This window comes from Gracilibacillus phocaeensis, from assembly GCF_900626275.1.
GTDB classification, from domain to species: domain Bacteria; phylum Bacillota; class Bacilli; order Bacillales; family Amphibacillaceae; genus Gracilibacillus; species Gracilibacillus timonensis.
On sequence record NZ_LR131144.1, the window covers coordinates 1 to 230686 of the forward strand.

174 protein-coding genes, 2 tRNA genes, 2 rRNA genes, 1 pseudogene and 1 riboswitch (1 of these 180 cut by a window edge) are annotated in these 230686 nt (G+C 39.4%); of the genes and pseudogenes, 126 read left to right on the forward strand and 53 right to left on the reverse strand.

Annotated elements, in window-relative coordinates:
* The 5 genes from E0E32_RS07970 to E0E32_RS07990 all read left to right on the forward strand — a co-directional run.
* Positions 1 to 1367 (forward strand): 23S ribosomal RNA (locus tag E0E32_RS07970); the annotation flags it as partial.
* Between the two features lie 114 nt (positions 1368 to 1481).
* A 5S ribosomal RNA gene (gene rrf / locus E0E32_RS07975) occupies positions 1482 to 1597 on the forward strand.
* 25 nt (positions 1598 to 1622) lie between these two features.
* Positions 1623 to 1699, forward strand: a tRNA-Met gene (locus E0E32_RS07980).
* Positions 1700 to 1701: 2 nt separating this feature from the next.
* Positions 1702 to 1778: transfer RNA gene (locus E0E32_RS07985), tRNA-Asp, on the forward strand.
* Positions 1779 to 2845: 1067 nt separating this feature from the next.
* On the forward strand, positions 2846 to 4591 hold the full coding sequence (locus tag E0E32_RS07990) for a glycoside hydrolase family 32 protein (RefSeq protein WP_286171841.1): 1746 nt from the start codon (positions 2846 to 2848) through the stop codon (positions 4589 to 4591).
* 60 nt (positions 4592 to 4651) lie between these two features.
* Here E0E32_RS07990 and E0E32_RS07995 read toward each other — a convergent pair whose 3' ends face one another.
* On the reverse strand, positions 4652 to 5134 hold the full coding sequence (locus E0E32_RS07995) for a MarR family winged helix-turn-helix transcriptional regulator (RefSeq protein WP_130859520.1): 483 nt from the start codon (positions 5132 to 5134) through the stop codon (positions 4652 to 4654).
* A 126-nt stretch (positions 5135 to 5260) separates the two neighbouring features.
* Here E0E32_RS07995 and E0E32_RS08000 point away from each other — a divergent pair, with 126 nt between their 5' ends.
* From E0E32_RS08000 to tsaD, 6 genes are all read left to right on the forward strand, one after another.
* Positions 5261 to 5848: an NAD(P)H-dependent oxidoreductase gene (locus tag E0E32_RS08000; protein ID WP_130859521.1), complete on the forward strand. Its 588-nt coding sequence runs from the start codon at positions 5261 to 5263 to the stop codon at positions 5846 to 5848.
* Between the two features lie 113 nt (positions 5849 to 5961).
* A complete protein-coding gene (gene thiL, locus E0E32_RS08005) occupies positions 5962 to 6939 on the forward strand; it encodes a thiamine-phosphate kinase (protein WP_130859522.1) in 978 nt (325 codons plus the stop codon).
* A gap of 4 nt (positions 6940 to 6943) precedes the next feature.
* The gene (gene tsaE, locus E0E32_RS08010; RefSeq protein ID WP_130859523.1) at positions 6944 to 7399 is read left to right on the forward strand and encodes a tRNA (adenosine(37)-N6)-threonylcarbamoyltransferase complex ATPase subunit type 1 TsaE; all 456 of its coding nucleotides are present in this window, start codon (positions 6944 to 6946) and stop codon (positions 7397 to 7399) included.
* On the forward strand, positions 7396 to 8100 hold the full coding sequence (tsaB, locus tag E0E32_RS08015; RefSeq protein ID WP_066191359.1) for a tRNA (adenosine(37)-N6)-threonylcarbamoyltransferase complex dimerization subunit type 1 TsaB: 705 nt from the start codon (positions 7396 to 7398) through the stop codon (positions 8098 to 8100). The genes tsaE and tsaB overlap by 4 nt, the downstream gene beginning before the upstream one ends.
* Positions 8087 to 8533 carry a ribosomal protein S18-alanine N-acetyltransferase gene (gene rimI / locus E0E32_RS08020; RefSeq protein WP_130859524.1) on the forward strand — a complete coding sequence of 149 codons (447 nt, stop codon included), beginning with the start codon at positions 8087 to 8089 and terminating at the stop codon, positions 8531 to 8533. The genes tsaB and rimI overlap by 14 nt, the downstream gene beginning before the upstream one ends.
* Complete coding sequence (gene tsaD, locus E0E32_RS08025; protein WP_130859525.1) at positions 8530 to 9558, forward strand: tRNA (adenosine(37)-N6)-threonylcarbamoyltransferase complex transferase subunit TsaD; 1029 nt, start codon at positions 8530 to 8532, stop codon at positions 9556 to 9558. The genes rimI and tsaD overlap by 4 nt, the downstream gene beginning before the upstream one ends.
* A 451-nt stretch (positions 9559 to 10009) precedes the next feature.
* Here the strand turns inward: tsaD and E0E32_RS08030 are convergent, their stop codons facing one another.
* Entirely contained in the window at positions 10010 to 10915 is a 906-nt protein-coding gene (locus tag E0E32_RS08030) for a nuclease-related domain-containing protein (RefSeq protein WP_130859526.1), read from the reverse strand.
* 35 nt (positions 10916 to 10950) lie between these two features.
* On the opposite strand from E0E32_RS08030, the gene E0E32_RS22135 reads away from it, so the two are divergent.
* Entirely contained in the window at positions 10951 to 11127 is a 177-nt protein-coding gene (locus tag E0E32_RS22135) for a hypothetical protein (protein ID WP_165444994.1), read from the forward strand.
* Between the two features lie 72 nt (positions 11128 to 11199).
* On the opposite strand, the gene E0E32_RS08035 is transcribed toward E0E32_RS22135, so the two are convergent.
* Positions 11200 to 13125: an ABC-F family ATP-binding cassette domain-containing protein gene (locus tag E0E32_RS08035; RefSeq protein ID WP_066191374.1), complete on the reverse strand. Its 1926-nt coding sequence runs from the start codon at positions 13123 to 13125 to the stop codon at positions 11200 to 11202.
* A 269-nt stretch (positions 13126 to 13394) separates the two neighbouring features.
* Between E0E32_RS08035 and E0E32_RS08040 the strand changes: the two genes are divergently transcribed.
* Positions 13395 to 14063 (forward strand): redox-sensing transcriptional repressor Rex, encoded by a 669-nt coding sequence (locus E0E32_RS08040; protein ID WP_066191381.1) that lies wholly within the window; start codon positions 13395 to 13397, stop codon positions 14061 to 14063.
* A gap of 52 nt (positions 14064 to 14115) precedes the next feature.
* On the opposite strand, the gene E0E32_RS08045 is transcribed toward E0E32_RS08040, so the two are convergent.
* Complete coding sequence (locus E0E32_RS08045) at positions 14116 to 14322, reverse strand: YdiK family protein (protein WP_130859527.1); 207 nt, start codon at positions 14320 to 14322, stop codon at positions 14116 to 14118.
* A 7-nt stretch (positions 14323 to 14329) separates the two neighbouring features.
* A complete protein-coding gene (locus tag E0E32_RS08050) occupies positions 14330 to 15037 on the reverse strand; it encodes a CPBP family intramembrane glutamic endopeptidase (RefSeq protein WP_066191386.1) in 708 nt (235 codons plus the stop codon).
* Positions 15038 to 15357: 320 nt separating this feature from the next.
* Here E0E32_RS08050 and groES point away from each other — a divergent pair, with 320 nt between their 5' ends.
* The 5 genes from groES (at position 15358) to E0E32_RS08075 (ending at position 30226) form a co-directional block, all read left to right on the forward strand.
* Positions 15358 to 15642 (forward strand): co-chaperone GroES, encoded by a 285-nt coding sequence (gene groES, locus E0E32_RS08055; protein ID WP_066191389.1) that lies wholly within the window; start codon positions 15358 to 15360, stop codon positions 15640 to 15642.
* Between the two features lie 60 nt (positions 15643 to 15702).
* Positions 15703 to 17334, forward strand: a complete 1632-nt coding sequence (groL, locus tag E0E32_RS08060; protein WP_066191391.1) for a chaperonin GroEL — start codon at positions 15703 to 15705, stop codon at positions 17332 to 17334.
* Between the two features lie 1440 nt (positions 17335 to 18774).
* Positions 18775 to 19251, forward strand: coding sequence for an AbrB/MazE/SpoVT family DNA-binding domain-containing protein (locus E0E32_RS08065; protein WP_130859528.1), 477 nt, complete (start codon positions 18775 to 18777; stop codon positions 19249 to 19251).
* Complete coding sequence (locus E0E32_RS08070) at positions 19217 to 19636, forward strand: AbrB/MazE/SpoVT family DNA-binding domain-containing protein (protein ID WP_078060073.1); 420 nt, start codon at positions 19217 to 19219, stop codon at positions 19634 to 19636. The genes E0E32_RS08065 and E0E32_RS08070 overlap by 35 nt, the downstream gene beginning before the upstream one ends.
* 255 nt (positions 19637 to 19891) lie before the next feature.
* Positions 19892 to 30226, forward strand: a complete 10335-nt coding sequence (locus E0E32_RS08075) for a Cna B-type domain-containing protein (protein ID WP_130859529.1) — start codon at positions 19892 to 19894, stop codon at positions 30224 to 30226.
* Positions 30227 to 30472: 246 nt separating this feature from the next.
* Here E0E32_RS08075 and E0E32_RS08080 read toward each other — a convergent pair whose 3' ends face one another.
* On the reverse strand, positions 30473 to 31594 hold the full coding sequence (locus E0E32_RS08080) for a response regulator (RefSeq protein ID WP_130859530.1): 1122 nt from the start codon (positions 31592 to 31594) through the stop codon (positions 30473 to 30475).
* Positions 31595 to 31950: 356 nt separating this feature from the next.
* Here E0E32_RS08080 and E0E32_RS08085 point away from each other — a divergent pair, with 356 nt between their 5' ends.
* From E0E32_RS08085 to E0E32_RS08105, 5 genes are all read left to right on the forward strand, one after another.
* On the forward strand, positions 31951 to 34962 hold the full coding sequence (locus tag E0E32_RS08085; RefSeq protein ID WP_165444995.1) for a hybrid sensor histidine kinase/response regulator: 3012 nt from the start codon (positions 31951 to 31953) through the stop codon (positions 34960 to 34962).
* Between the two features lie 59 nt (positions 34963 to 35021).
* Positions 35022 to 35750, forward strand: coding sequence for a nucleotidyltransferase family protein (locus E0E32_RS08090; RefSeq protein WP_130859532.1), 729 nt, complete (start codon positions 35022 to 35024; stop codon positions 35748 to 35750).
* 930 nt (positions 35751 to 36680) lie between these two features.
* Entirely contained in the window at positions 36681 to 38477 is a 1797-nt protein-coding gene (locus E0E32_RS08095; RefSeq protein WP_066191406.1) for a sensor histidine kinase, read from the forward strand.
* Positions 38455 to 40050, forward strand: a complete 1596-nt coding sequence (locus E0E32_RS08100; RefSeq protein ID WP_130859533.1) for a response regulator transcription factor — start codon at positions 38455 to 38457, stop codon at positions 40048 to 40050. The genes E0E32_RS08095 and E0E32_RS08100 overlap by 23 nt, the downstream gene beginning before the upstream one ends.
* 51 nt (positions 40051 to 40101) lie before the next feature.
* Positions 40102 to 41400 (forward strand): ABC transporter substrate-binding protein, encoded by a 1299-nt coding sequence (locus tag E0E32_RS08105; RefSeq protein ID WP_286171845.1) that lies wholly within the window; start codon positions 40102 to 40104, stop codon positions 41398 to 41400.
* Here the strand turns inward: E0E32_RS08105 and E0E32_RS22140 are convergent.
* Entirely contained in the window at positions 41380 to 41538 is a 159-nt protein-coding gene (locus tag E0E32_RS22140) for a hypothetical protein (RefSeq protein ID WP_165444996.1), read from the reverse strand. The genes E0E32_RS08105 and E0E32_RS22140 overlap by 21 nt on opposite strands.
* 279 nt (positions 41539 to 41817) lie before the next feature.
* On the opposite strand from E0E32_RS22140, the gene E0E32_RS08110 reads away from it, so the two are divergent.
* The 12 genes from E0E32_RS08110 to E0E32_RS08160 all read left to right on the forward strand — a co-directional run bounded on the left by E0E32_RS08110 (position 41818) and on the right by E0E32_RS08160 (position 54578).
* Positions 41818 to 42435: a YesL family protein gene (locus E0E32_RS08110; RefSeq protein ID WP_066191414.1), complete on the forward strand. Its 618-nt coding sequence runs from the start codon at positions 41818 to 41820 to the stop codon at positions 42433 to 42435.
* A gap of 103 nt (positions 42436 to 42538) precedes the next feature.
* Entirely contained in the window at positions 42539 to 42697 is a 159-nt protein-coding gene (locus E0E32_RS22145) for a hypothetical protein (protein ID WP_161485699.1), read from the forward strand.
* A gap of 354 nt (positions 42698 to 43051) precedes the next feature.
* Positions 43052 to 44008 (forward strand): ABC transporter permease, encoded by a 957-nt coding sequence (locus E0E32_RS08115; RefSeq protein ID WP_130859534.1) that lies wholly within the window; start codon positions 43052 to 43054, stop codon positions 44006 to 44008.
* A 15-nt stretch (positions 44009 to 44023) separates the two neighbouring features.
* The gene (locus tag E0E32_RS08120; protein WP_130859535.1) at positions 44024 to 44914 is read left to right on the forward strand and encodes a carbohydrate ABC transporter permease; all 891 of its coding nucleotides are present in this window, start codon (positions 44024 to 44026) and stop codon (positions 44912 to 44914) included.
* Positions 44915 to 44939: 25 nt separating this feature from the next.
* Positions 44940 to 46565, forward strand: a complete 1626-nt coding sequence (locus tag E0E32_RS08125; protein WP_130859536.1) for an extracellular solute-binding protein — start codon at positions 44940 to 44942, stop codon at positions 46563 to 46565.
* A 222-nt stretch (positions 46566 to 46787) separates the two neighbouring features.
* On the forward strand, positions 46788 to 48260 hold the full coding sequence (locus E0E32_RS08130; protein WP_130859537.1) for a sodium:solute symporter family protein: 1473 nt from the start codon (positions 46788 to 46790) through the stop codon (positions 48258 to 48260).
* A 12-nt stretch (positions 48261 to 48272) separates the two neighbouring features.
* Positions 48273 to 49505 carry an AGE family epimerase/isomerase gene (locus tag E0E32_RS08135; protein WP_130859538.1) on the forward strand — a complete coding sequence of 411 codons (1233 nt, stop codon included), beginning with the start codon at positions 48273 to 48275 and terminating at the stop codon, positions 49503 to 49505.
* A complete protein-coding gene (locus tag E0E32_RS08140) occupies positions 49506 to 50750 on the forward strand; it encodes a neutral/alkaline non-lysosomal ceramidase N-terminal domain-containing protein (protein ID WP_130859539.1) in 1245 nt (414 codons plus the stop codon). It begins immediately after the preceding gene.
* Positions 50747 to 51514: a glucosamine-6-phosphate deaminase gene (locus E0E32_RS08145; RefSeq protein ID WP_066191434.1), complete on the forward strand. Its 768-nt coding sequence runs from the start codon at positions 50747 to 50749 to the stop codon at positions 51512 to 51514. The genes E0E32_RS08140 and E0E32_RS08145 overlap by 4 nt, the downstream gene beginning before the upstream one ends.
* Entirely contained in the window at positions 51504 to 52652 is a 1149-nt protein-coding gene (locus tag E0E32_RS08150; protein ID WP_130860167.1) for an N-acetylglucosamine-6-phosphate deacetylase, read from the forward strand. The genes E0E32_RS08145 and E0E32_RS08150 overlap by 11 nt, the downstream gene beginning before the upstream one ends.
* A 3-nt stretch (positions 52653 to 52655) precedes the next feature.
* A complete protein-coding gene (locus E0E32_RS08155; RefSeq protein WP_130859540.1) occupies positions 52656 to 53408 on the forward strand; it encodes a sugar isomerase domain-containing protein in 753 nt (250 codons plus the stop codon).
* A 30-nt stretch (positions 53409 to 53438) separates the two neighbouring features.
* A complete protein-coding gene (locus E0E32_RS08160; protein WP_165444997.1) occupies positions 53439 to 54578 on the forward strand; it encodes an ROK family transcriptional regulator in 1140 nt (379 codons plus the stop codon).
* Between the two features lie 169 nt (positions 54579 to 54747).
* Here E0E32_RS08160 and E0E32_RS08165 read toward each other — a convergent pair whose 3' ends face one another.
* The gene (locus E0E32_RS08165; protein WP_130859542.1) at positions 54748 to 56235 is read right to left on the reverse strand and encodes an alpha-glucosidase/alpha-galactosidase; all 1488 of its coding nucleotides are present in this window, start codon (positions 56233 to 56235) and stop codon (positions 54748 to 54750) included.
* A gap of 475 nt (positions 56236 to 56710) precedes the next feature.
* Between E0E32_RS08165 and E0E32_RS08170 the strand changes: the two genes are divergently transcribed.
* The 18 genes from E0E32_RS08170 (at position 56711) to E0E32_RS08255 (ending at position 83843) form a co-directional block, all read left to right on the forward strand.
* Complete coding sequence (locus tag E0E32_RS08170) at positions 56711 to 57757, forward strand: LacI family DNA-binding transcriptional regulator (RefSeq protein WP_165444998.1); 1047 nt, start codon at positions 56711 to 56713, stop codon at positions 57755 to 57757.
* A 348-nt stretch (positions 57758 to 58105) separates the two neighbouring features.
* Complete coding sequence (locus tag E0E32_RS08175) at positions 58106 to 59383, forward strand: ABC transporter substrate-binding protein (protein ID WP_130859544.1); 1278 nt, start codon at positions 58106 to 58108, stop codon at positions 59381 to 59383.
* Between the two features lie 71 nt (positions 59384 to 59454).
* Complete coding sequence (locus E0E32_RS08180) at positions 59455 to 60318, forward strand: carbohydrate ABC transporter permease (RefSeq protein WP_130859545.1); 864 nt, start codon at positions 59455 to 59457, stop codon at positions 60316 to 60318.
* The gene (locus E0E32_RS08185; protein WP_130859546.1) at positions 60315 to 61139 is read left to right on the forward strand and encodes a carbohydrate ABC transporter permease; all 825 of its coding nucleotides are present in this window, start codon (positions 60315 to 60317) and stop codon (positions 61137 to 61139) included. Before E0E32_RS08180 ends, E0E32_RS08185 begins: the two co-directional genes overlap by 4 nt.
* A gap of 18 nt (positions 61140 to 61157) precedes the next feature.
* Positions 61158 to 63422 carry an alpha-xylosidase gene (gene yicI, locus E0E32_RS08190; RefSeq protein ID WP_130859547.1) on the forward strand — a complete coding sequence of 755 codons (2265 nt, stop codon included), beginning with the start codon at positions 61158 to 61160 and terminating at the stop codon, positions 63420 to 63422.
* A gap of 514 nt (positions 63423 to 63936) precedes the next feature.
* Complete coding sequence (locus E0E32_RS08195; RefSeq protein ID WP_130859548.1) at positions 63937 to 65679, forward strand: sensor histidine kinase; 1743 nt, start codon at positions 63937 to 63939, stop codon at positions 65677 to 65679.
* Positions 65672 to 67072, forward strand: a complete 1401-nt coding sequence (locus E0E32_RS22150) for a response regulator transcription factor (RefSeq protein WP_165444999.1) — start codon at positions 65672 to 65674, stop codon at positions 67070 to 67072. The genes E0E32_RS08195 and E0E32_RS22150 overlap by 8 nt, the downstream gene beginning before the upstream one ends.
* Before the next feature lie 154 nt (positions 67073 to 67226).
* Positions 67227 to 68924 (forward strand): extracellular solute-binding protein, encoded by a 1698-nt coding sequence (locus E0E32_RS08205; RefSeq protein WP_130859549.1) that lies wholly within the window; start codon positions 67227 to 67229, stop codon positions 68922 to 68924.
* Between the two features lie 106 nt (positions 68925 to 69030).
* Positions 69031 to 69921 (forward strand): ABC transporter permease, encoded by an 891-nt coding sequence (locus E0E32_RS08210; RefSeq protein ID WP_130859550.1) that lies wholly within the window; start codon positions 69031 to 69033, stop codon positions 69919 to 69921.
* A 14-nt stretch (positions 69922 to 69935) separates the two neighbouring features.
* Positions 69936 to 70826 carry a carbohydrate ABC transporter permease gene (locus E0E32_RS08215; protein ID WP_130859551.1) on the forward strand — a complete coding sequence of 297 codons (891 nt, stop codon included), beginning with the start codon at positions 69936 to 69938 and terminating at the stop codon, positions 70824 to 70826.
* Positions 70827 to 70840: 14 nt separating this feature from the next.
* A complete protein-coding gene (locus tag E0E32_RS08220; RefSeq protein ID WP_130859552.1) occupies positions 70841 to 71485 on the forward strand; it encodes a YesL family protein in 645 nt (214 codons plus the stop codon).
* Between the two features lie 16 nt (positions 71486 to 71501).
* Positions 71502 to 73766 (forward strand): alpha-xylosidase, encoded by a 2265-nt coding sequence (gene yicI / locus E0E32_RS08225; protein ID WP_130859553.1) that lies wholly within the window; start codon positions 71502 to 71504, stop codon positions 73764 to 73766.
* A 256-nt stretch (positions 73767 to 74022) separates the two neighbouring features.
* On the forward strand, positions 74023 to 75324 hold the full coding sequence (locus E0E32_RS08230; protein ID WP_066191455.1) for an extracellular solute-binding protein: 1302 nt from the start codon (positions 74023 to 74025) through the stop codon (positions 75322 to 75324).
* Positions 75325 to 75586: 262 nt separating this feature from the next.
* Entirely contained in the window at positions 75587 to 77407 is a 1821-nt protein-coding gene (locus E0E32_RS08235; protein WP_130859554.1) for a sensor histidine kinase, read from the forward strand.
* Positions 77382 to 78908, forward strand: a complete 1527-nt coding sequence (locus E0E32_RS08240; RefSeq protein WP_066191461.1) for a response regulator transcription factor — start codon at positions 77382 to 77384, stop codon at positions 78906 to 78908. The genes E0E32_RS08235 and E0E32_RS08240 overlap by 26 nt, the downstream gene beginning before the upstream one ends.
* An 84-nt stretch (positions 78909 to 78992) precedes the next feature.
* Positions 78993 to 79865, forward strand: a complete 873-nt coding sequence (locus E0E32_RS08245; RefSeq protein ID WP_066191463.1) for a carbohydrate ABC transporter permease — start codon at positions 78993 to 78995, stop codon at positions 79863 to 79865.
* A 6-nt stretch (positions 79866 to 79871) separates the two neighbouring features.
* On the forward strand, positions 79872 to 80738 hold the full coding sequence (locus E0E32_RS08250; RefSeq protein ID WP_066196292.1) for a carbohydrate ABC transporter permease: 867 nt from the start codon (positions 79872 to 79874) through the stop codon (positions 80736 to 80738).
* Positions 80739 to 80765: 27 nt separating this feature from the next.
* On the forward strand, positions 80766 to 83843 hold the full coding sequence (locus tag E0E32_RS08255) for a beta-galactosidase (protein WP_130859556.1): 3078 nt from the start codon (positions 80766 to 80768) through the stop codon (positions 83841 to 83843).
* Between the two features lie 83 nt (positions 83844 to 83926).
* Here the strand turns inward: E0E32_RS08255 and E0E32_RS08260 are convergent, their stop codons facing one another.
* Complete coding sequence (locus E0E32_RS08260; protein WP_066191469.1) at positions 83927 to 84793, reverse strand: AraC family transcriptional regulator; 867 nt, start codon at positions 84791 to 84793, stop codon at positions 83927 to 83929.
* A 239-nt stretch (positions 84794 to 85032) separates the two neighbouring features.
* On the opposite strand from E0E32_RS08260, the gene E0E32_RS08265 reads away from it, so the two are divergent.
* A complete protein-coding gene (locus E0E32_RS08265; protein ID WP_130859557.1) occupies positions 85033 to 87561 on the forward strand; it encodes a winged helix-turn-helix domain-containing protein in 2529 nt (842 codons plus the stop codon).
* An 86-nt stretch (positions 87562 to 87647) separates the two neighbouring features.
* Here E0E32_RS08265 and E0E32_RS08270 read toward each other — a convergent pair whose 3' ends face one another.
* Entirely contained in the window at positions 87648 to 89258 is a 1611-nt protein-coding gene (locus E0E32_RS08270; RefSeq protein WP_130859558.1) for an FMN-binding glutamate synthase family protein, read from the reverse strand.
* A 568-nt stretch (positions 89259 to 89826) separates the two neighbouring features.
* Between E0E32_RS08270 and E0E32_RS08275 the strand changes: the two genes are divergently transcribed.
* Complete coding sequence (locus E0E32_RS08275) at positions 89827 to 90816, forward strand: Gfo/Idh/MocA family protein (protein ID WP_130859559.1); 990 nt, start codon at positions 89827 to 89829, stop codon at positions 90814 to 90816.
* Positions 90817 to 90943: 127 nt separating this feature from the next.
* Here E0E32_RS08275 and arfA read toward each other — a convergent pair whose 3' ends face one another.
* Both arfA and E0E32_RS08285 read right to left on the reverse strand, forming a co-directional pair.
* A complete protein-coding gene (gene arfA, locus E0E32_RS08280) occupies positions 90944 to 92449 on the reverse strand; it encodes an arabinosylfuranosidase ArfA (protein ID WP_286171955.1) in 1506 nt (501 codons plus the stop codon).
* Positions 92450 to 92457: 8 nt separating this feature from the next.
* Positions 92458 to 93408, reverse strand: coding sequence for a glycoside hydrolase family 43 protein (locus E0E32_RS08285; RefSeq protein ID WP_130859561.1), 951 nt, complete (start codon positions 93406 to 93408; stop codon positions 92458 to 92460).
* 130 nt (positions 93409 to 93538) lie between these two features.
* Here E0E32_RS08285 and E0E32_RS08290 point away from each other — a divergent pair, with 130 nt between their 5' ends.
* From E0E32_RS08290 to E0E32_RS08360, 15 genes and pseudogenes are all read left to right on the forward strand, one after another.
* Positions 93539 to 94315, forward strand: coding sequence for a helix-turn-helix transcriptional regulator (locus E0E32_RS08290; protein WP_165445000.1), 777 nt, complete (start codon positions 93539 to 93541; stop codon positions 94313 to 94315).
* Between the two features lie 138 nt (positions 94316 to 94453).
* Positions 94454 to 94912: an NUDIX hydrolase gene (locus E0E32_RS08295; protein ID WP_130859563.1), complete on the forward strand. Its 459-nt coding sequence runs from the start codon at positions 94454 to 94456 to the stop codon at positions 94910 to 94912.
* A 93-nt stretch (positions 94913 to 95005) separates the two neighbouring features.
* Positions 95006 to 95865, forward strand: a pseudogene (locus tag E0E32_RS08300) (Rpn family recombination-promoting nuclease/putative transposase).
* A 200-nt stretch (positions 95866 to 96065) separates the two neighbouring features.
* A complete protein-coding gene (locus E0E32_RS08305; protein ID WP_066191491.1) occupies positions 96066 to 97010 on the forward strand; it encodes a bile acid:sodium symporter family protein in 945 nt (314 codons plus the stop codon).
* A gap of 219 nt (positions 97011 to 97229) precedes the next feature.
* A complete protein-coding gene (locus E0E32_RS08310) occupies positions 97230 to 98249 on the forward strand; it encodes a dienelactone hydrolase family protein (protein WP_066191493.1) in 1020 nt (339 codons plus the stop codon).
* A gap of 2 nt (positions 98250 to 98251) precedes the next feature.
* Positions 98252 to 99247, forward strand: a complete 996-nt coding sequence (locus tag E0E32_RS08315) for a hydroxyacid dehydrogenase (RefSeq protein WP_066191495.1) — start codon at positions 98252 to 98254, stop codon at positions 99245 to 99247.
* Between the two features lie 15 nt (positions 99248 to 99262).
* Positions 99263 to 100036 (forward strand): sugar phosphate isomerase/epimerase family protein, encoded by a 774-nt coding sequence (locus E0E32_RS08320; protein WP_130859564.1) that lies wholly within the window; start codon positions 99263 to 99265, stop codon positions 100034 to 100036.
* Between the two features lie 206 nt (positions 100037 to 100242).
* The gene (locus E0E32_RS08325; RefSeq protein ID WP_130859565.1) at positions 100243 to 101727 is read left to right on the forward strand and encodes an alpha-L-fucosidase; all 1485 of its coding nucleotides are present in this window, start codon (positions 100243 to 100245) and stop codon (positions 101725 to 101727) included.
* A 116-nt stretch (positions 101728 to 101843) separates the two neighbouring features.
* Complete coding sequence (locus E0E32_RS08330) at positions 101844 to 102215, forward strand: hypothetical protein (protein WP_130859566.1); 372 nt, start codon at positions 101844 to 101846, stop codon at positions 102213 to 102215.
* Complete coding sequence (yidC, locus tag E0E32_RS08335) at positions 102164 to 102964, forward strand: membrane protein insertase YidC (RefSeq protein ID WP_130859567.1); 801 nt, start codon at positions 102164 to 102166, stop codon at positions 102962 to 102964. The genes E0E32_RS08330 and yidC overlap by 52 nt, the downstream gene beginning before the upstream one ends.
* Before the next feature lie 290 nt (positions 102965 to 103254).
* Positions 103255 to 103364, forward strand: a riboswitch (SAM riboswitch).
* A 75-nt stretch (positions 103365 to 103439) separates the two neighbouring features.
* Positions 103440 to 104606: a thiolase family protein gene (locus E0E32_RS08340; protein ID WP_066191508.1), complete on the forward strand. Its 1167-nt coding sequence runs from the start codon at positions 103440 to 103442 to the stop codon at positions 104604 to 104606.
* Positions 104603 to 106534 carry an acetoacetate--CoA ligase gene (locus E0E32_RS08345; RefSeq protein ID WP_066191511.1) on the forward strand — a complete coding sequence of 644 codons (1932 nt, stop codon included), beginning with the start codon at positions 104603 to 104605 and terminating at the stop codon, positions 106532 to 106534. Before E0E32_RS08340 ends, E0E32_RS08345 begins: the two co-directional genes overlap by 4 nt.
* A complete protein-coding gene (locus E0E32_RS08350) occupies positions 106534 to 107697 on the forward strand; it encodes a thiolase family protein (protein WP_130859568.1) in 1164 nt (387 codons plus the stop codon). The genes E0E32_RS08345 and E0E32_RS08350 overlap by 1 nt, the downstream gene beginning before the upstream one ends.
* Positions 107694 to 108104 carry a Zn-ribbon domain-containing OB-fold protein gene (locus E0E32_RS08355; RefSeq protein WP_066191516.1) on the forward strand — a complete coding sequence of 137 codons (411 nt, stop codon included), beginning with the start codon at positions 107694 to 107696 and terminating at the stop codon, positions 108102 to 108104. The genes E0E32_RS08350 and E0E32_RS08355 overlap by 4 nt, the downstream gene beginning before the upstream one ends.
* Positions 108105 to 108199: 95 nt before the next feature.
* Positions 108200 to 109732: a sodium:solute symporter family protein gene (locus tag E0E32_RS08360; RefSeq protein WP_130859569.1), complete on the forward strand. Its 1533-nt coding sequence runs from the start codon at positions 108200 to 108202 to the stop codon at positions 109730 to 109732.
* Positions 109733 to 109801: 69 nt separating this feature from the next.
* Here the strand turns inward: E0E32_RS08360 and E0E32_RS22155 are convergent, their stop codons facing one another.
* The 3 genes from E0E32_RS22155 to E0E32_RS08370 form a co-directional block, all read right to left on the reverse strand.
* Entirely contained in the window at positions 109802 to 110056 is a 255-nt protein-coding gene (locus E0E32_RS22155; protein ID WP_165445001.1) for a hypothetical protein, read from the reverse strand.
* A gap of 90 nt (positions 110057 to 110146) precedes the next feature.
* Positions 110147 to 111796: a sensor histidine kinase gene (locus E0E32_RS08365; RefSeq protein WP_161485702.1), complete on the reverse strand. Its 1650-nt coding sequence runs from the start codon at positions 111794 to 111796 to the stop codon at positions 110147 to 110149.
* Between the two features lie 108 nt (positions 111797 to 111904).
* Positions 111905 to 112633 carry a response regulator transcription factor gene (locus tag E0E32_RS08370; protein WP_066191524.1) on the reverse strand — a complete coding sequence of 243 codons (729 nt, stop codon included), beginning with the start codon at positions 112631 to 112633 and terminating at the stop codon, positions 111905 to 111907.
* Positions 112634 to 112844: 211 nt separating this feature from the next.
* Between E0E32_RS08370 and E0E32_RS08375 the strand changes: the two genes are divergently transcribed.
* The 4 genes from E0E32_RS08375 to E0E32_RS08390 all read left to right on the forward strand — a co-directional run bounded on the left by E0E32_RS08375 (position 112845) and on the right by E0E32_RS08390 (position 116782).
* Complete coding sequence (locus E0E32_RS08375; protein WP_066191527.1) at positions 112845 to 113498, forward strand: YesL family protein; 654 nt, start codon at positions 112845 to 112847, stop codon at positions 113496 to 113498.
* 18 nt (positions 113499 to 113516) lie between these two features.
* On the forward strand, positions 113517 to 114827 hold the full coding sequence (locus E0E32_RS08380; protein ID WP_066191530.1) for an ABC transporter substrate-binding protein: 1311 nt from the start codon (positions 113517 to 113519) through the stop codon (positions 114825 to 114827).
* Between the two features lie 159 nt (positions 114828 to 114986).
* Positions 114987 to 115934, forward strand: a complete 948-nt coding sequence (locus tag E0E32_RS08385; RefSeq protein ID WP_066191533.1) for a carbohydrate ABC transporter permease — start codon at positions 114987 to 114989, stop codon at positions 115932 to 115934.
* A 2-nt stretch (positions 115935 to 115936) separates the two neighbouring features.
* Complete coding sequence (locus E0E32_RS08390; protein WP_130859570.1) at positions 115937 to 116782, forward strand: carbohydrate ABC transporter permease; 846 nt, start codon at positions 115937 to 115939, stop codon at positions 116780 to 116782.
* Between the two features lie 429 nt (positions 116783 to 117211).
* Here E0E32_RS08390 and E0E32_RS08395 read toward each other — a convergent pair whose 3' ends face one another.
* Genes E0E32_RS08395 through E0E32_RS08405 form a run of 3 tightly spaced genes read right to left on the reverse strand, consistent with a single transcriptional unit; the run spans position 117212 to position 120026 of the window.
* A complete protein-coding gene (locus E0E32_RS08395) occupies positions 117212 to 118162 on the reverse strand; it encodes an ABC transporter substrate-binding protein (RefSeq protein ID WP_235817517.1) in 951 nt (316 codons plus the stop codon).
* Position 118163: 1 nt separating this feature from the next.
* Positions 118164 to 118940 carry an ABC transporter ATP-binding protein gene (locus tag E0E32_RS08400; RefSeq protein ID WP_130859571.1) on the reverse strand — a complete coding sequence of 259 codons (777 nt, stop codon included), beginning with the start codon at positions 118938 to 118940 and terminating at the stop codon, positions 118164 to 118166.
* A gap of 39 nt (positions 118941 to 118979) precedes the next feature.
* Complete coding sequence (locus tag E0E32_RS08405; protein ID WP_066191542.1) at positions 118980 to 120026, reverse strand: FecCD family ABC transporter permease; 1047 nt, start codon at positions 120024 to 120026, stop codon at positions 118980 to 118982.
* A gap of 76 nt (positions 120027 to 120102) precedes the next feature.
* Here E0E32_RS08405 and E0E32_RS08410 point away from each other — a divergent pair, with 76 nt between their 5' ends.
* Positions 120103 to 120801: a GntR family transcriptional regulator gene (locus E0E32_RS08410; RefSeq protein WP_066191544.1), complete on the forward strand. Its 699-nt coding sequence runs from the start codon at positions 120103 to 120105 to the stop codon at positions 120799 to 120801.
* Positions 120802 to 120847: 46 nt separating this feature from the next.
* Here E0E32_RS08410 and E0E32_RS08415 read toward each other — a convergent pair whose 3' ends face one another.
* The 3 genes from E0E32_RS08415 to E0E32_RS22870 all read right to left on the reverse strand — a co-directional run bounded on the left by E0E32_RS08415 (position 120848) and on the right by E0E32_RS22870 (position 126633).
* A complete protein-coding gene (locus E0E32_RS08415; protein WP_066191549.1) occupies positions 120848 to 122332 on the reverse strand; it encodes a glycosyltransferase in 1485 nt (494 codons plus the stop codon).
* 27 nt (positions 122333 to 122359) lie between these two features.
* Positions 122360 to 124030, reverse strand: a complete 1671-nt coding sequence (locus E0E32_RS08420) for a glycoside hydrolase family protein (RefSeq protein ID WP_066191556.1) — start codon at positions 124028 to 124030, stop codon at positions 122360 to 122362.
* A gap of 98 nt (positions 124031 to 124128) precedes the next feature.
* Positions 124129 to 126633, reverse strand: coding sequence for an adhesive domain-containing protein (locus E0E32_RS22870; protein ID WP_130859573.1), 2505 nt, complete (start codon positions 126631 to 126633; stop codon positions 124129 to 124131).
* A 757-nt stretch (positions 126634 to 127390) separates the two neighbouring features.
* Here E0E32_RS22870 and cydD point away from each other — a divergent pair.
* Positions 127391 to 129112, forward strand: coding sequence for a thiol reductant ABC exporter subunit CydD (cydD, locus tag E0E32_RS08430; RefSeq protein ID WP_130859574.1), 1722 nt, complete (start codon positions 127391 to 127393; stop codon positions 129110 to 129112).
* Complete coding sequence (cydC, locus tag E0E32_RS08435; RefSeq protein ID WP_130859575.1) at positions 129112 to 130836, forward strand: thiol reductant ABC exporter subunit CydC; 1725 nt, start codon at positions 129112 to 129114, stop codon at positions 130834 to 130836. The genes cydD and cydC overlap by 1 nt, the downstream gene beginning before the upstream one ends.
* A gap of 44 nt (positions 130837 to 130880) precedes the next feature.
* On the opposite strand, the gene cydS is transcribed toward cydC, so the two are convergent.
* The 3 genes from cydS to E0E32_RS08445 are packed head-to-tail and all read right to left on the reverse strand — an operon-like array spanning position 130881 to position 133326.
* A complete protein-coding gene (gene cydS, locus E0E32_RS22875; protein ID WP_407920065.1) occupies positions 130881 to 130970 on the reverse strand; it encodes a cytochrome bd oxidase small subunit CydS family protein in 90 nt (29 codons plus the stop codon).
* 5 nt (positions 130971 to 130975) lie between these two features.
* Entirely contained in the window at positions 130976 to 131989 is a 1014-nt protein-coding gene (locus E0E32_RS08440) for a cytochrome d ubiquinol oxidase subunit II (protein WP_066191567.1), read from the reverse strand.
* A complete protein-coding gene (locus E0E32_RS08445; protein WP_066191569.1) occupies positions 131986 to 133326 on the reverse strand; it encodes a cytochrome ubiquinol oxidase subunit I in 1341 nt (446 codons plus the stop codon). The genes E0E32_RS08440 and E0E32_RS08445 overlap by 4 nt, the downstream gene beginning before the upstream one ends.
* 738 nt (positions 133327 to 134064) lie before the next feature.
* On the opposite strand from E0E32_RS08445, the gene E0E32_RS08450 reads away from it, so the two are divergent.
* The 5 genes from E0E32_RS08450 to E0E32_RS08470 all read left to right on the forward strand — a co-directional run bounded on the left by E0E32_RS08450 (position 134065) and on the right by E0E32_RS08470 (position 137940).
* Positions 134065 to 134577, forward strand: coding sequence for a hypothetical protein (locus tag E0E32_RS08450; RefSeq protein ID WP_130859576.1), 513 nt, complete (start codon positions 134065 to 134067; stop codon positions 134575 to 134577).
* A 7-nt stretch (positions 134578 to 134584) separates the two neighbouring features.
* The gene (locus E0E32_RS08455; protein ID WP_066191577.1) at positions 134585 to 135613 is read left to right on the forward strand and encodes a TFIIB-type zinc ribbon-containing protein; all 1029 of its coding nucleotides are present in this window, start codon (positions 134585 to 134587) and stop codon (positions 135611 to 135613) included.
* Positions 135610 to 136371 carry a TPM domain-containing protein gene (locus E0E32_RS08460; RefSeq protein ID WP_066191578.1) on the forward strand — a complete coding sequence of 254 codons (762 nt, stop codon included), beginning with the start codon at positions 135610 to 135612 and terminating at the stop codon, positions 136369 to 136371. The genes E0E32_RS08455 and E0E32_RS08460 overlap by 4 nt, the downstream gene beginning before the upstream one ends.
* 37 nt (positions 136372 to 136408) lie before the next feature.
* Positions 136409 to 137437, forward strand: a complete 1029-nt coding sequence (locus E0E32_RS08465; RefSeq protein ID WP_066191582.1) for an SPFH domain-containing protein — start codon at positions 136409 to 136411, stop codon at positions 137435 to 137437.
* A 116-nt stretch (positions 137438 to 137553) separates the two neighbouring features.
* Positions 137554 to 137940, forward strand: a complete 387-nt coding sequence (locus tag E0E32_RS08470; RefSeq protein ID WP_130859577.1) for a hypothetical protein — start codon at positions 137554 to 137556, stop codon at positions 137938 to 137940.
* A 78-nt stretch (positions 137941 to 138018) separates the two neighbouring features.
* Here the strand turns inward: E0E32_RS08470 and E0E32_RS08475 are convergent, their stop codons facing one another.
* The gene (locus E0E32_RS08475; RefSeq protein ID WP_130859578.1) at positions 138019 to 138459 is read right to left on the reverse strand and encodes a YtoQ family protein; all 441 of its coding nucleotides are present in this window, start codon (positions 138457 to 138459) and stop codon (positions 138019 to 138021) included.
* A gap of 92 nt (positions 138460 to 138551) precedes the next feature.
* Positions 138552 to 139454: a protease HtpX gene (gene htpX / locus E0E32_RS08480; RefSeq protein WP_066191588.1), complete on the reverse strand. Its 903-nt coding sequence runs from the start codon at positions 139452 to 139454 to the stop codon at positions 138552 to 138554.
* Positions 139455 to 139873: 419 nt separating this feature from the next.
* On the opposite strand from htpX, the gene E0E32_RS08485 reads away from it, so the two are divergent.
* Both E0E32_RS08485 and E0E32_RS08490 read left to right on the forward strand, forming a co-directional pair.
* On the forward strand, positions 139874 to 140380 hold the full coding sequence (locus tag E0E32_RS08485; RefSeq protein ID WP_130859579.1) for an SRPBCC family protein: 507 nt from the start codon (positions 139874 to 139876) through the stop codon (positions 140378 to 140380).
* 48 nt (positions 140381 to 140428) lie between these two features.
* On the forward strand, positions 140429 to 140770 hold the full coding sequence (locus E0E32_RS08490) for an ArsR/SmtB family transcription factor (RefSeq protein WP_130859580.1): 342 nt from the start codon (positions 140429 to 140431) through the stop codon (positions 140768 to 140770).
* A 51-nt stretch (positions 140771 to 140821) separates the two neighbouring features.
* Here the strand turns inward: E0E32_RS08490 and ilvD are convergent, their stop codons facing one another.
* The 3 genes from ilvD to E0E32_RS08505 form a co-directional block, all read right to left on the reverse strand.
* Positions 140822 to 142492: a dihydroxy-acid dehydratase gene (gene ilvD, locus E0E32_RS08495; protein ID WP_066191598.1), complete on the reverse strand. Its 1671-nt coding sequence runs from the start codon at positions 142490 to 142492 to the stop codon at positions 140822 to 140824.
* Between the two features lie 191 nt (positions 142493 to 142683).
* Positions 142684 to 143358, reverse strand: coding sequence for a FadR/GntR family transcriptional regulator (locus tag E0E32_RS08500; RefSeq protein WP_130859581.1), 675 nt, complete (start codon positions 143356 to 143358; stop codon positions 142684 to 142686).
* A 56-nt stretch (positions 143359 to 143414) separates the two neighbouring features.
* Complete coding sequence (locus tag E0E32_RS08505) at positions 143415 to 144287, reverse strand: TetR/AcrR family transcriptional regulator (RefSeq protein ID WP_066191608.1); 873 nt, start codon at positions 144285 to 144287, stop codon at positions 143415 to 143417.
* 158 nt (positions 144288 to 144445) lie between these two features.
* On the opposite strand from E0E32_RS08505, the gene E0E32_RS08510 reads away from it, so the two are divergent.
* Positions 144446 to 145948, forward strand: a complete 1503-nt coding sequence (locus E0E32_RS08510; RefSeq protein ID WP_130859582.1) for a DHA2 family efflux MFS transporter permease subunit — start codon at positions 144446 to 144448, stop codon at positions 145946 to 145948.
* 93 nt (positions 145949 to 146041) lie between these two features.
* Positions 146042 to 146494, forward strand: a complete 453-nt coding sequence (locus E0E32_RS08515) for a hypothetical protein (RefSeq protein ID WP_130859583.1) — start codon at positions 146042 to 146044, stop codon at positions 146492 to 146494.
* Positions 146495 to 146509: 15 nt separating this feature from the next.
* Here the strand turns inward: E0E32_RS08515 and E0E32_RS08520 are convergent, their stop codons facing one another.
* Entirely contained in the window at positions 146510 to 147616 is a 1107-nt protein-coding gene (locus E0E32_RS08520; protein ID WP_165445002.1) for an N-acetylmuramoyl-L-alanine amidase family protein, read from the reverse strand.
* Positions 147617 to 147832: 216 nt separating this feature from the next.
* Here E0E32_RS08520 and E0E32_RS08525 point away from each other — a divergent pair, with 216 nt between their 5' ends.
* From E0E32_RS08525 to E0E32_RS08585, 13 genes are all read left to right on the forward strand, one after another.
* Positions 147833 to 149143: a purine/pyrimidine permease gene (locus E0E32_RS08525; RefSeq protein ID WP_235817519.1), complete on the forward strand. Its 1311-nt coding sequence runs from the start codon at positions 147833 to 147835 to the stop codon at positions 149141 to 149143.
* Complete coding sequence (locus tag E0E32_RS08530; RefSeq protein WP_130859585.1) at positions 149140 to 150123, forward strand: NAD(P)H-quinone oxidoreductase; 984 nt, start codon at positions 149140 to 149142, stop codon at positions 150121 to 150123. The genes E0E32_RS08525 and E0E32_RS08530 overlap by 4 nt, the downstream gene beginning before the upstream one ends.
* A 169-nt stretch (positions 150124 to 150292) precedes the next feature.
* A complete protein-coding gene (locus E0E32_RS08535; RefSeq protein WP_066191626.1) occupies positions 150293 to 151951 on the forward strand; it encodes an L-lactate permease in 1659 nt (552 codons plus the stop codon).
* A gap of 772 nt (positions 151952 to 152723) precedes the next feature.
* On the forward strand, positions 152724 to 153041 hold the full coding sequence (locus E0E32_RS08540; RefSeq protein WP_066191628.1) for a PadR family transcriptional regulator: 318 nt from the start codon (positions 152724 to 152726) through the stop codon (positions 153039 to 153041).
* Entirely contained in the window at positions 153041 to 153580 is a 540-nt protein-coding gene (locus tag E0E32_RS08545; RefSeq protein ID WP_130859586.1) for a DUF2812 domain-containing protein, read from the forward strand. Before E0E32_RS08540 ends, E0E32_RS08545 begins: the two co-directional genes overlap by 1 nt.
* Before the next feature lie 1130 nt (positions 153581 to 154710).
* The gene (locus tag E0E32_RS08550; RefSeq protein WP_130859587.1) at positions 154711 to 156444 is read left to right on the forward strand and encodes a phospho-sugar mutase; all 1734 of its coding nucleotides are present in this window, start codon (positions 154711 to 154713) and stop codon (positions 156442 to 156444) included.
* A gap of 110 nt (positions 156445 to 156554) precedes the next feature.
* Entirely contained in the window at positions 156555 to 158471 is a 1917-nt protein-coding gene (glgB, locus tag E0E32_RS08555; protein WP_130859588.1) for a 1,4-alpha-glucan branching protein GlgB, read from the forward strand.
* Between the two features lie 103 nt (positions 158472 to 158574).
* Complete coding sequence (locus E0E32_RS08560; protein ID WP_066191640.1) at positions 158575 to 159717, forward strand: glucose-1-phosphate adenylyltransferase; 1143 nt, start codon at positions 158575 to 158577, stop codon at positions 159715 to 159717.
* Positions 159707 to 160861, forward strand: a complete 1155-nt coding sequence (gene glgD, locus E0E32_RS08565; RefSeq protein WP_130859589.1) for a glucose-1-phosphate adenylyltransferase subunit GlgD — start codon at positions 159707 to 159709, stop codon at positions 160859 to 160861. Before E0E32_RS08560 ends, glgD begins: the two co-directional genes overlap by 11 nt.
* Entirely contained in the window at positions 160858 to 162288 is a 1431-nt protein-coding gene (glgA, locus tag E0E32_RS08570; RefSeq protein ID WP_130859590.1) for a glycogen synthase GlgA, read from the forward strand. The genes glgD and glgA overlap by 4 nt, the downstream gene beginning before the upstream one ends.
* Positions 162289 to 162507: 219 nt before the next feature.
* Positions 162508 to 164925: a glycogen/starch/alpha-glucan phosphorylase gene (locus E0E32_RS08575; RefSeq protein ID WP_207302281.1), complete on the forward strand. Its 2418-nt coding sequence runs from the start codon at positions 162508 to 162510 to the stop codon at positions 164923 to 164925.
* Between the two features lie 8 nt (positions 164926 to 164933).
* Positions 164934 to 166760, forward strand: a complete 1827-nt coding sequence (locus E0E32_RS08580; protein ID WP_130859591.1) for a glycoside hydrolase family 13 protein — start codon at positions 164934 to 164936, stop codon at positions 166758 to 166760.
* 516 nt (positions 166761 to 167276) lie between these two features.
* On the forward strand, positions 167277 to 167879 hold the full coding sequence (locus E0E32_RS08585) for a GGDEF domain-containing protein (protein ID WP_130859592.1): 603 nt from the start codon (positions 167277 to 167279) through the stop codon (positions 167877 to 167879).
* Positions 167880 to 168149: 270 nt separating this feature from the next.
* Here E0E32_RS08585 and trhA read toward each other — a convergent pair whose 3' ends face one another.
* Positions 168150 to 168797 (reverse strand): PAQR family membrane homeostasis protein TrhA, encoded by a 648-nt coding sequence (trhA, locus tag E0E32_RS08590; protein WP_066191657.1) that lies wholly within the window; start codon positions 168795 to 168797, stop codon positions 168150 to 168152.
* Between the two features lie 389 nt (positions 168798 to 169186).
* Between trhA and E0E32_RS08595 the strand changes: the two genes are divergently transcribed.
* From E0E32_RS08595 to E0E32_RS08610, 4 genes are all read left to right on the forward strand, one after another.
* A complete protein-coding gene (locus tag E0E32_RS08595) occupies positions 169187 to 169837 on the forward strand; it encodes a ThuA domain-containing protein (protein WP_066191659.1) in 651 nt (216 codons plus the stop codon).
* Between the two features lie 247 nt (positions 169838 to 170084).
* Positions 170085 to 171161, forward strand: coding sequence for a Gfo/Idh/MocA family protein (locus E0E32_RS08600; protein WP_066191665.1), 1077 nt, complete (start codon positions 170085 to 170087; stop codon positions 171159 to 171161).
* Positions 171162 to 171188: 27 nt separating this feature from the next.
* Positions 171189 to 172355, forward strand: coding sequence for a Gfo/Idh/MocA family protein (locus E0E32_RS08605; protein ID WP_066191669.1), 1167 nt, complete (start codon positions 171189 to 171191; stop codon positions 172353 to 172355).
* A gap of 239 nt (positions 172356 to 172594) precedes the next feature.
* Positions 172595 to 173518, forward strand: a complete 924-nt coding sequence (locus E0E32_RS08610) for an LCP family glycopolymer transferase (RefSeq protein WP_066191672.1) — start codon at positions 172595 to 172597, stop codon at positions 173516 to 173518.
* A gap of 88 nt (positions 173519 to 173606) precedes the next feature.
* On the opposite strand, the gene E0E32_RS08615 is transcribed toward E0E32_RS08610, so the two are convergent.
* The 3 genes from E0E32_RS08615 to E0E32_RS08625 all read right to left on the reverse strand — a co-directional run bounded on the left by E0E32_RS08615 (position 173607) and on the right by E0E32_RS08625 (position 175226).
* Positions 173607 to 174080 carry a hypothetical protein gene (locus tag E0E32_RS08615; RefSeq protein ID WP_130859593.1) on the reverse strand — a complete coding sequence of 158 codons (474 nt, stop codon included), beginning with the start codon at positions 174078 to 174080 and terminating at the stop codon, positions 173607 to 173609.
* Between the two features lie 19 nt (positions 174081 to 174099).
* Positions 174100 to 174558, reverse strand: a complete 459-nt coding sequence (locus E0E32_RS08620) for a flavin reductase family protein (protein ID WP_066191678.1) — start codon at positions 174556 to 174558, stop codon at positions 174100 to 174102.
* Between the two features lie 371 nt (positions 174559 to 174929).
* Positions 174930 to 175226 carry a HesB/YadR/YfhF family protein gene (locus E0E32_RS08625; protein ID WP_066191682.1) on the reverse strand — a complete coding sequence of 99 codons (297 nt, stop codon included), beginning with the start codon at positions 175224 to 175226 and terminating at the stop codon, positions 174930 to 174932.
* A gap of 419 nt (positions 175227 to 175645) precedes the next feature.
* Between E0E32_RS08625 and E0E32_RS08630 the strand changes: the two genes are divergently transcribed.
* A complete protein-coding gene (locus E0E32_RS08630; RefSeq protein WP_066191685.1) occupies positions 175646 to 176200 on the forward strand; it encodes a hypothetical protein in 555 nt (184 codons plus the stop codon).
* A 135-nt stretch (positions 176201 to 176335) separates the two neighbouring features.
* Here E0E32_RS08630 and E0E32_RS08635 read toward each other — a convergent pair whose 3' ends face one another.
* A complete protein-coding gene (locus E0E32_RS08635) occupies positions 176336 to 177238 on the reverse strand; it encodes an ArsR/SmtB family transcription factor (protein ID WP_066191689.1) in 903 nt (300 codons plus the stop codon).
* Between the two features lie 349 nt (positions 177239 to 177587).
* Here E0E32_RS08635 and E0E32_RS08640 point away from each other — a divergent pair, with 349 nt between their 5' ends.
* The 3 genes from E0E32_RS08640 (at position 177588) to cyoE (ending at position 182202) form a co-directional block, all read left to right on the forward strand.
* Entirely contained in the window at positions 177588 to 180221 is a 2634-nt protein-coding gene (locus E0E32_RS08640; protein WP_130859594.1) for a cation-translocating P-type ATPase, read from the forward strand.
* A gap of 252 nt (positions 180222 to 180473) precedes the next feature.
* Positions 180474 to 181316, forward strand: a complete 843-nt coding sequence (locus E0E32_RS08645; RefSeq protein WP_066191693.1) for an SAM hydrolase/SAM-dependent halogenase family protein — start codon at positions 180474 to 180476, stop codon at positions 181314 to 181316.
* Positions 181317 to 181332: 16 nt separating this feature from the next.
* Positions 181333 to 182202, forward strand: coding sequence for a heme o synthase (gene cyoE, locus E0E32_RS08650; protein WP_066191696.1), 870 nt, complete (start codon positions 181333 to 181335; stop codon positions 182200 to 182202).
* Between the two features lie 46 nt (positions 182203 to 182248).
* On the opposite strand, the gene E0E32_RS08655 is transcribed toward cyoE, so the two are convergent.
* The 7 genes from E0E32_RS08655 to E0E32_RS08685 form a co-directional block, all read right to left on the reverse strand.
* The gene (locus tag E0E32_RS08655; protein WP_130859596.1) at positions 182249 to 183046 is read right to left on the reverse strand and encodes a PepSY domain-containing protein; all 798 of its coding nucleotides are present in this window, start codon (positions 183044 to 183046) and stop codon (positions 182249 to 182251) included.
* 160 nt (positions 183047 to 183206) lie between these two features.
* Complete coding sequence (locus E0E32_RS08660; protein WP_066191700.1) at positions 183207 to 184562, reverse strand: sensor histidine kinase; 1356 nt, start codon at positions 184560 to 184562, stop codon at positions 183207 to 183209.
* Positions 184559 to 185245 (reverse strand): response regulator transcription factor, encoded by a 687-nt coding sequence (locus E0E32_RS08665; RefSeq protein ID WP_130859597.1) that lies wholly within the window; start codon positions 185243 to 185245, stop codon positions 184559 to 184561. Before E0E32_RS08665 ends, E0E32_RS08660 begins: the two co-directional genes overlap by 4 nt.
* Positions 185246 to 185305: 60 nt before the next feature.
* Positions 185306 to 186331, reverse strand: coding sequence for a LacI family DNA-binding transcriptional regulator (locus tag E0E32_RS08670; RefSeq protein WP_066191707.1), 1026 nt, complete (start codon positions 186329 to 186331; stop codon positions 185306 to 185308).
* Between the two features lie 134 nt (positions 186332 to 186465).
* Complete coding sequence (locus E0E32_RS08675; RefSeq protein WP_130859598.1) at positions 186466 to 187305, reverse strand: sugar ABC transporter permease; 840 nt, start codon at positions 187303 to 187305, stop codon at positions 186466 to 186468.
* A complete protein-coding gene (locus E0E32_RS08680; protein WP_130859599.1) occupies positions 187305 to 188606 on the reverse strand; it encodes a carbohydrate ABC transporter permease in 1302 nt (433 codons plus the stop codon). Before E0E32_RS08680 ends, E0E32_RS08675 begins: the two co-directional genes overlap by 1 nt.
* 83 nt (positions 188607 to 188689) lie before the next feature.
* The gene (locus tag E0E32_RS08685) at positions 188690 to 189970 is read right to left on the reverse strand and encodes a sugar ABC transporter substrate-binding protein (RefSeq protein ID WP_130859600.1); all 1281 of its coding nucleotides are present in this window, start codon (positions 189968 to 189970) and stop codon (positions 188690 to 188692) included.
* A 444-nt stretch (positions 189971 to 190414) separates the two neighbouring features.
* Between E0E32_RS08685 and E0E32_RS08690 the strand changes: the two genes are divergently transcribed.
* Positions 190415 to 192166, forward strand: a complete 1752-nt coding sequence (locus tag E0E32_RS08690; RefSeq protein ID WP_130859601.1) for a glycoside hydrolase family 13 protein — start codon at positions 190415 to 190417, stop codon at positions 192164 to 192166.
* Between the two features lie 177 nt (positions 192167 to 192343).
* Here the strand turns inward: E0E32_RS08690 and E0E32_RS08695 are convergent, their stop codons facing one another.
* From E0E32_RS08695 to E0E32_RS08715, 5 genes are all read right to left on the reverse strand, one after another.
* Positions 192344 to 192943, reverse strand: coding sequence for a histidine phosphatase family protein (locus tag E0E32_RS08695; RefSeq protein ID WP_130859602.1), 600 nt, complete (start codon positions 192941 to 192943; stop codon positions 192344 to 192346).
* 93 nt (positions 192944 to 193036) lie between these two features.
* Complete coding sequence (locus E0E32_RS08700) at positions 193037 to 194002, reverse strand: LacI family DNA-binding transcriptional regulator (protein ID WP_130859603.1); 966 nt, start codon at positions 194000 to 194002, stop codon at positions 193037 to 193039.
* A 263-nt stretch (positions 194003 to 194265) separates the two neighbouring features.
* The gene (locus tag E0E32_RS08705) at positions 194266 to 195099 is read right to left on the reverse strand and encodes a sugar ABC transporter permease (protein ID WP_434059216.1); all 834 of its coding nucleotides are present in this window, start codon (positions 195097 to 195099) and stop codon (positions 194266 to 194268) included.
* 2 nt (positions 195100 to 195101) lie between these two features.
* Positions 195102 to 196436: a carbohydrate ABC transporter permease gene (locus E0E32_RS08710; protein ID WP_130859604.1), complete on the reverse strand. Its 1335-nt coding sequence runs from the start codon at positions 196434 to 196436 to the stop codon at positions 195102 to 195104.
* Between the two features lie 62 nt (positions 196437 to 196498).
* Positions 196499 to 197800 carry a sugar ABC transporter substrate-binding protein gene (locus E0E32_RS08715; RefSeq protein ID WP_130859605.1) on the reverse strand — a complete coding sequence of 434 codons (1302 nt, stop codon included), beginning with the start codon at positions 197798 to 197800 and terminating at the stop codon, positions 196499 to 196501.
* Positions 197801 to 198400: 600 nt separating this feature from the next.
* Here E0E32_RS08715 and E0E32_RS08720 point away from each other — a divergent pair.
* Positions 198401 to 204346: a pullulanase gene (locus E0E32_RS08720; RefSeq protein WP_286171850.1), complete on the forward strand. Its 5946-nt coding sequence runs from the start codon at positions 198401 to 198403 to the stop codon at positions 204344 to 204346.
* Positions 204347 to 204479: 133 nt separating this feature from the next.
* Here the strand turns inward: E0E32_RS08720 and E0E32_RS08725 are convergent, their stop codons facing one another.
* The 6 genes from E0E32_RS08725 to E0E32_RS08750 all read right to left on the reverse strand — a co-directional run bounded on the left by E0E32_RS08725 (position 204480) and on the right by E0E32_RS08750 (position 210588).
* Positions 204480 to 205472 (reverse strand): tagatose 1,6-diphosphate aldolase, encoded by a 993-nt coding sequence (locus E0E32_RS08725; protein WP_130859606.1) that lies wholly within the window; start codon positions 205470 to 205472, stop codon positions 204480 to 204482.
* Positions 205469 to 206422, reverse strand: a complete 954-nt coding sequence (locus E0E32_RS08730; protein WP_066191719.1) for a hexose kinase — start codon at positions 206420 to 206422, stop codon at positions 205469 to 205471. Before E0E32_RS08730 ends, E0E32_RS08725 begins: the two co-directional genes overlap by 4 nt.
* On the reverse strand, positions 206422 to 207588 hold the full coding sequence (gene nagA, locus E0E32_RS08735) for an N-acetylglucosamine-6-phosphate deacetylase (RefSeq protein ID WP_130859607.1): 1167 nt from the start codon (positions 207586 to 207588) through the stop codon (positions 206422 to 206424). Before nagA ends, E0E32_RS08730 begins: the two co-directional genes overlap by 1 nt.
* Positions 207589 to 207606: 18 nt before the next feature.
* On the reverse strand, positions 207607 to 208767 hold the full coding sequence (locus E0E32_RS08740) for an SIS domain-containing protein (RefSeq protein ID WP_066191725.1): 1161 nt from the start codon (positions 208765 to 208767) through the stop codon (positions 207607 to 207609).
* Positions 208768 to 208854: 87 nt separating this feature from the next.
* The gene (locus E0E32_RS08745; RefSeq protein WP_235817521.1) at positions 208855 to 209571 is read right to left on the reverse strand and encodes a GntR family transcriptional regulator; all 717 of its coding nucleotides are present in this window, start codon (positions 209569 to 209571) and stop codon (positions 208855 to 208857) included.
* Positions 209572 to 209742: 171 nt separating this feature from the next.
* The gene (locus E0E32_RS08750; protein WP_130859608.1) at positions 209743 to 210588 is read right to left on the reverse strand and encodes an AraC family transcriptional regulator; all 846 of its coding nucleotides are present in this window, start codon (positions 210586 to 210588) and stop codon (positions 209743 to 209745) included.
* Positions 210589 to 210916: 328 nt separating this feature from the next.
* Between E0E32_RS08750 and E0E32_RS08755 the strand changes: the two genes are divergently transcribed.
* The 17 genes from E0E32_RS08755 to E0E32_RS08830 form a co-directional block, all read left to right on the forward strand.
* Positions 210917 to 212263 carry a carbohydrate ABC transporter substrate-binding protein gene (locus E0E32_RS08755; protein WP_130859609.1) on the forward strand — a complete coding sequence of 449 codons (1347 nt, stop codon included), beginning with the start codon at positions 210917 to 210919 and terminating at the stop codon, positions 212261 to 212263.
* Positions 212264 to 212370: 107 nt separating this feature from the next.
* Positions 212371 to 213270 (forward strand): carbohydrate ABC transporter permease, encoded by a 900-nt coding sequence (locus E0E32_RS08760; RefSeq protein ID WP_235817522.1) that lies wholly within the window; start codon positions 212371 to 212373, stop codon positions 213268 to 213270.
* A gap of 13 nt (positions 213271 to 213283) precedes the next feature.
* Positions 213284 to 214165: a carbohydrate ABC transporter permease gene (locus E0E32_RS08765; protein ID WP_066191735.1), complete on the forward strand. Its 882-nt coding sequence runs from the start codon at positions 213284 to 213286 to the stop codon at positions 214163 to 214165.
* 9 nt (positions 214166 to 214174) lie between these two features.
* Positions 214175 to 216346, forward strand: coding sequence for a 1,3-beta-galactosyl-N-acetylhexosamine phosphorylase (gene gnpA / locus E0E32_RS08770; protein WP_066191738.1), 2172 nt, complete (start codon positions 214175 to 214177; stop codon positions 216344 to 216346).
* Positions 216339 to 216503, forward strand: coding sequence for a DUF6903 family protein (locus tag E0E32_RS22165; protein WP_162840598.1), 165 nt, complete (start codon positions 216339 to 216341; stop codon positions 216501 to 216503). Before gnpA ends, E0E32_RS22165 begins: the two co-directional genes overlap by 8 nt.
* Before the next feature lie 44 nt (positions 216504 to 216547).
* The gene (locus E0E32_RS08775; RefSeq protein WP_066191741.1) at positions 216548 to 217456 is read left to right on the forward strand and encodes an ROK family protein; all 909 of its coding nucleotides are present in this window, start codon (positions 216548 to 216550) and stop codon (positions 217454 to 217456) included.
* 39 nt (positions 217457 to 217495) lie between these two features.
* Entirely contained in the window at positions 217496 to 218950 is a 1455-nt protein-coding gene (locus E0E32_RS08780; RefSeq protein ID WP_130859610.1) for an arylsulfatase, read from the forward strand.
* A 685-nt stretch (positions 218951 to 219635) separates the two neighbouring features.
* A complete protein-coding gene (locus E0E32_RS08785) occupies positions 219636 to 220946 on the forward strand; it encodes an ABC transporter substrate-binding protein (RefSeq protein ID WP_130859611.1) in 1311 nt (436 codons plus the stop codon).
* 46 nt (positions 220947 to 220992) lie between these two features.
* On the forward strand, positions 220993 to 221874 hold the full coding sequence (locus tag E0E32_RS08790; protein WP_130859612.1) for a carbohydrate ABC transporter permease: 882 nt from the start codon (positions 220993 to 220995) through the stop codon (positions 221872 to 221874).
* 21 nt (positions 221875 to 221895) lie between these two features.
* A complete protein-coding gene (locus tag E0E32_RS08795; protein ID WP_130859613.1) occupies positions 221896 to 222723 on the forward strand; it encodes a carbohydrate ABC transporter permease in 828 nt (275 codons plus the stop codon).
* A 90-nt stretch (positions 222724 to 222813) separates the two neighbouring features.
* Positions 222814 to 224202: a sulfatase family protein gene (locus E0E32_RS08800; RefSeq protein ID WP_130859614.1), complete on the forward strand. Its 1389-nt coding sequence runs from the start codon at positions 222814 to 222816 to the stop codon at positions 224200 to 224202.
* A gap of 47 nt (positions 224203 to 224249) precedes the next feature.
* Entirely contained in the window at positions 224250 to 225761 is a 1512-nt protein-coding gene (locus tag E0E32_RS08805; RefSeq protein ID WP_130859615.1) for a sulfatase family protein, read from the forward strand.
* Between the two features lie 15 nt (positions 225762 to 225776).
* Positions 225777 to 226655, forward strand: a complete 879-nt coding sequence (locus tag E0E32_RS08810; RefSeq protein WP_130859616.1) for an ROK family protein — start codon at positions 225777 to 225779, stop codon at positions 226653 to 226655.
* Between the two features lie 175 nt (positions 226656 to 226830).
* Entirely contained in the window at positions 226831 to 227562 is a 732-nt protein-coding gene (locus E0E32_RS08815) for a GntR family transcriptional regulator (protein WP_130859617.1), read from the forward strand.
* Positions 227563 to 227898: 336 nt separating this feature from the next.
* Positions 227899 to 228579, forward strand: coding sequence for a polyphosphate polymerase domain-containing protein (locus E0E32_RS08820; RefSeq protein WP_130859618.1), 681 nt, complete (start codon positions 227899 to 227901; stop codon positions 228577 to 228579).
* An 18-nt stretch (positions 228580 to 228597) separates the two neighbouring features.
* Positions 228598 to 229296, forward strand: a complete 699-nt coding sequence (locus E0E32_RS08825; protein ID WP_207302282.1) for a DUF4956 domain-containing protein — start codon at positions 228598 to 228600, stop codon at positions 229294 to 229296.
* An 18-nt stretch (positions 229297 to 229314) separates the two neighbouring features.
* Positions 229315 to 230686: the 5' portion of a carbohydrate-binding domain-containing protein gene (locus E0E32_RS08830; RefSeq protein WP_130859619.1), read on the forward strand. 704 nt of this gene lie beyond the right edge of the window; the window shows 1372 of its 2076 coding nt (coding positions 1–1372); its start codon is at positions 229315 to 229317; the stop codon falls past the right edge of the window.

Consider the following 230686-nt stretch of genomic DNA (forward strand, 5'->3'; position numbering starts at 1 on the left):
GGAAGCGTGAGCTGTGATCGGGAGGGAAATCAAGTACCGAAGTTCCGGATTTCACGCTGCCAAGAAAAGCCTCTAGCCAGGAGATAAGGTGCCCGTACCGCAAACCGACACAGGTAGGCGAGGAGAGAATCCTCAGGTGATCGGGAGAACTCTCGTTAAGGAACTCGGCAAAATGACCCCGTAACTTCGGGAGAAGGGGTGCTTCTCGACCGAGAAGCCGCAGTGAAAAGGCCCAAGCGACTGTTTAGCAAAAACACAGGTCTCTGCGAAGCCGTAAGGCGAAGTATAGGGGCTGACACCTGCCCGGTGCTGGAAGGTTAAGGGGATGCGTTAGCATTAGCGAAGCGTTGAACTGAAGCCCCAGTAAACGGCGGCCGTAACTATAACGGTCCTAAGGTAGCGAAATTCCTTGTCGGGTAAGTTCCGACCCGCACGAAAGGTGCAACGACTTGGGCACTGTCTCAACGAGAGACCCGGTGAAATTATACCATGCGTGAAGATGCGCATTACCCGCGACAGGACGGAAAGACCCCGTGGAGCTTTACTGTAGCCTGATATGGAATGTTGGTACAGCTTGTACAGGATAGGTGGGAGCCGTAGAAACGTGAGCGCTAGCTTACGTGGAGGCGCCGGTGGGATACCACCCTGGCTGTATGGACCTTCTAACCCAGAACCGTGATCCGGTTCGGAGACAGTGTCAGGTGGGCAGTTTGACTGGGGCGGTCGCCTCCTAAAATGTAACGGAGGCGCCCAAAGGTTCCCTCAGAATGGCTGGAAATCATTCGCAGAGTGTAAAGGCAGAAGGGAGCTTGACTGCGAGACCTACAAGTCGAGCAGGGACGAAAGTCGGGCTTAGTGATCCGGCGGTACCGTATGGAAGGGCCGTCGCTCAACGGATAAAAGCTACCCCGGGGATAACAGGCTTATCTCCCCCAAGAGTCCACATCGACGGGGAGGTTTGGCACCTCGATGTCGGCTCATCGCATCCTGGGGCTGTAGTCGGTCCCAAGGGTTGGGCTGTTCGCCCATTAAAGCGGTACGCGAGCTGGGTTCAGAACGTCGTGAGACAGTTCGGTCCCTATCCGTCGTGGGCGTTGGAAGTTTGAGAGGAGCTGTCCTTAGTACGAGAGGACCGGGATGGACACACCGCTGGTGCACCAGTTGTTCCGCCAGGAGCATCGCTGGGTAGCTACGTGTGGCAGGGATAAGTGCTGAAAGCATCTAAGCATGAAGCCCCCCTCAAGATGAGACTTCCCATCTATTCGATAGAGTAAGATCCCTCCAAGACGAGGAGGTAGATAGGTTCGAGGTGGAAGCATGGTGACATGTGGAGCTGACGAATACTAATCGATCGAGGACTTATCTATACATGATGTTGGCTTGTCCGATGAATTCTTATCTAGTTTTGAAAGTATATAAAAAACACTTGCATTTCGTATAAGGCATGCGTTATAATATATCTTGTCCTTATCAAAAGAAAGTCTGGTGACGATAGCGAAGAGGTCCCACCTGTTCCCATGCCGAACACAGTAGTTAAGCTCTTCAGCGCCCATGGTAGTTGGGGGGTTTCCCCTGCAAGAGTAGGACGTTGCCAGGCAGTATTTTTTCTAATTTTATATCATCGCGGGGTGGAGCAGTCTGGTAGCTCGTCGGGCTCATAACCCGAAGGTCGCAAGTTCAAATCTTGCCCCCGCAACCAATGGTCCGGTAGTTCAGTTGGTTAGAATGCCTGCCTGTCACGCAGGAGGTCGCGGGTTCGAGTCCCGTCCGGACCGCCAGATCATAACTTGACTCTAATAAATATACAAAAGGATTTTCTTATCGAGAGCCGATAAGGGAATCCTTTTTTTATTGGTTAGGAAATTATAAAATGGAATGCTTGTGGATAACTACTTGTTAACAATAGGCCACGTCCAGCTCCAAGCGCCCAGCAACTAGCGCAACTTCCCTCACTTCGTACGATAAGGTAACATCGGCTCTTAACGTCGCCGTGTTACCTTTATTTCCTACGCTTCAGTCCAGTTCGTACGTTGCTGAACGGGCGCTTTGCGCTTTTGTTCTGTATATCAGGCAAAATGATAGATTCTCAAGTTTTGTGGAAATGTTAGGGTGATATTATAGTATGGTAATGCTGAATTAAAATTGAAATGAGAATTTTTACTGAAAACTAACCGAAAGCATAGGCTAAAAGGTTGTAGACCAAATAAAATGTTAGTCTAAAATCAGGGATTAGGCTCTTAGCAACGCTGTTCTGATGTGACGGAGGAATTACGTGTATTTCTTATCTATAAGTCAACCGGTTGACATACATATTAAAAGACAGTAAACTATGGTTTAATAAGTTGTTTCACTCCGAGGCACTTATTATCTGGCATTACCTAAAAAGATTCAAATATCTGTTATAAAATACTATTTATTCCACGAGAGGTAGGCTTTGATGAAAAAGCATGATAAGTATAGTTTCATTTCTACACTTTTCCAATTTTCGATTGTCTGCATTTGTTATCATAGGTCAACAGCTTATTGCAAGATCGTCAGATAACACTAATTTTTAAAACTTGCGATGCTTTGTTTTCTTCTCTTCTCCATGACCGAAACATAAACAGATTACTTGAAAACGATTTCTAACATTTGTTTGTTTGAGCATTAAAGGAGAGCGCTCATAAAATATTGGCTTTTGAGGAAAATTCTTTTTTAGTTTTTCTGAGAGATTTGGATAATCGACGCATCGGGGTGTTTCTAATAAAAAAAGGGGGAGTACCATCTGAAATTTAAATTTTTAATGTTGGGCTTTATGTGTATGGGGTTTCTTATTGGCTGTCAAATAATAGAGGGGGGTTCCGATGTGGAAATAGAATATAAAGCAGGTAGTGATTACTATACAGAAAAACATAGACCGCAATTTCATTTTTCAACGCTTTCAGGTAACTTGGCGGATCCTAATGGTTTAATCTACTATGAAGATGAATATCACCTATTTCATCAAAAAAATGGGATGTGGGCGCATGCGATTAGTCCAGACCTCGTTCATTGGGAGCACATGGATATTGCACTTGAACATGATGAGTTAGGTCAAGCATTATCCGGGAGTGCTGTAGTGGATTGGAATGACAGCTCTGGTCTGTTTGATGGGGAGTCCGGTCTTGTCGCGATTTATACCAATACAACTGGTGGAGAAGCGCAAAGTATAGCTTACAGCAACGATAATGGAAGGACCTGGGAAAGGTATGAAGGAAATCCTGTCATTGAGAATCCTGGTATTAAAGATTTTCGGGATCCTAAGGTTTTCTGGCATGAAGAAACGGAAAAATGGGTGATGATTGTTTCAACCGATAAAAGTGTTACCTTTTATAATTCGGATGATTTAATTGATTGGGAATATCAAAGTCAATTTGGCGATGGTCATGGTACACATGTTGCTGTATGGGAGTGTCCAGACTTGTTTCGTTTACCCGTAGACGGTGACGAGGATAATCAAAGATGGGTGATGCATGTTAGTGTAGGCGATAATGAGGAAACAAATGGTTCCACTGCGCAATATTTCGTTGGCGAATTTGATGGTACACAATTTATTCATGAACAGGATCCAGAACTTGTATCGATCACGGATGCTGGACAGGATTTTTATGCCGCTCAGAGCTTTTCCGGTATGCAAGAAGAGGACGGCCGTCGTGTTTGGCTGGGATGGATGGCAAATTGGCGTTATCCTTATCAATCACCAACCGATCCATGGATGGGGTCGATGTCGATTCCAAGAGAATTGTCGTTAAAAGAGAGTAACGATGGACACATTCAACTTATGCAACAGCCGATAGAAGAGCTAGAAACACTGCGTGAGACAGAACTTTCCTTGGATCCTTTTGAAGTAGAGGGCACGTATGATGTAGACTTTGATGGCACCAATTATGAATTTCGTTTAAAAGCGACTTGGGAGGACTTAGAGGAACTCGGTATTCGATTAAGAATGGGCGAAGAAGATGAACAAACCATCGTCGGTGTTCAACCGGAAGAAGAAAAAGTATTTCTCGACCGCAGCTTAGCTGGTTTAGAACAATTGACAGATAGAAACGGGGAACCCTTCACGTTTGGGGCGAAGTTTGAGGAAGCATACGAGGCTGATCAAAAAGAAATTGAAATCCATGGTTTTGTCGATGAATCCTCTGTAGAAATGTTTATCAATGATGGAGAAACGGTATTTACTAATTTAATTTATACGACCCCAACGAATCATGGATTACAGCTTTACACCAAAGGAGGTACAGCAGAAATAGAGGAGTTTACTGCTTATCATTTACGATCCACCTGGCGGCAAACACCAGAAAATAGTGACATAGAATATCTTGTTGTGAACGAGGAGAAAGTAGAACTTCAAGTAGGAGAAGAACATGTACTAACTGCTTATGCCAAGCCTGATTGGGTAAATGAAGAACAGGTAGACTATGAATGGAGTGTGGAAAACGAGGAATATCTCACATTAACCGAGGAACAAGACGGCGTGAGGGTTGTCGGAGAACAACCTGGAAGCACAGAGGTTATGGTAAAAGATGTAAGTTCGGATGTAGAAACAAGGATTACCGTACGGGTGGAATGATGGCGGGAATGAACTGGAGCAAGGTATTATGATTGTGCGTATACTCCAGTTCCTTTTTGATTAAAGTTTATCCGCTTGGGTATTGGATTGACTAGGTTTGCGGGCCGTTGAAGTGGAATCAAAAAAACGCTCTTGCAATATATCAAGTGCCTCTTCCATTTTGGCGAGCTCTTCGGTGGAAACCTGCTGTATGCGTTCTTGAAAAGAGACTTCCATAATTGAGAAGGTTTCATTCATTAATACTTCTCCCTGCTGAGACAATTGAATATAGTGTTTGCGCCGATCATTGGTATCGGTGCTTTTTTTTATGAGAACTTTCTCTTTGAGTTGTTTCAATTCTCGACTTGTATTGGGCATGGACATGTGCAGGCAATCGCTAATTTCGCTAGGTGTGACGGGTTGGTTTATCTTTACATATTCCACTATCTTGTATTGTACTTGTGAAAGAGTCTCTGGCTTGGCCATTTTTGTCCATTCATGTGTGGTTTGATGGACAGCGGCCGAAAATGATACGAATTTATGAAATAATGAGATATCTTTCATTTTCCTCACCCTTTCTTCTATAATAAAGATACCAAAAAAATTATCATTAAACAATTATCATTTGATAACTAATCAGCAAGGTGCTATTATTTAGTTATCAAATGATAATGAAAAAGGAATGATAGAATGAATGTATTAATCGTGTTTAGTTACCCTAACCAAGAGGGATTAAATTATGCTTTTTTGCAGAAGGTGATCAAAGCTTGTGAAGAGAATCCAGATGTCCGTTCTTTTCAAGTGCTGGATTTATATCAGCAAGGTTTTGATCCGGTTCTGGTATTTAATCATCAGAAAAAAAGAAGGCACATGCATAAAGATCTGGAGCTGCAATCGTATAGAGATCAAATCGTTTGGGCGGATAAATTGGTGTTTATTTACCCGATTTGGTGGGGAAGACCACCGGCAATGTTGCTAGGCTATATTGATCAATTATTTGCTTCTAATTTTGCCTATCGGGATAAAGGAGGATTATTTCCGGAGGGCCTCCTCAAAGGAAAATCGGCAGTTTGTGTATCCACGATGAAAGGACCGACCTATTATCCATTGATATGGCTGCACAATGCCCATAAGACGCTTATGAAAAGGGAACTCTTTCGTTTTGTTGGAATTCGTAATGTGAAATTTTTTGAATTTGGAAATATGGAGCGGGAAAATGGCAGTCAGGTCAAGAAATTGCAAAAGGTATATTATTACTTGAGAAGAATACATCATTAGAATATCACCTCAATCTTTTCATTGTGTGTATCATGAAACTTTTGGTATGATATTGTTATCTAGTATGTTACAGGGGTTTCCTAAGCGTTGGAAATCTGATTGGGAGGCTAAATATGGAAGAGTTCGACTTTATCCGTTCTATCACCCCTAAATACTATCGCCAGCCATCGATTATAAAAGGGATCGGTGACGATGCGGCGATTATTCGTCATCCCTATGAAGATCTGATTACGACCGTTGATACGATGGTGGAGAACGTTCATTTTTCGTCACAGACGACAGAACCATTCCATATTGGTTATCGTGTGTTAGCAGCCAATATTAGTGATATTGCAGCTATGGGAGGCAAACCTACCTCTTATCTGGTTTCCATGGTGATACCAGACCACTGGGAATTGTCGGATATTCGTATGATCTATCAAGGTATGGATCAGCTTGCCCGACAGTTTCAGATGGATGTTATTGGCGGTGATACCGTCTCTGGGGATCAGTTAAGTATCTCGATTACGGTATTTGGTACGGTGCATGCGAACAAAGCGCGATATCGAAATGATGCCAAGCCAGGTGATGTCGTATTTGTTACAGGAACGCTGGGTGATGCGGCTTGCGGTCTGCATGTGCTTTTACAGGAAGATGAACAAGCCAAACAGAATTATCGGTATATGGTTAATCGTCACCGTATGCCCATGCCGCGCCCTGTTTTTATACAAGCCTGTCAGTCATTACCACGGATCAGCCTAAACGATATCAGTGATGGTATTGCTAACGAAGCGAACGAAATAGCAGAAGCCTCTCAGGTAAAACTGCATATTTATTATGATCAAGTACCAAAACACCCGCAGTTATCTGATTTTAGCGAGGATCAGCAAAAGGAGTGGTCCCTATCTGGCGGCGAGGATTTTGAACTGATTGGCACGATTCCGGAAAAAGATATCCCTGTCTTGGAAAAAGTAGCAGCTGCTATTAATATTCCAGTTACGCTGATTGGTAGAGTAGAGGAAGCAGATAAGCATCAAGTGGGAGTATGGCTTCATGAGCAGGATCAAGTAAACAAGCTGGATCACACGGGCTATACCCATTTAAGAAGGTGAGATAATGCAAGCATATATCATAGAAACAAATACGGAAGCAGAAACCAAACAGCTGGCTTATCAATTGGCGCAAGGGTTAACACCAGGAGATGTGCTTACCCTGGAGGGCGATCTCGGTGCTGGTAAGACGACATTTACCAAAGGGCTGGGCGCAGGATTAGGCGTCCAGCGTGTGATCAACAGTCCTACTTTTACTATTGTCAAAGAATATATGGGCGATGTCCCCTTTTATCATATGGATGCCTATCGTTTAGAAGACAGTGATGAAGATATTGGTTTTGCAGAATATTTTCAACAGCATGGGATTACGGTGATTGAATGGGCACATTTTATTGCTGATTATTTGCCGGCGGACAGGCTGAATATCGAGATAACGCGTATCGATGACAATCGACGTCAAATTAAATTCCAGCCAACGAATGCACATTTTGAAAAGGTATGTAAGGAGCTAAAGGCATGAATATACTGGCAATCGACACATCCAATCAAGTATTGGGTGTAGCAATAAGTAAAGATGGGGAGTTACAGGCGGAGTATACAGCCAATGTGAAACGAAATCATTCGATTGGTTTAATGCCCGCAATTGAATATGTGATGGAGAAGAGTAACATCACGACGGATCAGTTGGATCGACTAGTTGTGGCAAAGGGGCCAGGATCTTACACAGGTGTGCGCATAGGTCTAGCTACAGCGAAGACGATGGCATGGGCATTAGGTATACCTATAGTGGCCATATCCAGTCTAGAGCTGTTGGCGTATAATGTGAGGGAAAAGGGTGTTGCTGTTTCTCCTTTTTTTGATGCGAGGCGTGGTTTGGTTTATACAGGTTTATATCAGTTAGATCATGAAGGTATGCAGGTACTCGAAGCCGATCAAAATATTGCGATGGAGACATGGCTAGAGCAATTAAAAAGGCTGGAGCGTCCGGTGCTTTTTTTCAGTCAGGATATAGACATACATGAGGCTGTTATTAAAGAGAATCTCGGTGACTTGGCGAGGTTGCCACATCGCATAGACCATCTACCGAGACCGGGCATGTTGGCATTAATGGGCAATTACTATCCAGAGACACCTGTACATCAGTTGACGCCCAATTATATTCGTTTAGTGGAAGCAGAAGCAAATTGGTTAAAGGAACAGAAGCCACATGACACAAATTGACATTCGATCGATGACAGAGGCCGATATGGAGGCGGTGAAGCAGATTGATCGACGTTCGTTCACCGATCCTTGGCCTGATTATGTGTATCAAGAAGAATTAACTAATAATCAACATGCCAAGTATTTTGTTATGACTAATGATCAAGAAGTAATCGGATTTTGCGGCGTATGGATGGTCTTAGATGAGGCACAGATTACAAATATAGCGATTGATCCCGATTATCAGGGAAATGGTTATGGAACGGTGTTGTTTCAATATGTGATAAACTATGCCATCGCACATGGTATCATACGACTTTCGCTAGAGGTGCGCGTTTCAAATACAAGGGCACAAGCGGTATACAAAAAGTTTGGTTTAAAACCAGGTGGGATTAGAAAAAATTATTATTCAGATAATCAAGAAGATGCTTTAGTATTGTGGGTGAATTTATGAGTGAATACATTTTGGGAATAGAAACGAGTTGTGATGAAACAGCAGCGGCGATTGTGAAAGATGGAACGAAAATAATATCGAATGTGGTTGCCTCACAAATTGAGAGTCACCGCCGTTTTGGTGGAGTGGTACCAGAGATTGCTTCTCGCCATCATGTGGAACAGATTACTATGGTGTTAGAGGAGACCTTTCAGAAGGCTGGGTTAACGGCAGAGGATATCGATGCCATTGCAGTGACAGAAGGGCCAGGGCTTGTTGGTGCCTTATTAGTCGGTGTGAATGCCGCCAAAGGATTAGCATTTGCCAAGCAAAAGCCCCTTGTCGGTGTTCACCATATCGCTGGTCATATTTATGCCAATCGGCTGGAGAAGGAATTCGCTTTTCCGTTATTGGCCTTAGTGGTGTCTGGCGGACATACGGAATTGATTATGATGAAAAAACATGGAGATTTTGAAATTGTCGGAGAAACGCGGGATGACGCAGCCGGTGAAGCTTATGACAAAGTTGCAAGAACCCTGCAATTGCCGTATCCAGGTGGGCCGCAGATTGATAAGTTAGCAGCAGAAGGACGTGCAAGTATTGATTTTCCTAGGGCATGGCTGGAAGAAGGTTCGCTAGATTTTAGCTTCAGTGGTTTAAAATCAGCGGTTATCAATTCCCTACACAATGCCAAGCAAAAGGGAGAGACGTTAGCGCCAGAAGATGTAGCTGCCAGTTTCCAGGCCAGTGTGATTGATGTATTAACCGCAAAGACATTTCAAGCAGCGGAGAAATATCAGGTCAAGCAAGTCATTGTTGCGGGAGGGGTCGCGGCCAACAAAGGATTAAGACAAGTGATGACGGAAAAATTCCAACAAGTCCCTACGATCGATTTAATGTTCCCGCCTTTATCTTTATGTACGGATAATGCAGCCATGATTGCTGCCGCCGGATCCGTTGCCTTTCGACAAGGACATCGAGCCGATTTGGATTTAAATGCCAATCCCAGCTTGAGCCTGGAACGATATGCCGGCCGATCGGAATAAGCAGAGATGTAATGTCTCTGCTTATTTTTTTGGGAATGACGACCAAAAAAGCACTCGGGTCGGGAAAACGGTCGCCATCTCGGAAATGACGTCCAAAATCGGAGAGAACATGTGACAAACGGTCGTCATCGACGAAATGACGCCCAAAATCTGTGGGGACTCGTGACAAATGGTCGTTATCTCGGAAATGACGCCCAAAATCCGGGGGAACATGTGACAAATGGTCGTCATCTCGGAAATGATGCCCAAAATCTGGTAGAACTCATGGCAAATGGTCGTCATCTCGGAAATGACGTCCAAAATCCGGGGGAACATGTGACAAATGGTCGTCATCTCGGAAATGACGTCCAAAATCGGAGAGAACTCGTGACAAATGGTCGTCATCTCGGAAATGACGTCCAAAATCGGAGAGAACTCATGGCAAATGGTCGTCATCCGAGTACCGCATGATTCAGATATAGTAAACCCAACTATGTTCCCCAACTGGTTTAAAATGTTTCTCTAATAATCTTTTTATCCTTTTTCTGGATATAATACCGCCACTCCACTCGTACACCAATTTTGAGGTTAATTTATCATCTGGGAATAATAACTGCAATTCTACGATATGTCGTAATAGGGCTTCTTCCATGTTATCGGCGGCTCCACACTGGGAACAAGTTAAATTCCAACCAGTTGAGGATAACGCCAATCGACCACATGAGTGACAGCGAATCCCTTTTTGCAAATCAGTAAATGAATAGGCAGGTAACTCAGGATAGGGATAGTCACCTAAGTCAGCAGAGACCAGCTGCTGCGCTACTTCTCTCTCTTTTTTTCCTGCTGGAGCTGCTCGGTTCATGGATTTTATAAAGGCAGACAGTTGCGAAGAAAAAATAAACTGTTTTAACAAGGGCGCTTGATAAAGGAAAAACTGTGGATGGGTAAACACAAGTCGGCTTTCTACTTGCATATGGACATGGTGAGTTTGCAGCCATCTACGCAGCAATGATTCACTTCGTTGTATTTGTAACAAAGGATTGGTAATTTCTTGATGAGGGAGCTTGTACCAGTTTTTTTCTTCGTACTTATGGTTACCAGCATAGTGTTTTACCTCTAATAGGAAAATGGTGTCACCAGTGATGATAAGGGAATCCAGTTGGAAAGTGGTCGTGCCTAGTTGAAGGTAGAGATCGTTGAGGAGTAAAACAGATGGTGAAAGCCTTTCAGTAAGCAATGACTCTAATTGAGTTTCACCTTGGTAGCCTTGCTGTAAATTTTGCAGGGTGGTCTTGTCTTGAGAAGAAAAAGGAAGTCGGTCTTGCAAGGCTTGATAAATTCTTAATTCTTTTGATTTTTCTAATGGTTTTATGATCATATATGCAGCTCCTTTTGTTACATCTTACAATAAGAATGGAACGAATGCAAAAACACTTCACTTATACACAAACCATGCCGAATAAAGTGGATAAAAAAACAGCAACCTTCCCAGCAAAGGTTTTGTATTCGCTTCAAAAAATGTGGATAAAACTCGATATTTTTGTGGATAACGGGGATAACTCTCTTAATAATTGCTATGCTAATAGTTGATAAGTGGATAACCTTGTGGGTAATTTAACGACAAAAAAAGACATTCTGCATCCCGCAAAATGTCTTTTACCATTAGTCATGAAGTGTCTCCCATTCCTCCATAAGTTCCTCTAATTGTTCGGCCAAGCGCTTGTTTTGATGGTTAAGTTCCGTAGTTTTCTCATGGTCTTGAAATATTTCAGGGTCACACAGCAGTTGTTCAATTTCTTCTATTTCCTGCTCATATCCTTCGATTTCACTTTCAATTTCGATGATCCTTCGTTCTTTTCTGCGCTTTTCCCGTTTGAGTTCTTTTTCCTTTTCAAAATCTGACTTGTTAGTTACTACCGTTTGCTCCGTTTTTATCTCAGCCTGTTGTAGTGCTGCTAGTTCTTCTTCCTCTTGTTTTTTGGCAATATAATAATCATAGTCTCCCCAATATAACGTCGTTTGTTCGGGTTGCATTTCGAGCACATGGGTTGCTAGTTTATTAATAAAATAACGGTCGTGCGAAACGAATAGAATCGAACCCGGGTAATCGATTAAGGCAGACTCCAGTACTTCTTTACTGTCCAGATCCAGATGGTTGGTTGGCTCATCCAGTAAGAGTAGATTGGCCTTTTCCATCATTAATTTGGCAAGCGCCAATCTGGCTTTTTCCCCGCCGCTTAAGGCAGAGACAGAACGTAAGACATCATCACCCGAGAAAAGGAAATTACCGAGGATAGTTCGGATATCCTTCTCATCTATAAAAGGATACTCGTCCCATAGTTCATTTAATACGAGTTTATTTGTGTGTAACTGTGTCTGCTCCTGATCATAATAACCAATCTGTACATTAGCACCTAATAGAATCTCACCAGTATCGGGCTGTAAGGCACCGATAATCAATTTTAAAAGGGAGGATTTTCCGACCCCATTTGGTCCTACTAACGCCACACTGTCCCCACGCTCCATGTGAAGCTGCAACTGACTAAATAAGCTGCTATCTTTATCCTGATAACGAAAGGAAAGGTCATTAATTTTTAAAACATCGTTACCGCTACGGCGATTCACCGTAAATGAAAATTTGGCAGAGCTTGCCTCGCCAGCGGGCTTGTCCATTACCTCCATCTTTTCCAGCTGTTTCCGTCGACTTTGTGCCCGTTTGGTGGTAGAGGCACGAACAATATTCTTCTGGATAAAGTCTTCCATACGTTTAATTTCTGTTTGCTGCTTTTCATATTGTTTGAGATCTCGTTCATAATTGGCGGCCTTTTGTTGTAAGTAGGCACTATAGTTACCTAGATATTTCGTAGAATGATGACGCGAGATTTCATAGATAATATCGACGGTTTTATCGAGGAAATAGCGATCATGTGATACGATAATGACAGCGCCGGGATAGCTGTTGATATAACCTTCAAGCCAAGTAAGTGTCTGAATATCCAAATGGTTAGTGGGTTCATCTAGAATAAGCACATCTGGTTTGGTTAATAATAACTTACCTAAGGCGAGCCGTGTCTTTTGTCCGCCGCTCAATGATGTGATCGAAGCAGACCACATGCTTTCTGGAAAATGCAGTCCATTTAATACTGCCTTTATTTCCGTTTCATATTGATAACCGCCAGCTAATTTGAATTGCTCTTGTTTGAAATCGTAGCTGGTCAACAGTTGTTGGTATGCCTGCTGGTCATCAAGTAGATCAGGATCACCCATCTTTGCTTCCATTTCGCGTAGGGCTTGTTCTTCTTGTTGAAAGTGTTGAAAAATCTGCAGCATTTCCTGCCAGATTGTTTCGTTGGAGTCTAAGCCAGTGTGCTGTGCAAGATAGCCAAGCGAGACCTCCTTTGGTTTGTGAATTTCTCCTTCATCATACCCAAGTTGTCCCGAAATGATATTTAATAAAGTGGATTTACCAGCTCCATTACGACCTACTATCGCAATCCGATCGTGCTGCTTGACTTCCAGCTTTATGTTTGACAAAATCAGTTCTGCACCAAACTGTTTTGTGAGATTGTTTACTTGTAAATAAATCATCTTTTTCACCTCTGCTGTCCTTAGTTTATCACAGCGCTAACCGTCCGTAAAATCCCCACGATTAAAGGCGGAACCGTGTGGAAAACGGTTGGTAACATCCTGATAAGTCTCGCTCTATCGTAAAGAGCTTCGTCCTGCAATGTGACCGATTGATTACTTAGTGAAATAGTTCACGACTTTTCTGTGTTTTTCTGTTAGAATAGAGATAGGTGAATCAGTCTTCATGAGGATACCTCACATTCACTAATCGAAAGTAAGGAGAATCAGTGATGCCAAATCAAAATAAAATACCACAAGCTACAGCGAAACGTTTACCACTGTATTATCGTTTTTTAAATAATTTGCATATCCAAGGAAAATCACGTGTATCTTCCAAAGAATTAAGCGAGGCTATAAAGGTGGATTCTGCAACGATTCGACGAGATTTTTCCTATTTTGGTGCATTAGGAAAAAAAGGATACGGCTATAATGTCGAGTATTTGCTTGGTTTCTTCCGTAAAACGTTAGATCAAGATGAAAGTACTCCTGTTGCCTTAGTCGGTGTGGGGAATTTGGGTACGGCCTTCCTTAATTATAACTTTACTAAGAATAATAATACAAGAATTGACATGGCATTTGATGCGGACCATGACAAGGTAGGGACACAGGTAGGTAATATTCAGGTGCATCATATCGATGACTTGGAGAAAGAGCTAGAAGATATTTCTGTAGCCATTCTGACTGTTCCTGTGTCGGAGGCGCAGCAAATGACCGATCGTTTAGTGGAGTTAGGGGTAAACGGTATTCTGAACTTTACGCCAGCAAGGATTACGGTACCGGACCATGTCCGGGTACATCATATCGATTTAGCGATTGAATTACAGTCTTTAGTCTATTTCATGAAGCATTACCCGTTGGAAGAAGAACCAAAGCAAGGTAGAAAAAAGACACGTACGTAATAAAAAAATGGAGTAGGACAGGCTGATGCTTGGTCCTACTCCATTTTTTGTGTTATTTTTTTTTGCGTTGTTCCTGCTTGATGCGTCGGTGTAGGCCAACCAAGCGAATCGCTAATACAAAGTCGATGGTTGCAAAGATCACTAATAATATTGTAAAAAAGTTAAAGACTGTATCCTCCACAAATCTTATCGCCAAAAAAGTAAATAATATCCCTAAAGCGAAATAAAAGATAGCAGAGCGTAATGGTGAAATACGCATGTGATGATTATCCCCCAATGAGTATGAGCATTAAGTCATTTAATTGTTTCATTTGTTCTTCTAATTCTTCCGGGTCAATTGATAGCTGGGCAATAATGGCGATGGTGTTCATCGACATATGAACAATAATAGGTACAAGGATCCGTTTTGTTTCTACATAGATAAAGGATAACACCATTGCTACAGCGGTATAAATTAGGATATGGCTAAAATCCATATGAACGACCGCGAAAACAACACCAGATAATAATGCTGCAAAGAAGAAATTCATTCGTTTATAAAGTGTACCAAAAATCGCCTTACGAAATACCAATTCCTCCAGAATAGGCCCTAAGATGGCAATAATCATAATAAAGATTGGCGACTGCCGGGCGATATTGCTTAAGTTCATCGTATTTTCTGAGCCAGGTGGAATTCCGAATACAAGGGCTTCAATAGCAACGGCTGCATATTGCGCCAGCATGACCATAATAAATCCTAACACGGACCATAGCACAATGGAACCAATCTTTTTTTGTCTCAGTTGGAAGAATTCCTTTATTTCATCTCGCAATAAATAAAGGGATAACAGCAAGGCTAATGCAAAAGTCACCACCGACCAGCCAACTGTAAATGCTGCAGGATCTTCAATCTGAGGAAGAAACGGTAATGCCAGATAAGCAGATAACTGCATGATGATATACGTTAAAATCACATAAATATATTTTTTCTCCAAAGTCAAACGTCTCCTTTAGATTCTTTTTAACCCATGCTAAATATTTTAACACATAACCTGCGTGAAATTGAACTAGTATGTCTGTAGGTGGTTTCAACTTTTAAAGTATATGAGAACAAACAGCCCATCATTCATGCAATCCATGTAGTGATGTTGCAGGTGGCTGAGTAGGTATTGCTTTTTTCCTATTTAAAAAAATAAAATTAAAATACTTGCAAAAAAGTGAAGTTTTCATTATTATAATAATTGTGTTAGCACTCCTCTTGAATGAGTGCTAATAAAACAAAATGAATGAGAAAATCAAGGAGGTAACATAAAAGATGCTTAAACCATTAGGTGATCGTGTCATTATCGAACTTGTAGAGCAAGAAGAAAAAACGGCAAGTGGAATTGTTCTTCCAGATTCTGCGCAAGAAAAACCACAAGAAGGTAAGGTGGTAGCTGTTGGTTCAGGACGTGTAACAGAACACGGAGAAAAGATTGCACCAGAGGTAGAAGAAGGCAATACCATTATTTTCTCTAAATTCGCTGGAACTGAAGTGAAGTATGAAGGAAAAGATTACTTAATTCTTCGTGAAAATGATGTATTAGCTGTTATTGGCTAAAGGACGAAGAACACTTATTTAAAATAACATAGTTCAAAAATTTAAGGAGGTTTTTTCATTATGGCTAAGGAATTAAAATTTAGTGAAGACGCTCGTCGTGCGATGCTGCGCGGGGTGGACACACTGGCAAATGCAGTAAAAGTAACGTTAGGACCAAAAGGACGTAACGTTGTATTAGATAAAAAATTCGGATCTCCACTTATTACAAATGATGGTGTTACCATTGCCAAAGAAATCGAATTAGAAGATTCCTTTGAAAATATGGGTGCACAACTAGTTTCAGAGGTTGCTTCTCAAACAAATGATGTAGCTGGTGATGGTACAACCACTGCAACAGTTCTTGCACAAGCAATGATCCAAGAAGGATTGAAAAACGTGGCTTCCGGTGCTAACCCAGTAGGCGTTCGTCGCGGAATTGAGCAAGCAGTTGAAATAGCAACGAAAGAATTGCGCAACATCTCCAACCCAGTGGAAGGAAGAGAGTCGATTGCACAAGTAGCTTCGATTTCTTCTTCTGATGAGGAAGTAGGTCAGTTTATCGCTGAAGCCATGGAGCGCGTTGGTAACGATGGTGTCATTACGATTGAAGAGTCCAAAGGTTTTAACACCGAATTAGAAGTAGTGGAAGGTATGCAGTTTGACCGTGGTTATGCCTCTCCATATATGGTGACCGACCAAGATAAGATGGAAGCAGAGCTAGAAGATCCATATATCTTGATCACGGATAAGAAGATTAATAATATTCAGGAAGTATTACCCGTACTAGAGCAAGTGGTACAACAAGGTAAGCCGCTTCTTTTAATTGCAGAAGATGTAGAAGGGGAAGCTCTTGCTACCTTAGTATTAAACAAATTACGCGGTACATTTAATGCTGTTGCTGTGAAGGCTCCTGGATTTGGTGACCGTCGTAAGGCAATGCTTGAAGATATTGCTGTATTAACAGGCGCAGAAGTAATCACAGAAGACCTTGCTTTAGACTTGAAAAACACAACGATTGAACAACTTGGCCGTGCTTCTAAAGTTATCGTTACAAAAGATAATACAACGGTTGTAGAAGGATCTGGTGACCCAGAACAAATCGCTGCTCGTGTTGCTCAATTACGTGCACAAGTAGAAGAAACAACTTCTGACTTTGATAAAGAGAAATTACAAGAACGTCTAGCTAAGCTTTCTGGCGGTGTAGCAGTAGTGAAAGTCGGTGCTGCGACAGAAACGGAATTGAAAGAACGTAAGTTGCGCATTGAGGACGCTTTAAACTCTGCACGTGCTGCAGTAGAGGAAGGTATGGTTTCCGGTGGTGGTACGGCACTGCTTAACGTTTACGCGAAAGTAGCGGAACTAGAACTCGAAGGTGATGAAGCAACTGGTGCGAACATCGTATTACATGCATTAGAATCACCAGTTCGTCAAATCGCTGAAAACGCTGGACTAGAAGGTTCTATTATTGTTGAACGCTTAAAAGGCGAAGAAGTAGGTGTAGGCTTTAACGCCGCAACAGGCGAATGGGTGAATATGGTGGAAGCCGGTATCCTTGACCCTACCAAAGTAACACGCTCTGCCTTGCAAAATGCAGCTAGTGTATCTGCTATGTTCTTAACAACAGAAGCAGTAGTAGCTGACATTCCAGAAGAAGGCGGCGGCGCAGCCCCTGACATGGGCGGCATGGGCGGCGGAATGCCGGGCATGATGTAATGGGAAGTAGTATTGCTCTAAAAAGATAAGATTTGAAAAGTCCATTTCTCGTTATTCTTTCATTAAAATAACGGGAGGCGGACTTTTTTGTTGATTAAATTTGCTTACAGATAAATCCCCGCAAGATATTCGTAAATTACTAAATGATCTAGTCCATGAAGGCCTATTTAAGATAGAGGTCTAGGGTCAGGCACTGTTTATGAACTTTCTGATATTTGAGCCTTTATTAATTGGGAACATTCAAAACAGAAAAGTCACAAGAGATAGCGTAACTAACACGGGGGTAACCGCAGATAATTCAGAGATCCATTAATTTTTAACGGTAAGAGAGTGATCCGTGCTCTTAGATCGTGAAGCAGCTAATTTTAGAAGACCATACATTAAACCATTAGTAGATAGAGGTTTACTAAAGCTTCGATATCCGCAGACTTATAAGACGAAGCGTAGATAATGTAACAACCAAAAAATAAAGATAGCCCACAACACTTCCACCTTAAATGATGCTGTTGAATGAATAAAAAACAGCTTGAACACATGATGAATACTGATTTTTAGGCTGATTCTATTTGTCAAAGTTGTATTGGGTTTTCTACGTTTTTTTGACCACGCCTAATGCTCTGTATTGCTTACCAAAATCTAAGTCAAATGATTTTCCGATGTTTGCGAGTAGTTCATTATCATTCTTGTTTTGAAATCGCTAATATTTCTGGCTGTGTTTTTATTACAGTAGAAGCTTTAAATAGTAGCGTAGGATGGTATGAGAATTTAGGTTTTATAACACGTGAGAAAAACACGGATAAGTATAGGACAATGGTATTAATGGTATTGCAATTAAATGACCTCCTATGATAGTCACTCTCTGTATACAAAAAAATCCTTGTCATGTTCCGTTCCATAATCAATGTGATCTTACATTATTGTTTTAAGGTATCGTTTATAAGAAATGAGAATGATTGGCATGCACTTACATCATGTCCGGCATGCTACCACCTATATTCAAAAGTCACCTAAAAAAAGGTGGCTTTATTATTTTGCAAATTTCTAAAAGAGGACGAGAGGCCGATAAAACGAAAAATAATGAATTTTCTTAAAACATTATAATAACTTATCTCACACCCAACCACCTTCAACCAAATAAAACATCTATTAACATTAGCGTTAAACCATAAAAATCCAAATAAATGATTCGAATAGCATATAAAAACGTTTGCGTTCTACATATTAAAAATTCATTATCATTTTTCTAAGGTAATGGTTTTACAGATAAAACACTGAAGTATCACCATTTAAACATATGAAACAGAAATGATCTAGGCAAAAAAGAGTAATAAAAAATGACTATTGATTCAGTTTTTAGTCAGAACGAAGAAATTTTGATAAGAAATTGTATAGATGCTTTTCATATGATAAAGACACAGTGAATAAAGGCAGGTTGGGCATATGAAAAGTACAGAGATAACCAAGAAATCAATCAAAGGGAGAGTGGTTATACCGTATCAAATTCGTGATATGTATGGCGTCTCTAAGGGAGATACATTACAAATCAGCTTAGAGGAAAGTGAGATTATTCTCAGTAAGCCAGACTATAATCTTTTTGCGACAAGCATGCAAACGAAAATCGATGAACTTGGCAGGGTTAATATCCCGATGGAATTGCGCAAATATCTACATATTTCCAAGGATGATTATTTAACGATCACGCTAGAAGGGAATTATATTGTGATTAGGAAAGCAGTGAAATGCGTGGTAACAGGCAATACCAAGGGTGAAATCTACTATGTAGGTAATGGAAACATACCTATTAGTAAACCAGGTGCAGCGATGCTAATCGATGAAGTCAAGGACTTACTACAAAATCAGGAAGACTGGCAGGTGATCGGTGATGAAACCAATCGGCGTCATAAAACAAATGGATGATTTAGGTCGATTAGTCATTCCGTCATTAGTTAGAGAACACTTTAACTTTCAGGTCAATACGCCATTAGCTTGCAGCTATAAAAAGGGTTTTCTGATCATTGAACAAGCTAGTGGAGAACAATCCGATGCACGAAAATTGGATCGGCTCGGCCGCCTGTTAATCCCTTATCAATTAAGGATAGAGTATGGCCTGCATCCAGGAGACCATGTGGAATTTTACACGCAAGCTAATCGCATTGGCTTGAAGAAAGTTACACATGCAAGATGCCAGGTAACTGGTAAAACGGATGAACCTGTCTTTCCGCTATTGAATGGTCAGCTTCAAGTTAGCCAAGAAGGATTAGAAATCCTTTATCAAGATTTACAGCAATTATTGGAAGACTAGCTATCTACTTTTCGATAAGCCGAGATTATGCCGACAGTAGCTGTGGAAAATAGTATATCTTCTGTCTAGAGTTTGCTCTTTTTTTAACAGAAAAGAGTACTTTTGATGTTCAATAAACAAAAAAAGAGTCTTATGACCTATAAACCTATAAAACAGACATAATGTTCATTGATTGTTTAGAAATTGGAAAGTTCACAAAGATAGACTAGAAGAGTACTAACTTACATTACTTTTAAGAAGAAAGGAGATTAGGCTTTGAAAAAATATCTGAGTTTATGGCTGATTTTCTTGCTGTTGATCCAGACAGCCGCTTCGGGTATGCTTCCGGCACAACTCGTGCAGGCACAGGAATCGCAGAATTCGATTTTTCAAGAACCTGCCGCAGTGGAAACGTCTGATGGCCGGGAATTACATATTGATTGGTCGTTAGCTGATCATGAGATAGAGCCAGACGATTCGATTGAGTTAGAATCACCAATTGCCCTTGAAGTAGAGGACGGCAATTTAACAGCCGAAGAAACAGAGATTGCCGATTATAGCGTAGACGGACAATCTATTTCTGTTACTTTTTCAGAAGCCGCATTGGATTATCCTAAAGCGGAAGAGACGTTAGTATTAACCGTTGACGAACCAGAAGCTGTAGAAGAAACCAATGCAGAAGCAGAAGAAGCTGTGGAAGAGCAAGATCCCGCTGCAGAGGAAGGAGATGAAGTAACAGGGCAGGAAGAGAGCGGCTTTGAAGAAGAAACACCAGTATCAGACGCAGAAGGAACAGAAGAGGAAGCGGATGATGAAGGTGTAGAAGAGCAAGAAGGCGACTCTGTAAATGAGGAAGCAGCTGAAGCAGAAGGAACAGAAGAGGCTGCAGAGGAAGAAGCGGCTGAAGAAGGAACAGAAGAGGAATCCGCAGAGCAAGATGCTGTTGAAGAGGAAGAGGCAGATGCTGAAAAGAGTGCAGCAGATGATGAAGGTTCTGTAGAGGAAGCGACAGCTCGTAGCGTTGGACCTCAGGCTGAACTAGGGAATATCTTCACTTTTGAAAGTTTCCAGCTTAATGGAGAAGAGGTTGAAGACGGTGCTGTTATTGACATAGGTGATGGTACTGGTGTGCAAATAGAGTATGCATGGGAAACAGATGGTGATGCAAATGCTGGTGATACAGCTTCTATCCAATTACCAGATGTATTTCAACAGGTAAATATAAGTAACCAGCCGATTGTTACTGGCGGTGTTACAGTTGGAACTTATAGTATCCAAGATGGTTTGCTGCAGTTTACTTTTAATGACAACATTGAAGACGGCGACGTTCAAAATGGTGTTCTTGGTCTTAATTTACAATTTGACTTAGAGAAATTCCAAGAAGATATCGAACAAGAAATTAACTTCAATGACAGCAGCGATAAAACACTTACTGTTATTGCCAAACCAAGTGGAGATATCAGCGGCATAGAGAAAGAGGGTCATCCGGATCGAGATCAAAATGCCAGAGAAATCACTTGGACGGTTGACGTAATGAATGATGGTGAGGAGTCGATTGCAGAAGCAACATTGGAAGATGTTCTTCCAGAAGGCTTAGGGGAACCAAGAGACTTTGTTGTAAATGAGTTATCTGTGAGACTTGATGGATCAAAAAATGCGGGAGCGGAAGTGGATGTAAATCCAAATGTAAATGGGAATGAATTTTCTATTGATTTTGGTAATTTAGATCCGTATAAAGGGTACCGTGTGCAATATACAACGACCATTGAAGATTATAGCGTAGAAAACTTTACAAATGATGCAACGTTTTCTTATGGGGATACCGAATTACCTGCTGAATCAACGGTGTTTGCAGGAAATAGAAGTAATCCGATTGAAAAAAGCGGTAATTACAATAATGAAACAGGACAAATTGACTGGGAAATTATTGTGAATGAATCTGGTGGAGAAATTGATGATGCAATCGTGGAGGATACGCTTCCAGAAGCATTATCGTTAGTAGAAGGTTCCATCGAAGTTGGTAAGCACGATAGTGACTGGAATTGGATTGAAAATATTGATATTGATTCCAATGAATTTCCGATCCATTTGGGTGAAGTAACATCTGATGACATTTATCAGATTACATTCAGTACAGACATTGATTGGTTAGAAGTAAATGACGGAGACTTTCAATCGTGGAATGAATTCACCAACCAAACGGAATTACATGATGGAGACATCAATATTGGAGAAGATGAAGCAACGGTCGGATTCGAGAGACAAGTGCTTCTTGAAAAATCCGGTAATGCCAATGTAGATTATGAAAACAAAGAGCTTTCATGGACAATTGACGTAAACAAAGCAAAACATCCAATCAATAATGCAGTAATCACAGATGTGATTCCAGAAGGTTTGTCAATTTCTGAAGATGATATTGTGATTACGAATGAAAATGGAGATCCGTTTGAAGCTGAAAACATTGATATTAGCACGAATACGGAAGGACCGAGAAACGTAGAAATTCATTTAGGTAATATCGGTTCAGAGCATCTAACAATTACCTATACGACTGGAATTGAAGATTTTACAGCAAACAGTTTTACAAATACTGCTTCACTAAATGGTGACGGTATTGGTGAAGAATCAACAGAGGTAGAGACACCGGTTGATATACCGGCAAATAGCTTTGGAAAGTCATTTGAAGGTATTAACTATAATGAAAAGACAATGGATTGGCAACTGACAGTTAATCCAATCAGAGAAGCGATTACTGAGCTGACAATTACGGATACTTTCCCGAATCAAGGGATGTATTTACTAGAAGATTCATTAGAAGTAACCTTAGGTGGAGAAGCATTTGAAGATTATACTTTAGCACCAATTGACGGCAGCTATCACAATGGTTTTACGATTACTGTAAATGAAGGTGTAGAACTTGATGGCGGTCAATTAGAAGTAAACTACACGACTTCCTATGATCCGGATGAAGTTGAAAATCCACATACAGGGTACGAAGATAAAGAAGGCGTTAGAAACTATATTAACCAAGCGCAATATCAAGGTACAACGGAGAATGGACATTCATTTGACCAAACCCGTGATGCCAATGAAGAAGTAAGAGAAGATGCTTGGAACAGCGGTAAAAAGGAAGGGCAATTAGTCCGGGAAGATGCTGATGGAAACTTAGTTGAGGGCTGGGAGAGCGGTTCGGAAAGAAAAGTCGCTTGGCAGCTGTATACAAACTATCAGCAACAGAACCTTGGAACTGGTGTGGAAATTTCCGATGCATTGCAGTATGGCGGAACGATTGATGCAGACAGCATTGTCGTGAAATCTTATGGTGTAGATGCGAGTGGTAATACAAGCATTAACGAAGAAGATGTACTAAGTTCCGATAACTATTCTGTTAACGTAGAAGGCGATACATTTACATTAGAGTTTGCCGATGGGTTTGAGGTAGATGAAAGATATGTAGTAGAATTCACAACTACTGTACCAGATATCTCACAGCCGAATTATACAAACGAAGCAAACGTTAATGTCAACGGTACAAATTATCCTTATTCAGGAACCGTGAACTATGACAGACATGAAAACTTCCTGGAAAAAGGACCTGTCGGACTGGAAGGAAACGACGTCTTTACCGGTGAAGAGATTGACTGGCAAGTACGTGTGAATGAAAGTCTTTCTATCGTTGAAAATGCTGTTATTACCGATACCATCAGTGATGGACTTGTTTATGTAGAAGACAGCATGGAGATTACGAAAGCAGATGGTACGGTATTAACAGAGGAAGATTATTCGCTTAATGTTACAGAATCCGATGATGGCGAAACAGTATTAACGATTGAATTAAATGAGACATTGACTGAGACGCTGACACTAAACTATCAAACCGTTGTAACCGAAGAAGACGGTGCGGTAAACAATACAGTTGAACTTAATGGTACTGGTGTTGAAGATGAAACAGTCTCATCGGACAGTCTAAACGCAAGCCAATTCTCTTGGGTAGATGGCGAGTATAACCCGAACCGCGGAGCCATTCAGGTTACGAAGGTGGATGCGGAAGCAGATGAGACCATTGCCAATAACGAAGCTACATTCACGTTATGGTATGAACTCAATGAAGAGAGAGTCCAGTTTGGTGAGGAATTCACTACAGAAAATGGTGTTCTGAATATCGGAAACTTGCCGCTCAGAACTTATTATCTGCAAGAAGCGGGATCACCAGAAGGATATGTTATCTCCGAAGAAGAAATCGAAATTAACGTAGAAGAGCCATATGGCAATGATGAAAATGTCTATGAAGTAAATGTCGAGAATACCAAGGAAAAAATTGATGTAACTGGCACGAAAGAGTGGCAAGGTGGTGAAAATCAACGCCCGGAATCCATTGATCTGCAATTATACAGAGATGGAGAAGCACTTGGCGATCCGGTAACCTTGGAAGACGGAGAAATAGATTATACGTGGACTGATTTGGACAGAACCGATATGGATGGTAATGCATACGATTATACTGTCGATGAAGTGAATGTCCCGGATAATTACGAAAAATCTGTTTCAGAAGATGGATTAACGATTACCAATGAATTTATATCTTCAACTACTGAAATTCCGGTAGAAAAAGTGTGGGATGATGCAAATAACCAAGATGGTAACCGGCCAGAATCCATTGAAGTCGCACTCTTGGCAAATGGTGAAGAAACCGATACGGAAAATATTGCGCTGAGTAATGACAATGAATGGCAAGCTTCTTTTACAGAACTGCCAGAGTTTGATAACAGCGGGTCTGCCATTACGTACACCGTTGAAGAAGTAAATGTACCAGAGCAGTATGAGAGTGATATTGCAGGAGATGCAGAAAACGGATTTGTCATCACAAACAGCTATACACCAGGTAAAGTAGATATTCCGGTAGAAAAAGTCTGGGATGACGCCGAAAATCAGGATGGCAATCGTCCAGACAGCATTAGAGTTAACCTGCTGGCAGATGGGGAAGAAACCCCTCGTTATCTCATCTTGAATGAATCAAACAATTGGGAAGCAACCTTCACTGATTTAGACGAATATCAAGATGGGGAAAAGATGGAATATACCGTTGCAGAATCCAATGTTCCTGCTGAATATGAAAGTGGAGTTAGCGGAAATGCCGAAGAAGGCTATACCATCACAAACAGCTACACACCAGAAGTAACAGATATTACAGTGGAAAAAGCTTGGGACGATGCCAATAATCAAGATGGCGAGCGCCCGGACAGCATTACAATCCATCTGTATGATAATCATCGTTCAGAAGTTGTAGCAACCGAAGAAATAACAGCAGATGAAGATGGTAATTGGTCTCACACATTTACCGATTTACCAGTAAATCGTGACGGAGAAGAAATTGTTTACAGCGTAGCAGAGGATACAGTAGAAGATTATTCCACTTCTATTTCCAATAATCAAGATGGAACCTTTACCGTAACGAATGAACATACGCCGGAACAGACTTCAGTAACCGTCAATAAACTCTGGGACGATGCCAATAATCAAGACGGCGAGCGTCCGGACAGCATTCGCGTTCAATTGTTAGCGGATGGAGAATCGCTCGGAAATACGGTACTCGTTACAGCGGGAGATGGCTGGTCTTATACGTGGTCCGGTTTAGATGCGAACCGTGATGGCGGCGAAGCAATTAATTATTCTGTTGAAGAAGTAAGTGTTCCAGAAGGATATGACTCAGAAATAAATGATGAAAATCATGGAGCTATTACGATTACCAACAGCTATGAGCCGGAATTGATTGATATCCCGGTAGAAAAAGCATGGGATGACGCCAATAACCAAGACGGTAATCGTCCAGACAGTATTACGCTTAACGTAGTCAATGAGGCTTCTGAGATTGTTGATACAGCGGAAGTCACTGCCGATGAAAATGGCGACTGGTCGCATGTCTTTGAAAATCTGCCGAAATATCATGACGGGGATGAAATCGAATACCGTGTGACAGAAGATAATGTGGAAAATTATTCTGCAGAAGTTACCAAGCAAGGCGATGGCAGTTTTGTTGTAACCAACAGCAGTACGCCGGAACAAACATCTGTAACAGTTATGAAGGGCTGGGAAGATGGAAATAACCAGGATGGTGTACGTCCGGATAATGTTACCGTTCAATTATTTGCGGATGATGAACCTGCCGGCAATCCTGTCCGTTTATCGGCAGAAAATGATTGGGCCCATACATGGAACGAATTGGATGTTAATCAAAATGGCGAGCCAATCAATTATACGGTAGAAGAAACAGAAATCCCAGATGGTTATGATGAACCGACAGTAACAGAATCAAATGGCAATGTGCTGGTTACAAACAACCGCACACCAGATACAGTAGATATACCTGTTACTAAAGTATGGGATGATGCAGAGAATCAAGATGGTGTACGCCCAGATAGTGTATCCGTTCAGGTTATCAATGATCAATCAGAAATTGTAGGCACGGTTAAATTAAATGAAGAAAATGATTGGACGCATACGTTTGAAGATTTACCGAAAAATCGTAACGGAGAAGAAATTGGATATCGTGTGACAGAAGATTCAGTGGAAGATTATTCTACAGAATTGGAAACATCGGATGAAGGTGAAGTAACTATCACCAATTCCTATACACCAGAGCAAACATCTGTTACCGTTACGAAAGGCTGGGATGATAACAATAATCAAGACGGCATTCGTACGGAGCAAGTAGAAGTTCAATTGTATGCTGGAGAAGATGCGATTGGGGATACAGTTACCTTATCTGTAGAAGATGACTGGATGCATACATGGTCTGAACTGGACACTTATCAAAACGGCGGAGAAGAAATTGACTATTCGGTTCAAGAAGTCTCTGTACCGGATGGCTATGAAGTCTCTGTTAATGATGAGGATCACGGAAATATCATGTTAACCAACCATCATGAGCCTGCACAAACCAGCATCAATGTCGAGAAAGTATGGGAAGATGCCAATAACCAGGATGGCATTCAACCAGAATCTATCACTGTAAAATTATTTGTGGAAGATGAAGAAACCGGTCAGGAATTAGTTCTAAATGAAGAAAATAACTGGCAGGGAGAATTCACGGAACTGGATGTTTATGCAGATGGTGAGGAAATTTCATATAACGTGGAAGAAGCAGCCGTTGATGGTTATGAAACAGAAACAACCGGCAATGCAGCAGATGGTTTTGTCATCACGAACACACATGAGCCGGAGCGGATTGATTTAGACGGAACAAAAACTTGGGATGATGCCGAGAATCAAGACGGCAAGCGCCCGGAATCAATTACGGTTCGTTTATTCGCAAATGGTGAAGAAGTAGAAGAGGCAGTCGCTGAAGTTTCTGAGGAAACGGAATGGAGCTATGCATTTACAGACTTGCCGAAATTCGAGAATGGGGAAGAAATTAATTACACCATTCAAGAAGACAATGTAGAGGGTTACGATGCTGATATTGAAGGCATGGATATTACCAACCATCATAAACCAGAGCAAACCAACATCAATGTTGAGAAGGTATGGGAAGATGCCAATAATCAAGATGGCATTCAACCAGAGTCTATCACTGTAAAATTATTTGCAGATGAAGAAGACACCGGTCAGGAATTAATTCTGAATGAAGCAAATAACTGGCAGGGAGACTTTACAGAACTTGATGTTTATGCAAATGGAGAAGAAATTGAATACAGCATTGCAGAAGTAGCCGTTGACGGTTACGAAACGGAAACAACCGGAAATGCAGCAGATGGCTATGTCATTACGAATACGCATGAGCCGGAGCTGATTGATTTAGACGGAACGAAGACATGGGATGACGCCAATAATCAAGACGGCAAGCGTCCAGAATCAATTACGGTTCGTTTATTCGCAAATGGTGAAGAAGTAGAAGACGCAACTGTTGACGTTTCTGAGGAATCAGAATGGAGCTATGCATTTACAGACTTGCCAAAATTCGAGAATGGCGAAGAAATTAATTACACCATTCAAGAAAACAATGTAGAAGAATATTCTACGGAAATTGACGGTATGGATATTACCAATAGCTATACACCAGGTAAAACAAGCGTCAATGTTGTGAAAACTTGGGATGATGCAAATAACCAAGACGGCGTTCGCCCAGACTCCATTACGGTAGAGTTACTCGCTGATGGTGAATCAACAGATCAAGAAGTTGAATTAACCGCTGATAATAATTGGCAGGCAGACTTTACGGATCTAGACGAATACAAAGATGGGGAATTAATTGAATACACGGTGGAAGAAGCAGTAGTTGAAGGTTATGAAAACTCAGAAATAACCGGAAATGCAGCGGATGGCTATGTCATTACTAATACCCATAAACCAGAGCTAATTGATTTAGCAGGAACAAAGGAATGGAATGATGGAGACAATCATTTTGACCAGCGTCCTGATTCCATCACCGTTAATCTTTTAGCTAATGGAGAGGAAGCAGAGTCTGTTGAAGTAACAGCAGAAACAGATTGGACATTTGAATTTACAAACCAACCAAAATTCGAGAATGGTGAAGAAATTACTTACACCGTTCAAGAAGAAGCGGAAGGTTACGTAGCAGAAAGTATTACTGGGAATGCGGAAGATGGATTCACCATCACCAACCGCCCTGAAAAAGTAAGCGTCGGCGACTACGTCTGGTTCGATGAAAACCGAGATGGTCTGCAAGATGATACAGACATTCCAGTCGAAGGTGTTGTATTAATACTTGAAGATGAAGATGGCAATCTAGTAACCGATGTATATGGTGATCCAGTAGAACCAACCACTACTGATGATGAAGGTTGGTATACATTCGACAATCTGCCAATCGATCATACGTACACTGTTCGCATTGATCGTGAGGCATCGGAGGACGCCTTAAGAGGTTACGAACCAACATTGCATGAAGAAGGAGACGACAATGCAGTTGACTCCTCAACATGGGAAGCCACTTCTCGTCACTTAACAGAGGACGAAGAACGAGATCCAACCTTAGATTTCGGTTTCGTTAAATCGAAGAGAGTAAGTGTCGGCGACTATGTTTGGTACGATGAGAACCGAGATGGTCTGCAAGATGACACAGACATTCCAGTCGAAGGTGTTGTATTAACGATTGAAGATGAAGACGGTAATCCAGTAACCGATGTGTACGGAGAGCCAGTCGGACCAACCACAACGGATGAAAATGGCTGGTATACATTTGATGATTTACCAGCAGATCATCAGTATACGGTTCACATTGATCGTGAAAAATCGGCAGACGTTCTACAAGATTACGAACCAACGTTGGATGAAGAAGGAGACGACAATGCAGTTGACTCCTCAACATGGGAAGCCACTTCTCGTCATTTAACAGAAGACGAAGAGCGTGACCCAACCCTAGACTTTGGCTTTGTAAGAGTAGTAACTGATCTATCAGGAACGAAAACATGGGATGATGCCGATAATCAAGATGGCAAACGCCCAGATTCGATCATGGTTCATCTTTTAGCAAATGGAAAAGAAGTAGATTCTGTTGAAGTAACAGCAGAAACAGATTGGACATTTGCGTTTATCAATCAGCCAAAACTTGAGAATGGCGAAGAAATTAATTACACCGTTCAAGAAGACAATGTAGAAGGTTATTCAGCTGCGATGGATGGCATGAATATCACCAACAGTTATACGCCAGAACAAACCAGTATCAATGTGGTGAAACATTGGAACGACGGTAATTATAAAGAGGTACGCCCAAAGGCTATTACCATTAATTTATTAGCCGATGGTGAAAAAGTAGATTCTAGAGAGTTAAACAAATCGAACAACTGGCAAGCTGATTTTACTGGCTTAGATCTCTTTGCCGACGGAGAAGAAATTGACTATACCGTTGAAGAAGAAGAAGTTACAGGCTATGTGAGCTCTGTCGAAGTAAAAGATTCGAGCAACGTAATCATCGTGAACAGTCCCAAGAAAGTAAGTGTCGGCGACTATGTTTGGTACGATGAGAACAAAAATGGTTTGCAGGATGAAACAGACATCCCAATCGAAGGTGTGGTACTAACGATTGAGGATGAAGATGGTAATCCGGTAACCGATGTGTACGGTAATCTAGTTGGACCAACCACCACCGATGAAGATGGCTGGTATACATTCAACGATTTACCGATCGATAATACGTATATTGTTCGCATTGATCGAGAAGCATCAGCTAAGGCGTTGGAGGGATATGTACCAACCTTAGAAGGAGTAGGCGATGATATCACGATCGACTCTTCTACTTGGTTTGCAACTTCTCGTCACTTAACAGAAGACGAAGAACGTGATCCAACGCTAGACTTTGGTTTTGTCAAGGAGGAACCTGGAGAGCCAGAATCTCCTGATCCAGAAGATCCGGCGAAACCAACAGATCCTAAAGATCCAGAGGAACCGACTAAGCCTGAAGATCCAGAAACAACCGATCCAGGTGAAGGAGACACCGAGAGCACTACTGATCAACCAGGATCCGATGAAACAGGTGATGGTGAATTGCCAGCGACAGCAACCAATACCTTCAACTTGTTACTAATCGGTTTAGCTTTAACAATCTTAGGCGGTGCATCCATCTTGATCGCCAAACGCAGAAAAGAGTCCTAAGTAAGAGATGACAGAAAAGCCCTTACCACAACGGTGAGGGCTTTTATTTACACTGAAATAATAGGCTTGGAAATGTTAAATGATGGAGGTTGACAAATAAAATTACATCACTTCTTAGGTATTTTAATCGTTATTGCAATGATGGTCAAAACAAGTACCAATGTTGAGAGTCTTCCCCAGTGGCAGAGATTCCACGGAACACCTTAGATATTCTCTACAATAAAAAGGTGAAAAAGAGACATAAATTCAACTTCTCATCCACTCCTGATACCAATTCCTAATCGCAGGTTGCATCGCGACATCTAAGTCATTCAGGGTTGATCTTAATAGTTTATAATGATGATGTACAAGCATGCCATAATTCAAGGAAGCGTATAACCGCATTAATTTCCAGGCGATGGTCTCATCATCTGGTTTTATTTCCGTAATGTATGTGTACCATTCAATCGCTTTATCCAACTGATGATGGTCAAAATAGTAGTTAGCTAGTTTAACAGTCTTGGATAGCCATATTCTTTCTATTTTATATCGTTCGGCTTCTAGCCATATATAATCATTATTGTGTAAATAACTTCCAGGGTAAGTCTTTAATAAATCTTCATAATAACTCAAGGTATCTTCTCGAATAGACGTATCTTTTTTTAATTGTTTCTCCCACTCCAGACGGTCAACCGTGACTCTATGTAATTCTAACAGGTAACCATCATGAATATTGGTAATCGTAATATGATTGTTAAAACTGCCAAGTGTTTTACGTATGTGATAAATAGTGACATAGAGTTGAGCATATGCTTTCTGTAGCTCAATATCTGGCCAAAATAATTCAATCAGCTGGCTTTTCAATACACTTTGTCCTTGCTGATGTAATAAGTACAAAAATAACTCTTTCGTTTTCGATGTACGCCATTTTATTTTTCGTGTTTCCGTTTCATCAGCAAATTGGAACCTTAAATCTTGAAAGATGTCAATATGTAAATGTTTGTGAGCCGGTACTTGTTTACTTTGACTTTCAATGAGATAATCAATTCGTTTTAAGGTGACATTCAATCGTTTCACATCAACTGGCTTAAGTAAGTAGTCTAAGGCGTGGATTTTAAATGCTTCTATGGCATACTGATCATATGCCGTGACGAAAACTAAACTAATAGCTGGGTTTATTTCGATAATAAGTTCTGCTAATTCCAGACCGTTTATGCCAGGCATTTCAATATCCAAAAACACAATATCTGCTTGTTGAATAAGCGATTCACGCTGCTCAATACTGGCATCTTGGAATTTGTGCATTTGTGTTATTCGATTGGTCTTTTTCAACTGGTGTTCAAGGAAATCAAGGGCTAAGGGTTCATCGTCGAATAATAAAGCTCGCATGATAAATTCACCTGACCTTTTTGAGAGATTGATGTTGCTCTGGTAGTATAAAATGAGTAAATAATCGTAGTAAACAAATCTCAAATAAAATGTATAGTATATTTTTATTATAAAGGATAAAAAAGCGTTTATAAAGAGATTGATACCTCATTCTTGGTATCAAAAACAATGATTATCTAGTGCAAAAGGAATATAAAATCTGGTTGGGTTGTGTGATATAATAGTGTACGAAAAAAGTTTATACTGATAAATTGAAAGATGATACTTCTAACTAAATCGCTCTCATGTTGCTGGGATGATAAAGCAGAAGAACACCAATTATGTTGAGTTCAGGGACAGGAAGAGGGAGGATGTATATGAAACGACAAAATATCAGACTACTTAGTTTTCTCCTTCTATTTCTTCTCTGTTTAATGGGTCTGCGCTTCATTTGGATGGGGATATTCCAAGAAAATTACCAACCGGATATTCAAAATGGTGTCATTGATTTACGAGAATGGCGATGGGAAGAGCAGGAAACTTTATTACTTAATGGAGAATGGAAGTTTTATCCCTCGCAATTTATGATGGATGAGACACTATTTGAACCAGTTACAGAAATGGTTCCAGGAGGCTGGAAGGATACATTAGGTTCTCCATTTGGGTATGGCTCTTATCGATTACAAATCAAAGTGGATCCGCAGCAAGATGAACCATATGCATTATACATACGGGAAGTTCGTACATCAGCAGAGATTTATGTGAATGGACAAAAAGAGGCAGAAGTGGGACGACCAGCTAAAACAGAAGCAGCCTATCAAGCAGATTTAATGCCCCGAATGATTGTTCTTACCCCCGATGAAACAGGTAATCTGGACATTGTGATTCAAGCAGCTAATTTTAAAGACAGCAGAAATGGTGGTATTAATTTCTCGGTCCGGCTTGGGACAGAGTCTGCCATAACAAATGACGTGCAACTTTCGAATTATTTACAAGTTTGTATTGCGGCTGTGCTTTTTATTTTCTTACTGTTTAGTTTGATTATTTATGCTATTGGAGATCGCGAGAAAAAAATTCTCTATTTTGCCTTGTTGAGCTTTAGTCTGTTTACTGGTTTTCTATTCTATTCTGGCGGGAAAGTCTTTCAGCAGTTTGTCAATATTAGCTATGACCTGGAATATTGGCTGATTCATACAGTGTACTTAATCATTTTTTATGCCCTAGTGCAGTCAACCGATCACCAAAAACTGCCGTATTGGCCTAAACTGTTCCCTTTTTGGAAATGGGGGATGATAATCCTCGCTGTGGTCAGCTACTTTTTGCCCATGTCATTAGTGTTTACGATACGACCCATTTATAATATATTTGCCTTTATTACCGTTATTATTGTGATTGCTTCTGTTATGCAAATGTTGCGAAACAATAAAGCCGTTACACTAGTGTTATGTAGTTTTATCGCTATTTCGCATCATGGGATATGGAATTATTTATGGGATGGGCAAGGGATGCGTCTGACGTTTTATCCGTTTGATCTAGTGATTGCCTTAATCTGCTTTTCCTTGGTTTTAGTCCAACGATATTTTAACGTGTACAAAGAAACGAATGAATTGGCCAATAGATTAAAGCAAATCAATCGAGAGAAGGATCAATTTCTTGCGAACACGTCGCATGAATTCCGTAACCCGTTAAATAGTATCTTATTACTATCCCAGTCAGTGAAGGAGCGAGAAGAAGCAAATCTGTCTAATAGAAGCATCCACGAATTAGATACGGTCCTGAATGTGGGTAGGCAGATGAATCTATTATTGACCGATTTACTAGAAGCAAGAAGACTGGAAGATAGTAAACCAAATCTGCATAAACAGGCGATTATATTAGAGCCAATCGCCACTATGGTATTGGATGTCTTAAATGCTTCCTCTAGTGTGAAAAATCTGGAAACGATTAATCAAATTCCAAAGAATTTTCCAGCAGTATATGCCGATGAAAATCGCGTGCGGCAGATTATCTATAATTTAGTCGATAATGCCGTTAAATATACCAATCATGGTCAAATTATATTATCTGCATTGGTGAAAGATTCGTTTGCGGAAATCCATGTTTCAGACACGGGAATTGGTATCAGCCCAGACAAGCAAAAGCAATTGTTTCTCCCGTATGAACAGGGGCAAAGTTCTTCCCCTATTTCTGAAGGTGGTTTTGGCTTAGGTTTATCGATTACCAAGCAACTAGTCGAACTGCATGGTGGTACAATTCGAGTCTCAGCTAATGAAGAGCAAGGAACGACCTTTACTTTTACATTGGCACTGGCAGACTCGGAGACGGCGGTTTCTTTACCTCAAGATGGTATAAGATCTACTAGTCAAGCAGAAGAGAGCGAGCCCCTCTTTCCAAATCGTAAGGAACTTGCGCCGACTGTTTTAATAGTGGATGATAATCCAGCTAGTTTGCTTGCTATCGAGGCGTCCCTTCCTGCTGAAGTATATGAAACGGTGCTTGTATCGGATGCTCATCAAGCGTTGGAAGAATTGAAAAAAAGAAAATGCGATATCGTTATTTCCGATATCATGATGCCGGAAATATCTGGGTATCAACTAACGGAAATGATCCGCCAGCGGTATTCATTGACAGAACTTCCTGTATTATTGTTGACGGGTGGAAACACGGATCTGCCATCTGCCTTTATGGCTGGTGCCAATGATTTTGTCACAAAGCCGGTTGATCCGATTGAATTGAAGGCAAGGATGGACTCCTTGATATCACTGAAACATGTGGCGGAGCAGCAACTACAACTAGAAACAGCATGGCTGCAAGCTCAGATTCAACCACACTTTATATTTAATACGCTAAATGCCATTATGGCCTTTAGTGAATGGAATATCGAGGAAATGAAGAAGTTATTGAATGAGTTTAGTCATTTTCTCAGAAGTAAATTTCAGTTCCAACAGATGGAATCCTTAATACCTTTAGAAGAAGAATTAAATATTGTTCGTTCTTATTTGTATATCGAACAAGTCCGCTTCCAGGATGCCTTGCATGTCAAGTGGGATCTGGACAGTTGTCAACAAGTGCAGGTACCTTTTTTAACCGTACAGCCTTTGGTGGAAAATGCGGTAAAACATGGTATTAGAGACAAGCAGGGGGAAGGTACGGTCACCATCAAAGTGAAGAAAATCCCGCAAAAGTCTAAACTGCGTATTACAATTGAAGATGATGGAACAGGTATGGAGTCAACGGAGATATCCATGAGCAATAGAAACGGTGAATCTGGTGTAGGAATTGCCAACGTAGAAAAAAGATTAAGACGTTTTCTGGATCAAGGATTAACGATTGAGAGTTCTCCAAGGAAAGGAACGAGCATATCATTTGAGATAGATATTGATGATTGAAATACCTTCCATCCGCAAGAACCTGATAGCTACGGATTACAACACAAAGGAGCGATTGGATGAAATGCATCATTCTAGCAGCTGGCTATGCGACAAGACTGTATCCATTGACCAAAAATAAGGCGAAACCATTATTGGAGATAGGAGGTAAACCACTGATCAATCATATTATGGAGAAGATTGAACCGATTGATAGCATCGATCGTGTCTATGTGGTTACCAATCAGAAATTTGCCGCAAGCTTTGAAGAATGGGCGAAAGATAGTGCCTGGCAAAAGCAATTAACCATTGTCAACGATGAGACCACATCGAACCAAGATCGCCTAGGAGCTATTGGCGATATCGCATATGTTATCAACCAACAACAAATCAAGGATGATACGATGGTCTTAGCCGGTGATAATCTGTTTGACTTTGATTTAACCGATTTTGTTCAATTCTATCAGTCAGCACAAACGGATTGTATTACTTATCATAAGTTGGAAGATAAAGAAGCCTTGCAACAAATTGGTGTGATGACCTTAAATGAACAGGGAGAGGTTCAGACGTTTGAAGAAAAACCAAAGGTACCAAAATCAAACTTAGCAGTCCCACCTTTTTACATTTATCAACAGTCAACTTTGCCGTTGCTAAGACAATATATAAGAGAAGACAATAATCCAGACGCCCCAGGTAACTTCATCCCATGGCTTATCAAGCATCGTCCTGTCCAAGCATTTCCGCTGGCAGAGGCTTGTTACGATATCGGTACCTTAGAAAGTTATCGGAAGGTGCAGTCGTTGTTTTAAAAGGCGAAAGAGTATAGTATATTAGCGATCTCTGCTTGGGTTAAAGCAGAGTTTTTTTGTCAGATAATAAAGCATATGATCCTTGGTATAATAAGACTTGGAATGATTTTGACCTGGAACGAACCGCGATACCGATAAATTGGATGATGTTAAGTCGCCAGTCCAACTATTCCATCTAGTAAAGTTGATTGTTTGTTTGTGCTAAGAAGCGCTCCGAAAATAGCTTCCGCTTTCACCCACCGGGCATAAGTCAATAAGCGATTCGAGCACAGAACGCTCTCATCGTGTTTTCTATACCGTAAGACAAGGGGGTTCAGTCTCTTCGTCAACCAACCGATGGGATCTTTATACTGTGCTTTGATGCATAGGGTGTGCAAGTGCAGGCGTGGTTTGAACCTTTCAACTATTTCCTCGCTGGGTAGTAGACAATCGAATGGACTGCTTGTATGAAGGACTCTAAGCGCCATCATCATGCTAGATCAACAATGATTCGATCCTATGTTATGGTTCTTTATAAATGCTTCTCAAGTCAACCGGTTGACATGTGAAAGCGGTTGCTATATGATGAAAAATAGTTACTTATCATTTGTATATTCTACAATCAACAAATTGCAATAAGGGAGCAATTGTATCTGGATTAACCAACCAATTTAGTAGAGATGAAATGACAAATGATTCATTGTGAAGTGGTAGAAACAGCAATAACATGTCTATCAAGGAAAAGTATGGAGTATGAAGTAATACCTAAAGCAGATTATACAGTTTCAACCGTTTGTAGTATATTGAGAAAGGCACAGTATACCAGTTGATGTTTCGAATGGACAGATGGAACGACAAGAATTGCATAGATATCTTTCATTCCATTCACACAATGCAAATTTCACAAAAAGTCTGAAACTGGAAATTTAAGTATATTCTGGAGGAACTGATATGTTTCTATCCTTACGAAATAAATTATTTCTTGTTTTTTTATGTTTATTAACGATCCCCTTCTTTGTGCTATCCCTTGTTATACCGAGCCTGTTTACTAGCTATATTAAGGAACAGACACAGGAGTTGACGATCGGAATGATGGATCAATTCTCTATCTATGCTGAGTCCATTACAACACAGGCAGCGGATGCAGGACAGCAAATTCTGGTCAATCCCGTTACACAGGAATGGCTCCGAACAGCGGAAGTAGATGACGATGCCAATTTAGCGACTAATAGATTTTTGGTGCGAAATCAGTTAAATGGTTTACTAAGCTCAATGATGGTCAATAGCTCCAACAATATTTCTGTATCCATTTTCACTCATGATGGTGAAGGTTTGTGGGGAGACTATCCAGGATTGGATCAGACTGAATGGTACACCGATTTTATTGAGTATGATCAAACGTTTACTAAATCCCATGTCGACAGCAACCAGCAATCTGCTTTAATGCGTGATATGAAAATAAATAGTCACTTAATTCCATTAGTGGATTTGAACACACTAAAAGATAGTGGTGTGATCAAGGTTAATTTTTCAACCAAGCTGTTGGAGGAATCTTTGCAAAGAATAAAGGTAGGGGACCAGGGCAATACCTTTATCATCGATCAATATGGGGACAATGTATTATCTGGGAGTATAGATACACCAAAGCATATTATCAATTCTTTTTTATCCGATGTGGAGGATATGCCTCGTGAGCAAGGTTTATTAGAGATAGAAGATAACGAAGAGAAATATTTCCTGTTCTATCAACAATTATCGGTAGGTGATTGGATACTAGTAAGTGAAGTGACAGAGCAAGATCTGTTCTCTCGCCCGAATCAATTGCAAAAGAGTATGCTATTACTTAGTGCAGGGCTATTTTTCATTACGATGATTGCTTCTTTCCTGTTCTCTTCTTCTATTACAGACCCTTTGCGATCACTTACCAAAGCAATGCATCATTTGGAGAAAGGAGATTTTGAAAAAGCGCAAAAATTAATGCCAACGATCCGGTCTGGTAATAATGAAATTGGTTATTTGTTACAAGTATTTGCGCATACTGTGGACCGCCTAAAGCAATTGATCGATAGTGAATATAAAACCAATATTCGCAGACGAAATGCGGAGTATAAGGCACTGTTATTGCAGATTAATCCGCACTTTTTAAATAATACGTTAGAAATAATTGGAGGTTTGGCAGCTCAAGGAAAGAATCGAGATGTAATGAATGTCAGTGTCTATCTTGGCAAAATGCTGCGTTACTCTTTGAATACCAAATCGAATGTGGTCACACTGGCTGAAGAAATCCAGTATATTCGCAACTATGCTAAGATACTGCAGCTTCGATACGAAGAGGATTTAACGATCACCATTGAGGAAGATCCAGAGGCAAAGGAACTTCCTATCATCAAATTTATTATTCAGCCATTAGTTGAAAATGCTGTAAAATATAGTTTGCTTTCGAAAAACCAAGCAGAGGTAAAAGTGGAAACCAATTACCAGAAAAATCAATTGATGATACAAATAATAGACGATGGGGTGGGTATACCAGGTGAAGTGATTCAGAAGCTATCTGTTTCTCATAATGGTAACACACTAGAAAGCGGTGGAAATAGTATTGGATTAAAGAATGTATTGGATCGTTTACACTTATATTACGGAGAAGAGTTCACTTATCACATAAATAGTGAGGCAAATAAAGGGACGACCATTACATTAATGATTAATCAAGAAAGAGGGACTATTCATGAGGAAGGTTTTGATCGTTGATGATGAAATGCAGATTCGTAAAGGATTACAATGGAAAGTTGATTGGAAGGATATGGGGTTTGAGGTGATTGCAGAAGCAGGTAATGGGAAAGAAGCATTGGAGGTGTTAGAAAAACATAGATTAGATTTAGTAATGACCGACGTAAGAATGCCTGTGATGGACGGAATAGAACTGGCAAGGCACTGCCAGGAAAGGTATCCACAGACGAAAGTTGTAGTTCTATCAGGTTATTCAGACTTTGAGTATGTAAAAACCTCTATGAAGAAGGGTGTACGGGATTATTTGCTAAAGCCTGTAGATCCGGATGAGCTAGAAGAGGTATTAGAACGGATGAAAGCAGTTATAGATGAAGACAAACATAAACAATTGGAATTGGATCGTGTGCAGAGACAAGCAAGAACACAACTTCAAGAGGTTCAGGAACAATGTTTGTTATCGTTAGTAAAGGAAGAATGGGTGCAACAAAGCTTTTTGCAAGAACGGCTCAAGCAGCTTAAGTTGGATGTATTACTCGACGGCGAGTGGGAGGCACAGTTCATAACAGTTGAAGTAAGAGAGATCAATCAACAATCAAATCGTGTGAATCAACTGCGTGGTGCCTTTCAAATGCTCTGTAAAGAAATGTCTGATCACCAGCATGGCATATATGCTTTTTATGATCCTCATTATACCCATATGATGCAATTTCTTATTTTGTTAGAACCGGCTTTTCATAACCAAACAAGTGCTCTTGCCAAATCTATTCAACATCATGTCAAAAAATTGTTGAAATTAGAAACAGTGGTAGGAGTAGGCAGTCAGGTAAGCGGTTTGGATGAACTAAAGACTGGCTATATCTCTAGCTTGTTGTCTTGGAGCCAAAGTAAGCTGGGGAGTCGTTCACAGGTGATAGATGAGAGTGTGAGACCAGAAGATTTGACAGATTTTTCACCGGAGTTAGAGAAACGAATCATCAATGCGATTGAACAAACGAATATAGCTAGGTTTCAATCAGAACTAGAGATGATGTTAGGTGAGGCAACGCCACAATCGGTATTATCCTTTTCGGTCGCAGCTAATCGAGTTTTATTTTGTCTAGGTTCTCTCGCTAAGAAGTATGGTGTGGAAACCAAGCATACCCAGCAGCTTATCTGGCAATGTCAACAAGCAATCTGGGAACTGAATGCACAGAAAAAAGTGATGGCGTACTTAATCCAATTGGCAACTGTAGTAATGGAGTGGATTAATGATACCAAATCATCGGATGGACAACGAATTGTTGACGGGGTACGAAGTTATATTGACCAATACTATGGTAATGATATTTCATTAACGACATTATCAGATTTATTCCATATTAATGCTGCTTACTTATCCGAAATTTTCAAAACACAAACTGGGAAGAATTTCAGCGAATATCTGGCAGAAGTGCGTCTGAAAGAATCGAAAAAATTTCTTGAAGATCACCATTTAAAAATTATTGATGTGGCCAATCTGGTTGGCTTTTCAAGTTCCGCCTATTTCAGTACGGTTTTCAAAAAACATGTAGGTAAGACACCGGCAGCCTATCGAAAATCATTAGAATGGGAGTAAAGGGTGTGGATCATGTCCAAAAAAAGGTTCTATACTATTTTATTTATGCTCATGATAGGAGGAATAATTGGTTATTTCGTTATATTGATTCAACCATTTGTGCTCAATGAAAAGGAAGAAGAAACAGAGCAAGAGCCCCAAACGGAAGATAAAGTAGAGATCACTTTTTGGCGTAACTATGGAAATGAAGCAGAAAATCAAGCGTATAATCAGATCATTTCTGATTTTCATCAGATACATCCAAATATAACGGTAAATATGCAAAATGTGGAGTATAACAATTATGAGGTGAAACTGCGCACAGAAATTGTTACCGAAAAAGGGCCAGATGTAATGGCAATTGATAGTCCATATCTAGCTTTATATGCAGAGTCAGGTGTTCTTACGCCATTAGATCATTATTTGTCTAGTAGTGATGACGTGCAGGATGACTTTTCCGAACAGGTAATGGAAGGACTAATTTATAATGACCAACAATATTTAATGCCTTTGATTGAGTCAAGTATTGCTCTATATTACAATATCCCATTATTAGAAGATGCCGGAATTTCTCTTCCATCAAAGGATCCATCTCAACCGTTGACATGGGAAGAAACAATAGAAATGGTCAAGACAGCCCAAAGTCCGAAAGACGGAGTTTATGGAATTGATCCTGCCCAAGGCTTTGGCAACGGGGAAGCACCTGCTTATTTTAAGCTTCCGTTTCTTTGGCAATTTGGTGCGGAGGTGTTAAATCCAGAAGGTACCACCGCAAGTGGCTATTTAGACTCTCCAGAAGCCATATCGGCCTTGCAATTTTATCAGGATTTGTATCACGAGGATAAGGTGGCCGAACGTGAAATACCAGCAGAAGCCTTCCAAAAAAATCAGCTAGTGATGACCGTTTTGGGTTCATGGGCTATTACAGAGTTTGAGAACAATGGTTTCGTATTAGGAGAAGATTTCGGTATTGCCCCTTTACCCAAAGCAGAATACCAAGTGACCCCTAACGGGAGTTGGGCGCTTGGTATGTCATCGAATACCGAGTATCCTGAAGAGGCATGGGAGTTTATCCGTTATGTAACTAGTTATGAAGCAACGAAAAAATACGTGACGATTACCGGCGATATCCCAGCTAGATATTCAGTAGCTGAATCATTGCCGGTTTATAATAAATATCCTTATAATATTTTTGCAGAACAGGCATATTTACACTCGAAAAATCGTCCAGTGACACCAGCTTATCCTGTGATAAGTAGAGCTATTAAAGAATTGTTTGAAAATATTGGTCTGGCGAATCAGGATGTAGAAACATCTGTCGCAGAGGCGGTAGAGACGATTAATCAAAGGTTAGCAGAAATAGAACCATGATAGTGCGTGTTCAAAAATGCCGATAAATAGGACCTCGTTGGCTAAAACCTCAGGCGTCCTGGGACTGCGATTACTCGCCCCACCGAACCCATTTGTTGCAACGCCGACACTAGTACGTCCTGTACGTCGAAAGTTCAAGGCGGCGCAGTCTCCCGGTACCGGAACGTATTTTTAATACATGAGGAACGGACTCACGCAGGATGTGTTGACTTCTGCGTTGCCTATAGGACGTGGGCGGTCTTAGTAGAAGTTCCTATATAGCCAACGCAGAAATTCGCTGCGTCATTTTTGTTGGTCTTTTTGAACATCCTCTAATAGACTCAAATGCCAAAAATATTATAAGCGATAATCCAAAAATATTATAAACCTTTGGCTGCCTTTTTTGATACATTGAATATAAGGAGAGGGTGAGCCGTAATGATTGAAAAAAGATGGTATATGCGAGTAGGAAATCTAGGCTTTAATCTGATTGTATTAAACATGCTATGGGTCATTTTTACGCTGTTAGGGCTAGTAGTATTTGGACTCTTCCCGGCAACGGTGGCTCTGTTTTCTGTCTTGAGAAAAATGATACTGGAAGATGAGGATACAGCCATCTTTTCCGAATTTGTTAAGCAGTATAAAACAGAATTTAAGGGAGCTAATAAAATAGGTTATGTTGTATTTTTAGTTGGTTTATTTTTATTAATAGATTTCCGGATTATTCAGAATATCAGTCAGTCCAATGTACAGGTTATTTTGTTTAATCTCACCCTAGTGATTGGCGTTTTTTACCTGATCGCTGCCTTATATATTTTTCCGGTGTTCGTCCATTTTCAATTGAAATGGTCACAATATTTCCAATATGCCTGTATTATTACTATTGCTCGCCCCATTCAAACGATTATGCTGATTGCATTAATAACTGGTCTTATATTTCTATATATGTTGGTTCCTTCTTTAGTGTTAGTGCTAGGCATGAGTTTGATGAGTTTTATAGTAATGAAGGTTGCGACCTTATCCTTTCCGAAAGCAAATGTGATACAAGAGTCTTAAGTGATGGAAATGGCGAAGCGTATCCCCGTTGCTCTCGATTGTGTGACGCATAAATCATAGTGAATGGGTTCGAACATCATGTAGAAGTGGGGAAGTAACAGGGATGAAATATGCAACGGCAAAATTTTGGTCATTTGTAGCTTTTATTTTAATCGGTTGGGCAGTTGGATTAGTTATCGAGCAAGTATTTCCAAGTATTGTTGCTGGCACTGGTGTTGGCATCTTGGCGATTATTACTATCTCTTTATTTATAGAAGATTAGAGATATCGTGCTTGTTTACACGGTTGCAAACATTCGTTAACTATACATGGATAGATAGAACCTTGCTTCGGCGAGGTTTTTTCTATTTTATAAAAGGTTAAAGGGTATTTTTAGCGAAAATCCATTACAAAGATGGTCAGATACACTTTTCTTTAGGTGATGATCTTACCATGGTTCTAAATAATGTACTTTGAACCATCCTTTAAGACTACTCTCTCCCAAAATACACAACCCAAAGATTTTAAATAACATCACCCTAAGAAATTGAAATAAAACGATTTCAAGTTTTGATATATTAAAAATACAGAAGCAATACAAATTAGGTGAAAGCCTAGAAAGAAAGAAGGGGTTTTGATGAATTCATCAAAGTCAGGCGCGCTAGCAAATAAGGCACCTCGAGTAAAGAATAAGCAAGGTGCGCTAAGCTATATTAGAAAAAATTATGTATTATATCTTTTTTTACTGCCTGCCTTTATTTTGGTACTTATTTTTAACTATATTCCGATGTATGGAGTATCTATCGCCTTTAAAGATTTCAGTCCATTGAAAGGGATTGCAGGAAGCGAATGGGTTGGCTTTGAACATTTTCAAGCATTTTTACAGTCACCTAACTTCCAACAGATATTTATGAATACGATCAAGTTGAGTTCCTTTGATTTACTATTTGGTTTTCCTGTTCCAGTTATCTTGGCATTGATGTTAAACCAAGTGAGACGAGCAAAAATTAAAAAGAATATTCAACTGATTATTTATGCACCCCACTTTATCTCCGTAGTGGTAATTGCCGGTATGATCTTTATCTTTCTATCTCCTGCTGGTCCATTGAATGCTCTATTAAGCGTTATATTAGATAGACCCATATCGTTTATGTCAGAGCCAGGGTACTTTCGAACGATCTTCATTGCTTCTGGAATCTGGCAGGGTGCAGGGTTTGCCTCGATTATTTATGTAGCGGCATTATCTAATGTAGATCCACAGTTACATGATGCAGCAACGATTGATGGGGCCTCTCTATTACAGCGGATTCGCCATATTGATTTGCAGACATTGAAACCAACCATGACGGTACTCTTTATTTTAGCAGTTGGCGGTATTATGACGATTGGTTTTGAGAAGGCGTATCTTCTTCAAACATCGATGAATATACCAGCTTCTGAAATTATTGATACGTATGTGTACAAACGAGGGTTGCAACAAGCAGATTGGTCGTTTGGTGCGGCAATTGGGTTATTTAACTCGATTATCAGTTTAGTATTGTTAATAGCAGTTAACACGATTGTGAAACGAGTTAATGGAGAAACACTTTATTAGAGAGGAGGCTGTGCCATGAATAATTCATTAATTAACAACTCAAAGACAGATAAGTTCATTTTACTTCTTAATAAGATTGTGTTGAGTATCATCGTTTTAATTGTGACAATTCCTCTATTGTATGTCCTATTGGGATCCTTTTTACAACCAGATGTACTACTCACACAAGGTATTTCCTTAGACCCTAGCCATTGGACCATCAATGGTTATGTCAAGATATTTCAAGATGGATCGATTATGAGGGGCTTTTTGAACTCTATCTTATATGCTGCAGGCTTTACCCTTGTGGGCGTGGTTTTTACTATTATGGCCGGTTATTCCTTGTCTGTAGATAGTTTAGTAGGAAAAAGGGCTCTGATGTTATATTTCATTTTTACGATGTTCTTTAATGGTGGTATGGTTCCTACTTATTTATTGGTAAGAGAATTAGGTATGTTAAACACACCATGGGCAATGATTTTGCCAGGAGCCATCACGGTTTGGAATATTATTTTGGCGAGGACTTATTTTAAAGGGCTGCCAAATGCTTTGAAGGAAGCGGCAAGAATCGATGGGGCTTCAGATGCGAGGATTTTTCTAAGTATTATCTTGCCCTTATCAAAACCAATTATCTTTGTACTGGCCCTATATGCCTTTATCGGCCAATGGAATGCTTATTTTAACGCGATGATCTATTTAGAGGATCGAAGTCTTTACCCATTGCAATTAATTTTACGAGATCTATTGATTCAAAATGAAGTCGAACCCGGTATGATTGGGGATCAAATGGCAAGGGCTGAAATGCAGCGTCTTGCAGAAATGATCAAGTATTCTGCGATTGTGATAGCTAGTTTACCATTGATGATCATGTATCCATTCTTCCAGAAATATTTTGAAAAGGGTGTTATGGTCGGATCATTAAAATAATATAAAAAAAGCGAGGGGTAAAAAAATGAGAAGTTTTTATCGTTACTTAGCAGTTAGCATGTTTATTGGTTTATTAATTATTGCGGGTTGTTCTAATAGTGATGATTCAGCCTCCTCTGAGAATTATGAGTTAAGTGATATTACGTTCCCAGTAGAGGAAGAAGACGTTAGTCTGAAGTTTATTACCGAAAGTTCACCAATGGCTCCAGAAGATCCGAATGACAAGCTAATCTTGCAACGATTGGAAGAAGAAACAGGAGTTCACATTGATTGGAAAAACTATACCGGAGAATCTTTTGCAGAACAACGTAACTTGGCAGTTGCAAGTGGTGACCTGCCAGATGCTATTATGAACACAGCTTACAGTGATTATGAATTATTAGATTTAGCCAATGATGAAGCGATTGTCCCAGTAGAAGATTTAATCGATCAGTATATGCCAAATCTACAAGCGGTATTAGAAGAAGCACCAGAGTATCGGGCAATGATGACCGCTCCCGACGGACATATTTATGCCTTTCCTTGGATTGAAGAATTAGGTTCAGGTAAAGAAAGTATTCACTCGTTGGATGCAACGGGATGGATTAATGTGAAGTGGTTAGAGGAATTAGGTTTAGACATGCCATCCACTACGGAAGAATTAAAGGAAGCCTTAGTAGCCTTTAAAGAAAATGATATGGCTGGAAACGGCGAAACGATTCCATTATCATTTATTATTAGCCACGGCGGGGAAGATGTTTCCTTCTTATTCTCTCCATTTGGTGAGGGGGAGAATTGGGATCATACCGTTGTTACCAATGATGATGAAGTGCTATTTACCTCTGCACAAGAGGGATATAAAGATGCCATCAATTATTTAAATGAACTATATGAATTGGATTTAATCGACGTGGAAGCTTTTGAACAAGATTGGAATACCTATGTAGCGAAAGGAAAAGAAGGTCGTTACGGCTTATACTTTACTTGGGATAAAGCAAACATTTCCGGAATGGAAGATTATGAATTGTTACCCCCATTAGAGGGACCTGATGGTCGTAAACATGTGGCGCGTTCAAACGGAATGGGCTTTGACCGATCCAAGATGGTTATCACATCAGCCAATGAAAATCTAGAACTAACAGCAAAATGGATTGATAAGCTATATGAACCGTTGCAATCTGTCCAAAATAATTGGGGTACTTATGGGGATGAAGAAAAGCAGAATATTTTTGAATATGATGAAAATGAAGAAATGTTAAAACACTTACCGTTAGAAGGTACAGCACCCGTTGAATTACGTGAAGAGACATCCATTAGTGGTCCTTTAGCTGTTTTGGATAGTTATTATGGCAATGTAACAACTATGCCAGATGATGCTGCTTGGAGATTGGATCAATTACACGAAACCTTAGTTCCTTACATGAATAATGATAATATTTATCCACCAGTATTCATGTCTCTAGATGAATTGGATCAACGTGCCGAAATTGAAGCAGACTTATTCCCTTACGTAGAACGTAAAAAAGCCGAGTGGATTACCAATGGTATGGCAGATGAAGAATGGGAAGAGTATCTTGCTGAATTGGATCGTTTAGGCTATCCAGAATGGTTACAAATCAAACAAGATGCGTATGATCGGAATTTGGAAGCAGAAGAAGAAGCGACAGAATAGTTAACTTGAAATTTGCAAGATATATAGAAGGAGTTGTCACGATATGCATGAATTATGTGCTGTGGCAGCTCTTTTTGTTTATTATAAAAATAAGTATTAACAGTGGTAAAAGCATCATACATTATTAAAATCAGGTCTTTACAATCAAAAAGACATGTGATAGACTTCTTTTTAATTAATCATAGTCTATGACTAAATACTTTGGAAAAGGAGAAATGCTTCATGAGTGGGTTGGATTGGTTCGTGATTTTGCTGTTTGTCCTTGTGATGGTACTTATCGGTTTTTATTCTTACAAAAAAGTAAGCGATTCCAAAGATTTTTATGTGGCTGGAGGTAAATTACCATGGTGGCTATCAGGAATCTCTCACCATGTGTCAGGCTATAGCGGGGCGGTGTTTGTCGCTTATGCAGGTCTTGCTTATACCCATGGTTTCAGTCTTTATGTATGGTGGGCATTGGTAATCTTTGTGGCAGTTATTATTGGAGCGTATACACTTGCCCCAAGATGGTCTAGATTACGAATCAATTATCATATCGAATCACCGACAGAATATTTGAAGCTTCGTTATAACTTGCCGACCCAACAGCTAATGGCATGGTGTGGTGTGCTTCTCAAGTTGTTTGATGTTGGTGCAAAATGGGCGGCTATTGGAATCTTATTAAATGTGTTTACGGGAATACCGATTATTTATGGCGTGGTCGTGTCTGGTATTGTTTCGCTTATTTATATTACCATTGGCGGTCTATGGGCAGACATCTGGACCGATTTTGCACAATTTGTTATTCAAGCGGTAGCCGGGTTAATTATGTTTTTTGTGGTACTCCAACGTTTTGGTGGGGGATGGGATGGTTTTATAGGTATTTGGTCAGAATTGCCAGCTTCACACTCCCAACCATTTCTTGAACCATATACTTTCTGGTATGTTCTCTTCTATTTATTAGTTGTCTTTCTTAGTTATAATGGTGGAACATGGAATTTGGCAACACGGTTTATTTCCTCACCTAGTGCAAAAGAAGCGAAGAAAAGCGCTTTGTTATCGGGTGTTTTATATTTGATTTGGCCAATCTTTCTGTTTTATCCCATGTGGGCAGCTCCTCTTATCTTACCAAATATTTCAGACCCAACGCAGTCATATGGGATGTTGGCCCAAGAATTATTACCAGCAGGATTAGTCGGACTGGTCTTAGCCGGTCTCTTTGCAGCAACCATGTCGATGACTTCTTCTGATGCCAATACGATTTCAGCTGTTATTACTAGAGATATTCTACCCGTTCTGTCAACTAAATTTAAAAATTTAAAACAAAAGGAATCATTAAGAATTGCTCGAGTAACAACCTTTATATTTACTTTTCTAACGTTAATTATTGGTATTCAAAATCAATATTTCGGTGGTGTATTAGGGTTAATTATTTCATGGTTTGGGGCATTGGTTGGGCCTATATCTGTGCCTATGTTATTTGGTCTCTTTCCTATATTCAAACATTCTGACTCCAAGGCGGCGATTACTTCAGTGATAGCAGGTTTGTGTATGTTTGTCATCACGAAATATGCTGTTACGGTTCCATTATCGATAGAGATTGGCGCACCAGTATTTACTTCAGCTATTATTTTTATTGTGATGGGATGGTTAAACCGTAATAAGAAAATGAATCCGGAAGTGGAAAAAATGGTCTACGCTTTAAGTAAAGATTAAAAGGGTGATTAGATGAATAAACCAATAGAACGATATCAAACAGAGTTAAGTCAACAGTTGCTCCCTTTTTGGAAAAAAGCAATCGACACAGAATATGGCGGCGTATATACTTGTTTTTCCAATGATGGTGCACAACTGATTAGTAAAAGGAAGTATATTTGGTCGCAGGGTCGATTTTTATGGATTGCTTGTAAATTACAGCAATTACAAAACGAAAACAGACTCACAGATGATTTTCAATGGAATCGTGTCGCTAAGCAGACCTACGAGTTTTTAAGAAAGAATGCCTTAATGGACAATCGGCATGTCGTATTTGCAGTAGAGAGAGATGGACGACATATAGCTGATCAGATGGATACCAGTATCTTTGCGGACTGTTTTTACGTATTAGGCTGTAATGCTTATGCCGATTTACAGCAGGATAAACAAGTATTTGAGCATGCTTATGCCATCTATCAAAAAATAAATAATAGGATAGATCATCAAACATTTAAATCCGATCCGTATCCTATTCCTAAAGGATACACTTCTCATTCTATTGCGATGATCTTACTCAATGTTGCCCAAGAATTATATATCACAGCAACATCCTTTTCTAAAGAATATGAGCAAGCTTTAGAAAGGGATCAGCTTATTCTCATTAACCGCATTCTTGATGAGTTTGTGACAGGTAGCCGGATCAAGGAACTAAAACATTCTCAAGCAGCAGGAGATACGTTACTAGAAAGACATATCAACCCAGGTCACACTTTGGAGTCTGTTTGGTTTATGCTTCATTCGTTGCAAGGGTTACAACAGGAAAAGCAAGAGACCATAACAAAGATAGAAGAGGTTGCTAAACAGGCATTAGAACTTGGATGGGATCAACAAGATGGTGGGTTATTCAGGTTTATTGACCATCTGGGTGGAGAGCCGACTGGAATATTAATTGACACCCCTTACGAACAATTAATACATGATACATGGAACTTAAAGCTATGGTGGCCGCATGCAGAAGCACTGTATACCACAAAGCTATTGGAGAGCATTACTGGAAAAACAGAATGGACGAATTATTATGAACAGATCGAGCGTTATGCGCTAGCTACTTTTCCGCAAACAGATCCTGCTATACGTGAATGGATCCAAATTCGAAGTCGGGATGGCACACCACTTGAAAAAGTGGTAGCACTTCCGGTGAAGGACCCTTTTCATATTATTCGAAGTTTTATTCTGTTAATCGAGCTGCAAGAAAGGAAGAAATAAATGCAACTAGGCGTTAGTAAAATAGATATTACACCAAATACACCGATAGAACTTGCTGGTTTTGCGCATAGAGAGGGTAAGGCAGATAGTGTAGCTACTCGGTTATGGCTGAAAGTATTCTATTTTCAAGCAAGTTCAAGCCAGTTTGTCTATATGATAGCTGATTTGATTTGGTGGGATGATCAATGGGTAGAAGCTATGAAAAGCGAAATAGAAAAGAAATATCAAATTGATCGCAAATATATTTGTTTGCAGGGCACACATAATCATTCTGGTCCACAAACAAGCGGAAAATTCAGCAGAGCACTTGGCAGAAGCGATGCTGCCTATTTAGCAAGTATACAAGCTGGTGTGTGGGCAGGCTTAGATATAGCTATGAATAATCAAGAGGAAGTAGTATTATCTAAACAAACGATGAATTATCATATGGGAGTGAATCGGCGCAAAATAATGGAGGACGATGTGGTGATGGCACCAAATAAGGAAGGATCAACAGATAATCTTGTTACCGCACTGACTTTTCAGACAAAACAGGAAGAAGTAAAAGCAATCTGGATCCACTATACCTGTCACCCAACGATTACCGATGCCAATGAAATATCTAGTGAATTTTGTGGTATATTGTGCGAAGAAATCGAGAAAAAACGTCCTAAAGCTATTGTGGCCTATCTACAAGGTTTTTGTGGAGATATTCGACCTAATTTGGTAACGGGAGAGTCTTTTACCAGAGGATCATTAGCAGATATGTATCATCTGGGAATAGCATTTTCAAAAGCTGTTATGGACATGTTGCATAAGCCCCCTATTGTTATCAATCTAGACCGGGAGATTAAAGTGAAGGAAACGCGCTTGTTGCTGCCGTTTAATCAATGGGCCGACCCAAAGCCTCCCGCTGATTTAGCTGATGAATGGAATAGACTATCAAAGAATTATGCACATCCTCCGTTCACACTGCAATATATTCAATTATCTGAGGAACTCAAGCTGTTTGCCTGTAATGGGGAACTGGTACATCAATATGGTTTATATTTGAAAACCTTGGATGAGAATGTCCTTCCTTTAGGGTATGCAAATGGGATGGTAGGATATGTTCCAACGGCTAACCAAATGGAGGAAGGGGGATATGAGTCCTATGATTCTATCTTCTACTTTGGTTTGCCGTTACCTTATGATCCTTCCCTTGAAACACAAATAAAAAGCAAGATGAGAACGTTAATGAATGATGAAAGGATGAATAACATATGATACAGCAACGAATAGATAAGTTATCTTACTATGTTTGTGAGAATCGACATGAAATGGGGAGAACAGCCGCAGCATTGGCTGCAGAACGGATAAAGCAGGCTTTGTCCAAGAAAGAAGAGGTAAGAATCATATTTGCCGCTGCCCCATCACAACTAGAATTTATTGACGAGCTAACCAGTGATTCATCTATCGATTGGTCGAGGATAATCGGTTTTCATATGGATGAATACATTGGCTTAACCAACTACAAAGATCAGCGATTTGCAGTGTTTATTAAAGAGAATATTGCAGATAAAGTGAATATGAAAGACATGCATTATTTTGATACGTTAGCTGATCCAGAAGAAGAAACGATCCGATATACAAGATTACTGCAAGAGGCACCTATTGATTTGGTATGTTTGGGAATTGGGGAGAATGGTCACATTGCTTTTAATGACCCTCCGGTTGCCGATTTTAATGATGTTAAGCTAGTAAAGCAAGTAGAGCTTGATCAAACATGTAAGCAGCAACAAGTCAATGATGGTTGTTTTCCAACGATTGATGAAGTACCAAAAATGGCTTGGACGTTAACGATCCCTGCCTTAGTTTCGTCAAAATCCATGGTTTGTGTGGTACCTGGAGAACGTAAAGCACAAGCCGTTTATCATATGTTAAAAGGAGAAATAAGTACGGCATGCCCTGCTTCTATTTTAAGAATCCACTCAGATGCCCACTTAGTGATGGATAGAGAAGCCTTTGGAGTGGTGAATGATGGTAAATAACATCATAGGATATAACTATCAAACGAAGGATCTAGAATCAATCGAATGGGATAATGGTGTCATTACTAATATCCAGCCGGTAAAAGGAGCAGAGAGTTCTGATAATATCATTGCCCCAGGATTGGTAGATATGCAAGTCAACGGTTATAGGGGAATTGATTTTAATCAATCTCCCCTTAATCAACAAGAGTGGCAGACAGTTATGTTGGATATGGCGAAACATGGTGTGACTACCTTTTACCCTACCATCATCACTAATTCTTTTGAAAAGTTAGCTGATCTGTTTCATGAATCGGTGAAGATACTTGATCCATTAGAGGCTTCGACGATTGGTGGTTTTCATTTGGAGGGGCCCTATATTTCAACCGAAGATGGACCACGTGGGGCTCATGATAAGTCTTTTGTCCGAGCGCCCAATTGGCAAGAGTTCTCTCATCTGCAACGTAAAGCAAATGGAAAAATAAAACTAGTTACCTTATCACCCGAATGGGAAGAAGCTCCCCTGTTTATTGAAAAGGCGAAAGATGAAGGCGTAATCACGGCCATAGGTCATACAGCTGCCAATAGCGATGATATTCGAAAAGCAGTTAACGCCGGTTCCAGTTTGTCGACTCATCTTGGTAACGGAGCCCATGTGTTATTGCCAAGGCATCCTAATTACCTATGGGACCAGTTGGCAGAGGATGATTTATCTGCTTCTGTTATTTCAGATGGACATCATCTACCTGCTTCTGTATTGAAGGTCATTCATCAAGTAAAGGGTGATCAGATGGTTTTAGTAAGTGACAGTGTAGCGCTTGCTGGATTACCTCCAGGAAGCTATACATCTCCAGTAGGAGGAAAAGTAGTGTTAACGAAAGAGGGAAGGTTGCATCTAAAAGATAACCCGAAGCTTCTAGCGGGATCGGCTATGAACTTGCTTCAGGGAATTCACCATCTTATTCATACAGGTATTACAGAGTTTGCAGAGGCTTGGGATAAAGCTTCCATCCTCCCTGCCAAGTTATTAAACCTACCTCAACAGCGGGGACTATCCATCGGAGCACCTGCCGATTTGGTCATTTATAATAAAGAAACGAATCAGGTGATGGAAACGTACAAAGAAGGAATACCACTATTAAATAGAAAGGAAGGATAAAAGATGCAAATTATGTTAGATTATTATAAAGAGATTCAAACCTATTTAGAAGCAATTATACAAACAGAAGAAGAACATATCCAAGAAGCTGCTGAAGCAGTAGCACAGCATATTGAAAAGGATCGCACATTTTTTGTCTATGGTCCGGGAGGTCATTCCAATTTAGCATCACAAGAAGTGTTTTTTCGAGCCGGTGGTTTAATGCATGCCAACGCGATACTAGATGAAGGTACATTACTTAGTAGCGGAGCACTTCGTTCGATGGCCATTGAGCGAACACCTGGATATGGTAAAATAGTGATGGATAACTATCAAATAGGTGATGGCGATTTGCTGATTTTAGTAAACGCATATGGCATCAATACAACCGTTATTGAATCGGCTATTGAGGCAAAACAACGAGGGGCTAAGGTGATTGGTATATCATCGGTAGAACATGCGAAAGATACACCAGCAACACATCCTGCTCGCCATCCATCTAAGAAAAATTTACATGACATTGTTGACATACATGTGGATTCTAAAGTGCAAGTTGGCGACGCGGTGATTTCCATTGAAGGAGTGGAACAAAAAGTTGGTGCCATTTCTACCTTTGTTAACGCCTTTATCATGAATTCGATAACCATGCAGACAACGAAGTTATTGAATGCTCAAGAAGTGGAACCACCGATTTGGAAAAGTGGTAACGCAACAGGAGGAGATGAATGGAATCAACAATTCTTGGGTCGATTCCAAGGTAAGATGAAGCATTTATAATGTCAATGATGCTCTGAGGAGTGTATGACTGTGTCAAAAGGTACTGGAATATTAAGAGAAGTAAATAAGCGCAAATTATTGTCTTTAGTAAGAAGATATAAGCAAACATCGCGAAAAGACCTTGTTGCTCAAATGGGGGTAAGCAAAAATACGGTTTCCCTGATTGTAGAAGAGCTAATGATTGCCGGTTTGATAGAAGAGGTGGGAATAAATGGGCAGTCTTCTAAAGGAAGACCAAAAATTACGCTTCAATTGGCAGAATCAGCATACCAATCAATTGGCGTTTTAGTGAACGATGATCATATTCAAGTAACCGTGATGCATTACAATGGTGATATATTAGAGAATCAAAAAATAGATTGTTCGTGTCAACATATAGAACAGACGAAAGATACCATTGTCTCTGTCATTAAGGACATTCAAGGTCGGTATAGTAACATTGTAGGTGTAGGGGTTGCTATACCAGGTATTGTTAATTGCGATCAGTCGATTGTATATGAATCAGCAAGGTTAGGATGGAGGAATGAGTTATTTGACCTCAATAAAGAATATGGTTTGGCGATCCCTGTTCGAATTCAAAATAGGGTGAGAATGAACGCCTTGCAAAGTATAGAACAAGATGTTGCAACGTCAGAAAAAAGTATATTTTTTCTTCAGGTGAGCGAAGGAGTTGGTGGTGCATTTATTGATCATCACCAGATATTGAGTGGAGGAAGCTGGACAGCAGGGGAAATTGGACATATTTCCGTAAAGGATAATGGTCCGCTTTGCACTTGCGGTCAAAACGGATGTCTAGAAGTATTGATTAGTGAGCTGGCATTTGCCAAACGAATACAAGAAACGAGGGGAAAGAAGGTAGAATTACCACTACAAGATATCCATTCAGAGGAAGTGGAAGTGATAGCCAATGAATTTGGCAATTACCTTGGCAAAGCACTAATCCATATTATTCACCTGATGAATCCAGATCAAATTATTATCGACTCTCCTTACAACGCTTCCCAAGCATTTACGAATGCCTGCATGGAGAGGGTGCGATTATCGGCTTTACAAATCCCATTGATGATGACAAATATCCAGTTTCAAAAGAAGACGTATGATCAAGTCACGGGAGCTGCATTGTCTGTATTCCTTGATTTTGAACATAACAAGTTATCGTTTCATACATAGTTCGTTGGTGGTAAAGACGTCTATCGGTTGTTATTACCGATAGACGTCTTGTTGTTATCCTTTGGTAGTAGTGTAGCTCAATTGTTTTTGAAATATTCTATTTTACTAATCTAGGTTTCAAAATGATGTTGAAAGCAGTTGTTTAAAATCATTTTTCTGCCTGTTCATTTTAAAAATCTCCTTTATCCGCTTCTCCTGCATTTTTAACGGCTTCTTCGCGATTTTGTGCCATCTCATCAACCGTTTTCACATGCATTCTGGCTGCTCCCTGATAATCTTTAGTAGGTATTAACTCCTCGTTTTGCAAGCGGTCTTTGGCAGCTGCGGTAGCTATTTTATATTGCGGCAGCCACTGCTCCTGCGCAACTAAGAATTCATCAACCATTTGCCAAATCTCTTTTGGATTACAAACGGCCCCAACCAATGGATCCATCATCATGGCTTGTCGTAAAAGATAATCATCACCGTGAACTGCTGCTTCCACAGCCAGCCTTTGTACAGAAATACTGGCATTACAAACAGCTGCTGGCCCAAGCGGTAAGTCGCCAACAAGTGGCATATTAATCCCGTTTCGATCGACATAACCGGGTGCTTCGATGACAGCATCATCAGGTAAATTAGCAATCACTCCTTGATTGATATAATTGAAGTGACCACGGTACGTTCTCCCGGTTTCTAAACCTTCTAAAATATAGGAGCCATGTTCTTGGCCTCTATTATCTTCTTTATACTCAAATGCAGGTTCTTTTAACCAATTGGGAAAGTCTGTTTCAAACCAATGACGTCCCTCGGTACAAACCCTTAAGTAACCGCCTGTTTCCCCATTGATCCATGTGCTTAAGTCAATCCACTCGTTAATTTCTTCCGGGCGCTTGCGGTACCAAGGCAAGTACTCGCTTAAGTGTCCGTTAGATTCGGTACTGAAATAACCGAAGCGGCGCAGCATATCAATGCGGACCTTCTCTTCTTGACTATACTCGGGATGTTGTTCAAATGCCTCTAATAAGTCAGCAGTGCGATCTTCGCCATCGGTTTGAACCTGGATATACCATGTTTGATGGTTAATCCCTGCGCAAATGATATCGACTTCTTCTTTCTCTCTTCCCAATGCTTCAGCAATTTGTTTATGCCCATTCTGCACACCATGACATAGCCCAATTGTATGTACACCGCCATATGTGTTACATGCCCAAGTCATCATAGCCATTGGATTAGCGTAGTTCAACAGCAGGCACTGCTCATAAGCAACTTCACGAATATCCTTACAAATTTCTAACATTTCAGCAATGCCACGCTGCCCATACATAATCCCGCCAGCACATAGGGTATCACCAACACATTGATCCACCCCATATTTTAATGGAATCTCAATATCATGTTTGAAAGCTTCCAATCCACCGATCCGCACGACATTAAATATATATTTTGCATCTTTCAATGCTTCGCGTCGATTAGTAGTAGCTTTGATCTGAATCGAGAGCCCATTCTCGTCGACATCACGTTGACAGAGCTGGGTCACCATATCTAAATTTTTCTCACTAATGTCGGTGAAAGCAACCTCAATTTCTTTAAATTCAGGGACGGATAAGATATCCCTCAGTAGCCCCCTTGTAAAACCAATACTTCCTGCGCCTATAAATGTTATTTTAAATGAGATAGGAAAACCCTCCTTATTTTTTTATGATAGGTATACTATAACATTTAATATATAAAAGCGCTTACGTATTTATAACTAGTGTTGTTATTTTTGTATAAAATTCTAACTTAAATTATGATTTACAGATAACGACACATAAGATGAAATGACCGACGTGAAGTTATAATATTATGTAAAAAAAGGTTACCATAGATTTTGGTGCGAAAAATGGTACAATTATTAGAATCAATTAAGAAAGGAATAGTTAATTATGATCTAACTTGTATAAAAATCTGTAATTATAAACGAGTTGTCAGGTTGGTTAAATCTCCAGGGATAAGCATGTATTCTTTATTTAAATTAAGCGGAAATATGTAGTGATTTTTTATAGATTTTGCTCCAAGTAATATATTATGATAAACATTAGAAGATGAAAGTTGCTTGACCATAAATGATAGATAAAAAAAGAGAATATCTTCGGAAAAGGTGGGATAACATGCGTGTTACAACAAAACAAATTGCAGAAGAATTGGGTATATCTATGGCTACTGTCGATCGAGTATTGAATAACAGACAAGGAGTAAGTGCCAAAACAGTAGAGAAGGTAAAAACAAAAGCAAATGAATTAGGTTATAGATCAAACAAAGCAGCAAAGTTTCTGGCAACTCAAAAAATCACCAAGGTGGCATTTATTCTTCCCAAGTTTCCAGATTATTTTTGGGATGACTTAGATCAAGAGATAAAAGAGGGAGCTAAATTATATCAAGATTTTGGATTAATAGTTGAGGTTCGTCGTGTAGATACTGTGCCAAATAATAATCAAGTTGAATATATAGAAAATGTATTGCTTGAAGCACAATATGAGGCTATTGTGATAGCTGCTCATGATGCTAAACCACTAGAGTCTGTAATTAATAGAGCGATGGAGCAGGGGGTAGCAGTTTTTACCATTAATACAGATGTGCCTAATAGTAATCGTATTGCTTATGTAGGAAGTGATTATTATGATTTTGGTTATTTAGCAGGCGAGCTAATTCACTTATTCACTAAAAAAACACCAAATGTAATTCTAATTAGGGAAGAAGAAAATACTTTTCAAATGATTAAGAAAGAAAATGGCTTCAAGGATTATATTAATAAAATGGATAAAAATATTCAAGTAGTAGATATAAAATATGATACGACGGCTTACATCGAAGAAAAAAGATTAGAAAGTTTACTTGATCGATATACGAATTCTATTATGAAAGCCGATGCCATTTATATTGCCGGGGGCTTGTTGGATAAAGTGATTCAAATCGTAGAAAAATGGGGCAAAAAACCGATTTTGATTGGTCATGATATAAATAAACAAATATATCAAGGGTTTGATAAAGAGATTATAACCGCTTCTATATGTCAAGATCCAGTGGCGCAGGCTACATTTGCTCTAAAGAAAATATATACATATTTGTTAGAAGGAAATTCACCACCAATTTCTTCACATATTGTTAAACCAGAAATAGTTACTAAAGCAAATGCTAAATATTATATAAGAAATTAATTAATCAAATGATATAGCTTGAATTAAAGTTGTATATTCACTTGTATAGTAATAAATTCAAATAGACAAACGGTTTGTTATTGTGTGCATTTAATTGTACTTAGTTATTTAGAAATGCTTTGACAGATTTGTTTCATACTATGAAAATTCAACTGATAAACAAAAAAATGATTGACGTACCTCATTTGTTGTTTTATACTTCTATTATATTCGAATTGATGAAAACACTTACTTATGTGTTATTCATCTCTTTTTTAAAAGTTTTTGAGGTACGTACTTCTTTTTTGGTGTTAGTGTTAGGATTTTAATAGCGTCACCATTAAAAAATATTATACGAGGAGGATTAATATGAAATTTAAAATATCTTTTGTATTATTAATTTTATTAAGTTTTTTAGCAGCTTGTGGTTCTAATGGAAGCGATAACAGTGGCGCGAGTGGAGATGAAATAGTATTAGATGTATTCAATATTAAAGTGGAAACAACGGAACAATTAGATAATTTAGTAGATATTTATGAGAGCGAGAATGACAATGTTAGGATTAATGTAACTACAGTTGGCGGAGGGCAAGATGCTGCTTCTGCCTTACAAGCTAAATTCTCATCTAATGAAGAACCTTCTATTTTCTTATTGGGTGGATTGTCAGATGTAGAGAAATATCAAGACTATTTATTAGATGTTTCTGATATGGAAAGCGCAGAACAAGCAATAGATGGAACGTTAAATGGTGTATCAATTGATGACACGCCTTACGGTATTCCTTTAAACATTGAGGGATATGGATGGATGATTAATAAAGATGTTTTTGAAAGAGCTGGCGTGGACCCTACAACCATAAACAGCTATGAAGTGTTTGTAGAAGCAGTAGAAACTATCGATGCTCAAAAAGAAGAATTAGGAATAGACGCCGTCTTTGGATTTAGCGGAATGGAAGATTGGGTAGTAAGTCAATACTCCAGTCACTTCACCAGTCCTGAATTCGATCATGATGAAGCGGTTGGTTATGCAACTGACGAATTGAATTTTGAGTATGGCGATAGAATGAAAGAATATACAGACTTAGTTAATCAATATAATGTACAGCCAATATTATCTTTAGATTACAGTACTTCAGTGGAAGAGCTCTTTACAAATGATCGAGTTGCCATAGTTCATCAAGGTAACTGGATAGTACCTACTTTAAACAGTATGGATGAAAGTTTTGCAGAAGAGAAGTTAGGTATTTTGCCTTTGTTTGTAGAGTCAGATACTGAAGGCAAGATTGTAGCAGGACCATCTTGGTATTGGGGAGTTAACGGGGAAAAAGATGATGAAGAAGTAGAAGAAGCAAAGAAATTTTTGGATTGGATGTACACATCTGATACGGGTAAAGAATTGATTGTAGAAGATTTTCAATATATACCGGCTCATGAAGGATACGATACGGATTTGATTGCAGATCCTACATCGAAAGAAATATACGAGATGGTATTAGATGAACAAGTAGGGATATGGGCTAATAATCAGTATCCAGATGGCTTTTTCTCAGAAGCGCTGTTTCCTGAATTTCAAAAATATTTAGATGGACAGCAAAGCTGGGAAGAGTTCAAAGAAAATACCAGCCAATCATTTACAGATATGCGCTAATGTTTTCCTGGCTGATGGAACAAGTTATTTAACTTGTTCCATCATATTCTAGGAATAAAGGAGTGAAAAACATGACTTTTAAAAATCGTACCTACTGGTTATTTTTGTTACCTACATTGCTAGCTCTTTTAATAGTGTTAGTTCTTCCTTTTTTTCAAGGAGTGTACTATTCTTTCACTGAATATAATGGATTTCAAATATCTGAATTCGTAGGATTTCAAAACTATATTGATTTAATCTCAGATTCTGAGTTTCTCTATAGTTTACAATTTACAGCTGGATTCTCCGTTGCTTCAGTCATTGGAATAAATGTTATTGGTTTAGGTTTTGCCGTATTAGTTACACAAAAATTAGGTAAGGTAAGTACTCTATTTCGTACGATTTATTTTATGCCGAATCTTATTGGTGGAATTATATTAGGGTTTATCTGGCAATTTATCTTTCTTAAGGCTTTCACTGGAATGGCGGATATTACAGGATTAGATTTCTTTAGAGGATGGTTGTCCGATACTCAAACTGGTTTTTGGGGATTAGTGATCTTGTTTGTTTGGCAAATGAGTGGTTATATCATGGTGATCTATGTTTCATTTTTAAATAATGTCCCTAAAGAATTATTAGAAGCTGCAACGATAGATGGTGCAAATAAATGGCAAAGCTTTTGGCGGGTGAAATTCCCACTTATTATTCCAGCTTTTACAGTTAGTTTATTTTTGACATTGTCTAACGCTTTTAAAGTATATGATCAAAATATGGCATTAACGGCGGGTGGGCCATTTGGTTCAACAAAAATGGCTACAATGAATATTTATGATACGGCTTTTAAAGTTCAAGATATGGGATATGCGCAATCTAAAGCGATTGTATTTCTAATTATTATTACACTTATTTCTGTTATCCAACTCTATATAACGCGCAAAAAGGAGACAGAGCTATGAGAAATAAAGAACGTATGCACAAATACATGATGGTGTTTATAGGGACAGTTATTTCTTTATTATGGATATACCCTTTTTATTTAGTGTTAGTTAATTCTATCAAAACAAAAGCGGGCATTTTTGAGAGCACGCTTTCTTTACCAAGTGAACCAACTATGGAAAACTATCCAACAGCATTTGAGGAACTAGATTTTACTTTAACTTTTTTTAATTCTGTAGTAATCACGGGAGGAAGTATATTTCTTATTGTTGTTTTTACTTCAATGGCTGCATATGCTCTATCGCGAAGGCCGAGTAAAACTAGTTCTCTAATTTATTTTCTATTTGCAATATGTATGTTAATTCCATTCCAGTCTATTATGATTCCTTTAGTTTCTATATTTGGAGCGATAGACATGTTGAACAGAACTGGCTTATCTATTATGTATTTAGGCCTTGGTTCCAGTTTAGCCGTTTTTCTTTATGTTGGGGCCATGAAAAGTATACCTAAAGCGTTGGATGAAGCAGCGATAATAGATGGATGTAATAGATTTCAAGTGTATTGGCGTATTATTTTACCAATGTTGAAATCGACAACAGTCACAGTAATTGTACTAAATGCGATATGGTTTTGGAACGATTATTTATTGCCATCCATTGTTATTAATAAAGAAGGTATGTATACCATACCACTTAGAACATTTTACTTTTTTGGAGAATATTCCACTCAGTGGCACCTAGCTCTAGCAGCTTTGGTTATAGCTATGATTCCAATCATTGCATTGTATATGTTTTTACAAAAATATATTATTGATGGTATTTCAGACGGAGCTGTTAAATAAATTGGAGGAGAGAGACAAATGAAATTCACAGATGGAAATTGGTTGGTAAGGGAAGGATATAGTATTCACTTTCCAAGATTTATTCATGAAGTCGTTGAAAAAGATGGAGTTATTACACTTTATGCACCTTGTAAGTATATTAACAATCGCGGTAATACATTAGATGGTCCATTGTTAACTATTAAGATCTCTGCGCCGTTAAATGATGTGATCAGAGTGCAAACATGGCACTTTACTGGAAGAAAAGCAAAGTATCCTAATTTTAAGGTGATTGATCAAGTGAATAAAATTGCGTGGACTGAGGATGAAGATAACCTTTGTTTTACCAGTGGCCAGCTCTATTTAAAGATAGCAAAAAAAGATTTTTCATTATCTTTTGAAAATAAAAACGGTAAATTAACTTCTGGAGATGCAAAAGCCCTAGCATGGATAAATGGACCTGAGGATAAAACATATATGAGAGGTCAACTTCAATTAGGTGTAGGTGAGCAACTTTATGGACTTGGTGAACGTTTTACACCTTTTGTGAAAAATGGACAAACAGTGGATGTTTGGAATAAAGACGGTGGTACTAGCTCCGAACAATCTTATAAAAATGTTCCTTTTTATTTAAGTAGTAAAGGTTACGGTGTGTTCGTTAATCATCCAGAAGAAGTAAGTTACGAATTGGGATCAGAAGTGGTATCTCGTTCTCAATTCAGTGTGGAGGGGGAATATCTGGATTATTATCTTATTAATGGTCCCACACCAAAAGAAGTCATTAGCAGGTATACAGAATTAACAGGTAAACCTGCTTTACCACCTGCATGGAGTTTTGGTTTGTGGTTATCCACTTCCTTTACAACAAATTATAATGAAGAAACGGTGAATCATTTTGTTGATGGTATGTCTGAAAGAGGAATTCCTTTAACTGTTTTTCATTTTGATTGTTTCTGGATGAAGGAATTTGAATGGACAAGCTTTATGTGGGATGAGCGAAATTTTCCGGATCCGCAAGGGATGTTAAATCGTTTAAAAGCTAAAGGGTTAAAAATATGTGTTTGGATTAATCCGTATATTGCTCAAAAATCTCCATTATTTGATGAAGGCGTTGAAAAGGGTTATCTTATTCAGAAGTCGAATGGTGATGTATGGCAATGGGATTTATGGCAAGCAGGTATGGGAATTGTTGATTTCACGAACCCAGAGGCTTGTGAATGGTATAAAAAGCAATTAAAAATATTGCTTGATATGGGAGTGGACTCATTCAAAACTGATTTTGGTGAAAGAATTCCTACAGATGTAGTTTATCATGATGGATCTGATCCTCAAAAAATGCATAATTACTATTCTTATAAATTTAATCAACTTGTTTTTGGTTTGTTAAAAAAAGAACTTGGAGAAAAAGAAGCGGTCGTGTTTGCTCGTTCTTCTACAACAGGTGGACAACAATTCCCAGTTCATTGGGGTGGAGATTGTGATTCTACGTATGATGCAATGGCAGAAAGTTTGCGAGGTGGTTTATCATTAACTACTTCTGGTTTCGGTTATTGGAGTCATGATATTGGAGGATTTGAAAATACTGCAACTCCAGATGTCTTTAAACGTTGGACCGCTTTTGGACTATTATCCAGTCATAGTCGCTTTCATGGCAGTTCTTCCTATCGAGTCCCTTGGCATTTTGATGAAGAAGCGGTAGATGTGGCAAGATACTTTACAAAACTCAAAAACACGCTTATGCCTTATATTTACAATGAAGCAGTGAAAAATAATGAAACAGGGATTCCTGTTATGCGATCGATGCACATGGAATTTCCAGAAGATCCATTGTGTGAAACGTTGGATCGACAATATATGTTAGGTGATGCCATTTTAGTAGCACCAATCTTTAATGATGAAGGTATTGGCTCTTTTTATTTACCTGAAGGGAAATGGACCCATTATTTAACGAATTCTGTGATAGAGGGTGGTAAGTGGATAAAAGAAAAATATGATTATTTTAACTTGCCAATCTTTATAAAGCCTAATACCATTTTACCAACTGGAAAGAATGAAAATCATCCTGTTTATGATTATTCAGATCAATTAGTTTTCAAATTGTATAAAATAGAGAATGACCATGAAGTTATAAAAGAGTTAGTGAATATAGATGGTGAAAGATTTGGGTCCATAAAAGTACTGCGTCAAGACCAAACGTTAAAAGTAGAGGTAACTGGTTTAGATAAACCATATCAAATTGAGATTGAGGGACAAATTAAATTTGAAGGAGTTACGGAAGATAAAAAAGTAGTTATTGACTTGTAAGATAATGGAGAACGGGACATGAAGTTAAGATTGATGCGATGGTTAAATAATCTATATTTGGTCTGGGTACGTAGAATGAAATGTGATTCGAGTGCGAAAGAATATATTGGGGGAAGATCCATAATGGGTCATCCCCCGATTGTTTCTTTGTACAAATCAACAACATTTGGTAAGCTCCTTCTTTAAAAACAAATAGTCCTTTTTTCTACTTATATATTAATGCAATTTGTCATACTTAATATGAAATATACAATCAAAGTAATAGCTATGTCATTTTATTTTTCAAAATTAGGTTATGTCTCTCTTAAATGAAATAAAACAAGTTCTCCAGCTAACCCAACATCCTTCATGAACATAATAAATTCCCATTGTTTAATTACTAGAAGTATATATAATGTTATTAAAAACATGTAAAGGCAGGTGAGAACGTAAAAGATAGCTAAATGGTTATAGAATAGTTATCACCAATTAAAGATATTATTTGATTTCGTCATGAAAAGAGGTGTTATTTTAGTTGAGAAAAACGATGGGAAATTTTCGTCTTTGGATGGAAAGAGTGAGTTTAAGAAAAAGAATTACTATTCTATTCGCATTAAGCACCTTATTTTTGTTAGCGTTTACAGCTGGGATTTCGTATTTTACGATGACTAATATATTAACCAACAAATTACATGATACATTTAATAGTAATTTGAAACAAATAAGGCTATCACTCGATAATACGATTAATGATATGAATTATGTCTCCCAACAGATTTCCTTTTCTAATAATTTAGCCTTTAATTTGGAAAATTATCTATCCAATGATCCTTCATTTGAACGAACTACATCATATGAAGAGATCAAAGATGAGCTAAATACCATTATGTTTACCAATCCTAGCATCGGCTTATCGCTGCTTTATATTGAGAATAGTGATGAGATTTTATTCTATAGTCATGGGTTGAAAGAGCCCTTTTCCAAGGAGATTGGTCCTTTGCTGAACGAAGGATATCACATGAACAATTATGGACCACACCTTAGTAAAGAAAGATTTCAAGATAAATATGTGCTTTCCACTTTGAGAAAGCTCGATATAAATTATCGATCCGATATTTATATCTACTTGGAATCCAATTTAGATTTAACAACCGATCTCTTAGAAGTGGACAATGTTTTGAATGATACAGAGTATATTTTGATTAATAAAGAACAGGAGATTATTTATAGCGAAAATGCCAATTTTATGGTCGGTCAAACTTTTGATACAACAGTAGAAAGCGATCGCAAGCATGGATATTATTGGTTTGAAGAAACTTCAGAGGCAGGATGGGGCATTATAGCGTTAATTCCTATTGCAAAATATAATTCAGAAGTAAATCAATGGATTCAAGTAATGATCTATATTGTGCTTATTTTTGTCTTAATTAGCTTAATGGCATCTTTTATGTTATGGAAGAATATCCATAAGCCCTTACGTGAGTTTAGTAAAGAAATCACGCTAATGGGAAATAGTAATTTCCATTCAGAAGTGGCCGAAACAAGAATCCCAGAGTTTGTTGAGCTTATTAATCAGTTTCGTGATATGAAAAAACAGATCACACAATTAATTAAAGAAATTGAGCAGAAAGAAAGAAAACGTGCTGATTTAGAAGTAGAGAAGCTGATTCATCAAATTAATCCCCATTTTTTAATGAATACACTAGATACTGCTAAATGGCTGGCTGTGTCTGGTGAACGAAAAGAGTTATCATACTTGCTTTCCTCTTTAAACAAAATTTTATACTATAATATGGGCAAGTTGGGCACGTTGTCTTCTTTAAAGGAAGAATTAGAGGCAATGGAACAATATATTAAGCTACAACAAATTCGCTACGATTTCACCTACAACTTACAAATCGCAGTCGCTGATGATGTCTTATATGCTCCTGTACCACGATTTATTTTACAGCCTCTAGTAGAGAATGCTATTTATCATGGTTTGGTTGATGATGGTGAGATTACTGTTCACGTTATAAGACAAGAGGCATTTATTGTAATTAGCGTAAAGGATAATGGCAGAGGGATCAAGGAAGAGAAGATAAAAGAAATTTTGCATAATAAAATGCATAAAGAATCAAAAATCGGTATGGGTATTGGACTGAACTATGTAAAACGGATTATTGATCGAACCTATGATCATATGGCTTCTATCGAGGTGGAAAGTGAAATAGGTAAAGGGACAAAAGTTATCTTGAAAATCCCCTATATTAAAGGAGGCAGAGCGCTTCATGATTAAGGTAATGATTGTAGAAGATGATAAGTTAGTACGTAAAAATTTGGTGCGAACACTCAATTGGAAGCTTTTTGGGATGGAAGTTGTTGCAGATGCTAAAAATGGAGAGAAAGCATTAGAAGAATTGGATAACACAGCCGTAGATTTGATAATAACGGATTTGGCTATGCCGATTATGTCTGGAATTGAGTTAATCCGTGTAGTGAAGGAGCAGTATCCAGAGATATTTATTGTTGTCTTATCCTTGCATCGAGATTTTGAATATATTCAAGAAGCCATGCGTTTAGGAGCGATTGACTATATTGCTAAGGTAGAACTGGATGATCAATCGATGGATCAAACATTACGTAGAATTCAGGATCGAATTAAAAAAGAACAATTGAACTATCCAGCTGACACTCTGTTTCCAGATTCTTTAGACGGGGCATTAGTAGTGTTAGCTAATCAACGCTTGAACACTTTATTTCATCGAAATAGTCTCATCCAAGAGAAAGATATGTCCTTTGTGACAGATGAGATTATGATTATTAGACCAAATAAGGTAACGATAGAACAGTTGATAAAGGAAAGCAAAAGAATATGTTCGATAGATATGTCTGCCTGCCTCCTAATAATGGACCAAACAGTAGAGGACTTGGAAGCATGGAAACAACAATTAATGGAAGATAAGGATCAATTATTATTTTATACTTTAGCAAAGAATCAAGCTTTTGCTAAACGAAAATGGTCTGAGCTAAGCCAATGGGATTCAGCGACTGAGGAAACGATTGAAACAATGGCAGAGCGATTATTAACATTGGAATGGATTGGTAGTAATCATGCATTACATAACCTTCTAGTTTCATTGAAAGGTTTACACCTATCAAAGCAGCGTTTAAATGAATTAATGATGGTCACAATGAATGAGTGTAATCGTATATACAAGGATATTTTGGCTGTCCAATTTAGTATCCCCAAAACCTTTTCTTATTGGAGGGACATTGAAATTTGGATGACAGAAACCATGGAAAATATTCATCAGTCTTTTTTTAATCAGGCTTATTCAGAAGAAACGATTTCATCGATTGTAAAGGCTATTGCATTAATTGATCAATCGCTAGATGAGCAGATTACTGCTATAGATATCGCAAAGAGGGTTAATATGAGCAGGAGCTATTTTTCTGTTTGTTTTAAAAATGTAACGAGTTATACCTTTAATGAATATGTTCGTTTAATACGTATGGAAAGAGCTAAGCACCATTTAGTCTATTCTAGAGAAAAAATTGGTAAAATCTCAGAAAAAGTTGGCTACCAGGACATTAAATATTTTAGTAAACTCTTTCGAGAAGAAACGGGCCATCTGCCAAGTGAATATCGAAAATTGTATAAAGGTGAGGCAAATGTTTCTCGACTATAGGAAACATGTTCTTCTTGTGTATCATTACACAGAATAAGGCTATAAAAAAAACATTTCACCACCATTTTTAAATACAATCACCTAATTGAAAGCGATTACATATTTGGTATGATTAAACCGTAATATCATTTTGAAATGAGAGAGGAGTAAAAAAATGAAGCAAAAAGGAAAGCTTATTAGTTTTGTTGGATTTATTCTTATTTTTATGTTGGTTGCCTGTTCTGATGACGGATCTTCCAGTACGGTAGAGGATGATAATGCACCTGATTTGTCTGAACCAGGAGATCCTTTTGGTAAATATGAAGAAGCTATTACCATTGCAATAGGACAAGAGGTAGATCCTAGCGACACAAGCCTGCAAAATGGAGATACACCACTAGATAATCAATATACTAGACACGTGAAAGAAAATTTGAATATTGATGTTGAGCATGCATTTACGGCTTCACCGTCTAATTACGATCAAAAAGTCAGTCTAGCCATTGCCAGTAATGATTTGCCGGATGCTATGGTAGTTGGACCAGTTGAACTTAGACAACTGGTAGAAGCGGATCAAATTGCTGATTTGACGGATGTATATGAGAATTATGCTTCTCCTGCTATTAAAGAAATTATTGACAGTACAGAAGGAGTAGCCATTAATAATGTCACCTTTGATGGAAGAATCATGGCTATTCCAAATTCTCAGGCTGGAGCAGACGGTGTTCATAATCTTTGGATTCGACAAGATTGGCTGGATGATTTAGGGCTGGAGCCCCCTCAAACAATTGATGATCTAAAAGAAGTGGCCAAAGCATTTGTTGAGGATGATCCTGATGGCAATGGTCAGGATGACACGATTGGTTTAGCTGGACCAGATACTAGTAATAAATTATATGCGAATTTCTTAGAATCGACCAATAACCTATATGGATTTGATGGTATTTTCTCTGCATTACATGCCTATCCGGGCTATTGGTTGGAGGGAGACGATGGAGAACCAGTCTACGGTTCCACTCTTCCGGAAACAAAAGAAGCACTGTCTGTTTTAAGAGATATGTACAGTGAGGGATTAATTGATACGGAAATGGGAGTTCGGGAAGATTCGGGGGAATCGATTATTAGTGGTAATACAGGCATGTTCTTTGGTCCATTCTGGATGCCTTATGGTCCTATTACGGATGCGGTAAAAACAAATCCAGAAGCTAATTGGCAATCTTATGCAGTGCCTTTAGATGCTAACGGTGAGTATACACCACATCTTAGCACAACCACTACACAATATGTGGTTGTTCGTAAGGGTTATGAGCACCCTGAAGCAGCGATGAAAATATTAAATAATCTATTAGCTCATGAATCTGAATTTGATCCAAGTATTGGTGGCCCTGGTTATTATCCAATCAGACTAGTGTATGCCCCAGCAGATGAAATGGAAGTGACAACAGAGGCTTTGCGTGAGGTTTTAGCTGGAACGAAAGAGCCAAGTGACTTTTATGATATGCCAGCATATAAATTATTGAAATCAGATGTAGATACGGTTTTTGATGTGAAATTAGAGCCTTATGATGACATGGATATCGAGTATTGGGACTTGGAAACCAATTTAGGGCAATGGACCAGAACTTATTCTGCTCTGGTAGGTACTGGGCCATTAGTCGATACAGAAATTAAAGGTGTCACAAGTTTGGTTTATTCCCAAACAAAAACAATGGAAGATCGCTGGGTTAATCTGAAAAAGCTAGAAGATGAGACATTTTTGAAAATCATTATGGGTACAGCTTCTTTAGATACGTTTGATCAATTTGTAGAAGATTGGAAGAAACAGGGTGGTGAGACAATTGCTGAAGAAGTAGCAGAAATTACATCTAATTAGTGTTTATACAAGTTAATACGACTACTTTAAGATGTTTTTATGGGGAAAGGCGCTGCTGATTACAGTGCCTTTTCAGACAACTATAACGTAGAAGGAGAGCTTGATTATGCGCTCAAAAGGATTTGCCAAACATTACTATCTCATGCTAATTCCAGGAAGTGTCTGGCTTTTTTTCTTTAGCATTGTTCCTATGTTTGGGATCATTATAGCCTTTCAAAATTTCAACCCAGGGAATGGTATCCTAGGATCTGAATTGGTTGGATTGGAAACCTTTAAATATATGTTTGAATTAAGTGATACAATGAATGTATTTTTTAATACTATTTATATTGCAGTAATGAAAATTATTGGTAACTTAATTGTTCCATTAATTTTCGCTTTAATGTTGAATGAGGTGAGATATTCGGGTTTTAAGCGTTCTATTCAAACCATTGTCTACTTACCTCATTTCTTATCTTGGGTTATTTTGGGTGGTGTTTTATTAGACATATTTGCCTTTCAAGGACCTGTCAATCAATTACTTAGTATATTCGGAATCGATCCTGTTTTATTCTTTGGTACTCCAGAATTATTTCCGTTTTTAGTTGTTGGTAGTGATGTGTGGAAGGAGTTTGGCTTTAATACGATTATTTATTTAGCTGCCTTAACCGGAATTAATCCAGCTCTATATGAAGCAGCGGGAATTGATGGAGCTTCAAGATGGAGAATGTTATGGCACGTCACTTTACCAGGTATTCGAACAACAGCTGTTTTGCTGGCAGTATTAAGCTTGGGGAATGTATTAAATGCTGGCTTTGATCAAATATTTAACCTTTACAATCCACTTGTCTATTCAACTGGCGATATTATTGATACTTGGGTATATCGAGCAGGGTTGCTCAATTTGCAGTATGAATTAGCTACGGCAGTCGGTTTATTGAAATCTGTTGCTGGTTTTATCTTGATTAGCTTATCTTATTACTTAGCTTATAAGTTTACCAACTATCGAATTTTTTAAGGAGGATAAATGCTATGTTAAGAAGTAAATCGTTATCTTCCAAGATGGCAGATGTGATTTTGATTACGATATTAGTATTAATAGCTCTTACTTGTATTTTGCCACTATGGTACACACTTTCCTTGTCGTTTAGTTCTAAAACAGCTGCAGCGGCAGGTGCTGTGGCGCTATGGCCGGTTGATTTTAATTTTGATTCTTACAAACAGCTTCTGCAAGATAGTCAATTTTTTAAATCATTTTGGATATCCATTCAACGAGTGGTTTTGGGTGCGGGTTTGAATTTTATTATTGTACCGTTAATGGCTTATCCTCTTTCTAAGACGATCAAGGATTTTAAAGGAAGAAACGTGATGATGTGGACTCTTATTTTTACAATGTTGTTTAATGGGGGGTTAATTCCACTTTATATAACGATTCAAAACTATAATTTAATGAATAGTATTCTAGCTCTTGTGTTAGTCGGAGGTGCTCAAACCATTGTGTTTAATATTATCCTCACAATTAATTTCTTCAGGAATTTACCGAGCTCTTTAGAAGAAGCCGCGTTGGTAGATGGTGCAGGGCCGTGGTATATCTTATTTAAATTATTTATACCGTTGTCGATTCCGGTTCTGGCAACGGTATCATTATTTAGCATTGTCTATCATTGGAATGAATTTTTATATGGTCTTATCTTTATGACAAGGGAAGAATTTTATCCATTACAAACTTATATTCAGCAATTAGTTGTTTCGGTTGACCCCTCCACAATGACGGAGGATCAGTACAAACGAATGAGTGAATTATCTAACCGAACCTTGGATGCAGCCAAAATATTTATTGCTATGCTGCCAGTATTAGTGGTGTACCCATTCTTACAAAGATATTTTATTCATGGTATCACGTTAGGTTCTGTTAAAGAATAGAAGGAGGCTTTCAAATGGAGACGGGAATGGAGCGACTGTATTATTTGGCAATGGCGATTATTCGACTAGTTTATATTAACTTATTGGTGATGGTCTTTACCTTATTAGGGCTTGTGCTATTAGGCTTTTTTCCAGCTCTGATCGCCTGTTTTGCGGTAATAAGAAAGAATATGCTTTATGATCAGGATATCGCTATTACAAAAAATTTTTTTAGTGAATATAAGCGATATTTTGTAAAAGGCAATCTTGCAGGTGCATTTTTTGTAACTGTATGTTTGTTATTATATGTGAATTTTTCGATTGCACAGGTAATCGGGAATGAATGGATCCAACTCAGTTATTATCCGATTTTGTTAGTATCTATTTTATGTTTGATAGTGTCTATTCATATCATTCCTTTATCACTACACTATCGTAATAATTGGAAAACTACGATTAAGAATGCTTGTCTCGTTATTTTTATTAAGCCAATTAATACTATTTTTTTAATCGCTTCACTTGTTGCTAGTTATTATATTATAACGGTTGTTCCGGGACTGATACCCTTCTTCGGTGTCAGTGGCTTTGGGTGGATTATCATGTTCTTTACGTTAAACAAATTTAAGACGTTAGAGGCAGAACATACTTCAGTATCAGATTCCACCATTACTTCGATATAAATAAAGGAGGAAACAGATGAAATTCACAAATGGTAATTGGTTAGTAAAAGAAGGGTATACCATTCATTTTCCCAAAACGATCCACGAGGTGAAACTCGAAGATCAGAGCGTGCTGCTGTATGCACCGTGTAACTGGATTAACCATCGGGGTGCAACTTTGACTGGACCGCTATTGACGATTCGGATTTCTACTCCAGTGGAAGAAGTTTTTCGCATTCAGGCTTGGCATTTTGCAGGTGGTATCGAGAAGGGTCCGCATTTTCCAGCTCTGAGCACAGGACGTCCCTTAGTGGTGGAGGATTATTCTGATCAACTTCAACTACAAACGGGTAGTTTTATTTTGACGTTGGATAAGCAATCGTTTGCTTTACAATTTACTCGTAATGGGGAAGTGGTTACTCAAATCGATGGCAAAGGCATAGCATGGATTGATGGTCCAAGACAGGAAAGCTATATGCGTGGTCAATTAGGTTTGACAGTGGGTGAAAATTTGTATGGTTTGGGAGAACGATTTACTCCATTTGTCAAAAATGGCCAGACTGTCGAATGCTGGAATGAAGATGGGGGAACTAGCTCAGAACAATCCTATAAAAATATTCCGTTCTACGTAAGTAGTCAAGGATATGGGGTATTTGTCAACCATCCAGAAAAGGTTAGTTTTGAGTTGGGGTCAGAAACGGTATCTCGTTCCCAATTCAGTGTCACTGGAGAAGTGTTAGATTATTATGTGATTAATGGTCCAACGCCAAAAGAAGTGATTCAGCATTACACAGTCATCACTGGCAAACCAGCTCTTCCGCCTGCTTGGAGCTTTGGTTTGTGGTTGTCCACATCTTTTACGACAAATTACGATGAGGAGACAGTGACTCATTTTGTTGATGGAATGGCAGAGCGTGGCATTCCGCTAAGTGTGTTTCACTTTGACTGTTTTTGGATGAAAGAATTTGAATGGTGTAATTTCCTATGGGACCGTCGTCATTTTCCGGATCCAAAAGATATGTTGCAGAGACTTAAGCAAAAAGGCTTGCATATCAGTGTCTGGATTAATCCATACATAGCTCAGAAATCTCCACTGTTTGAAGAAGGAAGGAAAAAAGGTTATTTGTTGACGAGATCGAATGGTGTCGTATGGCAATGGGATTTATGGCAAGCTGGTATGGGGATTGTCGATTTTACCAATCCTGCGGCACGTATCTGGTACCAACAACATTTAAAACGCTTATTAGACATGGGAGTGGACACCTTTAAGACAGATTTTGGCGAACGTATCCCAACAGATGTGATTTATCACGATGGGTCAGATCCTCTGAGGATGCATAATTATTATGCCTATTTGTACAATCAAGTAGTCTTTGAGCTATTGCAGCAAGAGAAAGGTGAGCAAGATGCTGTTGTGTTTGCACGAGCAGCAACTGCAGGCAGTCAAACTTTTCCTGTACATTGGGGTGGCGATTGTGATTCAACCTATGAAGCGATGGCAGAAAGTCTTCGGGGTGGCTTATCCCTAACCACTTCAGGCTTTGGCTACTGGAGTCATGATATTGGTGGGTTTGAGAATACTGCGACGCCAGATGTCTTTAAACGATGGACGGCTTTTGGTTTATTATCTAGTCATAGCCGTTTTCATGGCAGTTCTTCCTATCGTGTACCTTGGCAATTTGATGAGGAAGCGGTAGATGTGGCGCGTTATTTTACTGAATGGAAAAATCGTTTAATGCCTTATCTCTATGGTCAAGCGGTTATCAACAGTCAAACGGGAGTACCAGTCATGCGATCAATGCTTCTGGAATTTCCGGAGGATCCAATCTGTAATTATCTGGATCGACAATACATGTTGGGGGATAGCTTGTTAGTTGCTCCAATTTTTCGTTCAGATGGTTATGTCTCTTTTTACTTGCCAGAAGGAGTATGGAGCCATTTGTTTAGTGGAGAACAGCTGACTGGTGGAAGGTGGATCGAAGCAAGTTTTGATTATTGGAGTCTACCTCTGTATGTTAAGGAAGGGGCGATTTTGCCGATCGGAGCTTGTAAGGAACAACCTGTTTATAGCTATGAACATGAACTGACCATTAAGATATATACCTTAACCGAGGGAGAAAAAAGCTCTCGTGTTATATATAATCAAACGGGACAAAAAATAGGACAAATTTCAGTGAGAAATGAAAATGGTCAGTACTATATTGAAACAAATGGGTTAACAGGAACTTATGATGTGGAAATGGTCGGTTATAAGACGATAACAGTAGATGAAGGGAGAAGTTCAATTAGAGTGGATATATAAGTGAATATCTAAGTGAATATCTTGTATATTGCATTACGGATTAGGATGTTTTGATAAAGGATAGGAATACCTTGTTGTTGCACCTCATTAATTAATATCAAGACGAATATTTTTAAACAAAATATGTACCATCCACCCTCAATCTAATTAATTTTTTGGATATTATTTTAACTTTGTTGTATTTTTTAGATGTTATGCTTATGAGATAATCCGTATTGAAAGCGATAACATTAATTGAAGGGGTGTTGATGGAAAAATGAAAAAATGGAATTATTTAATTTTATTGGGAATGGTCGTATTGTTAACTGTGCTTGTTGCTTGTTCTGATGAAAGTAGTGAAAGCAGCGGTTCTTCTGATCAAGATGATGATGTGGTCACATTGGAATTTTGGCGAGCAGAAGATATTGGTCGGGCAGATTTTCAGGTGTTTATGGATGTGGTGGATAAATTTAATGAGGAGCATCCAGAGATAGATCTTCAAGTAAATACAACACCACATGCTGATTATCGCACAAGACTTAACACACAAGCCGCGGGCGGACAGCTTCCTGATATTTTTCAAGTATGGCCTGGAGCTGAATTGGAGCCGTTAGTAGAAGGTGGAGTCGTTCAGCCGATAGATGATATCACAAGCTACTGGACGGAGGAAACGGGTTTATTAGATGAAGAGGATTTTCAAGATTTCTCGGTTGATGAGCACGTGTATGCCGTCCCAGCTAATACGAATCCAACGCATATGATTTTCTATGATAAGGATATGCTGGCAGATGTGGGGTATGATGAGTTTCCTCAGACCTATGATGAGTTTTTGAATTTAGTGGATGATTTGAATGCAGAGGATATCACGCCAATTGCACTAGGTAATGCCGATGGCTGGGTGTTACAATCTGTGTATATTTCCACTATTGCAGACCGCTTTACCGGTAACGATTTCTTGGAAGGGGTTGCAAATGGGGAGAGAGCGTTTACGGATGATGATTTTGTTGAATCATTAGGGGTAATCGAAGAGTTGATGGCTAAGAATGCCTTCAATGAAGATCTAAATACCATTGATAGTACACAGATGATTGATTATTTCCTTCAAGGAAGAACAGCAATGGTCGTTGATGGCAATTGGGGCATCGCCGCTATTTTAGAAAATATGCCAGAAGATAAAAATATAGGCGTAGCTTCTATTCCGTTAAATGATTCCAATACCATTTCAACAGTAGCAGGCACAGGCCATGCGATTAATAGTGAGTTAGAAGGGGAAGAATTAGAGGCGGCACATACCTTCTTGCAATATGTGTATAATGAAGAGTTATGGCAAAATTTAATGGAAGTAGGCCGTCCGATTATTGCAAATTTGGAACTTCCTGAGGATGCGGATATCAATCCAATCACAGAAGAAATGTTGCAAGTCATTGCTGATTCTGATCCAGCTCCCGTGTATGATGCGACACTATCACCAGCGGTTAATGATCAGCTGGAGAATGAATTGCAATCTATCACCGTTGGTGGCTCTACCGCAGAAGAAGCGGCCGCTAATATTCAACGAGTGGCAGATAGTGAACAGTAAATAGATAGAGTATTAGGTAAAGTAGAGTGTCTTATTCTAAGATGCTCTATTTTATTGGGTGATATTGTTCAAGCACAGTTGTTAGCGTAAATGCGCTTTATGTAAGAGATCCTTTCACCTAGCTTTTTCAAAATAAGGAAAGTGTGCTTGGATAGTATCCTCTATACTCATAGAGTAAATTGTACTTGTTACGCCAATTGATATACAGTTAAAGTAATAGAAAATCTGAAAAGTTGTTACTATCTTAAATGGGGAGAAGTCTATGAGACGGTTTGTGTCATTCATTCGGAATAGTCTGAAATGGAAATCTATCATCATATTCTTATTACTAGTCACGATTCCAAGCAGTTTGATTGGTTCCATCGTTATTAACCAGTCGAATACTATTGTGAAGCAACAGGTGATGGATACTACACAACGCAATTTAAACAATATGGAATCGAAATTGACGGATGTTATCGATGAGGTGGAAGAAATATCACGATATATTATATACAGTAACGAATTCCGGGATTTCATGACACATTCGGCTGTTACTAGCAGTGATTATACCGTGTTAAATCGCTTGCGTAGCAATTTAAATGGCTTTTTTGTCTTTCATCAATCGGAAAAGGATTACTTTCACTCTGTGGAAATTAAGGGACAGAATGAACAAGTGCTTTCAGCAGGGGAGCTTGTAGAAGCAGATGAGACAACATGGCGGGATCGCGCTGCTGAATTAAAGGGAAATATTTCGTGGAGTGAGCCTTATTCTCTTTACAATATTCGCAAGAGTGAAGAGGAAACAGTGATTAGCTTGTATCGCACGATTAATCATCTTTACGATATAACGGAACCTATTGGATTGGTTACCTTTCGTTTAGATCAAGAAGCCTTATTTCAACATGTTTCAGAAGGGTTTGTTAATCAGCAGCATCAAGCTTTTTTCATCCATGAAAATTCGGGTAATGTCATTGGCTCAATGAACGATGCACCATTTGAATATGAGGAATTGATTGATAATATAAAAAATGATGGAGAGAGTTTTCAATTCACCTCGCATGACGAAAATTATTATGCCGCCTCTCGTTATATCGATTCGATTGATCTATACATTATATCGGTTGTCAGTGAGTCGTATATCTTGTCAGAAATGGGCGGGATACGCACTAGTTTTGGCTATATGATGGCTATTGCTATCTTGATGGGACTGTTGACGTTTGCTGGCTTTACTTTCTTTGTCGTTCGGCCGATACTAGAATTGACCAGAGAAACGAAGCGTGTAGAGCGTGGCGACTTCCAAGCCAGAGTCCCTGTTCGTTCGAGAGATGAAGTAGGCCAGTTGGGTTTTCGCTTCAATGCGATGGTAGGTAGAATGCAGCGGCTAATTGAAACTAAGTATAAGTTAGAAATACAAAACAAGCATTCTGAACTAAAGGCATTGCAAAGTCAAATCAACCCCCATTTTCTCTATAATACGCTAGATATGATACGTTGGACGGCACGCATCGAAAAGGCTCCAGAAACGAGCAAAAGTATTGAAGACTTGGCTAATTTATTTCGAATTACGCTCAGTCAAGGGAAGATTTTTATCCCGCTAAGTAGTGAATTAAAGTATGTTCAAAGTTATATGGAATTACAGCAGAAGCGTTTGGGTGGAAGCTTTCAATATTATCTGTTTAAGGAAGCAGGAATAGAAGATGGTATTGTCATGAAACTGATTCTTGAACCACTTATAGAAAACAGCTTTAAGCATGGTTTTTCGGCTGCGCAGTCTAATAAAACCATTACGATCCGAGCTTATCGGCAGCAGGACAAACTGATATTAGAAGTATTCGATAATGGAGTGGGAATGGATGTAGAACAGGTTAGTCGATTGTTAAAAGGTGAAGGGTCGGCAGGGGAGGCCAATAGCTTTGCATTAAGAAATGTGCATGATCGAATAGCAAACGCCTTTGGTCAAGGGTATGGAATGAAGATTGGTGAACCTGACCAAGGGGCAAAAATAAGTTTGGTGCTTCCGTGGATGGAAAACGAACAAGTACGGAAGCAGCTGTGGAAAGGAGAAGATTCTGACGATGACATGCAGGATCGTAATAGCTGACGATGAGCCATTGATTACCCATGGACTTGCTAACACGATTCCTTGGGATGAGTTAGACGTGGAAATTGTAGGGACAGCCGAGAATGGTCAGAAGGCTTTAGAAATGTTACATCATACGAAAGTAGATATCTTAATTACGGATGTATACATGCCAGTAATGGATGGAATAGATTTATCGAAAGAAGTGGTTCAGACTTTCCCAGAAACACAGATCATCATGATCAGTGGTTACGACGAATTCGAGTATGCACGAGAGGCAATACGGATGGGAGTACAGGATTATTTATTAAAGCCTGTTAATATTGACGAGTTATTAGCATTAGTGAAAAAAATAAAGCATGACATTGCCGATTATCAGCTGGAGCAAGAGAATAAAACACAATCGATCATCAGACAATATTTATCTGAACAAATATTTCAGGTTCCATCCAGTCAGATAGAAGAACAGTTAGCAGGTTTGTTATCTGAATTCTGTATGATTGGTGTAGAAAAGAAAGATTATATGATGATAGCTAGTGATGGAAAACAGACCAAACATCCGCTTGAACTCCAAGTGACAGAAACAGTGCTTAATCGATATCATATAACATCTTTTTTCTGGTTAGAGACACATGAAAATCAATTCATCTTGTTTCTCTATAGTCAACATCCATTATATTCGCAAACAGAGCTAGCATTATTAATGGATGACCTAATCGAATCTTTTGAACAAAACATCTTGATCGTTGCAAGCCCTATTTCAAAGGATATACAACAGATTCATGCACTCTATCAGGTGATAGATGGACTATTGAATCGTTATCGAGGCACTGAAACCACGCGAATAAATGGCTCTCAAGAACATGAGAGCATTTCCATTTGTCATGCAGAAGTGAATCATTCGATCGTCGAGATGGTCTTGCAGCAGAAATGGCAAGGTTTAGATAAAGAAGTGAAGCAGCAGTTGGTCGAATGGAGAAAACAAGGGGCTACCATAATGGAAATCGTATCAGGGTTGAAAGAGATGGAGCAGGCTATTATCCAAAAAGGGCAGGCAAGTATATTTGAACAGGCAGATTTATTTTTTAGCCAGCCAGTAGATACAAGAATATATAATAATGACCAAGTGTTAGAGTTATTATTTATGGAAGATTTAAAACAATTGATTGCTTGCCTTACTACTACCAATGAGCATCATTGGATTATTCGGCAGGTGCAGGAATATATGCACAGCAACTATCAGAAGGATATTAAAGCAGCGAAAGTAGCAGAAAATCATTATATTACCCCGAATTATTTCAGTATGCTTTTTCGACAGGAAACAGGTTGCAGTTATTCAGAATATCTCAATCAAATCCGCATTAATAAAGCAAAGGAGTTACTAGCAGATACGTCTAATAAAGTCTTTGAAATTGCCGAATATGTGGGTTATCGAGAGTATAAATACTTTGTTCAGGTGTTCAAGAATCAGGAGGGGGTCACGCCAACTCAGTTTCGAAAGCTCCATCCCATAAAAAAATAGATATTATATTAATTTTATAGGATTTCAGATAAATGTAAGCCCTTTTATAATAAGGTACAGATTCTTATCAAAAGGAGTGAGTACATGCATCTGCTAAAAAAACCCTGGATTATTGCAGTAGGTATTATTCCTGCATTGGTCATTTATCTGATTTTCAGTATTGTACCAATTTTTATATCGTTCTATTATTCGTTTATGTCTTGGGATGGTTTTTCAGAAATGCGTTTTATTGGATTGGCTAACTTTCAGGAGGCTTTTCAAGATAAGGTGTTTTGGACGTCTGTACGAAACAATATCTTAGTAGTATTAGCCTCTGTTTTTGGTCAAATCCCGATTGCGCTGATACTGGCATTGTTGTTGAACCGAAAAATCAAAGGAGCGAAGTTTTTCCGGACGATTGGCTTTATGCCAGTGGTTATTTCTACAGTGGTTATTTCGATTACCTGGCGAATGATCTATAATTCTGAATACGGATTGCTCAACAATTTTCTAGAAGGAATTGGTCTCGGCTTTCTACAACAGAATTGGCTAGGTAATCCGTCATGGGCGATGGTAGCTGTCTGTCTAACGATCATCTGGCAGTTTGTTGGGTTATATTTTATTATTTTCTTATCTGCTTTGCAAACGGTTCCGGGAGAGATACTGGAAGCCGCTGATTTGGACGGGGCCTCTGAATGGCAGAAGACACGTCATATCATTCTGCCATCGATTCGCCATATTATCCTTATTTCAATTATTTTGTGTATTAGCGGGAGCCTCAAAACCTTTGACTTGATTTATGTCATGACATCAGGTGGTCCAGCTAACTCTACCGAGGTAATGGCCACATATATGTACAATAAGACATTTGAAGGGCTTCGTTACGGGTATGGAAGTGCTATTTCTGTCCTGATCTTCGTCTTTAGTATCGCGATTATTTTGATCACGACTAAATTGCTGCAAAGGAAAGAGAGGTAAATGCAAATGGAAAAAGTAAACGTAGCACATGATTCAAAAGCGGCTCGAAAACGTAAGATTTTTAAAAAAAGTACGATTTATATTGTTTTAATTGCTTTTACGATAATCAATGCCTATCCAATTTTCTGGATGATTATGAACTCTTTCAAATCTGGGCAAGAGTTTGCCTTTGATCCGTTTGGTATCCCAACAGAATGGATTTTCTCCAACTATGTTGAGGCATGGTTTACCGCTAATATTGGGACCTATTTCTTTAACAGTTTATTCGTTGGGATTACCGCTTTAGTGATCTGTATTTTTGTCGGTGCCTTGGCTTCTTATTTCTTATCCAGGTTTCAATTTAAAGGGAGAAACCTGTTGTATGGTTTTTTCGTTATTGGTTTGCTAGTTCCTATTCACGCCACATTAGTACCGATGTTTATTTTAATGCAGAAAATAGGTTTCTTGAATACCCATTTAGCCTTAATTTTTCCATATGTCGCTTTTAACCTGTCGATCACGATCTTTTTGTTAACTAGTTTTATGCAAAGTTTCCCAAAAGAGATCGAAGAATCAGCGATTATGGATGGCTGTGGGGTGTTTCGTATCTTCTGGTCTATTATTTTGCCTATGAGCCGACCGGCGATTGCGACTGCCGTGATTCTTAATTTTATTAATAATTGGAACGAGTTTTCCTTTGCCTTGGTTCTGATTAACGACGATGCCTTAAGCACATTGCCATTGGGTCTTGCGAATTTTGCCGGTCAGTATGCCACCAATTATACTGGGCAGATGGCAGGTCTGACAATTGTATTAATACCAACAATATTGTTCTATCTCGTCATGGAAAAACAAATTGTCAATGGAATGACGCAAGGGGCTGTCAAAGGATAATGTAAATCACTATTTGGAGGGACAATCATGACTGTTATTTTTTATGATGAACAATTTTTATATGAAGGGGAACGACCTTCCCCGGAAAGCCTGAAGCAATTGCAAGAACAGTGTAAGGTGGTAGATGTGAATGGGTTAGAGCAAGCCTTATCAGAGGGAGACATCGATTGTTTAGTATATTTGCACGGGCGATTCTTCCCTAAGCGGCTATGGAATAGTTTACTAGCTTATTTGAAAAAGGGAAAAGCTTTATTACATATAGGCGGATTCCCTTTTCGAACACCGGTAACGGAAAGAAATGGTGCCTGGATAATGGAACGTGACCAGACATCTTATCACAGACAGCTGAACATTCATGAAATATTATCTGTAGATGCCTCGTCGTTTACTAGACTGGAAGCTAATGATCAACTGCCATTCTTTCAGGGGAAAGAAGCTTTATTTACGATAGAATCGACTAATAATTTTATTTTGCATGCAACGAAATCACGGGATAGACCAGATGAGAATGGATCAAGCGGACCGATGGATCTGCAAATCAAGCCTTTATTAAAAGGAATCTCTCCAGAAGGAAGATTTACCGCAGCACCGGCCGTTTTATTAGAGAATACCAAGTCCTCTTTTGCCGGGGGCAGGTGGCTGTTTATTAATCAACCTCTTACCACGAAATTTTGGACTGCAGAGGGAGTAGCGGCGTTAAAGGAATGGACGGATATCATTCGTCGTGGTGTGACAGAGTTCTGGATGCAACCTAATTATGCCGTCTATGAGGAAGGAGAGCGTCCGTCTATTACCTTGCAGTATGAAAAAATTACACAGGCACTGGATAAGATCGATGTGCAGGATACATGGCGGTACCAGCTCCAGATCATCTATAACAATCATGTCATTTGGTCGACGGAAGGGAAACTGCAGGTAACCGATCAATGGGACCGTCTCCAGATTCCGGTGGATGTAATGATTGAAAAAGGACAGTATCGGATCGAATGTACCTTAACATCTGACAATGGAGAAGAGCGGACATTAACACAAGGTTTTTGGGGGAACGATCAGGAGTTTTTACAAGAAGGTACATACTTGGAAGTGAAACGCGATTATTTTTGGAAAAATAATCGGCCATTTCCAATTGTCGGCCAAACCTATATGACTTCAGATGTAGCGCGTAAATTTATTTTTATACCGAATCCAGCTGTTTGGGATCAGGACATGGCAGATATGAAAAAGGCAGGTATTAATTTGATTCGAACGGGACTTTGGACGGGTTGGCGTCATGTTATGTTTGAGGATGGTCACCCGTCAGAAGAGGTGTTACGTGCGATTGACGCGTTTATTCTTACTGCCAAAAAACATCAAATCGAAGTCACCTTTAATTTCTTTGCTTTTACCCCAATAGCTTATGAAGGAGTTAATCCTTATTTGGATCCAAGAAGTGTAAAGGCCCAAAAACGTTTTATTGCTGCCCTGGCCTCCAGGCATCGTTATACAACGAATATAAACTGGGATCTAATCAATGAGCCGTCCATGTTTGATCCAAAGCGTTTTTTTCAAGGACCAAGAACGGCAAATGATCCTTTTGAAAAGCAAGCCTTTGTTGCTTGGCTAAGGGATCGTCATCAAACGATTCAAGCATTGCAAGAGCGCTGGGATATGACACCAGAAGAACTGCCATCGTTTGAGGCGGTGGAAATGCCAGAGCAAGAAGAAGTGAATTTTGATATTCAGGATATGCGCCGTCTGAAACGGGGGTTGCCATGGCTAGATTATACATTATTTACGATGGATATGCACAACCGCTGGGCGTGTCAGCTTACAGAAACATTGCGATCCGTCAATCCGAAACAATTGGTAACCGTGGGACAGGATGAGGCATTAACGAGTCAGAGGCCCACTCCATTCTTTTATGAACAGGTAGTAGACTATACAACCGTTCATTCTTGGTGGATGCTTGACCAATTGGTGTGGGATGGTATTTTCACCAAGACACCTAATAAGCCCAATTTGATTCAAGAAACCGGGATAATGTATGTGGAAACACCGGATAATAAGGCGAAACGTTCCGAATATGAATTGCGCAATATGTTAGAGCGGAAATATGCTTATGCTTTTTCGACAGGCGGAGCAGGTGCCGTACAGTGGTTATGGAATACCAATTTCTATATGAATAATATTAACGAATCAAATATTGGCGCATTACGAGCGGATGGTTCAGAGAAGCCAGAAGCGGATGTGTCGTATGATTTTGGCAGCTTTATCGGCCAAATTAGTGATTTATTTGAAGACAGGGGATTAGAAGAGATAATAGCCATTTTTCCTTATTCGAATGATTTCTCTAATCGAAAATTTGCCTTTGATGCTACTACCAAGCTTACGAGAGTGCTTGCTTATGACATGAATATACCCTTTAGAGCCATGAGCGAATATCAACTGGAAGCACTTAGGCTACAGGCTCCTCGTCTTATTATCGTGCCAAGTGCGCATAACTTTAGCAGGCAAGCTCGTAATCAGCTGATAGACTATGTCAAGGAAAGTGGGGCAGTATTGTTATGGACGGGACCAATCGGCTTGGACGAGTATTGGCAGCATGAACACATATTGCAAAAAGAACTAGGCGAGCATCGATTAGCAAATATTCTCCGAGAGGAATTGCTGACGATAAATGGTATAGAATACCCTGTTTCATTTGGTGATAGACGAATTGGAGAACTATATAAAGAAGAAGTCGCTGGGACAGATTTGCTGGAAGTGAAGCTTGGCAAAGGGAAATTAATTTGGTCACCTCTTCCGATTGAATTAAATCAACGTGCGGATGTCTTGATAGCTGTTTATCAAAAGGCGGTACAGGCTGCAGGTGTAACCAATGAAATAGAGTGGCTGCAAGGGGGACAATACCCTGGTATATATGGACGTAAACTAAGCTTTACGCACGGTAACTTATATATATTTGTCTCCGAGTATGCGGTGGACACACCAATTGAAATAAGGGATCAAGCTTCCGAGAAAAGATATCGTTTTACGTTAGAGAAGGAACGTTCTCAACTGTTTGCAACAGATAAACAGGGGAATGTGATAGCCAGTTATCGAGAGTGGGCTATTATAACAGAATAAAAAGGAGATTCTTCCAACCAGCCTGATCTCACTCACACATGGGAGCAGGCTGGTTTGTATGAAGAGATAGAATAGTCTATATATTAGAGCCATTTCTCTGGGCGTTTAACCTGTCCTTTAAAGTCTTGCGTTCGTTGTCGGTATTGAGAAGGAGTCATCTGTGTAACCGTCTTAAACATATTACTAAAGTATTGACTGGTATTTATTCCAACATAACTGGCAATCTCTGTGACAGGGATATCGGTTTTAGAAAGGAGCATCTTTGCTTTGTCCAGTCGTAAGTTAGTAATGTATTCATTAATCGTAACATGAAGCGATTGTTTGAAAATACGATGTAAATAATTAGGGTGTAAATGAACAATACGAGCTAAATCTTGTACTCTAATCTCATAATCATAGTTTTCATGGATATAAGACAATACTTGATGAATAATGAATTCATTGGTTTCGTCCAGTTGATTTCGTTGCTCATGCCTGCTTTTGGCGATATTCAATAGAAGCTGGATAAATAAGACATCGATCTGAAGCAGATTGCCGGTAGTTTGTAAATCCAACTCTAAGACTAAGGAGCTAAGTTGACTGTATATATGTCCCCCATCCTTTAATATGAAATAATCTTCCTCGGCAGTAAGCATCTTATGCAGTCGATTATCATGGGAAACAAGCGTATCGATATCCGTAAAATGCTTGGACGATTGCCTCCATTCAAATTCTACATTGAGCATACGACATGGCTGTTTTTTCTCGACAATCAAACGATGCGGTACGTTGCCGTAAATGAAAATATATTGCTGTTTACGCAATTCAATGATTTTGTTGTTTATCTCAATTTTACATTTCCCTTTGATCACATACATGATTTCAATCGCCGCATGTTGATGTGGTTTCATATGAAATTCCTGCCATTCTTTAAAATAATAATAGACGGCTTCCGGGAATTGATGCTGCATTGTTATTCGCCCCCTCTCTAAAAACAATAAAGTACGGTAACTTATTACTTATTATACACCACTAGTACAGGTTAATCATGCTAGGCGCTGCTTTGCTTAACCGCAAAATACCCATTCTGTCTAAAAAACACTAATTATTCTGACAAAAGAATGAACCACAATAGGTTAAAAACATGTATAATAATGTATAAGTCGTCCTTCCTATAATAGATGCAGGGGGGCAAAGGAGTTGAACAACGATGCAAACGATTTGGTTACATTCTAAAATGTCGGTACCAAAGGTAAGCACTGCCATTGTTCACAGAGAGCGTTTGTATGCACTGCTGCGGGAAAAGTCTGCCTCCAAGATTACAGTGATAGAAGCAGCGGCAGGTTATGGGAAAACGACGATACTAAGCCAATGGAAGTGGCAGTTGAAAGAACCGACAGCATGGTTGTCTCTAGATATAATGGACAATGATCCGAATAGATTTTTCCAATATGTGTTGCAATCGATCGTGTATGCGACTGGTTATCCAATGGATCAACAATTGGGACATCTTTTTAATTTAAAATATATGCCGCCTTCCGAACTCATTATTGATTCTTTATTACATGAATTAGACGAAATGGACACCCGGTTACATATCATATTAGATGATTATCACCATATTGAACTGGATATGATTCATCAAATGATGATTCGTTTGGTTCAATATTTGCCAGACCATGTTCATTTATATATTGCAAGCAGGAGGAAATTACCTTTTCCAATTGCCTCCTGGCGTATGAAATGTTGGGTGAAGGAAATAAGTATGTCCGAACTAGCCTTCACGTATCAAGAGATAGAAGCAGTATTTCAAAAGAATCACATCACGGTAGATAAGGCATCGTTTTGCCAAAATGTTTTGGATCGTACGGCAGGCTGGGCAGCTGGCGTGCAACTTGCTAGTGTTTCAGCAGAGAGGAATGCAGGATCTTTACAGCGTTCTGCCGCTTTTGCCTCTGAATATATTATGGAAGAAATCTTTACTACCTTGGTTCCATCGACACAACACTTTCTGTTGCAAACATCATTGTTTGAGGTGCTGGATCCGGAACTTTGCAATGCCTTGACCAATCGAGAAGACAGCAGCGAACAGCTTGTTGAATTAGTAGATTACGGTATCCTGACCATACGTTTATCTCAAGAAAAACAAGCCTTTCGCTATCATCCGCTTTTGTTGGAGGTATTGGAAGAAGAGAGACAGAAGGTATATCGTGGAGAAGCTTTGCAGGAACTGACAAAAAAAGCTGCATGCTTACTATATAACAAAAGAGATCACCATATGGCGATTGAATTTGCTTTAAAGCATCAGTTGTTTTCTTTGGCAGATCAATGGATTACGACGAATTTGCTTGATATCTTTAATAGCGCACAAACGCATTTATTAATACAATGGGTCGATCGTTTGCGAAAAGCGGCTTATCCAGTACATGTGGAAACATTGCTGATTTATGCCATCTCGCTCATGAATATTCAAGAGATAGAAAAGGCCAACCAAGCAATTAGCGAACTGGATGCGCGTGATAAGCAAGACGGGTGGAAGGATAGGGAAGAATATTCCGAACTCGTCAGTATTTTGCTTTCTTTGAAGGCTGCTGTTCATTTGGCAGCTGGGGAATTAGAGATGTTTGTGGAATTAATTACGAAGCAAGTACAGCGAGGGCTGGTCCATGATAAATGGTATCTTGCTCCGGTGCAGTATAACCCTTTTTATGCTAAGGTGACGCGGACTTCTTTGGGTGGGAAAGGGAAATATTCTGATATTAATCTGCATCGTGCCTTTACGGAGTGGTTTCGTCAAACAGAATTCAAGGATCAGCATTTAATGGGATACAGCTATAGCATGCTTGCGGAGCAGCTCTATGAAGAGAATCAGCTGGAGGAGGCATTACGAGAAGTTACGCAGGGACTTCGTTATGCCAATACCTTTAAAGACCGTGGTTTATATGTGCCATTAACGGTATTACAAGGGAAGATATACATGGCACAAGGGCAGATAACCGCGGCCCATGCGGTATGGGATTTTTCCATCCATCATGTTTCTGAATGGTACTGGCAACGATCCATCGAAGCGATGAAGGCATTGGCCTATATAAGAGAAAATAAACTAGAAGAAGCAGAAGCGGTATTATTTCGTGTAAAGCGTCCGGATTCTCTGCGAATAGAATTAGGTCAAGAGTTATGGGTGTTAGTCTATTGCCGGCTGTTGATGGCAAAAAAAGCGTACCGTGAGGCATTAAACATTGTAATGGAAGTACATGAATACGGCCAAGGCATTGGGCAGGTTGATATTATCATCGAAGCAGCCCTCTTAGAGACGCTCTGTTATTATCATTTGGATCAGGACAAAGTCGCACGCACTACCCTAGAAGTGGTGCTTGCATTGGGATCACGTTATGGCTATAAACGGTTAGTTATTGATGAATTAAGCACGAGTAACATACTGCATTCCTATCTAAATAATACGACTAACATGGATCTGGACCAACAGAATTATCTAAAAAATTTGATCGCGCTGCAACAGACAAGCATGATCCGTCTGGACAAACGTTTAGGTCAACTGACAGAGCGCGAAAAGGATATCCTGCGTTTGTTGATAAGCGGAGCTTCTAATCGGGAGATGGCCAAGCAATTGTATTTATCAGAAGGAACCATTCGTGTCTATTTAACGAATATATACAGTAAATTAGAGGTGAAATCAAGGACACAGGCCATTTTGCTAGCGAAAGGATGGGAGATATAGAATCTATCTGTCATCCTTTCACCATTTTCCTTAGATATGTTTATATGGTGCGAATTCCTAAGATTTCGCCAGCGTAACCCCCTGCCTCATGTCATCGAATGAGCAGGAGGATTCTCGACCCTATCTAGTAATTCGCTAAGACTACGTACTTGATGATAAGCGTCGGTATAAGCAATATGTGATGCATTAAATTCACTAGGGCTAACGAGTCCGGCAGCGGCAGATATTCTGAATAGGCTTTCTCGTAAAGTTACCAAAAAATTAAGTGTGCGGTAACATTTTTCATCAACGACTAATGCCTGCTGCAGCTTGGTGTCTGTGGTAGCTACACCAACTGGACAACGGTTGGTATGACAGATTTGTGCCATAATACAGCCCACGGTGATCATAAAGGCACGAGCGATATTGATTAAATCAGCACCCATCCCAAGCAAAACAGCAATGCGGTCAGCCGTAAACAGTTTCCCTGAGGCGATCACTTTTACACGATCTCGCACACCATATTTTTTCAATGTTTGATCGACAATCATCACGGCTGACTTTATCGGTAAGCCGACGCGATCAGCTAATTCTTGAAAGGTAGCCCCCGTACCACCTTCCGATCCATCTACGGTAATAAAATCAGGACCTGTTCCGGAATCCCTCATATATTGGGCAATTTCTTCAAAAGACTGATTACCTCCGATAACGACCTTCATGCCTACAGGCAGTCCTGTGTGATTTCGAATTTTATCAATGAAGTCAAACAAGGAAGGAACATCATGAAATTCATGGAAGCGGTTGGGACTATCAATCTCTTGATAAGGCTCAACATTACGAATAGCAGCAATTTCTTCCGTTACCTTTTCCGCAGCCACATGTCCGCCGCGTGTCTTCGCTCCTTGGGCTAACTTTAATTCAAAAGCCTTTACTTGTGGTATCTCACTTTTTTCTTTCAAAAGATCCCAGCTGAATTCCCCAGATTTTGTACGCACACCAAATAAACCTGGTCCGATTTGAGCAATGATATCGGTATTTCCTTGTAAATGATGATCAGACAAACCACCTTCTCCAGTATTCATCCAAGAACCACCAGCCATACCAATTCCTTTAGATAAGGCAGCAATTGCATGATCTCCCAAGGCACCATAACTCATGGCTGACATTCCCACCAATCCTTTAACGGTAAAAGGGTGCCGGCATTGCGGCCCAAGTACAATCGCGTGTTCATCAGTAAGCAGCCAAGGTTTGATTTGATTATCTTGGAATGTTTCTTTTCGATTAAATAAATTGTCCTCTTTGATTTGATACACCTTGGAATCAATAAGCGGTTGATTATCTACTTCCAATTCTGCTTGCTGTTTAGGAAACATGGCGTTTTGTACATAAAAATCCGCTTCTTCAAAATCTCGTCGCGAACCAAAACCTATCATGTTCTTCTGATATTTGGCTGGCATGATGATATCGCGATAATCATCACGGGAGAAAGGCTTGCCCGATCGATCTTGATCAAATAAGTATTGCCTTAGCTCAGGCCCCATCTTTTCCAGGATATATCGCAATTTCCCGAGCAATGGGAAGTTTCGCAAGATGGCATGCTGATGCTGACTGCGATCTTTCAGGTAAAGAAAAACAAATAATATCAATGGCACAATAATGATGGTAACGATAAGTATAATGGTGGAAAGCAGGATCCAATCTAGTATATTCCATTCCATTTTGTTGTCACTCCTTTTTTGATGTATGAATAAGGTGGTCCTATTTATGGAATACCCTGTTTTTGTGGAAGTACACGGTGTAGTGAATAAATACAAATATTCACATGGAGAGATGCATTATTAATTACTGAAAATAGTGATCACGCTTCATAGGATGAATGCCCATTATGCTTCAATCAGGTAATTTCATTCAGTTACCAAAAAGCAATCAAAAAAATCGGTTCTCATATTATTTATCTTACAGAAATGTATCAGTTCATTTCTGCAGTTAGATAAACAGGGGAAAAATGTGATATAGTTAAAATTAATTAAAAATTATGGGTGGAGTGAAGAATGCTAGGGAAATTTAGCAAGAAAGGTATGACAAGGGTAAAGAATTACAATATAGTCCTAATGGAGCTTTGAGATAGAAGTGATTTCCGTCTTATTTTAAGCGCATACAATATATAAAATAAACTATTAATAGGGGGCGTGTTGTAAATTCTACGTATTGTTTGTTAAATTGCTCATGTAATTTTATGAAGATGCTATCTATACTCATAAAAATTCAGTCAAAGGATGTGGGGAAATGAAAAAAATAATTCAAGTAGGTACAGGTGATTTTGGATTGACATGGCTGGAAATTCTGAGAGATGATCCCCATGTAGACATTGTTGCCGTTGTAGATGTAGCAAAAGAAAATTTGGAGAAAGCTCGCAGAATAATGGACGTAAAAACGATCAATTATTATGAGAATCATTTAGAAGCATTTGAGAAAGAAACAGCGGATATCGCAGTGGTAATTACTCCACCACAAACACGTGGGCAAATTACTTTAGATGCCTTAAAGCATGATTTCCATGTTTTCATGGAAAAACCTTTAGCCCACACGAAAGAGACAGCAGATGATTTATTTGAACTTGCAAAAAAATATCAACAACATGTGGTAGTAAGTCAAAATTATCGATATCGACCTGAAATTCAAGCCATTAAACAAGCAGTAGAACAAGAAGTCGTTGGTCCTATTGAGTATGTCGAGTGGAACTTTCAACGGGCTTCTAAATTCGGGGGATGGAGAGATAATTATCAAGAAATCATTTTGGAAGATATGAGTATCCACCACTTTGATTTATTAAGATACATTCTTGGGAAAAATGCAAATACCATATATGCGAAAAGTATGCGTCCTTCTTGGAGTTGGTTTCAAGGTAATCCAACAGCGAGTGTGTTGATCGATATGGAAGGTATACATGTCAATTACTTTGCGAGCTGGGTAACTAGCGGTCCGGAAACTTCTTGGAATGGTGAGTGCAAGTTATATGGTAGGCAAGGCATCATCGCATTAATTGATGATAGGCCTATGATTATTAAGCCAAATGGAGAAGAACAGTCATTATCTCTTCCTGAGATGGAAAAACAAGATCGAGCTTTTTCTATAAATGAAATGATAACAGCTATTGAGGAGGGGCGAGAACCTAGTAATGTTGTGTCTGATAACATCTACAGTTTCCAAATGGTAAGCGCTTCTTTGGAATCAATTAAATTAAAAAGAGAAATTGATTTGAAGAAGAATTTGTAACAATAGAAAGCCTATATGGGATAATGACATATTCAAGTAGAGATGATAATGATGAGCGATATCTGCTTTTATTTGAATTAACGTGGTAGGCTTAGGCTTACCACGTTAATTGTACAATTATATCAATCTACTTCTTCTTAATCGTAATCACATGAAAACTCTGATTAGGCAAAATCGCATGTAAATGCCCGCCATCTAATGCTGCATTACCATTCGCCTTTGGAACGACATTATTGGGCTGAGCCTCCGTGTTTTCTGCCTTTAAGTCAGGATGGGTTAATACAACATGTTTGTCCACCTGATATCCTTCAAATTGACGCAGATCAACGGCGAGTTCCATTTGTTCCTTCAAGTCTTTGTTTACTGCAAAAATAGTAACGGATTCTTGTTCTTCATTCATCACAACAACAGAGTCTAGGTAGGGAGCATCACCGTGAACAGACTCATAAAAAGGGACATCGATTTCTGTTTGTAGCACGGTGCCTCGACCTAAATTACTGATCAACTCAAACGGATAGTAAATGGTTTGTTTCCAAGCCCCGGTATCTGATGTCATAATCGGTGCGATCACATTTACCAGCTGAGCAAGGCAGGCAATCTTGATGCGATCGGCATGTCGCAACATGGTAATCATCATGCCAGCTACTAAGAGGGCATCTTCAAAATTATAAACATCCTCCAATTGATGAGGGTGCTGCGTCCATCGTTCAATGTCTTTGTCTTGTTCATTAGAATGATACCAAACATTCCATTCATCAAAAGAGAGATGAATATCCTTTTTACCACGTTTTTTCGCCTTGACGGCATCACAGATGGAGATGACTTGGCTGATAAACTGATCCATGGCGACGGTATTGGCTAAAAATCCAGCTGAATCGTTATCACGATTTCCATAATATTGATGTAAGGATAAATAATCGACTTGATCATAACACTCCATCAACACGGTATCTTCCCATCCACCGAATGTCGGCATTTGCAATGAGGAGCTGCCACAAGCCACGGTTTCAATTGTTGGATCCATCATTTTCATGGTACGTCCCGTTTCAGCAGCAAGTCGGCCGTATTCATAAGCCGTTTTATGTCCCTCTTGCCAAGGGCCATCCATTTCATTGCCTAAACACCATAACTTAATATCATGCGGCTCTTCCCACCCATGCTGACGGCGCAAGTTACTATAGTAACTCCCGCTTTTTAAATTGCTATATTCCAAAATATTTTTGGCAGCTTCGATTCCCCTAGTGCCTAAATTAACCGCCATCATAGTTTCTGTCTTCGCCTTTTTCGACCAATCGATAAATTCATTTAAACCGAATTGATTGGATTCAATGACCTGCCATGCTAAGTCAACTGTTTCTGGTCGTTTATCTTTTGGTCCAACACTGTTTTCCCAACGATATCCTGACACAAAATTCCCACCTGGATAGCGAACGACGGGAACATTTAATTGTTTGACCAAATCAATGACATCCTGTCGAAACCCCTGTTCATCAGCAAAAGGGCTTTCCGGTTGATAAATTCCTTCATATACGGCACGACCAAGATGTTCAATAAAGGACCCATAAATGCGGTTGTCGATTTCACCAATCTGAAAATGTTTGTTGATATGTAAGTTTGCTTTTTTCATGTCTATCATCCTTTCTAATATTCGGAAGGTTGTTCTTGATAATGTTGCAATCGTTCAAACTCTTCGTCAGTGATCGCTAGAATAGTCCCATGCTTAAAACCATAAGGAAAAGAAAAGTTCGTATCGGCACGGGTGAATTCACCGCTAGCCAAGGAATCAGCCAGGAATGGGATATAACCGTGACCGGCAGCGTCTTTTGTTCCATAAAAGTCTAAAAATAACGCCCAGCGATTATCTGCTAATTTTGTAGCAGTTGGTGCTTCATACACGCCTGTTTCCAGCTCACCCATACCATGATCAAAAGCCTCGATCTTTTCAAATGGACCGGTGATGTGGTCAGAACGTAATAGAATAATGTTGGCTGGATGGCCTTCGCTTTTCACAAAAAGATAGTACAGGCCATTTTCTTCGTACATCGCAGAATCAATCACACCACTATCTTCTTTCTTATACAGAATATTTGGTTCGCTAAAATCACGAAAATCCTTTGTTCGTGCATAATAAATCGCTTTTGGACCAAAATTGTTATCCGCATGGGCAGAAGACCAATGTACGATGTAATCCTCATTGTGCTGGTCATAGATGATATCTGGTGCCCAAAGACAACCAAAATGCTCATTTCCAAGTGGTATCATTTCTTGCGGTTCCCAGTTGATTAGGTCTTGGGAGCGCCATAGGGCTAAGGATTTGCTGCCATGGCGTGAAATGGTTTCCCATGATCCCTGATATTGATTCAACATACCATAGGATAAGCTCAAATCTGTTGCCAGGATGACAAATTCTCCAGTCTTGGTACGGATAATGGTATGGTAACGAACACCTTTGTCACCATAGTAACTCCACAGCACTGGCTTTTCTTGATTGACAGATTCCCAATCAAACCCATTACGACTGATGCCAAAATAAACTTGTTCGCCATCAGGTGTTCTTTTCTCTTTAAAGTGAACGAATAGATAGGCACACATCTTATTACCTCCCTAAAACTATTAGGATAAGCATACTAGAAAACCCTTTCAAAAAGAATAGGCTTTTTTCCGTTGTTCTTGACACTTCTTCCGGTCTTGATATACTCAAGGAAAGGTAAGGGGGATGCTTATGTTGAGACTGGATTATTGTGATTATAGCTGTCATAATCGCGATGGTGATAGGATTTATCGTCCTAATGGGTTAGGTTGTTATCTTTTTTTACGTTTCTATCAATCAATGCGTATAGTATTAACTGATTCCATCGTGTACGCACAGGAAGGTGCTTGTATTCTGTTTACACCTGAGTATCCGCAAGATTATTCTGCAATACAAGAGTTCCAGAATAGTTATGTGCACTTCCATATGCAAGGGAGGAATGCTCTAGATTACCAGTTGCCATTAAATGAAGTTTTTTATCCTGAAAATATAGAAGTAATCGATCAACTATTTCAAAAGATCCAGGCGGAATTTCTTTCACCAGACATCTTTCAACAAGAAATGATGGATATGTTACTCCGTCAGCTGTTGATAGAAAGTTCGCGGCAACTTGTCCCATCTTATCAATCAGAAGAAGCTAGTATGTTACACGCTGCTTTTCGTAACCTTCGCTTTACCTTACTTACTCAATGTGAAAAGGATTGGACGATTGCCCAGATGTGCCAGGCTGTACATTTAGAGAAAAGCCAATTCTACACATATTATGAACGATTCTTCTATATTTCGCCCAAGGCTGATTTGCTGAATGCACGTATAAATAAAGCTAAACAAATGCTAGTAAACCAAGCGGCCGTGATCCAAGATGTAGCGGAAAGCTGTGGTTTTGGCAGTGCTAGCCATTTTTCGCGTCAATTTAAACGATCGGTCGGATATTCGCCACGGGAATTTCAAGAGAAGCGGTTGAGATGATTAGTTTATTAACTTTTCAATATCTAATAATATTGTTAGGAGTTTTGACTGTGAAGCTGGATGGTGCATGGTTTATTCTAATGAAAGTAATATATTTTTATAGAATAGCCAGGTTTAAAAATACAAGGGGGAGTAAAAATGACAGTCACAGAAGAGTTTAGCCTATATAGAATAGTTTCAGCTATTATACTATCAGGAAGTAATATCCTTTTAGTGCAAAATAACAGTAACGATGCTGATTATACGTGGAGTCTTCCAGGTGGAGTAGTGGAGCTAAATGAAACACTTGAAAAGGCACTTTATAGAGAGGTACACGAAGAAACTGGACTGCATGTGCAAAATCAGGAATTAGCGTATATTCATGAAAGTTTTATTCGGAAATATACGGCACATAGCCTAGTGACCGTATTTAGAATAGAGGTTGATTTAAAAGATACACCCCAAATGAACGATCCTGATGGTGAGATTGTACAAGTAAAGTGGGTACCTGTAAGAGAATTAAGCCATTATATTAAAAAATCACATGTGCTGAGAGCTTTAGAAAAATGGTTGAAAACGAGACAAACATGTTATATAAAAGAAAAGGAAATTTTGTAAACAAACACTTGTTCTACCTGGTGATTGATGCTATACTAGTCTTAGAACTTCACCACGATACATCCCTCATAACCTCACAAAGGACGTGCTATAATGACCGTATTATCACTCGTTCGCGAAGCACCTCAGACCTACACCAAACATGACCAATTATTCAAAGAATTAATCCACAACTTTTTCGAAGAATTCCTGGAAGCCTTCTTTCCTGATGTCCACGCTTATTTAGACTTTGCCACCATCAAACCCCTTTCAGAAGAAGAATTTTCCGACTTGCATGATGGAGACACTCGCCGCTTGGATATTGTCGTGGAAACCAAATTGAAAGAAAGCGATGCTATGCTGATTATCCATGTCGAACCACAAAGTTACCAACAGTCGAATTTCCATGAGCGCATGTTTCTTTATTTTAACATGTTGTATAATAGGTATAGAAAACCGATTGTGCCGATTGCTGTTTTTAGTTACGAGGAAGACTGGGAATATGACCAATATACGATGGCTTTCCCTTTCCATCATGTGTTAACCTTTAACTATAGGATCCTTCATTTGCGTGAAAAAGATTGGCGTGACTATATTCGTTCAGATAACCCTGCAGCGGCAGCCCTTCTGAGTAAAATGGGCAAGAAAAGGTAGAAGTAAAGAAAGAATTCCTGCGTATGCTAGTACGAATGAAATTAGATCCAGCCAGAGAACGACTAATTTATGGATTTTTTGAAAGCTATTTAATCTTAAATGAAGAAGAGGAGGAAGAATTGATGGAGGAAATCAAACGATCGGACGATGCCGAAAAGATTTTGGAACTGCCTATTTCGTATGAGGAAAAAGGGAAGGAAATGGGTAAAAAAGAGGATGCTGTAGTGATGTTGAAGGAAGGTTTTTCTTTAGATTTAATCTCAAGAATTACCGGTTTGGAAAAAGAGGTGATTGAGGACTTGAAAAGAAATTCTAAATAATTAGTAGGAACAGGTGTGAGATAAGGAAGTAGCTTGTCACTAATGATAATGCTTTAAGGTAAACGGATAACCCATGTACATTATCGTTCGTTTTCGAAAAAGGAACTAGACAGTAATCTCCCTTATTTGATATGATAAGTTGATGTTTTTGAAAAATGTTAGAATATTTAAACGGATTCGAAAGGTCTGAGGAGATTATAATGAAAGTTTTAGGAAGAATTAGTTCATTTGCGGGCAATACCTTTGCACTATGGGTTATCCTTATTGCCATTATTAGTTTTATCTTTCCTAGTGGATTTAGCTGGATTATTTCATATGTCAACATCTTGTTGGGAATTATTATGTTCGGCATGGGTTTGACACTGACACCACAGGATTTTAAAGGAATTATCAAAACACCAAGAAGTGTATTGATCGCAGTGATTGCACAATATACAATTATGCCTTTATTTGCTTATTTATTGGTAAAAGTTTTTCAGTTAACACCGGAAATTGCGGTAGGTGTTATTTTGGTTGGCTGTTGTCCTGGCGGGACAGCGTCGAATGTGATTACCTTTTTGGCGAAAGGAAATACGGCTTTATCTGTAGCTACAACTACCGTTTCTACGCTATTATCACCGATACTGACACCAACGCTCACTCTATTGTTAGCAAGTGAATGGATGTCTGTGTCTTTTGTTGATATGTTTTTTTCTATTGTAAAGGTAGTATTGATTCCGATTATTTTGGGCTTTGTTGTGCGTATGCTGTTCCGAGAGCAGGTGGAAAAAAGTGTTACTGCGCTACCGCTTGTCTCCGTAATCGGTATTGTTGCAGTAGCGGCAGGGGTTGTTTCTGTCAATACAGAGGCGATTGCAACGTCTGGCTTACTCATTTTTGTTGTGGTCATGTTACATAATATCCTAGGTTTACTGGTAGGTTTTCTATTGGCAAGGATAAGTAAGCTGAACTTCGCCGATCAAAAGGCGGTTGCGATTGAGGCGGGCATGCAAAATTCAGCATTGGCCTCGCAACTAGCACTGAACTTCTTTGCGGCCAACCCGATAGCAGCCGTGCCAAGTACGATATTCAGTATCTGGCATAATATATCTGGGCCGGTACTAGCGACTTTTTGGTCGAAACTTAGTGACAAGGCACAGAAATAATATAGAAAAGAAGTCGGTCAAATCAGTCCGGCTTCTTGTTGAAAAATGTGAAGTTTTTGTCGTGATTTTTGCTGTTAAGGATCTTAGCAGGTACAAAATGCGGCTTTGGGTTATGATAACACCTCTAAATGAAAGCGATATCCTTGCAATATTCCTAGCACTTCAAATAAAATACAGAGTACAATCGTTAAACAACTTTTGGAGAAGAGGTGGCCTTAGGTGAATCAAGAAGATCAATTGTTTGATCAATTTTATCAAAATGCATTAGAGGAGTCTGTCAAGGCGGTAGGACCGGCAGAGCGAAGATCGATTTTAACTAATACACTTCTTGAATTGCTAGGAGATTTTTCGTATTTAAATGATACCCGAGTTCCTTTTCAGACACGTGTGCTAGAAACAAAGGATTGTGAGAGATATCACAGAGATTTAATAGCATTGTCCGTTACAGAGCTTGTGGAGATAAAAATGTTTATTTTAACACCGAAGACCAATCAAGAGGTTTTTCCATCTGTTCTGGCTGTCCACGGACATGGATATGGTGTCCATGAAGCGGTAGGGCTGACTAAAGATGGGGAAAAAGAAGAAAACACGATTCACCATCAGTTTGCTATTCAGTTAGTGAATCAGGGTTTCAAGGTTTTTGTGCCTGAAGTAATTGGGTTTGGTGAGAGGCGTTTGACGAGAGATATAGAAGCGGGAAATGAAAATTCTTGTGAATCGATGGCAACCAATCTATTAATGGAAGGAAAAACATTAGCTGGTCTGCGGATTTGGGAGGCACGGTGTATACTAGATTATATAGAAGAGGACGCTCAAGTAGATGCAAATAATATAGCAATGATGGGCTTTTCAGGAGGTGGATTGGTGTCCGCTTTTACAGCCACTTTAGATACCCGAGTCAAGGCAACGGTATTAACTGGATTTGCCAACACATTTAAGGGTAGTACGATGGCAATGCACCATTGTATTGATAATTATATTCCAGGTATTTTGGCGGTGGCGGAACTGCCAGAGTGGATTGCTTTGATTGCCCCACGGAGTCTGTTTATTGAATCGGGCGAGAACGATCCAATTTTTCCAAGTCAATATACCAAAGAGGCTATTGAGGAAATTAGTGAATATTATACATTTTCTCCAGAGAAATTTAGTTATGATATTTTTCCAGGGGCACATGAAGTAAGTGGTAGAAAAGCGTATAATTGGTTACAGCAACAATTGCTGCAAGGAAAAGGGGGGTAGTCATGAAAAATGCTATATTCATAATGAACCAAGATACCTTTAATTTGGTGTATCCTTCTTTTATACGAGATGAGATAGCCACATTGGTGAACGTTGTAGCCGAACCAATGTCGCAACAGGAGTTAAGCAAAGACTTATCGGTATTGCAAGATGTAGAGATTATCATTACCGGGTGGGGAGCACCTGCTATTGATCAGACACTACTAGACGCTGCTCCAAATCTTCAACTTGTTCTATATGGTGCAGGATCGATTAAGGCTATTGCAAAGCAGGAGGCATGGGATCATGGCATTCGATTTACAACCGCCGTATCTGCTAATGGCAGGCCGGTGGCAGAGTTTACTTTGTCACAGATTCTCTTTTGTTTGAAAAATGGTTGGGAGTTTGTCCGAGAGATTGAAGCAACGAAACAGTATCCACCGAAGCCTTTTGCCATAAAAGGGGCATTTCGAAGCAAAGTTGGTTTAATTTCGCTGAGTACGGTAGGAAGACATACGTTGGAATTGTTGCGTCCGTTTGACATCGATATTTTGGCGTATGATCCTTTTATTACGCAAGAGGAAGCGGATCAGCTGGGGGTCACACTTTGTTCCTTAGAGGAATTATTCCGACAAGCAGATGTGGTCTCCTTACATACACCGCTGCTGGAAGAAACGATTGGGATGATTCGCGGAGATCATTTCCGCTTGATGAAGCAAGGATCCAGTTTTATCAATACAGCAAGAGGAGCGATTGTTCGAGAGCAAGAAATGATCGAAGTGTTACAAGCGCGCAAGGATATCACCGCAATACTTGATGTGACACATCCTGAACCGCCAAGCCAGGATTCCTTACTGTTTCAACTGCCAAATGTGGTCATCACCCCACATTTAGCAGGAAGTGAAGGCGAAGAATGTGGACGGATGGGAAGCTTTATGTTGGAAGAATTAAAAAGGTATCTAGATGATCAACCATTAAAATGGGAAGTTAGTGAAGCGCAATTTGTACGTATGGCTTAAAAAAGGAGGTCTATTGTGAAATTAGGAGTATGTTCGGTAACATTTCGTGATAAAAGCCCTCAGGAAATCATTGATTTAACAAAACAGGCAGCATTGGATGCGATTGAATGGGGAGCTGATACACATGTTCCAGCTGGAGATATGCAAACGGCTCAAGAAATTGGAGAAGCGACGAGAAATCAAGGGTTGGAAATTAGCTCTTATGGCTCATACTACCGCTTGGCGGATTATGGGGATAACGAGGAAGCATTTCAAGAGGTTTTGCAGTCGGCCAAGGTATTAGGAGCACCAGCGATTCGTGTCTGGGCAGGGGTAACAGGCAGCGATAAAGCAAGTGATGATTATCGAGGGTTGGTCGTACAGGACGCTCGTCGAGTTGCCGATTTGGCTAGTAAGCATGGAATCAGCATTCATTTAGAATTCCATGGAAATACGCTGACAGATACCAAGGAAAGTGCACGACAATTAATGGAAGAGATTGACCATGATAATGTCTTTACGTATTGGCAGCCGCCCAATAGTGTATCCATAAAGGAAAGATTAGCTAGCATAGAAGCCGTAAAACCTTGGATAACCAATGTTCATATTTTCTATTGGTATTCTTTTGAGGATCGTTTAAACTTAGCTGAGGGACAAACAGAGTGGCTGCAATATTTAAGAGAGATATTTCAGGACGGCAAGGAACGATATGTATTGATGGAATTTGTTAAATATGATGAAGAAGAGCAATTCTTAGAAGATGCTCAGACGCTGCATGAATTAAAACAAACGCTTAAGCCGAGTCTATAAGGATGTTGATGTGCATGGTAAGGCAGATACGTGTTGTCTTATCATGCGCGTAAAGGCTATCGTTTATTTAGTTACCGGTAACAATTATAGATTTATATTCCCTTACAACGGTTGTTTAGTCAAATAATGTAAGCGCATCATAATTGCCCAGCGGTGTTTTGTGAATATAATCAACATTCAAAAAAATAAATAGGAGGTATGATGTCATGAATTTTAGCAGAGAAGATGTAGAAGTGTACTTACAGGCAGTCAGAAGGGTTATTCGGGAGGGTCCATTTGATGCGACTTGGGATTCTTTATCACAATATCAAGTACCAAATTGGTATCAGAAGGCGAAGTTCGGTATTTTCATTCATTGGGGATTGTACTCGATACCAGCCTTTGGGAATGAATGGTATTCTCGTAATATGTATATCCAAGGCTCTCCAGAATTTGAACACCATCGGAAAACCTATGGGGAGCATAAAACGTTTGGATATAAGGATTTTATTCCTCAATTTCAAGCAACAAACTATGACGCAGAAGAATGGGCGCAGTTATTTGCTGACGCAGGTGCACGATATGTGATGCCAGTTGCAGAGCATCATGATGGTTTTCAGATGTATCGCAGTGATATATCAGCTTTTAACGCCTATGATATGGGGCCGAAGCGGGATTTAATGGGTGAATTAGAGACATCTCTATCCGAGCGAAGCATCCCATTTTGTGCATCCTCCCATCGAATAGAGCATTGGTTCTTTATGGGGCATGGGAAAGAATTTGATAGTGACATCAAAGAACCATTAACTCGCGGTGATTTTTACTGGCCAGCTGAAAAGGAATATGGCACACATGACTTGAATGCTCCTGCACCTAGCGAAGAATTTATGGAAGATTGGCTGGCTCGTTGTTGTGAAATCGTGGATAATTATCGTCCGAAGGTATTTTATTTTGACTGGTGGATCCAGCATCCAGCTGCCAAGCCGTACTTGAGAGAATTTGCCGCCTATTATTATAACCGTGCTGCCGAATGGGGAGCTGAGGTAGCGATCAACTATAAGCATGATGCATTTATGTTTGGCACGGCCGTCTTGGATATCGAACGCGGACAATTTGCCGAACAGAAGCCCTATTTCTGGCAAACTTGTACCTCTGTAGCTACCAATTCTTGGGGATATACCGAGAATAACCATTATAAGACAAGTTATAGCCTGATTTGTGATCTGGTTGATATTGTCAGCAAAAATGGTACTATGCTTTTAAATGTCGGACCAAAAGCAGATGGCACCATACCTGACCAAGATAGACACATTTTGTTAGAGATAGGAGAATGGTTGCGGGTAAATGGGGAAGCGATCTATGGCAGTAAGGTATGGCGTCAAGCGGGCGAAGGTCCTACTACTATCGAGGAAGGCCAGTTTACCGATGCGGAGCAGAAGCTGTTTACCTCGGAAGATATTCGTTTTACGGTGAACGGATCGTATTTATATGCGACTGTGCTCCAGTATCCTGAAGATGGATTGGTTCATATCAAATCACTGGCAGACCAGGATGCGTCGAAACTGCCGCATTTTTCTGGAATTATTAAGGATGTTACGATACTAGGTTATGAAGAAAAACCAGTATGGAAGCGAACAAGCAGCGGATTGCAGTGTAAAACCACGCAGGTGCAATCAGATAAACCAGTGGTATTAAAAATAGAATTGGACTGACTGTATTTGCCACTGTCTATTTTATATTATTTTTAGTATAATGAAGAATTAGATGAAACAAATAAACTTGTCACAACGTAAATAGTAAATAGACAAATGAAAGGAGGTGAATACAGATGGCGATTGAATTGTTGTATGACTTATTAGCTGAAGTTTCTCCAATGTACTTTTATTTGAGTATCATTCTGTCAATGATTTTCACGTTTCGAATGGTAGATATTCATGTTAGTAGTACGATAATGGCAAACCAGAGATATACAAAAGAATACCATGCATTGGCATTTAAGCGGCTGCCAATCGATGATGCTCGTGAGGATTCACGTGATGTACAAGACTGGATAACCCATACAACCAAGCGCATAGATGTGCCTGATGATGATAGTGATAATCATTCCTTCTCGTTTTATCCAAGCAAACAAAAACGAGGAGGTTCACAATGGGACAAAAATCTGTATTCCCTTTCTTTGGCAAGTATAGTTTTATTGTAGGAACGATTCTTTTATTTTTAACTGGTTGTGTTGGTGATGGAGATTCATCTGGCTTTTTTGATCAGTATTTGATTGGTCCATTTTCTTATCTTATCAAACATTTGGCGACTCTATTAGGGGATAATTATGGACTGTCTATTATCGTGCTGACGGTGATGATACGTTTGTTATTGATGCCTTTCATGCTAAAACAAATGAAATCAAGTCGCGAGATGCAGGAGAAAATGAAGGTGCTAAAACCGGAGATGGATGCAATCAAGGAAAAGTATAAAGATAGCAGTAAAGATGTCAATGTGCAAATGCAACAGGAGACGATGCAACTTTATCAGAAACACCAAATCAATCCTTTAGCATCGCTTGGCTGTCTCCCTATTATCATTCAATTTCCGATCTTAATTGGTTTTTACTATGCGATTCGTAGCACACCGGAGATTTCCACTCATTCCTTTTTGTGGTTTAGTCTGGGAGAGGCAAATATCTGGATGGCATTGATAGCCATGGCGGTTTATTTTGTGCAATCAAGAGTGACACAAATGGGTATGGATCCCGCTCAGAAAAAACAAATGGCGATCATTGGTCTGATCTCACCGGTCATGATTGGTCTGGTTTCTTTTGGGGCACCAGCAGCACTTCCGCTGTATTGGACGACGGGTGGCTTGTTTTTAATTGTTCAAACACTGATTTCCAAGAAACTGTATCAACCAGGAACTTTATCCACTGCCATTAGCTATAAATCGAAACAAACATAGAAGGTTATTCAAGAGACAGGGTGGTTTGCCCTGTCTCTTTATTTGTGGATACGGAAATGACGGCCAAAATGAGAGGAGAATCGTAAAAAAAGTCCGTCATCCGCAACGAGATCGCTTTCCTGTTTAAAAATTTTTCGATAATTCTTGACAAGGGTTTTTTCTTGTGATAAAGTATACCATGTTACTTGGTATTATTTGAACGCTTTTTTACTATATTAATAGATGCAGATACAATCAACTCTCTATGTTGCTATAGAGAGTTTTCCAAACTTATAAAATTATATAGAAATATCTTATCCAGAGTGGTGGAGGGACATGGCCCTGCGAAACCCGGCAACCTTTAAGTGCATGCAGCTTAAAAGGTGCTAAATCCATCAGGTATCATCCTGACAGATAAGAAGTGGAACAGTCCTCTTTTTATCGAAAGAGGGCTTTTTTTATTAGATGATCGATAACATAGAACGAGGGGATTATAATGACAGTTGTTATTTTGGATGGGAAACGAACACCTTATGGTAAATGGAATGGGGCATTGGCGGGGTATAACGCTGTATCACTTGCCAGCAAACCATTAACTCATTTAATAGAAAAATATCCGACTCTGGGAACGATTGATGGCGTGATACTGGCACAAGTGATTCAAGCTGGCCAAGGACAGAATCCTGCGAGGCAAGTGGCATTTCAGGCGGGGTTAGACAGTCGGATTCCGGCGATGACAGTAAATAATGTTTGTCTTGGCGGGGTAGCCACCGTGATCGACGCTGTAAGAAGAATCAAACTTGGCGAAGGGAACACCTACATTGTTGGTGGAATGGATTCCATGTCCAACGCTCCTTACGTCATTCCAAAGCCTAAACCCAAAGACTTTGGTCATCAGCAAATGACGGATACCTTGCTTCGAGATGGATTATCCTGCGCCTTGAGTGAACAATCCATGGGCGTGTTGACAGAGCAGTATAACCCATCCTTTCACATTACTAGAGAAGAGCAAGATAACATAGCTTTTTTATCACAAACACGGGCAGCAAAAGCGCGTGACGCTGGACGATTAGCGGAAGAAATCGTGCCGTTTGATCAGGTGTTAGTAGAAGATGAGGGAATACGGCCTCAGACCACATTGGATAAATTAGCAGGTTTGTCACCTGTTTTTGCAAAGGATGGAACGATTACGGCAGGGAACGCTTCACAAATGACGGATGGTGCGAGTGTTGGAATTGTCACTACTTCAGCTAAGGCAGAAGAGTTGAATACGGAGCCACTTGCTTGTGTCAAGGATTGGGCAGAAACTGCAGGGCCAGATACCAGCCTACAAACCAAACCAGCAGATGCCATCGAAATGGTATTAAAACAGCAAAAACTTACCGTGGAAGATATTGATTTATTTGAAATAAATGAGGCATTTGCCAGTGTCGTTATTGCCAGTGCCAATCAATTATCTATTTCCGAGGATAAATTAAATGTAAATGGTGGTGCAATAGCTATTGGTCACCCATTAGGCGGTACCGGTTTCCGACTGGTTCTAACTCTTGCCTACGAATTAAGACGACGAGGTGGGGGGAAAGGAATCGCTGCATTATGTGGTGGTGGCGGACAAGGAATCGCGATATTAATAGAGGTAAATGGGAAAGGGGATAAAGCATGAGTGTGGAAATAAAAGAACGCAATCATCATTTATTATGGGAGCCTACTCAGCAGGATATCGAACAATCAAACTTAAAAAGCTTCGCCACACAAGTGAATCAGCCATTATTCCCTTATGAAAGGTTGCATCGCTGGTCGATAACCCATATCGGTGCCTTTTGGTCGGCTGTTTGGGATTACGCCGAGCTGATAGGAGAGAAAGGTACGATTGCTTATTTGCCTGGCAAGACGATGAAAGAAGCTACCTTTTTTCCGGAAGCACGGCTGAATTTTGCCGAAAATCTCTTGCAAGGAAATCCCAATAAGATTGCTGCTTATGAAGCAGATGAAACAGGCGTGACTGGGCAAATAACCTATGCCGAATTGCGAATCGAAGTGGCGAAAGCACAGCGCGGCCTTCGTTCATTAGGTGTTGGGAAGGGTGATCGTGTTGCTGGAATTACCAATAATAATGTAGAAGGTTTGATTGCCTTATTAGCGACGACCTCGCTTGGAGCCGTATGGACGTCCTGTTCACCTGATTTTGGTGCAAAAGGGATTGTTGACCGGATCGGACAGGTACAGCCGAAAGTATTAATCGCTAATCTTACGTATCAATATAAACAAAAGCCATTTGACATCACCGATAAGGTCTTGGAAACCGTGGAACAAGTCGGCAGTATTGCTAAAGTGGTTACGACACTGGGAGAGGTAGAAGGTGGCTTGACCTGGGAAGAGCTGCTTGATAACGACGCAGTGGAGCCGGTTTTTGAACAAATAGCTTTTCGCGACCCAGTGTATATCCTCTATACTTCCGGTACAACGGGATTGCCAAAAGCCATTGTCCATTCGGTTGGCGGCACATTACTGCAGCATGTGAAAGAACATCAGCTTCATTGTAACCTGAAAGAAGAGGATGTGCTATTTTGGTATAGCAATACGGCTTGGATGATGTATCCTTGGCTCGTATCTGGTTTAGCGAGCAGAGCTTCGGTTTTATTATATGATGGTGCTCCTGTGTTACCAGATAAACCAGCACATTTATGGAATATTGCTGAGGAAGTAGGACTAACCCATTTTGGCACAAGCCCGAAATATTTAGAAACCTTAATGAAAGAGAATATCGTCCTAAAAGAACGTTATCCCTTAACCCGGTTAAAAAGCATTCTGTCCTGTGGTGCTCCATTAGCAGCAGAGCAATATGACTGGATTTATCAGACGGTAAAAACGGATCTCTATTTGGCCTCGATTTCTGGCGGTACAGAGATTATGGGATGCTTTGTAATGGGCTCTCCCATCCATCCAGTTAAACGAGGAGAAATAAGCTGCAAAGCGCTAGGTATGTCGGTTGACGTGTTTGATGACCGAGGGGTGGCAGTCTATGACCAAAAGGGAGATCTCGTTTGCACGCAGCCATTTCCAAGTATGCCGATCACTTTTTACGGTGAAGGCGGAGACGAGAGATATGAGAAAAGTTATTTTTCGGAACGGCCTGGTATATGGACACATGGTGACTTTGCGGAACAAACGATTGACCAAACTTTTGTTATCTATGGTCGTGCCGATACCGTATTAAACCCGGGTGGTGTGCGAATCGGAACAGCAGAAATCTATCGTGTATTGGAACAGATAAAAGCAGTGGAAGATTCGATAGTATTCGGCTTACCTTGTGACAATGACGAAGAGATTGTCCTTTGTGTAGTGGTGGATGAATTGACAAAGGGATTAGCCAAAGAAATCAGACAGGAGATTCGCTTGAAGGCTTCTCCACGCCATGTCCCCCGTCGCATTTATCAAGTTGCCGATGTACCTCATACGAATAATGGTAAAAAAGTAGAGGGAGCGGCGAAGACAGAGGCGATTGGGAAAGAAGTGAAAAATAAGGCTTCTATACGCAATCCGGAATGTCTAGCAGATTTCACCCATATCAAGAAAAGGGAGTGCTATTAATGGTGAAGCGTCCAAAAGGTGCGATTATTGGTATTGGGGAGTTACAGCCTGTACGCTATTCAGAAGAAAAAACGACGTTAAGCTTTATCGCCGAGTCGGTGCAATTGGCCTTACAGGATGCAGGATTATCGAAGGAAGATATAGATGGTCTGCTCGTTGGACCTCAAGTAGGAGAAACGCCTCAGCATGTACCAGCAACTGTAGCCGAATATTTAGGCTTGGAGCCCTCGATGTCTAACACGGTAGACTTAGGTGGTGCTACTGGCGCAGGTATGATCTGGCGCGCTGCAGCTGCAATTGAGGCAGGCATGTGTGAAACAGTCGTCTGTGTATTAGCGAATAAAAATGAACGAGGTAATCCGCCACGTTCACCGAATCGTAATCCGATCCGTGAGTTTGATGTTCCATTTGGAGCCTCTGGTGCCAATACATCCTATGCCTTGTTAAAAAGGTTGCATATGGAAAACTACGGATCAACACAAGAAGATTTTGCACGGATTGCTTATTGGGCAAGAAAGAACGCTCGTAAGAATCCTAAAGCAATTTTTCATGACAAACCTGTGGAATTAGAAGATATCTTACAGTCACCGATTATTTCCGATCCGCTTCATTTATTAGAGATTGTGATGCCATGCGCAGGAGGTGCGGCGGTGATCGTGACCTCAGAAGAGAAGGCGGAAAAGGCTAAGCAGAAGCCCGTTTATCTAAAAGGGGCAGGTGAAAAAATCACACACCGAGCGGTTAGCCAAGCTCCAGCAGTGGATCGACATCCTTTCTCCTATTCGATACCTTATGCCTTGAATCAAGCAGGTTTAACCGGGAAGGATCTAGACTTACTCTCTCTTTATGACTGTTATACGAGTGTAGTTGCTGTACAGCTGGAAAGCCTCGGCATTTGTGAACTCGGTCAATTTGGCTCTTTTGTCCGATCACACACGTTCAGTCATGATGGGGATTATCCCTTAAACACCCATGGAGGTCAATTAGGATTTGGTCAGGCGGATTTGGCAGGCGGTATGTCACATGTTATTGAAGCCGTAACACAATTGCGCGGTGAAGCGGTTGGGCGCCAGATTCCAGAGGCAAAGCACGCCCTCGTCACTGGTAATGGAGCGACTTTAAGTGAGACAACAGCTTTAGTGTTAGGAGGAACGTCATCATGAATATCTCATTACCGCAACCAACGATCACTCCTATAACTCAACCATTTTGGGATTATATACAAAAAAAGCAGTTCTATCTGCAATATTGTCTGGATTGTGGTCAGGCGGTGTTTTATCCACGAGCACATTGTCCCCATTGTTTTGGCTCCCGCCTAGAATGGCGTCCGGCCTCAGGGAATGGAAAATTAACAACATGGAGTGTTGTCTATCGAGCTGGACATCCAGCATGGCAAGAACGGACACCTTACGTGGTAGGCATCGTTGAGTTAGAAGAAGGCCCTTCGTTATTAGCCCATCTAATCATCGATGAAGTGGAACTGCGTTATCAAATGCCCGTGGAAATAAATTATCAAGAAGTGGATGCTTTTGTATTACCGTTTTTCCGAAAGAAAGGAGCTCACGTATGATTCTTACCTACTTTTTGTTCATTGTATTTTTTTGGGTAGTAGGTTTAACCATTTGGACAAAGTTTTATAAAAAAAGTTAAAGGTGGTTGTCAGTTATGTTGGGAGAGGCAAATAGTTTATTACTTTGGACTGTTATTATTTTATTAATTGGATATTTTGTTTTGGTAACCTGGATTGGAAAGAAAGGGAGACAGCATAGTAAATCAATGAATGGTTTTGCCACCGCACGAGGTAAGGTAAGCCCTTGGCTAGTGGGTGCGAGCTTTGCGGCGTCGTATTCCAGTGCAAATTTATTTATTGGGGTGCCTGGGTTGGCTTATGAATATGGTACGTCGGTGTTATGGTATACACTAGGTTGTTTCGGGGTTTCTTGGGTAGGTCTATTAATTTTTGCTAAAACATTTTGGCGTTACGGTAAGAAATTCGGCCGTGTATCAACGGTACCGGAATGGCTGGGTAAACGTTATAATTCCAAGGCATTGCAAGTAATTGTATCCTTATTAATCTTATTTAATGTTTATTATATCGTTGGTCAGAATGTAGGTTTGGCAACTATTTTTGAAACCGTGCTTGGCATCCCATATTTTTGGGGAATTATCGTCGGTGTTACGATAACTATTCTATATATAGGTTTAGGTGGGGCATACGCCCAGATGATTACGGATGGTATTCAAGGTTTATTAATGGCAATTGCCTCCATCTTGATAGTTATATCTTTCTTTTGGACGATCGGCGGCGGTTTCAATGTATTTGGTGAACTAGGCAGCAAACTGAGTGCGATTGATCCGAACCTCACCTCATTTGTTGGAGCGGAAGGCCCTTATAATAGTGTGTTAGCCATTATGGCCGTGCAGTTCTTGCTATTTAGTTTTATTCTTATGCCACACTTACTGAATAAAATTTTATCGATTGAAACGGAAGAAGAGCTGGCTCCATTTACGCTTTCGTCTGGATTGGTGTTATTTGTTATTTCTACCTTAATGGTTTTAGGAGGGTTGGCAGCACGTGTACTTTTCCCAGCTCTGGAGAGTGCGGATGCGGCTATTCCTGCTTATGTGATTGAGTCATTCCCAAGTATTATTGCAGCCATCATGATTGTCGGGATTATTTCGGCGATCCTTTCCAGTACAGATAGCCTGTATCTAGGTGTAACTACCAGTGTTGGAAATGACTTCTATCGTATTTTGGCACCTGTATTTAAGAAGGGGATTACGGCAGCGAAATTAGAATCACAATCGGTTAAAGTAGCTAAGGGTTCCTTGATTGTAGTAGGGTTATTGTCTTTATATATTTCATTGGACCGGCCAGATTCTCTATCGATATTGATCCAATTTAGTTTTTCCGCGATCCTATCTGGCATTTTGGCACCGATATCGCTAGGATATTTCTGGAAGAAGGCAACGAATTATGGGGCAATAGGTGCTGTTATCTCTGGCGCTGGATTGTATGTTGTCTTTACACAACTTAATGTAATCGAAAATATCTATTTAGCCATGTTCTTCGCTTCATTAGTTTCTTTTGCGGTGATGATTGTGATTGGATTACTCACTGCCACGCAGGAACATGAAGATATGGTATTAAAAAAAGCGAATCGATCTACAACAAATGAGTCAGAGATCAACGCATAACAAATAAAACAAGGACAGTCTCAGATGATGGGCGCTGTCCTTGTTTTGTTGTTTAACGCGTCAGATAATTCACAGAACAGAAAGTAACCAGATTTTACGGACCGGTGAAAGAATCTCACGGACAAAAAACCACTGAATCGTGAAATTTTGTCCGTAAGAATGGATCTCACGGACAAAAAACTGCCAACCTCCAAAATTTTGTCCGTAAGAATGGATCTCACGGACAAAAAACTGCCAACCTCCAAAATTTTGTCCGTAAGAACGAATCTCACGGACAAAAAAGCGCCAATCCCCAAAGTTTTGTCCGTTAGAACGTGATCTCACGGACAAAAAAACACCAATCCCCGAAGTTTTGTCCGTAAGAATCACCTTTTACAAGCAAAATCAATGAATCACAACCCTTCTTCGCCCCTTTTACCTTTTCAACGGATGGGTAATTGTAATGGAAGTGCCACAGCCTTGTTCACTTTTGATCGAAAAATCATATTGATGATTAAAGATTAAGTCTAAACGTTTTGCAATATTAGCTAATCCAATATGTTGAGTAGATAGTTCTTCTTCTTGCATTCTTTCTCTTACCAGTCTCAGCCTTTTAGGAGACATACCTATTCCATTATCGCTGATGGTGACTTGCACGTTGTCAGATACGATGCGTACTTTTACCTTGATGGTAAGCTCCCGGCAAATTTGTGGTTCGATTCCGTGCGTCAAGCTATTCTCAATAATAGGCTGGAGCATGAACTTCAATACCTGTATATCTAATAGATTTTCTTCATAGTCCCATTTAATCGTAAACGGTTGATCCGATCGAATCTGAATGATTTCTGCGTAATTTTTGGTATGATGGATTTCTTCTCTTAAGGTGACAGTCGATTGTTTAATCCTTAAGGAGAAATTGAGAATATCACTTAAGGTTTCTAGCATCTTTGTTACCTTATTAGGTTCACCAGTAATTGCCATTGCCCGCCAGTAAATAATCGCTAGTGTATTGGACAAGAAGTGCGGGTTTACTTGATTTTGTAAGGCCAATAATTCAGCCGATTGAAGTTGGTATTGCTTATCCTTCAGTTCTTGTTCTAAATTACTTTGTTTTAAATAGTTTTTCAGAATTCGTTGCACAATGACTTGGTATTCATTGTCTTTGAATGACCACCGCTTTGGGACAGGTTCTGAATTGTTCATATGAAGGATAGACATAATCTGCTGGACGTGTTTGGCGTTTTTTTGTGATAGATAATAAATCGTTGCCGCACCTAAAATAAGGGACAGCATTACCAAAACGATTGTAGATAACCGCAATTGATTAGGAATTTGGTAGATGACATTATCTTCTGTAACGGATACATACCGTAGATTATATTCGTTTGAGAATAATTGATTGACGATATAAGTATCTCCTTCAAAATGAAAAGAATAATTTTCCTCTTGCTTACTCAACGGCAAATCGGCTGGTTCTAATTGCTGCTCTGAGTCATTTTGGTAAAGTAATTGATTATTTTCATCGATTACAAAAATGCGTTGATTTTGATAATGATAGAGTTCATTAATTAAATTTTCAAAGTAACGTTGATCGATATTTAAAACAATTAAACCTTGTGCCGTTGCGCCATTGGTTTTGAATAGATTCTTATATATCGTTATCACAGATGTAGGGGATACAAACGAATACTCCGCAATATCACGCGTTTCTATCCATGATTCTGTTTGAATAGAATCATTGTCAAATGCTTCATACCAATCATCGTTATACAACGAATCAATAGGGATAACACCTTGGTTAGAGGTTAACACGTTATCTTTATCGTTTTCATAAAAGATATAGATCGAATGAATATAAGGTGTAGCAATTTCTTTTCGTCTTAATGTTCCCTCTCCATAGTTTAAATTACCTTGTTGACGTAACGTTAAGGGTTCCTCATCCAAGATATTTTGTAACGACAATATAATCTCTGGATTCCAATTATAATCCAAATGAAGCAGTTCGATTTCGTTTAATACCAGACTTGTTTGGTGCTCCAGCTGTTGCAGCACGTTCATATTGTTGGATGTTATCGATTCTCTCATATGATTGTCCGTAACAAAAATGGCAAAGGTTCCAAGGATGAAAACAGGAATAAACACAGGAAACAAAAAAAGTATGATGTTTTTAAATAGAATTTTTTTCATTTTGTGTTAACTAATTTCTTGCTTTCGGTATTCTCTTGGTGTTATGCCATAATATTTTTTAAACGTGCGCGTAAAGTTTTTAGGGCTGCTATAGCCAACCAATTCACTAATTTCATAGGTTTTGTAATGAAAATCATCGAGCATTTCCTTAGCCTTTATCATTCGTAATTCGGTAAGATACGTAGAGAAATTAATTCCCGTCTTTTCTTTGAAGAACGTACTGACATAGTTGGGAGACATTTTGCATAATACAGCCAAATCATCCAAAGATATGTCCGCATAATGTTCCTCGGCATAGTTTTTGATCGTTTGGATGATGTTATCTACATAATTTCGTTCCCCTTTATTAGAAAACAAAGAAGTATCCAACTCCTTCTTTAGACGAGTGAATACCTCTTGCATCTCTTCAAATTTACCTGGTTTAATAATATAATCTTTTACCCCGAAACGTATGGCCTCCTTGGCATATTCAAAATCTTTATAGCCACTTAGAATAATGGTGTGGATTCTGGTATGTTTGTTGTGTAATTGCTGAGCCAGTTCCAGGCCATCCATAACAGGCATACGTATATCTGTCAATACAACATCTACTTCATTTTCTTCAATAAAAGCTAATGCCAATTTCCCATTTTCACAGTGATGGACTACTTCGAATCCTAGTTGTCCCCAAGGAAAATAGTTTTTCAACCCGTACCGAATTTCTTTCTCATCATCTACTATTACCATTTTATACATATTAAGATACCCCTTTCAATGTCATGTGAAAAGGTATCATTTTTTTTAATGCCATAAACAATGATACCTTTCTTGTGTAAACGCTTTAATAATGAGTGGAAATAAGTAATGGAAGCCCTTTTTTTGTTTTGTTCAATCGCTATACTTGAAGTACGGTTTCAGCATGTTCTTATTTTAAAAGAATAAACAAAAAATAACAAGGAGGTATCCAATGTTTTTCGAGAAGTTAACCGAAATAATGAGAATATTTTGCATATATTTTCTTCGTTTTATTTATTTGAATATGCTATGGGGATTATTTACGCTAGCCGGATTAGTTGTGTTTGGTTTTTCTCCAGCTACGATTGCTGTCTACCGAGTACAGGAAAAATTAATCGAAGAAAAACACATCCCGTCCATCTGGAAAACATTTTGGCAAGCGTATCGATCGAATTTTTGGAGTGCCAACAAACTCGGATTCGTGTTGACGATAATCGGGGGGATTATTTATTTTGATTTGCAGTTTTTCATAATGATGGATCATGCGTGGAGTTATTATGCCGGCATTCTATTTTATATCCTATCTGTGTGGTATATGATTATGCTGTTATATATTATTCCGGTATCTACTAGTTACTCATTAACGTTATTTGGTAAGCTAAAACAGGCCTTTATTATCGGGATGCTCCATCCAATCAAAACCATTTTGATGGCGATTTCATTGGCTGGTACGGTTTATATCCTGCTTATGTTCCCGCAATTACTGATAACGATTGGAATAAGTTTGATCAGTTTTATCGTGATGATTTTTGGCAAAACAGCAGTGGAGCATGTTTCGGAATTAAAACATAGAGTTGCTCAGCAGCAAACCGTTAAACAAACATAACAAAGGGAGTGCATTGCAATGAAAAAGAAGTGGATGATCATCGTGTCCGTGCTTGTTGTACTTATTTTATCAGCATGTGGGTCAAATAATGATGCTACTGGCGGAAGTAGTGGGGATTCAGATGAAGTAAATCTAAGAATGATGTGGTGGGGTTCTCAAGAAAGACATGATCGTACCTTGGAAGTTATCGATTTATACATGGAAGAGAATCCAGGTGTGAACATTTCAGCAGAATTTACCGGATGGGATGGTTATTGGGAGAAAGTGGCTACTCAAGCGGCAGGGGGAAACATGCCAGATATTATTCAAATGGATTATAAATATTTATCCGAATATGTAGGCAGAGATCTTCTGGCAGATATGAATCCATATGTAGAGGATGGAACACTTGATCTTAGTGATGTAGAAGATTTATATATCGATGGGGGTAAGATTGACGATCAATTATATGCACTGAATATTGGAGCGAATGCTCATGCCATTGCAGTGGATCATGCCATTTTTGAGGAAGCCGGTGTAGATCCATTAGAACCGGGTTATACGTGGGATGATTTAAAAGAAGTTGGACAAACCATTTCAGAGAATACAGATGATAATGTATACGGTGTTCATCCAAGTGCTGGCGTTATGGGGTTTAAGCATTATTTAAGACAGCATGGCCAATGGTTATATAACGAAGATGGAACGGCTTTAGGGTATGACGATGATCAATTACTGGAAGACTTTTTACAAATCACGGTTGATATGTTGGAATCTGGAGCAGCGGCTCCTCCGGATGTATTTAAAGTAGCTGGAGATAGCCTCGAGCAATCTCCAATTGTCAATGGCGAGACAGCTATTCTTTCGGACATTCATAGTAATCAAATTATTGCCTTGGAAGCAGCGGCTGGTCGCTCGATTGATTTAATGTTACAGCCTTCCATGGAAGGTGGGGAATTAGGGCATTATATTAAGCCAGGTCAGTTCTTATCTATCGCAAAAAGCTCCAAGCAACAAGAAGAAGCGGCGAAATTTCTTGATTTCTTCACCAATAGTATCGAAGCGAATGAAATTTTAGAGGCAGAGCGCGGGGTACCGATCGCTACAGAAGTGAGAGAGCATTTGAAAGAACAGGCAGATGAATCAGGAACAAAAATGTTTGAATACGTGGAGTTAGCGGAGGAGTACAGCCGTGAAATTGATCCACCAGATCCACAAGGGTCAACAGAAATCGAAACCTTGTTTGAAAATGAGGTAGCCGACCCGATCTATTACGGCGAGATTACGCCAGAAGAAGCAGCAAGCAATTTTAGAACAAAGGCGACCACTATTTTAGAAAATAATAAATAACAATAGAATCGGAAAGTCATCTTGGTTACTAGGGGGGAAGTTGTCCGCCAGATCCCCACTTCCAGACTGGTGGGGATGACGGACACTTATACAGCGATTTACCACCTGTAATTTAGGTGATGAGCCCACTCTATTATCCAATGACTTTTCTTTTTATTCATGGAGGTGTGCGAAGTGGCAGAACAAGCTCAAGTATCTACTCGAAGTCAAGGGAAGCTGCGAAAACAATGGAAAATTGATTTAGTTGGATTTGCATTTATTGCGCCCTGGTTAATTGGTTTTGCTGGGTTTATTATCGGACCGATGATTGCCTCCCTGTATTTTTCTTTTACTAACTACGATCTCTTAACATCACCAACTTGGATTGGATTAGGGAATTACATACAGATGTTTACGAGTGACGTTCGATTTATACAAGCTTTAAAGGTGACATTGATTTTTGTATTTGTTAGTGTGCCTCTTAAACTGGCTTTTGCTTTATTTGTGGCTATGTTGTTTAATACGAATCGCAAAGGAGTAGGTATCTATCGTACCTTATTTTATGTCCCATCTATTCTAGGTGGAAGCGTTGCGATTGCGATCGTGTGGAAACAGTTATTTGGACGTGATGGCGCGATTAATGATATTTTAGGTTTTTTCGGTATAACAGGAACAAGCTGGGTAACCAGTCCGGACTTTGCCCTTTCCACGTTGATTATTTTGGTAGTATGGCAATTCGGGTCTCCAATGTTAATTTTTCTAGCAGGTTTGAAGGCCATACCAAAGGAATTATATGAGGCTGCTGCGGTAGATGGCGCCAATCCTATTCAGCAATTTTTCAAGATAACCTTTCCCATGTTATCGTCTGTTATCTTTTTCAACTTGGTGATGCAAACGATTCAAGGATTCATGACCTTTACGCAAAGTTTCTTGATCACAGAGGGTGGTCCGATGGATAAAACCCTATTCTATGCTGTTTATTTATATGAGAAGGCGTTTGCCCATTTTGATATGGGGTATGCTTCTGCCTTGGCATGGATATTATTGATTATTTGTGCTATTTTCACCGGGTTTATTTTTCGCTCAGCTGGTAGTTGGGTCCACTATGAATCGGAAGGAGGAAAATAAAGATGATGCATCGAAAGAGTAGGAAGACGATCATATACCATGGTGCGATTTGGGTGCTCGGTTTGTTCATGATTTACCCGATTCTTTGGACCATTGCCAGTGCCTTAAAACCGGAAGATGAGATTTTTCGGAATTCTGCTTCTTTAATTCCATCTATGATTAAGTGGGAGAATTTTAGTCAAGGGTGGCAGGGCTTTGGTGGTCTAAGTTTTACAACCTTTTTTATGAATTCATCCTTTGTCACACTGATGGTTGTATTAGGAACCTTAATTTCTTCTTCTCTTGTGGCATTTGGTTTTGCCAGAGTCAATTTTCGTTTCCGGACTGCTTTATTTGTATGTATGATTATTACGTTAATGTTACCACAACAGGTAACGCTTATTCCTCAGTATATTCTGTTTCATAATTTAGGCTGGGTTAACACCTTTTTACCTTTAATTGTACCCGCCTTTGTTGGGGGAACCCCTTTCTTTATCTTTTTATTGATACAGTTTATTAGGGGGATCCCACGTGAGTTAGATGAAGCGGCTTATATGGATGGTTGCAGTACATTCGGGATATTCTGGCGGGTTGTTTTACCATTAACCATGCCTGCTTTAGCCACGGTAGCCATTTTTTCTTTTTATTGGACATGGGATGATTTTATGACGCCGCTGATTTATTTGAATGATACAGCGTTATATACCGTTTCTCTGGGATTACAAATGTTCTCCGATCCTTCATCCGTATCGGCTTGGGGGCCAATGTTTGCGATGTCCGTCGCGTCGATTGTACCACAGTTGCTGATTTTCTTGTTTTTTCAAAAGTATTTGGTAGAAGGGATTACGGCTGGAGGAGTAAAAGGATAAGTGATGATTCTGTGTGGAACGAAATCATCCAGTGCTTTAGAGAGTGTGCAGAATACGGATAATTTAGGTGGAAACAAAAGCGTGTGGAGATCGAAAAAATGAGATTTCCTCACGCTTTTTTACTCTTAAATGCCTTTTAATAAGAAATGGCCGTAAACCATCATTCCAATTATGTGTGGCTAAACATGAGGTAAGAAGGGGATGACTATCGCTATGAGGAAATAATGTAACGGCTAATGAAGAGAGGATGGATTTTTCCGTAGATTCAGGAAACAGCACAGATAGAAGCTAATTTTACCTTTTGCTGGTTTTAATGTGATTTTTACCTAGAGGGGATGAACGTTTTATGTTGCTAAACGATGAAGTATGATCCAGCTGGACATGATCCACGAGCCAAGCCTATGTTATTCATGCCCAACCTTTAAAAAATTAAAATAACTCCGGATAAAACCCTCTTGCTAATTCTTCCACTGCATACGCCATTCTTGCACCGGGAAGAACGCTTTCTAACGAGATCGTAACAAAACGTTCTTGCTGTACACTTTCTAATTCAGCTAAGGCGGCGTTGTTTTGAATCTCAGCTATCTTTTCCTCGGCTGAAGGCACGTCATAATCATGAATCAGAATAACATCTGGTTCACGAGCGAGGACCTCTTCATAACTGACTGTACTCCATTGTTTATCGGTAATATCATCAAAAATATTACGACCGCCGGCTAGTTCGATCAGGCGTGTTTCAAAATTATCGCCACCAGCCGTAAAGACACCTTCACCGCCACTATCGTAAACAAGTACGTCAAGAGGTTCGCTGTCTTTCCTTTTTTCTTCTACCTCTGCCATTCGTTCTTGTTGATCGGTAATAAACGCCTCTGCTTCGTCTTCTGCATCAAAAATGGTGCCTATATCCGTAATTTCTTGATAGATATCCTCTAAACTGCCAGCACTATTGAGGTAAGCGGTGATCTCATAATCATCTAATTCCGCTAAGTCAATACCTTCTTCGCCAAATTCCCAATCAATCCCGTAAATAAAATCGGCGCCACTAGATAGAACGGCTTCACGTGTGGCTGATCCATGTGTTAATTCGGGAATCTGCTCATATTGTTCTTTGTACTCAGGCAGGGCACCGCGGCTGTGATTATTTAGGGTATTACCGATTATCTTATCTCCTTGACCAAGCGCAATCAGTAATTCGGTGGTGTTTGGACCGAATGTTAATACTCGTTTAGGTACATCGGGTATCGTTACTTCTCGTCCATAATTATCCACTGTCAAGGTGTTGGTTTGATCTGGTTCTTGTGATTCTGCCTGTTGTGAACAGGCGCTAATGACTAGCAAAATCGTCGTTATAAGCATGCTATTTTTTATCCATCGTTTCAAATTAATCCCTCGCTTTATTCGTTATATGTGCTGGTAAAAAGGTAATCAGAGGTTTTTTAGTTATAGGATGCGGCGTAATATCTACTTGCACCTGAAATACCTCTTGCAGCAAATTTTCTGTTAATATGTCTTCTGGTTTCCCGGATTGATAGATGATCCCATGATGTAACACATAAATTCGGTCACAATAGAGTGCTGCCATATTCAAATCATGAATGGCAGAGAATACGGTGGTTCCTAATCCTTTGATCAGATCAAATAATTTCATCTGGTGATAAATATCTAAATGATTGGTTGGTTCATCTAATAGTAGAAAGTCGGTTTGCTGTGCCAACACTCGGGCAAGTAAGACACGTTGTTTCTCCCCACCTGAAAGTTGTAAAAAAGGGTGTTGTCGCTTATCCTGCAATTCTACTCGGTCAAGCGCATTTCTAATAATTTGTGCGTCGTTTGAAGTGTCTGGCTCAAGTAATTTCTTATGTGGACTACGCCCCATTGCCACGATTTCTTCTACTGTAAAATCAAAGGGAAGTGTGTTTTCTTGTCCAATGACACCTAAACGTTTGGCGAGTTCTTTGACTTTGATCGTGCGGTAATCGACCCCATCTATATAGCAAACACCAGAATCAGGTTTCAAGCTGCGGTATATATTTTTTAACAGAGTAGTTTTTCCACTTCCGTTTGGTCCAATAATGCCAATGAATTCGCCATGATAGACATCTACGTTCACTGATTTAAGGATGGACCGATAGGATAGTTGGTCTACTTTTAATGTCATACATTCCCCCCCCTTTCCATTGAAAAGTAGCCATAAACATCAGTTTTTTCTACGCTTTAACAGCCAGATAAAGAAAGGACCTCCAACAATGGCTGTTAAGACACCAATCGGTAATTCCTCGGGAGCAATCACCATACGCGCCGCCACATCGGTCCAGACAACCAGAATCCCTCCGATTAGTGCGCTGACTGGAAGTACTTTTTTATGATCGGATCCAACGATGAGGCGTGTCATGTGCGGTACCATCAAACCAACAAATCCAATGGCACCACTTACGGCAATGGTCACACCTGTTAACAAAGAGGCGATAACGATCAGCAATTTTTGCATGAACCGTACATTAAAGCCTAAGGTCTCGGCCGTTTCATCGCCGAGCAGCAATGTATTCAAGGCGCGGTTTTGAATGAGTAAAATGGTCATACATATCAACATGACGAGTAACGGCAGGGTGAGGTAAGCCCACTTAGCTCCGGCTAAACTACCGGCCATCCAGAAGGTCGCATTATGTATTCCCAATGCATTAGGGGCGCTCAGGGTAATCAATCGCGTAATGGCTTCCATTATTAGGTTGATGGCTACGCCAGATAGTAATAATTGTGTGATATTAATTCGACCATTCACTCTAGCAAGGCTGTATACCAGTATAATGACGATAAATGAGCCAATAAAGGCACTGATAGGTAAGTAATAGCTGCCTAAAAACGAGAAAGCGCCAAATAGCATACCCAAAGTAGCAGTAGCGGAAGCACCTGAAGAAACACCTAATATGAAGGGATCGGCTAGTTTATTCCGCACTAATGCTTGTAACGTGACACCAGTTACAGCTAGCGAAGCACCAACAATCATGCCTAGTAATACTCTTGGCAGACGCAGACTAAGAATGATATTTTCATCCCTTGCCTGCCAGCTCATTTCTACTACATCATGAAGAAAAGGTAGTTTACTTGTTAAAATTTGCAGCACGGTCAATGGGGAAACGGATACAGGGCCGAGTCCCACAGCCAGAATAATAGATAGAAGCGCCAATATACCAAACGCTACCATATATTTTTTATAATGACTCCCTTTAGAATACGTCTCTGACATATAGCACCTTCTCATTACATATTGATTGTATACGTGTATACATGTATAATTATAGCATAAGGAGATGATTTTTGAAATGACTTTATCAACAAACATAACACAAGCAAAAAATTTAGGAGAACAAGCCTATGATATACTCCGTCATGCCATCCTTACTTTTCAATTAGAGCCTGGTCAGACAATTTATGAAAAGGATATTGCAGCTTCCTTGAATATCAGCCGTACACCGATTCGAGATGCGATCCATTCCTTGATTGCGGAGGAATTGATTCACGTGCTGCCTCAGCGAACCAAGCATATCGCACCTATCTCTAAAAGGAAGGTGAAGGAGAATGCCTTTGTGCGTCTCAGCTTGGAACGTAGTGCTTTTCAACAAGTGGCTAAGCAGTGGAGGACAGAAAGTGATTGTCAGACGGCAGAGCAAGAAATAGAACGGATTCTATCAGAACAGAAATGGGCTTCCAAACAGCGGGACATCGAACGATTTTTATTGGCAGATGAAGCCTTTCACAAGCAAATTCTTCAATTAACAGGGAATCAAACGTTGTTAAAGGTAGTTTATTTAATGAGGGGACATTTAGATCGATTTAGATATCTTGCGATGAAAGAAGTAGATAGCACGGAGCAAATTATTGCCGAACATGAACAGTTGTTTACTTTCCTCCAACAACAACAGCCAGAGAGGGTTGCCGCATTATTGGAGCAGCATATGAGCAGGATAGATCAGCAATTCCCGCTGTTGGAACAATCTTTTCCGGATTATTTTGTGGAATAGAGAACTCTGCCGATTAGAAAGAGTTCTCTCTATAAATAGTAACTGCCTAACTCAATCCCTGCAGTAGTTGTCTCCATCTATCGGCAACCTTATCTTCTGCATAGGTTATCGTACTCTGTTGGGCAGCTTTGCGATAGGTGTTTTTTTCTGCAGTGGTTTTATTTAGATAGAAAATAATCTGGTTTGCAAACTGTTTTTTATCATCAAATGTAACATGGAACCCATTATGATCATTTTGAATCATCTCATCCACGCCATAGCGCACATTGTAACTGACGACAGGGCAACCATACGATAGGCTTTCCAATACACTCATAGTGAATCCTTCTGCTTGCCCGGTAAACAAAAATAATTCGGCAGTGGTATAAAGAGTAGTGAGATTATCTTGATAGCCATTGAACTGAACATTCTTTTGTAAACCAAGTTTGATGGCTAATTGTCTTAGTTTCTTTTCCTCTTTCCCTTTTCCATAAAGCTCTAAAGTAACATCCGGGATTTCTTTTTTAACGAGAACTAGCGCTTCAAGCATATGATTCAAGTTCTTCTCCGAGGCAAGCCTGCCAACACTAATTAATTTATTAGAAGAAATATTAACATCTTCTGAGATATACGGAACAGGTCGAGGATGGGGAATGGTGACTAAGTTTGTTATCCCAAATTGTTGTTCCATCTCCTTTTTTTGGCGATTGGTCAGTACGACAATATTCTCAAAGCTGTAAGGACTGTTTAACACCTTTTGATAGTTGGAATTAATCTTAGCTCGGGACTCTATATCAGAAAAATAAGTGGAATGAATGATAGAAACTAACTTTGCGTTGATTTGTTTGTTTTTTATAAAAAGGCTGCTGAATTTTTTGTTTCGATCGATCATAACAATCGACTCTGCTTCGATTATTTTCTTTAAGAAATATAGCATCAATGCTTGCTCATCTTCTAGCACAGCTTCATAGGCTGAATCATTACCAGCAACCAAAATAGGGCCATCTACATGTTTCGTTAAAACACGCTTGCCATACACATCGAAATACTCGGTGACATAAGCTAAGTTATTTTCAGTTAAATATTCCGTGTGGGACAATTGACCATAAGCGTTAAAGTGATCTCGAGCTATTTTTCTCCCTTCATGGAAATAATTAATATGGCTTAAGAGCTGTTGATCAGTGAAAACCAAATACTTGATTTGCTGATTATTTGTATCGAAGACACGGAGGTGATAAGAGTCATCTTTCGTGTTGACTTCTTGATATCCGTATGTTTTTTCTTTTTTTAGATGATAAGCTGGTAACTGCCGCCCTTCTTCTGTTTTTTGCAGATAGTCATAGAGGTTGATCATAGGAATCTCTGAATCAACTACTCCGTTTTCTACATAGCGTTCCCAATTTTGCCGCACCTTTTTGTTCTTAAGTACGGTGATGAAGGTGGGGGTGATGCCCAAATACTTGATAAAAAGATTACCTCGTATCATGGCTGATTTCTCTATTCCGGTTAAGCTGCTCCCAATATCTGTATGTAAAAAATAAACATTCTTCAAGGTGTCAAAAGCCTCCATTTGTTTAGTTTACTCGACGGATGATAAAAAGGCGTCATAATAAGCGATGTAACCAGAGAGGTTATGTTCGACATCGTCAATTCTTGTTCTAAAGGTATGATGTCGGATGAAAAACGCCCCCATAATCCGTGCTGGTCGTTTATGATAGATCGCTAATTCCGGATAAAAGAAACCATTTCGTTGATATTCCGCCCTTTTCTGTATTGTTTTTACCAATTTGTCTTCATCAAAGTTGTCTAATAAATGGCGGGAGTTGGTCTGCTTAAGCCGTTCTACCATGCGATGTGCTGCTACCGTCAATTCCAGAAAGGTTGGATAGGTGGTAATGCGTTGATAAATATAATCTAAACGACCTGCTACATTTTGCAATCCAAATTGAAAATATTTCTCTTCAGAGCAGTAAATAGTAAGCTCATTGGTACAATAGCTTAACCAGTGGTCATGGTTTTTCCAATAATCGTTGGCAATAAAATAGTCAAAAGCATGCTGAACCATCTGTAAGTGTTCCGCATTTTCTGAGAGATGATACAAGCGCATTAAAGCAAAGGCAGCTTCACCATCATAATATATGGTTCGATAAGCTTGTTTCATTTTCAAAGAAGGAAAGTCCAAGATATGGACAAAGGAACCATCTGGTTGTTGCATCCGTTTGATCCCATTTGCTAATGCGTTAGCCAGATCTAAGTATTGTTCATTTTTAAAAACGGTAGTGAATTTGGTTAATGCAAGTATGGCTGCTGCATTTCCTCCTAATTTTATTTCATAACCACCTGGAATCTGTTCCAGAAGAAATGCCTCGTGCTCATTATCATTAGTAGTAATATAAGTTTCTACCAAGTATTGGATCCCGCTCGTAATTGCTACTTTTAAATCCTCATTTGGGAGGAATTCGTAGGATTCGCACATAGCGTATAGTGTACTGCAATGCCGTAGAGTGTTATAATGCTCAATTTCCCGATCAAAGCAAGAAAAATATCCATAAGTAAATCTACCGTCTTCATGTACTAAATGTGTCAAATATTGCTGGCTTGCTTGAACCATGGATACGATCTCTTCTTTAGTTAATGCGGTGTTTCTTCGGCCATTGTTTCGTTCATCCATATGTAATTCATAACACTTCTCATCTGCTAGGAAATATCCTTTTGTTTGAAATAGTTGCACAGAAGATACTTTATTAAAATCCAAAGCAGGCAGGTTAGGTCGATGTTTTTTTATGTATAATTGCAGATTTTTTTCGTCAATAAAGGCACGTTTATTCTGTTTGTCATATTTTAAGACAGCATTTCCGTTTAGTTCTTGTTCAAGAAAAGCATGGTTAAAATTTTGGTCGAAACTAACCCCATAACGAAAATAGTAGCGCTTAGTCTGTGTGAGTCGCTTAATAAATTCAAAAACGGAGAGCGCTTCGGTGTTTTTGACTATATCTATTTTTATATAAGGAAAATCATGTGATTGTTTGGAGATAAACGATTCTCCAAGGTGAACGAGTTTGGTCCATGACTTTTGAAAGGAATTTGCCTTTACGTGAAATACAATCGCACGATGCTCTAATGTGCCCAATGAGAGGAACAAAATCGTCTCTTTTGATTGGTTTAGGGATTCTTTGTCAGCAATATAATGATATAACTGCTCCATTCGTTCCTTGAATGTCTTTGCCTTTTGTAAGGTTGTGGTATTCATGAGATCCTTCCCCCTAGGACAGATTTTATTGGAAAAGAGGAGAAGCAAATGTGTTGTCATTTGCTTCTCGAAAGGATTACAACGAAATATACATGTACTTATGAATGTTTTTTCTTACGACCAAACAATCTAGCTGCAATACCAGCAAGTAATGCACCAATACCGCCTACTCCATACATCCATAAGGACGTAGCTGTGTCTGGCAATTTATTTCCTGAATCTCCGTTAGATCCGTTATCAGAACCGGCGTTTGAACCATCATCAGAATCAGAACCAGAACCAGCGTTACCGCCATTTGGATCTTCTGGAACCGTGACATAATCATCATCGCTTACTTCGCCAGCTTCATCGGTTGCGACAATATTTAATACATCGCCAATGTTTACGGAACTACCTGCAAGATGAACGGTGTATTCACCTGTCTCAGAATCATATTGTGTGTTTTCAATGGTCACCTCATTGCCGTTACTATCGATAATATCGATGTCAGCCAATCGTTCATCTGATTCGAAGGAAATATCATAACCATCGTCACTATTTCCATCAATCTCAATATCGGTTAAGATCGGTGCTCCATCTAAGTCAGCATCCCCATCATCATCTTCACCACCATCTCCATCACCATTATCTGGATCTTCTGGAACCGTGACTGTCTCCTCGTCGTTTGTGTTTCCGGCTGCATCGGTAGCTGCAATGATAAGTTCGTCATTCACTTCCACGGCATCTCCGGCGATTAGTAACAAATACTCACCAGATTCTTCGTCAACGATTACGTCGGTGATATCAATTTCTTCTCCTGTTTCACTATCCGTTAGCTGAATATCTTCTAACACTTCATTGGATGTGAAGGAGATTCCATAACCATCTGCGCTGGATCCTGAAATATTGACATTATCGAGCTCTGGTGCTGTAGTGTCTGTTTCGTTATCCGAGTCAGAATCACTGTCGGAATCAGAATCGCTATCGGAATCCGAGTCACTGTCGGAGTCAGAATCACTATCGGAATCCGAGTCACTGTCGGAGTCAGAATCACTATCGGAATCAGAATCACTGTCCGAGTCAGAGTCGCTATCGGAATCAGAATCGCTATCCGAGTCAGAATCACTGTCGGAATCAGAGTCACTATCCGAGTCAGAATCACTGTCGGAATCAGAATCGCTATCGGAATCAGAGTCACTATCCGAGTCAGAGTCACTATCGGAATCAGAATCGCTATCGGAATCAGAATCGCTATCGGAATCAGAGTCACTATCGGAATCAGAATCGCTATCCGAGTCAGAATCACTGTCGGAATCAGAGTCACTATCCGAGTCAGAGTCACTATCGGAATCAGAATCGCTATCCGAGTCAGAATCACTGTCGGAATCAGAATCGCTATCCGAGTCAGAATCACTGTCGGAATCAGAATCGCTATCGGAGTCAGAGTCGCTATCGGAATCAGAGTCACTGTCGGAGTCAGAATCACTATCAGAATCAGAGTCACTATCAGAATCATCATCTTCATCAAATACAATCGTATCTTGAGAATTTAGACTAGAAAGTAATTCTGCATCAATCACTGTGCTATTTACACCAGCACCATATACGGGAACCTCTCCAGATACCCCAGCTGGATTATTAACGGCTAGATTTAAGTCAACGGTTGTCTGACCAAGCAATTGGACACTTGCTAGATCACTAGATAAATCAATGGTGCCATTAGAAATGTCATCGATAATGCCAGTAGCTTCGCCTGCTACATCGGTTAGACTACTTAATACGCCGTTAATCGAGTCATTTAATCCACCAATAATTAAACCGACACCAGGAATATCTTCTGCACCAGGTAAGATTTCGATTTCCACCCCATTGATGGCGTCTACAACATTTTGCAAAGTGCTGACAATAACATCATTTACAGCAGTTTCTAAATGTTGGCCAATACCATCAGAGAAATTAACCACAACCGTACCATCTGGATTTACTGTTACCTCCACTTGGTCATTATATTGAGCTAAGTCGGCTAAGGCGTCATCTATATTTGTTAAGGCATCAAGAGCACCTTCTAATTCAGAAATACCATTTATCGTGAGTAGATCTTCAGGTATGATACTGCTTTGCAAGTCATCGACAACACCTAACACTTCACCAACAACACTATTTAAATCACCTGTTAACCCATCAATAGCAGGTCCTAAGCCAGGTAAGTCATCCATGGTGACCGCCGTGATATCTACAGATACATCTGCTGGACCAGTTGATGACAGTTGGCCTGCTAAATCCTCAAGGTTAAATACGACGACTCGTTCTGGACCAATTAGTTCTGCATCGGCTAAGCCGGTACCAGTTAAACCGAGATCTAGACTATATGGATCGTCAGCAACAGGTTCTGTCAAATCAGCCGTAACATCGACATTCGTTAATAACTGCACTTCTGCTAAACTAGCAGCTTGTACCTCTATACTAGAATTGGTTAAGTATTTTCCTAGAAAACCGTCAGCTGGCGCAGGTGAAGTAGATAATAATAAGAGCGTTGCTGAAGCTGCGGCTGCCATCTTTTTCATGCTTGACGTTTTTACTCTTTGCTTTTGATCCATTTTCTTTTTGTAATCAAAATTTCTCAAATGAATACCTCCTCAATCTATCTCTTATCTATATATTTATTCTCACATGTTCAACAGTGTTGTACGGTCCCCCTTGTTATATACATATTCATGTGAGTCTTTCTCCCAACTATCATAAAATTTCTAGAGCACTATAGCCTAAATAATAGCTAAAAAGTGGATATAATATAGACAATAAATAAAATTATATTAATTTTATTTAACAAAAAAGGTTAAAAATAAATTAATTATTAACCTTTTTGTAATAATCCAAAAGTGTTCTAGAGAATATTAGGTAATATGCTAGGTCAATAATCTTGTTATGTCAATAACCCCCAATATCGAAAGTAAAAGCTATATATGGACAAATTAGTAAAAAATAATCATGAAGTAACTAGGAATAATTAATTACCATAATTTTCAGAAAATAATGACAAATGCCATGATCATGGAAATAAAGGGATGAAATACAAAAAATAATCCATTTTATAATTTTATGAAAAATGGAAAAAATAATGTCGAATACCATCGAACGATTGAGCATAATTGACTATGTAAAATTTTTGTCATATGGCTGTTATTTTGTCGTTATTTTATCTTTTTTAGGGAATATTGATTGTGTAAATTCCATTTAATATCTTTGATCAGGGATAAATGCTAGTACATGATCAACAAAAATCGTCAAAAAAATGTAACGCCTTATAAGCGATAGAGCACCGAAAGGCGTGTATAATAAGAGGTAATGGTGAAAACTTGCTATTAAAGGAGGATTTTCTGCATGTTGAAGGCATTTATGACAACCCTTCGCTCAAAGTTGTATGTCATGCTAGGGCTTGCGATTTTACTGGCTGCGGCGATTGTTGTCCAAGCTTTCTTGATCGTCTCGATTATCGAGCGGATATTTTTAGAATCAGTGGCTTTCTCCAATATTCTAACCACCATCCTGTTACTGTGTATCGCCTTATTACTGCGAATGACGCTGCAGTATGGCGTGAAATATCTAGGTATGCGTATGGCGCGAGCAGCAAAAATAGATATTCGACAACAGTTGCTCAGTCATTTTATCAAACAGCCTATTTTGGAAGCGAATAAGGGACAATCCGGTGACAAAACAAGCCTTTTTATGGATACAGTAGACGAAGTGGATAATTACTTTAGCCAATATATGCCGCAAATGATTCAATCCGTCGTTATCACGGTAACTATTTTGTTGGTTATTCTTATTCAAAATTGGTCTAGTGCACTGATCATTCTGGTGTCGGCACCGTTTATTCCCATTTTTATGATGATTATTGGTTTCAAAACAAAAGATAAATCACAGGAACAATTGGCTGCTTTAGCCTCTTTTTCCGGCACGTTTCTGGATACGCTGCAAGGCTTGCCATCATTAAAGCTATTGGGCAGGTCCAAGGCACAACGGGAAAAAATAGCGGAAAGCAGTCAACAGTTTCGGGCGGCGACGATGGACGTTCTGAAGGTGGCTTTTTCCAATTCGCTGGCCTTAGAGTTTATTTCTATGCTTAGCATTGGTCTGATTGCCTTAGAAATTGCCATTCGAATGATTATTTTTGAAAATTTAACCTTCTCGGTTGGCTTTTTGATTTTATTGTTGGCTCCCGAGTTATTTAATCAATTAAAACAGCTAGGTTCGGCTTTTCATACGGGACGAACCAGTATGGGAGCTGCCCGTCGTTTGGAAGAGGTATTGGAACAGACAGCAGAACCGGTAGAATGGGGAAATCAACAACTGCAACAAGATGAGATTCCGACATTAAGAATGGAACAGGTTACGTTTCAATATGGAGAGGGGGCCTTCCAGCTGGCGCCGATCCGTTTTACCATTCCGTCAAATAGTCACATCGCTATTATTGGGAAAACGGGTGCTGGAAAATCCACGTTATTGCATCTATTAGCAGGTTTGATTCCTGCTAGCACAGGCACCTATTTTATAAATGACCTCGAACAGTCAGCAGTGGATAAAGCGACTTGGTTTGAACAAATCAGCTATGTCTCCCAACATCCATATCTACTTTCCGCAACGGTACGTGACAACATTTTATTAGGTGCGAAAGAAACATATGACGATCAAACTATTCAGCATATCGCTGAACAAGCGGGGATTTGGCGTTGGATCACCCAGTTACCTGATGGCTTGGATACATGGATAGGAGAAGGGGGCAGGGGACTGTCTGGCGGGGAAAAACAGCGGATAACATTAGCACGCGCTTTCTTGAAAAAACCCCATATTATCCTATTTGATGAGCCAACAACAGGTTTGGATATTCAAACAGAACAACTGTTGCAGTCTTCCATGGCGTTATTACGAAATCAGGCAACCGTCATTACTGTGGCCCACCGCCTCCATACGATACGAAGCGCGGATCAGATTTTATTATTAGAGGAAGGTTACTTGACAGCACAAGGGACACATGCTGAACTACTAGAAACCAGTAAGATTTATCAAGAGATGCTCCAAGCACAGCAAGGAGGTAAGCCGTGATGAAGGATGTAGCTATCGTACTACGCATGCTGTTAAAAGAGAAAAAAGATGTGCTATTGTCGATTCTGTTCGGTTTTATCGCGGGAATGACAGCGGTGGGATTATTCTCGGCAAGTGGTTATTTAATCTCACAGGCGGCGCTGGCTCCTCCGATTTATACATTGATTGTGATTGTTGCCTTGGTAAAACTGTTGGGAATCACTTCTGCGGTTAGCCGTTATGGCGAGCGGTACGTTTCTCATCGTGGCACCTTTACGATGTTAAAGAATATTCGTGTCTATGTGTATGATCGCATCGAACCTATTGCGGATCGATTGCTGCAACGCTATCGAAGTGGGGATATATTAGCGAGAATTGTGGGGGACGTGGAGTCACTGCAGTATTTCTTTTTACGTGTGTTCTATCCTCCGATTGTATTAGTGACGGTAATGCTAACTACGATCTTATTTACGACCATTTTTTCCATAAAAATAGCGATCACAATGGTCATAGGGATGGTCGTGCTTGTTCTGTTCATCCCTGCCTGCTTCTATCTGCAAGAAAAAAAGAGGGCAAGCAAGGTTCGGGAGAGCAGAGGTGCTTTGTCTGCGGAATTCACCGAATATTTATATGGCTTTCAAGAATTAACGATTTATCAGCAAGCAGACGAAAAGGAACAACAATTACTGGCAGCCATGAAAGAATATGAAGCAGAGAAATTAAGCGAAAATCGTCGGCACGCCTTCCAAGAAACGGTGATGATCTTTCTTGCCTTCTTTCTTGCCGTGATCGTTTTAGTACAAGCGAGTTTTTATGTGACAGAAGGGTCCTTGTCGGGCGTGTTGTTGGCGATGCTGTTTATGATTGCACTGACGGCCTTTGAGGATGCACCGATGATGGCGACATTCCCCGCATATTTGGATCAAAGCAGACAGGCCTCCCAACGCTTGATAGAAGTATGGAGCGGGGAAGAAGCAGCATCATCAACACCTGCAAAACAGATGGCACAGCAAGAGGCTTTAGCGTTTCAATTTGATCAGGTCTCGCTGCAATACCTTGATCAGCCGACATCCTTTGTGAAAGAGATATCCCTGGATATTCCGGCCGGGTCAAAGGTGGCGATTGTAGGGGCGAGCGGCTCGGGTAAGTCCACGTTAATGCAGGCAATGCTTGGATTCTTGCCGGTGACAAGCGGTTGTTTATCGGTACAGCAGACCCCGATCGAAACGTGGGAAAAGGAATCACTGTGGCGTATCATGAATGTCTCTCTACAGCAGAATCACTTTTTTTACGGGAGTGTAGGGGACAATCTTGCCTTGGCCAATCCTAGTGCAACGGAGGATAATTTACGAGTAGCGTTGAACAAAGCCACGTTATCACACCTTGCCCTTGATGACTTGGTCCAAGAAAGTGGTGCCAACTTATCTGGTGGTGAAAAACAACGACTGGCATTAGCGCGGTTATTTCTCCATCCTGCTGACACATGGCTGTTGGATGAGCCAACTTCTTCATTGGACGCCATCACCGAGCAGCAAGTTATGCAGCAGGTGTATCAACACGCAGCAGACGCTACCATCGTTATGATCCGCCATCGACTAACTGGATTGGAGCAAATGGATCAAATTGTTGTGATGGATCACGGTGAGGTAGTGGAACAAGGGACCTATCAAGAACTGATGAAGCAAACAGATGGTTATTTTAGGAAGATGAAGCGGTTAGAGGAAGAGCAATTGCGATTCAGCTAATGATTAAAAAAACAGCACTCCTCGAAAAAGGAGTGCTGTTTCCATTATCCCTTCCTAACCACCACAAATGCTAATCCAATGGCGGCGAATAACACAATAAAGGGAGCAATAAAAATTAGAAAATCATTAAACATCGCCATCACTTCTTTCCTTTTTTATAATTTTCGTCAAATAAGAAAAGTCGCAGTAATAAATATAAAGAAGGAATCAATAAGGCCATCCCCAGGATAAAGACAACCACTAAGGAAATTGCCATTGCTTGATTGGTGAACCCTTCATAAATGCTGAAATGTGGATAGAGTAAATACGGATAATGTGAAATCCCATATCCAAAAAAGGCAAAAGCGAATTGCCCAACTAATAGCCAAAAGGCGGTGCCATAGTTGCGGCGCTGCCAAATCAGCCAAATCGTTAATCCCCATAAAATAAAGGAGATAGCAAACATCCACCATAAATCAAGAATACTTTGATAATGCTCGTAATTATGGGCGCGTAATTCAAAAATAATCCCTCCGGCGGCGATAATTAGTGGAACCGCCCAGCCCAAGGCGTATTTACGCATCAGAGCAGTGGCTCCTTGATCTCCCGTTTGATCGGCATACCAGGTCAGGAATACCGCGGATATATATAAGACAGCAATCAAGCTTAACACCACAATCGACCATGTCAGCGGACTGAAGAATAAATCACGGTAACTAAGGCTTGGCTCTCCATTGGTAATTGATACAAAGCCACCTTCTGAGATGGTAAGCACAATCGACAAGGATGCCGGAATCAGTAAACCAGATAAGCCGTACATGATTGCGTAGCCTTTATGCCCCTTTTTTCCATAGGATTCAAAGGCGTAATAGGAACCGCGAATCGCTAACAGGACTAAGGCTAGACTTCCAGGTATTAACAGAATCGTGCCATAATAGAAAGCCGTCTCCGGAAAGAAACCGATAATCCCGACAAAGAAGAAAACGAAAAAGACATTGGTCACTTCCCAGACAGGAGATAAGTAACGTTGAATAATTTTCGAAACGACATGTTGTTTACCAGTTACAATACTGTAGGCATTAAAGAATCCGGCACCATAATCGATCGAACCAACAATAATATAGCCGAATAGAAATAACCATAAAACGGAGATACCAAGTATTTCAAGTGTCATGTTTGATCACCCCCATGGTAGTCTTGTAAATCTTGTTCAACCGGATTGTTGCGGAACATATGGCGTAATACGACCACGGTACCGACACCGAGAATAAAATATAAAGCGACGAATAGGATAAACATCCAGCCGACATAATCACTGGTGGTAGCCGCTTCTTCCACGCGCATGAGACCACGTAATATCCATGGCTGCCGTCCTACCTCTGCCATCCACCAGCCGGCTTCAATCGCAAGAAACGACAGGGGTCCACCAAGTACAATCAGCCAGCGATACCAATTTTTACGAATAAAGGACCAATTCCGCCAGGTACCAACCCAATAAACAAAAGAAAGTACGAGCATAAAGACACCGATCGTCACCATTAGATCAAAGAAAAAGTGAATTAAAAGCGGTGGCTGTTCATCGGCTGGAAATTCCTCCAACCCTAATACCTCAGCATTAGGTACGCCGTGTGCCAGTATACTCAAGGCGAATGGGATTTCCAAGGCGTACTGTGGTTCATTATTTTCATCTAACGTACCCCACATGACAAGCGGAGCTTCGGTTGACGTTTCAAAATGCCATTCTGCTGCCGCGAGCTTCTCTGGCTGGTGCTCAGCCAAATACTTACCAGAAAGGTCCCCGATTAGGGCGGAAGACAAGGCAAAGACAAAACCGATTTTTATGGTCATGTGTAAGGCTTTTTTATGATATTGCTTGTGAGAGCCTTTGATCAAACGAAATGCAGCAATTGCAGCCAACATAAAAGCGACTGTCATATAACCAGTTGATAACACGTGCGCCACCTTGGTTGGCATGGAGACCGTAAACATGGCGGCAATCGGATTGGCATTGACCAATTCGCCGTTTACGATATCGAATCCAGCCGGGCTGTTCATAAACGAATTCACCACCGTAATAAAGTAGGCCGACATCCCACCGCCGACAGCGACAGGAATTAATAATAGTAAATGCTTCTTCTGGTTATCAAAGCGATCCCATGTGTATAAATAAATACCCAAGAATATGGCTTCGAAGAAAAAGGCAAATACCTCCATAAACAATGGTAGAGCGATAATATTTCCGGCCAGTTCCATAAAGCTTGGCCATAATAAAGAAAGCTGTAAGCCAATCGCCGTACCAGTGACAACCCCAACAGCTACGGTGACAACAAAGCCTTTTGCCCAGCGTCGAGCTAGTAATAAGTAATGGGGGTCATTATTACGAATTCCAATCCATTGGGCAATCATAATCATTAACGGCAACCCAACCCCAATGGTGGCGTAAATAATATGAAAGGATAAGGTTAATAGTGTGAGCAGTTGACTGGCATAGGCCGGGTCTTCAAATAACATAAGTAGTCCTCCTTTGCTGAACGAAATGGCTTTTTCCCTATAATTATGTTACCCGAAAAGGTCATATCTTAATTCCATTTGGTGATTTTTTTGCACTTTAAGAAAGTAAAAAGAATGTAAGGAATAAAGTATAAGTGCAACTAAGGTATTCACAAAAGGATTGGCGAATGCCAAGTTTTCTTTATTAGATAAGAAAGTATATCATTTTGCATGAATAAATTCTTATTCAGGAACAGCCGTGTCCAGCTCCAAGCGCCAAACTTTAGAGATTTCACGACACGCCCTACGATAAAGAAGACTTAGCGACTGGCAAGCCAACAGGCGCAGACAGAGCTAAAGTCGCACTTATGTCCTGCGGGTGAAAGTCAACATCGACTCCTCACGTCGCCGTGTTTCCTTTATCTCAGTTGCAACGCGCAGGTCTCTACGTTTTTAAGAGGGCGCTCCTGCGCTTTTCGTTCAAAATAGGGTCATTCTTTCCCTATTATAGCAGATTTGTTTGACTTGTGGAGGGGATAATAGTGAAGGTTTAATGAAAATGACCAGGAAATAATAAGCAACACAGCCTGATAATAGTGACAGCAAACGAAAAATATGGATATCATTTTGAAGAACAACCAAAGAATACTTCTACCCATGATAGGATGTATGGTATGCTTAGAAAAAGCAGCGCTGTATCATGTGAAACTTTTTTGACAAGAGAGCGTATATAAGATATACCGAAAGGAGTGTGTCAAGATGAGTTTCTTTCATCGGTTGAAGACCGTAGCAAAAAGTTATATGATAAAAGATAATAAAAAATGGCAAAGAATGAAAGATGATACCGAAAAAACGATGCGAGAACTGCAGACCAAAATCGATACCTACCAAATGAAGATTCAGCAAGCAGATCAGGAAATCATTAGTCAGCAGGCGAAAGTAAATAAGTTGGCCCGCTATCAGGAGAAAGCAGATCAGCCCGAGCAAAAACAGCAATTTGCCTTACAACAGCAGCAAGCAGAGCAAGAAATCAAACAATTAGAACAGAGGAAATGGCAGCTGGAGCAATCACTGGCTCCTTATCAGCACCGTTTTCAGCAAATCGATCAAGACTTTGCGGAAACGTTGGCTTACATTCAGGCAATGGAAGCGGAAGCAGCCTCCAAACAGCAAGAAGCAGAAACCATTCAGCAATTACAGCAGTACGAAGATAAAGTAAGACGACAATTAGCAGAAGCAGAGGCATTACTAGAACTAAGGAATTCGAGGTGAGGAACGTATGTTAGTACACTATAAGTGCCCTAGCTGTGGGGCTGATATGAAATTTGACAGTGGCTCGGGTCATTTATCATGTGACAGCTGCGGACATGAGGAGCATATTGATACATATGATGACGTCAATATTTCACACTCTTTTGAAGAAAGTGAAGCCAAAGAATACCATTGTGATAATTGCGGTGCAGTGGTGATAACGGATGCGGATACAACGGCAACCTCTTGTAGCTTTTGTGGTGCAGGGGTGGTGCTGGCCGATCGATTATCAGGGAGTTTGGCACCAGCTCAGGTTATTCCTTTTACCATTAGTAAGGAAGAAGCGATGGCCGCTTTTAAAAAATGGTGTAAAAATGGACGTTTGACACCAAAAGGGTTTATGACGGCCGATCGCGTCAAAGGAATTACTGGAATGTATGTTCCTTTTTGGATGTATGACTTAGATAATGACGTGGAAGTGAAAGCTACCGGTACTAGAGTGAAGACATATCGGCGCGGTGATTACCGTTATCGTGAAACGCATTATTACAGTGTCTATCGTGATATTGATGTCAGCTATTTAAAGGTGCCTGTCGATGCCTCGGAGAAAATGGATGATCAGCTGATGGATAAACTAGAACCTTATCATTATGGCGAGTTAAAAGACTTTAAAACTCCTTATCTAGCAGGCTATTTGGCAGAAAAGTATAATTATACCGATAAAGAGTTATTTGGCAGGGTCAAGGATAAGATCGGCAAGTTTATCGATTCCTATGTGGCTTCGACGATCAATGGTTATTCATCGGTTTCTTACGACCATAAACATATCGATACCAAACAGCGTAACAGCTATTATGTTTTGTTACCAGTTTGGATGGTGTATTATGACTTTGATAAACAGGAGCACACCTTTGCGATGAATGGTCAAACTGGCAAGATTGTCGGAAAACCGCCGCTAAGCTATAAAAAAGCAGCGATTTGGTTTTCCAGTATTGCGGGTGGCTCCTTTGTTATCTTTAAGTCGATCGCGCTGATGTTAGGTGGTGGCTGGCTATGAGAAAATATCTTGCTGCCTTATGTTTCATCGTATTGGTTTCGTTGCTCTGGTTACCAGCAAGTTTTGCGGTAGAGCAATATATTTACGATGATGGGAATCTTTTGAACGATGGAGAAAGGGAAGAGCTAACACAACTAGCAGAAGAATACAGTGCTAATCATGATGTGAATTTGCTTATTGCTACGGCAACAGATCTTGGCGGTCGTGATGTCGTTCAGTATACCGAAGATTTTTATGATGAGCATGATACTGAATTCGGTGACGCCGCCATTTTGACGATTGATATGTCGGAAAATCGAGAAGTATATTTAGCAGGATTTGGTAAGGGAGAGCAATATTTAGAGGATAGTCGCCTCGATCAAATTAGAGAACAGATTACTCCGTATTTATCTAATGAGAACTTCTTTGCTGCCGGTGAATTATATTTGGAAAAGGCCGATCAGTACTTAGGTGTTAATCCGATCATTAATCCGGAAAGTATTTTGTTGAAAACATGGTTTCAATTGGTTGTAGCGGTTGTGATCGGCGGTGCCATTGTTGGATTTATGATATTTAATATGGGCGGCCGGGTAACGGTGGATCATCAAACCTATGTCGATGCCAATAACTCCAAAGTAAAAAGGAAAAAAGATACTTATGTGCGCAAGACCGTGTCCAAAACAAAAATCCAAAAGAACTCAGGTGGCGGCCGAGGTGGCGGTGGCGGCGGTGTAACCAGCGGCGGTCATTCCCATTCAGGCAGTCGTGGCGGTTTCTAGCACATGTTTATATTTTAACAGGAAAGGATGAAAGCAGATGTTTGATTTTTTCAAAGACCAGTTTGCCAATGTCGTCGAATGGGAAGAATTCCGCGATGATATGATTTTCTGGAAATGGAATAATAATGAGATAAAAAAGGGAAGTAATTTAATTATTCGATCCGGCCAGGATGCGATTTTCTTCGATCAAGGAAAAGTAGAGGGTGTTTTTAAAGAGCCGGGCGAGTATGAAATTGAGTCGGAAATCATTCCTTTTTTATCTACTCTAAAAGGGTTTAAATTTGGTTTCAACACCGGGATGCGTGTGGAAGTGCTGTTTGTGAATACGAAAGAATTCACGGTAAAATGGGGAACCAAAAACGCCATTAATATTCCAACCCAGCAACTGCCAGGTGGAATGCCGATTCGCGCCAACGGGACCTTCCAATTCAAGGTCAACGATTATGTCAAGCTGATTGAAAATATTGCCGGGGTGAAGGATAGCTATTTGGTAGAAGATGTACGTTTGCGTATTACGGCGATTCTTGATCAGCTGTTAATGAAGTGGATTAGTAAAGAGGGCAAGGATATGTTTAATCTGCAAGCCAATTCCTTTGAGATCGGTAATGGTATTCGTGAAGACTTGGATATGCAGGTAAACAAGGATGGCCTGGAGATTTGCGGTTTTAACATTATGAGTTTCAATTATCCAAAAGAGATTCAGGATATGATCACAAAATCCGCTTCTCATGGTATGATTGGCGATATGAACCGTTATAAGGAAGTATCGATGACCGATGCGATTGCCTCTGGTAAGTCGGAAGGCGGCAACTCGGCAACGGATATGGCAGGAATGATGATGGGGATGAATATGGCCCAGGAAATGATGAAGGGCATGAACCAAAATCAGTCGAATAATAATAATCAGCAACAGACCTCTAACCAACAGCAGCCTAACCAGCAATCGAATCAACAGGCTGCAGACAACAATCCGTCGCCTGGATCGATTCCTAACTTTTGCCCGAATTGTGGAAGCAAAACAGCTGGAATGAAATTTTGTGGGAATTGTGGTTATAAGTTAGTGTAAATAAACACCTCTCGTCATGTGAAAGACGGGAGGTGTTTGTTTATGGTTGAAATGGATCTGACGTTACGGACTGAGTGCTCCTGAGTCCGCGAGAATCTAGCGGACAGAATATAGCGATGCCACGAATTTTTGTCTGTAAGATTCATTCTAACGGACAGAATATAGCGATGCCGCGTTTTTTTGTCTGTAAGATTCATTCTAACGGACAGAATATAGCGATGCCGCGTTTTTTTGTCTGTAAGATTCATTCTAACGGACAGAATATAGCGATGCCGCGTTTTTTTGTCTGTAAGATTCATTCTAACGGACAGAATATAGCGATGTCACGAATTTTTGTCTGTAAGATTCATTCTAACGGACAGAATATAGCGATGCCGCGTTTTTTTGTCTGTAAGATTCATTCTAACGGACAGAATATAGCGATGCCACGAATTTTTGTCTGTAAGATTCATTCTAACGGACAGAATATAGCGATGCCACGAATTTTTGTCTGTAAGATCTAATGGATGGAGGGGAGGGATCTCACTTGCTCTTTTGATTGGCAAGAACGAGCGGACCATCAAAAAGCCAAACCTCACTAATCATTCATAAATATATTGCAGCACGTCTAGCGCCTGTTCCATCGTTTCTACAGTCACATTCGTTTTATTCGACAATTCTTTAAGCGGATGGATGAGTGACTCTGGACGAATCATAATCGTTGGTTTGCCCATCTGAATAGCGGTGCTCAGGTCCATTGCCGTATTCCACTGTTTGTATTTTTCTCCAAATAAGCCAATGACAATATCTGCTTTCTCAAGTAAGACTTGTGTACGAAAGTTGTTGATATCGGAAGCAGCATCGTCCTTAAAATAGTTATTTGGCTGCTCTCCAAGAATTGCTTCGCCAATATTGTCTGAGCGGTCATGGTTGGTTTGTGGTCCAGAAAACGTTAGAGGTAGTTTCCGTTTTTTGGCTAGTTCAGCAAGTTGTTCCCGCCAATCATCATGAATTTGTCCAGCAAGGTATACGGTTAGTTCCATGTTATCACTCCTTAGGATAGTATTATCTACTATGCTAAAAGTAAACCGAAAAAAATACAACTGTTTAGTCTAACAGTTGTATTTTTCATATCTTATCGTTGTTCCAGCTTGGCAATACGTTCCTCTAATGGTGGGTGAGAAGAGAATAATCTCATCACACTGCTTTTTCCACTGATTTTCATGGTTTGAATCGCATCATCGTTGGAATGATCATCCATTGTGGCACGATCGACATAAGCTTGTAATGAGCGCAAGGCATGCGCCATTTTGTCACGTCCAGCTAAGTCAGCGCCGCCACGATCGGCATGAAATTCCCGATATCTCGAATAGGAACTGACCACAATACTCCCTAAAATAGAGAAGAGAATCTGGAATACAATAATCGAAGCAAAATGTACGATCCATTGCAATTCCGAACGAACTAAACGGGACACAACCGAAGCAACAATACGGGATAAGAAGACAACAAAGGTGTTGACAATTCCTTGTAATAAGGTCATCGTTACCATATCTCCATTAGCAACGTGTGCTACCTCATGGGCAATAACCCCTTCGACAGCATCGTCATCCATCGTATCTAATAACCCCTGAGAGACTGCAACCAGAGAACGCTTTTTCGTTGGACCAGTAGCAAAGGCGTTTACTTCATGTGATTGATAGATACCAACTTCTGGTGTATGTGCTAGTCCAGCTGCACGAGACAAGCGTTCTACTTTTTCATATACGGCACGTTCTTGTCCATAAGCACTGTTCGGGTCAATTACTTTTACCTTCATCATCATTTTTGCCATCCATCGTGACATCGCTAGGGAGATGAAGGAGCCGGCGAAACCGACGATAATACTGAAGACCATGAGGGAACCATAATCAAGTGTCCCATCCAAATTGTACATACTACCTATATTGGTAAAAGATGTGATGACGGTCCAAACAATCACAATGGTTGTCATCACCAAAATGTTTGTCAAAAGAAATAATAAAATTCGTTTACCCATTATCCAACCCCCATATGCATAAAGTTACACATCTATATCATATCACATTTTATTCCGTTTACTAAGGAATTAGCACTGTATATTTTTTGAATATTTAGTGAAAGAGGTATGGGCTGGAGTTGGTAAGGGTGAAAGGTTGCCTATTATAAGAAAAAAGTACTGTGACGTGTTTAGATCCTGATTATCGGATGTTCAAAACCTCTAAAAGATGTTTTTCTTTATATTAAATTGGTCAACAGTATATGGAAACGACAATGTATTTTGGAATAAGCATTTCAAAGAAAAATCAGTGATATTGAAAATTAAATATTCCTTGACAAGAATATTCTTTTTTAGGCATAATTAAATCTATAAGATGACTCAACTTACAGCAAAAGGTTGTGGGTTTCATGTTAAATATTTATAAGGAGTGATTTATAATGACTGAATCGAATGAATTAGGGGACATCACCACGAACATAGGCGACCGGGCGTTTACTATAGAACGTGTCTTTGATGCACCACGTGAACTTGTATTTAAGGCATTCACGGAACCTGAGCATGTTTCTCGTTGGTGGGCACCAAGTGGATTTTCCATGCCGGTGTGTAAGATGGACCTGCGACCGGGTGGTATCTGGCATTATTGTTTTGAATCACCAGAAGGTGAAAAGCATTGGTCAAGATGTGTATATCAAGAAATTGTCGCACCGGAGCGGCTTGTATACACCAGTACCTTGTCAGATGAAGAAGCCAATCCAATAGAAAGCCCACTACCTGAGCATCGGGCAACCATAATATTTGAGGAAAAAGAAGGTAAAACGAAGCTTTCAGTCCATATTCAATTACCTTCCGTCGAAGAACTAAAGGCAACATTGGAAATGGGAATGATGCAAGGATTGAAAGAAACAATGAACAATCTCGACAAACATTTGAAAGAAGTTCAATAACCCCAAAAAACGGTGTCATCATGAATCGAGAAGAAAGAAGCAACTATCATGAATAAAACCTTTAAAACGTTAGCTGAACCAAATCGTTTTCAGATTGTCGAGCTTCTGCGTAACGGACCGCTTTCTGTAGGGGAAGTTGCTGATCGAATTGGGCTCCGCCAACCACAGACCTCGAAACATCTTCGTGCCTTAATGGACGCCGGGTTGGTCGAGGCGGATCCAATCGCCAACCGACGAATTTACAAACTGCGCCTAGAGCCATTCCAAGAGCTGGATATCTGGTTGGAGTCTTATCGACACATCTGGAAGGAAAGATTAGACAGCTTAGATGATTACCTGCAGGACTTGCAGCGAAAAGACAATCATCATCATGATGAAGATAAAGAATAATAAAAAAAACAAGAGCCTGTTTTGAAAATTTTTCAAAACAGGCTCTTGTTATTAAATTCCCATCACACCACCGTTAGATGCATTTGTTACTAGTTTGGAATATCGGCCTAACCAACCCTTTTTGATTTTAGGCTCAAATGGTGGTAAGTTTTTTTTACGTTCTTCCAATTCCTCGTCAGATATTTGTGCGTTTAAGGTTCTGTTTGGTAAATCAATCACAATCGTATCCCCATTTTCAATCAAGGCAATTGGGCCGCCTTCTGCTGCTTCTGGAGAGATATGTCCGATCGAGATACCTCGAGAGGCACCAGAAAAACGTCCATCGGTTAAAAGTGCTACCGTACTGCCTAACCCACGTCCCATAATTGCGGAAGTTGGAGCGAGCATCTCCGGCATGCCAGGACCACCTTTCGGACCTTCATAACGAATCACAACCACATGACCTTCTTTTACCGTCCCATTGTCAATTGCTTCCTGTGCTTCGTCTTGTGAATTAAAGACGATGGCTTCCCCTTTAAATTCCTTAATAGCTGGATCAACGGCACCTACTTTAATCACAGCGCCTTCTGGGGCAAGGTTTCCATATAAAATCGATAAGCCACCAACCGGGCTATAGGGATTGTCCTTGGTTCGAATGACTTGTTCGTTGGTGATGCGATAATCACTAACAAGATCTCCCATCGTTTGCCCGGTGATAGTTAAGCGGTCGGGATGGATAGCACCAGGAATGTTTGTCAGTTCATTAATGATAGCGCTGACCCCGCCAGCCTTATTAATATCATCCATTGATAGATCGGAGGCAGGCATAATTTTGGCTAGATATGGTACGCGTTCGGCAATTTTATTTATATCCTCTAGGTTGTACTCGATTTCTGCTTCATTCGCAATCGCAAGGGTATGCAAAACGGTATTGGTTGAGCCTCCCATGGCCATATCTAAAGCAAAAGCATCATCAATTGCTTCTTTTGTAATAATATCCCGTGGTTTCACGTCTTCTTTAACCATGCGAACGAGATGTCTGGCTGCCTCATAAATAAGTTCTTTACGTTTCTCACTAGTGGCCACAACAGAACCATTGCCGGGGAGAGCAAGACCTAACATCTCCATTAAACAGTTCATCGAATTGGCTGTAAACATACCAGAACAAGAACCACAGGTAGGGCATGCATTATTTTCGATATCTTTAAACTCTTCTTCTGACATTTTACCAGATTTAAAGGCACCAACCCCTTCGAAAACAGAGCTTAACGATAACTGTTTTCCACTGGAGCTTGTTCCTGCTTCCATCGGACCGCCAGACACAAATACGGCTGGGACATTGGTACGGGCAGCAGCCATCAGCATGCCAGGTGTGATCTTGTCACAATTGGGGATATAAAATACCCCATCAAACCAATGGGCATTAATTACCGTTTCTGCACTGTCAGCGATTAATTCACGACTGGGCAAGGAATAACGCATGCCGATATGTCCCATGGCAATCCCGTCATCAACACCAATCGTATTGAATTCAAATGGAATACCACCGGCTTCAATAATCGCTTCCTTCACGACCTCAGCAAATTCACGTAAATGGACATGACCTGGAATAATATCAATATAGGAATTACAAACGCCAATAAAAGGTTTGCCCCAATCTTTCGCTTTTACCTTTCCTGTCGCGTATAAAAGACTGCGATGCGGGGCGCGATCTACCCCAATTTTAATCGTATCACTTCTCATTTGTACATCCATCCTTAAATTAATAGTTAATATTCTATATTTTATAAGGATAGTTGTCTGCTGTCAATAGTGTTGTATGATGTATTTTATGAAAAATGTATTTACTAGAGGCTATTGTTAAAAAAATGACGGACAAAGTCAGGAAAAAACTCCCACTTTGTCCGTCATTAAATCTTACGACATTCTCAAACTTATTCAATTCCTAATTCTCGCATCGCATGTAAAATATGAATTTTCATGGCGCTTTTGGCCCCTTCAGGATTACGATGTTTCATAAACTCCATAATCATATGGTGATCATGGATGGTATCTTTGACGGCTAATTCTCTTTTAGTGGATAGAATAACCCCTTTGTTGATTGCCTGATAAATAACCGGCATCAGCTTTTCCATAAATTCATTATGGGTCGCCTTTACAATGGCTTGGTGAAATTGCTGTTCCACTTCTGTCCGGTCCTCTTTGGCTTTGATTTTCTGTTCTATCTGCATGCCGTAATCCAAAATCCGTTTTAATTCTGTTTCACTGGCTCGAACTGTCGCATAGTAGGCGGCGTCCGGCTCAAATATCAATCGCATTTCGTATAAATCCCGTGCATTGATTTTTGCTTCTGTAAGCTCGCCAAAGGTTTCCAGATTATCAGTATCAACATTTTCTTTGATATATGTTCCTTTTCCACGTCTGATTTCTACGATACCATTAGCCACTAAGATACGAATGGCTTCCCGAAGCGTGGTTCGGCTGATATTTAATTCCCCTGATAACTCATTTTCGTTGGGAAGCTTATCACCAGGTGCAAATCTTTTCTCTATGGCGATCATCGACATCATATCGTCGGCTACACTATCAGATAATCTTTTTTGCTGCATATTCTCTATCACCCTGTTTTAGTATAACATAGCTGGAACATTTAGCGTTCTCATAGTTAATTCGCCTGCAAATAAGTCCACACAGCATTGGTGAATAATTGTACCTGGGCTTTGGTCGAATTTTCTTCAAACAAGGATAGGAATGGCTTCAAAAGGTTTTGCACGACAATTTTTCGAATGCGATCTCGTTTTAATTCGGATAACATGGTATCAAATAAGTCCTGTTGCTCCTCATTAAAATCAAGATGTGCTTGCAGTTGATCAGCCATTTCTAAAAGCTCAGGGAGTGTGATGATTTGTTTGTGTACATTCGATTGCAATAAATCGATGGCGCTATTATTTAAAAAAGTACTTCCTCTCTGTTCCATCTGCGCGAGTAAAATTTCTACATAAGACAGTAAGGTTTCAATTAATTCTTTTAGAGAGAAGCGGCTGTTGGTAATATTCAAGGTGAACAGCATATACTGCAGCATGCCAAAGTATAATACGGTTGCCTCGGTGGCATATTCCCTGATATCTTCGCCCATCACATCGACTAAACGATTGGCCATCCATTCCATTTCAATCGTACGATGCTGTAAAACCAGTTTTTTTAAATCGGAATTATCGGAGGATAAGATGTTCTCAAACAATGCACGTAAATTATTTTCTTCATTTAGCTTCATAATTACAGTGATTTGCTCCACCAGTACGCTGCGATCCTTCTCATCTTTGCCAATTTGGATGGCTACTCGTTGTTGACTGGCGTCATAACGAATATTCTCTAATATTTCAACAAGACAATCATTTTTAGAAGAAAAATAATTATAAAAAGTTCCTTTTGATATCTCTGCTTTATCGATAATTTCCTGAATCGATGTTTCCTGGAATCCTTTATCAATAAACAGTCTTAACGCAATGTCGGCTACTTTTCTTTTGCGTTGATTCATCTAGCATCACCTGATCTTTCTCTATCGTCTAGTATACAATTCTAATAGATAAAAAACAATTTTTTGAACTGAAAGTATAAAAACCTTGAAAAAAATGTACGGTAGGTATAATATATAAAAGTGCTCATTATTTTAAAGAAAGATAAGAGGGATGTTTGATGGATTCACAAGTAAATAAAGCATCTTATACGATGCTTGCTATTTTGTTTGTTGGGGCGTTTGTTTCTTTTTTGAATAATTCGTTATTAAATGTAGCTCTTCCGTCGATTATGGTTGATTTAGGGTTGGATAACTACTCAACGGTACAATGGTTGGCTACCGGTTATATGCTGGTAAGCGGGATTCTTATTCCGGCTTCAGCTTTTTTGATTACACGTTTTTCTAATCGGAATTTGTTTATTACGGCAATGTCCATCTTTGCGTTAGGTACGGCTTTGGCGGCATTTGCACCTAATTTCGGTGTTTTATTAGCAGGGCGTATGGTGCAGGCCGTTGGATCTTCCGTTATGGGACCATTATTAATGAATATTATGTTAGTCAGCTTTCCACGAGATAAACGTGGTACAGCGATGGGCGTGTTTGGCATGGTAATGATAGCTGCACCGGCAATTGGCCCAACGCTATCAGGCTATATTGTGGAATATCACCATTGGCGTCTGCTTTTTGAAATGATTTTGCCATTATCCATTATTAGTCTAGGTTTAGCCATTTGGAAATTCCGTAATGTGATGGAACAGGATAAACAGGCAAGTCTGGATTATTTCTCCTTAGTGCTATCTAGCTTAGGCTTTGGTGGTGTTTTATATGGAGTCAGTAATGCGAGTGCGGATGGCTGGGGCGATACCATCGTATTAACTACCTTGATAGTTGGTGTTATTTCTTTAGTTTTATTTGTTATCCGACAGCTAAAAATGGATAAGCCATTGTTAGATTTACGGCCTTATAAATATCCAATGTTTAGCTTGGCTTCTATTATTATGGTAGTTAATGCTGTTGCCATGTTTTCTGGTATGATTTTGACACCTGCTTATGTGCAGGATGTTCGTGGTATTTCACCTATGCATTCCGGTTTAATGTTATTACCAGGTGCATTGATCATGGGGATTATGTCACCAATTACGGGAAAATTATTTGATAAGTTTGGTCCACGTGTTTTAGCTTTTGTGGGGCTTACTGTTACAGGGGTATCGACATTTATGCTTGCCCATGTACAGCTTGATTCAACGTATACCTATATTGTAGTCGTTTATGCATTGCGGATGTTAGGAATGTCAATGGTGATGATGCCAATCATGACAAATGGCTTGAATCAATTGCCAACCAGCTTAAATCCACATGGTACGGCGATTAATAATACAGCACAACAAGTATCTGGTGCGATTGGTACTGCAGTTATGATTACGATTATGAACTCCGTTGCTACATCTGAAGGAGAAAGCTTAATGCAGGGTGTGGATCCAGCCACGGTAACAGACGCCACCATGATGTCGATGTCACAGCAAGCATTGTTGGCAGGGATTCAATATTCCTTTTATGTGGCATTGGGAATAAATATTGTGGCTTTAATCTTGTCCTTATTTATGAAACGAGTCGATACAAGTGATAAAGCCGTGGAGGAGATAGAAAAAGAAAAGGGTGCTGTCAAACCAGCGGTATCCTAATGGTTAAACCAGCGTGCGCGAACGTCATCATGATGTTTCGTGCACTTTTTTTGTTTACTATTATGATTATATGATTTGGGCGTCATCGGGGAAATGACGCCCAAAATCCGAGGGAGAAGCGCTGAAATGGTCGTCATCATGGAAATGACGCCCAAAATCCGAGGGAGAAGCGCTGAAATGGGTGTCATAACGGAAATGACGGCCAAAATCGGAGGGAAAAGCGCTGAAATGGTCGTCATATCGGAAATGACGGCCAAAATCCGAGAAAAAAGCGTCGAAATGGTCGTCATCATGGAAATGACGGCCAAAATGGAAGGGGAAAGCGCTGAAATGGTCGTCATCACGGAAATGACGGCCAAAATCGGAGAGGGAAGCGCTGAAATGGTCGTCATCATGGAAATGACGGCCAAAATCGGAGAGAAAAGCGTCAAAATGGTCGTCATATCGAAAATGACGGCCAAAATCCGAGGGAGAAGCGTTGAAATGGGTGTCATCTCAGTAATAACGCCAAGCATACATGCTATAATACAAGAAAAAACCGAGTAAAGATACTCGGCTTTTTTAATGAAAATAGTTGCTTAAGGCATTGGTGACTGCCTGTCCAATGTTAGATTGATAGCTTTCGGTTTGAATAACCTCGATATCATGCGGGTTGGTAATAAAGCCTAATTCAAGTAATAATGCCGGGTTGTCATTGTTACGCAATACATGCAGGCTTTCGTGCATCACGCCGCGATCTGTCAAATCAACATGTTCTGCAAGCGACTGCTGCATCTGATAGGCAAATGATTGATCACTATCATTCGTATAATAAGTACTGATTCCATTGACTAATCGCAATGGATTGGCATTGTAATGAAGACTTATAAATGCATCGGTATGATAGCTGTGACTAATATTTACCCGTTCTTCTAAACTAATAAAGGTATCATTCGATCGAGTGAGGATGGCATTTGCGCCTGCACTTTCCAAATCACTCGCAATTTGGTTGGCGGCTATCATGGCAAGATCTTTTTCTTGGTTGCCATACAAACCAATGGCACCGGGATCATGACCGCCATGACCAGGGTCAAGCACGATATTATATCCGCTTAAGTCCCCATCACCATTATTTTCCGTGCGAGCAACCTGTTCTACCTCTGCACTTTCTGACTGTGTCGTTTCATTAGAGGAAGAGGACTGGCTGTCATTGGCACTGTCACTCGTTAACCAACGAGCAACCCATCCTGTAGATCCATCGTTTAATTGGACTTTAATCCAATCACTTTGCGTTTCAACGACGGAGAACTTATCCCCGTTTGTGGCAAAGTTTATGATGGAATTACTGGTATCAGGTCCGGAACGTATTCTGGTGCCTTCTGCTTGCACAGTGATTTCTTTACTGCTGGTTGTTTCGACGGCAGTTTCGGAATCAGAAGCAAATAGATACTGTGACGCTACCCAGCCGCTTTGGCCATTTACGTAGGTTTGGTACCAACCATGCTTTTCTTGGAATACTTTAATCTTATCCCCGGCCTGGAGTTTTCCGATGACATCGCTATTACTAGCTGGTTCTTCACGAACAAGAAGAACTGAGGCGTCTACCTCGTATACTTTTTCCTGCGCAAATACGGTGGCAGGCAGTATAAAGAAAAAACATAAGATGCTAAAACCAACTATTTTTTTCATCTCATCTCCCCATTCTATATCTATTAAAAATCTATATCCCATTGTACCCTATTTTAAAAAAAATAAACATGAAATATTAGGGAATTGTTCAATGTACTTGAAAGGATAGCGCTGTTGATTATCTGTCATGACTACTTTAAATGTAATAGATGCGGTCGGTAGCATTTCCTAGTATAATAAAATAATATGGTATTTTTTGAATAGGAGCGTTTTTTTGTGAAGAATCAGTCATTTGTTCAAACATCCTTGGAAACAATGCAGTGGTTTATTTTCTTTTTGGCTAGTTCGGTGGCTTTGCCGATCGTGATCGGGGCCGTTTTTCATATGGATTTCCACCAGATTGCTGGTTTAATGCAGCGTACTTTTTTTATTGTTGGTCTTGCTTCCCTGCTGCAAGGTCTATTCGGTCATCGTTTGCCGATCATGGAAGGACCGGCGGGAATATGGATCAGTATTTTTACTGTCATGGCCGCAACGGGTTTACAGAGTGGGGAAGGTCTTGATCATACCTTGCGTTTATTACAGACAACCATGATCTTTACAGGGATCTTCTTAGTATTAATTGGTGTTTTTCGTATCTCGCAAAAAATATTACCAATTTTCACTCCATTAGTTACTGGCACCTTCTTCTTATTATTAACGGTTCAATTGAGCGGTACTTTTTTGGAAGGTATGCTGGGGTTACAAGGAGAAGCAGAGAATATCCAAGTAAAGGAAGCTGGTCTTGCCTTTCTAACTTTTTTTATTGTATTGGGTTTGTCTACTTTTGCTAAAGGTTGGTTAAGCAGTTATTCTATGTTTATAGGTATTATTGCCGGATGGATATTATTTGTGCTGATTGGGGGATCTTCTCCGCAGTTAGAAAGTGTGTCTTTTTTTGCTGTGCCGGAATTATTCGCCTTTGGAATGCCTGTATGGGATTTGAGTGTGGTACCTGTTGCTTTGATTACCTCGATTATATTAATATCTAATGTGGTTGCTTCTGTAGTAGCGATTGAACAAACATTAGGTGCCAAAACAAATAGCCCCTTAGCGGTAAACCGAGGGACGATCTTGTCAGGTGTTAACCATGGTGTAGCTGGTGTATTCTCTGGCATTGCCAATGTGCCGTTAGCAACTTCAGCTGGCTTTATTGGTTTGACAGGACAGAAAAGAAAAAAACCTTTTATCTATGCGTCGTTGATCTTATTGATTATTGCGTTTTTTCCACCAATTGTTTCGTTTATCTCCAGCATTCCGGCACCGATTGCCAATGCAGCCTTGATGGCATCATTCATTCAATTGGTTAGTTTGGGTATTCATAATGTGACGCTGCAGCCTTTAGATAACCGGAAAGTTACGATTGTAGGTATTGCCTATTTAATTGGAATGGGCACGATGTTTTTACCGGCAGAGGTGTTCTCCAATCTGCCATCTATTGTGCAGAATGTGATGAGCAATGGGCTGTTAGTCGGTGTGACGTTAGTTATTTTGATCGAACAATTATGGCGTGAGAAAAAAACGTCTGGAAAGGAGAATGAGTCATGAAAGCAGTCATAGCAAAACAACCAGGAGGAGCTGAACAATTAGTTTATCAAGAAATGCCAGGCCCAACCATGTCAGATAAAGATGTCTTAATCGATGTTTATGCGTCTGCTGTGAACCGTACCGATATCTTGAATCGTGAAGGGAAGTCTGGGTATGCAGAGAATCCGATAATTGGAATTGAGGTAGCTGGTGAGGTTGCTGATCCGAATGGTCATAGTCACTGGAAGAAAGGGGATCGAATAATGGGTTTGGTGAACGGCGGTGCCTATGCAGAACAAGTGGTAATGCCTGCCGACCGAGTGATGCCTATTCCAGATCGCTTGTCGTTTGAAGAGGCTGCTGCAATCCCTGAGGTATTCCTGACTGCTTTTCAAACATTGTATTGGATCGGTGATTTGCAACGTAGTGAAAAGGTATTGATTCACGCTGGCGCCAGTGGAGTGGGTACAGCTGCGATCCAGTTAGCGCGTGTCCTTTCTGATGCAGAAATTTTCACAACGGCAGGGACAGCAGAGAAATTAGCTTATTGTAAACAGTTAGGCGCGAATGAGACCATTCCGTATAAAGAAGTAGATTTTGCTGACGTTATCACCAAGATTACAGATGGTGAAGGTGTTTCCTTGATTTTAGATTTCATTGGAGCCAGCTACTGGCAGAAAAATATGCAGAGTATTGCCGTGGATGGCCGCTGGGTGCTGATTGGTGTACTAGGTGGAAGTAAGGTGGAACAGATTTCTTTAATGGATGTCATGGCAAAGCGAATCCAATTGACAGGTACCTTGTTAACCCCAAGAAGTGATGCCTATAAAGCAAGACTTACGAGAGATTTTATCGAACGGGCGCTTCCATACATGGAACAGGGCAAGTTGCAGCCAGTTATTGATACGGTTTATCCAATGGAAGAAGTAGCTGATGCCCATCGTCATATGGAAGCCAATAAGAATATTGGTAAGCTGATTTTGCAGGTGCGAACATCATAAAATAGAGAATAAAAACAACTTGCTATCGTTAAAAAAGTCAGGTCCATATTATGAGTGCAGCCTGCTTTTATTGCGCTAAATACGATGAGGTAACTAGTGTTAAATAGAGGCAGCGCATCTGCTAGTATATGCTATAATAATCACAGAATGGAAAGGAAGTGGGGATAAAATGATGACAATAGTAGCGCTGACACCGATTTTAGCAGTATTCTTATTTCTTGTCTTACTACGTATGCCAGCGATGAAAGCGATGCCAATTAGCCTGCTGATTACAGGAGTTTTGGCATTTTTCTATTGGAAAGTCCCCTTATTACAAATTAGTGCTTCCATAATTGAAGGAGTGTTGATTGGTATATCTGTTCTGTATATTGTATTTGGTGCGATTTTATTATTAAATACGTTACAGAAAAGCGGGGCTATTGGTACGATTCGTAACTTCTTTATGGGAGTAACTCCTGATAGGAGGGTGCAAGTTATTTTAATTGCATGGCTATTTGGTGCTTTTATCGAAGGAGCAGCGGGGTTTGGTACACCAGCGGCGATCGTGGCACCATTATTGGTAGTCTTGGGCTTCCCTCCTTTGGCTGCCGTTGTACTAGCATTAATAGCGAACAGTGTGCCGGTATCGTTTGGAGCGGTAGGAACACCGATTATTGTTGGTGTTGGACAAGGTTTGGTAGAAGGTGGCTCGCTTGCTCAAGTCGCCGCTTTATTCTTAGGAGATATTAGCATTGGAGAATATACGCGCGTGATTGCTAGTCAAGTGATGCAATTTGACCTAATCACTGGTACACTCATGCCGTTAGTATTGGTCGTGCTATTAAGCCGCTTTTTTGGCAAGGATAAATCTTGGAAAAAGGCGTTTGAATTATGGAGATTTGCTCTTTATGCTGGGTTTAGTTTTACGATTCCAGCCTTCCTGGTAGCCGTTTTTGTAGGACCGGAATTTCCATCGATCATCGCCGGTTTAGTGGGATTATTACTGGTATTGTTTGCTGTTAAAAGAGGCTGGATGATGCCTGATGAGCCATGGCAATTTCCGCCACGCGAAGATTGGTCAAAAGAATGGCTGGGAGATTTACCAATCGCCAAGCAGGAAAAAGTAAAGGAAATGAATTTATTAAAGGCTTGGTTACCCTACTTATTATTGGGCATATTATTAATTATCACGCGTGTAGAAGAACTGCCGGTTAAGGGCTGGCTTAATAATGTGACTGTCGGCTGGGAGAACATCCTTGGCACTTCGATTTCAGCGGTATTTGAACCCTTGTATTTACCAGGTACTGTTTTTTTAATCGTTGTTCTTATTACTATCATTTACCACCAGGTATCATTTCGAGCATTTGGTCAGGCCTTTGCTACTTCCGGAAAAACTTTAATCGGCACAGCTATTACCTTGTTTACAGCTGTTCCTATGGTAAGAATTTTTATCAATTCTGGATTGAATGAAGCTGGATTAGAAAGTATGCCTATTGAATTAGCGCATCAAGCGGCTGTTTTAATTGGTACAGGTTGGCCAATCATGGCACCATTTATTGGTGTGTTAGGTTCGTTTATTTCAGGGAGTGCAACATTTAGTAATATGATGTTTTCCTTATTCCAATTTTCGGTAGCGGATAAAGCAGGAGTTGATCCAACCCAAATTGTTAGTTTACAGATCATAGGATCAAATGCAGGAAATATGATTTGTGTTGTGAATGTGGTAGCCGCTGCATCCGTGGTTGGTCTAGTTGGAAAAGAAGGGGTAATCATTCGAATGACTATGATCGCCATGTTCGTTTATGCTGGGTTAGCTGGTGTGCTTGGATACGTATTCTCTTTATGGTGAGTCGACTCTTGTTCATCTATGCTTGACAAGTGCTTTAACCCTTGGTGGAACGAGTTCTGTCTGTGCGGAAATCGCTTGCGTCTGCCTTGAATTTTTGTTTCGTATTATTTCTAATATTTCGAATATTATATTTTTTCTTTGGCATGTTATTCTACCTCCCTTATATTGTTACCTGCATTAATAAGGTGCCCAATTTTTCAGTGGTTATGTAGAGCAAAAAGGAGGAGTACTCCAAATGTTGTTTTGTGAGATCAGCCATTAATACACCCACACACCTAGAAAATTATCCCGATCATACAGAAGTTGGACGGTAAACTGCGATTCAGTCAGCAGTTCGTATGTTTTTATAAGATAAAAGACTGGATATATTTATTCTGTTTTTGTGCTCGTTTATTTCATTGAGTTCTTTTTCACGTCTATAACTTTTCTGCAATAATCTGTAACAAGCATAAGGATGATACTATAACATAAAAAATCGATTAACTAGTAACACTCAATTTAGTGATTTCACAAGATTTCAAGATTATTTTACCACTCATTTACTACTGTGGAATGAACTTTAATGTGAAAAAAATCACCAAACAGATCAGCTGCTTTTCTAAAAATACAACGGAGCCGATTCTTCAAATACTTAAGCATTTCTGTTCATGCCACTTTAAATCATAACATAATGATGAGGGTTCACGTATTTAGATTTCTTTACAAACGATTGACTTATATATCGCACCTCGATATAATAAAAGAAATATATGTATCGAGGTGCGATATAGTGATGAATTCAAAAATTAAAAAGATATATGTTCCAATGACCGAAACAGCCTTTTATATTTTATTATCCCTGCAGTCTTCTCGATATGGTTATCTTATTATGCAGCATGTTGAGGAATTAACAAATGGTCGTATCAAACTTGGAGCAGGGACTTTATATGGTAGTTTAGCGAAAATGCAGAAGGATGGACTGATTGAGATTGTAAGGATAGAAGATAAGCGAAAGATTTATCAAGTAACGGACCTTGGTAATCAGCTGTTGCGTATCGAAAAAGAAAGAATTATAGAACTATACAAAAATACAGAAAGGATTGAGGACTGATGGAGAAGAAGGTGTTCAAATTTTTCACCGTGGATAATTTTGAAAAGGAGGAAGCATATTTAAGGAAGATGGCACAGAAAGGCTGGCATTTTAAACGTTATCAAGGATTTAGATACTACTTTGAAAAAGGTGAGCCACAAGACGTGTATTACCGTATCGACTGTCACAGTCCAGGTGATGGAGACAGAGATGATTATATACAGTTTTTTGAAGATAGTGGCTGGTCACCAGTTTTTTTCTATCCTATATTTGACGTAGAATGGACTTATTTTCGCAAAAGCAGCAACCATTCTGGAATTACAGAAATATATACAGATTCTACATCAAAAATCAGTCTGTTTCGTAAAATAAGAAAAAGATGGAGCTTTTTGGGAATATTTATTTTCACTTGTATGATTATACTTTCGCTTCTAAGTGGTATAACGCTTGAAAGACCCTTTCTATTATTATTTCTTGCAATTGTAGTAGGAAGCTTTATTCTCTTATATAGCAAAATGATATTTAATTTGACGAGAAAAATTCAAAAGCTACAACAATAATTTTCTGTTATCTTTTTCTTATGACAGGTGGAACGATTTTTGCATGGATTAACCGTTGTGATATCTGCTATGCTTCCCATATCAAAGGCGATGCATGTCTTGCAGTACCTAGAACTCTTTATGCTTTTCGTGATAACCATTATTGAGTCATTTTCTAGCGGAGCATATTCCCGCAGCGCTTGTTTCGCACAGATAAAGCGATCAAACTCACTACTCAGGAAAGGGCTCTACTTAACATAATCCGTCTTATCGATAGTCAGTATCCACATTAGCAGTAAAGGACCAGGCGAAAATTGCCTGGTTTTTTAACAAAAAATAAGACTTTGAAGTTTCGTTCAAATAAAGTAGGGGAATATAAAAAATAGGTATTTCGCGATCCTATGATGGATAGTCATTCTCCTTATTTTATCATGGAAAAATTCCAATTCTGGAAAAATAATTTTCAAAAATGGAATTTAATACTGTTTTTGCTTGACATAGACAGCTTTTTCCTTTAAGATTTGAGTATAATATTACATTAGTATTTCATTTTTATTACATGAATGTGTCACTTTGTGTAAGGTTAATGTTATACAATGTATGTATCAGTGGCAATACGAAGCAATTGCCCTTGATACCAATAAGGTTATAATAGGAATACCTGTCTTTTCTAACACATTAGCCATAACTTAGCGACTGTTAAGTCATATCAGGCTACCAAGTCTTACCTTCCAAAATTATGTCGTACTCTCTTAAATTCTGCAACGTGTACAATCGATTTCGTTTCTTTCTTTTGTTTCAAATGATTTCCAGATCTATAAGTGGTGAGTACATTGAAATCTGTAAATGTAGAGTCAAAGGAAGATTGAAATCACATTAGCATAAGTTTAAATGTATGCGCTTTCCGTTTTGCTGATATAGCCTTTTGACAGAACTATACTACTCTTAGCAATCTAAACAAGAGTTGTATAGTTTTATTTAAAATAGGGGTGTATAAATTGTCATTTTGGTAAACAAGATCACATTAGTGAGGCAACTATTATATTACCCAAGCCATCTGGCGTTATATATCAGCGAATGCATAGTGGGGGGAGATGGGATTTTCCTATTTAGTAAAAGCTTGAGAACTTATAACGGAGGGAGTGCTGTCGATGGGCTATCAAGAAACATATGAACAATGGAAAGAGGAAAAGGATTTAGACCTGTTATTAAGACAACAACTAGACATGCTTGCCGAAGATCAGGAACAACTAGAGGATGCTTTTGCGGTACCATTAGAATTTGGTACGGCTGGCATGAGAGGGCTTATAGGCCCTGGTATTAATCGAATGAATATGTATACTGTAAGACAAGCTACAGAAGGATTAGCACGTTTTATCGAAGCGCAATCAAACACAGCTAAATCAAAAGGAGTAGTGATCGCTTACGATTGTCGCCACATGTCACAGGAATTTGCACTAGAGGCTGCAAAAACCTTGGCAGCACATGACATTGTCACTTATGTGTTCGAGGATTTACGACCAACACCGGAACTTTCCTTCGCGGTAAGACATTTAGGGACTGTTGCGGGCATTATGATAACCGCTTCACACAATCCGGCTGCATACAATGGTTACAAGGTTTATGGTGAGGTTGGCGGTCAAATGCCCCCGGATGAAGCCGATAGGTTAACGGAGTTTGTGCGCGCTGTAGAAAATCCACTGCAAATTGCTGTCCTGTCCGAACAAGAGGCTAAGGAAAAAGGATTATTAACCATCATTGGTGCGGAAATAGACCGTATCTATTTGGAAAATGTGAAAACAGTAACGGTTGACCCAGCACTTACTAAACAGGCTGGGAAAGATTTGAAACTGGTTTTTTCGCCATTGCATGGAACAGGCAAAATGCTTGGAGAAAAAGCATTAAGGCAAGCTGGTTTTGAAGGTTTTTCTTTGGTGCCTGAGCAAGCGGTTGCCGACCCTAATTTTTCTACCGTGAAGTCGCCTAATCCAGAAGAACATTCTGCTTTTGAATATGCGATTAAATTGGGCAAGGAACAACAGGCGGAGCTGCTTGTTGCGACAGATCCTGACGCCGATCGTCTTGGTGTCGCCGTCAGAATGCCCAATCAGGAGTACGAGGTGTTATCAGGCAATCAAATCGGCGCATTGATGGCAGAATATATCTTAAGGACACGCCAACAGGCAGGGACGTTACCGAAAAATGCGACGATTTTGAAATCGATTGTTTCTAGTGAACTCGCGACAGCTATTGCGGAAAAGTATGATACGAGGTGCGTTAGCGTACTAACAGGGTTTAAATTTATTGCTGAAAAAATGGAACAATATGAAATAGATCAATCACAAACCTTCATGTTCGGTTTTGAAGAGAGTTACGGCTATTTAGTGAAACCGTTTGTTCGTGATAAGGACGCGATTCAAGCGCTAGTTATGATTGCAGAAGTAGCAGCATATCATAAAAAACAAGGAAAAACACTTTATGACGCTTTGCAGTCAATTTTTGAAACATTCGGATATTATAGTGAAAAAACCATATCGGTGACCATGCCAGGGGTTAAAGGTTCAGCAAAGATTGCAGCCCTTATGAAGCAATTGCGCAAAGATCCACCAAGGGAGTTTGGTGGAGAACTAGTGATACAAGTGGAAGATTATCAGCATTTGATCAAAACCTTTTTAGATGGAAACTCAGAAGATATCAATGCACCTGTCTCCAATGTATTAAAGTACACGTTATCTGATCATAGCTGGGTCGCCATACGGCCTTCAGGAACAGAGCCTAAGGTCAAATTTTACATCGCCGCGGTAGCGATTGATGCGGAGGAGGTTGAAGAAAAGATTACTAAATATGAATCTACTATTTCCAAACTAATAGAATCAATCGAGTAGTCTTCCTGCTCTTGACAAAACGGAGCAATGTCAAAGAAGTTGTAGAAAATGCTACTAGCCTCCTGATGGATCTCAGGTGAAAACTAAAACGTTTATGATGGGGTGGCAATATGCAAAGAAACGAACAAACTCGTGAAGCATTAGAAAGATTTCAATCTGGTGAGAACTTCTATAGTCACCATCTATTTGGTTATCATCATGACGTGCAGGATGAGCAAACAGGATTTATATTTAGGGTGTGGGCACCTCATGCTCAACAAGTATGGCTGGTAGGAACATTTAATGATTGGAACGATTCCTTACCAATGGAGAAAAATGAAGAATACGGCTGTTGGGAAATATTTACGACCATAGCGAAAGAACAAGATTTATATAAATACAAAATCCGTCAAGCAGATGGCAGAGAAATTCTCAAGATCGATCCCTTTGCCATAGCTTTTGAGGAGAGACCAGGCAGTGCAAGTGTTATTCGTGCCATTCCCGAACGAAAATGGAAGGATGGTCTATGGTTCACCCGGAAAAAACGCTCCAATTTTTTCAAACGTCCGATCAATATTTATGAAGTTCATGCTAGCTCATGGAGACATCATGAGGATGGTACGCCGTATACCTTTCAACAATTGACGGAAGAACTAATTCCTTATGTAAAAGAAATGGGCTATACCCATATCGAATTTATGCCGCTCATGGAGCACCCGCTTGGCGCCTCATGGGGATATCAACTAGTTGGTTATTTTGCCTTAAGTTCCTATTATGGTACCCCTGAAGAGTTTCAAGCATTCGTTGAATCTTGTCATATCCAGAATATTGGCGTATTAGTCGATTGGGTTCCAGGCCATTTCTGCGTAAACGAGGAAACGTTACCTCGTTATGATGGAACTCCGCAGTTTGAGTATCAAGATCTACAACGAGCCCAGAATATTCGCTGGGGTTCGGTAAATTTTGATTTAGGTAAACCACAAGTACAAAGCTTTCTGATATCCAGTGCCATATTCTGGTTGGAATTTTACCACCTTGATGGAATTAGGGTGGACGCTGTATCTAATATGCTGTATCTGGATTATGATGAGGGATCATGGCAACCAAATCATGAAGGTGGCAATCGTAACTTGGAAGGATACTACTTTTTGCAAAAGTTGAACGCCGTCATTAAATTGGCACATCCAGAAGCCATGATGATCGCTGAAGAGAGCTCATCAGATACGAAGATTACTGGATTGATCGAAACGGGAGCACTAGGTTTTGATTACAAATGGAATATGGGCTGGATGAATGACGTATTGCGTTTCTATCAAATGGACCCTCTTTTTCGCAAGGATCACATTTCCTTAATGACCTTTTCTTTTATGTACATGATGGATGAGAATTATATTCTGCCTTTATCACATGATGAAGTGGTACATGGAAAAAAGAGCTTAATGCACAAAATGTGGGGAGATCGTTATAAACAATTTGCTCAGCTTCGTAATCTATACACCTATTTACTGACACATCCCGGAAAGAAACTATTGTTTATGGGCAGTGAATGGGGGCAATTTTTGGAATGGAAGTATGATGAAGGGTTAGAATGGCGTGATTTGCAAGACGATTTGAATCATAAAATGCAGCACTTCACTCGTCATATCAATCATTTATATAAAGCAGAATCAGCATTATGGGAATTAGAAGAGACCCAAGATACATTAACCATCATTGATGCCGATAATCGAAATGAAACGGTATTGAGTTTTATCCGCCAAGGGAAAAAGAAGAAGGATTTCCTGATTGTTATCTTCAATATGACCCCGATAGAACGTAAAGACTTCCCGATCGGTGTGCCTTATCCGGGAGTATACGAAGAAATTCTCAATACAGAAAAAGAAGAATTTGGCGGTACATGGGTGAGAAACAATGAAGATTGTCAAAGTGTACAAGAACCATTCAAAGCATTTGACCAGCAGATTCGAACCATCGTTCCGGCACTAGGAGCACTCCTGTTACGACCGAAAAAAATCCAAATGAAAAAAAAGCAAAAACCCGGTAAATAATTGTTCCCACCCAGCATACACTTTAAAGTTGGCAAGATGAAAGAATCCATAGATATTAAGCCACAGAAGGGAGGCAGGTGGAAGAATTCTTTCACCGTATATTATGAAAAACGGGATGCTTGCAATGATTCTTGCTGGGGGTAAAGGTACCCGCCTAGGCAAACTGACACAGAAAAATGCGAAACCAGCAGTTCCTTTTGGAGGACGTTACCGTATTATTGATTTTACGTTAAGTAATTGTGCCAATGCCGGTATTAAAAATGTTGGGGTCGTTACACAATATCAGCCATTAGGGTTAAACAAACATATTGGGAATGGGGCCAGTTGGGGTTTGGATGGTATTAATTCCAGTGTCACCATTTTACAGCCGTTTTCCAGTTCAGAGGGAGGGAAATGGTTTGATGGTACAGCTCATGCCATTTACCAAAATATGTCCTATATCGATGAAATGGATCCGGAATATATCTTAGTGTTGTCAGGTGATCATATTTATAAGATGGACTATGAAGAGATGTTAGAAACGCATAAAAAGAATCATGCCTCATTAACGGTAGCCGTGCTTGAGGTTCCCATTAAGGAAGCTTCGCGCTTCGGGATTATGAATACAGATGAAAATGACCGCATTATAGAGTTTCAGGAAAAACCGCAAGAACCCAAGAATAATCTCGCCTCCATGGGGATCTATATCTTTGACTGGCAACAACTACGTAGTGTATTGCTGAACAGTTATTCGAAGGACGATCAAATGCTTGATTTTGGTAAACATGTGATTCCTGCCTACTTAGAGAGTGGTGAGAATGTGTTTGTCTATCGCTTTGATGGATATTGGAAGGATGTTGGAACGATTGATTCGTTGTGGGAAGCGAATATGGAATTTATTGATCCTGCGATGAATTTGGATATTCGAGATAAAAACTGGCGCGTATATTCTAAAAATACGATATCACCGCCTCATTTTTTAACGGATACAGCATCTGTGAAGGAATCATTGATTGTTGATGGCTGTTATGTGGCAGGGCGAATTGAACGGAGTATCTTATCCAACGATGTTCAAGTAAAAGAAGGTTCCACGATTAGGGAAAGCTTCATTATGCCAGGGGCGTCTATTGGCAAGAATGTGACGATCAATCGGGCAATTATTGGTGAATATGCCGTAGTAGGGGATAATACAGTGATTGATGGCAGTGAAGAAATTGGTGTAGTTGGCGATTCTGAAGTGATTGGAGTGACGATCGATGAGGACTAACAAAATGTGTGCTGTGTTAGGGAATATTCAACGTTACAACGCCTTATTACCATTAACGAATGAACGACCGCTTGCTACTCTACCAGTAGCTTGTAAATATAGAATGCTTGATTTTCCTTTATCCAGTATTGTGAACGCCAATGTGAATACGGTATTTATGATCTTTAATGAAGGAGAGACGCAATCCGTTTTTGATCATATTGGTGGGGGAAAGGAATGGAATTTAGATGGTATCCATAATCGTTTCTTTATCCATCTCTATCAGGATTTCTTGAAATTAAAGGCACAAAACTTAGAATATTATAATGAATTAATTGGTTATTTAGAGAAATCAAAATCCGAGTATACGGTGTATATGAGCAGTAAGATGCTGTGTAGTATTGACCTGCGCGCCGTCCTTAACATCCATCAAGCTAATCAGAATGAAATGACGGTAGTCTATAAGAAAGTGCAGCCTGATAACGTCTGTGCCACCGATGCCGTGCTGACGATTGAAGAGAACGGAAAGATATCCGAAGTATTCTCTGCCAAGGAAAAAGGGGACACTGAGGATCAAATGAATCTATGTATGGATATTTATATTGTGCAAACAGATTGGTTAATCAATGAGCTGAAAGCCGGTCAACGAGAGGGAGCTACCGTGGACTTACAGGACTTTTTACGTAAGAAGATCCATACCGTCAAAAGCTCTACTTATGAATACACCGGTTATTTGAGTAATATATTTGATATTCCGTCGTATTACAAGGCTTCCATGGATATGTTGAATTCCAAACGATTTAACTCCCTTATGTATTCAAGCCAAAAGATTTATACCAAATTAAAGAATGAAGTTCCAACTTATTATTCGGAAACATCAGAGGTGAATAACAGCCAATTTGCGACAGGAAGCATTGTCGAAGGAAAGGTGGAAGACTCGGTCGTATCCAGAGGTGCTATTATTGAGAAGGATACAGAAGTACTCCACTCCATCATCATGCCAAGTGCCGAAATTCGTTCGGGTGCCTCCATTCAATTTGCGATATTAGATAAGAACGTCGTAGTAGACGCAGGTGTTAAGATTGCCGGGACAAAAGAAGAACCCGTGGTCATACCAAAGGGTACACATGTGACTAACCATATCTTGGAGGGACAAACGCAATGAAAGTACTGTTTGCAAGTACTGAATGTGCTCCGTTTTTTAAGACGGGTGGACTTGGTGATGTAATTGGAGCTCTACCGAAAGAATTAGCGAAAAAAAATACGGAAGTAGCTGTGGTGCTTCCGTATTTTTCGCAAATGCCATCAGCCTATCAAGAGGCATGCAAGGATTTATTTTCTTTTACAGTAAATGTTGGCTGGCGAAAACAATACGCTGGTGTGAAGCACCTAAAAATCAAAGATGTCGATTATTATTTTGTGGATAGTCTCTACTATTTTGCTCGCGACGGTTTGTATGGTTATTACGATGACGGGGAACGCTTCGCCTTTTTCCAGATGGCCGCTATTGAGCTGATGGAACATATCGAATTTATACCAGATATTTTGCATGTAAATGATTATCATACGGCGATGATACCGTTTCTGCTAAAAGAAAAGTATCGCTGGATTAATGCCTATCAATCGATTCGTACTGTTCTGACAATTCATAATATGGAATTTCAAGGAAGATTTAGTCCTAGTATTCTCTCTGATTTGTTCGGTATGGGTATGGAGCGATATTATGACGGTGCCGTACGTTTTGACGATGATGTGAATTTCTTGAAGGCAGGTATACAGTATGCGGACCGAGTGAATACCGTTAGTCCCTCTTATGCGGAAGAAATCCAAACCGCCGAGTTTGGTCACGGATTGGAAGGGATTTTACGGATGGAGCAGCATAAGCTAAGCGGTATTGTTAATGGAATTGATTATGAGATTAATGATCCGGAAAACGATGAGGCCTTATATACCAACTATTCACGCAAGGACACAGACGGTAAACAAAAGAACAAACTGGAATTACAGCGTGCGCTGGGTTTACCGGTTCGGGAAGATGTGCCAGTGATCACTGTTGTCAGCCGCTTAACTCATCAGAAAGGCTTCCGATTAGTGCTACAGGAATTAGAAAACCTATTGCAATTCGATGTGCAATTTGTCTTGCTAGGGACGGGCGATCCTGGTATGGAAGCCGCATTTAAAAGCTTTGGTGAACGGTTTCCTGAAAAATGCTCGGTCCATATCGACTTTGATGTCAGCTTTGCGCAACAGTTATATGCAGGTGCGGATATGTTTTTGATGCCATCTGCTTTCGAACCTTGTGGGTTGTCCCAAATGATTTCGATGCGCTATGGCACCTTGCCAGTTGTTCATGAAGTGGGGGGATTAAAAGATACGGTAAAGCCTTATAATCCGATTGAAAAAAGTGGGACAGGCTTTGGTTTTTCCTCCTTCAAATCTTTTTACTTGATGGAGACTCTTAAGATGGCGATCCAGCTGTACCAGAATGACTCTGAAACTTGGCGAAACCTGATGAGTCAAGCCATGGCAGAAGATTTTAGTTGGGAAAGTTCCAGTGATCGGTACCTTTCTCTGTATCATGAAATAGTATAGTATCATCTGCATGATCGAGTGTTCTGGCGTAACGAAATAGTTATAACAGGAGGGAGATAGTTGTCCTCCCTTCTGCCATATTTAGCCCCCACTATTGTCTGGTGCTAACGTCCGTAATATCCTCGTTACGTCTTACCTTATTCGGAAAATGGCGATCTACTTCGGCTTAGCAACAAAGAATGCAAGGCCTTACATTCAAAAAAGGAGCTAACAGATCATATGGGAATGACAAAAAAAGAATTTAAGCAGGAATTTCAACAGCGTCTTAGGGAGAACTATGCGATGGAGGTGGGAGAAGCAAAGGCGCCAGAACTTTTTAATACATTGGGCGCCGTTCTAAAAGCTAAATATTCCAATGATTGGCGGGACACCTGGAAGAATTATCTTGTGAAAAAGCAAAAACAGGTCTATTATTTTTCTATTGAGTTTTTGCCAGGAAAAATGTTAAAAAGTAATCTATTGAATATGGGCATGCTAAATATGGTACGAGATGCACTAGCAGAAATGGATATTAATCTAGAGGAGCTAGCCGATGTGGAACGAGATATGGCCTTGGGGAATGGTGGATTAGGTCGTTTAGCATCTTGTTTTATGGATTCGATTGCCTCAGGTGGCTTTCCTGGTAATGGGAATGGCATCCGTTATGATTATGGTTTATTTAAACAGCGTTTCGTGGATGGTTATCAGGTAGAATTGCCAGATGAATGGCTTCGTAGCGGTAACATATGGGAATTGAGAAGGGATAGTAAGGCTGTGAATGTGCGTGTTGGCGGCAATGTGTACATGAAAGAAGTAAAAAAAGGCAGGCTCGAACCGGTTTATGAACATGCCCGTGTCTTACGAGCAGTGCCATATGATACGGGGATGGTCGGTTATGACAATGGTGTTGTCAATACGATGCGTCTCTGGTCTGTGGAGATTCCCGCATCAGAAGAAGATAAATATCAAAGCATTCAAAGGAGACGGGAGTTGGAGGATTTAACCGCAGTCCTCTATCCGGATGATTCCAATGAGAGCGGCAGGATCACGCGCTTAACCCAAGAATATTTCTTTGTATCTGCAGGTATTCAAAGTATTATTCGTTATTACAAACAATTAAATGTCCCCATGACTCGTTTAAGTGAATATATTGCGATTCATATTAATGATACCCATCCAGCGCTATGTATCCCGGAAATGATGCGTGTTCTAATGGATGAAAAGAGGCTCACTTGGGAACAGGCATGGGATACGACCGTTAAGGTGATGAGTTATACGAACCATACGATTATGGCAGAGGCATTGGAAAAATGGTCCATCGACTTAATGCAGCGAACGGTGCCAAGAATGTATCAGATTATTGAAGAAATTGATCGCCGTTATGTGCAAAAAATGTCGGATATTCATGAGTCAGACTTAGTCGACAGGACCCGTATCATCAAAGACGGACAGGTTCATATGGCGCATATGGCGATTATCGGAAGCTACAGCACTAACGGGGTAGCGAAATTGCATTCCGATTTATTAAAATCCGTTGTGCTCCATGATTTTTATGTAATATATCCAGACCGTTTCAATAATAAAACGAATGGTATTACCCATCGTCGCTGGTCGCAGCTAGCCAATGAACCTTTGTCGAATGTCTTAGATGAAACCATTGGTAAAACATGGCGAAAAAATCCATCCGACTTAAAGTTGCTGATGAATTATCAGAACAATGAGGCGGTATTAGAGAAACTAGCTCAAGCAAAACAAACGAATAAACAGGTACTAGCTGATTATATTCATGACAAGACGGGTGTTGAAGTGTCAGCGAATGCTATTTTTGATGTGCAGATCAAGCGTCTCCATGCTTATAAGCGTCAATTAATGAACCTGATGCATATTATCAAACTGTATCTGGATTTGAAGGATAATCCAAGCCATCCGATGCAGCCTCGTGTGTTTATTTTTGGAGCTAAGGCGGCACCAAGTTATGCCTATGCCAAGACGATCATTAAATGTATCAATGAAACAGCCAATTTAATTAATAATGACCCGGATATCAAGGATCGCTTGAAAATCATTTTCTTAGAAAACTATAATGTGTCCCTGGCCGAGAAGATTATTCCAGCTTCTGATGTCAGTGAACAAATCTCGCTAGCGTCCAAAGAGGCGTCAGGAACCAGTAATATGAAGCTGATGTTAAATGGGGCAGTCACCGTTGCTACGTTGGATGGGGCAAATGTCGAAATCCGAAATGCTGTTGGAGACGAGAATATTTATATCTTTGGACTTACAGAGAAAGAAGTATACCAATATTATGAAAACAAACAGTACTCTTCGATCCGTCTCTATGAGGAAAATGCGGTGATTCAAAGGGTGTTAAATACCTTTATTGATGGAACCATTCCTAATATCATTTATGAAGGGCGAGAAATATTTGATTCCTTGATTAAATATAATGATGAATACTTCGTGTTAAGAGACTTTGAGTCCTATACAAAAGCCCAAGAACAAATTGATCAGGCCTATGCTGATCAAAAAAAATGGCAAAAAATCAGTCTGATTAATATTTCCAATGCTGGTCGTTTCTCTGCCGATGATACCGTGCGCCGTTATGCCGAGGATATTTGGAATATTGAAACCATCGCATCACACGCAAAGAAAAAGGAGTAAATCGTTATATGTCAGATATTTATTTTCATTCATGGTTAACTAAACATAAATATCCGTTTGGTGCCATTCAACAGGATCAATCATGCACGTTTCGTTTATGGGTTACATCGCCGGCTATCTCCCATGTGAAGATGATGATTCGAAAGGAAGATGGTCCCAACGGGGAAGAAGCTTATTTGTTGGAAAAAACAGATGGTGACTATCTTTCTTTTACCTATACCTTCGATCAAGGGAAAGGCTTGTATTTCTATTATTTTACTTTTGAAGAAAGGCAGCCAAACGGTACAGTTGTCATTAAGTATTATGCCCCGCTTAAGCAGGGCGGGCAGGGACAAGTGTATCAAGACAATGCAGGGATGCCTGCTTATCAGCTAACATGTTTTGAAAAGGCAGAAAGCCCCCCTGCTTGGTATAGAGAGTCTATCTTTTATCAAATATTTCCGGATCGTTTTTATAATGGCAATCCCAACGGTCAGCTGAATGCAGTAAAGCCTAATACCTTTCTTTATGCCACGACAAATGATGATCCAATGTATATCAAGGACGAGGCAGGGGATATTATCCGTTGGGACTTCTATGGCGGTAATTTGCAAGGTATCATTCAAAAGATTCCCTATCTCAAAGAATTGGGAGTAAATGCGCTTTACTTAAACCCAATTTTTGAAGCCGCCAGTAATCACCGTTACGACACAGGAGACTATGATAAGATAGATTCTATGCTTGGGGATGAAGAAATATTCACGCAATTGGTCGATCAATTACATCAAGCTGGAATAAGGGTGATTTTGGATGGTGTATTCAGCCATGTCGGCAGAAATAGCCGCTATTTCAATTATGATGGCTCCTATGGTAAAAACCAAGGGGCTTATCAAAATCAAGCAAGTCCCTATTATTCTTGGTTTAATTTCGATCATTACCCTGATGAATACAAGTCATGGTGGGGGATAAAGGATTTACCGGAAATGGACAAGACAAACGCTTCTTTCCAATCGTTTATTCACGGAAAAGAAAACAGTGTGTTAACGAAATGGAATCGTTTAGGCATTGACGGTTGGCGTATCGATGTAGCGGATGAACTTCCAGATACCTTTTTACAAGGGGTTAGAAACAATCTGAATCAATGGGATGATAAACTATTGATTGGTGAAGTTTGGGAAGATGCCTCGAACAAGATAGCTTATGATCAAAGAAGGCAGTACATATTAGGAGATCATTTGCACGGCGTGATGAATTACCCATTCCGTGATCAACTATTACGATTATTGAATTTACAAACGACTCCACAAGAGGTCTGTGAAACGTTGATGCAGCTGCAGGAAAATTATCCTGAGGATGTGTTTTATAATGGTTTCAATAATATTGGAACCCATGATACAGAACGTATTCTTACCTTACTTGGAGGGGATATGGCGAAGCTGAAACTAGCATTTGGTTTTCTGTTTATGTCTCCAGGTACCCCTTGTATTTATTACGGAGATGAAGCCGGTCTAACCGGAGGCAGTGATCCGGATAATAGAAAGTTTTTCCCGTGGGAGAATATAAATGAAACTATATTTCAAGCATGTCAGGCTTGGATCGATCAACGTAAGCAGAATCGCTGTTTAACACATGGAGAGTTTCTCACTTGTTACACTAAGTCATTGTTCGGGATATTACGCTATCTAGACGATCGGTATGTCTTATATGTGATAAATCCTCATCCAGAACAAATAGAATTACGAATACAGGAAGTGAAGACAGCGACTGGAGATTTTCCTTTTCGCAGTGTTCTGTTGGAGCCAGTTGTACTGCCCGCTCACAGTGGTTATTTTGTAACGTCAAAAAATATCGCTTGATCATGTCAACGGGTAGTAGTATATAAGTTGAACTTACAAATGTAACAAAAACAAGTGACAAGCAAGTCTTTGCTCGCATGATTTCCTGATCATACCTCGTTTGATCCATTTCGTGCTCTTGACCTATTCACACTGCGTAAATGGATCAAGAGCACATACCAAATCAATGAGAAATGATTTCATTCATCTTATATAGGCAAGTGTTCCGGGGAGTTGTTGACCAGAGCGCTTGCCTTCTATTGCGGAACAAGCAACAAAGGATCGATCATTCACCATCGATTAGTGATGGTATCCCAAAATACACAGGACCATTCACACAACAAAAAATTGTGAAAAATTCCCGTTAAGAGGCAATGTTTAACGGGTATATAGTACTATATGCGCTTTTGATATGGAGGTTTTTGGATGTTGGAAATCTATATTTGTGTTAAAATATAAATGTCGACAAGTTTATCTTGTGAAAAATGTGTGATGCACTGCTCATCATAGCTTAATCCCTTTAGGAGTTGTCAAAGAATGATGGATTTCTTAATTATATATGGTATTGCAGTGACGTGGTTTGTTGTTATTCTTGCGATGGAATGGCGCAAATTACGTAAAAAGGCCTATCAAGATTTTACCACTGGTCTGTTTAATAGATATGCCTTGCAACAATATAAAAAGAATATGAAAAATGGTATAACCCGTGGCTTGATTTACATCGACCTAGATAATTTTAAAGGGATTAATGACAGTTATGGTCATCATATTGGTGATATGATCTTACAGGAGGTTGGTAACCGTTTAAAAGAATTAACTAATGAGCAGCATTATTTTTTTCGAGTGGGCGGAGATGAATTTCTCTTGCTAACGGAAGGCTGTAGTGCTGCAACCGTGCGGGATTTGGCTAAGCAGGTGGTGGAGCTATTAAACGAGCCAATAGTGACAGAAGAGAAAAATGTGATAGTATCAGGCAGCGTGGGAATCAGTTTTACAGATATAAACTCCGCCCAACGTTTTGAAGGAATTATTGAACAGGCAGAGCAGGCGATGTATCAAGCCAAAGGTAACGGAAAAAATCAATTTGACTTCTTGGCTGAACAATTCGTTACCAGAGACCATGGTGAAGACAATCGATAAAATAAGAAAAACCGGGCAAACCCCGCCTGATCCTTTATTGCTATATAAGTTGAACTTACAAATGTAACAAAAACAAGTGACAAGCAAGTTTTTGCTCGCATGATTTCCTGATCATATCTCGTTTGATCCATTTCGTGCTCTTGACCTATTCACACTGCGTAAATGGATCAAGAGCACATACCAGATCAATGAGAAATGATTTCATTCATCTTATATCATCAAAAGAAAATGCTGACTACCGATAAGGAGGGGTTATATTAACTGTAACCTTTATGTTAACGGCAAAACATACCATAGCACAGCAAAGAAATGTGCTGCCGATCCTGCTAATACAAACACATGCCATAGTGCATGATGATAACGAAAGCCTCGCCATACATAGAAAACGGCACCAATGGTATAAAATAAGCCTCCTGCCACTAGAAGAATAATCCCATTGGACGCCAAGTTTGCGGTTAACGTGTTCCAGCTTAAGACGATAAGCCATCCCATCAAAATATACAAAATAGTGGAGAAAAAGAGGAACCGTTTGACAAAAAAGGCTTTAAATATCGTTCCTCCAATGGCCAGCCCCCAAATAACACCAAAGAGTGTCCATCCTTCCCATCCTTTAATCACAATAAATAGAAAAGGGGTATAGGTACCTGCAATGAAGAAATATATGGAAGAATGATCGAGTATCTCAAATACATTCTTAGCCCTTCCTTTTGGTAAACTGTGCAATAACGTGGAGGATGTATACAACAATACCATAGTGGCACCAAAAAGGGTAAAACTAACGATATGCCATACGGTACCATACAATGAGGCATATACAATCAAAACGATTAGCCCAGCTATACTTAGTATCACGCCTATCCCATGCGTGATCGAATTAGCGACTTCTTCCTTTAAAGAAAATTCATGCGTAGAGCCCATCTTGGTTAATTCCTTCCCGAAACAGAATAACTGTCACTATTTTAAAAACTTATATTTACATTATCGCGCTTTAAGCGGCGGATTGCAAATATTCGAAGTTTGATGAAACCGACAAGACATGGATTAAAAAGTAATAAAGGATTACTAAGAAAGATGTTCTCAACTTTACTACATGGAATAGATAGACTAGCTACTTAACATTATCCATCTTATCAGCAACTCGGTTCGTTCAAGGTCAAAATGGTTCCGCCTCCTATCATATCAAAAATGTTATGCTTTCTTTTCATATAACGAAATAAAGCGAATATATCACTTTGTTTTAAAGATGTACTAAGTTATAATATGAGATGAATAGATAGAAAGCGATATCATTTTGGGGGAGGTACATAATGAAACAGGCATTAATATTTCAAGGCGGCTGGGATGGACATGAGCCGGAAAAAGTCGCACATATCCTGGGCGGGATATTAAACGAAGAAGGATTTCAAGTAAAGATTACCGACACGTTACAAACATTGGCAGAAGACGACTTATCCCTTTATGATCTGATTATACCCAATTGGACTCAAGGGACCATTGCTCAAGAGCAGCTACAACCGTTACTAAAAGCAGTGGAAAATGGAACGGGGCTTGCCGGTTTACATGGTGGCATGGGTGATTCTTTTCGAATGGAAGTAGATTATCAATTCATGGTCGGCGGCCAATGGGTGGCACACCCGGGCAATGACGGGGTTGAATACCAAGTTTGTATCAAAGACCCTGGTCATCTTTTAACCAAAGGAATGGACGATTTCACGGTTGTCTCCGAGCAATATTATATGCATGTAGATCCTGTGGTTGATGTCCACGCTACGACAAAATTTCCTGTCATCGCAGGTCCTCATCAAACCAACGGAGAAGTGGAGATGCCAGTTGTCTGGACGAAAAAATGGGGAGATGGCAAGGTTTATTATTGTGGACTTGGCCATGTAGCCGAAGTGGTTCAAATGCCAGAGGTACGGCAACTTATGCGTAATGGTATGAAGTGGGCGTGCCGATAATTTTTAGTCCAATTAAGAAGGGAAATGACAGCTCTGCTACATCTCGCGTTATACTAAAAACCGAAGAACGACTTCCTTGTTTGCGGTAGTCGTTTCTTGAAAAGAAGGAGGGGAACCGTTCTGTCAAATCTTGCAACAGATTAAAAAAAGCTGGTTCGCTGGTTCTTGAGGAGGCTAGATGGGCAAGTGTCAATCTTCTTTTCAACCAACAGGACCATGCCAAAATAGATGTTGACAGCGGGAACAAATGAAAGTTGGTATTATAGGTTGTGGTAATATTAGCCGCATTTATTTAGAGAATGCACCAAGATTTGCTAATTATACGATCGAGGCAGTAGCCGATCTAGTGGTGGAAAGGGCCGAGGAAAGAGCAAAAGAATATGGTATACTTAAAGCATACAGTACGGATGCGTTATTAAATGACCCAGAAATAGAATTAGTCATTAACTTGACGATTCCTGCTGTTCACGCGGATATTGCTAAACGTGCCCTAAAGCAAGGAAAACATGTATATGGCGAAAAACCTTTGGCCGTTGCACTGGAAGATGGAGAAGAAATGCTTAAATTGGCACAAGAAAAGGGATTATATCTTGGTAATGCCCCAGATACATCCTTAGGAGCAGGTATTCAAACGGTTCGGAAGTTGATCGATGAAGGGGAAATTGGCGAGCCCTTATCTGCAAGCGCTTTTATGATGGGGCCGGGACATGAAAGCTGGCATCCAGATCCTGCTTTTTATTATAAACAGGGAGGCGGACCAATGTTTGATATGGGTCCCTATTACTTAACTACTCTTATCCATCTGTTAGGACCTGCCGCTAGAGTGACAGGCTCTGCCCAAATTTCCAGCACAGAGAGAACGATTACCAGCCAGCCTAAACGCGGGGAAAAAATAGAAGTTGAGGTTCCTACCCAAGTTAATAGTGTCATTGATTTTGAAAGAGGGACCGTTGTTTCCTTGATTATGAGCTTTGACGTTCAAGCACATCAGTTGCCACACATGGAAATATACGGAACAAAGGGGACGATTTCTGTTCCAGATCCTAATACCTTTGCCGGTCCTGTACGAATGAAGACACACGATCAACAAGAGTGGAAAGAAGTTCCTTTAGTTGCTGGATATGCTGATAACAGTCGCGGTTTAGGTGTGGCAGAGATGGTTGCGGCGATTAAGAAACAGAAAGTGTCTAGGGTGACAGGGGAAGTGGGATATCATGTGTTAGAGATCATGCACGGTGTACATCACGCCTCAACAGAGCAAAAGCACGTCATTCTTTCCAGCAGTTGTAAGCAGCCAGAGGCATTTGTGAACGAAAGTTTCTAAACTAAAAGAAGGGTTGGTGCTATTCATATGAGTAATAAGAAAAAGATTAGAATAGGGATGGTAGGTTATCAGTTTATGGGAAAGGCGCATAGTCATGCGTACCGTGATCTTCCTTTTTATTTTGATAATCCATTACAACCTGAATTAAAAGCGATTTCAGGAAGAAATGAGACAGCCGTGAAGGAAGCAATGGAGAACATGGGATGGGAATCGTATGAAACGGATTGGCGCAAACTTATTGCCCGGGACGATATTGATGTCATCGATATTGTGACGCCTAACCATACGCATGCCGAGATCGCCATTGCAGCCGCAGAAGCCGGCAAGCATATTATTACAGAGAAACCACTTGCCTTAACCGTCGAAGAAGCAGAGCGCATGGTGGATGCCGTCGAGCGTAACAAGGTGAAGCATATGGTATGTCATAATTATCGTTTTGTTCCGGCCGTCCAATATATCAAACAACTCATTACAGAAGGCAGGCTTGGCCATATCTATCATTACCGAGCCAACTACCTGCAAGATTTTATCATGGATCCTAATTTTCCGCTCGCTTGGCGATTGAAAAAAGAAATATCTGGTTCTGGTGCCTTAGGGGATATCGGTGCTCATAGTATTGATTTGGCACGATTCCTAGTAGGAGAATTTCAAGAAGTATCGGCAATGATGGAAACGTTCATTAAAGAACGCCCGATAGGCGGGGATACAGCAGGAGGCTTAAGCGCGGCAGCTAGTACAGAAGCACAAGAAATGGGTGAGGTGACTGTGGACGACGCTGTTGCTTTTCTTGCTCGTATGGAAAATGGAATATTTGGTGTTTTTGAAGCGACGCGGTTTGCTGGGGGAAATCGTAATAAAAATAAATTAGAAATAAATGGGGAAAAGGGCTCGGTTCGTTGGGACATGGAAAATATGAATAAGCTGGAGGTTTATTTGGCAGATGACGAAGCGGGTTTACAAGGCTTCCGTGTGATCAATTGTACCGAAGAAGTCCATCCATATGCCGGGGCTTATTGGCCAGCGGGTCATATCATTGGGTATGAGCATACTTTTATCAATCTGATGGATGCCTTCTTTAGAGGATTGGCAGCAGATCAACAAGCATATCCAGACTTTATCGATGGATTGCAAAACCAAAAGGTACTAGACGCAATTGAGCGTTCCGCAACAGAAAAACGTTGGATCTCATTATAGGTACAAGTAAGTCGATTATTTCGATAAGCTTGATGAATTTTGTCGGGCGCGCTCCGAAACAGGATGCCCTGTTTTGTAATGATTCATAGGTCAAAATAATTACGTGAATTACTAATGAAGCAAACCCTGTCTACTAAAAATATTCGGAATTTTTCCAAAAGTAGCTTACTAATGTTGGGAGCATTATGTTATAATGAAAAAGTCGAATAGAGTATAAAAAGATAGGATGTTGATGAATAGTGGAAACGAGATCGAGACAAAGAAAGGGAAAAAAATCAAAAAAATGGTGGATACTAACGCCACTTATTATTATTTTTGCATTGATTTTAGCGGTAGGCATATATGCCTGGTCGATTCTTAGTAATGTACAAGATACGTTTGATTCAAAGATGCACGATCCGTTGGAAACCATTGATATGGAAAGGTCAATGGAAAAAGCAGAAAGCGGAGAACCTCTTAACATTTTATTATTAGGAGTAGATCAGGAAGATAATGATATTGGTAGATCTGATGCGATGATGGTGCTCTCTTTAAAACCAGAAAGTGATTCTATGGAATTAATTAGTATTCCACGTGATACAAGGACTGTCCTTCCTGGTAGGGGGGAAGATAAAATTAACCATGCTTACGCTTTTGGTGGTGCCGATATGGCCGTTCAAACGGTGGAAGACTTCATCGGTATTGAGCTTGACTATTTTGTGCGCGTGAATATGGGTGGTTTAAAAGAGTTAGTAGATGAGCTAGGTACCATTACGGTTGATAATGAAATCGCATGGGATGATGGTACTTATCAATTTACCGAAGGACCAACGGAAATGGACGGTGCCAAGACCTTGGCTTTCGTACGGATGAGGAAACAGGATCCGGAAGGTGATTTTGGTCGAACAGAACGGCAGCGTAAGGTTATTCAAGGTATTATCGACGAGGGTGCTAACGTTGCCAATGTCACAAAGGTCAATGAATTAATTGATATCATGGGCAATAACATGGCTACCAGCCTGACATACGATGATATGAAAGCCTTATTGAGTGGATATCGCGGTACTAGAAATAATCCGACCAGCTATTTAATGCAAGGTTCTGGTACAACCATTGATGGTATCTATTATTATATTGTTCCAGAAGAGGAAGTCACTAAAGTACGAGAGATGATCAACAGCTAGGGCCGATAAACGGCTCTAGCTTTTTATTTTAAAAGGATGTGAAGAAAAAGGAAAGTTGAGCTTGCTTAGACTAGGTATCGTAACAAGTCTACCTTTTAGCCGGATATACACGAATCATTTGAATGAGTAAGATGTATAACAAAAGCAAACCACCTATAAACGCTAGATTTGGCAACCATACTGCCAGTCCTTTATAGAAGACCAATGGCCATAGCAAGGCAAAACCCGTCATCTTCCATAATTGTTGATAAGCAAGGCGACGATGTAAGAAAAGCCTGCACAACCAGCCGCCTAGTGCTAATATAGAAACACTTACAATCACAAGAAACATGATAGAAAAGGGATAAAATACAATAATTTGCAGTAAATATTGACTATAAGATGCTTGTGAAACGCCTGCTTCAAATCGAAGGATGAGCGAAATAACGTTTGGTAAAAAAGCAATAAAAAACAATAAGAATAGATAGACAAGGGTGTCTCTCATACTAACGCGGTTCAAAGCAAAAAGCGCCTTTTTCTTTGGCAGTGCCGCACTTTTCCCTAGGATATTAAATAGTTTCATAGGAACCTCCGAAAATCGCTTAATCGATTATTTTTCGATAGGCCCTATCATAATAAATCAACGGCTTACCATCTCTCAAGTCAATTTCATCTACTTCTGCGATTAATAACATGTGATCGCCAGCTTCTACACTGTTAATAACTGTGCAAGCCAGGGTTGTTAGCGCATTGTTTATCACAGAGACTCCGTCTAGTGTTGTAAAATCCTCAAACGGTTCATCTACCTGTTTGGCAAAGATCATCGAAACATCTTCTTGTTCTTCTCGTAAAATACTTACTCCAAAACGCTGCAGCTCATCTGCATGTTTATACATTTTTGTTTTTTGATCGAGTGAAATGGTAATTAATTGTGGATCCAGGGATACGGACATAAATGCATTAACCGTCATTCCATGTATGTGCCCATTAATTTGACCGGTAACCACCGTAACCCCAGTGGAAAACTTGCCCATAGCCTGGCGAAATTCTTGTGAACTCATCAGCTGAATGCCTCCTTTATATATTCTCTGTATCTTATCATCATAACATAATCCATTATAATAATAATCTGATTGGCTCAGAAATAAGGAAATGATATTCAGGAATAAAAAGCTGGGCAAAATCCTGTCTTGTCCTTTATTACGAATCAAATGTAGTCTAGTCAGAGGCATTGCTTTGGGGAGCTAAGCATGGTTTTCTTTTTCTTTGAAAAAAAACACTTATTACAGTGTTAACCGTCCGAGAAAAAACACATATGGCAGCCTCGTTTATAGAAGGTTTTTTACGAAGGAATTTCACAAGCCACTTCATTATTAGCCGTAATAATTGTAAAAGCAGGCATGTGTTATTCTGCCTGCTCAACATACGGAAGTTATTCTTCTTCATACTCATAGGCAACTTCATCGTCTTTTTCATCATAATTAACAATCAAGTTATAGCCTTTGAAATACCATTCGTCTGTCTCATCAATAAAAAAGGTGATTCCGCCCTTTTCTTTTTGTGTAATGATTCCTTTTAGCGGTTCATTAAGGGAAAAGGCTAACGAAAACCCTTCATGTATAGGGCTGTTTCCTCCATACTTCGCTTGAAATTTCACCGTGTTACCTTCACTTACTTCCACTTCGTCTTTAAACCATTCTAGTGCCTTATCCGAAATCTTTATTTCCAATCATAGCAACTCCCTTCTAGTATAAAAAATAGTTCAAAAAAAGCTTGATAAAAGGATCGGATTTTTATCGATTATGGGCGATTTTTAGTAGAAATCCAGCTGCATTCTTTTTCAGCCACTTTTTGAACATCCTCTTAAATCTATTCCCATATAAGGAAGGTGTTACACCTATTATACGGGATTAGTATGTGAATAGATAGCATTATTTCCTGGGAAATTGTCGATATACCTTCGTAAATAGGAAGGATTACTTGAATCGCTGATGAATAAGTTTTACTTTAGGGTATTTTTTGTTACACTGTATTATAGTAAAATGAGTCTTATCAGGATGTTTTGCGACTATGACGCAGAATAAAATGGACGCTTAACAACATGATATTGTGCGTAGGTAAATAATAATAACTGAAGGTGGTGTAATAGTGGCAGTTAAATATACGAATTTTCGTGGGGATGTATACTATCTGCATGTACGACAAACCAAAAAGGGAAATCCAAGCTATTACTTTAAGAAAGAAGACGATAATACCGATGTACCCAGTATCCCAGAAGGATATGAAATTTATGAGCACCCCAATGGCCGTGTGTTTTTAACCAAAAAAACCAAGAAACAAATTACTAATGAAGAGATCAATTTAGTACAAGAGTGTATGGAACAACATAGTCCGATTAGGGATTTTAAATTAGATGTCAAAAAGAATACGATTTTTGTATATACCTATGAAAATCCCGTCCCATTCAATGAAAATCCTTTGATTGTGGAGGCATTGTCGGATCCCAAGTATAAAACCTACTTCACTGAGCTTTGCTTCACATTGATAGATAAGGAAAACAGAGCTTTTAAGGTGGAGCAAAGAAAATATACAGGTGGTAAAGAGAATGAATGGTTAACGCTAGATGAATCAGATGATTTAGCAGCCTTAGTAGAGCAATATGTACAACATTTAGGACAAGAAAGCTTCTATGAATTGCGTTAACACCTGAAATACAGCTATTATCGCCATTTTTTAATCACCATTATAGCCCCATCATGTTTAACTATCATTCTATGGATAGTTAATGGAACATGGTGGGGGCGCTTTTCTGTTTGAAACAGGTGAGCAAGACTTGTACTAAATGTAGTATAGTTTTACGTTAATATCTTGATTATGATTACCGAATTCCCGCCCAAAGAGGGTGAGGCCACCTACATGCTCGGCCTCTTGCTTTACTTCCATGCGAATCTTCCATAAGTCAATGGTTGTATCTAAATCGTCAATGGTTACATCAGATAGAGGATCGCCATCTATATAGGTGCCATGAGATGTGATCCTTATCGTCTTTAATAATCCATATTGATTCACATTTTCCGGCCACCAGTCGGGGGTGTATAAGCCGCGTGTATCGGCAAAATCTCCAGGGCTTTGCCAAGTGCCCAGCTCTTGGTCATTCAAACTAAACGTAATATCAGACGGCCACACATCATGAGAAAAAGGGAATTCTGATCCTATTTCAAAACTGATTTCCAACTGTTGTAATTGATCATTTTCCTGTAAATAGTTTGGTGTTTTATACTCGATAAAACCTTCCGTAAACCAGAGGATTCCTGCCTCCATTCGTTTAGGGTCCATAAAATACTTGGTTTGATCTACTTCGCCAATAAAATCCTTACTGGTGGCCAGACCGCATGTTGGTTTTACCAAGTAATCCGTATAATGACCGACCGGGATAGAGGTTTCATATGTAGCAAACGAATGATAAATTTTCTTTGGGAAGTTAACTTCAATATGATCTACTTTTAATATAGAAATACGTTGTAAACCTGATTTACCGGGGATCTTTTCGGTTCGAATAATCCCTGCCTCTTCTAATTTTTCTACGTGTTTTTTAACGATTGGACTGCTTAGCCCTAAAGCCGCGGATAATTCTTTAATATTCATTTTGTTGGTAGAGAGTAATTGGATGATATCCAGTCTTACTTGGCTTGCCAAAGCGGCATAAACTGGTAATGAGTCTTGATCTATTTTCAATTGCATAAAACGTATCAGCTACTTTCTTTATATGATTTCTCAAGTTTAAAAAGGTTGTTCAAAAAGTCCAACAAAAATGACGCATCGAATTTCTGCTAAGTCCGCCCGCATCCTGGTGGGTAACATAGAAGTCAACACTTCCTGTGCAAGCGCAGGCGTTGCGAATGTTACCTGTGTACCTATTATCGGCCTTTTTGAATACGCACTTAAAAAACTCGTTTAATGTTTATTATACCGAAGTTTGCGCTAGGATTCAGCATTTGTGGAATTTTTTTATTAAATAAATTCGACTGAGTCAGGTCCAACAAGGGTATACCAATGGTAGTTAGAATTGTTCAACCAGGGAGGAAAGTCTGTGAAAACCTATCAATACACCAAACAAGAAGTACTTAACGAATGGAAGGCAGATGAGAAAAATGGATTAACAGAGGCCGAAGCGAAGAAACGATTAGAGCAAGAAGGTTATAATGAAATTGCCGATCGTGAGAGTGTTCCGACATGGAAGTTATTTTTAGAGACATTCAAAGATGCGATGGTTATCGTTCTCTTAGTGGCTGCAATTGTTCAAATCTTGCTAGGAGAAATGATTGAATCGATCATTATCTTTATCGTTATTTTGTTAAATTCGGTAATCAGCGTTGTTCAGACGAAAAAAGCAGAAAGCTCACTAGAGGCATTGCGGGATATGTCTGCGCCAGAGGCAAAGGTGATTCGAGATGGAACAAGTGCGGTTGTGATGGCTCGGGAATTGGTGCCAGGCGATATTGTTACCTTAGAGGCGGGAGATTACATACCGGCTGATGGGCGGTTATTGGAAGCAGAATCTTTGAAAGTAAATGAAGGAATGTTAACGGGAGAATCAAATGCCGTAGAGAAAATCACCGAACCGCTAGAAGAAGAAATGTCTATTGGAGATCAAGTCAATATGGTTTTCTCCAGTTCGCTAGTAGTGAATGGGCGAGCGAGCTTTGTCGTTACCGGGACTGGTGAGAAAGCAGAAATAGGCAAGATTGCGGAAATGATTGAAACGGCAGAAGCCAAACAGACACCTTTACAACGAAAATTGGATAATTTCAGTAAAAAACTAGGATTCGCCATTCTTGCGATTTGTATTCTTATTTTTGCTATACAAGTGGGGCGTATCTGGTTTAGCGATGCTGACGTGGACATGACTACAGCGGTGTTAGAGGCTTTGATGTTTTCAGTAGCTATTGCGGTAGCCGCGATTCCTGAGGCATTACAATCGATTGTGACCATTGTCTTATCCGTTGGTACGAACAAAATGGCCAAACAGCATGCGATTATCAGACGACTTCCAGCCGTGGAGACATTAGGTTCCACAAGTGTGATCTGTACCGATAAGACTGGAACATTAACCAAGAATGAAATGACAGTAACGCAAGCCTATCTTCCATTAATAGAGAGTCCATGGCAAGACAAGCAGTGGAGTCAAGCAGAACAGTTGCTGCTTTTTTCGGCTGCATTGTGTAATGATTCGTATATCAATGAAGAGTCTAATGAAATTGGTGATCCTACAGAGATTGCTTTGATTCGTTTAGGGGAAAAATATAATCAATCGTATCAAACATTACGTGAACGTTATCCACGTGAAGCAGAGTTACCGTTTGATTCTGATCGTAAAATGATGTCGACTGTACATACGATAGAGGGAAAACGTCTTATGCTGGTTAAGGGCGGACCGGATGTGATGCTGGAGCGTACTGATTCTGTTCTCGAAAATGGGACAGTGACGGCGATGACGGCAGAACGACAGCAGCAATTGATTCAACAAAACGAAGCGTATTCGAACCAAGCACTTCGTGTACTCGCTTTTGCTTATAAGGAAATACCAAAAGGAAAAGAAATTTCTTTGGCAGACGAACAAGGATTAACGTTTCTAGGTTTTACAGCGATGATTGATCCACCTCGCGATGCTGTTTATGGGGCAATTGAGGAAGCTAAGAAGGCGGGTGTTAAGCCTGTGATGATTACCGGGGACCATAAGACAACCGCAGAGGCGATTGGTCGTGATATCGGATTGATGAGAGAGGGCGATATGGCACTAACCGGTAAAGAGCTTGATCAGTTGTCCGAACAGGAATTGGATCAAAAGCTAGAATATATCTCGGTTTATGCCAGGGTTTCACCAGAAAATAAAATTCGTATTGTGAAGGCATGGCAACGCAAGAATCAAATCACGGCGATGACCGGAGACGGTGTCAACGATGCACCTGCCCTTAAACAAGCCGATATTGGTATTGGAATGGGAAGTGGTACGGATGTAGCGAAAGACGCTGCTGCCATGGTCTTAACGGATGATAATTTTGTTTCTATTGTCAAGGCGGTTAGTGTAGGGCGTACGGTATTTGATAATATCAAAAAATCGATTGCGTATCTATTTGCTGGGAATCTCGGGGCAATTATAGCGATTGTGTTTGCCGTTCTGATGAACTGGGCCAATCCTTTTACCGCTCTGCAGCTCTTGTTTATTAATCTGGTCAATGATTCCCTGCCTGCGATAGCATTGGGAATGGAAAAATCAGAACCAAATGTTATGAAACGAAAGCCACGTAAAATCGATGAAGGCATCTTTGCCGGTGGAACACTGCAATCGGTTATCCTGCGTGGGGTGCTAATTGCTGCAGCTGTTATTACGGCTCATTATATTGGACTTCAGCATTCAGATGAAATGGGCGTGGCGATGGCCTTTAGTGTGCTAATCTTATCGCGAACGCTGCAGACTTTCCCAGCAAGATCCAACGTACAGACGGCTATTGGGGCTGGCTTTTTCCAAAATAAATATGTCTTAGGTGCCGTTATCGTAGGATTCTTATTATATGCACTGACGATGATGCCATTTGCCCGGGGAGTATTTCAGATTCCAGATACATTCGGTTGGGCAGAAGGCTTGCTTGCCTTTGGACTAGCGCTTGGCAGTATGGTTTTAATGGAAGTGTTCAAGCTGATTCGAGTAAAAAGCAAATCCTAAGATGTAATGCATGTAGTTGACATAATCTGAGATTGTCCGGAAAAAGGTTGAAACCGTCCGGAAAACGAACGAAACTGTCAGGAAAGAAGCTAAAAAAGATGTCAGTAAAGAGAACAAACCGTCCGGAAGACGAGGTTTTACGCTCAAATGGATTGCTATAGGAATAGCAGCCGCTGAAAAAATAGGATTTTCTTTCATTTCTGACAGAGAAAATAGTATAATGGGGGATAAGTAGAGAAAGGGGTAGTCATCATGATGAACGCACTGGTTTTACAATCCGATTTTGGCCTGGAAGATGGCGCAGTAAGTGCAATGAAAGGTGTTGCACACAACGTTAGCAAACTGATTTCTATATATGACAACACCCATGATATCCCGCCATTTGATATTTGGGCTGGGTCTTACCGCTTATTACAGACGATAGGTTATTGGCCAGAGAGCACCGTTTTTGTATCTGTCGTTGATCCTGGGGTTGGATCAGAAAGAAAAAGCGTTGTCGCTCAAACCAATAATAATCAATATATCGTAACGCCAGATAATGGCACCTTAACCCATGTCCATCAAAAAGTAGGTATTAAACAGATGCGGGAAATTGATGAAAACCTAAATAGGCTGCCCAAGTCCGGTGCGTCTCATACCTTTCATGGTCGCGATATATATGCCTATACAGGGGCTCGCTTGGCTGCTGGTGTCATCAGCTTTCAAGAAGTAGGCAGAGAATTAGATTTGGCTGATATAGAGCAATTAACTTTTTATGAACCGGAAAAAACGGACAACATGATTAGAGGAACCATTGATATTCTCGATGTGCGCTTTGGTAACCTGTGGACCAATATCAGCAGGGAGCTCTTTCTGTCATTAGGTATTCATTATGGAGATGCGATTGAAATCGAAATTGTCAATGATATCAGGAGGATGTACCGGAACAGTATGACGTTCGGCCGTTCTTTTGCAGCAATTCAGCTCGGGGAGCCCGTGCTGTATGTCAATTCATTAGATAACATGGCAGTAGCCATTAATCAAGGCTCTTTTGCCAGGGCCCATAATATTGGAACAGGATCCAACTGGCATATTTATATCAAGCGGATAGATTAAGTTAAGGAGTTATTGCATGAGTAGTTGGTGGAAAGAATTTAATAGTCTGTTTAAGCGATTCGTACTCATCGCCAATGTGTTACCTGTCTTCTTTGGTTTCATGATAGCTAGCAGATATTACGGGATTGCTTTTTCAGATTATTGGTTGGAATTTGTATTATTAACGGTTGGAAGCTTCTTGTTGATTGCTGGTGCACTGACGTTAAACAATTGGCTGGAAGCAGACGTAGATAAATTAATGGAGCGGACAAAAAATCGTCCTACTGTTACAGGCACACTATCTTTACGAACGATTTTAGCGATTGGTATCTTACTGAGTGTAGCTGGTCAGATCCTGTTGTTTTTGATTAATTTGGAAGTAGCCTTCTATGGTTTTATTGGCTGGTATACGTATATTGTGGTCTATACGATTTGGACCAAAAGAAGAGTCACGTGGAATACGCAAATTGGCAGTGTGTCAGGAGCGGTTACTCCACTGATGGGTTGGGCCGTAATTGATACGGCATGGCACCCTATTCCACTTGCTTTATTTATAATAATGTTTCTTTGGCAAATGCCACATACGTACGCGATTGCCATTCGTAAGTTTGATGATTATGCCCGTGCTGGCTTGCAGATGCTTCCCGTAGTAAAGGGATATGAAGTGACCATCCGGCGTAATTTTGTCTATATTGCCTTGTTGCTGGCGGTGCCATTCTTCGTACCCGGCTTTTCACCCTTTTTTTATATAGGGATTACCGTGTTAAACCTGGTTTGGCTAAGTATTGCTTTCTATGGTTGGAAGGCAGATTCGCTGCTTAAGTGGGCTAATCTGTTGTTTGCCAGTTCTTTGGCATATTTGATGACAGTGTTTGTGCTATTTCTAGTCTGGGTGCCTCAGAACTAAACAAAACGGGATCAGCTCTATCAGGCCGGTCCCGTTTTGATAATGATTAATCATTATGATAATCTCGTGAGATAGAAACAATTTCGCCCGTGTAGGCGTCGATATCTAAATCAATCTCTGCTTCACTTGTGGTCACTTCTATTTCATAATATTGACGGCCATCATCTTCGTCAAAATCTAAGTCAGTAATCTCGCCATCATACTCTTCTAATGCAATATTAGATGCTTCATCGGCTGAAAGTAGAGCTTCATTACCTTGTTGCGTCTGATCATGGCGATCTTCTGATTTTGTGATAATTTCTCCGCTGTATGCGTCAATCTCTAATTCGATTTCTGCTTCATCCGTGAGCATTTCTATGTCGTAATATTGACGACCATCATCACCATCAAAATCTAAGTCAATAACCTCACCATCATATTCCTCTTGAGCAATGGCAGTGACTTCCTCTGTAGAAAGGCGTTCGTTGTTGCTGTTCTCTTGTTGAGTGTTATTTCCATCATTATTTTCTTCTGTTTCTTGATTGTTGCTGTTGTCCGCCTGCTGTACCATATCTTCATCTAACTCTAAGATATCACCTGTTTCTGCATCGATGGTTAGATCATATAGACGATCATCACCCTGAATCTTGATTTCATAAACTTGTTTGTTATCTTCTCTGTCCTGTTTTAATTCAACAATTTCTCCTGAGTATTGGTTGGTAGCTATTTCGGTTGCTTCTTCCTCTGTCATCATCGCACTGGCTGGACTGCTGTTAAATTGCCAAATCGCAAAGGCAGCACCAATGATAATGAGACTCCCTACAATGATTAAGAACTTCTTGTGTTGTAATAATTTTTGTTTCATGTTATCTCCTCCATATCTTTTGTTAATTCTACTATACCCCAGCAAAATGAAGGAGCGCTGAGAGAAAAATGAGAAAATGATGAGAGTCTACTGAGCATTTTCTCAAGACTAGGTCCGTCATTGGTGGTTCAAATGCATTGAACCCATCATAGATCTGAAACTATCTTGGCAAATGAATCGTAAAGGTAGAACCTTCATTGATCGCTGAATCAATCGTTATCGTTCCGCCATGTCCGTGTACGATTTGATAACATATCGCTAGCCCCAAACCAGTTCCGCCGGCTTTACGACTTCTAGCTTTATCCACACGGTAAAAACGTTCAAAAATGTGTTCCTTATCTTGTTCAGATAATCCTTCTCCACAATCGGTAATAGAAATAGTTAGCGTTGTCTCCGTACTGTCCGTTTCTACAAGCACTTTGTCATCACTATACTTACAGGCATTATCGATTAAAATATAGATCGCTTGATGAATTTTATGTTTATCACCGGAATAGCGGAGATCAGCCTCTGTCTTGTTTCGATAATGAATCTCCCTCTGATAGGTGGTGGAAAGGGAGCGGATCGACTCACGTATCAGCTGACTTAGATCTATTTCTTCAAATAATAAGTCTGCTTGATTTTGATTTTTGGCAAGAGTCAACATCTGTTCTGTCAGGTGTTTCATACGTTCCGATTCAGATAAAATGGTTTCCGTTGCTTCCTCTAATAATTCTGGACGATCTTTTGCCCGTCGTTGTAATAATTCAGCATAACTCGTAATAACGGATAGAGGAGTACGCAATTCATGGGAAGCGTCCGACACAAAACGTTCTTGCTTGCCAATATTTTCTTCTACTCGATCAATCATGGCATTGTAGGCTTTCTGCATCTCGGTGATTTCATCTTGAGTTTTTCCTTTAAGCCTTAGCTTTTCCCATTTGCCGTTCTTCGGATTGTCCTTCATTTCATTGGTTAGTAATCGAATCGGCTTGGTCATAAAACCAGCAAGTAAATAGGCTACCAAAAGTGTTGGTATCAATAGAACCCCAGTCGTTGCCAAAAGGACGATTTGTAGTGTTTGTAAGGTGTCTGCCGTTTCATATAATGCCTCACTTACTTGCAAGGTTACAATCGATCCATCTTCCCAAATTAACGGTTTAGACACCTGCATATAAAGTAGTCCATCTTCCCTTTGATGCAGGTTTTGTGTTTCCGTCGTCGTGTATTCATAAGGCCACTCCGTAAATGAACTATCTGTGGAGACATCATAAATAGGGTCAGAGGCCTCTTCAGAGATAATCCGAATCATCCCATTGGCTGGTAAAAAGGCCTTGAGCAATTCATTGATATCAACGTTGTCTGTGGTATTTTCAGCAAATACACTCATAATATTAGCAGTTTCTTGCTGTAGCCGATTCATTTCATTATTATGTGCTTGATTTTCGTACATGAGGTAAATCGCGCTATTGATAAGTAAAACAACTACCAGGATAAAACCGGTTAATATAAGCTGAAATTTCGTCCGCAGTTTCATGAAATGCCGTCCTTAATCGTGTAGCCAACGCCACGTACGGTCTGAATCGTTTCCGTGCTAAAAGGTTTATCAATTTTATTACGCAGATAGCGAATGTAGACGTCTACCACATTGGTATCTCCAGCGTACTCGAATCCCCATACCTGATCAAGCAGTTGATCACGGTTAAACACCTGGTTTTTGTTTTTTAACAGGAAAACAAGCAAATCATATTCTCTTGGTGTCAGCTCAATTGCAGTGTCCTCTCGATAAATATCCCGAGACGATAAGTTGACAGATAACCCCTGATGACTAAGCTGTTCAACGGAATTATTTGCGGGAACGGTTTGTCGCAATTGCGCTCGAATCCTAGCAAGTAATTCTTCTGTCTGAAATGGTTTGGTCAGATAATCATTAGCCCCTAAATCTAACCCAGATACCTTATCGTGTACCTCATCTCGTGCCGTTAATAGAATAATGGGGGTGGCTTGATTTTGCTTACGATAACGTCGCAGCAATTCCATTCCGCTCATACCTGGAAGCATAATGTCTAAAAGAATCAAATCAAAATTTTCCGATTGCAACAGCTGGAATGCCTGCTGTCCATCTAAAGCAATAGAGGTTTGATAATCCTCATAACCTAACTCCAATTCAAGTACGCGTGCTAGTTTTTCTTCATCTTCTACGATTAGTATATGCGTCATCGGACAGCCTCCTTTTCTCTAATATAGCATATCCTGTTAATAAAAGAAAAAGCCCTGTAATTATGAATACAGAGGCTTTGTCGAAGAACGATATTTAATTTCATAAGGTACGATAATCCGTTTAGCAGGTTCTTCCTTGTTTTTGGTTTGCTCAATTAAGCAGCGTGCCGATTGAAACCCGAGTTGATAAATATTAATATCTACTGTGGTGAGCGGGGGATGAGTAATCTCCGATAAATAAAGGTTATTAAAGGAAGTTAAGGAGACATCCTCCGGGCATTGCAGTCCAATTTCCTTGATGGCGTGGATAACCCCAAGTGTCATAAGATCATCTGATACGACCAATCCGGTAGGAGGGTGGTCTAAGGCAAAGAGCTTCTCAACAGCTTCGGTCCCTCCAGATTTAAGAAATTCGGTATGAACGATATAATCATCGGATAAAGGTAGATTATTTTCCCGAATGGCAGAGCGAAAGCCATTCAGTCGTTCTTGGGTAACGGTTAGTTCCAGAGATCCTCCAATAAAACCAAGGTGTTGATGTCCCATGTCAATCAAATGCTTAGCTAATTCCTGACTTGCTTTGAAGTTGTTATTATCGACATAAGTGATTTCGCTTTCATCTTTAGAGGGCTTGCCGACAATGACAAAAGGGAAGTTCTCCTCCATAAGAAATTGCTGGACAGGGTCGTTATTGCGTGAATAAAGTAAAATAAGTCCATCCACCCGATGTCCATTCACCATTCGCTGCACTTCTTCGAAGGTAGTCTCATCATTTTCGCCAGTAGAAACATATAAAGAATATTCCAATTCATGGGCAAATGCCCCGATCCCGCGTAATACTTCGGGAAAAAAAGGGTTCTGCAATGCTTTATCGGCAGAAGAGGGCATAATCACACCGATCGCCTGGGAAGATCGTACTGCCAGGTTTCGCGCATTGATATTGGGATGATAGCCAAGTTCCTTCATGGCTTTACGTACACGTTTTTTTGTATTCAAACTAATTCTGGAACTATCTGCAATTACTCTTGAAACAGTAGACGGGGCAACCCCAGCCTTTTTTGCGACATCTTTAATCGTTGCGGCCATTATTTCTCATCCTTTGGTTGTTATAGTGCTGAATAGCGTATAATAGTATTGCATATCTATTATATGCTATTCAGACTTAAATTAAAATAGATACTCTTGAGTGGAAAGTACCACTCAAGAGTATGGGAGGGGGGTTACCCTTTTGTTCCTCCGGCTGTTAAACCAGAGATCAAATAACGTTGTAAAAATAAATAAACGGTCGCTACCGGCAACGCTATAAGAATAGAGCCTGCCGCAAATCTAGTGAAATTATTGGCGAATTGATCATTGATAAAGTTAAATAATCCAACTGCTAGCGTATAGTTATCCTGACTCGATAGAACGATAGATGGTAATAGGAAGTCGAATAACGGCATCATAAAATTAAACAATGCTACTACTGCTAAAATTGGTTTCGCTAACGGGAGCATAATACTCCAGAATACTTTTAGGTGTCCCGCTCCATCAATCTTGGCTGCTTCATCTAACTCTCTAGGGATAGTATCAAAGTACCCTTTCACCAGCCAAGCATTAAATGGTATCTGCCCGCCGAGATAAACAAAGATTAACCCTGTTAAAGTATCTAACATACCGATCATGTTTAAGAAGATATACAAGGCAACCATGGCCATCATAACCGGAAACATCTGTAACAATAGAAAGATATATAAAGCATTTTTCTTACCAACGAATTGATAACGTGAAAATGCATAAGCCACTAATGAGGTAAGAACTACACTACCAAAAGCTACAGAAATAGAAACGATTAACGAATTCTTATACCAAATCAAATAGTCACTTTGCTCACTGAACAACCATTTATAATGGTCTAGCGAAAAATTTTCCGGAATGAGAGAGGACGAATATAGGCTTGTACCTTGATTAAAGGACATACCTACTGTCCAGACCAGCGGATAAAAAATAATGATAGAAACAATCGCGAGAATGAGATAGATAAGTGTTACTTCCAACTTAGATTTTAGCTTCTGATTCATTATAACTCTCCTTCCTCTTTAAATGATTTGGTTTGTCTAAATTGATAAAAGGCAAAACCAGAAATGATTAGTCCCATGATTAAGGAGATAACCGCAGCCATTGCATAATTATTCGTATCAAACGTTAATTTATATACCCAGGAAATTAAAATGTCTGAACCTCCAGCATTTTGCCCCCTAACGGGTGGTCCCCCTTCATTGAAAAGGTAGATAATATTGAAATTATTAAAGTTTTGAGCGTATTGCATAATTAATAACGGTGCTGTTGCAAACATCACGTGCGGAAATGTGATAAATCTAAATTTCTGAAGACGAGATCCACCATCTACATCGGCCGCTTCATACCAGTCTTTCGAAATACTTTGTAAAATTCCCGTAAATAAGGCAAAGATAAATGGAAAACCGAGCCAAGTTTGGATCAGTATAATCGCTGTACGGGAATAGAAAGGATCACTAAGCCAAGGTAAACCATCACCTCCGAATAGTGGGATAATAATATCTCGGTTAATCGCCCCGAAGTCATCATTAAACATCGCCGAAAAAATCAAGATGGTTACAAAGGCAGGTACTGCCCAAGGTAAAATTAAAATCGTTCGAATCAATTTTTTAAATTTGATTCTAGGATCATTAACAATTAAAGCAAGAAACAAACCAACGGCAATCTGCAATGTTGTTGCAACAATCGTCCAGACGATGGTCCATGCTAATACACTTACAAACGTATCTTGCCAGATCGGGACAGTGACTAACTCTGTAAAGTTCTCAAACCCAACCCAATCGACGAGATTTCTTGGTGGTGAATTATATAAGTTATAATTGGTGAAAGCTAATAAAACGGAAAACATTAATGGAAAAATAACCACAAAGATCATTAATAATAATCCTGGTACAGTCATTAAGTAGGGAAAAGCCGTATCATAGAACTGAATAATCGTACCTTTAAACCCTTTTGGTTGCCATCCATCCTTTAATTTCTTTGCTTGTTTTCGTGCATCTATCACATTAAATACATACAAAGTGACCACAATAATAGCTCCAATTAAAGCAAGGACACCAAATACTAATAATCGAATCGAATGGTCCGTACCTGGAATCGTCCCTAACGTACGAAGTCCCCATAGGCCAAAGTTAATGCTGTCCAACAAAGTGATTAAAAAGGCGATTTCAAAGATAATAAAGAGAAACCCTTTGAAATATCTACGGTTATAAAGTTGTCCAAGTCCAGCAAATACAATAGAAAGTATCGTTGCAATAGTAGGATTATGGTTGGAAAACTTGTGCTTGCTTGTTGTCTGGTCCACTATGCCTACCTCCTGTCATGAAATATAAATAAAAAACAAATGGAAACCAGGGAAGAACAAGCAATTCTTCCCTGGAAATAGTCTTATTCTGCGCCACCACTGGCCTCGATATTAGCTTCTATTTGTTCAACTGCTTCTGGCAGCACAGAAGCAGGATCTTCACCTTCTGCCATAAATTGCAATGCGTTATTCATTGGTTCCCATACTTGAGACATTTGCGGTGTACTAGGCATTGGTACGCCATTTTCAATTTGTGCACTAAATTCCTCGAAAATAGGATCATCTAGATTTTCAAGAGCTACATTATTTGTAGGAAGTTCTCCTGCCTCTTCAAAATAATTTTGACCATTTTCCTCATTTGTTAGAAATAAGGCTAAATCAGTTGCCCAATCAGCTTTTTCTGAATAATAGGAAACCATCCACGCCTTAACACCTACTAAGGTTTGAGCTTCTTCTCCATCGATACTTGGGAATGAAGTGAAACCAAGGCTATCTCCTAATGCTTCTGTATAGCTGCTGATACTCCAAGGTCCATTGATGACCGCGCCAATTGTGCCTTCGGTAAATAGTCCATCAATAACATCTACTGTAGTAGAGGCAGGAATCATGCCTTCATCGAAGAAGGATTGATATAACTCACCAGCTTCAATAGCTGCGTCATTTGCTAATCCAATATCATTAACGTCATAAGCGCCTGGTTCCCCACCAAAGATATAAGCACCTTTTGTCTTAAAGAATGGATAGGAGAAATATAAATCATTTGGTTTCATAAGAAAACCATATTCATCTTCAGAAGGGTTGGTATGTTCTTCTAATGCTGTAATAAGATCATCAACGGTTGTTGGTTCATCGATAATATCTTTATTATAGAAAATACCATAGGTTTCGATCACTGCTGGTATACCATAAATACTTGTTTCTCCTTCGAATTCATACTGAACAGATTCGATAGAGGCATCACTATAAGGTTCAATATCTTCATCGGTTAAGGATAATGGTTGTGCTAATCCTTGAGCGACAATATCACCTGTCATATCGTGTGGCTGGAAGAAGAGGTCAGGACCTTTTCCTTCAGGCCCAGCTAATGCCAGTTCGTCTAATTGATCTAGCATAGATTTGGCTACTATTTCCACCTCGATATCTGTTTCTTCTTCATAAGCAGCAGCAGCGTTCTCAATTGCTGCTAGTTGATTCTCTTCATCATTAGCCCAGACGGTTAAAGATTCTGGCTTTTCTGCCTCATCTTCTTCTCCTCCTGTGTTGTCAGCATTTCCTCCTTCTTCTCTATCTGGAGCACATGCGGCTAAAGCTATTAATGCAAATAACACCATAAGTAATGCAAGAAACGTTTTGTTGTATCTCATCTAAACTTCTCTCCTTTAATTTTAGCGCAATCGATTGCGCTTATTTTGAGTTTATTATACACAGAGTTAACAAATAGCGCAAGCGTTTTCTACAAAAAAATAAATATTCGATAAATGATTGACAGAATCTTTATATGTTGTATAATAGATTGCAGATTCACTTTAAATAGAACAAATTGAGGGCAATGATTTTGTAGAGTCTATACAAACAACCCCGGCTTTTTATAGGAAAAGTCGGGGTTGTTTTTTGGTGAAATAACATTTTATAGTGTAAAAATAATGATTGAATATTGCGGAAACGATTGCGCAAAAAGGTCATTTTATTTGTGTTGTTTTCCATATTTTAAAGGGCTTACAAGTGTTAAGTTGAGGTATGATTGATGGAACGATTATTACCTTCGAAATGATTTTTTTAAAAAAATAATAAAGAGAGGATGTGTTAATGTGTTTAAGGAAGCAATCAAGCATAGAGCCGTTCAGCCATATGTATATGCTAAAGACAAAGCAACCTTGGATATATTAATCGAAACAAAAAAAGACGACGTTAAAAGCGTGAAATTGATTTTTGCCGATCCATATGACTTTAAAGGATCGAAGTGGCAATATAAAAAGATGTCAATGGAGAAATCCGGGACGACAAGTTCCACAGATTATTGGAAAATATCTGTAACTCCAGACTATAGAAGGTTACGTTATGGTTTCCAGTGTACAGATCAACAAAATAAAGACACGATTGTAACAGAGAGAGGTTTCTATGACACCATTCCTGCAGATATTGGCAACTTTTTCTGCTTTCCTTATTTACATGAAGTTGATGTCTTTCAGGCGCCGGAATGGGTCAAGGATACGGTTTGGTATCAAATCTTCCCAGAACGCTTTGCCAATGGTGATGCTTCGTTAAATCCAGAAGGGACATTACCATGGGGAAGTGAAGAGCCATCTCCAACTAATATTTTCGGCGGTGATTTTCAAGGGGTAATCGATCATTTGGATTATTTAGAGGGCCTAGGAATTAATGGCTTGTATTTCACCCCAATTTTTAAAGCATACTCGAATCATAAATATGACACGATTGATTATTTTGAAATCGATCCACAGTTTGGCGATAAGGAAACCTTTCGTAAATTAGTAAAAGAGTGCCATAAACGAGGAATGAAGGTGATGCTCGATGCGGTATTTAATCACAGCGGTTTTTACTTTGAACCTTTTCAAGATGTCTTAAAAAATCAGGAGCAATCGAAATACAAGGATTGGTTCTTTATTTGGGATTTTCCGGTGAAGGCAAAAGGACTGCCGAATTATGATGCATTTGGTTTTGTAGCGAGCATGCCGAAGCTAAATACTGCCAACCTTGAAGTTAAACAGTATTTACTGGAAGTTGCGAAATATTGGATTGAGGAATTTGATATCGATGGCTGGCGTTTGGATGTCGCGAATGAGGTAGATCATGTTTTCTGGCGTGACTTCCGACAAGTGGTGAAGACAGCAAAACCAGATGCCTATATTCTTGGAGAAATTTGGCACGATTCACTTAAATGGTTGCAAGGAGATCAATTTGATGCTGTTATGAATTATCCATTTACGAATGGTGCCGTGGAGTTCTTTGCAAAACAGAACATGGACAGTCAGACATTTATGGATACGATCACGAATGTATTGCATATGTACCCACAAAACGTTAATGAAGTTTCCTTTAATTTGCTAGATAGTCATGATACACCTCGAATTTTGACAGAAGCAGATGGGGAAAAAGCAAGAATTCAATTATTATATTTATTCCAGTTGTCTTTTATTGGATCGCCATGTATTTATTACGGAGATGAAGTGGGTATAGATGGTGCTGGTGACCCTGATTGCCGTAAGTGTATGGTTTGGGAAGAAGAGGAACAGGATCAAGAAATGCTAGCATTTGTCAAACATTTGATTGAATTAAGAAAGCAACTGCCTGCTTTCGGTAATGAAGCGGAATTTCGCTTTTTAGAGTATCAAGGTGGTGCGATTGTTTATCAGAAACAAACAAAGGACGAACAACTTGTGTTTGTATTAAATAATAGTGAAGATTATCAGGTTATTGAGGTAGACGCCCTGGCTGATCAGAACGTAACCGAAATATTTAGTGACAAAACAATATCATTTGACAAAAAGGCGCGAATTGAATTAGCTGGTTATGGTTTTCGTTGTTTTCGAGTGAGATAATTACCGACATTGAAAAACTTGGACATGAAGATTGTCCAAGTTTTTTTATACAGTTTAACAATGTTGGTGGGAGGGAGCTAAAATGATTCAGATTTGACTTCAATTTCTTAAGCTAAACAGAAAAAGTATAAGTGTTTAAAGAGTAACAGTGATTATATATCTAAAATATCTACTTCTCTATGAAAGGTGTCTAGTGCTGCAAAGAGAATGGATAGTGACGATATTTTTATTCCGTTGAAAAGAATGGATGCAAGCATTGTCCTGATGAATATGAAGGTTAGGCTGTTTAATATTTAACAAACTTTTAATTAAATATTGATTATAATGACCATGTGCAAATATACAGATTTTTTCAGAATCATCTAGGCTAATAACATGATCGTTAAATGTATCAGCTCTATTTTGAGTACTTTGAACAGTGTTGTTCCCTTCATAGAACCATCCATCTTGTTGAAATGTGAAATTATAAATTCCTTCTGGAAATCTGTTTGTTAACTTTTCCTTTGTTAATCCAATATAGGACGCTGTTTCTCTATGCTCACTAAGTTCCCTCAAAGCAATTATAGGAAGGCCTAATGCCATTGCAAGTGGTTGTGCAGTTTGTAAGGCTCGGATTAATGGGCTGGAATAAATCTTTGTTATATTCTTGTATTTTAAATAGTTACAAACTTCTTTGGCTTGATAAATGCCCTTAGCTGTTAGTTCAGAGTCAGGCATATCTTTATCAGGATTAGTGTTGCCCATTGATTCTCCGTGTCGAACTATATGAATATCCATGATAAGCCTCCTTGTGTGTGCAGAATCTGAGTTAATCGTTGAGATTACTTTTTCTATTAAGTGAAATGAAATCTTATTTTTAACGTTACATTTTTATAACTTTCGAACCGTCTCTCTTTCGACTATAAGGTGTGGAAATGTTTTATTATTTATTAACTCTGGCGTAACTAATAGCTGTACCGCCGATTGTCCCATTGCGTAAAGAGGTTGAGCTACTGTGGTTAATGGAGGAATAGCTTTTTTTGCAGTAGAGGTATTATCAAAACCTATTATAGAAATGTTCTCAGGTACCCTTATTTTTTGTTGATAAAGATAAGATAAGACTCCCGCTGCCATCTCATCACTTACACAAAATACTGCAGTCATTTCAGGGAAATACATCAATAATTTTTTCATTGAAGAGATCCCGCTTTCAAAGTGATAATCACCGTAAACAATCATATTTTCAAATATCTCAAGATTAGCATTCTTCATTGCTAATTTATATCCCTTTTCGCGATTATCTCCTTTAGTGCCAGAAACCATTCCAATATTCTGGTGGCCTTTATCAATTAAGTAGGTAACGGCTTCATAAGAGGCTTTAAATTCATCTATATTGATAAAAGGAATCTCAGAATAATTTGATTTAGCAGCGACATTAACTACTGGTATTTCTTTACTAACAATCTCCTTATAGGTTTCTTCATTGAGCATTACACTAACCATTATAATCCCATCAACTCTATTCTCATACAAGGTTTGTAAATAGTCTTTTGTACGATTTTTCGTTTTACAGATCATCACGTTATATCCCATAATTCTTGCTTGTTCTTCAATTCCATCCAATATCTCACTAACAAATAAATCACTTACCCCGGGAACTAAAACTCCTAATGTTTTCGTTTTTTGTTTGATCAATCCTCTTGCAATTGCATTAGGCTGATAACCTAACTCTTCAATTACTTTTTCAACCTTTAGTTTTGTTTCTTCTGAATATCCTGGTAAATTATTAAGAATACGAGAGACTGTTGAATATGATACATTCGCTTTTTTTGCCACATCTTTTATGGTAACAGACATTCCCATCAATCCTCTTTCTAAATTAAAACAATGTTTTAATTTATAGTATAAGCTAACAATAAAGATTTGTCTTGTGTTTGTAAATGTTGTTCAAAAAGCAACCAAATGTTAAGAAGTGAATTTCTGTGTTGACAACAGTGAAGCTTCTATTAAGTATTCATAACCTTCGAAAGGCGTCAGTGCTCCGTTCGTAAAAATCGTCATTTAGATCTTCCAGCTTCTAACTTGGCACTTTTTGAACACCACATACAGACAGTTTAAAATTATCCTTTATTAGCTCCAGCCTTCAAGCCTTCAACCATCTGATTTTGAAAGATAAAGAATAGTATAGTGATAGGGATTGCTACCAAAACAGCGCCTGCAGCAAATACTGTGAACTCGGAATTACCGTTCTCCTGAATCATTTCAAACAATCCAACGGCTAGCGTCTTCTTATCACCTGAACGTAATACTAGTCTGGCGAAAATAAAATCCATCCAAGGACCTATAAAGTTATTTACGGCAATAAAGACTAGTATAGGTTTGGATAAAGGCATCATGATCTTCATGAATATCTTAACATGACTCGCACCATCTAATTTGGCTGCTTCTTCTAAACTCCTAGGTAACCCATCAAAATATCCCTTCACTAACCAAACACCAAAAGGTATAGATCCACCAGAATAGACCAATATCAGTCCCCAATGATTATCTAATAGATCAATTTGCAATAATAAAATATAAATCGCAATCATTCCCATGAATCCAGGGAACATCTGCAAAACTAACATTGCCATAAGTCCTTGTTTCCTTCCAGTAAAGCGGAATCTAGAAAAGGCATAGGCAGCTGTTACGATTAATAAAGTGGAAATAATCATACACCAAAAAGCAATTTTAAATGTATTACGATACCATAGAAGATAATTTGTATCTTCGAACAAATGTTTATAGTGAGTAAGCGTCAAACTATCTGGGATTAATTGAGAGGAATACAAAGTACTCCCAGGATTCATGGAACCTGTAATAATCCAAAATACAGGAAATAAGATAAATACTGCTGTGACAATGAGGATAATATAAATGAGCAATAATGTGAATTTTGATTTTCTTTTCTTTATCATCATGACATCATATCCTCCTCTTTAAATGCCCTTGTTCTTCTGAAATTCCAGATAGAGAAGATCGCAATAACAATGAAAATCAGTATGGAAACTACAGAAGCGACAGCAAATTGACTATTATCTAATGTTAATTTATATATCCAACTAATTAGAATATCCGTAGAGCCTGCATAGTTATAGCTACTATTAACAGGTCCTCCTTCTGTCATTAAATAAATAAGATTGAAATTATTGAAGTTACCAGCAAATTGCATAATAGCAAGTGGTGCAGTAGAAAACATGATCAAGGGAATAGTAATCTTTTTGAATTGTTGAAACTTGGTAGCACCATCTACTTCAGCAGCTTCATATAATTCTTTATCGATTCCAGTCATAACCCCACTCATTAATACCATCCAAAAAGGAAAACCGAACCACATATTTACAAGTACTAAAGTGAGCTTAGCTAAAATAGGATCCGATAGCCAAGGTATTGCTTGATCAATGATTCCTATATCCATTAAATATTTATTAATTGGACCAAATTGCCCGTTAAATATATTTCTCATGATTAAAATAGATACAAATTGTGGTATTGCCCAAGGTAGGATAAAAATACCCCTCCAAAAATTACGAAATCTAATTTTTGTTTGATTTAATAAGACTGCGTAAATTAAACCTAGAAAAAAAGTAGTAATTGTTGCTAAAATCGCCCATATTATTGTCCAAGAAAAAACACCATAGAACGTGGTACTCCAAGATTTCATTTGAAATAAAGCAATAAACGTATCAAATCCTACCCAATCAACCAAATGTCGAGGAGGAATATGGTTGGGGGCAGAATAGTTCGTGAACGCAATTAGTATCCCAAAGATAAGAGGGAGCACTGTTAAAAAGGAAGTGAACAATACCGAGGGAGTAATTAATAAGTACGGGAAGCCGTTCTCCCAAATATTTTTAAACATTTTCTTAGCACTGTTTGGTTGGATTCCTTTTTCCACTTTTTTTGCTACTTTATATGCATCTCTTATATTGAGGTAGTAAAACCATAATAATAACAAAAAACAAATCAAAAATATGATACCTTCAATCATTAAGAAAATAGAATGATCTCCTTGCGAAATATCAAAACCAGTCCTTTGCTGAGGTGTCTCACCCAGTGTTGTTAATCCCCACATGGCCCACTGAAATGGTACAGTCCAAAAAATTAACAAATAAACTTCCAATATAATAAAGCAAATTCCTTTAAAGATTTGACGGTTGTAGAGTTGCCCTACTCCCATGAAAATAAGAGAAAGGATAGCAGCAATCCGAGGTCTTGTAAATATTTTATTAGAAGATGATTTATTTCCCATATGTAAAACCTCCATTTAATCAGAATGGCTTTTCCTATTATGAAAAGCCATTCTGACCATATTTATTCAAGCTCTGAGTCTATTGTTTCTTCGATTTGTTCCACAGCTCGATCCAAGGCTTCCTGAGGATCTGCATTACCTTTCCATATTGTGCTATATGCCGTATCAATCGGCTCCCAAACATATTGCATTTCGGTAATATTAGGCATTGCAATTGCTTCTTGGGCTTGTTCAACAAAAGGATATAATAATTCATTGTTTACAATAGTTTCACTTTCTTGCAAACTTTCGATAGGTGGAATCTCACCAGTGTATTCATAACGTTTCTCTAGCATTTCGTAGCTGGTTGCAAACTGAGCAAATAGCGTAGCTGCTTGAGGGTAGTCGCTATAGGCATTAACAAATAGAGCTTTTACGCCAAGGAATGGCGATGGAGTATCTCCATTGTCGACTTTAGGAATAACCATAGACCCAAAGTTAATACCAGTTTCTAAACGGTTATTTAGAGACCATGGTCCGTCAATCATGTACATAAGATTTCCTTCATCAAAATAGGAACCAATTACATCACCTGTTAAATCTTCAGGACTAAGTCCAAGAATCTCATCTTTTACCTTTAGAAATAACTCTGCGGCTGCAACACCGCCTTCATTATTTAATCCAATATCTTCAGGATTTGTATTATTATCGCCAAAAATATATGCTCCGCTTGCGGACATAAAGCCAAAATTGCCATATAAATTTGCAGGTTCAAACATAAATCCATATTTATCTGGATGTTCTTCCATCAATTGTTTAGATTGGTCAATCAATTCATCCATGGTTTCTGCTGGTTCAAATCCCATTTCGTCTAATAGGTCTTGATTATAAAGCATTGTCAAAGTTTCAACAGATATAGGGTAACCATACATATCCATTTCGTCTTCCTCATTTAAAGAAGAAACTGCATTTACTGCTCCTTCCATCATTTCTTGTTGATACTGTTCTTCAAAATAATTGTCGTAAATTAAACCTGCTTGATTCATGGATCCAACATGATCATGAGCTCCCATAAACACGTCTGCACCTATGCCAGCAGGTCCGTCCGTTTGTAACTTCTCCGGAGCATCTGTGTGACTAATTTCTTCAAAAGTGATATCAATATCATATTCTGCAGTAAATTCGTCAATTACTTCATTCATCCACTCAGCATTTTGATCTCCATTACCCCAGATAAGAAGTTCTGCATTTTCCTCAGGTTCTAATTGATCAGAAGCAGCTTGTTCATTTTCACTTTTTTCTTGTTCAGCACTTTCTGGTTTGCTACAGGCAATAATAAATGACAGAAGCAATCCTAATACAAACATCCACACTAATTTTTTCAAAATTTTTCACTCCTTTTTCAATTTAGCAAACGTTTGCGTGATTTTCAAAAAAACAGCGAACGATTTAGCAAACGTTTGCGTAAAGAGATAATAATTAAGAGCTAATTTTAGCTCCTTTAAAAACGTTATTATATTACGATAGTTTAGTTTCTTTTTATTACCCTGTCAATAGTACTTTAATTACCTCCTTTTGTATTCGATATGAACAATCATTTGTCTAAATGCATTATATATAAATCAAATATATTTTGCAACCGTTTTCTTTAGAAAGTAATCATTATTTTATTAAATAGTATAGAAATGAAGGCTTATCCTATTTTTATGATTGAATTCCGAATAATCCACTTAATTTGACAAGAGAATTTTGGAAGTATGAAGTAGAAATTTCAAAAGCGTAATCATTCAAAATAATGATTGCGCTTGCAATATAAATATTATATACTGCTAAGGAAAACGTTTGCACTTATTTTTGAAGTGATTATTTTAAAATAGGTACAATGAAGTAAATACACACTCTATTGTTACATTTAATCTTTTTAAATATACTGCAATCGTTTGCTTGAATTTATATCACTATATAAAATAGGAGGGAAACGTAATTTGAAAAAGCAGAAAAGACAGTATGTTATGGTGCGAATGATGGTTATCGTCATGTTATTCAGTTTATTTGCGGGCATACAACCAATATCAGACGTACAAGCGGACGAAATAACGGAAGAAAATGTATTGCGAATTCATTATGACTATGGTGACGATTCCGTTACCGACATAGGCGCTTGGTTATGGGGGGATGTAACCACACCTTCAGAAACAACTGGAGAGTGGCCAGATGGAGTCTGGTTTGAAGAGGATAAAACAAATGATTATGGTGCTTATATTGATGTAGAAGTGATGGAAGAGGCAGAAGAGGTTCAATTACTGATTAATAATCGTAATGGAGATGAGTTGACTGAAGAGATCACGATTGAGATATTATCTGATCAAATGCAAGAGGTTTGGTTAACCAATGATGGAGAGGTTTATTATTATGAACCAATGGAATTGGAGGATAATAGTATTCGAATTCATTATCAAACAGAGGGAGAATCCTATGAACCTTGGGGTGTTTGGACGTGGGATGATGTACTTCAGCCATCTGATGAGTGGCCAACCGATGCGCATCCTTTTTCAGACGAACAAACCGGTCCTTATGGTGCCTATGTAGATATTCCTTTGAAGGACAATCCGGGATCAATCGGGTTTTTATTGGTAGAAAGAATCGAAAATGGCGCCCAAACAAATGATTTTCATTTTGCAGAACTGGACAAGCATCGGCAAATCTTTTTGAAAGCTGACAGTGAAGAAGTATACACTAATCCGTATTATGTATCAGATCAGGTGGAGGAAGAGATACCGGAAGAGACAGAAGGGGAGCAGGATATTAAAGTAAGTGCCTCTGTGAATCGAGCATTTACCTATAATGATCATGCTGTCTTAGAAGTAAACATCAACAATCAATCTGACCTGGGAATACGTCAAATTTATGCAGATACTTCTGCTTTAGGCGGCAAAGAACGACTGGAAATATCACCTGAACTAAATGAGGTTACTCTATCTGCTTCTTATCATATAGAGCCTGGCGAGAAAGATATTCCTGTCACAGTCGTGGATGAAGCAGGGGGCACATATAAGACTAGCGTGACTGCTACAGTTGATGCGAGAGAAATCGGCGAGGGTAGGACGGATTGGGATGAATCAATCATTTATTTTATGCTAACGGATCGCTTTTACGACGGTAATTCTGCTAATAATGATCCTTATGATTTGGGGTATCAAGATTATGACAATCCCCGTGGTACCTATCAGGGTGGAGATTTTAAAGGTGTAACAGAGAAATTAGATTATTTAGCTGAACTTGGGGTTAATACGATTTGGATTACCCCAATCGTTGAAAATATTGGTCATGATGTTAATTATAATGAATCTCAAGGTTCCTATTTTGCTTACCATGGGTATTGGGCGAAGAATTTTGAAGAGCTCAATCCTCATTTAGGAACAGTAGAAGAGTTTCATGAACTTATTGATGCTGCAGCAGCACGTAATATCGATATTATGGCAGATGTCGTTCTCAATCATCCTGGATATGGATTGAAATCAGTAGATGCACTGGGCGAAAATGCACCAGGTGGTTATCCGACCAGTGAAGACCGTCTACGGTTTGAGGATATGTTAAGAGAAAGTTCTGGTTCTGGAGATTTGACAACGGAACTATCCGGATTACCTGATTTCTTAACAGAAGAAGCTGCTGTTCGTGAACAAATGGTAGAATGGCAATCAAACTGGGTTGAAAAGTCTACTACACCAAATGGTAATTCATTGGCTTCTTATCGAGTGGATACAGTGAAGCATGTAGATGATACAACCTGGCAGCATTTTCGTAATGAATTAACTAAAAAAGAACCTGAATTCCAATTGATTGGTGAATCATGGGGAGCTGGACAGTCGAATGATCATGGCTATCTTCAAACGGGTACGATGAATTCTTTGTTAGATTTTGAATTTAAGGGTACTGCAAACAATTTTGTGAATGGAAATTTAGAGAGTGCTAATCAAACTTTGATAGAGCGAAATCAGAATATGGATAATACATCTTTATTAGGTCAGTTTTTAAGTAGTCATGATGAAGATGGTTTTCTTTATCAATTAGGTGGTGATGAAGGAAAAGCAATGATAGCAGCATCTTTACAAATTACTGCTAAGGGACAGCCGGTTATCTATTATGGAGAAGAATTGGGACAATCGGGTGCTAATAATTGGCCAGAATATGATAATCGCTATGACTTTGCTTGGAACGAAGTAGAAGGAAATGAAATGTTAGCGCATTACCAAGAGTTAGTTTCCTTCCGAAATGATCATTCTGATATTATGGCTAAAGGGGAACGTCAACAAGTTGCCGGTTCTGATGAGGAACAATTTATCCTTGTGGAACGGTCGTTTCAAGGGAAGTCTGCTTATGTTGCTTTCAATACAGCTGATACGACAAAGCAAGTTTCTTTAACTGTAGATAATGAGGAAACAGAAATTGTCGACCATTATCAAGATCAAACATATGAGGCTGAAAGAAATGAAGCCGGTGAATTTGAAGTATTCATTGATATTCCTGCTATGGGAGATGGGGGTACCGTTTTATTAACAGCAAACAATGGAAATATTGTAGATGGAGAAGAAGGGGAAGAACAGCCAGAAGGTCGTGATATTCCTGACAACCATTTGCGCGTTCATTTTCCTGGAGATGGTGCTGACTTTGATGGATTAGGATTATGGTTGTGGGAAGACGTTGCAACTCCTTCAGAAAGTGCAGGTAGCTGGCCGGACGCCGCATTATCTTTTGAAGAACAGAACCAAACCGAATATGGAAGGTATATTGATGTTGAGCTAGCAGAAAATCCTAATGAGGTAGGCTTGCTGATTAATCATTCCAATGGCGATAACTTATCAGGAGATATCTTTGTTCAGATGCTTTCCCCAGAAATGAATGAAGTTTGGTTGAATAAAGATTATGAAGTGTTTTATTACGAACCATTAGAGAAGGAAAATTCACTTCGTGTTAATTTTTATCAAACAGCAGAAAGTTATGACCCATTTGGTTTGTGGACATGGGGTGATGTGGCAGAACCAACGGAAGATTGGCCTGATGGAGCACATTCTTTCGCCGATGATCGTCAAGGAATGAAAGGGTCTTACTACGATTTACCTCTCACAAATGAAGCAGAACAAATAGACTTTTTACTAATGAATAAAGAAACAGAATGGCAGTCAGAAGAATTGTCATTTGATCAATTAGAGCAGCACACACAAATTTTTGTACAGAAAGATGATCCTATGATATACACGAACCCTTACTTTGTAAGTCAAGATGGCTTAGTATCTGCAGAAGTCTTGTCAGACCAAGAGATAGAATTAAAATATACTTCTGTTCAAGGATTTACAGAGGCACAATTATTAGAGGATATTACCGTATTAACAAGCGAAGAACAAGAAGTAGAAATGAATTCAGTGACCATAATAGAAGATGATAACACCGTATTATTGAACGGAAGTTTTGATCTGGACCAGGCTCCATTTACGATTCAGCATAATGGACGTGAAGTCATTGCATCAATTGGTTGGCGATTAAAAGATAATATGTATGGCTATGAAGGGGATCTGGGATTGGAAGTCCATGATTCTAGTAATGCTACCTTAAAGGTCTGGTCACCAAGTGCGGACAATGTATCCGTCGTCTTGTACGATAAGGATGATGCGAAGCAAGTTATTAAAGATGATTTGGAGATGACACGTTCCGAACAAGGCGTCTGGGAAGTAGAGTTAAATAAAGAAACAACTGGATTGGATGATATGATTGGTTATTATTATCATTTTGCTATAGAACGTGAAGGGGAAACGGCATTAACACTAGATCCTTACGCAAAATCTATGGCAGCTTGGAATAGTAATGACGCTGAAGCTAATATTGGCAAGGCGGCTATTGTCGATCCAAGTTCATTAGGGCCAACATTAGATTATGCCTCGATTGATGGTTTTGAAAAACGTGAAGATGCGATTATTTATGAAACGCACGTGCGTGATTTTACGTCTGATCCATCGATTGATGATGAATTAGAAGCTCAATTTGGTACGTTCGCTTCCTTTGTAGAAAAATTAGATTATATAGAAGATTTGGGAGTCACTCATATTCAATTACTCCCGGTAATGAGTTATTTTCATGCGAATGAAATGAACAAAGATGATCGGCTATTAGACTGGGAATCAACGGATACCAACTATAACTGGGGGTATGATCCACAAAGTTATTTTTCGTTAACTGGAATGTATTCCGAAAATCCAGAGGATCCTGAAAAAAGAATCGAAGAATTTAAAAATTTAGTGGATGAAATTCATAAACGTGATATGGGAGTTGTTTTAGATGTGGTCTATAACCATACGGCCCAGTTGCATATATTGGAAGATTTAGAACCCAATTATTATCATTTTATGGACGCAGATGGGACGCCGCGTGAAAGTTTTGGTGGTGGTCGTTTAGGAACAACCCATCAAATGGCAAGACGTATTTTAGTAGATTCTATAACCTACTGGGTAGACGAGTATAAAGTCGATGGTTTTCGATTTGATATGATGGGAGACCATGATGCAGAATCCATTCAAATGGCATATGATGAAGCAAAAGAATTGAATCCAAATGTTGTGATGATTGGCGAGGGTTGGGTAACCTATGTAGGTGACGAAAATAACCCAGATGTGCAACCCGCTGATCAGAGTTGGATGGAGGATACGACGAGTGTTGGTTCCTTTTCCGATGATTTTCGTAATGAATTAAAATCAGGTTTTGGTAGTGAAGGAGAGCCAAGATTTATTACTGGAGGGGCCCGCGATATTAATAGAATATTTGAAAATCTTACGGCTAATCCCGGTAATTTTACAGCAGATGATCCAGGGGATGTGGTGCCTTATATTGCGGCACATGATAATTTAACCTTACATGATGTGATTGCCCAATCAATTAAAAAGGATCCAAAAGATCACGCCGAGGAAATACATCAACGCATCCGGTTAGGTAATTTAATGGTATTAACTGCTCAAGGAACACCATTTATTCATGCCGGTCAAGAGTATGGCAGAACCAAGCAATTCCGCCATGAAGATTTTAAAGGAGAGGTAACGGAACCTCCTTATAAGTCTACTTATCTCACAGATAAAGATGGAAATCCATTTGAATATCCATATTTCATTCACGATTCGTATGACTCAACGGATGCGATTAACCAGTTTGACTGGCAGAAAGCGACCAATACGGAAGCATACCCAACAGAGACGACAACAAGGGATTATACAAAAGGTTTAATTGAACTCAGGCGTTCCACTGATGCATTTCGACATGGAACCATGGAAGATGTCCATGATAAAGTTTCTTTATTGGATATTCCTGAAATAGATAATGAAGACCTTGTCATTGCTTATCGTTCAGAAGATTCTGCTGGAAAAGAGGAGTATTTCATTTTTGTAAATGCAGATGATCAAACAAGATCTTTAACATTATCCGAAGATTTAACAAATGGTGAGATTATTGTTGATCAAGAGACAGCTGGAATGAATGTTATCGAGGAACCGACTGGTGTTACTCTTTCTGAGCATTCTATTGAAATAGAGCCGTTATCAGCTATTGTTATTCGAGTAGCAGAGCAGGATGATGATTCAGACAATGAAGATAACACCGGTGGAGATGATGGTTCAAACGGTGAAGGTGACAGTGATGGTCATGATGATTCAGACGGTGATAATGGTACCAACGGCAATGACGATCCAGATGGTGATGATGGATCTAATGAAAACGATGGGACTGAATCGAATTCCAACAAAGATATAGACGCAAATAATGATTCGAAAAACGGTTCTTTACCAGATACAGCAACCTCTACATTTAATTGGATAATTACTGGTCTGCTATTTGTGCTACTAGGTTTTGTTATAGTGTATTTTGAGTTGAGACGTAAAGTAGAAAAAGAGTAATTACGCCACTTTGAAAGAGTAGTTTTTCGAAGTTACGATCCGTTTAGTGAGAAAACTATAAAAATGATTGTTAGGACACTTGCTCATAAAAAAACTTGGACAAATATAATGTCCAAGTTTTTTATGATTGATTTCATTTCACCAACCGACTCCATGGAGTTGCAGTCTCCCGAATCGCTTGTTTTACCTTCTGTAGATTATCCGTGCCCAGGGATTCCAACCAGTTATGAAAAGCTTCAGGACCTTCTTTGGCAAAAGGCTCGACCGCATCTTTCCAAATGGCGCGTCCACAAAGACAACCATTAAATGTCGCTCCCGCTTCTTTAGCGAAATAGAGGGTATCGACAAATTGTTTGTTGGTAACACCACCGCTTAAATAGATAAAAGGGAGACGGCTTTTATCAGAACAGTTTTTATAGTGAGCTTTGGCTTCTTCTTGGCTAAAGACAGGATCATAATTATCATATTGGTGATTACCTTCGATATGGTAAATAGATACTGGCACTTCTACTTTCAACAAATCTATGCCGTATGCTTCCTTAGAGAATTCGGTCATGAAATACTCAATGATAGCTGGTTTTTTCTTGGCGAATTCCGTCCCTTTGGTATTTAAACCTTCAGCGCTGTAAGAAACAGGTTCTAGAATAAACAATAAATCATTTTGTCGGCATTCGTCTCCCACACGTTTGATGAATGCTTTTTTTGTATTATTGAACAGTGCTTCTTCTTGATGATCAAAATAGATTAATAGTTTGACTGCGCTGGCTTCACGCTGCACTAAATCCTGTATCGCATATTCGTCAACTAAGTTGGGCAGTCGTCCTTTTTCAGAAGCATCATAACCCGTTTTCTCATAGGCCATAATCAAGCCAACATCATCATGCAGTTGCGCAGCGGCCTCCCAGCCATACTCTGGATCAAGCAAAAGGGAGGATGATTGGTTGCCCAGCACCTTACTCACACCTTCCTTGAATTGGGATAATCCATCTTTATACGTGATATGGTCATTCATCGATTGAATCATTTTTCCTAATGATCCACGTTGATCCATGGCGGTGGCAAAGACGATTTGTTCTTGATCAGAAATTAATTCGAGTCCTCGTTTTTTTCCTGGGGTAAGTTTCATTCCATTATCCTCCCGTTATCGCATATTTTCTTTACTTTCATTTTCTCCACATATTTGTCGATATGATCCGTTTGAATCGCTCCAGTATGAGGGTGCAAGGCATTGAGAACACCCATACTAAGGGCATACTTCATCAATGCCTCATTGGCTAATCCTTTCGACAAGCCCGCTGCAAAACCAGCTATGACTGAATCCCCGGAACCAACTGGATTAATTGCCTCTACCTTTGGCGGGGTAATCTTATAAATCACTTCTTTTTGTTTGACATAGGCACCAGTCTTCCCTGTGGTTACAACGACCCAAGGAATACCCGCGAATGTTTCGGTATAAAGAGCAGAGATAATTGCTGCCTCATTTGTAGGTGGTTCCTCTAATAAATCAGCTAACTCTTCCATATTTGGTTTGATTAAAAACGGTTTGTCTGCTGCTTGGATTGTGTAAGAGAGTAGATCTCCTTTGGTATCAAGCAGCACGGACGCACCGAATTGATTAGCCGTCTGGATTAATAAACGGTAAAAGGACGTATCTAATCCTTTGGGCAGACTACCGGAGATCGTAATAACGTCCGCTTTTTTCACAAGGTTTGCAAAGCTATCGAGAAACGCTTCTGCTTCTTTTTCGCTAATCTCTGGCCCGGATTCTAAGATTTCCGTTTGCTGCCCTTCATGAATAATCGCAATACAATTCCGCGTCTCTCCAGTAATCGATGTAAAATGATCAATGATATTTTCCTCAACAAGACTTTTTCGTATGAAAGAACCTAAACTGCCTCCTAAAAAACCCGTAGCGGCGACCTTTTCGTCAAGCTGTTGGATTACTCTTGCTACATTAAGCCCTTTTCCACCGGCCGTTTTGGAAAAAGTGGATACTCGGTTTACCGTATCAAGATCGAAAGGCTTTAAGGAATAATTAATATCAACAGAAGGGTTTAAGGTAACTGTTAAAATCATTATTCATTCACCTCACTCTTTTCCTTGTGATATTTTTCCTTACCTGCTACTGTAACGGATTGAATCGTAAGTTGATCATCGATTACCACAAAATCAGCTATCTTTCCTGTAGCTATACTACCGAATAGATCATCTTGACCAATACTTGCGGCAGGTGATAGGGAGGCAAGGTGCCATATGTTATATAATGGTTTGCCCGTCCATGTTTGCAGATTTTTCACCCCATCGATCAAACGCAATGTACTGCCAGCCAGGGAACCACTCTCGGTACGTGCGATGCCATCTTCCATGACCACCGGGAATTCACCTAGCATATAGTTCCCATCTGGCATTAATCCCGCTCGCATACAATCAGTAATTAAGGTCAACTTGTTACCTTTTATTTTGCCCGCTAACGAAGCTACTTCCGGATGGACGTGGTGTCCATCGCAGATTAGTTCGGCAAAAGCTTGTTCCTCTATGAAGGCAGCACCAGCCACTCCTGGTTCGCGATGGTGTAAGCCAGACATGCCATTAAATAAGTGAACAAAGTTGTTTGCCCCCGCATGAATCGCTTTTTGGCAACAATCGTAACTCGCGTCGCTATGAGCGATGCTTAGTAACACGCCATCTTTATGAATAGAATCAATAAATTCGATGGCTCCATTGCGCTCTGGTGCCAGTGCAATCTTGACAATAGAGCCCTCGGCGAGCTGCTGCCAGGATAGAAATTGCTTTTCATCTGGGTCACAAAAGTAGTCTGGATTTTGCGCACCCTTATGCTTTTCGGTAAAATATGGACCTTCCAAAAACATACCTTCTGATTGTGCCCCTTGTAACCCTTGTTTAACGGCATCACGAATGGCTTTAATGGCCTGCTCAAGATCCGCTTCCGAAGAGGTCAACGTTGTTGGTAGAAAGCGGGTAACACCGAGTGGCAGAATGGCTTCAGAAATACCGTGAATTGCCTCCGTATTCCCATCCATCACATCATAGCCGTTGATGCCATGAATATGGGTGTCAAATAGCCCAGGAGCAACGGTATAACCACTCCAATCAATGATGTTGGCTTGATTCGGTACCTCGTCAACAAAAAAACCAAATCGATCCTGATTCACTTGTAAATAAGCATCTTTTTTTTCACCGTCTTCTAGTAAAAAACGGCTTGCCTTAATGAAATAGGTCATATAATCCCTTCTTTGTGGTTATTTGTCATAATCGTAAATCGTAACCCCTTGCACTACTCGATTCACATTACCATCCGGGCTTGGGTTATCTGGAGTAATGCCAAGCCGCAATGACTTCTGTAGTGCCAAGCTTTGGGCAAATAGGATATAGAGTAGGGCCGCATGGAAATCATCTGTACGGATATTAAAACCAGCTGATACTGGAATGGTCCAATCGGCTAACGTTTCGACAGCGTCATTTTGTTCCGTCGTTAAGGCTATGATTTTGGGTTTAACAGGACTGTCTGCAATCTCCCGCAGAATATCCATATCGTATTTTCTTGTATAAGCATCTTGTGAGAAGAAAAGTACGACCGCAGTTTGATCATTCAAAACTGACTTCGGTCCATGGCGGAAACCTAAGGATGATTCGTGTAAAGCGACTACTTTGCCAGCACTTAATTCCAACATTTTTAGTGCAGCTTCATGAGATAGCTGTCCTAACATACCAGAACCTAGATAGATAATACGCTCCCAATCAAAGTCACAAATATTTTTCACAGATGTTGGAATGCTAGGAATTAGTTTTTTGGCCGCTTGGATTACATTGGTATCTAAGTTATTAGAAGTAAATAAGGTATAGGCTGAGATCAGCATGCAAGTAAAACTACTAGTCATAGCAAAGCCTTTATCATGGGCTTTCTCAGGCATTAAAATAGTAAGAGCGTTTGTATCTTCTTTTGTGTCTGCGGCTAGCTTTCCGTCCTTGTTACAGGTAATAATTACTTGATAAAAATCGGTAATAAGCTGTTTTCCGAGTTTTACGGCGGCTACACTCTCCGGGCTATTACCAGAACGAGCAAAGGATACCATGATAGTAGGGACATCCTGTAAATATTCCGCTGGGCTTGCCACTATATCGGTTGTTGCTATGGAGTCCAATTGTATCTGTTTTTGATGATTGGTGCGTAACAAGGGAGTAATGGTATCCCCGATAAAGGCAGAGGTTCCTGCACCTGTGAATATAACTCGAACATAATCATGTTTTTCATAAATAGCAGTTAAAAATGGATTCCATATATCCCGTTGCTCAGAAAGAATGGTTCTTAATTCTTCCCACATTTCTGGCTGCTGTTGAATTTCTGTTGCTGTATGAAGCGCTTGTTTGTTTTGTAATTCTTCGTTTGTCATGTTAAACATTCTAGATCCTCCTGTAATTAATTAATTCTTTAAGTGGTTATGTCGTTATAACCAGTTGGTGTAAATAAGAAGCCCTTGTTAAATGGGCTAGGTTAATTCTACCGTGTAATTGAATTTATCACCGGGTGTCACGCTAACGGTATACTCAATCAGCTGATCATTATGATAAGCAAGTCTTTTTACTAACATAGCAGGAGAACCTGCTGTTAATTGAAGATAATCTGCCTCTTCCTTGCGCAAGCTGCTGGCAGAGAAATGTTCCACAGCTTTGGTGACATGGATTTGGTATTCTTGCCGAAAAATTTCGTACATAGGCCGTTCGTTTAAATCATTTTTGGTGAGACCAGGAAATGTTTCCTTGGGCAAATACGAGGTTTCGTAGATGAGAGGCTCCTGATCAGCGAGCCGCAATCTGACAATTTGAAAGACTTCATCCAAAGCCGTTACATTCATTTTATGGGCCAATCGTTCATCCAAGGCAATTTCCTGGAAAGAAAGGACTTGCGTTGTTGGCGTTTTTCCTAATTTTTTCATTTCATCGGTAAAACTATATAGCTTAATCAATTTTTGATGATAACTAACGGGAGATACAAAAGTTCCCTTACCGTGTAGTTTATAGATATAGCCTTCGCGTTCTAACTCCTGCAAGGCGCTTCTCACTGTAATTCGGCTTAAGTTGTAGATTTCGCATAATTCCCTTTCGGATGGCAACTTTTGATCGACTTGAAGTTCTTTATTGTCCATTTTAAGGATAAGCTCATCCATCAATTGCAGGTATAAAGGCACTTTGCTTGCTTTATCCAATTATCTTCCTCCTTTCCCAAACGAAAATGTGTCAGTAGTATATTAGATTGGTTATGACCAGTTGGGTAAAGTATAATAGATCTTGTTCTTTCTGTAAAGCTACAATGATAAAAATAATCCACTTGTCTCTATTGTCATCAAGCTCGACTTAGTTCACACAATATGGCAATCTTATTTTGTTGTTTCATGTTTACGTGCTTTTTTTCGGTAAGCAGAGGGAGTAAAACTCGTTTCCCTTTTAAAAGTCTGTGAGAAAAAGGAAAGAGAAGAAAAACCGTTGATTTCGGCAATTTCTGCGATAGAATAATCGGTTGTTTCTAATAGATTCTTAGCATCCTTGATACGAACATTGTTTAAGTACTCTATTGGAGAGACACCCATATCTTTCTTGAATGCATGTGAAAGATAGTATTTGTTGCTATGCCCTGCTTTTGCCAGCCTATCCAATGTAATATCCTCGCGAAAGTTTTTATCTAAATAGTGCTTTACAAAACTTGTTAATTTGCTTAATTCCTTCGTATTATTTTGTTCGATGGTGATTGTGGGTTCACGCCATAATTTGATAACTAGAATTTCAATAATATTTTGACAAATAACTTCGTACTCTTCTTTGCTTTGCTGCACTTCTTCCAATAGTTTATTTAAGTAAAATAAAATATCTTCACGTTCCCCCTCATATCGATACAAACCAATCGGTTCATTGTTTTCTTCCGTTAGCCAGAAGGAAAGTCCCTCAATTCCCAAGGCAATATACTCTAACGAATCTTGTACGTTTGAGCGTTCTGTATGTTCAATATGTGGGTTAATAATTACTAAATCATTTTGCTGGACCGGTACATCATAATCAGGAAGTACAAACGCTCCTTTTCCTTTGGTAATATAAAACAGCTCAGTGAAATGGTGCGTATGTGAAGTGCTATGCCATCCCTTATCATACGTTGAACGTGTGACATACAAGAGCTTAAACGATATTTCTTTTGTAAGTATTTTGTTCATTTTATACATTTCATAAGACATTTTATTCACCTGCTCCATTTTGTCTAAGATTTAATTAAATCTATTTTACGGAGGGATAAAATAAAAATCAAATCAGGTTGTTTAAAAGAACGGTTAAATCAATGGTGTTACGCAGAAAATGATCGTTACTATTCAAGCCAAAGAAATGTCATTCCTTTTTGATGATGATGTTGATAGTAATTGAAATCGCTATTTAATAGGATTTTTAACTCCAGTTTATCCACTGTAAAACAAGATTACTAAAAAAAACAACAATATTTCGATTGAGAAAGCGTTTTAAAAATCGATAGAATGAAATTGTAATAACCAACCAAAGGAGGCAACCGGAATGAAATTAAAAAGTTTATTGTTTATAGGATTTATGATGATCGTTATTTTTACATTAGTTGCTTGTAGTGGGGGAAGCGATGATGAGGGTGAAGAAAATACTGGCGGATCAGATGAAGATGTTACATTACATTTAGCAGCTTTGGAATCTGCTTATGGCGCTGAAATGTGGGATAACATTATTGAAGATTATGAGGCAATGAATGAAAACGTTACTGTTGAATTAACGATTGAACAGAACTTGGAAGAGGTTGTTCGTCCGCAAATGCAAGCTGGCAATTACCCAGATGTCTTTTTGTTAGCTACGGATCGTGAAGAGGCGCTGACCGAGACACTTATTAAAGATAATGGATTGGAAAACATTACAGATGTCTTAGATAAAACAGTGCCTGGCGAAGAGGTGACAGTTGCTGACAAATTACTGGACGGATTTGCAGATACATTAGCAACTAACCCTTATGGAGATGGTGAAATGTATTTAGCACCAATGTTCTATAGTCCTTCAGGCATGTTTTATAATGCTGGTTTATTAGAGGAACAAGGCTGGGAAGTTCCTGAAACATGGGATGATATGTGGGCCCTAGGTGATGAGGCTGCTAATGAAGATTTACCACTCTTCACTTATCCAGTTGCGGGCTATTTTGATACCTTTATCGGTTCCATGCTATATGCCTCAGGTGGACCGGACTTCTTTAACTCAGTAATGACATATGAAGAAGGAATTTGGGAAACAGAGGAAGCGGAGCGTGTGTTACAAACCATCGAACAATTAGCGGAGTATACGCATCCAAATACCGTAGCAAACGCTAATCCAAATGATTTTACAAGAAACCAGCAATTAATTTTAGATAATGAAGCTTTGTTTATGCCTAATGGAACATGGGTTGTTGGTGAGATGGAGGAAGCACCAAGAGCTGATAACTTTGAATGGGGCATGACTTCTGTTCCAGCATTTGAAAGTGGTGAGGGAGATCGTTATGCCTTTACATTCTTCGAGCAAATGTGGATTCCTGCAGAAGCAGAAAACAAAGAGGCAGCAAAAGACTTTATTGCCTATATGTATTCTGATGAAGCGGCAGATACATTCCTTGAAGCTGGAGCGGTACAGCCAATCGAAGATATTACCGATAAATTAGAAGGAAATATGCTGGAATACTACAGCGTTTATGATGAAGGAGTGCTTCCTGCCATGGGAACCTTTGCTTCAACAAACCCTGTACCAGGTGTGAGTATAAGTGAAGCCCTGTATGAAAATGTCGATAATGTAGTCAATGGTCAAATGACTTATCAAGAGTGGCAAGAAGCTATTCAAGAGGCATCGGATCAATTGAGACCTGAAATGAACTAGGTGGGGAATGATTCCAAAACGATACGGCGAGTTCTATTCATAGACTCGCTGTATCGTTTCATCCAGATTAGCAAAGGTTTATATGGAAGCAGTGTCTTTCAAGAGAGGTGAGCAACTTGAGTAAAAAAATGTCTAGAAACATTTTCATTGCGGTCTGTGTTTTACCTGCAGTGTTGTTATTTATATTGTTTATGGTAGTACCAACATTTGAAGTGTTTAGAATGTCACTTTATCGCTGGGGAGGTCTTTCTAGTTCTCAGGAGTTTGTTGGTTTCGATAATTTTCGAATTTTATGGAATGATATGAATTTTATTCAGTCGTTCCAAAACTCGATTTTATTAATTGTACTTGTTGCCCTTGTTACCTTGTTCTTTGCCTTATTTTTTGCAGCGATATTGACAAGAGAACAATTAAAAGGCGGCAATTTCTTTCGGGTTATCTTTTATATACCAAATATTCTGTCCATTGTTGTTATTGCAGGTATATTCTCGGCGGTGTATAACCCGGATAATGGCCTTTTGAACAGTGTCTTAGGGGTGTTTCAGTTAGAAAGCTGGCAGCAAATGTGGTTGGGAAATCAGGATATTGTTATTTATAGTGTGGCGGGGGCATTAGTCTGGCAGGCAATTGGTTATTATATGGTGATGTATATGTCGAGTATGGCGAGTGTGCCACCTAGTTTTTATGAAGCGGCTTCTTTAGAAGGTGCCAGTCAAATAAAGCAGTTCACCAGTATTACGCTCCCATTGATCTGGAATAATATCCGTACGACATTAGCCTTTTATATTATTAGTACCATAAATCTCAGTTTCTTATTGGTAAGGGCGATGACTGGAGGAGGACCAGGCGGATCAACAGAAGTCTTCCTTTCCTACATGTATGATCAAGCGTACGGCAATTCAACGTATGGTTATGGAATGGCGATTGGTGTGGTAGTGTTTACCTTCTCATTCATACTTGCGGCGATTGTTAGTCGAATTACCAAAAGAACGGTATTAGAGTATTAAGGGGGTGTAGTAATTGAAAAAATCGAAACGAATAAGCACAACGACACTATTTAAAGTATTTATTTATGTGGCATTAGTGAGTTTGGCTGTCTCCATCATTGTTCCTGTAGGCTGGGTGTTTATGGCCTCTATCAAAGAAAACCAAGAATTTTATGGAAATCCGTGGACATTACCAGATGGTTTTCATTTTCAAAACTTTGCAGAGGCATTTATCGAGGCACAAATGGGACAATATCTCTTAAACTCTATCATTGTGACTGTACTGGCTCTACTTTTCTTACTGGTGTTGGCCTTGCCAGCAGCTTATGTACTGTCACGATTCAAATTCTTTGGAAGTAATTTGCTAAATGGTTTTATTAAGGCTGGTCTATTTATTAATGTCAGCTATATTGCAGTACCCATCTTTTTATTACTACTTGGCTGGGACAATGTATTACAAGATATCATCGGGCAAAATTTTTTTCTAGATAACCGGGCGATTTTGGCATTAATTTATGCTTCCACAGCATTACCGTTTACGATCTTTTTGTTATCCAGTTATTTTGAGACTTTACCATCTGACTTTGAGGAAGCGGCGAATATTGATGGAGCAGGTTATTTTCGGACGATGTTTTCCGTCATGCTGCCAATGGCTATGCCAAGTATTGTGATCGTTATTCTCTTTAACTTCCTACTGTTTTGGAACGAATATCTATTGGCACTTACGATCATGCCTGGGGATAACAAGACATTGCCAGTAGGGCTTCTTAATCTACTAGCTGCAGAACGAGCAGCTGTCAATTATGGTCCGATGTATGCTGGTATGGTTATTGTCATGCTACCGACATTAATTTTATACATCATTGTACAGAAGCGTTTAACAGAAGGCATGACTGTTGGCGGAGTGAAAGGATAGGTGATAGAAATGAAGAAATCAACCGGGCGTATTACACTTCCCATTGAAGAAAACTTTTTAGAAGAAACGAAGGAATTAATGGAGCGATGGGGTGCCGATGCCTTACGAGATAGTGACGGTACCAAAATGGAAGAAGCTATTAAACAACTACATGCAAAAATATATACTACTTATTTTGTTGCTCGAGGAAATAATGAATTCGCTGAGCAGCACTTGGAGGAAACACAACAAATTTATCTTATGTCCTCTTTCCATGTAGCAACGGAATCGGTCTTGGAAATAGATTTTATGGCTGGTTATTTTGAGGAGCAAATCGAACCAGATTACCGGCATGACCCCAAAAAATGGTGGGAAGTGATGGATCGAACAACCGGAGAGATCATTGATACAAGCCACTGGTCCATCGATAAAGAAAGAAATAAATTAGTACTCCATGACGCAGAACCATGGCATGAATATACGGTTTCCTACCTGGCTTATATGAAATGGGACCCGACGCACATGTATAATCATATGACGAATAATTGGGGAGATAAACCGCATGAGATTCCGTTCGATGCTCGCCAGCCTTATTCGAATCAATTTATCAAAGACTATTTAAGAGAATGGCTTCGAGAGAATTCAGATACCGATGTTGTCCGTTTTACGACTTTTTTCTATCATTTTACGCTTGTGTTTAATCATGTAGGACAGGAAAAATTTGTAGATTGGTTTGGATATGGAGCGAGTGTTTCGGTTGCAGCACTAGAAGCTTTTGAAGAAGAAAAAGGATATAAGCTTCGTCCAGAGGATCTAGTGGATCAAGGCTATTACAATTCACCATTTCGAGTACCATCTAACGCTTATTTGGATTATATTGATTTTATCCAGAAATTTGTCGCACGCGAAGTAAAAGAGTTAGTAGATATTGTACATGATTACGACAAAGAAGCAATGATGTTTTTGGGGGATAATTGGATTGGGACAGAGCCGTATGGTTCCTATTTCAAAGAAACGGGTATCGATGCGGTTGTAGGCAGTGTAGGGGATGGAACCACGTTGCGTCTTATTTCAGACATTCCACATGTACGCTATACGGAAGGTCGCTTTCTTCCTTATTTCTTTCCAGATACCTTTTATGAGGGGAATGACCCTGTCGTAGAGGCAAATGAGAATTGGCTGACAGCTAGGAGAGCTTTAATGCGAAAGCCAGTAGATCGAATTGGTTATGGTGGTTACCCAAGCTTACCTTATCAGTTTCCGGACTTTATTGATTACGTGGAAAAGGTAACCGATGAATTTCGCGATATCTATCATACGATAGCAGAAGCAAAGCCATACACTGGCGTAAAAGTTGCGATTTTGAATGCTTGGGGCAAGTTACGCACCTGGCAGACACACATTGTAGCGCATGGAAAATATTATCAACAGACTTACTCTTATTATGGAATAGTGGAGGCATTAAGCGGTGCTTCGGTAGATGTAGAATTTATTAGTTTTGATGATATATTGGAAAAAGGTGTTCCGACAGATATTGATGTAATAATTAACGCCGGTGATGCAGGTACGGCTTTTTCAGGAGGGGATAAGTGGAGGAATCAAACATTGGTGTCTCTCCTAAGAGAATGGGTATACCATGGCGGCGGTTTGATTGGAGTCGGAGAACCATCGGCAGTTCATCACCAAGGTCGTTACTTCCAATTAGCCAATGTGCTTGGTGTGGATAAGGAATTAGGATTTAGTTTATCTACCAATAAATATGTCACCGAAGAAACCAATAGTCACTTTCTAACCAAGGACTTGACTCGCTATGACTACGGAGAAGGGAGCAATAATATCTATGCCTTAAATGATGATACGGAGATTATTGCCTATCATAATGGCAGTGTCCAGTTATCCAGTACATTCTTTGGTAGGGGAAGAGGAGTCTATATGGCTGGACTGCCGTATAGTCACGAAAATACAAGATTGTTAATGCGTGCCCTGTTTTATGCAGCTGGTAAAGAAGGTGAATTCACAAAATGGTTGGCATCTAATATTCATTGTGAGGTACATGCTTATCCTAGTATTGGAAAATATGCGATAGTGAATAATGCAAACAGTCTTCAGCAAACAGAGGTTTATGATGGTGATGGCCATGTAGATACATTAACGATACAACCAAGTGATATTATTTGGAAGGAGATGCGGGATAATGGATAAAGGGTTCCGTGTTTTAAAAATAATCTTTTTTCTATTCTGTATGTTTTTGATTATTTATGGTCAGCAAACAGTAGGGAAAATTTATTTATTATATCAATTGATTGGTCTTGCTGGTTTGTTGTTCTTGTTATGGAACTATAATCGAAAGTTTATATAATTCATGAAGTTGGAAGTTGTGATGGAAGCAGGAGGAAGATAACGATGAAATATGCTATTGGTCTAGATATTGGAGGGACCAAGATTGCCAGTGGTCTCCTCAATCAAAATGGAGATGTTATTCAACAGGAAACCGTTAGCAGTGCTCCCTCTGATAGTGAGAAGATGTTTAACCAAGTGGTGCAGTGTATAGAGAATTTATTGGGTCATTCAAGTATCCCTATATACGATATTCATAGTCTAGGGGCTGGCATTCCTGGGAAAGTAGATCGGGAAAAAGGAGTTGCAGTTTTTCAAAATAACTTACCATGGCGGAATTTCCCTTTTGTTCAGCGAATACGTGAAGTTTTTGATGTGAGTCATATAACGATCGATAATGATGTGCATATGGCGGCCTTTGCCGAGTGGAAAAAAGCTCAGCTAAAACCAGATGAATTATTCGTTTACATGACAATAAGCACCGGAATCTCGACAGCCATTATTCAAAATGGGGAGTTTATCAGAGGGGCCGGATTTGCTGGTGAAGCAGGATTAGTACCAGTTTACACAGAGTTTCCTGCGAAAGAATTACATCGTTTAGAAATGATTGCTTCTGGCCCTGCTATTGCAAGATATGCGAACGATTTATATGGAAGAAATGATTTAACTGCAAAAGAAGTGTTTCGACTATTTTATGATGGGGAGGAAATGTCACAAAGGTTGATAGATGACATGGTTGCCGGTCTTACTCAAGGAATTTATACAATGAATAGTTTGTTAGATCCCCATAAAATAGTGTTCGGCGGTAGTGTGATTTCCTGCAATCCGGTTTTATTACCAATGATGAAAGCAAAATTAAAAAAATGGCTTCTTGCTGAACAGGCCCATATATTGGAGCGAATGGAAGTAAGCCATATGGGTAATGAGCAAGGTATCATTGGTGCTGGACTTCGGGCACTAGAAACAAGTTCATAGTGGTCTATCTAATCTACTATATACGGAAGGTGATCTGAAATGAAGCCTAATATTCTCTTAATAACAGTGGATCAAATGCGATGGGATTGCTTAAGTTATTTGAACCACCCAGCCGTTGACACACCTAATTTGGACCAGCTGGCCAGAGATGGCGTACTCTTTCAACATGCATATTCTGCAACTCCATCTTGTGTGCCAGCAAGAGTTTCCCTGCTAACGGGAATGTCACAAGTTGCCACAGGTCGAACGGGGTATGCCGATAAAGTTCCATGGAGATATGAACATACCATAGCGAGTGAGTTAACGAAAGCGGCTTATCACACACAGTGTGTCGGTAAAATGCATGTTTATCCAACTCGTAACTTATGTGGGTTTCACAATGTGGTATTACATGACGGTTACATGCATTATGGTCGTTTTAAGCAACAGACTAGTGTGGCGGAATCTCAAGCAGAAACAGACGATTATTTAAAATGGCTTCAAGAAAGAGTAGGATCAGATGTGGATCTTCTGGATCTTGGCCTTGACTGCAATTCATCAACAATGGCTCGACCTTGGCATTTAGAGGAGAAGTATCATCCCACTAACTGGGTAACTTCTCAATCGATCGATTTTTTACGTCGTCGTGATCCGTCCAAACCTTTTTTCTTGAAAATGTCCTATGTACGTCCACATCCGCCATTTGATCCACCACAAGTCTTTTTGGATATGTATAAGGATAAAGAATTGCCAGATCCACCGATTGGAGAGTGGGCTGAACAAAGTGATTTGACAAGGTCTGGCTTGGATCCAGTCACTTCTCACGGAACGGTCCCTAAAGATCGTTATCGACGTGCACAGGCTGCCTATTATGCATTGATTACACATATTGATCATCAAATAGGAAGATTCTTGCAGGCGATGCGTGAATATGGTGTATACGATGATACAGTGATTTTGTTTACGTCTGATCATGGTGAGTTAATGGGGGATCATCATTTATACCGCAAATCCTTACCTTATGAAGGAAGTGCCAAAGTTCCTTTTATTGTCGCTGATCCTGGCCATCAACTGGGCTTGCAAAAGAATACGATAGTTGATCAAGTGGTAGAAATGCGAGATATTATGCCTACTTTATTGGATGTTGCAGGCGCGGATATACCTACAACGGTGGAAGGGAAGAGTGTTTTGCCGTTATGTAATGGAGAAACGCCTTGGCGTGATTACATTCATGGTGAACACGCATTTGGCGAGAAATCATACCATTATATAACAAACGGAAAGGAAAAATACATTTGGTTTTCCCAAACAGGAGAAGAGCAGTTTTTTGATTTACAAGAAGATCCTCATGAACTCCGAAATCTTGCGTTAAAAGATAGCTACAAAGGGCGCGTCAGTCATAGAAGAAATCAGCTTATACAAGAGTTAATTGGAAGGGAAGAAGGCTATACAGACGGGGAGAAATTGATCAAGGGCAGAGTAGCGAAGGCGGTTCAAGAGCATTTGTTTACTTAACTTTTATGATGAGATAAATGCAAAAAGTAAGGAAGGAAATCTTTTTTGGGTTTTTAGTAATACCATAAGAAAATCAGATGAAAACGCAAAAGGAGCTGTCGCAAAATGCATGAGTTGCATTTGCTGACAGTTCCTTTTTTTGGGTATTTAGGTTACTTTTTCATCTTTAAAAGAGGCTAGCTTATTTTTGGTAATAGGATACTTTTTTTGTTAGTAAATATAGTAGAATTAATTTGCTCATAAAATAGGATGATAAATGACCCTATCTCTTTCAAAAGAAGGAGGCTGATTCGCCAAAATCTTGGATCATTGTTCCGTATTTTTTAGGCTTCTTTCATAAAAACGTTTCAGATGTTGTGCCAATTGCTGGTAACTACCTTTTACATTTTCTTCCTTGTAATATACAGAAAATGTAGCATATTATAAGGGAAAGCACAGTAATCAACCTAGAGAAATTTGAACAAAATAACCCTATTTAATGGGAATGATAGTGTGGTTTTACAGTATAAAACTAGAAAAAATTAGGTTAGGGAAAAGTAGATGGGGTAATATAAAGATTAAAATTTATTATTTCAGTAATAACATAAGATACATGGAAATTATGAAATAATAAAATAAAAAACGAGTTGACCCAACGTCCTGATGATGGTATTATGATTCTATCAAAATTTGAAGGAGGAATTTCATGTTAAAGAAGTATTTTTTGTTTTTTATGATGATTTTATTAATAGCAAGTGGATGTACAGGTGTTCCAAATGACAGCGCTTCCAATGGAGAGGAGGCATCTAATGAAGATCAAACAGTTATTAAATACTGGTCTAATTGGAATGAAGGAGAGCCACAACAACAAGTTATGAATCAGATTATTACTGATTATGAAAAAGAAAATCCAAATGTAGATATTGAAGTTGAGTGGTTGGGAAGAGATTTAATGTCTAAAGTAAGAAACGCTGTATTATCAGAGGATGGTCCAGATATTATTGATAAAAATCCTCCTGAAATCAAAGGAGCTATTGGAGATCAAACCGAATCATTAGAAAATGTCTTATCTAAAGACATACCGAATGAAGAGGCTAAAGTTGGAGATGTTTTTCTAGATGGCACGTTAGATCTTTTTAAAGACGATGACAAACTTTTTTTTATTCCGTATCAATTAATTTCATCTGGTTTTTTCTATAACAAAACATTATTGGAAGCTGAGTTAGGTTTAAAAGCTCCTGAAACATGGGATGAGTTTATTGAAATAAGTAAACAAATAAAAAATTCGGGTTTAGCTCCTTTAGCACAGGATGGAAGTATAGGTTTTTATAACGCATATTACTATTATTGGTTAAGTACAAGAATTAACGGAGCTGGTGCATTAAATGAGGCAGCAAGTGATGAAACAGGTGAAGTTTGGGATGATCCTGGTTTTCTAGAAGCAGCAACAAAAGTAGAAGAGCTAGTTTCAAATGATTTTTTTATAGATGGATATGAGGGTAGTCAATTTCCAGCTGCTCAAACAAGGTGGGCGCAAGGTGATGCAGCACTCATTCTAAATGGTACTTGGATACCACAAGAGACAGGTAGTTATGCTTCAAACGATTTTGAATATGAAGTGTTTCCATTTCCAAAAGTTGAGGGTGCAGAAGGTGATAATAATAGTGCTGAAGTTGAATTAATTGGATGGGCAGCACCGAGTGGTTCAAATGTAGAAGTAGTTTCTGATTTTATAGCTTTTGGAATGCAAAAAAAATATCATGAGCAGATAGTTGCTGAAATGAATAATATTAGTACACGCAAAGATGTCGAAGGACCTGAGAATCTTCAAACAATGCAAAAATATGTTGAGGAAGCTGACAGTGTACATGTATTATACGACAACCTACGGGGTGATTATCCAGAATGGTGGAATAATGTTTTTCTACCAATTAATGATAAATTAGTGTTCGGTGAAATTAGCGCAGTAGAGTTTATTGAAGAAATGAAGGAAGAAACAATTAAATATTGGAATTAACTAAAAATGCACTTTCTCAATATGAGAAAGTGCGGGAGGTTTTTTTATGATATATGGTAGAAAAAAATTAATTGTTCCTTATTTGTTACCTGCGATTGCATTATATGTGTTCTTTTTTGTATATCCAGTCTTTCACGGGGTCTTTATAAGTTTTCATGAATGGTCTGATTTTTCAAAGCCAATGGTGTTTAATGGTATTGATAACTATACAAAAATGTTTACTGATCAATTCTATTGGATGTCGTTAAAAAATACATTGCTGATATTATTTGTAGGTGGTTTTTTTACATTTCTTATCGGGTTTGTGTATACAGCTGTAATGAGTGAGGGGATGAAAGGAAAAAAAGCTATAAGGGCAATTATCTTTTTTCCTAATATAATTGCGCCAGTTGCTGTAGCAATTATTTGGAATTATTTATATCGTTATGATGTAGGTCTTTTCAATTCAATATTAGAATTATTAAACATAGATCCCGTTAACTGGACTGCTCCTGAAAACATAATGACATCAGTTATCATTGGATATATCTGGTCAAATGTAGGTTTATATGCAGTAATAATGATGTCAGGGGTTGACAAAATACCAAATACAATCTTCGAATCTGCAAAAATTGAAGGAGCATCTACTTTTAAAATATTTTTTAAAATTACTTTGCCATTAATTTGGGATATTTTATCAATAAACATTGTGTTATGGACTATTAATTCAGTTCGACTTTTTGATTTTTTATATGCATTCGGAGGTGCAACTCCATCACAAAATACTTGGAATTTAGCATTATATCAATTTATTTTAGGGTTTGGATCTCGCACCTCAATATATCAGGTAGGTTATGCTAGTGCGATTGCTGTATCGATGGTTATTCTAGTTAGTATTTTAATTATTGTATTTAGAAGATTCTTTAATCGAGAGGTGTATGAATTGTAATAGAATGGGGGAGGAAGACTTATGATTTCAAATATAATAACCAAATTATCCAAGGCATTTGTGTATATATGGGTGGGATTTATTCTTTTTGTTTTCTTTTGGGTTTTTTTAGCATCAATTAAAACTGATCAAGAATTATTAAGTGATTTCTGGACTTTACCATCCAATTTTCAATGGAGTAATTACGTTTTTGCCTGGATTAATTCTAATTTAGCTGCATATTTCTTTAATTCTATAATAGTTGTTTTAGTATCCATTATAGGATTGATTATTATATCTTCACCTGCAGCCTATATACTTTCCAGAGTCAAATTTAAAGGCAGAGGTTTTATTACAATTTCATTTATAATTGGAATAGCAGTTCCTCATCAAGCAATTTTAATTCCATTGTATTTGTTAATGGTTAATATGGGGTTAATAAATTCTTTGACTGGGGTAATTATTGTTTACATCGTTTATTCACTTCCGTTTACCATTTTTATATTGACAGGTTTTTTTAGTACTATATCTTCTGAAGTTGAAGAAGCTGCAGCTATCGAGGGAGCTACACCAAATCAAACATTTTGGAAAATAGTTTTACCTATGATACGTCCAGGTATCATTACTGTTGTAATATTAAATGGAGTAGGGCTATGGAATGAATTTTTATTTGCATATACTTTTCTAAACAGTGGGGAAAAATATACTTTATCTGTTGGGCTTTATAAATTTTATCAAACAATGGAATATAATTCGAACTGGGTCAGTTTATATGCTGGAGTTGTAATTATTATAATTCCAATTTTACTATTTTATTTGTGGTTATCAGGTAGAATAATTGAAGGTATGACTGCGGGTTCAGGTAAATAAATTTCTTGTATCGAATAGTAAGATATAAGCATTAATTAATTTAATGTGAAAACGTTTAATATTCAGGAGATTGAAAGGAGAACATGCTCAATGAACATCCAAAATCCCAATATTGTATTCATCCTATCAGATGATCAAGGTTACTGGGCAATGGGAGCCCCAGATAATAATGAGATTCAAACACCCAATCTAGATCAATTAGCCAAAGAAGGAGTACAAATGGACAATTTCTTTTGTACCTCCCCGGTTTGTTCCCCAGCAAGGGCATCTTTATTAACAGGTAAAATGCCTTCTCAACACGGGGTACATGATTGGCTGCGTCCTAATAAAGCTGGTTATTATTCGGATTTTCTAAAGGATCAAACTACTTATGTAGATATTCTCTCTGAAAACGGTTATACATGTGGATTAAGTGGGAAATGGCACTTGGGGGAAGCAGTTCAACCGCCTAAATCATTTGATCACTGGTATGTGCTGGAACATGGAGGTGGCCCTTACTATAATACACCAATGGTTCGAAATGGGAGAAATGTGAAAGAACCGGAATATATTACAGAGTTAATTACGGACGATTCTTTATCATTTATCGAAGATCAGTCTGAAAGGGAAAACCCTTTTTATTTGAGTGTTCACTATACAGCACCCCACAGTCCATGGATTGATCAGCATCCAATGGAATATATTAATCTATATGATGATTGCTCCTTTGCCTCCTTTCCTAAAAAAGAAGAGCATGAATGGAGCACCACAAACTATCGTGATCACCATCGAGAAAATTTAAAAGGATATTTTGCTTCCATTACTGCAATGGATTTTCATATTGGCAGAATTATTGGAAAGCTGGAGGAGTTAAGGATACGTGAAAATACCTTAATTGTTTTCTTGAGTGATAATGGATTTAACTTTGGTCATCATGGTATTTGGGGAAAAGGAAACGGTACATTTCCACAAAATATGTATGATACTTCTGTTAAAGTACCAGCGATTTTTAATCATAAAGGCCATTTGGTAGAAAATAAGCGAGTAGAAACACTAGTGAGTGGTTATGACTTTATGCCAACATTATTAGAGTATCTGCAAATGGATAGAGAAGATTTAGATGATTTACCTGGTGTTAGTTTCTATCCAGAGCTCTTAGGAAGAAATAACCCTATGAGAAAAGAACAAGTGGTAATTTATGATGAATATGGTCCAGTGAGAATGGTACGTACAAAAGAGTGGAAATATATACATCGGTATCCATATGGACCTCATGAGCTCTATCATTTAATTAATGATCCGAACGAGGAGAAAAATGTAGTTAAACGATCCAGTAATCAACAGACTATTATAAAGCTAAAAAACATGTTGGATGAATGGTTTATTTTGTATTCAGATCCTAAAATAGATGGTGCAAAAGAGGGAGTGCAAGGGGCAGGTCAATATGATCTAGCAGGTGGAATTAATGTATATTCCGAATGGGATGATAGTGCATTATAGTCTAATTTAATTAATAGTATTCAAGTATACGATGAGGAGGTTTTAGGTTGAAGAAACCAAATATCTTATTAATTACTAGTGATCAGCAACATTTCGATACAGTTGGTGCCTTTAATTCAGAAATTAAAACACCAAATTTAGATCGATTAGTCAAGGAAGGAACTACTTTTACCAGAAGTTATTGTCCAAACCCTACTTGCACACCGTCTAGAGCATCAATTATTACAGGAATGTATCCAAGTCAGCATGGTGCTTGGACATTAGGAACTAAACTATTAGAAAATCGGCCTACTGTTGGAGAATATTTGCAAGAGACTGGTTATCATACAGGTTTAATAGGAAAGGCCCATTTTCAACCCACTAAAGAAACAGAGGAATACTCTTCTCTGGAATCTTATCCATTACTTAGTGATTTAGATTTTTGGCAGAAATTTGATGAATCATTTTATGGTTTTGAACATGTAGAACTAACTAGAAATCACACAAATGAACATCTAGTAGGACAGCATTATGCACTTTGGCTAGAAGAAAAAGGGTGTGAAAATTGGCGTGATTATTTTCTTCCTCCTACTGGTAATATGGATCCGAAAGAAAAATATACATGGAAAATCCCAGAGGAATTTCATTATAATGCCTGGATTGCTGAGCGATCAAATGCTTTATTAGATGAGTATACAAACGATAAAAAACCATTCTTTTTATGGTCTAGTTTCTTTGATCCGCATCCTCCATACCTTGTGCCTGAACCGTGGGATACAATGTATGATCCGAGTGAATTAACTATTCCTACGGGTAAGCAAGGAGAGCATAACAATAATCCACCACATTTTCAAATGACACAAGAAGAAAATCCGGATTTTTCTGCTTACATGGAGACGGGGTATGGGATTCATGGATATCATACTCATAAGGGTCTAGATAAAGTAGAACACCAGCGGTTAACGGCTACTTATTACAGTATGGTTAGTCTTATGGACAAATATATTGGAAAAATATTAGATAAATTAGATGAACTAGGAATTGCTGATGAAACAATAGTTATATTTACAAGTGACCACGGACATTTTTTTGGTCAACATGGATTGCAGTATAAAGGGGGATTTCATTATGAAGATTTAATAAAAATCCCTTTTATTGCGAGATACCCTCAACATATACCTGCAGGAGTAAAAAATTCTGCAATGTTATCCTTAGTAGATCTAACTCCAACATTTTTAGATTTTGCTAATCAGCAGATTCCTTATCAAATGTCCGGTAAAAGTCAGAAGAAAGTTTGGTTAGGAGAAGAAAGAGCAGTTCGGGACCATGTCATTATAGAATTCAGGCATGAACCTACCACCATCCATCAAAAAACATACGTGGACAAGCGATATAAGATTACATTCTATTACAATCAAACTTATGGGGAGTTATTTGATTTAAAAAATGATCCATTTGAATACAATAATTTATGGAACCAAGAGGAATTCCAAGGTTTAAAACAGGAATTAATGATGAAATATATTTGGGCGGAAATGGGAAAAGAACCACTATTTATGCCGCGAATATCTCATGCATAAAAGGAGGAGTTTTTATTGAATTACGCACTTGGAGTAGATATTGGGGGAACTAAGGTAGCAATAGGGATAATTAGAGAAGATGGAAGAGTAATGAAAGAGATAATGATTTCGAGTAATCCAGTGAGTGCAGAAGCTATGTATGGTGTAGTTGAAGAGAGTATGGAAACGATATGGAATCAAAATGAGTATCCTATCCAAGGAATAGGGGTAGGTTTACCGGGTAAAGTAAATCGGAAGGAAGGCATAGCTGTCTATCAGAATAACCTTCCGTGGAGAGATTTCCCGATAGCAGAGCGAATAAAGGAGAAATTTTTATTACAGAATGTTTTAGTAGATAATGATGTCTCGACAGCTGCTTATGCAGAGTGGTTTGCACACCATCCTGTTTCAAATGAAACTTTTGTATACATAACGGTAAGTACAGGTATTGCAAGTGCAGCTATTTGTGACGGAATCCCTCTAGATGGTGCAGGTTTTTCAGGAGAGCTTGGGTTGATGTATGTCAAAAATTATCAAGAAGAATCTTCTTATGAAAGGTTGGAAAATATTTCTTCAGGGACAGCTATAAAAAAGGCGATGAATAATGAATTTGACGCAAAACAGGTTTTTGAACAATATCATAAAGGGGATAAAAAAGCTATTCATATTATTGATAGCAGGATCAAATCTTTAGCAGACGGGGTATACTCTCTAGCCTGTATTTTAGATCCTGATAAAATGGTTTTTGGAGGAAGTATCATTAATAATCAACCTTTTATAATAGAAAAAATAAAGTGCGAAATCGAAAGGCTTGTTATTCCAGAACAATACAATTTATTAGACCGATTGTATGTAAGTAAATATCAAGGTAATTCTGGAATTATAGGAGCAGGTCTTAAAGTTTTACAGAAATAGTTGGGAAATACCTCTTTTATGAAAATTGATAATGTTTTAAATAAAACAAGGCAATTAATCTTTGTATAAAATCAATCTTTTTTGTGAAAACAATGGCAATATTTGCTATAATAATGATGTCAGGGAAAATATAAATTAACATACTAAAAATAAAAAGAAAGGTCGTGTCGGTACCATGTCAAAAACTTTAGATTTTGATACATTTACTCCCTTATATCATCAATTAAAGGAAATAATTATAGAAAATATTGAGACGGGTGAATGGAAACCTGGGGACAAAATACCTTCAGAGTATTCATTACAGACCCAGTATGGAATCAGTAGAAATACAGTGCAAGCTGCTTTAGATGACTTGGTGAAAGATGGAAAATTAGAGAGAAAAAAAGGATTGGGCACTTTTGTTACGCGCCCTAAAATTGAACAATCTTTAACTACTTTCTATAGTTTTAGTAAGGTAATGCAATCAAAAGGGTTAGACCCAGAGGATATTGTGTTGAGTGTAAACAAGATTAATGCTAGTCAACTAATAGCAAAGCAACTTGATATCAATGAATTCGATCCAGTTATTGCTTTGCAAAGAATAAGAAAGGCAAGCAATGAACCAATTATTCTGGAAACTTCTTATTTACCAGGTTCCATTGTTCCTGCTCTAAAAAAAGAAAATTTGAAAGATATATCCCTTTATGATTATTTAGAAAAAAAACATCAAATTATAGTGATGAAAGCAAATGAAAGCTTTGAACCTGTACTTACACGTGCTGATGAAAGTATTCACCTTGAGGTAGAGGAAGGTTCACCCAGTTTAATGTTAGATCGGATTGCATATGATCAATTTGGGCGCAAGGTGGAATTTTGTCGGTCAATAGTACGTGGTGATCGTTGTAAATTTTATACAGAGTTGCTATAAAAAGTGTATATGTTCCCTTTTTAAACGAAATATAAGCATCACCAAGCTGCTTAATTATAAACGCCTGCAGTCTCTAACTTCATTGGAGTGTAAATGTCTTATGTTATTTACATGCTATTAGTTAGGACTTGCAGAAAACTCCTAATAATGATCTATTTTGCATTTTATTTAACATTGCATCATTTGTTTGAATAAGACATTAGTATATTTGTTGTTATATAATTCCCTCCCATTAAAAAACTCCAATTTATTATTTTTTAAAAAAACAAAACCTGACATCAACCTGACTTATTTCTCTATTATCATTACTGATATAGACGAAAGGAGGCAGTTAGGATGTCAACTGGAAGGCAGGAACGAAAGCATGCCATATACATGGCCGAATATCAGATTATGTGTAATAAAATTGCTCATGTTATGCAGCGTGATCCACATACTGGAGTGGAAGGTCAGTACCGTATTCGCTCGGTGTACTTTGATAATTTAGCTAATAAGATTTTGCATGAGAAAAAAGAAGGCTATCTAACGCGAGATAAATATCGTGTGCGCCTCTATAATCTGGATCAGGAGAATATCCTTCTGGAAAGAAAGAGCAAACGGGATAATCTAACTTATAAAACAAAATGTCCGATTACCAAACAAGAATATCAAACGATACAACGGAAGGATATTTCCTGGATGGAGGAAGATGAGAGACTCTTAATTAGAGAATTATACACAGAGATGTATTATTGCCAACTGAGGCCAGTGACGATAGTGGATTATATAAGAGAACCATTCATCTACCCCTTTGGTAATGTACGGATTACCTTCGATTTTAAAGTGCAGTCTAGTTTTTATAACACAGATATTTTTCATCCGAATATACCAATGATTGACGTACTGGAAGAGAATACGGTCATATTAGAGGTGAAGTATGATGACTATTTACCAGATGTCATAAAATATCTATTACAATTATCAAATACACAGCAAGAAGCCTATTCAAAATATCAACTAAGTCGCATGTACGGCTAAAAAAGAGGAGAGAATACAATGATTTTTACTTCAGCGTCTATTACTAATTTTACAGATATATTTAAATCTAGTTTTTTGGAGAATACAGGTTCATTTTCCCTTATTGATGCTTTGTTGGGACTAGGTGTTTCGTTCCTGATTGGTGTATTTATTTACTTTGTTTATAAAAAAACATTTAAAGGGGTGATTTATTCTCATTCTTTCAACATATCCCTGATGATTATGTCCATGGCCACTGCCCTTGTGATTATGGGAATTAGTCAAAATGTGCTTTTATCATTAGGAATGGTAGGAGCCTTATCGATTGTTCGTTTTCGTACCCCGATCAAAGACCCGATGGATTTAGTATTCCTTTTTTGGTCGGTAATTGCAGGTATACTTGCAGGTGCTGGCTTTATTTTGTTGGCTACTGTTGGTTCTGGATTAATTGGGATGGTTATCGCCCTCTTTTCAAACAAACTGAAGGTTGAAAATCCTTATTTATTAGTAGTTAAATTCAATGAAACAGCAGTAGGGCAACATGTAGAGCAAATGTTAGCTGATCAAGTGAAAAAATATGTATTGAAATCAAAATCGATGATGCAGGGTAATGAGACGGAAGCAACCTATGAAATTCGCTTAAAGGAAAATGAAGCACAGCTTACATCTCATTTGTCAGCGATAAAAGGTGTACAATCCGCAGTGATCTTGAGTTATGATGGTAATTTCACGGCATAAGAAGAGGAGAGGCATTCCATGAAAAGATATTCCTATTTATTATTTTGTATGACAATGCTGGGATTTATGATTACAGGTTGTAACACAGTATCCGAAAATAGTGATGAAAATATAACGCAACAGGCGATTGTAGATAGTGACTTGGCTGCGAGCTATACAGACTGGTCTGAAGATGAGGTGATAAAGATCAGCTTCGATGATGGAGAAGTGGATATAGCAGATGATGAGAGTAGTGTGGTTGTTAATGGTAATACCATTGAAATCCATACAAGTGGTACCTATGTTTTGGAAGGGCAAGCAAGCGATAAGAATGTGGTTGTGGATGCAGAGGATTCCGGGACGGTAAGACTGATTTTGAATGGTACATCCTTGCAATCAACGACAACGGCGCCTATATTTGTGAAACAGGCTGAAGAAACAATTATTTCCCTTGAGGATGGAACAGACAATAAACTAGTGGATGCAGCTAATTATCAATTAGCGGATGATACAGATGAACCAAAAGCAACCCTTTATAGCAAGGATGATTTGATCATCAATGGAACTGGTAAATTAGTGGTGGAGGGCAACTACAATGATGGGATTACTGGAAAGGATGAATTGAAGGTGACCGAAGCAACAGTGGATATCACGGCAGTGGACGATGGAATCGTTGGCAGGGATCTTTTTTCCATGAGTGACGCAACGATTACGATTACTGCAGGTGGAGATGGTGTTAAATCTTCTAATGATGAAGAGGCAGATAAGGCGAATATTGTGTTGCAAAGTGGTCAATTAACAATTGATGCTGATGGAGATGGCATTGCATCAGAAAATACAGTCACGGTATTGGACGGAGATTACCAGATCACATCGGGCGGAGGAAGTCCGGAAGAAATAGAAGTAACCGAGGAGTTTGGCAGTGGTATGGAGGGAGAGCCACCAGGTGAGTTTTCTACTGATGAAAATAATGGTAACACTTTGCCTACACTCCCCGAGCAAGGTGAGAGACCATCATTTGATGAAGGGGAAGTACCAACAGATCGTTCAGAAATGGCCCCTCCAAATCAAGGGGAAGGTGAACGAGCTGAATCGGCTGATACGGCTGTACGACCAGATGATCAGTTGGATAATCAAACCGATGAAGAAACAACAGATGATCAACCTAGTACCAAAGGGATCAAGGCTGTTAATAAACTGATGATTGCTGGAGGAAGCCTTCAAATTGATGCGATGGATGATGCACTCCACAGTGATAAAGAAATGGTTATAACGGATGGCAATATTAGCTTGCAGACAGGAGATGACGCTATCCATGCCGATCAAACAATAATGATCAGTAATGGCGATATTCAGATAGATAAAAGCTTAGAGGGGATAGAGGCAGCGGACATTGTGATATCTGGTGGAA

Coding starts and splice junctions, on each gene's coding strand:
- E0E32_RS07995 (WP_130859520.1), bottom strand. CDS start 5,134: ATGAAAGATATCTCATTATTTCATAAATTCGTATCATTTTCGGCCGCT.
- E0E32_RS08000 (WP_130859521.1), top strand. CDS start 5,261: ATGAATGTATTAATCGTGTTTAGTTACCCTAACCAAGAGGGATTAAAT.
- thiL (WP_130859522.1), top strand. CDS start 5,962: ATGGAAGAGTTCGACTTTATCCGTTCTATCACCCCTAAATACTATCGC.
- tsaE (WP_130859523.1), top strand. CDS start 6,944: ATGCAAGCATATATCATAGAAACAAATACGGAAGCAGAAACCAAACAG.
- tsaB (WP_066191359.1), top strand. CDS start 7,396: ATGAATATACTGGCAATCGACACATCCAATCAAGTATTGGGTGTAGCA.
- rimI (WP_130859524.1), top strand. CDS start 8,087: ATGACACAAATTGACATTCGATCGATGACAGAGGCCGATATGGAGGCG.
- tsaD (WP_130859525.1), top strand. CDS start 8,530: ATGAGTGAATACATTTTGGGAATAGAAACGAGTTGTGATGAAACAGCA.
- E0E32_RS08030 (WP_130859526.1), bottom strand. CDS start 10,915: ATGATCATAAAACCATTAGAAAAATCAAAAGAATTAAGAATTTATCAA.
- E0E32_RS22135 (WP_165444994.1), top strand. CDS start 10,951: ATGGAACGAATGCAAAAACACTTCACTTATACACAAACCATGCCGAAT.
- E0E32_RS08035 (WP_066191374.1), bottom strand. CDS start 13,125: ATGATTTATTTACAAGTAAACAATCTCACAAAACAGTTTGGTGCAGAA.
- E0E32_RS08040 (WP_066191381.1), top strand. CDS start 13,395: ATGCCAAATCAAAATAAAATACCACAAGCTACAGCGAAACGTTTACCA.
- E0E32_RS08045 (WP_130859527.1), bottom strand. CDS start 14,322: ATGCGTATTTCACCATTACGCTCTGCTATCTTTTATTTCGCTTTAGGG.
- groES (WP_066191389.1), top strand. CDS start 15,358: ATGCTTAAACCATTAGGTGATCGTGTCATTATCGAACTTGTAGAGCAA.
- groL (WP_066191391.1), top strand. CDS start 15,703: ATGGCTAAGGAATTAAAATTTAGTGAAGACGCTCGTCGTGCGATGCTG.
- E0E32_RS08065 (WP_130859528.1), top strand. CDS start 18,775: ATGAAAAGTACAGAGATAACCAAGAAATCAATCAAAGGGAGAGTGGTT.
- E0E32_RS08070 (WP_078060073.1), top strand. CDS start 19,217: ATGAAACCAATCGGCGTCATAAAACAAATGGATGATTTAGGTCGATTA.
- E0E32_RS08080 (WP_130859530.1), bottom strand. CDS start 31,594: ATGCGAGCTTTATTATTCGACGATGAACCCTTAGCCCTTGATTTCCTT.
- E0E32_RS08085 (WP_165444995.1), top strand. CDS start 31,951: ATGAAACGACAAAATATCAGACTACTTAGTTTTCTCCTTCTATTTCTT.
- E0E32_RS08090 (WP_130859532.1), top strand. CDS start 35,022: ATGAAATGCATCATTCTAGCAGCTGGCTATGCGACAAGACTGTATCCA.
- E0E32_RS08095 (WP_066191406.1), top strand. CDS start 36,681: ATGTTTCTATCCTTACGAAATAAATTATTTCTTGTTTTTTTATGTTTA.
- E0E32_RS08100 (WP_130859533.1), top strand. CDS start 38,455: ATGAGGAAGGTTTTGATCGTTGATGATGAAATGCAGATTCGTAAAGGA.
- E0E32_RS08105 (WP_286171845.1), top strand. CDS start 40,102: ATGATAGGAGGAATAATTGGTTATTTCGTTATATTGATTCAACCATTT.
- E0E32_RS08110 (WP_066191414.1), top strand. CDS start 41,818: ATGATTGAAAAAAGATGGTATATGCGAGTAGGAAATCTAGGCTTTAAT.
- E0E32_RS22145 (WP_161485699.1), top strand. CDS start 42,539: ATGAAATATGCAACGGCAAAATTTTGGTCATTTGTAGCTTTTATTTTA.
- E0E32_RS08115 (WP_130859534.1), top strand. CDS start 43,052: ATGAATTCATCAAAGTCAGGCGCGCTAGCAAATAAGGCACCTCGAGTA.
- E0E32_RS08120 (WP_130859535.1), top strand. CDS start 44,024: ATGAATAATTCATTAATTAACAACTCAAAGACAGATAAGTTCATTTTA.
- E0E32_RS08125 (WP_130859536.1), top strand. CDS start 44,940: ATGAGAAGTTTTTATCGTTACTTAGCAGTTAGCATGTTTATTGGTTTA.
- E0E32_RS08130 (WP_130859537.1), top strand. CDS start 46,788: ATGAGTGGGTTGGATTGGTTCGTGATTTTGCTGTTTGTCCTTGTGATG.
- E0E32_RS08135 (WP_130859538.1), top strand. CDS start 48,273: ATGAATAAACCAATAGAACGATATCAAACAGAGTTAAGTCAACAGTTG.
- E0E32_RS08140 (WP_130859539.1), top strand. CDS start 49,506: ATGCAACTAGGCGTTAGTAAAATAGATATTACACCAAATACACCGATA.
- E0E32_RS08145 (WP_066191434.1), top strand. CDS start 50,747: ATGATACAGCAACGAATAGATAAGTTATCTTACTATGTTTGTGAGAAT.
- E0E32_RS08150 (WP_130860167.1), top strand. CDS start 51,504: ATGGTAAATAACATCATAGGATATAACTATCAAACGAAGGATCTAGAA.
- E0E32_RS08155 (WP_130859540.1), top strand. CDS start 52,656: ATGCAAATTATGTTAGATTATTATAAAGAGATTCAAACCTATTTAGAA.
- E0E32_RS08170 (WP_165444998.1), top strand. CDS start 56,711: ATGCGTGTTACAACAAAACAAATTGCAGAAGAATTGGGTATATCTATG.
- E0E32_RS08175 (WP_130859544.1), top strand. CDS start 58,106: ATGAAATTTAAAATATCTTTTGTATTATTAATTTTATTAAGTTTTTTA.
- E0E32_RS08180 (WP_130859545.1), top strand. CDS start 59,455: ATGACTTTTAAAAATCGTACCTACTGGTTATTTTTGTTACCTACATTG.
- E0E32_RS08185 (WP_130859546.1), top strand. CDS start 60,315: ATGAGAAATAAAGAACGTATGCACAAATACATGATGGTGTTTATAGGG.
- yicI (WP_130859547.1), top strand. CDS start 61,158: ATGAAATTCACAGATGGAAATTGGTTGGTAAGGGAAGGATATAGTATT.
- E0E32_RS22150 (WP_165444999.1), top strand. CDS start 65,672: ATGATTAAGGTAATGATTGTAGAAGATGATAAGTTAGTACGTAAAAAT.
- E0E32_RS08205 (WP_130859549.1), top strand. CDS start 67,227: ATGAAGCAAAAAGGAAAGCTTATTAGTTTTGTTGGATTTATTCTTATT.
- E0E32_RS08210 (WP_130859550.1), top strand. CDS start 69,031: ATGCGCTCAAAAGGATTTGCCAAACATTACTATCTCATGCTAATTCCA.
- E0E32_RS08215 (WP_130859551.1), top strand. CDS start 69,936: ATGTTAAGAAGTAAATCGTTATCTTCCAAGATGGCAGATGTGATTTTG.
- E0E32_RS08220 (WP_130859552.1), top strand. CDS start 70,841: ATGGAGACGGGAATGGAGCGACTGTATTATTTGGCAATGGCGATTATT.
- yicI (WP_130859553.1), top strand. CDS start 71,502: ATGAAATTCACAAATGGTAATTGGTTAGTAAAAGAAGGGTATACCATT.
- E0E32_RS08230 (WP_066191455.1), top strand. CDS start 74,023: ATGAAAAAATGGAATTATTTAATTTTATTGGGAATGGTCGTATTGTTA.
- E0E32_RS08235 (WP_130859554.1), top strand. CDS start 75,587: ATGAGACGGTTTGTGTCATTCATTCGGAATAGTCTGAAATGGAAATCT.
- E0E32_RS08240 (WP_066191461.1), top strand. CDS start 77,382: ATGACATGCAGGATCGTAATAGCTGACGATGAGCCATTGATTACCCAT.
- E0E32_RS08245 (WP_066191463.1), top strand. CDS start 78,993: ATGCATCTGCTAAAAAAACCCTGGATTATTGCAGTAGGTATTATTCCT.
- E0E32_RS08250 (WP_066196292.1), top strand. CDS start 79,872: ATGGAAAAAGTAAACGTAGCACATGATTCAAAAGCGGCTCGAAAACGT.
- E0E32_RS08255 (WP_130859556.1), top strand. CDS start 80,766: ATGACTGTTATTTTTTATGATGAACAATTTTTATATGAAGGGGAACGA.
- E0E32_RS08260 (WP_066191469.1), bottom strand. CDS start 84,793: ATGCAGCATCAATTCCCGGAAGCCGTCTATTATTATTTTAAAGAATGG.
- E0E32_RS08265 (WP_130859557.1), top strand. CDS start 85,033: ATGCAAACGATTTGGTTACATTCTAAAATGTCGGTACCAAAGGTAAGC.
- E0E32_RS08270 (WP_130859558.1), bottom strand. CDS start 89,258: ATGGAATGGAATATACTAGATTGGATCCTGCTTTCCACCATTATACTT.
- E0E32_RS08275 (WP_130859559.1), top strand. CDS start 89,827: ATGAAAAAAATAATTCAAGTAGGTACAGGTGATTTTGGATTGACATGG.
- E0E32_RS08285 (WP_130859561.1), bottom strand. CDS start 93,408: ATGTGTGCCTATCTATTCGTTCACTTTAAAGAGAAAAGAACACCTGAT.
- E0E32_RS08290 (WP_165445000.1), top strand. CDS start 93,539: ATGTTGAGACTGGATTATTGTGATTATAGCTGTCATAATCGCGATGGT.
- E0E32_RS08295 (WP_130859563.1), top strand. CDS start 94,454: ATGACAGTCACAGAAGAGTTTAGCCTATATAGAATAGTTTCAGCTATT.
- E0E32_RS08305 (WP_066191491.1), top strand. CDS start 96,066: ATGAAAGTTTTAGGAAGAATTAGTTCATTTGCGGGCAATACCTTTGCA.
- E0E32_RS08315 (WP_066191495.1), top strand. CDS start 98,252: ATGAAAAATGCTATATTCATAATGAACCAAGATACCTTTAATTTGGTG.
- E0E32_RS08325 (WP_130859565.1), top strand. CDS start 100,243: ATGAATTTTAGCAGAGAAGATGTAGAAGTGTACTTACAGGCAGTCAGA.
- E0E32_RS08330 (WP_130859566.1), top strand. CDS start 101,844: ATGGCGATTGAATTGTTGTATGACTTATTAGCTGAAGTTTCTCCAATG.
- yidC (WP_130859567.1), top strand. CDS start 102,164: ATGGGACAAAAATCTGTATTCCCTTTCTTTGGCAAGTATAGTTTTATT.
- E0E32_RS08340 (WP_066191508.1), top strand. CDS start 103,440: ATGACAGTTGTTATTTTGGATGGGAAACGAACACCTTATGGTAAATGG.
- E0E32_RS08345 (WP_066191511.1), top strand. CDS start 104,603: ATGAGTGTGGAAATAAAAGAACGCAATCATCATTTATTATGGGAGCCT.
- E0E32_RS08350 (WP_130859568.1), top strand. CDS start 106,534: ATGGTGAAGCGTCCAAAAGGTGCGATTATTGGTATTGGGGAGTTACAG.
- E0E32_RS08355 (WP_066191516.1), top strand. CDS start 107,694: ATGAATATCTCATTACCGCAACCAACGATCACTCCTATAACTCAACCA.
- E0E32_RS08360 (WP_130859569.1), top strand. CDS start 108,200: ATGTTGGGAGAGGCAAATAGTTTATTACTTTGGACTGTTATTATTTTA.
- E0E32_RS08365 (WP_161485702.1), bottom strand. CDS start 111,796: ATGAGAGAATCGATAACATCCAACAATATGAACGTGCTGCAACAGCTG.
- E0E32_RS08370 (WP_066191524.1), bottom strand. CDS start 112,633: ATGTATAAAATGGTAATAGTAGATGATGAGAAAGAAATTCGGTACGGG.
- E0E32_RS08375 (WP_066191527.1), top strand. CDS start 112,845: ATGTTTTTCGAGAAGTTAACCGAAATAATGAGAATATTTTGCATATAT.
- E0E32_RS08380 (WP_066191530.1), top strand. CDS start 113,517: ATGAAAAAGAAGTGGATGATCATCGTGTCCGTGCTTGTTGTACTTATT.
- E0E32_RS08385 (WP_066191533.1), top strand. CDS start 114,987: ATGGAGGTGTGCGAAGTGGCAGAACAAGCTCAAGTATCTACTCGAAGT.
- E0E32_RS08390 (WP_130859570.1), top strand. CDS start 115,937: ATGATGCATCGAAAGAGTAGGAAGACGATCATATACCATGGTGCGATT.
- E0E32_RS08400 (WP_130859571.1), bottom strand. CDS start 118,940: ATGACATTAAAAGTAGACCAACTATCCTATCGGTCCATCCTTAAATCA.
- E0E32_RS08405 (WP_066191542.1), bottom strand. CDS start 120,026: ATGTCAGAGACGTATTCTAAAGGGAGTCATTATAAAAAATATATGGTA.
- E0E32_RS08410 (WP_066191544.1), top strand. CDS start 120,103: ATGACTTTATCAACAAACATAACACAAGCAAAAAATTTAGGAGAACAA.
- E0E32_RS08420 (WP_066191556.1), bottom strand. CDS start 124,030: ATGAATACCACAACCTTACAAAAGGCAAAGACATTCAAGGAACGAATG.
- cydD (WP_130859574.1), top strand. CDS start 127,391: ATGTTGAAGGCATTTATGACAACCCTTCGCTCAAAGTTGTATGTCATG.
- cydC (WP_130859575.1), top strand. CDS start 129,112: ATGAAGGATGTAGCTATCGTACTACGCATGCTGTTAAAAGAGAAAAAA.
- cydS (WP_407920065.1), bottom strand. CDS start 130,970: ATGTTTAATGATTTTCTAATTTTTATTGCTCCCTTTATTGTGTTATTC.
- E0E32_RS08440 (WP_066191567.1), bottom strand. CDS start 131,989: ATGACACTTGAAATACTTGGTATCTCCGTTTTATGGTTATTTCTATTC.
- E0E32_RS08445 (WP_066191569.1), bottom strand. CDS start 133,326: ATGTTATTTGAAGACCCGGCCTATGCCAGTCAACTGCTCACACTATTA.
- E0E32_RS08450 (WP_130859576.1), top strand. CDS start 134,065: ATGAGTTTCTTTCATCGGTTGAAGACCGTAGCAAAAAGTTATATGATA.
- E0E32_RS08455 (WP_066191577.1), top strand. CDS start 134,585: ATGTTAGTACACTATAAGTGCCCTAGCTGTGGGGCTGATATGAAATTT.
- E0E32_RS08460 (WP_066191578.1), top strand. CDS start 135,610: ATGAGAAAATATCTTGCTGCCTTATGTTTCATCGTATTGGTTTCGTTG.
- E0E32_RS08465 (WP_066191582.1), top strand. CDS start 136,409: ATGTTTGATTTTTTCAAAGACCAGTTTGCCAATGTCGTCGAATGGGAA.
- E0E32_RS08470 (WP_130859577.1), top strand. CDS start 137,554: ATGCCACGAATTTTTGTCTGTAAGATTCATTCTAACGGACAGAATATA.
- E0E32_RS08475 (WP_130859578.1), bottom strand. CDS start 138,459: ATGGAACTAACCGTATACCTTGCTGGACAAATTCATGATGATTGGCGG.
- htpX (WP_066191588.1), bottom strand. CDS start 139,454: ATGGGTAAACGAATTTTATTATTTCTTTTGACAAACATTTTGGTGATG.
- E0E32_RS08485 (WP_130859579.1), top strand. CDS start 139,874: ATGACTGAATCGAATGAATTAGGGGACATCACCACGAACATAGGCGAC.
- E0E32_RS08490 (WP_130859580.1), top strand. CDS start 140,429: ATGAATAAAACCTTTAAAACGTTAGCTGAACCAAATCGTTTTCAGATT.
- ilvD (WP_066191598.1), bottom strand. CDS start 142,492: ATGAGAAGTGATACGATTAAAATTGGGGTAGATCGCGCCCCGCATCGC.
- E0E32_RS08500 (WP_130859581.1), bottom strand. CDS start 143,358: ATGCAGCAAAAAAGATTATCTGATAGTGTAGCCGACGATATGATGTCG.
- E0E32_RS08505 (WP_066191608.1), bottom strand. CDS start 144,287: ATGAATCAACGCAAAAGAAAAGTAGCCGACATTGCGTTAAGACTGTTT.
- E0E32_RS08510 (WP_130859582.1), top strand. CDS start 144,446: ATGGATTCACAAGTAAATAAAGCATCTTATACGATGCTTGCTATTTTG.
- E0E32_RS08515 (WP_130859583.1), top strand. CDS start 146,042: ATGACGCCCAAAATCCGAGGGAGAAGCGCTGAAATGGTCGTCATCATG.
- E0E32_RS08520 (WP_165445002.1), bottom strand. CDS start 147,616: ATGAAAAAAATAGTTGGTTTTAGCATCTTATGTTTTTTCTTTATACTG.
- E0E32_RS08530 (WP_130859585.1), top strand. CDS start 149,140: ATGAAAGCAGTCATAGCAAAACAACCAGGAGGAGCTGAACAATTAGTT.
- E0E32_RS08535 (WP_066191626.1), top strand. CDS start 150,293: ATGATGACAATAGTAGCGCTGACACCGATTTTAGCAGTATTCTTATTT.
- E0E32_RS08540 (WP_066191628.1), top strand. CDS start 152,724: ATGAATTCAAAAATTAAAAAGATATATGTTCCAATGACCGAAACAGCC.
- E0E32_RS08545 (WP_130859586.1), top strand. CDS start 153,041: ATGGAGAAGAAGGTGTTCAAATTTTTCACCGTGGATAATTTTGAAAAG.
- E0E32_RS08550 (WP_130859587.1), top strand. CDS start 154,711: ATGGGCTATCAAGAAACATATGAACAATGGAAAGAGGAAAAGGATTTA.
- glgB (WP_130859588.1), top strand. CDS start 156,555: ATGCAAAGAAACGAACAAACTCGTGAAGCATTAGAAAGATTTCAATCT.
- E0E32_RS08560 (WP_066191640.1), top strand. CDS start 158,575: ATGAAAAACGGGATGCTTGCAATGATTCTTGCTGGGGGTAAAGGTACC.
- glgD (WP_130859589.1), top strand. CDS start 159,707: ATGAGGACTAACAAAATGTGTGCTGTGTTAGGGAATATTCAACGTTAC.
- glgA (WP_130859590.1), top strand. CDS start 160,858: ATGAAAGTACTGTTTGCAAGTACTGAATGTGCTCCGTTTTTTAAGACG.
- E0E32_RS08575 (WP_207302281.1), top strand. CDS start 162,508: ATGGGAATGACAAAAAAAGAATTTAAGCAGGAATTTCAACAGCGTCTT.
- E0E32_RS08580 (WP_130859591.1), top strand. CDS start 164,934: ATGTCAGATATTTATTTTCATTCATGGTTAACTAAACATAAATATCCG.
- E0E32_RS08585 (WP_130859592.1), top strand. CDS start 167,277: ATGATGGATTTCTTAATTATATATGGTATTGCAGTGACGTGGTTTGTT.
- trhA (WP_066191657.1), bottom strand. CDS start 168,797: ATGGGCTCTACGCATGAATTTTCTTTAAAGGAAGAAGTCGCTAATTCG.
- E0E32_RS08595 (WP_066191659.1), top strand. CDS start 169,187: ATGAAACAGGCATTAATATTTCAAGGCGGCTGGGATGGACATGAGCCG.
- E0E32_RS08600 (WP_066191665.1), top strand. CDS start 170,085: ATGAAAGTTGGTATTATAGGTTGTGGTAATATTAGCCGCATTTATTTA.
- E0E32_RS08605 (WP_066191669.1), top strand. CDS start 171,189: ATGAGTAATAAGAAAAAGATTAGAATAGGGATGGTAGGTTATCAGTTT.
- E0E32_RS08615 (WP_130859593.1), bottom strand. CDS start 174,080: ATGAAACTATTTAATATCCTAGGGAAAAGTGCGGCACTGCCAAAGAAA.
- E0E32_RS08620 (WP_066191678.1), bottom strand. CDS start 174,558: ATGAGTTCACAAGAATTTCGCCAGGCTATGGGCAAGTTTTCCACTGGG.
- E0E32_RS08635 (WP_066191689.1), bottom strand. CDS start 177,238: ATGCAATTGAAAATAGATCAAGACTCATTACCAGTTTATGCCGCTTTG.
- E0E32_RS08645 (WP_066191693.1), top strand. CDS start 180,474: ATGATGAACGCACTGGTTTTACAATCCGATTTTGGCCTGGAAGATGGC.
- cyoE (WP_066191696.1), top strand. CDS start 181,333: ATGAGTAGTTGGTGGAAAGAATTTAATAGTCTGTTTAAGCGATTCGTA.
- E0E32_RS08655 (WP_130859596.1), bottom strand. CDS start 183,046: ATGAAACAAAAATTATTACAACACAAGAAGTTCTTAATCATTGTAGGG.
- E0E32_RS08660 (WP_066191700.1), bottom strand. CDS start 184,562: ATGAAACTGCGGACGAAATTTCAGCTTATATTAACCGGTTTTATCCTG.
- E0E32_RS08665 (WP_130859597.1), bottom strand. CDS start 185,245: ATGACGCATATACTAATCGTAGAAGATGAAGAAAAACTAGCACGCGTA.
- E0E32_RS08670 (WP_066191707.1), bottom strand. CDS start 186,331: ATGGCCGCAACGATTAAAGATGTCGCAAAAAAGGCTGGGGTTGCCCCG.
- E0E32_RS08675 (WP_130859598.1), bottom strand. CDS start 187,305: ATGAATCAGAAGCTAAAATCTAAGTTGGAAGTAACACTTATCTATCTC.
- E0E32_RS08685 (WP_130859600.1), bottom strand. CDS start 189,970: ATGAGATACAACAAAACGTTTCTTGCATTACTTATGGTGTTATTTGCA.
- E0E32_RS08695 (WP_130859602.1), bottom strand. CDS start 192,943: ATGGATATTCATATAGTTCGACACGGAGAATCAATGGGCAACACTAAT.
- E0E32_RS08700 (WP_130859603.1), bottom strand. CDS start 194,002: ATGTCTGTTACCATAAAAGATGTGGCAAAAAAAGCGAATGTATCATAT.
- E0E32_RS08710 (WP_130859604.1), bottom strand. CDS start 196,436: ATGGGAAATAAATCATCTTCTAATAAAATATTTACAAGACCTCGGATT.
- E0E32_RS08725 (WP_130859606.1), bottom strand. CDS start 205,472: ATGAAACTTACCCCAGGAAAAAAACGAGGACTCGAATTAATTTCTGAT.
- E0E32_RS08730 (WP_066191719.1), bottom strand. CDS start 206,422: ATGATTTTAACAGTTACCTTAAACCCTTCTGTTGATATTAATTATTCC.
- nagA (WP_130859607.1), bottom strand. CDS start 207,588: ATGACCTATTTCATTAAGGCAAGCCGTTTTTTACTAGAAGACGGTGAA.
- E0E32_RS08740 (WP_066191725.1), bottom strand. CDS start 208,767: ATGTTTAACATGACAAACGAAGAATTACAAAACAAACAAGCGCTTCAT.
- E0E32_RS08750 (WP_130859608.1), bottom strand. CDS start 210,588: ATGTCTTATGAAATGTATAAAATGAACAAAATACTTACAAAAGAAATA.
- E0E32_RS08755 (WP_130859609.1), top strand. CDS start 210,917: ATGAAATTAAAAAGTTTATTGTTTATAGGATTTATGATGATCGTTATT.
- gnpA (WP_066191738.1), top strand. CDS start 214,175: ATGAAGAAATCAACCGGGCGTATTACACTTCCCATTGAAGAAAACTTT.
- E0E32_RS22165 (WP_162840598.1), top strand. CDS start 216,339: ATGGATAAAGGGTTCCGTGTTTTAAAAATAATCTTTTTTCTATTCTGT.
- E0E32_RS08775 (WP_066191741.1), top strand. CDS start 216,548: ATGAAATATGCTATTGGTCTAGATATTGGAGGGACCAAGATTGCCAGT.
- E0E32_RS08780 (WP_130859610.1), top strand. CDS start 217,496: ATGAAGCCTAATATTCTCTTAATAACAGTGGATCAAATGCGATGGGAT.
- E0E32_RS08785 (WP_130859611.1), top strand. CDS start 219,636: ATGTTAAAGAAGTATTTTTTGTTTTTTATGATGATTTTATTAATAGCA.
- E0E32_RS08790 (WP_130859612.1), top strand. CDS start 220,993: ATGATATATGGTAGAAAAAAATTAATTGTTCCTTATTTGTTACCTGCG.
- E0E32_RS08795 (WP_130859613.1), top strand. CDS start 221,896: ATGATTTCAAATATAATAACCAAATTATCCAAGGCATTTGTGTATATA.
- E0E32_RS08800 (WP_130859614.1), top strand. CDS start 222,814: ATGAACATCCAAAATCCCAATATTGTATTCATCCTATCAGATGATCAA.
- E0E32_RS08815 (WP_130859617.1), top strand. CDS start 226,831: ATGTCAAAAACTTTAGATTTTGATACATTTACTCCCTTATATCATCAA.
- E0E32_RS08820 (WP_130859618.1), top strand. CDS start 227,899: ATGTCAACTGGAAGGCAGGAACGAAAGCATGCCATATACATGGCCGAA.
- E0E32_RS08825 (WP_207302282.1), top strand. CDS start 228,598: ATGATTTTTACTTCAGCGTCTATTACTAATTTTACAGATATATTTAAA.